Below are 183,853 nucleotides of genomic sequence, written 5' to 3'. Positions count from 1 at the left end.
TCCGCGATGGTCCGGGCCGCGGACACCATGTCCTTCAGGTGCTTGCCCTTGACCTTGGTCCAGTGCTCGTTCAGTGCGCCCATCGCCTCGCCGTGTCCCGACGACAGCAGGCGCTCCATGTGGTTGTTGGCGAGCTGACCGTCGTCGGCGAGGTCGTCCGCGAACTCCCGCAGCGCGTCCGCCATGTCGCGGTACGCGTCCTCGTCGACGTTGGGCCAGTTCACCCCCACCAGGTCGAGCAGCGTGTCCGCCCAGTCCGGCACCGTGACAGCCATGACCTCAGTTCCCCCGTTCGCGCAACCCGTCGACTCGAACAGCTCCACCGTAGCCGCCGATCGCGAGCCGTCCGCGAATGACAACCGAACACCGCTGCCGGGCAGGGCTGTTACTCGCAGCACAACGATCTTTCCAGGTCAGCCGCGAGCCACCTGATCATGCTTGCCGTACGCGTGTTCTGCAAATCGTCGCAAACGCGATGCGTCGCCCTTTCAGTGCCTCGCGCGCGCCCATCCGTCGCCGCGCCGAGGCGCTGGCGCGCCGGCCGGCCCGAACACCGAGTTCCAGGCCGCCTTGAGCACGGTGGCCCCTTCGTCGTCCACCCATCGCGGCGCGCCGAAGGCCATGGCCGCGTCGAGGAGGGCGCCAAGGGCCGTGTGCCACGGATCCGCCGGCACCTCGTCGCCGTCCTCGTCGACGCCGTACGCCCCTGCGCCGCCGTGGAGCTTCGCCCTCGTGCGGACCGCGTGGCACAGGACGGAGAACCCGTGCCCGATCGGTGAAGGGGACGGCCCCACACCGGGGATGGCCAGCGTCGACACGTGATCCCGGCCGTGGTGGCGCTCACCCTTCGGCTGCTCGTCGAGCCACCGGTCCCACGCCGCGCTGTACGTGAGGTCGGCCTCGGGACGACGGGCGTTCGCCAACCGTCGCGCGCGTTCCTCGTCGAGACCGCGTCCCGCATCGAGGACACGGCACACGGCGTCCCCGTGGGGGCCGAACAGCACCGAAGGAGAGAGCTCCTCCAGCAGGTCGACCGAGACGGCACGGGTGTAGCCGGCGTCGGGACGCAGGTTCTCGGCGGCACGCGCCATGGCGGCTCGCTCCTCGTCCGTCGCCGGTGGCACCACCCCGACCCGGAAGAGCCGTCCCGGCCACCGGACGACGAGCACCCGTTCCACCACGTGCTCCACGACGAGCCACGGCGGTTCCAACGACGGCAGCGTCACCCGCGCCCCCGCGACCGCGCCCTTCAGATGATCCGGGGCCTCATGGTCGACGTACACGTAGCCGGACACCGCGGCCTCCCCTCGCTCCGCCTCGTGGGAGGAACCTACCGGCTTGTCGGCGAGAGGCCACAACACGCCGACCGGCGGGCGGCGGCGCGCCTTCGGCGTGCTCGGCCGCTGGGCGCGAGCCGCCGCCCGGGGCAGCGGCCCGCGAGCCGCCGCGCACCGGCAGCGTGGACGGCGGGCTGTTCGAGGTGCGTGGCCGGGACGTGTACGGCCGGGCTCGCAGCGTGGCGGAGACTGCGAGTCCGGCCGTACGGGACGGAGCCCACGGGCGGGTTCAGCCGGGCCAAGTGCCGGTCAGACGACGGGTGGTGACGGCTCCCGCTCGGTCGACCGCGGCCTTGACGGCGGCGAAGATCGCCCCCTGCAGGCCCGCGGCCAGCAGGACCTCCCGCCAGGTGCGGTTCTCGTCGGTGGCATCGGGTGCCTTGCCGTCGTGTGCGACCAGTTTCCAGGCCTGCTTGAAGGCCGCGCCGGCGACCAGGCCGCTGACCACACCGAGCGCCAGCCCGACGGGCTTGTAGGCGATCTTGGACGCCTTCACTTGTTCCTCCGGCTGCGACGCATGAGCAGGAACGCTGCCAGGACCGCGGTCCCGACGAGCAGCGGCGTACGGTTGGCCCTCGCCGCGGTCGCGGTGGACGCGGCCTTGTCGCGGACCTGGTCCGGCGTCTTGGCGGCCGCGAGACGCCCGGCTCGGGTCGCGCTGTCGCGTACGTGAGCGGCGGCGCGGGCCGCCTTGTCGAGCACGGGATCGGGAGTCCTGTCCTTGGCCAGGTCGACCGCCTGGACCACCTTGTGCCGGAGCTGCTCGCCGACCAGGGCCGCCTTCTCGGTCACCAGGGCCGCCTTCTCGGCGGCCTGCGCGGTGACCTCGGCCGCCTTCTCCCCGGCCCGTTCCTTGACGTCGGCCTTGGCCGCCAGCGCTTCCACGGTCCGGCCGAGCTCCTCGCGGGTGCGCTCGACCTGTTCGCGGAGCTGCTCCGGATTCGCTGCGGATCCGTTGCTCTGGGACTGGTGGGTCATCGGTGTGCCCTCTCCTTGATCTCGTCCACGTCGGCCTTGACGCTCTCGATGGTCTTCTGGGGTACGGGACCCCCTGCTTTGGCGACCTGCTTCCTGCCGACGGCGGCCAGTACGGCGGCCACCGCCGCGAGCAGGAAGCCGATGATCAGGGCCGAGGCCCACACCGGCAGGACCAGCGCGAGGGCGGCGATCCCGGCGGCGACCAGCGCCTGCGCGGCCAGGACGCCGACGAGACCGGCTCCGCCGAACAGGCCGCCGCCGACCCCGTAACGCCTGCCCTTCTGGGTCATCTCCGCCCGCGCCAGTCGCATCTCCTCGCGGACCAGCTCCGATATCTGCCGCGACGCCCGCGTGACGAGCTCGCCTACCGGCTCGTCCCTGCCGCGGCCGTGGCTTCCAACGGCGCCCATCTCGTTCCTCGCCTTCTCACGCCTTGCCGGTGGTGTCCTCAGCCGCGCCTACCCGCCAACTCGACGCTCACCCCCGCCTACTTCAGGCGGCGGCGGTCCTCCTCGGTCCACTTCTGCGTGTCCCGCGGCTCGACGTACGGTTCCTCGTCCGCGGGGTGCCCGCCGACGATCGCGCGCTGGCGGGCCATCTCGGCGTCGAACTCGAGGCCCAGCAGGATGGCCAGGTTGGTGATCCACAGCCACACGAGGAAAATGATCACGCCCGCGAGAGTGCCGTACGTCTTGTTGTACGAGCCGAAGTTCGCCACGTAGAACGCGAAGCCGGCCGACGCGATCATCCAGATCAGCAGGGCCAGGAGGCTGCCGGGGGTCACCCACTTGAAGCCGCGGCCCTTCGCGTTCGGCGCCGCCCAGTACAAGAGCGCGATCATGGCCGTGACCAGGACCAGCAGGACCGGCCACTTCGCGATCGACCACACCGTCATCGCCGTGTCACCGACCCCCAGCGCCGCGCCGGCCTGGCGGGCCAGGCCGCCGGTGAACACCACGATCAGGGCACTGGCCACCGCGAGGACCATGAGCGTCACGGTCAGCGCGAGGCGCAGGGGCAGCACTTTCCACACCGGGCGGCCCTCGGGCATGTCGTAGACGGCGTTCGCGGCGCGGATGAACGCGGCGACGTATCCGGAGGCCGACCAGATGGCCACGGCCAGACCCACGACGGCCATCAGCGAGCCGATGCCGGCATTGCCCTGCAGCTGTTGCACGGCGTTCCCGATCACATCACGCGCGGCGCCCGGAGTGAGCTTCTGCAGGTTGTCCAGCACCTGCTTCGTCGCCGTCTCGCCCGCGACGCCCAGCAGCGACACCAGGACCAACAGGGCCGGAAAGAGAGCCAGCACACCGTAGTAGGTCAGCCCGGCCGCCCGATCGGTCAGCTCGTCGTCCCTGAACTCCTTCAGCGTTCCCCTGAGCACTGCCTTCCACGACTGCTTGGGCATCTCCGAGAGCCGATCGGGCGACCGCTCCTCGACCTCCCGGTCCGGGCCCGCGCCGCCCGTCTCGTCGTCACCCGTCGCCCGGCGGCTCTCGTCGTCACCCGTCGCCCGGCGACGGTCACGCTCGCCATCACGCTGTTCTCTCCCTGTGGGCCTCATGGTCGGCGCCTTTCCACTGACGCCCCGCCCATGCACTCCCCGGCGTGCGACGCAGAAGGGGGCCGGAACCCGCAGTCATCGCCAGTCCGGGAAAATCGGTCCCCACGGGGGAGTGGGGGAACCGTCCAGGTCCAGTCCGTGCGGCCACCACTGTTCCCGGTAGGGGATGGACCGGAGGCAGCCCGCGTCGGCGGCCTGCCGGGCGAGGGCCTCTGCGGTCTCCTGTTTCCCGGCTGCTTCACGGGCCGGCACCAGGTCGGTGAGGACCCCCTGATCGGCGGCCTGCCGGGCGAGGGCCTCGGCTGCCTCCGGGGCCCCGGCTGCCTCCCGGGCCGGCACCAGTGCCGTCAGAGGGCCCGTTCTGTCGGTGTCGGCGATCAGCCGGGTGACGTCGTCCACCCGCGTCCCGGTCACGTCCTCCGTGAGCGGCTTCCACCTGGTGGAGGCCCCGACGCTCCCCAGACCGGCGGCCCGGCGGAGGAGATGGTTCGCCCGCTCCCGGCGGTGCCTGCCCTTGGCCGAGCGGGAGAGCCCGAGGAGGTCCTCGCACTCCGTGAGGTGCGTAGGGGCGCGGCTTGGCAGAACGAAGCGGGCGGACAGTATCTGCGACGGGTGCCGCGGCCGTGCTGTTCGAGGAAGTCGGCAAGGCGGAGAACCGGCCCCGACACCGGGGTCGACGCTTGCTCCGCGACGCCGGGTGAGCGGTGCGGAGAACGGCGGATTCTCGTACGACGCAGGGGGACCTGCCCGCCGTGGCCAGGACCCGGTCATGGGCGCGTCGCACATAGCCGGGCAGCACGCGGCGCGAGCGGTCGGCGACCGGTGTGCACCCGGGGCGGTCCCGGCTGGAGGGACCTCCAGATCGTGAGGATCCCCTTCTCCGATCGGTCTTCCCGGCCCCTCATTCCCCGCAGCGGTCACATCGGTCCCGCCGACGGCGGCCCGGCGCAGTGCATGCAGTTCCTGCGCCTCTTCGCCACCGCTTTCGCGGCCGCCCTCACGCTTGCCGCCGTCGTCACCGGAGCGCTCGCCCGGATCCTCACGTGAACACCCCGTGCTCCGCGCCACACTGACAGGCGCTCGACCACCGGCCCGAGAGCGCGCGGAGCCCCTGCGGGGCTGCCCCGCTCAGGCGGGCATGTTCATCAGGAGGAGGGGAGGCGTGGTGGGCTGGGCGGAGCCGGCCGCGGGTTCGAGGGTGAGGCCGAGTGCGGTGGCGTCGGCGGGGTCGCCGTCGACGAGGACGGTGCCGTCCTGATCGATGAATCCGGCGGGCTGCATGGTGCCGTCGCGCTGGAGCCACAGCTGGTACGTCTTGCCCGGCGCGGGTGCGGGAAGGCCGGTCGCGGTGAGCACGGCCTTGTTCCGGCCGGCGGAGGACACGAGGGTGACGAGTGCTCCGTTGCCGGCCTTGCCGTGGACGGTGGCGGCATCGGGTGAGGCCAGGACACCGCTGATGGTGTCGAGGCTCTGCCGGGTCTGCCGGGCCTCCTGCCGCGCCTGGTCGGCCTCCTGACGCTGCCAGGCGGCGATTCCCGCGAAGGAGGCGGCGGCGACGAGGCTCGCGGCGAGCCCCAGGGGTAGGGCCTTGCGGCGGAGCCGGTCGCCGAGGCCGGCTGTCGTGGGCGGCGTGCTCAGCCGCGGGGGCAGCTGTCGTACGCCGTCGATGGCCTCCAGGGTCCGCTGCTTGAGTGCGGCAGGCGGTGGGTCGGCCGTGGCGGCGGCGAGGCGGGCGGTGGTGGCGCGGAACTCGGCCACCTCGCGCCGGCACGTCTCGCACCGGGCGAGGTGGCGGGCGAAGGCGTCGGTCTCCTCGGTGTCGAGCGCGTCGAGGGCGTAGGCGCCGGCAAGGGTGTGGATGTCGGACGCGTGGTGTTTCACGTGGTCACCCCCATGCAGTCGCGGAGCCGGATGAGCCCGTCGCGCATGCGTGTCTTGATGGTGGGAAGCGGCGTGCACAGGGTTTCGGCGACTTCACGGTAGGTCAGTCCCCGGTAGTAGGCCAGGGTCACGGCTTGGCGCTGGAGTTCGGTCAGGCCGCGCAGACAGCGGCGGACCTGTTCGCTCTCCAGCCGGGTCTCCACCCGCTCGGCGACGTCGTCGTAGGCGGTGTGGTGGTCACGGACGGCCTGGGCGTGTTCGCGATCGGTCGCGGCCTGGGCGGAGCGGACCCGGTCCACCGCCCGGCGGTGGGCGATGGTGGCGGCCCAGGTGCTCACGGAGCCGGCGTCGCTGCGGTAGCGGGCGGCCTGGCGCCACAGGTCGATCATGACCTCCTGGGCGACCTCCTCCGACTGGGCCGGGTCCCGTACGACCCTGAGCACGACGCCGAACACCATCGGCGCGAGCGCGTCGTAGAGAGCGGAGAAGGCTTCCTTGTCACCCTGTGCGACCCGCTGCATGACCGCGGCGAGATCGGGCGCTGCGCCTTTCACGGCGCGACGGAAGGGGAGGGGTTCGTTCACCGGGCGTTCTCCGGCGGGTGCGACCAGGCGGAGACGCCGGGTGGAGCCGGTCGGGGGAGGGCGGTCCATCGCATGCTGGTCCTTCGTCGCCGAGGCCCGGTCCGGTCAGGACGGGCGAGACGGCCCGGTGCGCGGGCCCGTGGGATGTCTCTGAACGTTCTTCGTAGCGGACACGCGTACGGATGGGAGCGGTTTCGCCGCACCTGGGCCCGGCCGCGCCCGACCGGGTCAGCTGCGGCCGGCCGACGCCACGGCCACTCGCAGCTTTCTCCGTCCGGTGTACGGGACCGTCAGGAAAACAACGAGCGTCACCCTTTCGGGGGACTGGCCCATCCGGGGCGCGGTCGTCGCCGAATCCCCGTCGTGAGCAGCTTCCGCAACATCTTCAGCAGGGCGTGGCCCGGCGCCCTGGCCGGTCTGGCCGCGGGTTTCTGCGCGCTGGCCGTGGCCGAGCTGGTGGCGGGCGTCGTCCGTCCGGCAGCCGGGCCGGTGACGGTGGTGGGCGGGGCGGTGATCGACAGGACGCCGGCCGCCGTGAAGGACTTCGCGATCCGCACGTTCGGTGAGGACGACAAAGCGGTCCTGCGGCTCGGCATCCTCGTCGTCCTCGCCCTCCTCGCGATGGGACTGGGCATGGTGGCCCTCCGCCACCGGCGGGCAGGTGCGGCCGGAGTCCTGCTGTTCGGTGCGGTCGGAGCGGTGGCGGTCCTCAGCCGGCCGGACGGCGGCCCCGTCGACGTACTTCCCTCCCTGATCGGGGCGCCGGCAGGGGCTGCGGTGCTGTACCTCCTTGTCTCGAAAGCGGCCCCCGGGCCCGGCTTCGACCCCTCGAGCCCGGAAGGGAACGGCAAGCGGGGCGACTGGGACAGGCGCGGCTTCCTCACGGCGGCCGCCGTCACCGCCGGAGCGGCAGCGGGCGCCGGCGCTCTCGGCCGGTCCCTCGGCCGGCGGCAAAGCCGGAACGCCGTCGCCTCTCGCGCCGGCCTGCGGCTGCCCGCGCCCGCCTCACCCGTCCCGCCGGTACCTGCGGGCGTCCGGCTGAAGGCTCCCGGCATCAGCCCCTTCGTCACGCCGAACCGCGACTTCTACCGCGTCGACACCGCCCTCGTCGTCCCCAGGGTCGACGCCGGCACCTGGCGCCTGCGGATCCACGGCAAGGGCGTCGCGCGCTCCCGTACCTTCACCCTCACCGAGCTCCTCGCCCGCCCGCTGATCGAACGGGACATCACGCTGACCTGCGTGTCGAACGAGGTCGGCGGCCCCTACGTGGGCAACGCCCGCTGGCTCGGCGTCCCGCTCGGCGAGCTCCTGGCCGAGTGCGGGGTGAAGCCGCCGTCGAAGGGCGGCGGGGCCGACCAGCTCGTGGCCCGGTCCGTGGACGGCATGACGCTCGGCTCGCCGGTCGAGGACGTGATGGACGGCCGGGACGCGATGCTCGCCGTCGGCATGAACGGCGAGCCGCTGCCCTTCGACCACGGCTTCCCGGTCCGCATGCTCGTCCCCGGTCTCTACGGCTACGTGTCGGCCTGCAAGTGGATCGAGGACATCGAGCTCACCACGTTCGACGCCTACGACCCGTACTGGGTGAAGCGGAAGTGGGCCCGCAAGGCGCCGATCAAGACCCAGGCCCGCATCGACACCCCCAAGCCGTTCGCCCGCACCGCCGCCGGCACCGTCACGGTCGCCGGAGTCGCCTGGGCCCAGCACCGCGGCATCACCCGCGTCCAGATCCGCATCGACGACGGCCCCTGGCACGACGCCGACCTCGCCGCCCAGGACACCGTGGACACCTGGCGCCAGTGGTCCCACCGCTGGAACGCCACCCCCGGCAGCCACACGATCACCGTCCGCGCCACCGACGGCACCGGCCGGGTCCAGACCGAACTCCGCACCCGGACCATCCCCGACGGAGCCAGCGGCCGCCACAGCGTGTTCGTCACCGTCCCCTAGACCACCGCACCGGCCCCGTCGGCGCCGGTCGGGCAGCACCACCCTCCCGATCCACCGGAAGCCCCCCGGACATCCCTCCGGAGGCCATCCGGCCCAAGAGAACACACCAAGGAGCAACCCTCATGAACACCTCGCGTATCCGCCGCGGCGCGCTCGCCCTGACCGCCGCCGCCGTCCTCCCCTTCGCGCTCGCCGCCTGCTCGGACTCCGACAGCGGCACCAAGGCCGCGGCCCCCAGCTCGGCCGGTGCCGACCCGAGCACCGCCGTGACCCCGCAGGAGGGTGCGACGGCGATGGACGAGCCGTTCGGTCCGGCCTGTGCCGGGGTGCCGAAGGAGGGCGCGGGCTCGTTCGACGGCATGGCCAAGGACCCCGTCGCGACCGCCGCGTCGAACAACCCGGCCCTGTCCACCCTGGTCGCGGCAGTGAAGCAGGCCGGTCTCGTCGACACCCTCAACAACGCGGAGAACATCACGGTCTTCGCGCCCACCAACGACGCGTTCGCGAAGATCCCGAAGGCCGACCTGGACAAGGTCCTCGCCGACAAGGCCATGCTCACCGACATCCTCACCTACCACGTCGTCGGCCAGAAGCTCACCCCGAAGCAGCTGGAGAACGGCTCCTTCGAAACCCTCCAGAAGGGCATGATCACCACGAAGGGCTCCGGCGCGGACTACACCGTCAACGACACCGCCGAGGTCGTCTGCGGCAACGTGAAGACCGCCAACGCCAACGTGTACATCATCGACACCGTCCTGATGCCCAAGTAGCAGCCGTCCCTCATGCCCGGGTACCAGCCGTCGCGGAATCCGAGAGAAAACCCGGTCTCCTCGGCGAAAACCGGGGAGACCGGGGAGACCGGGGAGACCGGGCGGCAGAGGCCATCAGCCCATCGGCCGACAGCCGGTGGAAAGCGGCCGGTGCCGGTGCCGGCACCGGCGGGCCGGGCAGTCCCGCGGGGCCGGGCAGTCCCGCGGGGCCGGGCAGTCCCGCGGGGCCGGGCAGTCCCGCGGGGCCGGCCGGCCCTGCCGGGCCGGGCAACCCTGGGGCACGGTCGACATCTGCCGGACATGCCGGGAGGACGGACCGCGACCGGTCCGTCCTCCCCTCCCTCTCACCGGCCGTGCGGGCGCTGCTGGACCTCCGCATCCGGCGCTGGGGGGTTCGGGCCCCGGAAGCGCGCGAATGTCTTCGCGAGGATCTTCCGTGGCGAGGGGTCCTCCTTGGTCGTCGAGAGCGATGCCGTGCGGGGTGCGCCGTCGCCGCTGGTCGCCTCGGCGAGGGCGGCGAGCGCCGACTCGGCGGCCTCCCGGTACAGGTCGCAGGACGTCGTCATGGCTTCGAGCGCTCTGGCGTACCTGGTGACCATGGCCTGCGCGTGGACCAGTTCCTCGTCGGGGGTGAGCAGGTGCCAGCCCTGACGCAGTCGGGTCAGGACCTGTTCGGCCTCGGCCGGCAGCGGCTGGGGGAGGGCGGCGAACTCCTTGATCTTGTCGAGCAGTTCGCGGGGTTCCGTACCGTCCAGGAAGACGTTGCGCGTCGTGAAGTGCTCCGCGTCGTAACCGGGGGCCTGCGGTGTCGGGGGCAGGATGACGGCGCCGCCGCGCGGGATCCCCACACCCAGCTCGCGCTTCATCACGAAGTCGGCGATCAGCGCCTGATCCGGCGTGGCCCGGTGCTCGACCACCCGGTGCCGCAGGCTCGGTGGCAGGAACGCCGTGATCGGCCGGCGTCCCAGGACGTCCGGCGTCATCGCCTCGTGCACGACGACATGGATGAACCAGCTCTGCCGGGTGCAGGCCCGCAGCAGGCGGCGCAACTCGTCGTCGTCCTTCGGCAGGCGGTTCGCCGTCCGCAGGCGCACGTCCGGCACCGTCTCGTGGTCCCATGCCACCTGGTCGGTGTCGGGCCAGAACATGGTGGCCGGCGAGGGCCAGCCCGCCTCCCACGCCCGCTCTGCCTCGGCCGCGAGGACCCAGGTGACGCCCTCGCTCTTCATACGGCGGGACTCGGGGTCGTACGTGGTCAGTTGCGCGCGTACCGTGACGCCGTCGGCCACGCGCCAACGGACCTCGAAGAGGCGGCGGGCGGACGGGCCGGGGTCGGCCGACTCGTCCCGGGGGTACAGGTCGGTGGAACGCGCCGCCTCGACGGGGTCGAGTTCCAGGAAGTCGTCGATCACCCGGGCCGCCTTGAGGGCGATCAGGTTGCGCCGGACGTCCAGCTCGGGCTCGGGCCCGAGGTGACGCCCACGCCCGAGCCAGGCGGTGTCGGGGACGGTGGTCGATGAAGTGCTGTTCTTGGCCATGGCACCGTTCGGATGGCGATCAGGGTGCGACCAGTATGGTCCGCGGGCCGCGCGGGAGAGTAGGTACCCCCGTCCGCGTCGTCATGGATCGCATGCCGGATCGCCGGGTACGCCGAGCGATCCGCAGGCGTCGGGGAACGTAGGCGTAGGACTCCGTACCCGGTTGACGTGCGGGCACGGCCGCCCCGTGGCGTAAGACGAGAGACGCGGTCCTGTTCGTGGGCGATCTCCTGGACGGTCACCTCGGTCACCTCGGTCACCTCGGTCGCCCCGGTCGCCGAGACCACGTTGAAGCGGGAGTCGACCTGCGAGGAGCTCGGTGGCGGCGAGGCCGGGCAAGGCGACAAAGGCGCCGACGCCCAGGACGGGTCCCCACCGGTCTCGGCGCCGCCCGTCACCTGGCCGGGGAAGCCCCCACGGCCCTGCGACCCGGCCACCCGAGCTCGTGAGCGAGGGGATGTCACCGCTGTTCTCTTCGGGAAGTTCCTCAAGAGCGCTGCATCGCCGGTTTGCCCCCCCCCAGGTGTACGGCGGAAGGGTGAACAGAGGGCTCTGGTGTGTGCAGCGCATCCAGCAGCGGGTTTCTCTCGAAATACCAGCAGAGGACCACAAGGCGGTATCCCACGAAAGATCCGCCCTCAGGTGCCCCGGCCGGGGCACCTGAGGGCGGGCAGACGGCAAGGGGAACGTTGTGAAGCTCAGGGACATGTTCGGGATGTACGGGCGGGCCTCCGGCACGCTGTCCGACGACAACCCCTACGGGCGGAGGCGACACCCACGCCTGGCTGCCCCGGAGCCGCTCGTGAGGCGCCGCGCCACCGGTGCGGGGCCCGCCCTTCCCGCCGCCGAACGCAACGCTCTGCCGACACTCCCCGGCGGCTTCGAACCTGGAGTCCGGCGGTGACCGCCCGCCGCCCCGGCCGATCACCGCAGGCGCGACGATGCTTCTCCCGCCCAGGGGGCGCCGCCGGGGAGTCGAGCCCCCTGAGCGGACGCACGGCGGTCGTGACCGGAGCCGCCCGGGGGCTGGGCGCCGGCCTCGCCCGCCTGCTCGCCGAGCGGGGAATGCGCGTGGCCCTGCTCGGCAGGGAGGCCGCCAGTCTCGAGGCCGTCGCGACCACCCTCCGTACCGAGAGCCACGTGGTCGAGGTCGACGTCACCGACGACTCCGGCATGCTTCGGGCCGCGAAGGACGTGACCGCGCGGTTCGGACCCCCGTCGGTCGTCATCGCCAACGCCGGCGTCGCCGAAGGAGGACCGTTCGCCACCTCCGACCCGGCCACCTGGCGTCATGTCATCGACGTCAACCTCGTCGGGAGCGCCGCCACCGCGCGCGCCTTCCTCCCCGGTCTGCGCGCCACCCGCGGCTACTTCCTCCAGATCGCCTCGACGGCGGCCTTCGGAGCCGCGCCCATGATGAGCGCCTACTGCGCCTCCAAGGCCGGAGCCGAGGCATTCGCCCGCTCCCTGCGTGCCGAGGTGGCGCACGAGGGCATCGCCGTGGGCGTGGCCTATCTGCACTGGACCGACACCGACATGATCCGCGACGTCGACCAGCACGCGGTCCTGCGGGAACTGCGCGGCCACATGCCCGCACCAGCCCGCCGGGTCTACCCGGTCGACACGGTCGCCGGCCGGATGGTCCGAGGCGTCGAACGCCGCTCCGCCTCCGTCTACGCACCGCCCTGGCTCAGGCTCGCCCAAGCGGGACGCCCGTTCTTCCCCCTGGCCGTCGACCTGATGTCACGGAGAGAGCTTCCCCGCCTCATCCGTGCGCACGCGTTCGAGCAGACCGGTCTGCTCGGCCCCGGCGGCAGGATCGAGGAGACGGAACTCGGCCGGTCCACCGGCGATCCCGCCGGAGGCCGATCCGGCCGGTCTTGAGTGCGCGCGTGACCACGGGCGACACGAGTCCTACAGGCAGCGTGACGACGAGGGTGGGCTGACCATTCCGCGCATCCGGTTCAGGCCTGTCCGTTCCGCGCATCCGGTTCAGGCCTGTCCGCAGATCCGGTCCGGGCCCGGAGTCACATCCGGTCCCGGCCCGGAGTGATCGGCAGGCGTGTCCAGAACGACGGCCTGGGCCGTCCATGCCTCCTGGTCCCCGGGGACGTGCTCCTGGTCCCCAGGGGACGCCGCGCCCTCTGGCCCCGGGAGACGGCGGCCACGTCCCTTACCGGCGGCAGTGATCCACGTTCTTTCCGATGGCAGTGATCGCGGCCGATCGCGGCCACCGTACTCAACCGTACTCAGGTGACCGCGACCGGAGGGACGCCGGAACGAGTGTGGTGAGCCGTCCGCGAAGCCTGGTCAGGGGTGGCGGCGGCCGGCCCGGTCTCACCCACCCGTGGGCGTGGACTGCACGCTGTTGATCGTTTGCGTCTTCAGCGCGAGGTTCTTGTCCGCTGCGCTGCCCCAGGCGTAGACGATCGTGTTGCTGCCTGAGGGCAGATCGAGAGCTGCGGGCCCGATGGCGACCGTGTTCGTCCCGGCGAGTACGACGTCGGCCGAGACGTTGCCGGCAGCCACCTCGCCCTTCTGCTCCTGGGGGTTCACCAGCCCCTTGAACACGGGGCTGCCGTTCGCCCGAACATCCACGGCGGGGGCGGCGGCGACGTGTCGTACGGTGACCCGCGCCTTGCCCTCGGGGACCTTGGACGTGTCATTGACGAACGCGTCCAGGGCGGGCTTGCCGTCGGCCGTCAGGTGAGCGACGAGGGTGGCGTTCGCCCCTGCGGGGACGTTCACCGACTTCTCGATCGCGGGCGTGCCGTCGGGCGCCTCACCGTCCTTGAAGATCTTGATGTCGTACTCTCCGGCCTTCAGCTTCAGCGGGTCGGTCAACATCCCCGGGGCGAAGTCCGGAAGCAGCTCCTTGTCGCCCGCGTACACGTCCACCGTCAGGCCGGGCACCGCGTGCAGCACCGAGACCGTCGCCTCGTCGCCCCCTTCCTGGCTCGCGGCCAGCACGGGAGCCCCGGCGGTCAGCGTCAGCACGGCGGCGGTGCACAGCGCAAGGGCGGCACCGGCGGAATGGTGAGTCATGGCAGGTCCTTTGTGGTCGTAAAATCCGCGAAGTCCGTATGGGAAGTTCTTCGGAACACAGACGCGCTTCGGTTTCACGGTCCTCGACTTTTTCGATTCAGCCCGGGTGCGCCGCCCGCAGGCGTCGCACATGCTCTTTCGACGTGCATCGCGCGATCAGTTCGTCTGTATGCGCAGATGCAGGCGAATTCGCGTACGCGGCGGTACTGGCGTTCCCGGATTCCGGGGCTCCGCGTGATGTCCCACAGAATCCGGCGGACGGCACGGCACGGTCGTGGCGCCAAGAATCACGGGACGCATGAAGTGAAGCTGTCCGACTCCAGCTGTCGGCTGTGCCCTTTCGTATCCAGAAGGCGACATCGCTGCTGGCCGAGTCCGCGAAGGGCAACAGGAGCGGCAAGTCTTGCCCTCCAAGGAGAGTGCTCAGTTCCTGGCGGTCCCGGTCCGAGAGTGCGGAATCGACTCTGTCCAGGAGATCCCCGTACGGCGATCCCGGGCCGGGAGGCGTACTGATGGACAGGTACTCGTCGATCTCTCCCCCGCCGTACGACTCCACGAACTCGCGGTAGTCCGAAGGGAGTTCCAACTGCGCCGCGGCGGCGATCGCTTCCCATTCCACCGCGTCCCCTCCGGAGGCAGGCGGCGGGAGTAGCTGACGCAGGCGGGCGACAGCAGGCTGAGGCGTATCGGAGTTCCTTCCTCGTCCCCGTGGCGCGCCACTCTCGGTGGCTGCCAAGAGAGGTCAAACACGGGCGCCGGTGCGACTGCCGGCTGCGGTCCGAAGTGCTTGAGCTCCGTTCGGCAGCGCACGCGGCTGACACAAGGATTTCACTCGTCGGTAGGTGATGAGGCAGCAGGCCGGCCTGAGGAAGGCTTCACGGATGTCGGCCCGACGTTCCCAGCGGATCCTCAGGTGTCGGAAACCGTGCACTCACGCGAAACTCCGCTCGGCCCCCACCGGTAGGTGCCCAGACCGGTGCCATGCCGCGTTCCACGGCGGCCAGTCGCCGGCACGATGCCGCGATCGCGGACCTGGTAACGCTAGACCTCGTGGTCATAGCCACGGTCGGCAAACACAGAGTCGGGCTTGCGGCGTGGACGGCCGCCACGTCTGCGGACAGGCGAGATGGCGTCGAGCGGGGGCAGCAGCTGGGTGACGTCATTGCGGTTGCCGCCGGTCAGCAGGACCGCGAGCGGGGTGCCGTGCCCGGCGGTGGTCAAGTGGTGCTTTGAGCCGTCCCGGCCGCGATCGACCCGCGACGGACCCGTTGGCTCGCCCTTTTAGAAGTCGTTTCTTTTGGCGATTCAGTTCGTTGTGCTGGGCATGACGAGTCTTGCCGAGCGGTTGGTGCCGGATGAGTTGTGGGAGTTGTTCCGCAGGGTGGTGCCTGAAACGGTGGTGGTGCGGCCGCAGGGAGGCGGTCGTCGGCGGGCGGGGGATCGTGAGTGTCTGGCCGCGATCGTGTTCGTAGCCACGTCGGGCTGTACGTGGCGGCAGGTGCCACCGTTGTTCGGGCCGGCCTGGCCGACGGTCTACCGGCGTTTCGCCCGTTGGAGCAAGGAGCGGGTCTGGGCCCGTCTCCACCGGGTCATCCTGGATGAGCTCGGCGCTCAGGGGGGCCTGGACTGGTCGCGTTTCGCCATCGACTCGGTGAGTGTCCGGGCCCTCAAAGGGAGCTTTTGACCGGACCGAACCCGACCGATCGTGGCAAGAACGGATCGAAGATTCATCTCGTCACCGACCGGTCCAGCCTTCCGGTCGCGGTTGCCATCTCCGCGGCCAACACCCATGACAGTCTCGCGCTGAAGCCGCTGGTCGCGTCGATACCGCCGATCCGCAGCCGCCGCCCCGCCGCGGACGGCCCGACAAGCTTCACGGCGACAAGGGCTATGACTACCCTCACCTGCGGCGATGGCTCCGCTCTCGCGGCATCACGCCACGGATCGCTCGTCGTGGCATTGAGGTCTCACAGCGGCTCGGACGCCACCGATGGGCCATTGAGCGGACCATGTCCTGGCTCGCCGGCTGCCGTCGGCTCCCCTGTCGCTACGAACGCAAGCCAGAACACTTCCTCGCCTTCACCGCCATCGCGACCAGCCTCATCAACTACCGCCGGCTCCCCAAGTGACGTTCTCGTCGATGTCGCTGACGGCCATGGCCAGGCCTGCCTTTCTGGACTGGCGCGAGCGATGGTCAGGGCTGTCAGCCGTGCCGTGCGGCGTGGGTGTGGAAGTCGAAGAAGCCCAGACCATCGATCTTGCACTCGGTGTCGATCTCGTCGAGCGTCCAGCAGTGGTCGGAGTAGTCGTCGATGGCGACGCCGCCGGCTTCGAGGACGTGTGACAAGAGGGCGCGGATTTCGGCGGTACCGTCGATGTGGCTGGAGATGCTGACCAGCAGGGCCCAGGTCGGGCGGTGGCCGAGCGTGGAGTCCAGCAGGCGTATGTCCTCGGGAGTCCAGCCGACGTACAGGTGATCGTCCTGCTCGTCCATGAAGTCGATGAAGAGCTTTTCGTCCGACCAGTACCCGTTCTTGCCGGGCATCAGCCGGTCGAGCCGTGCGGCTGTCGCGGTCGACTCTCCAGTGGGGAACACGTAGACACTGCGCATGGGCAGAGCGTAAATGGCAGCGCAGGCTGTGACCAGGAAGTTTCGGCCCAGTCATGGGCTGTCTTCGTCGGTGGTGGCAGTGCGAGCGGCGACTTCGCTGAATGACGGCTGCCGAGGTCCACCGTTGAGGTACGTCATCGCCGACTGTCGCCAGCTTCACCCCCGCTAAGGACGCAAGCCAGAAGACCCCCTCGTCTACCGATGACTCACCAAGTGAAACAACGTTTTAGAGCTCCGACATGGGAGGAGTCGACCACGCGGCGGGGCCAGTCCAGCCGCAGGGCCGCGTTCGGCTCGGCCGGAAGCACCTCGTGCAGGTGCTGCCACACGCCGGCCTCGTTCCAGTGCCGCGGTCTGCGCCGGCAGGTCATGCCCGAGCCGAAGCCCAGCTCCTGCGGCAGGTACTCCCACTGGACACCGGTGTGCAGCACGTACAGGATCCCGGACAGCGCCTGCCGGTCCGGCAGCGGCTTGCGGCCCGGGTACCGGAAGCGCTGCTCACGCTGGGGCAGTAGCGGTTCCAGGCGCTCCCACAGCTCATCCGTCACGGTCCACGGCAAGTTCCCCACGCCGGGAGCAATGCTCAACTTCCACTCAGGGCACTGCTGTCAGAGCCGATCCACCTCAGTGTGCTAGTCGTTGTAAGCCTTGATCGGGACGGCCGAACTGGCGGCCTGCTCGATTTTCGCGCAGTGGGCTGCGCGGGCTTCCTCGTCGATCCGCGTCTCGAGTTCGGGGCGCAATCCGGTCCGGCCGTCGAGGCCCTCGCGCAGGATGTCGGCGTGGCCGGTATGCCGGAGGGACTCGCCGAGGACGTGGACCATGATGGCGAACAGGTTCGTGTCGGCATGAGGTTCCGGCCACCACGGCACGTGGCCGGGGGCGTCGAGGGGTAGCTCGTTGATCGTCGCGTCCGAGTGCTCCCACGTGCGCCGGTAGAACCCGATGATCTGATCGCGGGTCTCGTCCTCGGTCGCCCACAGATCGCTGCCGTCGGAGTCCTGCCACCGGGGCAGCGGTTCGGGGGAAGGGCGGTCGAAGACCTCGCCGAAGTACCTGGCCTCGACGGTGGCCACGTGTTTGACCAGGCCGAGGAGGTTGGTCCCGGTCGCTGTCAAAGGGCGACGGGCGTCGTATTCGGACAAGCCGTCGAGTTTCCAGAGCAGCGCCTTGCGGTCCCGCCGCAGTCTTCCGTGCAGGTTGTCTTTCGCGAATTCATCGATCATGCGGCATGAGCCTGCCATGGGCTGCGCGTGGCCTCAAGATCGCGTACGCGGTCCGCAAGGACTGGCGGAACCGAGGCCTGACCGCACCCGCCGCCCTGGACAGTACGAGGAACCTGTTCTTGCCCAGGGCGGGGGGCCTTGGACAGGTCCAGCGGCCCGTGATCGGTCTGGAGGGGCGTCACACGAGGTTGATGGCCAGTTCGAAGTCGTCGCCGCCGTGCCAGCCTGAGGAGAGGACCGCGCTGGGGCGAGCTGTGTTCGACCAGCCGTAGAAGTGCTCCCAGGTCACCTTGTCGCCGTACCAGTGGTCGTAGTCCGTCCTCGCGTATGCCTGAACGGACTTGCCGTCCGTCTTGGTGTCCCAGAGCTGCAGGTCACCCTTGACCTGCTGCTTACCGCCCTCGGTCTTCTCGCACTCCCTGTACTTGGCGCGGCCTCCGGTAATGGTGATCGTCTTCCAGGCGGAGCAGGAGGCGGCCGCCCTGGCCGTCGGCCGCTCCGAGGGTGTCGCGGTGGCGGCAGGGGCGGTGATCGTGCCGGCCGCCAGGGCCAGGCCGGCGAGGGTGAAGGCAATGCGCTGTCGTGACATCCGGATGCATCCTCTGCGTCGCACGAGGGACGAGCCCGGTTCGGCGTAGCTCGTCCATTGACGCGCCCTACAGTGCCGGGCTTTACGGTCCACAACGTTCTAATTGGGGCAAACTCACTCTTTGGGGAATCGGTCGCCGCAAGGGCGCGGCGGAAGACCAGGCGATCGGGCAGTGCCCGCTGTTCCAGGTAGGTGCGGGTGGCGCCCATCGACGCGGCGAGCGTGTGAAAGGTGACGGCGCGCACGTCGTCCAGGAGCTCCTCCGGCATGTGGTGGCCCACGCGGCTGACTGCGGTGCCGGCGAACATGCGGAGCTGTTCGGCGGTCGGCGGCCGCTGAGAGGGGTCCGCAGGGGTGGGCCGAGAAGTGGTGAAGGCGTTCAGGCTGGGGTCGGTGTCGATGAGGGCGAGCGGGATGACCAGCTCGGGGCGTTGTTCGGCCAGGGAGGTGGCGGCGCCGCCGCCGGAGTGGCCGACGACCACGGTGTGTTCGACGCCGAGTGAGTCCAGGACCGCGCCGGCCCGGCGGGGCACCTGGCACGGGGCGATGCGGGATGTCGTGCGCGGTTCGGCCAGGTGGGGTGTGGAGCGCCCACAGCGGTCCAGCCGGGGGGCCGGGGTCTCGATGGCAGGGTTTCGTCTCCCCGGCGTGGAAGCAGTCCGGGTAGGCCCGCATCCGGCCGTGACGCCGGTGGACCCGGAGGCGGCCTGGGCCTGGCACCGAATCGTCAGCGCTGGTGGTCCGACCCGGTCGAAGGGCTTGCGCAGAGGTCGGGTCGAGCCGTACGCGGCTGTGGGCCCGGTTCCGGTCGCAGCTCGGCGTGCCGCCCAAGCGCGCCGTGAAACTGGTCCGCTTCGACCACGCTGTCCGTCGCCTGGTCGGGGGTGAGGGCGCGGCCCGGTCGCTGCCGACATGGGCTGCGCCGACCGGTCCTCCTTGCGCCGGGATGTCAAGGCATTCACCGGGGGACCCCCGCGACCGTGGCCGACGAGCGGTTTCTCGCCGTCGACGACATCCCAGGGCCCGGCCGCCGGACGTCTGCGCCCTGGCCGCTGAACCTCCACCCTTTGGCCGCTGAACCTCCGCGCCCCTTACGTATCCAGGGCTCCGGCGCGGTCGTCGCCGTGCGGGGGCCAGCGAAGAGCCCCACCCCGTCCCGCCTCGCCCTGCCCGCCCCGCCCCGCTCGCTCCGTCCCACTCCACCTCGCCCCACCCCGCCCCGCCCCACCTCGCCCTGCCCGCCGTCCCACCCCGCCCCGCCATGGCCTGTATGGCGCACCGAGCTCTTCCTCTCGGGTGATCCCAGTGGCGCGCGTCCCGTGATCGCGGGTGTCTGGACGAAGGAAGCGCAGCAGAAAGCGGGAGACGATGGAGCGGAAGCACGAGCGCCTCGCGACGCCCTGGGCCGCCGGGGTGGCGGGAGTGGTGTTCGCGATCCTGACGGTCACGGCGATCGTCCTGGTACGCGTCGCCATGCCGAGCGGCGTCACGGGGTCCGGGGTGACCGTGGACGCGGGGCAGCGGAGCGCGGTGCGGACGGCGCTGGAGCTGGTCCCTTTCGCGGGGATCGCGTTCCTGTGGTTCATGGGGGCGCTGCGGGAGCAGGGGGGCGAGCGTGAGGAGAGGTTCGTCTCCACGGTGTTCCTGGGGAGTGGTCTGGTCTTCGTCGCCACGCTGTTCGGTGCCGCAGCGGCGGCCTGGAGCGTGCTCGACGAGGGGGGACAGGGCTCCGCCTTCGGCCGCGATGTCGCCTACGCCCTGCTGACCACCTACGCCATGCGGATGGCGGCGGTGTTCGTCATCACGACCTCGACCATCGGCCGCCGTCTCGGTGTCCTGCCGCGCCCGCTCGTCGCTGTCGGCTATCTGGCCGGCCTGACACTGCTCGTGGTGGGAGCGAACGTGCCCTGGTCGGAGCTGGTCTTCCCGGCCTGGGTGCTGATCCTCAGCCTGAACAGCCTGCGGGGCCGGCGTTCCGCCGGGTCACGAGCCGCCGCCTCGAACTGACCGGGCCCGGCCCCGCCACTCACTCGAACGGTCCGTTCCCCGTCGCTGGGGTGCTGCCGGGCGACGAGAGTGGCGCAGGGGGCTCGACCGGGCCGTTGGAGAGGACCGATCCCGTGGTGAGCATTGCCGTCGATCTGAACCGCTGTCAGGGGTACGCGCAGTGCGCGTTCCTCGCTCCGGAGATCTTCACCATGCACGGCGACGAGGCGCTGCTGTACGACCCGGACGCCGACGAGGCGCAGCGCGAGAAGCTGGCGCAGGCTGCCGCCGCCTGCCCCGTACAGGCCATCGTCGTCGACGCCCTGGACGAGCCGGCGGAGGCGGTGCCCGGTGCTGGGTGACGGAGCCTTGGAGCAGCTCAAACGCGAGGGTCGCATCGTCGTCGTCGGCGCCTCGCTGGCGGGCCTGCGGGCTGCCGAGACCCTGCGGGCCAAGGGCTTCGCGGGGTCGCTGACCATGATCGGCGACGAGCCCTGTGAGCCGTACGACCGGCCCCCGCTGTCCAAGGGGGTGCTGCTGGGCAGGGCGCGCGCCGACCGGACCGCGCTGCCCCGGCTCCGGTCCGTCGACGCGACCTGGCGGCTCGGCGTTCCCGCGACCGGCCTGGACATGGCCGCGAGGAGGGTGCGGCTGGCCGACGGCGACGAGGTGCCGTACGACCGGCTGCTGATCGCCACCGGTGTCCGGGCGCGGCCGTAGCCGCGCGAGGAGGAGGCGGAGCTCGACGGCGTCTTCGTGCTGCGGACCCGCGACGACGGCGCCGCGCTCGCCCGGCGGCTCGACGAGGGACCCCGGCGGGTCCTCGTCATCGGGGGAGGGTTCGCCGGCTCGGAGGTCGCCTCCGCCTGCCGCGAACGCGGCCTCCCCGTCACCGTCGCCGAACGAGGCGCCGCGCCCCTGGTCGGGGCACTGGGAGGGGTGGTCGCGGCGGTGGCCGCCGACCTCCAGCGCGAGCACGGTGTGGACCTGCGGTGCGGGGTCATGGTGACCGCCCTGGAGGGCGACGCCTCGGGACGGGTGCGCGCCGCGCATCTGTCCGACGGCTCCACCGTGGAGACCGACGTGGTGGTCGTCTCGCTCGGCGCCCTCCGCAACACCGAATGGCTCAGCGGTTCCGGGCTCGGGGCCGGACCCCGTGGCATCGCCTGCGATGCCGGCTGCCGGGCCTTCGACATCCGCGGGATCGTCACCGACGACATCTACGCGGCGGGCGACGTCGCCCGCTGCCCGCACCCCCTGTTCGGTTACCAGTTCCTGTCGCTGGAGCACTGGGGGAACGCCGTCGCCCAGGCCGGGATCGCGGCGCACAACATGCTGAGCGAGAGCGTCGACCGCCTGCCGCACATGGACGTGCCGGCCTTCTGGTCCTCCCAGTTCGGCGTCAACGTCAAGTCGGTCGGAGTACCGTCGATGGCGACGGAGATCCTGATCTCGCAGGGCTCACTGGCCAGCCGCCGGTTCGTCGGCGTGTACGGATACCAGGGGCGCGTCATCGGTGCCGTCTCCTTCGACCACGGCCGGTGGCTGCCGTTCTACCAGGAACTCATCGAGAGCACCGCTCCGTTCCCGCCGCAGTTCCCCACGGTCGACCGGCACGCGGACGGACAACGGCCGATGGACGCGGACTTCCCCGACCCGTCGGTCCCCAGCCACGGCCCCACCGTGACCCTCAGCGGATACTCGCCGGCCGACCGCCGGATGACGTTCACCCCCGCGCACTGACCCGTACGGCCGCAAGGACCTGCCATGACGCACACCCTGCTCCACCAGATCCTGGACTACGCCAACCGGGCCGACCCGTACCCGATCTACGAAGAGCTGCGGAGGACACCGGTCCACCACGAGGCCGACGGGCCGTACGTGATCAGCACCTACTACGAGATCCGCAGCCTTCTGCACGATCCCCGGATCAGCTCCGACGCCCGCAACCTGGCGTCCGGCAGCGGTGACCCGCCGGCGGAGCCGGCCTCCGAGGAGAGCGCCCTGCCGCCGGGGTTCCTACGGCTCGACCCGCCGGAACACGACCGGATGCGGCGCATGACGAACCGGCACTTCGGCCCGCCGCACTCCCCCCACCGGGTCGACGGCATGCGCCCGGAGCTCCACGACATCGTCGCCGGCCTCATCGACGGCCTCGGCGACCCGGGCCGTATCGACCTGGTCGAGGAGTTCTCCTACCCGTTCCCGGTGACGGTGATCTGCAGGCTGCTCGGAGTCCCGCGCGAGGACGAGGCACGCTTCCACACCTGGGCGGACACCCTCGCCGCCAGTCTGGACCCCGACCCGGACGCCGATCCCGCCGAGCGGGGCAAGGGCGCGGCCGAGGCCCGGATGCAGCTCGGCATGTACCTGGCCGGTCTGATCGAGGAGCGCCGCAGGAACCCCGGGGACGACATGCTCTCCCAACTGGCCGCCACGAGGAGCGAGGACGGCCGGATGACCACCATGGAACTGCTCAGCACGGCCGCGCTGCTGCTGATCGCGGGGCACGAGACCACGGTCAACCTCATCACCAACGGCATGCTGACCCTGCTGCGCAACCCCGACGTGCTTCAGCGCCTGCGCGCCGAACCGCGTCTGGCCGTGCCCCTCGTCGAGGAACTGCTCCGTTTCGAGCCGCCGGTGCAGCTGCTGCCACAGCGCACCACACTCGCCGACATCGAGGTCCGCGGCGTCACCATCCCCAAGGGCTCCACCCTCTGGCTGGTCCTGGCCTCCGGCAACCGCGACCCCCGGCGCTTCGAGAACCCGGACCGCTTCGACCCGGACCGCCCGGACATCCAGCACCTCGGCCTGGGCAGCGGCATCCACAGCTGCTTCGGCGCACCCCTCGCCCGGCTGGAGGCCCAACTCGCCCTGTCGGAGCTGGCCCGGAGGCTGGAGAACCCGCGCCTCCTGGAGGACCCGCCCCCCTACCGTCAGAACGCCGTACTGCGCGGGCCGCGCCATCTGCGGATCGCCTGCGACGGCATCCGACCTTAGTGCGACGTCCCACCTCTGCCTCGACCGGTTTCCGGCCGGCCGAGGCAGACGGGAGAGAGCGCACGGAGCCGAGTGTCAGCTCTCAATCCTCATGCGACACACCGAGGTCGTGGCGCATGGCGGTCCTCATGGCGCGGAGCATCTCCCAGACCTCGTACTGGGCCCGGGCCGCGGTCTCCGTCGTTTCGCCCGGTTCGGGAGCACCGCGTTCGAGGCGCTTGACCTGGCCGTAGACCTTGTTGAGGGCTTGATTGACGACACTCGCTCGCACGAGTACTTCTTCGGGGGCGATCATCTGTGCCTCGGAGTATCGATCGCGGTGCGCGTTCTTCGCCTCCTCGAGTGCGCCGCTGTCGGCCTCCTCCACGCCGCGTTCCCTCATGACGTGGAGGTGGCGGTTGAGTGCGGTGGTGAACTGCCGGGCATCCCGGTTGAGTTCCACATAGCAGGTGCGTCGCAGCGAACGGTTCTCGCGGACCTCCTCATGGTCCCGAACGAGCTCTATCTCCCGGCGCTTCGCCCGTTCGGAGCCGCGCTGGGTGAGGAGCGCCCCACCCAGGGTTCCTGCGACGCCTGCGACAGCGATGACGACTGAGCTGAGATCCACTGGTGTACCCCGTGTACTTCTTCGGCCTCGTGCCCGCTGCACACGGCCCGGGCCGTCAAGTCTGCCGCCCCTCGGCGCACCGAGGGGCGGCAGTACGCCTCGCCGGTGGCAAGGACTCTGCCCCCCTCATGACGGACTGCCGGGTGGCGGTCCTCGAACCCGGCGGTCGCCCGGGGACGGCCCTGCGGGACTTTCCGGACAGGCCCGGGGTCTGTCGGGCGGGTGGACACAACGGGCCGGACCGGTGGCAGGACCACCGGTTCCGGCCCTCGCGGGTGCCTGCTCGTCACATGGGCTCGGGGAAGATGTCGCTGATGCTCCAGGCGACGCTGAAGCAGGGGACGAGGGCGTCGGCCTCCTGCTCGGTGTCCAGGGTCTGGAGCGCGAGGATCTGGCTCATGGATGATCTCCTCTTTCTGTCGGGGTCGTATCGGTCGGTCACTGCGTCCCTCGGCACGGAGTGCGTGCCGCCGAGCCGAGGGGGTCGTGGGGGCCCGTGACGTCAGACGGCTGCCGGGAGCCGGGTACGTGTGGGGTGGGGCTCCGTCAGGAGCGGGCCGGCCAGCAGGCGGTGCAGGGTCAGCAGGACACCGGCCCCGCCACTGGACAGGTCGGCGGTGAACCGCTGCGAACCCGCTCCGAGGAAGCGGACACCGCGCCGGTACGGGACGGCGTACTTCAGCAGGCCGGTGGCGGCGCGCACGGCGTCCCCGCGGGCGGCGTCCGTGCCGGTGAGCTCGGCGTGCTCGGTCAGGAACCAGGTCAGTCCGGCCAGCCCCCGGTACAGACCCGCCTCCTTCGTGGCGCAGGAGACCCGGATGCCGGCGACCAGCCGCGGAAGTGCCGCGGCGCAGCGGTCGTCAGGCGCGGTGGCCGCGTAGCGGGTGAGCGCCGTCGCGAGACCGGCCGCGCCCGTGGCCAGGTACGGCATGGCGCGGGTGAGCCGCGCGTTGTCGGAGAGGGACAGGGCGCCGTCGTCCAGTGGAAAGGTCCTGTCCAGTTCCTGGTGGAGCAGCAACCGGCCCGCCTCCAGGAAGCGGGCCTCGCCGGTGTCGCGGGCCAGGCGGTGGAGGAAGAGGGCGAGCCCCGAGCGGCCGTGCAGCAGGCCGCGGGCGTCGTGCTCGCCGAGGGTGGCCGGCAGGTCGGGGGTGCGCAGCAGGCCTTCCCCCGCCGCGGCGGCCCGCTCCAGGTGGCTGCTCTCCCCGGTCAGCCGGTGCAGGGCGAGCCAGCCCAGGCCGACCCCGGCCCGGCCGCCGCCCAGGGTGCCGCAGGAGGCGGTGAGCGGGTGGCGGTCGGCGTCCCGGAGCAGGGAGACGGCCTCGTCCAGCCGGCCGAGGCCGGCCAGCACCCGGGCGATGCCGGCGGAGCCGACGAGCAGTCCGGGGGGCAGCGCGTCGCGCAGCGCCAGCGTGTCGCGGCGCAGCCGTTCGCCGATCTCCTCCGGCACCTCGGCTCCGGCGCGGTGCAGGGCGTGCACCACCCCGGCCGTGCCGTAGGCCAGGCAGACGTTGTTGGTCCGGAACGCCTCGGGCGAGGGCGGGAAGGCCCAGTCCGGCCGGTCGGCGTCGGCCGTCTCCAGCAGCCCCGCGGCCACCTCCTCGGCCAGCCGGGTGAGGCAGCCGCGGGGATCGGTGTCCAGCTCGACGGGGGAGGGCGGCCGGTCGGGGCCGTCCTGGCCCCGCGCCCGGTCCCCGGTCAGGTGGAAGGCGGTCGCCCGCTGCCAGAGGTCCTGCGGCGGAGCCACGTCCGCCAGGTCGCGGCGCAGCAGTGCGAGGTTGGCGGGCGCGTGCTCGGCGACCTCGTTGAACGGCGCCAGGAAGGCGAGTGCGACCGCCGACGTGCCGTACCGGTCCTGCAGCAGCGGATCGGTGTCGGCCCGGCGCAGGCCGGGCGGCGGCGTGAACCCCGGAGTGCCCATCCCGGACGGGGCCGCGGACAGCGCCGAGGCCGCCTCGAAGTCCACAAGACGGACCCCGCCCGACGGCGTGACCAGGACATTGCCCAGGCTGAGGTCACCGAACCGGTAGCCGGCGGCGTGCAGCCGCTCGAGCGAGGCGTCCAGCGCGGCGAGGAGCCGCCGGCACGTTTCGTGGTACGCGGCGACGGACTCGGCCGTGCGGTCGGCGCGGGCCAGCGGGGAGGACCGGCTCAGCCAGCCCACCAGCGGCTGTCCCGCGACGTACTCGGTGACGAGGAAGTCGTGCTCCCACTCCGTGAAGTGCTCCAGCGGTTCCGGGCCCACCCCGGGGGCGGCCGCGTGCAGTTCGCGCAGCACGTCGTACTCGTGCCGCAGCCGCTGCCGCGCGTCGGTCCCGTCGAAGACCAGACCGTTGTGGGCGCGGGCCTCCTTGAGGAAGACGGTGCGGCCGGTCCGCCGGTCGCGGGCCTGGTAGGCGCCGCCCGCGTTGCTCAGGCGCACCGCGCGGGTCACCTCGTAGTCGCGGATCAGGATCGGGCCCGCGTGCGGCTCCTCCTCCTGCTCGACGAAGGGGTCCGTGATCCCCGCGGGCAAGTGGAAGGCGGGCAGCCGCGAGTCCACGACCTCGTGGCCGAGGCCGTCGCGGATCGTCCCCTCCCGGGTGCCGTCGGCCCGGAGCCGGCTGCGCGCGCCGTCGAAGGAGCCGTAGCGGTAGTGGACCGTCCGCGAGTCGCGAAAGCGCCGGTCGGTGAGGACGTACGGCCCCTCCTCCCCGTCGAGTGCGTCGCGCAGGCGTTCGAGGAGCCGGCGGGTGGTCGCCGTGTCCGGTGGGTAGACGGCGCAGAACTTGCCCGCCTGGGCCCGCACGGCGTGCTTGTGATGGAGGAACAGGAAGAACAGCCGGGCGCTCAGGTGCTTGAACGGCACCCCTTCGGAGAAGCAGATCCCGGCGACCGTGTCGAGCACGTGCTGCGCCCGGTCCAGCCGCGCCGACACGTGGATCTTCCAGCCCTGCTCGGCGAGCCCGGCCCGCGGACCGCCCCACACCGTCCAGATGCCCTGGGCGGAGCCGCGTGTGCCCGGTGGCACCTCGCCGGGAGCGAAGCGCGGTCCGGGGTCGGCCACGCCGGCCAGCGGCAGGTAGTACTCCCGGTCCGCGAGCGCCTCGCCGAAGCCTTCGAGCACGGGATCTCCTCACAGGGTGGTGGTGGGCCGCCCCCACGGTCTCGCGCGCCGCACGCCAGGACCGGCAGGTGGGGAGGCGGTTCGGGCGGCGGTACGCGACCGGTACCGGTCTCCGGCACCTCCGGGGCAGCCCACAGGACCTGGCGGACGGCCACACGTCCGCCTCCGACGGGTCGGGTCCTCCGCTCCTGGTGGCGTCTTCTGCCGCCGGTCCCCGCCGGCCGCCCTCCGCGCCTCCGCCCGGAGCGGGCCGACGCGACCCCACCCGCCGGAACGGCGGCGGCGCCCCTGCCCGGATGCCGGGGGAGGGGCGCCGTGTTCGTTCACCGTGCCGGGGCCGTACGGGCGAGGGCGTCCCGAGCCGCTTCTTCGGCGATGGCGCGGTCCTCGGGGACCACGCCGATGCGGGTGCGGCGGTCGAGGAGGTCGGAGGTGTCGAGGGCGCCCTCGTGGCGGACCGCCCACACCAGTTCGGCGCCCGTGACGGGATGGCCGGGTACGACGGGCTCGGCCAGGGCGGGGTCTTCGAGCCCGAGGGCGTGGACGGCCGGGGCCTCGGAGCCGTAGCGCTGTACGAGGCGGGGCGGCACGTCGAGACCGGCGAGGGTCTGCGGGCGCGCCGCGCCGACGAGGGGGACGGACGCGGTGCGGCACGCGCCGGCGGCCAGGCCGCGGACGGCGACGGCCGCGTCGACGGCGTCCTGGGCCATGCGGCGGTAGGTGGTCAGCTTGCCGCCGACGACGGTGACGATGCCGTCGGGCGAGGTGAGCACGGCGTGCTTGCGGGAGATGTCGGCGGTGCGGCCCTCCGAGTCCCGGGTGTCGAGCAGGGGCCGCAGCCCGGCGAAGGCCCCGACCACGTCGGAGCGGCGGACGGTGACGTCGAGGGCGGAGCCGAGAACGTCGAGGAGGAAGCCGATGTCGGTCTCTGGGACCTCCGGCACGTCGGGGACGTCGCCGTCGACGGGCTCGTCGGTGAGGCCGACGTACACGCGCCCGTCGCCCTGGGGCAGGACCAGGACGAAGCGGTTCGTCTCGCCGGGGATCGGGATGTGCAGTCCGGCGGAGAGCCGGCCGAGGGTCTCCGACCGCAGGACGAGATGGGTGCCGCGCGAGGGCCGGAGGCGTACGTCGTCGATGAGGCCGCCCGCCCATACTCCGGCCGCGTTGACGACGGTGCGGGCACGGACGCGCAGCTCCTGGCCGGTGGTCTCGTCGCGCACCAGCGCGCCGTCGCCGTGGAGTTCGAGGGCCCGGGCGCGGGTGAGGACGCGGGCACCGTAGGCGGCCGCGGTGCGGGCGATCGCGGTCACCAGGCGCGCGTCGTCGGAGAGCCGTCCGTCCCAGGAGAGCAGCCCGCCGCGCAGGCCGACGGGGCGCAGGGCCGGCGCGAGGTGGCGGGTCTCGACGGCGGACAGCGTGCGCGGCTGCGGCAGCGTGCGGCGCGAGGTGCGGGCGCCGACGCGCAGCAGGTCGCCCGCGACGAATCCGGCGCGGGCGAGGGCGGCCTGGCCGCGGCTGACGAGCGGGGTGAGGGGGAGCACGAAGGGCTGGGCGCGGACGAGGTGGGGGGCGGTGCGCTCCATGAGGATGCCGCGCTCGACGGCGCTCTCGTGGGCGACGTCGAGCTGCCCGGACGCGAGGTAGCGCAGTCCGCCGTGGATCAGCTTGGAGCTCCAGCGGGAGGTGCCGAACGCGAGGTCGTGGGCGTCGATCGCGGCGACGCTGAGTCCGCGGGTGGCGGCGTCGAGCGCGGCTCCGGCTCCGGTGGCGCCGAGCCCGACGACGAGCACGTCGACGACGTCGCCGTCGGCGAGCCGGTCCAGTTCGCGCCGGCGCCGCTCGGCGTCGAGCGAGGAGCCGGGCAGGGCGGTGCTGCTCGTGGGGTTCATGGGGCGAGGGTCCTCTCCAGCAGGGTGCGCAGCTCTTCGAGGAAGGCGGCTTCGCTCAGTTCGGGATCGTTCTCGTCGGCCATGGTGCGCAGCGAGAGCGTGAAGGACTGGACGACGAGCAGCAGGGACCGGGCTTGCAGCTCGGGGTGGACGCGCCGTACGGAACCGTCCTCGTGCCCTTCGTCCAGCGCGGTGAGCAGGAGTCCGAGGAGGGCGTCCTGGCTGGCGCCCCGCCGGTCGAGGACGTACGGCAACAGCAGCTCGGGGTCGACGTCGAGGATCTTCCGGAACAGCGGGTGCGACCGGAACGCGGCGACTCCCGCCACCAACCCCTCGACGATCCGCTCCCGTTCGGGCCGGTCGTCGTCGACGGGCGGCATGGCGTCGGCGGCGACGGCGATCCATTCACGGGTCATCAGGTCGCCGACGAGCGTCCGCACGTCGGGCCAGCGCCGGTACAGCGTCATCCGGGACACGCCGGCCCGCCGGGCGACGTCGGTGAGGGTGGTTCGCCGTACGCCGACGGCGAGCACGCAGTCGCGTGCCGCGTCGAGGACGGGATCTGCGTCCGCATGGTTGTGACGAATGGGCGTCATCTGTCACAGTGTAATGCCAGTGCGGGCCGAGCGGCAGCGCCGTCCGTGAAACAGACCGTGAGGAACCTCTCGAAGTGGACATGTTGTGGAGCGGCTGGGGCGACCCGGCCAAGGCGGCGCCCCTGCCCGAATCGGTGACCGGCCTCCTGCGGGACCTGCTCGGCGTCACACCGCGCGAGAGCGGCCCGTCCACCCTCGCCGACATCGACGTGCCCGCCCCGGCACTCACCGACGAGGCGACGGAAGCGCTGCGCGCCGCCGTCGCCGCGCCCGACGGCCTGCGGGACGACGCCGAGAGCCGCATCCGGCACACCCGGGGCAAGTCGACCCCCGACCTCCTGCGCATCCGCGCCGGCGAGGTCGACGACATCCCCGCCGCCGTCGTGCTTCCCGGCAGCCACGACGAGGTCCTCGCCGTCCTGCGGGCCTGCGCGGAGCACGGCCTGTCCGCCGTCCCGTTCGGCGGCGGCACCTCCGTCGTCGGCGGCCTCGCGCCCACCACGAAGCGGCCCTTCGTCGCCCTCGACCTGCGGCGCCTCGACCGGCTGCTCGCCATCGACGAGGTGTCGCGCACCGCCACCCTGCACCCCGGCCTGCGCGGCCCGCAGTGCGAGGCCCTGCTCAACGAGCGGGGCTGGACGCTCGGCCACTTCCCGCAGTCCTTCGAATGGGCGTCCATCGGCGGATTCGCCGCGGCCCGCTCCAGCGGCCAGGCCTCGGCCGGCTACGGCCGCTTCGACGAGATGGTCCTCGGCCTGAAGGTCGCCACCCCCGAGGGCACCCTGTGGACCGGTCGCGCTCCGCGCTCCGCCGCCGGTCCCGACCTGCGCCAGCTCCTCCTCGGCTCCGAAGGCGCCCTCGGCGTGATCACGTCGGTGACCGTACGCATCCGCCCGCTGCCGCAGAAGCGGATCTACGAGGGCTGGCGCTTCGCCTCCTTCGAGGCCGGCGCGGACGCACTGCGCCGGCTCGCCCAGGACGGCCCGCGGCCCACGGTGCTGCGGCTGTCGGACGAGTCCGAGACCTTCATCGGACTGGCGCAGCCGGACGCCATCGGCACCACCGAACTCCCGCAGAACCCCGGTTGCATGGCCATCGTCGGCTTCGAGGGCACCGAGGCCGACACGGCCGCCCGCCGGGCCGCCGCCCGTGAGGTCCTCCTCGCCTGCGACGGCGAGTTCCTCGGCGAGGAGGCCGGCGACAAGTGGCAGCACGGCCGGTACAACGCCCCCTACCTGCGCGACGCGCTGCTCGACGCAGGCGCGTTCGCCGAGACGCTGGAGACGGCCGCCTTCTGGTCCGCGATCCCCGGCCTGTACACGGCGGTACGCGACGCGCTGACCCACGCCCTCACCGACGCCGGCACCCCGCCGCTCGTCATGTGCCACATCTCGCACACGTACGAGAACGGCGCCTCGCTGTACTTCACCGTCGTCTCCGCACAGGGTGAGGACGCCGTCGCGCACTGGGCGCCGGTGAAGCGGGCGGCGAACGATGCGATCCTGGCGGCGGGCGGCACCATCAGCCACCACCACGGCGTCGGCACCGACCACCGTGACTGGTACGCCCGCGAGATCGGTCCCCTCGGCATCCGCATGCTCCAGGCCGTCAAAGCCGAGATCGATCCGTCCGGCGTCCTCAGCCCCGGGGTCCTGATCCCCACCCGCTGAACCCCCTCGTCCCGAACCCCTTCCTCCTGAATTCCTTCTTCTGCCGCCCGGAGGCCAGATCCATGCGACAGTTCACCGCCGTCGTCAACCCCACCGCAGGGGGTTCCAGCGGCACGGCGAGCCTGCTCCCGCTGGCCCGGCTGCTGCGGGAGGCGGGCGCGCGGCTCGACACCGTCTACAGCCGCAGCCTGGAGCACGCGCAGGAGCTCGCCCGGGAGGCCGGAGCGAAGGGGCACGTCGTGCTCGCCGTCGGCGGTGACGGCATGGCCGGCACCGTCGGCGGCGCGCTCAGCGGCACGGACACGGTCTTCGGCCTGGTCCCCGCGGGCCGCGGCAACGACTTCGCCCGAGCCCTGGGACTTCCCACCGACGCCCCGGGCCTCGCCAAGGTGCTGCTCGACGGCGAACCGCGGGCCGTCGACACCATCGAGGTGGTCTCCGCCAAGCACCGGGGGACCCACGTCCTCGGCAGCGTGTACGCGGGTGTCGACGCGGTGGCCAACCGCCACGCCAACGCCTCCCGCCTGCTGCGCGGCGCGGCCTCCTACTACGCCGGCGGCCTCCGGGCGGTCCTCGCCTGGAAGCCGGCCGCGTACCGCATCACGATCGACGGAATCCGGCACGAGCGCACCGGCTACACCGTGGTCGCGGCCAACTCCGGCTTCTACGGCTTCGGGAGGAACATCGCACCGGGCGCACGCGTCGACGACGGCCTCCTCGACGTCGTGGTGATCAAGGAGGCGCCCAAGCGTCTCTTCTTCGCCATGATGAACGAACTGAAGACGGGCGCGCACGTGAACCGTCCCCAGATCGAGATCCTGCGCGGCAAGCAGGTCCGCATAGAAGCCGACCGGCCCCTCCCGTACGGCGCGGACGGCGAGGTCGACGCGACCCTGCCGGTGACCCTCACGGTGCGGCCCGCGGCCCTCCGCGTACTGGTCTGACCCCGGCTCGGAATCGCCCCTGACCAGCGCGGACGCCCGATGTCAGGGGCCGCCCGGCGCCCCGGGGCCGCGCACCCCGGTCAGGTGAGGACGTTGACGGCCCGGGCGACCACCAGGCCGAGGATGAGCAAGGAGACGAGGGACTGGACGCCCATGGCGATCTTGGCCCAGGGCGCCAGGGGCATCACGTCGGTCGGGCTGAACGCGGTGGCGTTGGTCAGGGCGAGGTAGAGGTAGTCGACGAAGCGGGGCCGCCAGCCGGCGCTCGCCACTTCGGGGTTGAGCTGCTGCGGGAAGGCGAGCGCGGGTGTGCGGGGCATGTGGTGGGCACGGGCCGCCGCCCCGCCGCAGTCGAGCTCGAAGTACAGCAGGGAGAAGGCCAGGACCGTGCAGGCCCACACCGTGCCGCCGCTCTGCAGCAGGCTGGTTGCGGAGGCGGTCTCCTTGCCGCCCTGGAGGATGTCGTCGACCAGCTGGGCGGTGGACCAGACGGCGCTGAGCGCGAGAACGCACACCAGGGCGATCGACATGGTGCGCAGCACCGTCGAGCGCCGGTCGATCCGGCCCGGGTCGCCGGCGATGAGCGCGAGCAGGAGCAGTCCCTCGACGGCCGGGAACACCCAGCGAGGCGCGAGGCGGAGGTCGTCGGGGAGCAGGACGGTCAGCAGCATGGCGACGACGACGGCCGTGGCCATCGGCCAGCGTGCCTCGCCGAAGTCCTCGTCCCGGCTCGGGCTCGCGGTTGGCTCGGTGATGCGTCCGGTCACGATGGCGGCCCCTACGGTTCGAGTGCGGAGCGGTTGTCGCCGTCCTGCCTCGGAAGGTATAGCGGTCCGGAGAACTTCGATCGCGGACCGGCACACCCCGGACCCGGAGATCTCAGCCTCTGGGGGACATCGGTGTGCGGGGTCGTCGGAACAGGGTAACGTCCTTGTCATGTTCTTCCAGACTCCGATTCACGAGTGAGAGCGTGACGGGCCCCCGCTGACGTCCTTCGACGTCGCCGCCCGTCGCCCCACCGATGAATCCGTAGATCCCTTCACATCACCACCGGGAGAACCCGTGACCGACAGCAAGAACATCAACAACCCCGTGGGCCAGGGCGGCGGCCAGCGGAAGAAGCTGTCCCGCGCCGAACGCCAGAACAACGGTCCGCACCGCAACCTCGACCGCCAGAACGCCGCCGACCGGAAGGCGGATCTGGTGCGCAAGATGCGCGAGAAGACGGGCGTGGCGGAGAGCGCCGGGCAGACGGGCGACGACACCGCACAGAGCTGACGCACCGCCGCCGCCGTCGGGCGGCACCGCAAGGGGGCCCGGACCGCGACGCGCGGCCCGGGCCCCGCTGCCGTACCGGGACTCTGCTGCCGTACCGGGCGCGGCCGGTCCCGCTCAGCCCTCGGCCGGCCCGCCGGACCTGCGCGGCGGGGACCGTGGAATGCGCGGTGCACTCCGGCATAGGAGCCTGGTGGTGTGGTGAACCCGAGGAAGGCGGAGACCGGCGAGTACCGGCGGAGCTGGCTGAGCGGGGCCCCGCCGCCCCGCTGGGTGCGGATCCTGCCCGTGCTGCTGCTCGTCGGGGTCGGAGCGGCCTCCCTCACCGACTCCGTCCCGGTGGACATCGGCTTCCTGCTCGGCGCGGTGCCTCCCCTGGCCGTCCTGGCCTACGGACCAGTGGCCACGGCTTTCCTCGGCGCCACGACCATCGGGCTGCTGACCATTCCCTCCTTCCATCTGAACCAGCCGGGCAACACCGACCTCTTCACCCTCGGCTTCGTCGCGACCCTGAGCATCTTCGTCTCCTTCGTCCGCGGGCGCCGGGACGAGCAGCTCGACCTGGAACGCACCGTCGCCGAGACGGCCCAGCGGGCCATCGTCCCGGACGTACGGCGGCGGGTCGGGCCGGTGCGCTGCGCGAGCCTGTACCGCGCCGCCGAGCGCGGCACGCTGGTGGGAGGCGACTTCTTCGACGTCCGGGCCGGCCCCCACGGGGTGCGGGCCGTCCTCGGCGACGTGCAGGGGCACGGTCTGCCGGCCGTCGCGACGGTCGCCTCCATCCTGGGGGCGTTCCGCGAGGCCGTGCTGGACGACGTGGACGCGGACTCGATCGCGGCGCGGCTGGACCGCAGGCTCGTGACCGACTCGGCGCGGACGGAGCACGCGGAACTCTTCGCCACGGCCGTCCTTCTGGACTTCGCACCCTACGGACGTGAGGTCCGCGTCCTGGCCTGCGGCCATCCGCCGCCGGTCCTGCTGCGCGGCGAAGCCGTGAGCACCCTGGAACTCGACTCCGGACCGCCCCTGGGACTGGGCCTCGCCGACGTCGTGCGCGGGACCGCCGCGACGGTGTCGCTGCTGCCCGGCGACCGGCTGCTCCTGGTGTCGGACGGTGTCCTGGAGGCACGGGACGCCTCCGGCGCGTTCTACCCCTTCGCCGAGCGCCTGGCCGGCATGACCGATGTCGGCCTGGACGAGCTGCCCGACGAGATCTGGGCCGACCTGAGCCGCTTCGCCCCCAAGATCCAGGACGACGTCACCCTCCTGATCCTCACCCTGGACACCTCGGGGCCGGGCTGACGGGACAGAGCCCGCGGGGTGCGCGAAGGCGCGGGCCCTGGCCCACCCGGCCGGGGCGGGCGAGGCGCGGGCCCCGGGCCCGCACGGCCTGCTCGAAGTCGCGCGGCCAGGCCTCCGGGCCCCCGCGGAAGCCGCTCGCGAAGGGGACGTCGCTTCGACCCCCGGCGCGGGCCCGGGGTTCCCCGGACCGCACCGGCTGCCGTGTGAGGGGCTGGATCGCGCCATCCGCGAACGGGACCCGCACGTGACTTCCGGGACCGGGGGGACACCCCTATGCTCCTGCGTCGGACGCATGGTTACCGGCGGTAAAGGGGTTGGGGCATGGACCGTACGGGCACCTCACGACGCACCTTCGTGGCCGGCGTGGCCGCCACGACCGGAGCGGTCGCCGTCGGAGCGGTCGCTCCCGGCGCCGTACCCGCCGCCGCCGCGGAGCCGTCCGCGCCGCAGTCCGTGGCCGTTCTCGGCGGCGGGGTCGCGGGACTGACCGCAGCCCACGAACTGGCCGAGCGCGGCTTCCGCGTCACCGTCTACGAGCGCAGGGCGCTGGGCGGCAAGGCACGCTCCATGGACGTACCGGACAGCGCGCGCGGCAGCCGGCGCCCGCTCCCCGCCGAGCACGGCTTCCGGTTCATCCCCGGCATCTACCACAACCTCCCCGACACGATGCGGCGCATCCCCTTCCCGGGGAACGCCAACGGAGTCTGGGACAACCTCGTCGCTCCGGCCGAGATGTCCTTCGCCCGCACCGGTCGCGAGGACCTGCGCATCCCGCTCCCCTGGCCGGGACACAGGCCCGCCGAGCTCACCCTCGACGAGATCCGCCGCGCCCTGACCGCACTCCTCGACACCGCGGGCTCCCTCCCGCTCCACGAGGCCGCGTACTTCGTCAACCGCTTCCTCGTCTTCCTGACCAGCTGCGACGAGCGGCGCGACGACACGTGGGAACGGACACCCTGGTGGGAGTTCCTGCGGGCCGAGCGGATGAGCTACGACTACCAGCGCGTCCTGGCAGTCGGGCTGACCCGCAACATCGTGGCGACGAAGGCCGAGGAGGCCAGCACCCGTACGGTCGCCACCCTCCTGGAGGCCTTCGCCTTCAACGCCTTGGGGCGCGGTGCCGACGGGCCCCTCGACCGGATCCTGAACCTGCCCACCAACGAGGCCTGGATCGATCCCTGGGCGGCACATCTGACGAGCCTCGGGGTGGAGTTCCGGATCGGCTGGACCGTGAGGGAACTGGCCTACGACACCGGCTCCGGGCGGATCGGCGCGGTCGTCGTCGAGGATCCCCAGGGCGTCCGCCGCTCGGTGACCGCCGATCACTACGTCTCCGCGATGCCGGTGGAGCACGCCCGGAGGACCTGGAGCGCGGCCCTGCGGGCGGCGGATCCGCAACTGGCGCGGTGCGACAGGCTGGAAACGGACTGGATGACGGGCATCCAGTTCTACCTCACCGAACACGCGCCGCTGCTCGCCGGACACGCCAACTGCATCGACTCACCGTGGTCCTTGACGGCCATTCAGCAGGCGCGCCACTGGCCGTCCCGCGACTTCCCCGCCGACTACGGCGACGGAGCCGCCGTCGACTGCCTCTCGGTGGACATCTCGGAATGGGACCGCCCCGGCATCCTCTACGGCAAGACGGCCAAACAGTGCACCCGTACAGAGGTCGCCCGGGAGGTCTGGGCACAGTTGAAAGCCGCGTTCAACGAGACCGGTCGTACGGTCCTGAAGGACAGCGCACTGCACTCCTGGTTCCTGGACCCGGGAGTCGACGGCCTCGGCACGCCGAACCCGACCAACGAGGACCAGCTCCTCATCCATCCGGTCGGCACTTTCCACCACCGACCGAAGGCCGCCACCAGGATCCCCAACTTCTTCCTGGCCGGCGACTACGTGGCCGTCGACATCGACCTGGCGACGATGGAAGGCGCCAACGCCTCCGCCCGCCAAGCCGTCAACGCCCTGCTCGACCGGACGGCCTCGCCCGCCGCACGCTGCGAGGTCCGGCCCCTCTTCCGGGCCCCGGAGCTGGAGGGACTCAAGCGCCACGACCGTCTGCGCTACCGGCTCGGTCTGCGGAACGCGCTCGACGTGGGCTGAGGCCGGGGGCCGACGGACCGGGCCGGGCCCACCGCCGGCCGCGAGGAACCTCGACGGCCGGCCGCGAGAAACCTGGACCGCCGGTCACGAGAAACGCCGACCGCCGCCCGCGAGAAACGGCGACCGCCGCTCACGCGAAACGCTCGGCCGGGGAACCCCGGCCGAGCGTCTCGCACACACTGGGGGGCGTCAGCCCTGTGCCTGGAACGTCACCTCGCTCACGTCCCAGAGGAACTCGCCGCCCAGCGGATTCTCCGGCCATTCGGCACGGAAGTTCCGGACGAGGAACTCGACCATCCCGCAGTCGTAGCGGCTCCACAGCATGTCGTTGCGGTGGTAGACCACGACGGGCCACTTGGCGGGATCGTCGTCCGACGCGTCCCAGCACAGCATGTCCGCGGTGGCGGAGACCCCCCAGGTGATCAGCACCGGGGAAGTGCCCTCCAGCTCGGGAGTCTTCTCCTCCGTCTCCCAGTCGGCCTCCGCGTTCGCGGTCTCGATCACCATGCCGTCCCGCGGGGCCTGTTCCAGCGGCACCTTGGGCTCCGGCCTGCCGATCGACAGGTAGTTCTGTACCGCGCCGGCCCCGTACACCTCGATGAAGCGCCGGAAGTCGTCCGGGAACGGCTTGCCCCACGACGCCGCGAGGGCGGTCCAGTCGACCGTCGTGTCCCCGTCCTTCGGCGGCGGCATCAGCCGTCGCAGGGCGTCCAGGTCGGTCGGCTCACTCATCGGTGCCTCGCTCCGTTTCCGTGCGGTCCGCTCCGGTGCCCGTCATGGGGTGCTCCCCGTGGGTACCGGCGAACCGCCGCTGCTCTGTGTGCCGAGATTGTCTCCCGTGCTGAGCGTGTTCGGGATGAACACCTGGAAGTTGATTCCTACCGAACCATCAGGATTCACGCCGTACGCCGACATATCGTAACCGGTCGGCACCGTCCTGTTGCCGTCGTAGCGGGGCGACACGGTGTACATGACGTCCTGGCCCGCCATCACGGCGTTGTAGACCTGCAGTTCGTACGCCCTCATGTGCTCTTCGCCCTGCGTGGAGCCGATCTGCTTGGCGTTGGCACCGCGAGCGCACGGGGAGAGGTTCGCCAGGACGCCCTTGCCCGCCAGCTTGTTGCCGATGAGGTGGCACGCGTTGACGTTCTTCTGCGCGTCGAGGCCCTTGCCCTTGGCGTAGTCCTGCGCCCACTCGTATCCCGGCGGGTTGGAACCCACGCCGGTTCCCTTGTTCTTGCTCAGGTACTCCTTGGTCAGGCAGGCCTCGGCGGCCGTGGCCCGGTTGCCGTTGGCCGCGTCCCGCTCGCCGTACTGGATCCAGCCGTCGCCGCAACCCGAACGGTCGTCGTCGCTGTCGGGCTCGGGCTGGGGCCGGGGCCGGGGAAGGCGCTGCGGGTCCGGTGCGGGCTCGTCGGCGGTGTCGTCCCGGGAGGCCTCGTCGATCCGGTCCCGGACCTCGTTGACGACGTACTCGACCGCCGCGGCGACGGCGATGACGGCGACGACCACCACGACCGCGGCGACGAAGGCCACGGCCACCGCGGGGATCGCGAGGGCGAACCAGTGGCCGTCGATCTCGACGTTGCTGATCGGGTTGCCGCCGGTGAAGGCGTAGCGGTTGCCGGTGAAGGGGTCGCTGCCCAGGCCCATGTCGGCCAGGGCTCCGTTGTACATGTCCCGGCTGGTGAAGCGGTTGAGCCCGGGGTCGTAGTCACGGAATCCCATGTCGTACGTACCGGACCCGGCGTCCCACCGCTTGGCGCTGTAGCGGTAGGAGTTGTACTCCTCCTTCGTCGGGTCGGAGGCGTCCGGCTTGTCGATGCCGGTGAACTCCGACGAGTCGTCGTTGCCGTAGGCCGTGTAGCCGTAGGTGGCCTTGGTGTCGCCGCCGGCGTCGGTCAGCGTCTCGACGTCCGTGTGGCTGTTGTAGCCGTAGTAGGCGTCCTCGGTCGTCCCGTTCTCGTTGTGCTTGACCTGCGACAGGCGCTGGCCCCACGGGCTGTACTGGTAGGACTTGGTGAGCTTGCCGGCCACCTCCTCGGTCAGCACCTCCTGGGAGAGGCCGAGGTAGCGGTAGTCGGTGGTCTTGCCGTCCGCGGTCTTCGACGAGGTGCGGTCGAGCGGGTCGAAGGTGTACTTCGTCGACTTCATCGCGCCGGAGCCGTCCCGCTGCTGGGACTCGACGACGTGGTCGAAGCCGTCGTAGACGCTGCGCGAGACGATCTGACCGTCCTGGGACGTCGACTCCTGACGACCCAGCGGGTCGTAGTTGAAGGAGGTGACGGATCCCGCGGTGGTCGACGTCTGGAGCCGGTTGCGGTCGTAACGGAAGTCCGTCGCGGTGCCGCCGACGGTCTGCTGGACGACGTTGGCGTTGTCGTCGTGGACGTACGCCTCCGTGGCGGCGCCGTTGCCGGTCTTCACCGACTTGGCGATCCGGTCGACCGGGTCGTAGGTGTACGCGGTGGTGGACTCGAGGTACGCCGAGTGGTTGTCGGCGTTCATCTTCTTGGACGCGTCCTGCGCCTTGTTGCCGTTGGCGTCGTAGGCGTAGGTGTGCGAGGCCACCAGCGTGCCGTCGGCCTTCTTCTCCGCGCTGGTCCTGACCGCGCCGTCGAGGAAGTAGGCGAAGTCGACGGTGTTGCCGTTGTCCTTGGTCTCCCGCAGCGACTCACCGCGGTCGGTGTAGGTGTACGAGGTGACCTTGGGGTCGGCGTCCGTGGGCGAGGTGCCCACCGAGACCGTCTTGACCTTCTCCCTCAGGTCGTAGGTGTACTTCGAGTACTGATCGGGGTGGGTGATGCTCTCGGGCTGGTCGTTGGCGTCGTACGTGTAGGCCGTGCTGGTCTTCTGCCGGCCGGCCAGGGTCTCGGTGATCCCGGACACCCGGTTCAGACCGGTGTAGGAGATCGTGTACGTGTCGACCTCGGCGCCGGACGACAGGTCGTCGATCAGCGAGAGGTTGTCGTTCAGGTCGTAGGCGTAGCGGAAATGGTGCTTCTCCGCGTCGATGTCACCGGTGAGGTCGCGCACCAGCTTGACCCCGTCGGCCACGACCTTGCCGTCGGCGGCCTGGAACAGCTCCAGCTTCGCCGCGTTGCCCTGGGCGAAGTCGTACGTGCCCAGGCTGACCCAGGTGCCCGCCGCGGTGGACTGGTCGACCGTGCGGTCGGTGCTGCCGGCGGCGTGGGCGACCTTGTACCTGGCGGTCTTGCTGGCGCCCGCGACCTGCGGGAACTTCACGTAGGCGGTGTACTTGCCGTTCTTCGGGATGTTCAGCGTCCAGGAGTACGCGTCCGTCCCGGCTCCGGCCGCGTGCACGCGGTGGTCGAAGCCCTGCTGCCCGGTGAGGTTCGCCGTGGTCCAGGTACCGGTGGAGGCGGTGTGCTGGGCGTCGGAGTTGTCGACGAGCGGCACCGCGGTGCCGACCGGCACGCCGTCGTCGGTCTTCTCCTTCAGCTTGCCGTTCGGGTAGTAGCTCCAGCCCATGGTGCGGCTGACGGACCCGCCGGCGGAGCTGAGCGTCCTGGAGGTCTGCAGCCCCAGGTCGTCGTACTCGTAACTCGTCCGGATGTCCCACGGGTCGGTGGAGCTCTTGGTCCACCCGTTGTCGTAGTAGGTGAACTCGGTGTCGTTGCGGACCGTCTGCCCCTCCGAGGGGGGCTGCGAGGTCCGGGTGACACGGCCGGCCGCGTCGTAGAACGTCCGCGTGTAGACGTTCGGGTCGTTGTGGCGGGCGTCCGAGGGGTCGTACGGCAGGTACTGCTTGACCGGCCGGTTCAGCTCGTCGTACTCGGTGCGGCTGGTGAAGTCGTCGGCGTTCGCCGTCTCCGTGCCGCGCGGGGTGATGACCCGGGTGGCGTTGCCGACCTGGTCGTACTCGTAGCGGGTGGTGCGGTACGTGGTGCCGGCGCCGGAGCCCGAGTGCGGAACCCTCTGCTCGGTCTTGCGGCCCCGCTCGTCGTAGGCGGAGTAGGTGGTGTTGCCGTCGGGGTCCGTGTCGGCGACGACCAGCGCGTCCTTGTCGTAGGCGCGGCGCGTCACGTTGCCCAGCGGGTCGGTGACCGAGGTGACCCGGTGCTCCAGGTCGTAGGTCATCTTCGACGAGAAGTCGTCGGGGTCGGCCGTCCGGTTCTTCTTCGGGTCGACGACCTTGACGTTGTTGCCCACCTCGTCGTACGTGTACGTGATCTTCTCGCCGAGGGCGTTGACGACCGAGGCGAGCTGGTAGATCTCGTCGTAGTTCTGGGTGGTGGTGTAGTCGTCCGGGATCCCGGGCGTGGCCACGCCCTTCGGCTCGGTCGTGGTCTTCAGGTGGCCGGTCTTGTCGTAGGAGTAGACCGTCCGGCGCAGCGGCGCGGTCGGCGTGTCCTGCGGAGAGGTGGCCTCGGTGAGCTGGTCGGCCGCGTCGTAGACCGCCGTGGAGACGGCACCGGTGGGCGCGATCGCCTTGGTGACGTTGTCGTTGGCGTCGTAGTCGGGCGCCGGAACGGTGATCAGGTCACCCGCGGCCTGGTCCCTCGGCGCCGTCCTGATCAGCGGCCGGCCGTATGTGTCGTACGTCTGCGTGGTGCGGTGGCCCAGCGGGTCGGTCGTCCTGGTGACCTTGCCGCGCACGTCGTACTCGTAGCCCATGCTGTTGCCGAGGGCGTCCGTGATCTTCGCCGGGTAACCGGTCGGCGTGAACTCGCTGTTGACCGTGGAGTGGCCGTTGGCGTCGGTGGCCTTGGTGAGCTGGCCGTGGGTGTCGTACTCGTACGTGGTCGTGTAGTCGCCCGCGGTGGGCGTCGCGACGCCCTTCGGGTCGGTGACCGTCTTCAGGTTGCCGAAGGAGTCGTAGCCGAACTGCCAGGCGCGGCCCTCCGGCGACGTCTTGCGGTACAGGTCGGAGGAGTAGCCGTCCAGTCGTTTGACGTACTCGAACTTCTGGGCGTCGGCCGGGTACTTGCCGGGCGCGCAGTCGCTCTGCGGCGGGACCCCACCCTTGTTGTGCTCCGCGGTGCGCTTCCACAGCGGGTAGCCGGTGAGCGGGTCGTAGCAGTACGCGGTGACGGCCCCGTTGTTCTCCTCCATGTACGTGACGTTGTTGTCCGCGTCCCACGCCAGCTCGGTCTGCTGCGACTTGGCGTTGACGGACCGCACCGGGCGACCGAAGTCGTCGGTGACGTACGTGGCGTCGTGGCCCTCGGCGTCCGTGACCACCGTGGACGTGAAGCGGGTGTCGGTCGTGTCCGCGGCGTAGGCGAACCGCGTGGCGCCGCCGATGCGGTCGGTGATGGACTGGGTCCACCAATGGTACTTCGGGTCGTCGCCCTCGCTCGGGTGGTAGTAGTCGAGAGCGGTGGCGTTGCCGCGCGGGTCGGTGATCCGGACCAGCTTGACGTTCTTGTTGCCCTGCTCGGCGTCGTACGTGAAGCCGAAGACCTTCGGCTGGGACGAGCCCGCGCCGTCGGTCAGCTTGGTGAGCAGTCCCTTGTCGGAGTACTCGAGGGTCAGCTTGCGGCCCGAGACGTCGGTGACCGTCTTCAGGTGGTCGACGATCTTCGGGCTGTTGGTCTCCGCCTTGGTGTAGTAGGTGGCGGTGAGCGTCTGCCGCCCGGCGGGGTCGGTGATGTACGTGAGGAACTTGGTCGGCTTGTTGTTCGACTTGCGTTCCTCGTACGTGAACGTCTGGGTGTTGCCGTTCTTGTCGACGACGGAGGTCTGGTAGCCGTCACAGCCGAACAGGAACCGGGTGCCGTCCGGACGCGTCAGGGTCCAGGCGTCCGGGATCGGGTCCTTCGCCGGGGTGCAGTCGAGACCCGGCTTGGCCGACAGCCGGAAGTGGACGCCGGCCGGCGCCTTCCACGAGCCGTCCGCCTGTACCCGGAACACGTGGGTGGTGCCGTCGCCGTCGGGCAGCCGGACCTCCCGCGGGTTCGGGTTCGGGTGGAAGTCCAGCGGGGCGCCGAGCCGGATCGGCCCCGCGGCCTGCACGGACCAGCCGTGACCGGCGACGGTGTCCGAGGTGTCCTGGGTGTTGTAGGCGAAGCGGACGAAGGTGTTCAGGCCGCGGCCCGGGTTGCTCAGGGCGTTGTACTGCCAGACGGTGTTGCCGACGGCGGTGTTGTTCATCAGCGACGAACCAGCGCCGGTGTTCTTGCCGTTGTACGAGGAGAACTTCTCCAGACCGAGCTGGTCCGAGGTCGGGTCCTCGACGGTGACGTTCATCCGGAGCCCGGCCGGACCGCCCGTCCCGGACAGCCAGGTGCCCGCCGCCGTGTCCCGGACGTCCCAGGTGAGGACGTACTCCGTGCGCTTGCTGCCGGAGCCGGAGTTGACGGGTGCGCGGAGCCGGGCCTGCAGGGTGACCGAGTCCCCGGGCAGCAGATCGGCGGGCAGGGCCGTCTGGAGCTGGTTGCCGCCGGTCGTGGCGTCCGTGCCGTCCGGGAGCGCCCACCGGTAGCTCAGGGCGCGGGTGCCGGCCTTCCAGACGGACGTGGTGGTGTTGGTGAGGGTGAACTCGACGGTGTGGTCGCTGTTCGGGGTGATCCGGGCCGGGGTCTGCGGCGCGTAGTAGGTCGACTCGGTCGTCGAGTCGATGTACGTGACCGCGATCCTGGGCCGCAGGCGCTGCTCGGTGCCCTCGGAGGACAGGAACAGGGTCCGCTCCTGCTGCGCGGCCTCGTCGGCCATCTTGAGGACCACGCCCCGCTGGGACGACGGGGTCGTCACCCAGGACTGCGCGAGCGAGGTGACCGTCCAGTCGTGCCGCGACGGGTCGTTCGTCTTGGCCCCGGTGTCACTCGCGACGGCGCCGAAGTCACCGCCCGCGGCCGCCCAGTTCGTGGCCGCGTCGGCCTTGACCCAGGTCGCGCCGGCCTCGTCGAAGTCCCGCGTCAGCGGACGGAGTTCGTAGACCGCACCGGCGGCTTCCGTGGAGGTCTGGGTGCTCCACAGGCGCACGTCGGCCTCGAGGACGCGCGCGGTGGCGGGGATGCCGAGGGCCGGGAACTTCAGCACGGCGCGGGTGTCGCCGTAGGTGACGGAGTTGTTGCCGACGCTGAGCCAGTTCTTCGGGCCGCCGTCGTCGATCGTGTCGAGGAGGGACGTGGGCCGGGCGGAGGACAGGGTGGTGTCCTGCGTCGCGTCCAGCACCTTCGTCGTCCGGCCCGCCTTCGGCAGCCGTACGAGCCGGCTGGGGGCGGCGAGGACCTGCCCGTCCTTCGTCTTGACCGCGACCATGTAGTAGTACGCGCGGCCGAACGGGTCGGGGTCGTCGGCCCTCGTCGGCACGGCGCTCGTGTCCGTGAACGAGGTCACCGTGGACGCGACGGGCGCGACGAGGGTGGCGGCCGACGGGGTGAAGGCCTGGGTGACGGAGCGGTGGACCTGGTACTCGGCGATGTCGTCGCCGGTCACGATGGGGTCCGGGTCCTGGTAGGCCGACCAGGTCAGCTCCGCGCCCGTGTCGTGGACGGTGGTCGGGGTCGCGAGGTCGACGCCCTGACGTCCGAAGGTCATGACGAGGCGCGGGTAGTGGGCGGTCTCGCCGCCGTACCCGTACTCGCTTCCCTCGTACCGCGGTCCGCCCTTCGGGCCGTTCGCGGACTCGTCACCGGCCTTGATCACGAAGCCGTTGTTCGTGTAGGTGCCGTCGATCCACTGCTGGACCGTCTTCGTCACCGGGAAGGAGTGCCAGGTGTCGAGCTCGCCCGGCTTCTTGGTGACCACACCGCCCTTGGTGAACCGGACGGCGTCCGCGATCACCGACGTGCTCGTCGAGGCCGGACCGTCCCCCAGGGCGATCTTGCCGAGCGTGCCCGCCTTGAACGGATGCGAGCCCAGGGTCTTCCACACGCCGCCCGTGCCGGCCTGCTGGTCGACCGTGTACGCCTTCGACCCGCCGTCGTACGTGACGGTGTACGGCGCGCTGGTGGCACGGTCCGAGGCCGGGACGTAGTGCGCCTCGACCTGGTAGGTGCCGTCCTCGGGGAGGTTCGGCTGCCAGGTGTACGTGTCACCCGCGACCGAGTCCTTGTTGTACAGGTAGTCCTGGTTCACCGCGTACTGCGTGTACGCGGTGTTGCCCGAAGCCGGCCAGGCGCCGACGGCGGCCGTCCGTCCGGCGTCGCCGTCGTCCACCACGACCGACGTGCCCGACAGCTCGCCCGTGAGCGCGCTCGCGCTGTTCCAGGTGGCCGCGTCCTCGGTCCACGGCTGGGTGGCGCGGTGCGCCTCCAGCCGGACCTCGGTGTCACCGGTGGTGTGGGTCTGGTCGTAGTACAGCTTCAGATCGGCCGAATCGAGTTTGGTGCCGGCCGGGACGCCGGTCAGCGGGAACCGCAGCAGCGCACGCGACGTGCCGGTGCTGGTGTTGCCGACGGACAGCCGCCAGTTCTCGTCGTAGTTGTCGCCCGGACCGTCCGAGGAGATCATCACGTCCTGCGCCGTGCTCGGCGTGGGCGCGATCGAGATCGTCGGGTCGATCGTGACCGGGTACCGCCGCTCCGGCGCGGCGAGCCACTTCGCGTCCGGCGTGACCGTCAGCTTCCAGCTCTTGCCCGCCCGGACGAGCTTCTGCTCGACGGCGGAGCTGTACCCGGTGCCGTACGGAGAGGAGGCGTCCTTCCCCGCGTCCGTCATGAACGCGGCCGGAACGACGAGGACCGGATCCGCGCCCTCGCCGTAGAACCGGATCGAGCCGTCCTTGGCGGCCTTCGGCGTCAGCCCGCCCGCGTCCAGCGTGAACGTGAACGTCACCGGGCCGGTCGGCCGGGCGTCCAGGACGATGTTCTCCTTCACCCGCCCCGGACCCACCTGGTAGGTCAGGTCCGCGCCGGCCACGGCGTCCTTGTACGTGACGGTGTCGCCCTTGGCGACGGGGGCGAGCGTGCCCGCGCCCTCCAGACCCAGGGTCACCGCGTGACCGGTGCCGGCCTCGAAGCGCAGCAGCCTCGCCGCATCGGCGCCGAAGGACGTACGTGCGACGTTCGTCGTGTTGGTGAAGGCGAAGCCCCCGGACCCGGCCGCCGTGACCGTCGGGTCGATGTCCTTCCACGACTTCCCCGACCGGTACGCCGTCGGCTCCACCGACACCTCGGCCTGCACGCGCCCGTCGGACAGCTTCCAGTACCGGGCGTTCGTCGTGCGGCGGTCCGCCAGTTCGGCGACGCGCCGCGGCTTTCCGGCCGCCTTGCCCTGCGGCAGCTTCTCCCGGCTGGGCAGCACCGGAGCCCCGCCGGTCGAGGGAAGTTCCGGTCCGCCCTCGTCCTCGTCCTCTGTGAACCAGTCGGCGAAAGTGTCGGCCATGCCCTTGCCGTCATCGGTCGAAACCGGTGCTGCGTAGGCGACTTGTGGAATCATGGTACCGACGACCGCAGATACCACGAGGCAGGCTATTGCCGGCCCGTATCTCGCTTTCACGCCATTCCCCTCTTCGGTTACCTGACATCGACCGAAGCGCCTGAACGCATGGCGAACCAGGCCGTGGTCCCCGTAGGGAAAACGGCCTTGCCGGAGCCTCGATCGCGGGCGGTGGGATTCTTCACCATGGAACTGATGCGCCGTCAACCACACGCCCATTAAGGGCATTTCGCTGACCGGTCACCGGCGATTGGGGCCGTGTTGCCCGACATTTCCGTTGCCTGGCGTCCATCGAATCCGGTGGTGTATAACCCAATCCGATTCCTCGACGGAAGGTGCTGCCATGCCGGCGACCGAAGAACCGAATCGCCGCATCGATCGCGGCGGCGTGGCCGTCGTCGCGGCTCTGCTGCTCGCGTGCGGCGCGCTCGTCGCGTACGGATTCCTCCACACCGACACCGAGGGCGAGGTCGTGGCCGGGCGGGCCGCGACGCCCACCGCCGAGGCGACCTACGACGTGACCTACGAGGTGCTCGGCGAGGGCGCGGTCGATGTCTCCTACCGAGGGGCGGGCGGCGACGAGGCGCACGTCGTCACGCGTGTCGGCCTGCCCTGGCGGAAGACCGTGAGCGTTCCGCTCGGCGCCGCGCCGGTCCTCGACGTCACCCTGGGCGAGAAGGGCGGTACGGCCAGCTGCACCCTGGCCGTGCGCGGCCGGCACGTCCAACGGGCCACCGCCACCGGAGCCTTCGGCCGGACCACGTGCGGCGGTGAATCCTAGGAGAACGCGTCGGAGCCGACCGGCGACGGTCTGCCCGACACCGCAGGAGGGGCCGTCGTCAGGCGGAGGAGTGCCCGCCGACGCCCCGGAGGCCGGGTTGTGGGGTGATGGCCCGGCGTCCCGGCCCGGTGAAGGTCCGCTCGACCGAATCCTGTCGGAGCGGGAAAGGCGTCGATCGACCGCCGGCTGTTCTCCGCGGTGGCCTTCAGCGCCTTGAACGCGGCCGTGGCGGCCTTCGCACGCGTGCTCTGCTTCTCTGCGGTGGCCAGGTCGGCCCGGTTCTCGAGGACGACGAAGAAGGAGGCGTCGCCGCCGTCGTGCACGGCCGTCGCGAGCGCGGAGTCGACCTTGGCGGCCGCCGCGTCCGACCGTGCGGACTCGGCGAGCGCGGGTGCGGGACCGGCCGGCAGTGCGGCGGCCGCGTGGCCGCGGTCCGCCTCGTGCCGGTGCGATTGCTGCGGCGGACACGGCCGCCCGAAGGCGTGACGCGCCATACGTGACTCGGATGCCGCGCGTTCGTCGGCGTTTCGCATGTCCCTTTTCTGGCAGTCTGCTACTTCATGTGCCTGATAGGGCACCAGTACGTCCCCAGGGGGTGCGCGTGAACGCGGTGAAGCGGAGCCGGACGACGAAATCCGCGGCGGGAGTCTCGGCCGCGGTGCTCCTGCTGCTCACGGGGTGCGACGTGCCGGGTGTCTACCGCCCCGCCCGCCCCGCGAGCGGCGGTCCGTTCACCTTCTACGTGAGTCCGGACGGCGACGACGGGAACGACGGCATGTCGCCGGGGAAGCCCTGGCGGACCCTCGATCACGCGAACACCGCGAACTTCCGGCCCGGTGACAGGCTCCGGCTCAAGGGCGGCGCACGGTTCCGTGGCACCATCACCCTGGAGGAGGGCGAGGCGGGCAGCGCGGCGCGGCCGGTGGTGATCGAGTCGTACGGCACGGGTCGTGCCACGATCGTGCCCCGCGGTACCTCCGGCATCACCGTGCACGACACCGCGGGTGTGGAGATCAGGAACATCGCGCTGATCGGCGACCGCAAGGCGCTGCGCGAAGGGATCGGGATCGCTTTCCGTGCCACCCGTCCCGAGGGCCGGCCGCTCTCCCACGTCAGGATCGCGAACGTGGAGGCGCGGGGCTTCCAGAGGGGGATCAGCGTCGGCACGGCGGGCGACGCCGTCACCGGCTACCGTGACGTGCGCATCAGCGATGTCTCCGTGCACCACAACCTTGAGGCCGGCCTCGTCTTCCACGGACCGGAGTTCGAGGCGGACCGCCCGGCCTACGCGCACTCCGGGCTGCGGATCGAGCGGGTCACGGCGTACTCCAACACCGGCGACCCGGACAGTGACGAGCGCAATACCGGAAGCGGCATCACCCTCGGCAGCGTCCGGGACGCGAAGGTGATGCGCTCGGTCGCCCACGACAACGGCGCGCGCTCCGCGGTCGACGCCGAAGAGGGGCCCGAGGGCATCTGGGTGTACGACTCCACCAGCGTGGTCCTGGAGAACAACCGCTCCTACCGGAACCGGACCGGATCCCGGGTGGACGGCGGCGGTTTCGGCCTCGACAACAACGTGTCCCACTCGGTCATGCAGTACAACCTCGCCTACGGCAACGACGGGCCGGGGTTCCTCGTCTATTCCGGAAAGGCGACCGGCGCCCACCGGGACAACGTCGTCCGTTTCAACATGAGCTGGGACGACGCGCGGAAGCTCCCCGAATACGGTGGCATCGTCGCCTACGGCTCCCGAATGAAGAACCTGGACATCTACAACAACACGGTCGTCATGCGGACGCGGGACCTCGCCTCCGCCCAGGCGGAGGGGGACCGGTCCCCGGCGCTGCGGCTGCGCGACGGCATGCGTGGCGTGAGCGTCCACGACAACATCCTCGCCTCCGACGGCGGACCCCTGATCGAGGCCGAGTCGTCGTACCTCCCCGCCACGCACCAGTTGCGGGGCAACGTCTACCACAGCACGGGCTCCTGGTCGCTGAACTGGGGGAGGCAGCGCTTCACCACCCTTGCCGACTGGCGTACCGTCTCGGGCCAGGAGCTCCTCGACGGCGCGCCGACCGGCACCGGCACCGACCCGTGCCTGCGCGCTCTGACCGTGCCCGTCACCGACCCGGCCGGGGCCGAGAACCTGGTGCCGCGCTGCGGGGACGAGGTGTCCGTGAGCATGGGCCCGCAGGCATCGGGCGTCGACGCGGGCCTCGTCGACTACTTCGGCAACCGGCTCCCGGACGCCCTGCGGCCCGGTGCCGCGCAGTAGCGCACCGCCCACTGATCCGGACGTCGATGCCTCGGGAGCCGGTGCTCACCGGCTCCCCTGAGTCTCCCCGGCACAGCCCCCACGCGACGTCCTCGGCGACCGGACGTGTCATGACGCCACCCCGCCCGCCCGGTCCAGGACCGGGCGGGCGGGGTGGCGTCGGCGTGCCGAAAAGGTCTAGGCCCCGCCGGTCGGCAGCGCCGGGGACAGCAGGGCGGTGTGGTCCGCCTCGACGGCCGGCGAGGTGATCGTGGTCCGCAGCGGCTCCCCCGCCCGAGCGGCCGGAGGCCGGTCCGTCGGCGCGGGACGGCCGAGTGCCTTGACGGTCCAGCCGGCGGCCCGCCACTCGTCGTGCGGGAGCGCGTTGCGCGCGTCGACGAGGACCGGCTTGCGGACGACCCGGGCCAGCTTCACCGGGTCCAGCTCGCGGTACTGCCCCCACTCGGTGAGGTGCAGAACGAGCTCCGCTCCCCGGCATGCCGTCAGAAGATCGGCCTCGCACCGCAGTTCCGGGTGGGCGCGGTGCGCGTTCAGGGTGCCCTCCGGGTCGTGGACCCGGATGTCGGCCCCCTGACGGTGCAGCGCCGCCGCCACGGCCAGCGCCGGCGAGTCGCGCACGTCGTCGCTGTTCGGCTTGAAGGTGGCGCCCAGGACGGTCACCCGGCGGTCGGCCAGGTCGCCCCCGGCCAGCTGACGGGCGAGTTCGACGGTCCGCGTCCGCTGCCGTTCGTTGATCCGGTCGACCTGGTCCAGGAAGGCCACCGCGGGTCCGACGCCGAGTTCCTGGGCGCGGGCGGTGAACGCCCGGATGTCCTTGGGCAGGCAGCCGCCGCCGAAGCCGAGGCCGGCGTTGAGGAACCGTCGGCCGATCCGGGTGTCGTGGCCGAGGGCGTCGGCGAGGGTGACCACGTCCGCGCCCGCGGCGTCGCAGACCTCGGCCATCGCGTTGATGAAGGAGATCTTCGTGGCGAGGAAGGAGTTGGCCGCGACCTTCACGAGCTCGGCCGTGCTCGGATCGGTGCCGATGTACGGGACGCCCGCGTCCAGCATCGGGGCGTACACCCGGCGCAGTGTCTCGTCCGGCTCCCGGCCGACCGTGCCGACGACGATCCGGTCCGGCCGCAAGGTGTCCTCGACCGCGAAGCCCTCCCGCAGGAACTCGGGGTTCCACGCCACGTCGGCCCGTACGCCCGACGGGACGAGCCCCGCGACGCGGGCGGTCAGGCGCGCGGTGGTGCCCACCGGCACGGTCGACTTGCCGACCACCAGACACGAGGCCGGCAGGTGAGGCACGAGCCCGTCGACGACGGCGTCGACGTACCGCAGGTCGGCCGCGTGGGAGCCCGCCTGCTGCGGCGTGCCCACGCAGATGAAGTGGACCTCGCCGTGCAGCGCCGCCTCGCGCAGACTGGTGCCGAAGCGCAGGCGTCCGGAGGCGAGGGCCCGGGTGAGGACTTCGTCGAAGCCCGGTTCGTAGAAGGGGGGTCTGCCTTCGGCGAGGGCCGCGATCTTCTCGGCGTCGACATCGACGCCGAGGACGTCGTGCCCGATGTCGGCCATGCACGCGGCGTGCACAGCTCCGAGGTAGCCCGTTCCGATGACGGTCAACCGCATGCGGTGTTCTCCTGTCTGAACGCGGAGGTGGGATGTACGCGACGGTCAGGGCGCGTAGCCGTACGGGTTCTGCTGCTGGAAGGCCCACGCGTCACGGCACATGGCGGCCACGTCGCGCCGGGCGGTCCAGTTCCAGGCCGAGGCGACCTTCGTGGGGTCGGCGACGAGTTCGGCGACGTCGCCGGCGCGGCGCCCGGTGACACGGTGCGGGATCGGCCGCCCGGACACCTCCTCGAAGGTGCGAACGAGCTCCAGGACGGACACGCCGCGCCCGGTGCCGAGGTTGAAGACCCGCATGCCCGGCTCGTCGTCGATGTGGTCCAGGGCGGTGCGGTGCCCTTCGGCGACGTCCACGACGTGGACGTAGTCGCGGATGCCGGTCCCGTCGGGAGTGGGGAAGTCGTTGCCGAAGACGCTGAGTTCGTCGCGGCGGCCCACGGCGATCTGGGCGAGGAACGGCATGATGTTGTTCGGCACGCCGCTCGGGTCCTCGCCGAGGAGTCCGGTGGGGTGGGCACCGGCCGGGTTGAAGTACCGCAGGGCCAGAACCCGGAGCTCGGGCACGTGCCGGCAGACGTCCGCGAGGATCTGCTCGCAGGTCCACTTGGTGGTGGCGTACGGGTTGGTCGGTGCCTTCGGCGACTCCTCGGTCAGCGGGACGGTCGTGGCGTCGCCGTAGATCGAGCAGGAGGACGAGAACACCAGCCGGTGCACGCCGTGGTCGTGCATGGCGGAGACCAGGGCCGTCGTGCCGCCGACATTGATGTCGTAGTACGCGAGCGGGATGCGCACCGACTCGCCGACGGCCTTCTTCGCGGCGAAGTGGATCACGGCGTCGATCGGGTGGCTCGTGAAGACGGTGTCGAGGGCCCGCCGGTCGCGCACGTCCGCGACGTGGGCTGCCGCGAGGGGGCGTCCCGCGATCTTCCCGACCCGTTCGAGGACCTCGGGGGAGCTGTTGGAGTGGTCGTCGAGCACGACGACCTCGTGGCCGGCGCGGAGGAGCTCGACGCAGGTGTGGCTACCGATGAAACCGGCACCGCCGGTGACCAGGACGGTCTGGGGCACGGGAACCTCGTTTCTCGATCGGTCGCAGGGACCGTCACCAGGTGTAGAAGCCGGTGAGGTAGGTGGGGAAGACGCCGACGGCGAGCGCCAGCGGGATCAGGGCGAGCAGTCCGGCGGCGAGCGGGACGGCGGCGGTGCGGAAGGCCCGGTGCCGCGGGACGCCGGCGGCGCGCGCCGTCTCCCCGATGTGCAGGGAGCAGACCGCGAGGGTCACCGCCGCGTACGAGAGGGCGCCCAGGATGCAGAGGAACACGTAGCCGAAGGCGGGACCGGTGAACTGACCGACGACGGCGGCGCAGGACAGGAACAGCGTGATCACCAGGTACGGCGCCACGGCGCGCAGCGGCAGCGGTTCGAGGCCTTCCCGCTTCTTCGGCGTGACCTTGAAGGTGACCGGGCGCGGCCGCAGTTTCTGCATGAGCGCCGCCCCCACGCCCCAGGCCACGTACGGCCAGCGGGCCAGGCCGAAGAGCCACATCTCCCAGCTGATCACGGGCGAGTCCTTCGGGCGCAGCAGACCCACCCTGCGGCACAGCAGCGTGAGCAGGATCAGCCAGACGGACATGGTCCAGAAGCGGGCCAGGAACTCGAAGTAGTTGACGTGGATCCAGGAAACGCCGGTGACCGCCGCGATCGGCGGCAGCATGATGCCGATCACCGTGGTCAGGGCGAGCAGCGGGTAGTACAGCAGCGCGTAGGAGAAGCGGAGCCGCAGCTTTCCGGGCATCCGGCTCAGGTGACGCGGCAGCATCCCGAAGAACATCACCGCCAGGCTTCGCGACCACTGGAACTCCTGGGTGACCATCGCGCCGAAGGTGATCGGGCCGTCCCCGTGGGCCTCGGCGTCGATCGCGAACGCGCCCTGCCATCCGGCCGAATTGAGCAGGAACGACGTCGAGAAGTCCTCGGCCAGCTCGGGACCGAGGCCACCGATGTCCCGCAGCGCCTCGGTGCGCACGGCGTAGTGGGAGCCGATGCACAGCGGAGCGAGTCCGGCGGAGTGGCCGAGCTGTACGGGGCCGTGGAAGACCGCCTCCCGCTGCAGGCGGCCGCGCGCCGCCCATGACTGGTCGGCGTTGGCGTCGCAGACGCTCGGGGCGGCGACGTAGCCGATGGCCGGGTCGGCGAAGGGCCGGACGACCTCGACGAGGTAGCGCGGGTGCGGCACGTGGTCGCAGTCGAGCTGGGCGACGACGTCGTAGCGCTCGTAGCCCCAATGGTCGTAGAAGAAGGCGAGGTTGCCCTCCTTGCACCGGGTCCGCCGCGGCCAGGCGGCCCTGTGGTAGTCCGCGCGGCCACGGCGGCAGGAGACGCCGACACCGTGAGCCAGGCACCAGTCGGTGATCTCCTCGGTGGGATCCTCGTCGCACAGCCACACGTCGTAGGCGTACGGGTAGTCCTGGCCGAGCATCGCCTCCAGGGTCGTCCGGGCGATGTCCCAGTGCTCGGACGGGGCGCGGGTCACCACGAACGCGGTCCGCAGCCGCGGCACCTCGACGGCCGGGTCGAAGCGCCGCATCCGGATCAGCGCGACGAGGAAGTGCACGGGCAGAAAGGCCAGGTAGAGCAGCAGGGCGCTGTTGACCACCAGGCCGGTCCAGCCGATGCGGTGGGACGGCTCGAACCACCACACCCAGAACCACACCAGGCAGGCCGCCCAGCCGAGGGACAGCACGGCGACCAGGAAACGGTGGGAGCGCGAGAACGCCCGGACGAAGCTGGACGGGCGGGCGGTGAGCCCGCGCCCCGGGCGCGCGAGGACGGGGCCGTCCGGGCCGATGGAGGCCACGGCGCCGTTCGACAGGGCGTGGATCTCCGCGCCCAGCGCCTCCCACTCCGCCGGTGAGCCGGGAGCCGGTGAGAGGAGCGGGGGTTCCTGGGCGGTGCCGGTCCCGTGGACGGGACCTTGCTCCAACGACGTCATGGCAGCGGGTTCTCCAGGCGGTGCGAGGGGGAGGGCCCGGGGAAGGAGGCCCGACGGACTCGGGGCCGCGGCGGGACCGGCGGGAGGCCCGCCGCGGCGCGTGGATCAGCCACTCGCGACGGCGGCCCCCGGCGCGGAGGACGCCACGCCGGGCGCGGCGCCCGCCGGACCGGGGATCGACTGTGGCGTGAGGGGCGTCGACGTCGCCGCCGCCAGCGGGACCGTCTCGTCCTGGCCGCCGCGGATCACCGCGGCCGAGGCGGCGAGGCGATCCGCGTGGGCGTCGAAGTACGCGACGGTGCGACGCAGGCCCTCGGTGATGTCGACCTCCGGCTCCCAGCCCAGTGCCTCGCGGGCGCGGGTGATGACCGGGCGGCGCCGGACCGGGTCGTCGACCGGCAGCGGGTGGTGCTTCACCTCGGAGGACGAGCCGGTCATCTCCAGGACCATGCCGGCGAGTTCGGACACGGTGCGCTCGACCGGGTTCCCGAGGTTGAAGGGGCCCATTTCGGAGGAGTCGAGGAGCGCGACCAGTCCTCGGACCAGGTCGTCGACGTAGCAGAAGCTGCGGCTCTGCCCGCCGTCGCCGTAGATGGTGAGCGGTTCGCCGGTCAGAGCCTGGGTGATGAAGCTGGACACCACACGACCGTCGTGGGGGCGCATGCGGGGCCCGTAGGTGTTGAAGATCCGGGCGATGCCGACGTCGACTCCGTGCGTGCGGTGGTACGCGGCGGAGAGCGCCTCGGCGAATCGTTTCGCTTCGTCGTAGACGCTGCGCGGACCGATGGAGTTGACGTTGCCCCAGTACGTCTCCTCCTGCGGGTGGACCAGTGGATCGCCGTAGATCTCGCTCGTCGACGCGAGGATGAAGCGCGCGCCGTGACGCTGGGCCAGGCGCAGGGCGTTCTCGGTGCCGCGGCTCCCGACCGCGAGCGTCTCCAGCGGATGGCGCAGATAGTCGGGCGGGGAGGCCGGGGACGCCAGATGGGCGACGGCGTCGACGTGGCCGGCGACCTCCACGGACACGCTCACGTCGGCGTACTGGAACTCGAAGGCCGGGTGGTTCAGGAAAGGGGCGATGTTCTCGGGATCGCCCGTCGAGAAATTGTCGAGGCACACCACGGAGTCGCCGCGCCGCAGAAGCGCTTCGCACAGGTGTGATCCAAGGAAACCACCGCCACCGGTCACGGCAACGCGCATGTGTTTCTCCAGGAGTGAGAAGCGGAATGACTTCGGGATCCGCTCGCACGGATAACCGGACGAGCAATGCCGGAATGACCTGACGGTCCGAAAAGCGGAGCCATCCCGGAAGATGCACGACGAGAGTATGGGTATACGTAGTCATTTTTGCGGAGGCAATTCCGGCGCTGGGCTGATCGGAGGGCACCTTGCGGGAGGAAGCGCGGTCCCGCCGCCAGGTTCTTGGTTGTGCCGCATGCCGAACGGCGTAATCAGACGGTGTCACCCGCACGTGTCCATGTCGGTGTGCGAGGCTGAATCGGACGCGGCCCTCGTGCCCGCCGGCTCGACGGCTTCCTCTTGCTCTTCGAGATCGGCGTTCGAGAGTGAGATCACCTGCGCGCCCGAAAAGGCCGGAGGGCCGCCATGGGCAGTGGCGGCCCTCCGGTACGGGGATGTCGGAAACACAGGTTCCCGCGATGACGCACGCCCGGGCGGTATCAGCGCCTTCGTGATCGCGAGGGGACAAAGGCGCCCGACGGACAGAAGCCCGGTTCCGGCGCTTCCTTCCGAGTCCCCGGAAGAAGCCGGGATTCTTCGGCGATGACACCACCGGAAGGTTCTTCGTCCGCTGGTGGTACGACAGGCGGGCCCTTTCAGACCGGCGGAAAGGCAGTCGGCGCCATGAGGTCCCACGCCATGGGCGCCCGGCGCTACCGGGCGGCGTCCGCTCGCGTCTCCTGTCCGCCCGGGATCGCGCCCGCTTCCGGTTGCCGCCCGGCGTCGGCCGTGGGGGCGCGTACCGTCGCGAAGACGATCAGCGAGGCCGCCGCCCCCAGGGCCGCCGCCACGACCAGCACCGCGTTCAGGCCGGACGTGAACGCCTCGCGCACCAGGTGCGTCATCTCGGCGCGTTCGTCCTCCGGCCAGCCGGCAACGAACGCCCGGGCGTGTCCGCCGCTCAGGACGACGGCCGCCTCGTGCGGGTCGGGAATGCCGCCGTCGGCCTTCAGCACACCCTCGATCCGCGACTGGAAGATCACGCCGAACACGGCGATCCCCAAGGCGAAACCCAGCTGACGGAAGGTGTTGACCGCACCGCCCACCATGCCTCCGCGCTCCGGCGGCACGGTGGCCAGGGCAGCCGCCGACAGACTGGGCGTCACGAGCCCGACGCCCAGACCGGCGACGACGAGCCCCGCCACGAGGCTGCCGCCCGACGATCCCGCGTCGAGGGTGGCCTGCATCCCGGAGCCCAGGGCGATGAGTGCCAGCCCCCCTCCGATGGTCGCCCGTGGCGGCCAGGGGCCGAAGCGGCCCGCGAGCACGGACGCGAGGAACGCGGAGGCGCACATGGGCAGGATGTACAGACCTGCTTCGACGGGCTCGTACCCCAGGACGGACTGCAACCACAGGGACTCGTACAACAGGGAGGCGAACGCGGCTCCCTGCAGGAACAGGGTGCTGATCATGATGCCGGCGAACGACGGCCTGCGGAACAGGGACAGGTCGAGCACGGGGTGCTCGTGCCTCGTCTCGGCCACGACGAACACGGCGAGGGCGACGGCCGCCGTGGTGAACAGGCCGAGGGCGAGGGGCGCCGTCCAGCCGTCGGAATGGGCGCGGATCAGCCCGAACGTGAGGGCGCCGCTCACCACCGTGAAGGCGACGGTGCCGAGGACGTCCGCACGCTGCCGGCCCTGCCCCTTGGCCTCCCGCACGGACCGCAGGGTCATCACGACCGCGGCCAGACAGACCGGCAGGTTGACGAAGAAGATCCACCGCCAGTCCAGGTACTGGGTGAGGAGTCCGCCGACCACCGGGCCGGCCGCCGCGGCGACCGAGTTGGTGGCGCCCCACACGGCGAAGGCCACGACCCGCTCCCGGCCGCTGTAGTGCATGCCGAGCAGGGCGATCGTCGTACCGAACATCCCGGCGGCGCCCACTCCTTGTACCGCCCGGGCGCCGATCAGCACACCGGCGTCCGGGGCCGCCGCGCACACCACCGACGCCGCGGTGAAGACGATCAGCCCGAGGAGGTACACCTTCCTGCGGCCGATCCGGTCGGCACGGGACCCGACGCCGAGCAACAGCGACGCCAGCGCCAGGGCGTACGCGTCGACGACCCATTCCAGGTCGGAGAGCGTGGTGCCGAGGTCCGCCGCCATGGCGGGCAGCGCCACGGTCACGATCGTGACGTCCAGCAGGAGCATCAACGTACCCAGACAGATCGCGGCCAAGGGCCACCACTTGCGCATCCGAACCCCTTCGCTGCCCAATACACCGAAATACACCGAAGAGGTGCCCCCGGCGGCCCCCCATGATCCACGGAAGAGCGGAGCCTCCCCCCGGGACCCGCGCGCCACGCCCAAGCGTGAACCGCAGGGAGGTATGCCTAGGCCCGGCTGGACGATCAGCGGTGGCAGGCCGGAACACGCACTCATAGCTTCGGCACATGACCAAACGACAGATCGCCCTCCTGGCAAGCACCGTGGCTCTGGTGGCCTCCGGGCTGGGCGCGGCCCCCCTGAGGGCCGAGAGCCGGACAGCGCACCTGGTGAAGCCCGGCGATTCGATCCAGAAGGCCGTGGACGCCGCGAAGCCGGGGGACACCATCGTCCTGTCACCGGGCACCTACCGCGAGAGCGTCCGCATCACCACCTCGGGCCTGACGCTGCTCGGCTCGGGCCTCGCTTCCACCGTCCTCGTGCCCGGCGACGCCACCGCCGGCGACGCGTGCTCCAAGGCCGGTCACGGCATCTGCGTGACCGGGACGGAGAGCCGCCCCGTCCAGGGCGTCACCGTGCGCTCGCTCACGCTCAGGGGCTTCACCGGGAACGGCCTGTGGGCCTCCCGGACCGACCGGCTCACGGTCCGCAAGGTGCTCGCCGAGAAGAACGGGAAGTGGGGCATCGCCCAGGAGAGATCCACGCGTGGTGTCCTCAGCCACAACATCGCCCGGAACAACGCCGACGCCGGACTGTTCCTGGCCAACACCACCGACACGGAGGCCGGCGCCACGGACGCCCAGGGGACGCGGATCACCCGCAACAGCCTGTCCGGCAACCGGATCGGCCTCACGGTGCGGCGCCTGCGGAACGTGACCGTCGACCACAACGAGGCGACCGGGAACTGCGCCGCCGTGTTCGTGGTGGGCGACGAGTCCACGCCGCGCGCGGGGGCGATGACCCTGCGCCGGAACGACATCCACGCCAACAACAAGTACTGCCCGAAGACCCCCCGACTGCCCTTCCTGCAGGGCTCGGGCATCGTCCTCACCGGCGCCGAGGAGACGGTGGTGGAGAAGAACCGGGTCGTCGGCAACGTGGGCGCCTCGCCGCTCTCGGGCGGCATCGTGCTGTTCAAGAGCTTCGTGGGCGTCCTGAACGAGCAGAACGCCATCCGCGACAACGTGGTGATGCGCAACAGCCCCGCCGATCTGGCCGACCGGGACACCGGCAAGGGCAACACCTTCACCCGCAACACCTGCACGCTCTCGGAACCCGCCGGAATGTGCTGACCACCGGACTCCCCGACACCACCGACGGCACGACAGCAAGGACAAGGCGAACAGATGACAACGGTTGACCCGGCTCCCGCCCCGCCGATGCGGCTGAGGGAACTCGTCTTCGGGGCGGCGTGCGCCGCCGCCGTACGCGCGGCCGCCCGCCTGGGCGTGGCCGACGCCCTGGGCGACACGCCCATGACCGTGGAGGACCTGGCGGCGGCGGTGAAGACCCAGCCGCGGACACTGCGCAGACTGCTGCGTGCGCTGTCCTGCCAAGGGGTCTTCACCGAGCAGCCCGACGGCACCTTCGCCCACACGGAGATGTCCCGGCTGCTGCGCGAGGACGATCCGCACAGCCTGCGGTACATCGCACTGTGGTGCACCGAACCGTGGACGTGGGACGTCTGGCCGAAGCTCGACGAGGCGGTGCGCTCCGGACGGAACGTCTTCGAGGACGTGTACGAGCGGGAGTTCTTCACGTACCTCAACGAGGACGCGCCCGAGTCCGCCCACGTCTTCAACCGGGCCATGACCACGTCGAGCAGGCAGTCGGCACAGGACGTCGCGGACCTCCTCGACCTCGGGGACGTGTCCTGCGTCGCGGACATCGGCGGCGGACAGGGACACGTCCTGGCGAGTCTGCTGGAGAAGCACCCGTCCCTGAACGGAGCGCTGCTCGACCTGCCGGGAGTGGTGGAGAACGCCGACCCGCGCCTGCGGGACGGCGGCGCGCTCAGTCCCCGGGTCCGGGTGTTCGCCGGCGACTGCCGCGAGGACATCCCGATCCAGGCGGACGTGTACATCATCAAGAACATCCTGGAGTGGGACGACGACAGCACCCGCAGGGCGCTCGCCAACGTCCGCAAGGCGGCGCGCCCCGGCGCCCGGGTCGTCGTGATCGAGAACCTCGTCGACGACACGCCCTCGATGAGGTTCACGACCGCCATGGACCTGCTGCTGCTCCTCAACGTCGGAGGTGCGAAGCACACCCGGCAGAGCATGGTCGACCGGCTGACCGACGCGGGACTCGTCATCGGCGAGATCCGCCCGGTCAACGCCTACCTCCACGCGTTCGAGTGCACCGTGCCCGCCTGACGGGGACGGGGGAGACGAACCCGAGGCCGCCCGCTCCGCGTCGTTCGCGGGGCGGGCGGCCTCGGGTTTCCCTGCCGTGTACCTCGGCGGATCAGGAACCGGCGTCGCGCTCCCAGTGGTAGAAGCACTGCGCCATGGCGTCCTTGGGGCTCCGCCAGGTCTGCGGGTCGTACGCGCTGACGTACGCCGACAGCTTCTCGCTGGCGTCACGGAACTCGGGGTGTCCGGTCAGCTTCGCGATGGCCGGCGCCGGATCCTGCTCCGACTCGATGAGGTGCAGGTACACGTCGCCGAACTGGAACAGGCGGCGCCGGGTGACGCCGACCAGGTGCGGGAGTTCCCCGCGGTCCGAGGCGGCGAACACGTCGGCGATCGCCGGAGCCGAACCGGGCGCCATGCGGGCGACGATCAGAGCGTGGTGCATCGAGCGTCCTTCCAGGTGGGACGAGCGGGTGTACGGGTCTCCGCGGCGGGGTTCGGTCAGCCGGGCAGGACCGGGGCGCTCCGGCGGTCGCGGGCGACCTGCTCGATGCGGTCCCGGATGAGGGCCATCTGCGTGCGGGAGTTGCGGTTGATGTTGTCGGTCATCCAGGCGTCGTCGACCGGGGCGTCGGGCTTCATCGCGAAGTCCTGCACCCAGCGCATGTGGACGCCGGCCGGGGTCTCCTCGTACTCCCACCGGATGTCCATGTGGTCGAACGGGCCGGTCTCGACGCGGCGGGCGCGGACGGTCCGGCCGCGACGGTCGACGGTGCGCTCCGACACCCAGCTCCAGACCTTCCCGGACTCGTCCGGGTGCATGGTCAGACGGAAGGTGGTGGTGTCGCCCTCACGGGAGAGGACTTCCAGGGAGGCGTACTCGCTGAAGAGATCGGGCCAGTTCTCGATGTCGTTGGTGATCTCCCAGACGAGGTCGAGCGGCGCGTCGATGGTGATGCTGTTGTCGGTGTGACCGGACACGTCAGACTCCCGTCTTGAGGGCGCTGTTGACCAGGCCGAGGAACTCGGCGGGCGTCTTGCAGCGCTCGGCGTCGGTCGGCAGCGCCACGCCGTACCGGTTCTCCAGCTCGCCGACGATCCCGAGCAGGCCGAGCGAGTCGAGCCCGAGGGCGGTGAACGGGACGTCCGGTTCCTTCTCCAGCTCCCGGGCGTCGACGGTGACCCCGGCAGCCTGCTTCATCAGCGTGGCGAGTTCGTCGAAGGTCAGTGCGGTGGTGATCATCTCTGTTCTCCTTCCCGCCCGGTCCTACCGGGCGGAGTCGTCGCCGCGGCGCACGACCAGCGCCGCGTTGGATCCCATGAGTCCCCGGCTGAGGACGAGGGCGGTGCGCAGCTCGGCGGGGCGAGCGCGGGACGTCACCAGATCGAGGTCGTGGCAGATGTCGAACACGTTGGGCGTGGGCGGGACCACGCCGTGCTCCATCGCGAGGACCGCGGCGGCGGTGTCCAGGACGGGCGCGCCGCAGTAGGCGCGGCCGATGCCCGTCTTGGGCGCCGTGACGGGGACGCGGGTGCCGTGCGCCCCGAGGGCGTCGGCGATCGCCAGCGCCTCCGCGCGGTCCGCCTCCAGGACGCCCAGGGCGTCGGCGAAGACGACGTCGACCTCCTCGGGCGCGCATCCGGCCTCGTCGAGGGCGACGCGGATGGCGCGGGCAAGTCCCTCCCGGGACTCCTCCCACCGGGAGGCGCCGGTGAACGTGGCGCCGTGGCCGGCGACGACGGCCCGGACGGCCGCCCCCCGGTCGAGGGCGCGGCGCTCGTCCTCCACGACGAGCATCGCGCCCCCCTCCGCGGGGACGAAGCCGCAGGCGGCCGAGGTGAAGGGCCGGTAGGCGCGGTCCGGGTCCTCGACGGTGCTGAGCTCGGGGTATCCGAGCTGGCAGACCATCGAGTACGGGGCGAGGGGCGCCTCCGCCGCTCCGACGACCACGGCGCCGGTCCCGCGTCGCACGGCCCGGGCCGCGTGGGCGAGGCCGTCCAGGCCGCCCGCCTCGTCGCCGGCCACCACACCGCACGGGCCCTTGAACCCGCCGCGGATGGAGATCTGGCCGGTGCTCGCGGCGTAGAACCAGGCGATGGACTGGTACGGGCCGACGAACTTGGACCCCTGGGACCAGAGCTTCTGGAGCTCCCGCTGCCCGAACTCGCCGCCGCCGGAGCCGGCCGCGGTGACGACGCCGATGGAGAAGGGCTCCTCCGGGCCGTCGTGGACGAGGCCGGCGTCGTCGAGCGCGAGCTGGGCCGCGGCCATCGTGTAGTGGCTGAAGCGGTCGGTCTGGACGAGGAAGGGCTCCTCGATCAGGTCGGAGGGCTCGAAGCCGCGGACCTCGCCGGCGACCTTGAGCGGCAGGTTCCCGCACCCCTCACGGCTGATCCTGTCCAGGACGCCCAGTCCTTCCCGGACGGACTTCCAGTACGCGTCGGTGCGCAGACCGTTGGGGGCGATCACGCCGATCCCGGTGACGACCGCGCGCCGTGGGCGCTCGCTGCTCATCGTGTCCTCCCGCCCGTTCCCGTCAGGAGCACCGCGGACTGGAAGCCGCCGAATCCGCTGCCGACGGAGAGCACGTTCCTGAGCTTCCGGGGGCGGGCGGTGCGCGGCACGTAGTCCAGGTCGCACTCGGGGTCGGGGGTCTCGTAGTTCGCCGTCGGGGGTACCACCTGGTGCTTCAGTGCGAGCACGCAGGCGGCCACCTCGATCGCGCCGATTGCGCCCAGCGAGTGCCCCACCATGGATTTGATGGAGCTCATGGGTGTGTCGTAGGCGTGCGCGCCCAGTGACCGCTTCACGGCGGCGGTCTCGTGCCGGTCGTTCTGCCGGGTGCCCGAGCCGTGCGCGTTGACGTAGTCGATCAGCGTGGGGTCGAGCCGGGCCTGGTCGAGCGTGGAGTCGATCGCCCGGGACATCTCCAGCCCCTCGCCGGTCAGACCGGTCATGTGGTACGCGTTGCCGAAGGTGGCGTAGCCGCCGATCTCGCAGTAGATGTGCGCACCTCGTGCCCTGGCGTGCTCGTACTCCTCCAGGACGAGGACGGCCGCGCCTTCTCCCATGACGAAACCGTTGCGGTTGTTGTCGAAGGGCCGGGAGGCGTGCTCCGGGTCGTCGTTGTCGGGCGACGTGGCCTTGATGGCGTCGAAGCAGGCCATGGTGATGGGGGAGATGGGGGAGTCCGACGCACCTGCGATGCAGACGTCCGCCCGGCCCTCCGCGATGGTGTGGAAGGCGTAGCCCACGGCGTCGAGGCCGGAGGTGCAGCCGGTGGAGACCGTCTGCACCGGGCCGCGGGCGCCGAACTGCTCGGCCACGACGGAGGAGAGCGTGCTCGGTGAGAACGCCATGTGCAGCTTGGGGCCGGCCGCGCGGTGGTCCACGTCCCACCGCCGTCCGCCCTCGCTGACCAGGACGTAGTCGCGTTCGAGTCGGGTGGTGCCGCCGACGGCGCTGCCCAGGGAGACGGCCACGCGCCAGGGGTCCTCGACGTCGGTGTCGAGTCCGGAGTCGCGGACGGCTTCCCCGGCGGCGACGACGGCGAACTGGATGTACCGGTCGGCGTGGCGGCTCACGTCCGGATCCAGTCCGTGGTCCGCCGGGTCGAAGTCGCACTCTGCGGCTATGCGCGAGCGCAGCCCGACCGGGTCGAACAGGGTGATGCCACGGGTCGCGGTACGGCCGGCTGCGAGCAGGTCCCAGAACGCCTTCGCCCCTGTGCCGCCTGGAGCGACCACACCGATGCCGGTGACGGCCACTCGCCGGGTCACTCGATGGCCCCGCTTCGCTCGGACGCCCGTCCCGGGTCGTGCACGGTCAGGTGCGGGCCCGCCGCGGCGAGCTCGGACTCGTCGGTGATCTCCGTGTCGACGTGGCCGAGGCTCGGCCGGGGGGCGAGCGGGCCCAGGTGGAAGACCATGCGCGCCTCCACATCGCCCACGTTGCGGAACCGGTGCCGAACGTCGATCGGGATCAGGAGGCCCTGATCGGACCGGAGCGCGTACGTGTCGCCATCCAGGTCCACCTCCAGCGAGCCCGCGACCACGTACACGAACTCCTCCGAGTACGGGTGGTAGTGCTCGCCGATGCGCTCGCCGGGCTGGACGATGGCCAGACCCATGAAGCCGCTGGTGGAACCCACGGTGGCCGGCGTGAGCATGGCCCGCAGGTCACCTCCCCGCCTGCGGTTGGGTTCCGTCTCGCTCAGGGTCACGATGCGTGGCTTGAGCATGGTTGATACCTCCAGATGTGACAGTGACGTGCTGGGGAGCGACCGCGGTGCGAGCCGCGGCCGGCCGTCAGGAGTGCGCCGAACGGTCCGTGACGGGCAGCATGTCCGCGTGCGACAGAAGCCGGTTGATGTTGCGCTCCGTCTCCAGGGAGCCCTCGACGCCGATCGCGGCGCCGTCGAGGAGGCGTTCCAGCTCCGCGGCCTTCCCGGGGCCCTTGAGCCCGAGGGAGGCGACGGGGTCCAGGTCGAGCTCGCCCGTGGCGTCGATGAGGCGCACCACGATGTCGTCGCGCTGGAACACGGTGCTGCTGTGCACCGGGTTGCCCGGATCGTCCGCCGCGGCCCGGTCCTGATGGGCGAGCAGCCGGGCGAGGTCCATCCCACGGCCTTCCTTGGCCGGGTAGTACAGGGCGTGCCGGCGCAGGCCGGCCGGCGTCGGCCGGTCGGACACCACGTGGTGGACGGCGGGCAGGGCCGCCCGGGTGAAGAACACACGGGCCGACTCGGGGTCGGTGAGGTCCCGGTCCTGCTCCAGGTACGGGTTGATGGCCTCCTCGACCGCGCGCACCTCGGGCTGACGGGCGACGTGCCGCAGCGCCGCGAGGAGGTCGCCCTCCACCTCCACGGCGCGCACGACGCGGTTGCCGTGCATGAAGAGGGAGGTGCGGCGCAGCCGGGTGGTCTCGTCGACCTGGGCCTGGGGCGACTGGTACCCGGCCAGGATCTCCGCCACCTTCGACTCCGACCCCGGCTTGACCGTGAAGGTGAGGGCGTGGCGTGCCACACCGTCGCCCACGCGGGCCTCCACCTGCACGTCGGCCGAGGTCTCGGCCCGCGCGACCGGCTGACCGGGACTGGTCTCCCGGAGGATGCTGTAGCGCATCGAACGGGTGTCCCGGACGCAGCTGTGCATCGGCTTGACGGTCTCGACGTGCTCCTCGCTGTTCACCCACGCGAGGAACGGCGGCGCGCTCTCCCACTCGCTGGTGATGAGCCACTGCGAGGGGTTCTCGATGGACTGGCAGAGCTGGTCACTGATGTGACCGGGAACGGAGGCGACCTGCTTGCGCATGAGTTCGTACGCGTCCAGGAACTGCTGCTGCGCGCCCTCGTACAGGTCGAGCAGGAGGATCACCCGCAGCCTGGAGCCGTCGAACACGGACTGCGAGATGCGTCCCGAGGGGGCCATCCTGCACACCTCTTCTCTTCTCGGTGGGGGAGGGGAACGACCCGGGTGACCGACACACCGGGACCGTCATGTGTTGATCGTTGACAGGAGCGGCGACACCGCGCGAGCCCCGTGAAGCGGACGAGTGAACCGCGTGTCATCCGGGTGCCCCCGGCCCGCGGACCGGTCACCGAAGGGCATGAATCTGCATCCCAACCCCGACTCGCGTCGCAGGTGACGCCGGAGACCAACAATGAACCGATTCGACGTGGCCGGCGAGGAACCCGGCCACCGCACGTCCGTACTCATCGTCGGCGGCTCGCTGGTGGGCCTGTCCACCTCGCTGTTCCTGGGACGACTCGGCGTGCCGCACACCCTGGTCGAGCGCCACACGGGCACCTCGATCCACCCGCGTGGCCGCGGCAACAACGTCCGCACGATGGAGGTGTTCCGCAGCGCCGGCGTCGAGCCGCACGTCAAGGAGGCGGCGTCGGTCCTGGCGCGCAACAACGGCATCCTGCAGACGCCGAGCCTGGTGGGCGACGTCGGAGAGTGGCTGTTCAGGGAGATCGACCCCGGCGGTGGCGTCGCCCGCTTCAGCCCCGCCGGATGGTGCCTGTGCAGTCAGAACGACCTCGAACCGGTGCTGCTCAAGCGCGCCGGCGAGCTGGGCGGAGACCTGCGGTTCGGTACGGAGCTGATGTCCTTCGAGCAGGACGCCGAAGGAGTGACCGCGCAGGTCAAGAGCCGCGAGACCGGTGAGCACACCACCATCCGCGCGGACTACCTCGTCGCGGCGGACGGCCCGCGCAGCCCGATCCGCGAGCGGCTCGGCATCGGGCAGAGCGGCCAGGGCGACCTGTTCCACAACGTGAGCATCACGTTCGTCTCCCGCGGCCTCGCGGACGTCGTCGGCGACCGGCACTTCATCGTCTGCTACCTGACGGACCCGGAGGCCGACGGCGCCCTGCTGCCGGTCGACAACCGGGAACGCTGGGTGTTCCACGCCCCCTGGCACCCCGAACACGGCGAGACGCTCGAGGAGTTCACCGACGAGCGCTGCCGGGAACACATCCGCCGGGCCGTGGGAGTACCGGACCTCGACGTGGAGATCACGGGCCGGGCTCCCTGGCACGCGGCCGAGCGGATCGCCGAACGGTACGCGGACGGAAGGGTGTTCCTCGCCGGCGACTCCGCCCACGAGATGCCGCCCACCGGGGCGTTCGGCTCCAACACCGGTATCCAGGACGCGCACAACCTCGCCTGGAAGCTCGCGGCCGTCCTGGACGGCTGGGCCGGCCCCGGCCTGCTCGCCTCCTACGGCGCGGAGCGCCGGCCGGTCGCGGAGACGACGAGCGCCCGGGCCGCGGCACGATCGGTCGAACACAGCCACCCCGGCTACGCCCCCGGCCCCGGATCCGGCGGGCCCGTCGGGAAGAAGGGCGGCATCCTCAACGAGGTGCTCGGCTACCGCTATCCGCAGGGCGCCGTCCTGGGCGCCGACCCGGCGATGCCGGTCGTGTCCGACGGACTGCGCCTGACGGGAGAACCCGGAAGCCGGGCACCCCACATGTGGCTGAACCGCGCCGGTACCCGGGTCTCCACCCTCGATCTGTACGAGCGGTCCCTGGTGCTTCTGAGTTCCGAAGACGGCGCCGGTGACTGGCACACCGCGGCGACGCGCGTCGCGCAGCAGCTGTCGGTGCCGCTCGACTCGTACCGGATCGGCGCCGGGCCCGGCGCGGAGCTCTCTCCCGCGAGCGAAACGGACTGGGCGGAGGTTCACAGCGTCACTCCGGACGGCGCGGTGCTGGTCCGCCCCGACGGGTTCGTCGCGTGGCGGTCCGAAGGGGCGTCGGCGGATCCCGCAGCGGCGTTGCGGCAGGCCCTCACGGCGATCCTGTGCCGGGACTGACCGCTTCCTCGTGGCCGGCACGGCAGGGCTGGAAGTCTTCGCCGTGAACAGGACGAGGCAGCACCGACGATGCTCGTGATCCGTGCGTCTAGCCCGTTCGCGCGCAGGACGCCGTCCGATCCCGAGCGTCGTACGGGCCGCCGTGACCTGCGGAAATGATCACCAGCAGGGCAGATCAAGACCCCGACCGGGGGACAGCGCGCGCGAGTCTCCCGTTGCGGTGCTCACCGGGCGGGGTTCTTCTCGTGCACGGAGCACAGCACAGGTGCCGCGCTGCCCAGCCGGCCGGGAAAGCTCCGCCGAAGGAGAGAAGAAGCATGCGTCTCGCACGTACAGGTTCCCAGCTCGCCCTGGTCCTGGGCGCCCTCGTCCTGTCCACATCCCCCGCCGTCGCGGCGCCCGACGGCGACGTCCGGGTCGATCCGGCGAAGGCGGCCCCCGGGACCACCGTCACCGTCAGCACGACCGCCTGCGGGAAGGAGACGTACGGCAAGGGCGAGTCGGAGGCGGGTGGGAAGTTCCACCTCCTGCCCGGCGACCGGGAGGGCGTCCTGGTGGGCAAGTTCACGCTTCCGTCGGACGCCGCCTCCGGCACGGACACCGTGACCCTCAAGTGCCCGCCTCGCATCAAGCAGACCGCCACCTATCAGATCTCCGGCCGGCCGGTCGGCGCAGTGGAAGCGGGCTTCGGCTGGGCCGCAGGCGCGGGCACGGCTGCGGGCACGGCTGCGGCTGCGGGTGCGGACGGGTCCGGCAGCGGCAGCCCGTACGCCCTCGGCGCGTTGCTCCTCGGCGGCGCCACCGCCGGCGCCCTGATCAGGACGCGCCGCCACGCCACCGCCGCCCAAAACGGGGCCTGAGCCCACGCCCACGCCCACGCCCACGGCTCCGGTTCCGGCTCCGCGAGGAGATCCGGTACGCCATCCGGCCAAGGCACGATCCACGTGAAGCACGGCTCCGGGCCGCAGCCCGGCAGAGCGCCGTCCGGGCGCGTCCCCTCGGTCGGGGTACTCGCCTGGACGGCCCTCGCCGGTGTCGTCCTGCTCTCCCGGTCGCCGTGTCGACGAGGGCCTGGGCGGGCTTGTCGTCGCACTCCGCCGAGAGGCGGAGCCGGCGGACGGCGGCTGATCACGGTCCCACCGAGCCGGAGATCGTCACGGGGGCGGGGTTCGGCGCCGGCCGGGCCGGGCGGACGCGCCGCCCGGCCCGGCCGCGCATCAGGCGCAGGCGCTCCCGTTGAGCGTGAAGGCCGCGGGGGAGGGGTTCGAGCCCGTGTGGGTGCCCTGTACTCCGAAGGTCGCGGCCGCACCGGGGGCGATCGCCCGGTTCCAGTCGGCGCCGCGGGCGCTGACGGTGGTGCCGTTCTGGGTGACGGTGGCGTTCCAGGCGCTCGTGACGCGCTGGCCGCCCGGGTAGGACCAGGCCAGCTGCCAGCCGTCCACGGCCGTCGGGCCGGTGTTCTTGACGGTGACGGTCGCGGTGAAGCCGCTGTTCCAGACGTTGTTCACCGTGTACGTCACCGCGCAGGCAGCGGTGGGCGGTTCGCCGCCCGTGGAGGTCCGCTCGGCGGCGTAGGCGGCGAGCCAGGCCAGCGGGGCGTTCCAGTTGACCGCCACCTCGTTGGTCGAGTACGAGCCGATGTCGTCGATGTAGCAGGCGGCGGGCGCGCAGCCGGTCAGTTTCTCCTGCGCGACCGGGTCCTGGAGCGCGCTGTCGGGACCGCCCGCGAGCGAACCGGCGGGCGGGTGGGGGAGGGCGGCATCCAACTGGTGCGCCCAGAAGCGGTGGTGCTGGTTCTGCGAGGACGTCTCGCCGTGGCCGGTCACGTACGACACGCCGAGGGCGTTGCGGCCGAGCAGGTAGTCCATGGTCTCCAGCGCGCCGGCGCGGTAGCGCCCGTCGCCCGTCAGCTCGCCGGCGACGGCCATGACGATCGCGTCGTTGGCGACCTCGCCGTTCGATCCCCAGAAGTACCCGTCCGCCGGGACGGGTACGGCATAGCCCTGGGCGGCCATCCTGGACAGGTAGCCGTCGGCGGCTGCCGTCACCGAGGCCCTGATCCGGGTCAGGTCGGAGGCGGGCAGGCCGTTGGGGACGGTGGCCAGGACGAGCCGGCCGAGGGCGGCCGTGTCCGCCCAGCCGAAGCCGTACGGGCTGAAGGCGTCGACGGAGGTGTGCCAGGACGAGGAGGTGACCGCGTCCCGGTAGGCGCTCTCGCCGGTCGTCGCGTACAGCTCGGCGGCTGCCCAGTAGAACTCGTCGGTGACCCGCGTGTCGTCGTATGCTCCGCCGCCCGTGCTGTCCGAGCCCGGCGCGTACAGGGCGGGGTTGGCCTGTGCCGCGGTCCAGGCCCGACGGGCGGCCGACAGGCACCTGTCGGCGTACCCGGAGTCGTACGGGCGGAAGACCCGGGCGCACTGCGCGGCGGTCGCCGCGAGGTTGAGGGTCGCCGCCGTGGACGGCCGGTGCAGCTCGCGGGGCTGCGCGTCCTGGTCGGGACGCAGCGGCATGCCGGTCCAGGCCGCGTCGTGGACCTTGTGGAAGGCCATGCCCGCGTGCGGCCTTCCTTCGGGAACCTGCATGCGCATCAGGAAGTCGAGCTCCCACCGCGCCTCGTCGAGGACGTCCGGTGTTCCGTTGCCGCGTTCGGGGATACGCAGGGTCGAGTCGCCCAGCGCGGCGTCCCCGCCGGCCCGCTTGGCCCGCTCGAAGGAGTTGACGACCAGCCAGGTGGAGATGCCGCCGTTGACCACGTACTTGCCGTGGTCGCCCGCGTCGTACCAGCCACCCCTGACGTCCTGTCGGTAATCGCACACGGTGGCCTGGCACGGGACGGACGTGTCGCCCTGGTTGGGCGCGACGCCGAGGTGTCCGGCCGGGCGTGCGTAGGCGGCACCCACCAGGGAGGCGTCGATCGCGATGCCGCTGCGCTGGTGGTGGAAGAACGCCATCGAGTCGGAACGCAAGCTGTCGTAGAGGTCCGCGCGGATGTCGAAGGGTGCGCTGCTGCCGCCGTCCACGACCAGGACGTATCCCGAACCCGTGCTCCGGTACGAGGAGAAGTCGGCCACCTGGACGGACTGTCCGGAGGGGGCGTCCGGGCCGCGCGGGACGGTCGATCCGGAGGCGACCAAGGCGCCGGACGCGTTCCGCAGCTGCCAGGAGAGCGCCTGCGTCGCCGTGGTGACGACGGTGGCGCGCTTGGGCCCGTCGGGCAGGTAGCCGACCTGGTTGACGCGTACGGCCGTGGTCGCCGCCGTGGCGGCGGGGACGTCCGCGGCGGCGCGGGTGCCCGCGGCGGCCGGTGGGGACGCGAGACCGCCCAGGAGAAGGGCGCCCGCCAGCAGGGCGGTGGAGAGACGTGACGAGCGAGAGGGTGGCATGTGCGGCTCCTGTGTGTCGTCGGGGGATCAGCGGGGTGAGCCGGTCCGCGTCGGCAGGTCCGTCCGGCGGCGGAGGCGGAGCTGGTCGCCTCCGGCCTGGCAGAACGGCCCCGAGGGTGTTTGTGGAGTGTTCATGTCAATTGCCCCTCCTTGCCCCCTGGTCGTGGGAGCGCTCCCAGATGATGACATGGCGTGCACCGGTCGAGGAGGGGATCTGAACGCACGTTAGTGACGCCCGCCCGTACCGTCAACGGGATCGACGCAGTGGCGCGAAGCCGACCATGTGACCGGTCCCCAGGCCGCGACGCCCGTGCGGATGGCGTGCGCCACGAAGGCGCAGGCGGTCGACCGCCGCAACGGAGGGACCCGATTCCGCCCCCCTGGCCCGCGGAGACCCTGTCCGCGGCGTGGCCGCCAGGGCCGCGCCGCCGGTGCGGCTGTGCCACCCGGCCACGTACTCCGAAGCGCGGCGCCCGTCGGGTACGCCGAGGTCATCGCCGCGAACGCGATCCCGGGTCGTGGGGCCTCAAGGACGGAGCAGAACTCTCCCGACGCGCGGATCGCGGCTGCCGGTGAGTTCCATGGCCCGCTCGAACTCGTCGATGCCCAGCTGGTGCGTGAGGAGTTCGAGCGGCGTCAGCCGTTCCGCGGAGAAGGCGCGTACGGCGTAGGACCAGGCGCCGGAGGGGGCCCCGAAGGCGGTTCCGATCGACAGCTGCCGTGCGACCACCTCGGCGGGATCGAGTCCTTCCGCCCCCTGGACCGGGATGCCCGTGAGGACCAGGCGACCTCCCGGCCGCAACAGGGACATCGCGGCACGCGCGCTCGACGTCGCGCCCGCGGCGTCGATCACCACGTCGAAGCCCGCCAGGCCGGAGGCTCGGTCCCACGTCCGGTAGGTGGTGGCTCCGAAGCGACGGGACAGATCGGCTCGGCCGGGGCTCGTGCCGACGACCGTCAGCTCGCTCGGGGAGAAGGCGTCGAGGAGTTGTGCGGAGAGCAGGCCGAGGGCGCCGGAACCGATGACGGCCACCCGTGAACCGGGCAGGGGGCACGCCTTGAGGACGGCGGCGGCCGCGCAGGCGGCCGGCTCCAGGAACGCGGCGGCGGTCAGGTCGGCGTCCGGCGACAGCACGTGCAGCAGACGAGCGGGGACGACGAGGGTGGGGGCCATGGCGCCGGGAAGGGTGAACCCCGTCTCCTCGTAGCCACCGGCGCACAGGTCGGTCTCACCGTCGCGGCAGCGTACGCAGGTCTCGCAGTTCCGCAGCCCTTCGCCCACGACCTTGCGGCCGATCAAGGAAGCGGCCACGCCCTCTCCCACAGCGGTGACGGTGCCGGACCACTCGTGGCCCGGGGTGACCGGATATCTGACGTACGGAGCGGAGCGGCGGCCCAGGTAGACATCACGATCGCTGTCGCAGATCCCGACGGCGTGGACGTGTACCCGGGCTTCGCCGGGCCCTGGCCGCCGGGGTGTGTGCTCCACGAGGCGAAACATCCCGGGAGCGTCGAGGACGACGGCCTGCTTCCGAGGGCTCACCGGAAGCCACCCGGGGCGCTGGACCGAGTGGAACACATTGAACGACTCCCGATGTTCGATATCTCGGACGATGTTCGAAATGGTGTCGCGACGATACGAAGCGTGGTGTGGAGGTGTCAACGGGCGCCACTGCCCAGGGCTTTCGGTGGTCCGGCGCGGTCCTCGTGCGGCCCTTCGGCTGGGGCGCGCGCGTGGGTGTGGCGCACGTCGACGTCTCCTCCGGCTCGTGCACGGAATGGTGGACGAGAGTGTTAACGCTCACAACTTTCGGGCGGTTGTTCCATGTCAGGCCGCATCAGGTCTGTGAGTGGTGGGGGACGCCTCCATCCCGCCGGAGGTCGCACGGACTGCGCGGAGAGTCCGAGGAGTGTCGGTGATTGTGTGCTCCCCCTGCCTTCCGGGGTCTTCCCGCGCTCCGCCGCCGACTCGCTCCTGCGTATCAAGAACGGGTAACGGCCTTACAGGCTCTTGAGTTACAACTCTGTTAGCGCTCACAATGTGTCGCACTCGCCAGCTCGCCGATCGTCGGGGCCGACGTTTCGTCCTGCCTCGCCCGGCCTCGACCACCCCCGCGCAGCCACGCCTTCACCGGGCCCCTCTCCTTCAGGGCCCCGCCCGGTACGACGCACGTCCCGAGAGGAACCACGACATGTCCCACAGAGCCCTTCGCATCATCGCCGCCGTCGCCCTGGCCGGCGGTGTGCTGACCGCCTGCACCACCGAGCCCGCGACCACCGGTACCACCGGCGGCGCCGGCAAGGGCTCCTCCGACGGCAAACTGGTGCTCGGGTTCGCCCAGGTAGGAGCCGAGAGCGGCTGGCGCACCGCCAACACCAAGTCCGTACGCGAGGCGGCCGAGAAGGCCGGCATCACGCTGAAGTTCTCCGACGCGCAGCAGAAGCAGGAGAACCAGATCAAGGCGATCCGAACCTTCATCCAGCAGAAGGTGGACGTCATCGCCTTCTCCCCGGTGGTGGAGTCCGGCTGGGACACCGTCCTGAAGGAGGCCAAGAACGCCGGCATCCCGGTGATCCTCACCGACCGCGCGGTCGACTCGCAGGACACCTCCCTCTACCGGACCTTCCTCGGCTCCGACTTCGTCAAGGAGGGGCAGGAGGCCGGCAAGTGGCTCGCGAAGGAGTACGAGGGGACCTCCGGCCCGGTCAACGTCGTCGAACTCCAGGGCACCACCGGCTCGGCGCCCGCCAACGACCGCAAGGCCGGCTTCGCCGAAGTCATCAAGGGCGATCCCAAGTTCAAGGTCGTCGCGTCCCAGACCGGGGACTTCACCCGCGCCAAGGGCAAGGAGGTCATGCAGGCCTTCCTCAAGTCCCACGAGGACATCGACGTCCTGTACGCCCACAACGACGACATGGCCCTGGGCGCCATCCAGGCCATCGAGGAGGCGGGCAGGAAGCCGGGCACCGACATCAAGGTGATCTCCGTCGACGGCATCAAGGACGCCTTCGTCGCCATGCAGGAGAAGAAGATCAACGTGGTGGTCGAGTGCAACCCGCTCCTCGGCGACCAGCTCATGGAACTCGCGAAGAAGGTCGCGGCCGGGGAGAGCGTCCCGCAGCGGGTCGAGGTCAAGGAGGGCGTCTTCACCCAGGACCAGGCCGCGGCCGCCCTGCCGAGCCGCCAGTACTGACCTTCCGCCCGCACCGGACCGGGGGCGGCCCTCGCGCCGCCCCCGGCCCCTCAGGAGAGGAGGGCGGATGGCAGCCCCACCCACCCCCCGTACACCCACCCGCACCGACCGGCCCGTCCTGGAGGCCCACGGCATCCGCAAGGCCTTCCCCGGCGTCCTCGCCCTCGACGGCGTGGACCTGCGCCTCTTCCCGGGCGAAGTCCATGCGCTGATGGGCGAGAACGGCGCCGGCAAGTCGACCCTCATCAAGGTGCTCACCGGGGTCCACCCGCCCGACGCGGGAACGATCTCCGTCGACGGCAGCCCCCGGCGGTTCACCGAACCACTGGAGGCACAACACGCCGGAATCAGCACGGTCTACCAGGAGGTGAACCTGTGCCCCAACCTCTCGGTCGCCGAGAACATCCTCATCGGCCGTGAACCCGGACGCCTCGGGCTGGTCCACTGGTCGGCACTCCACCAGCGGGCGGCACAGCTCATCACCGAGCTGGAACTCGACCTCGACGTCCGCCTGCCGCTGAGCGCGCACTCCCTCGCCGTCCAGCAGCTCGTCGCGATCGTACGCGCCGTGGACATCAAGGCGAAGGTCCTCGTCCTGGACGAGCCCACCTCCAGCCTCGACCGGGACGAAGTCGCCCAACTGTTCACCCTGGTGCGCCGCCTCCGTGACCGGGGCGTCGCGATCCTCTTCGTCACCCACTTCCTCGACCAGGTCTTCGACCTGTGCGATCGGGTGACCGTCCTGCGCAACGGCCGCCTCGAAGGCGAGTACCGGATCGACGAGCTGACACCCGTCGCCCTCGTCCACCGCATGGTCGGCAGCGAACTGCGCACCCTGGACGAACTGGCCGAGACCTCCCACACCGGAACCGCCGCCGTCCCCGGCTCCACGGACGCCCCCTTCCTGAGCGCCCGCGGACTCGCCCGGGCCGGTTCCATCCAGCCGTACGACCTGGACATCCACCGCGGCGAGGTCATCGGCCTGGCCGGACTCCTCGGATCCGGACGCACCGAGGCGGCCCGGCTGCTCTTCGGTGCCGACCACGCCGACGGAGGCGAGCTGCGGATCGACGGCGAGCGCGCCGTCCTGCGCTCGCCGCGCGCCGCGATCGCCCGCAGGATCGCCTTCTGCTCGGAGAACCGCAAGGCCGAGGGCCTGATCGGCGAACTCACCGTCCGCGAGAACATCGTGCTGGCCCTGCAAGCCGCACGCGGCTGGACCAAACCCCTCTCCCGCACCCGACAGGACGAGATCGCCGCCCGGTGGACCGAGGTTCTCGACATCCGCCCGGCCGATCCCGAGGCACAGGTCCGCAACCTCAGCGGAGGCAACCAGCAGAAGGTGCTGCTCGCCCGATGGCTGCTCACCGACCCCGAGCTGCTGATCCTGGACGAACCCACCCGGGGCATCGACATCGGCGCCAAGACGGAGATCCAGAAGCTCGTCACCCGCCTGGCCGCGGAGGGCACCGCAGTCCTCTTCATCTCCGCCGAACTCGAGGAAGTGCTGCGGCTGAGCCACCGGATCGGCGTCCTGCGCGACCACCGGCTCGTCGCCACCCTCCCCAACGACACGACCCTGACGCCCGACCGGATCCTGGGCGCCATCGCCACCGGAGCCACCTCATGACACCACCTGACGACACCGGCGCCGGGGGGCGCCCGGCCCGGGCGCCCGGCGCCCGGCGGCTCACCCGGCACCGCCTGTTCTGGCCCGGCGCCGTCCTGGCCGCCCTGTTGCTGGGGAACGTCGCGCTCACCCACGACTTCTTCGCCGTCCGCGTCCAGAACGGGCACCTGTACGGCAGCCTGATCGACATCCTCCAGTTCGGCGCCCCCCTGCTCCTGGTGTCACTCGGCATGACGCTGGTCATCGCGACCCGGGGCATCGACCTCTCGGTCGGCTCGACGGTCGCCATCGCCGGCGCCCTCGCGTGCGAGCACATCGCCACCGCGGAGGACCCCGGAGGCCTGCCCACCGTCCTGTCGGCGATCGCGGTGGCGGTCGGCGTGGCCGCCGCGATCGGACTGCTGAACGGCTTCCTCGTCGCCCGGCTGGGCGTCCAGCCCATCGTCGCCACGCTGGTCCTCATGGTCGCGGGGCGGGGCGTGGCCCAGCTGATCACCGACGGCCAGATCATCAGCGTGTCCAGCAGCGCCTACAAGATGATCGGCGGCGGCTACTGGCTCACCCTTCCCTTCGCCGTCCTGCTCGCCGCGGCCCTCGTCGCGGTGACCGCCCTCGTCACCCGGCGGACCGCGCTCGGCATGCTCATCGAATCGGTGGGCGGCAACCCGGTCGCGAGCCGGCTCGTCGGCATCCGGGCGGCCGGGCTCCTGGTCATGGTCTACGTCGTGAGCGCCGTGTGCGCCGCGGTGGCCGGACTGATGATCAGCTCCAACGTCTCCAGCGCCGACGGCAACAACGCGGGCCTGTGGATCGAGCTGGACGCGATCCTCGCCGTGGTCATCGGCGGCACCGCGCTCACGGGCGGCCGGTTCTCCCTCGGCGGGACGGTCCTGGGCGCCCTGATCATCCAGACCCTCTCGACCACGATCTACACCCTCGGCGTACCGCCGGAGACCACCCTCGTCTTCAAGGCCCTGGTCGTCATCGTCGTGTGTCTCGTCCAGTCGCCCGCGTTCCGCGCGCGACTCTCACGCCGCAGCCGACCGGCCGCCCCGGACCCGGCCCCCGCGGCCGGCGACGGGGGAGCCCGCCCGCAGGAGGTCCACCCGTGAGCACCACCCCCGGCTCCCTCACCAGGCCGCTCCGGCGGTTCTCGGTACGGCACGCCACCCGCCTGCCGCTCCTGGTGACGGCCACCCTGCTGATCGCGATGTTCTCGATCGGCTCCCTGCAGTACGAAGGTTTCTTCTCCGCGCAGGTCCTGCTCAACGTCCTGATCGACAACGGCTTCCTGCTCGTCGTGGCGATCGGCATGACGTTCGTCGTCCTCACCGGCGGAATCGACCTGTCCGTCGGCTCCGTGGTGGCCCTGTCGACCATGCTGACGGCCTGGCTCGTCGAACAGAACGGTGTGCCGCTCGCCCTGGCGGTGCCGGTGGTCCTGCTGGTGGGAGCAGGAGGCGGCGCGCTGATGGGCTGGGCGATCCACGCCTTCGAGATCCAGCCCTTCATCGTCACCCTCGCGGGGATGTTCCTCGCCCGCGGCCTCTGCTACATGATCAGCACCGAGTCCATCTCCCTCACCGACCCGACGACCACGCGGATCGCGCAGACGCGCGTGCTCCTGCCCGGGGGACTCTTCGTCTCACCTGCCGTGGTCATCGCCCTGGTCGTGCTGGCGCTCGCCTTCGTCGTCCTCCACCACACCCGCTTCGGCCGTACCGTCTACGCCCTGGGCGGCAACGAGTCCTCGGCCCGTCTCATGGGCCTGCCCGTGGGACGCACCAAGGTCGCGGTGTACGCCGTGAGCGGTCTGTGCTCCGCACTCGGCGGTCTGCTGCTGACGTTCTACATGCTGTCCGGGTACGCCCTGCACGCCGTCGGCATGGAACTCGACGCCATCGCGGCCGCCGTCATCGGAGGGACACTGCTGACCGGGGGCTCCGGTTTCGTCCTGGGGACCGCACTGGGCGTGACGGTCCTCGGTCTGATCCAGACCGTCATCAACTTCCAGGGCACGCTCAGCTCGTGGTGGACCCGCATCGTCATCGGCGGTCTGCTGTTCGTCTTCATCCTTCTCCAACGGCTCTTCGGCGGATCCCGCCCGGCGGAATGACCTCCCGGCCGAACCGCCGGCGTCACGCCCGTGCCCGGCACGGGGGCAGGGACTCCCTGCCCCCGTCCCGGGCAGTACCCCGCTCCGGACAAGGAACTTCCATGAACCCGTCCCCACCCCCTTTCACCGGCGGCCCCCCGGTCTGCCACCCCGGCACGGACTCCGGGCAACGATGGATCTTCGGCTTTCCCGGCGGACTCACGGCGGAGGTGCACACCCGCGGCGCCCGGCTCCACGGGCTGTGGGTGCCGGACCGGCACGGCACCCCGGCCGACGTCGTCCTCGCTCCCCGCGACCCGGCTCGGACGGCCACCGCCGCCCGGTACTTCGGCGCCACCGTCGGCCGCTACGCCAACCGCATCGCACAGGGCCGGTTCTCCCTGGACGGCAAGCCGCACCAGCTGACCACGCAGGAGAACGGCCACTGCCTGCACGGCGGGACCGACGGCTTCGACACCCGGCTCTGGGAAGCCGAGAGCGTGCACACCCCCGAGTGGACCGGTGTGCTCCTGCACCTCCACAGCCCCGACGGCGACCAGGGATTCCCGGGAAACCTGGACGTCACCGTCAGCTGTCTCATCGGCCGCGACGACGAACTCGCCTTCTCCTACGCGGCGGTCACCGACGCGGCCACTCCGGTCAACCTCACCAACCACGCCTACTTCAACCTCGAAGGCGAGGGGGCCGGTGACATCCTCGACCACGAACTGACCGTCGACGCCTCCCACTACACACCGGTCGACGGGGACCTCATCCCCCACGGGGACCACCGCCCCGTCCCCGGTACCGCGTTCGACCTCCGCCGGCCGCTCAGGATCGCCGAGGCCCTGGCCCGCGCCGAGGCGGGCGGCGGGTACGACCACAACTTCGTCCTGAACCCGCACGGCGGCGAGACCCTGCGCAGGGCCGCCGTACTCCATGCGCCGGCCACGGGCCGCCGCATGGAGGTGCTGACCACGGAGCCCGGACTCCAGGTCTACACCGCGGGGCAGTTCGACGGATCGGTCCTCGGCAAGAGCGGTACGCCCTACCGGGCAAGCGCCGGCATCGCGCTGGAGACCCAGCACTTCCCCGACTCCCCGAACCGTCCCGGTGACCCCTCCGCGGTGCTGCGACCCGGCGAGGAATACCGGTCGAGGACGGTTCTGCGGTTCGGTACCCGCGGCTGACCGCGTACCGGCACGCCGACATGGCGGTGCCCGCCGGTGGAGAACCGGCGGGCGCAGCCGTGTCCGGAGCGGTGTCAGGCACCTGCCCTTCGCTTGTTCCACACGTCGAAGCCGACCGCCGCGAGCAGCACGAGGCCCTTGATGACCTGCTGCCAGTCGGTGCCCACCCCGACGAGGTTCATGCCGTTGTTGAGCACGCCGAGGACCAGCCCGCCGATGATCGCTCCCAGGACGGTTCCGACGCCCCCGCTCATCGAGGCCCCGCCGATGAACGCGGCGGCGATGGCCTCCAGTTCGAAGTTCACGCCCGCCTTCGGCGAGGCCGCGTTGAAGCGCGCCGCGAAGACGAGCCCGGCGAGCGCCGCGAGCATTCCCATGTTGAGGAACACCGCGAAGGTCACCTTCCTGTCCTTGACCCCGGACAGCTTCGCGGCGGGCAGGTTCCCGCCGATCGCGTACACGTGGCGGCCGATCACCGCGTTGCGCATCACGTAGCCGAAGCCCACCAGCAGCGCGGCCAGGATCAGGAGGACCACCGGGGCGCCCTTGTAGCTGGCGAGCAGCAGGGTCGTCACCAGGACTGCGGCGACCAGCGCCGTCACCTTCAGCGCGAACAGGCCCGTGGGGAGCGGCTCCAGGGCGAACTCCCGCTGGCGGCGGCGGTCCCGTACCTCCTGGAACACCACGTAGGCGATCAGCCCCAGGCCGAGGAGCAGGGTCACGTTGTGGTAGTTGGTCTGCGGCCCCACCTCCGGCAGGAAGCCGTTGGCGACCTTCTGCAGCCCGTCCGGGAACGGGCCGAGCGTCTGCCCCTTGAGGAAGATCTCCGTGAGCCCGCGGAACAGCAGCATGCCGGCGAGGGTCACGATGAACGACGGTATGCCGACGTACGCGATGAAGAATCCCTGCAGCGCGCCCGCGACGGCCCCCAGGAGCAGGGTGAGGAGCACCGCGACGGGCCAGGACACGTGGTGCTCGACCATGAGCACCGCCCCGATCCCCCCGACCAGGGCCATCAGGGAGCCCACCGACAGGTCGATGTGCCCGGAGATGATGACGATCATCATGCCGATCGCCAGGATGAGGATGTAGCTGTTCTGCAGCACCAGGTTGGAGACGTTGCGCGGCAGCAGGAGGTCGCCGCCCGTCCAGATCTGGAACAGGAGCACGATCAGACCGAGTGCGAAGAGCATCCCGTACTGGCGCATGTTCCGCCGGACGCCGTCCAGCAGCACCCGGGCCATCGGTGTCGCGGCGGAGGGGGCCCCGCGGCCCGGGGGCGCCGGGACGGTCGTCTTCCTGCTGACGTCGGTGCTCATGCCTGGTGTCCTTCGCTGGAGGCGGTGCCTGTGGTGACCGCCGGTGGTGCGGGGGAGTCCTGCGTCATGTGCCGCATCAGCACTTCCTGCGTGGCGTCCTCGCGGGTGACTTCGCCGGTCAGCCGTCCGGCGGCCATGGTGTAGACGCGGTCGCACATGCCGAGCAGTTCGGGCAGCTCGGAGGAGATGAGGAGGATCGCCTTGCCCTCGGCGGCGAGCCGGTCGATCACGGTGTAGATCTCGTACTTGGCACCCACGTCGACTCCGCGGGTGGGCTCGTCGAGGATGAGGACGTCCGGTCCGGCGAGGATCCACTTGCTGAGGACGACCTTCTGCTGGTTGCCGCCGGAAAGGCGGCCGACCGGTTCGAGGACGTTCGGTGCCTTGATGTTCATGGTCCGCCGGTACCGTTCGGCCACCTTGCGTTCCTTGTGCCCGTCGACGATTCCGCGGCGGGCGAGGGCGCCGAGGGACGCGAGCGAGATGTTCCGGCTCACGGAGTCCCCGAGGTCGAGCCCGTAGTGCTTGCGGTCCTCGGTGACGTAGGCGATGCCGTGGGCGACCGCCTCGGGAACCGTACGGGTCCGCACCTCGCGGCCGTCCTTGAGCACGGTGCCCCGCTCGTACCGGCCGTAGGAACGACCGAAGACGCTCATGGCGAGTTCGGTGCGGCCGGCCCCCATGAGACCCGCCACGCCCACGATCTCCCCGCGGCGGACCCGGAGCGAGACCCCGTCGACGACCTTGCGGCCGCGGTCGAGCGGATGGCGTACGGTCCAGTCCCGGATCTCCAGGACGGGATCGGCGTCGGCCGGTCCCTCGTACGGGGTGCGGTCGGGGAAACGGCTGTCGAGGTCCCGGCCCACCATGCCGCGGATGATGCGTTCCTCGGTGGTGGCCGGGTCACGGACGTCGAGGGTCTCGATGGAGCGCCCGTCGCGCAGGACGGTGACGGAGTCGGCGATCCGGGCGATCTCGTTCAGCTTGTGCGAGATGATGATCGACGTGATGCCCTGGCTCTTCAGCTCCCGCATCAGCCGCAGCAGCTTCGCGCTGTCCTCGTCGTTGAGCGCCGCGGTGGGCTCGTCGAGGATCAGCAGGCGGACGTTCTTCGCCAGCGCCTTCGCGATCTCCACGAGCTGCTGCTTGCCGACGCCGATGTCGGCGACCCGGGTCTCGGGGTGTTCGTCGAGCCCGACCCGCCTGAGCAGTTCGGAAGCGCGGCGCAGCGCCTCGTGCCAGTCGATGACCCCGTGCCGGGACGGCTCGTTGCCGAGGAAGACGTTCTCGGCGATCGACAGGTGGGGAACGAGTGCGAGCTCCTGGTGGATGATGACGATGCCGCGCTGCTCGCTGGCCCTGATGTCCTTGAACCGGCACGGCTCGCCGTCGAAGAGGATCTCGCCCTCGTAGGTGCCGTGCGGGTGGACGCCGGACAGGACCTTCATGAGCGTCGACTTGCCGGCACCGTTCTCTCCGCACAGGGCGTGCACCTCGCCGCGCTCCACGGACAGGGTCACCTCGGACAGGGCTCGGACCCCGGGGAAGGTCTTGACGATGGACCGCATCTCGAGGACGGGGCCGGCGGTCGCGGACGGGGTCGCGGCGGGTGTCATCGCAGTTCCCCGGCGTCGATGTAGCCCGAGTCGACGAGGACCTTGCGGTAGTTCGACTTGTCGACGCTCACCGGGTCGAGCAGGAAGGCCGGGACCACCTTCTTGCCGTTGTCGTAGGTGGTCTCGTCGTTGATCTCGGGCTTCTTGCCGGCCAGGACGGCCTCCACCATGTCCGCGGCGACCTGCGCCAGCGCACGCGTGTCCTTGTAGACGGTCTGCGTCTGCTGTCCCGCGATGATCGACTTCACGGAGGCGACCTCCGCGTCCTGGCCGGTGACGACCGGCAGCGGCTTTGCGGCGCTGCCGTAGTCGTCGGACTTCAGGGCGGACAGGATGCCGATGGAGATGCCGTCGTAGGGGGAGAGCACGGCGTCGACCCGGGCCGTGGAGTACGCCGAGGTCAACAGGTCGTCCATGCGCTTCTGGGCCGTCCCTCCGTCCCAGCGCAGCGTGGTGACCTGGTTGAGCCGGGTCTGCTGGGAGCGCACGACCAGCTGCTTCCTGTCGAGGTAGGGCTTCAGCACCTTCATGGCGCCGTCGAAGAAGTACTTGGTGTTGTTGTCGTCGTTGGACCCGGCGAACAGCTCGATGTTGAAGGGGCCCTTCTTCGAGCCGGCCTTCAGTCCCAGCTTCTCGACGATGTACGTGGCCTGGAGCTCGCCGACCTTCTCGTTGTCGAAGGAGGCGTAGTAGTCGACGTGCGGGGAGCCCAGGATGAGCCGGTCGTAGGAGATCACCGGGATGTGGGCGTCCGCCGCCTGCTGCAGGACGTTGGACAGGGCCTCGCCGTTGATCGCCGCCACGACCAGGGCGTCGACGCCCTGGGTGATCATGTTCTCGATCTGGGCGACCTGCTGGTCGGGGTCGTCCTCCCCGTACTGGAGAGTCGTGGAGAAACCGGCCTTCTTCAGGCTCGCGGTCATGTTCCGGCCGTCGGCGATCCACCTCTCGGAGGACTTGGTGGGCATGGCGATGCCGATGGTGAGGTCCTTCTTGTCCTTGGACTCCTGGCTGCCGCCCTCGCTGTTCTGCCCGCAGGCGGTCAGGAGCAGGGCACAGCCGGTGGTCACGGCCAGGAGGGCGGATACGGATCGGAACTTCTTCATGGGCATGACCTGGCAATCCCGTCGTCGAGGGCGGCTCCGACCGGGGACGGGCTCGACGGCAGCGCGTGTCCTCGCACCACCGGGACGGCACCGTTCCGGCTGGGTGGCCGGGGCGTCGCACCCCGGTCGAGGTAGATTGTTAGCGCTCACAACAGCGTGATACAAGAGGCGCTAAGGTTTTTCTCGCATCGATACTCAGCCGCAAGCAGGGAGAAAGGAGGCGAACGTGGCGCATCCCGCGGAAGACGTCCGCCCGCCGACGATGGCCGACGTCGCACGTGAGGCAGGTGTGTCCCACCAGACCGTCTCCCGGGTGCTGAGCGGTCACCCCAACGTGCGCGCGGCCACCCGGGACCAGGTCACCCTGGCCATCGAGCGGCTCGGCTACCGCCGCAACTCCGCCGCGCGCGCCCTGGTGACGCGCCGCACGAGGACGCTGGGCGTCATCGCCGTCAACACCGCCCTGTACGGCCCCGCCAGCACCGTGACCGGCCTGGAGGAGGCGGCCCGGGAGGAGGGTTACCTCGTCTCGACCGTCAACCTGCGCACCGGAAGGGGGCAGGGCCTCAAGGACGCCATCGACCACCTCGCGGCCTGGGGCGTGGAGGGCGTCGTCGCCATCACCCCGCAGCGCTCGCACGTGCAGGAACTCGCCGAGCTGGACGCGCCCTTCCCCGTGGTCACCGTGGAGGGCGGTCATCAGCTCGACCTGCCCGGGGTCTCCCTCGACCAGGAACTCGGCGCCCGCATGGTCACCGAGCACCTGCTCGCCGCCGGGCACCGCAATGTCTGGCACGTGTCGGGTCCCGGCGACTGGCTGGAGAGCGAGGCCCGCACCGCGGGATGGCGCGCCGTCCTGGAGGAGAGCGGCATCCAGCCTCCGCGCGTCCTGGAGGGAGACTGGAGCCCCCTGTCCGGGTACCGGGCGGGCCAGGAACTCGCGGGCCTCGCCATGGCCCGCCGCGGGGCGACACCGGTCACGGCGGTGTTCGTCGCCAACGACCAGATGGCGCTCGGCGTCCTGCGGGCGCTGCGCGAGGGCGGGATCCGCACCCCCGGGCAGGTGGCCGTCGCGGGCTTCGACGACATCCCCGAGGCCGAGTTCTTCCCTCCGCCGCTGACGACGGTCCGTCAGGACTTCGCCGCCATCGGGCGCCGGAGCATCGGGCTCCTGGTGGACCACATCGAGGGGCGCGCGCGGAAGGCCGAGCACCTCCTGGTGCAACCGCAGCTCATCATGCGCGCGAGCACGCGCCCCTCGACCGAGGCCTGACGCGGCGGGAGGCTCTCGCCACCACCTCATGGCCGTCGGCGGCCCGCTTCCGTCGGCGGGCGTGTCGGTCCGGGCGGGCTCACGTGCCGGCCCACCCGCGCGAGCGCCCGTGCGGGCCACTCCGGCCCCATGCCGGCCAACTCCGCCCCGTGCCGGTCATTCCGCCCCGTGCGGCCCACTCCGCCCCGTGCGGTCGCCCCGGCTCACGCAGGGCCACGTCGGGGCGCCGGGGTTGCCCGTCGGCGTTCAAGTGAGCGCTCACTTCAAAGGCCCTGTCTCCCGCCTGATATTCGATGGAACAGCGCCTGACTCTTGTCCAACACGATTGTGAGCGTTAACAATCAGGGTGCCCCCCTGGCCCTACTCATGACGAGAGAGACGTATCGTGACTCCACACGCCCCTTCCGACCCCGCGGCCCCACACCACCCCGAGGCCTGCACCATCGGAGTCGACTTCGGCACCCTCTCCGGGCGTGCCGTCGTCGTCAGGGTCCGGGACGGCGCCGAACTCGGTTCGTCGGTCCACGAGTACCGCCACGCCGTCATCGAGGACCGCCTTCCCGCCACCGGAGCCCCCCTGCCCCCCGACTGGGCCCTGCAGCACCCCGGGGACTGGCGCGACGTCCTGCGCAACGCCGTTCCGGCGGCGGTCGCCCACGCCGGAGTCGACCCCGCCCGCGTCATCGGCATCGCCACCGACTTCACCGCCTGCACGGTCCTGCCGACCACCCCGGACGGCACCCCGCTCGCCCTGACGCCCGAATGGGCCGACCGCCCGCACGCCTGGCCCAAACTGTGGAAGCACCACGCGGCCCAGGGGCAGGCCGACCGCATCAACGCCCTCGCTCACGCCCGCGGCGAGAAGTGGATCGCACGGTACGGAGGCAAGATCTCCTCCGAGTGGCAGTACGCCAAGGCCCTACAGGTCCTGGAAGAGGACCCGGCCGTCTACGCCGCCTGCGCCCGCTGGATCGAGGCGGCCGACTGGATCGTCTGGCAGCTGACCGGCGCCGAGTCCCGCAACACCTGCACCGCCGGCTACAAGGGCATCCACCAGGACGGCGCCTACCCCTCGCCCGGCTTCCTCGCCGGACTCCACCCGGACTTCGCCGACTTTCCCGCCACCCGCCTGGAGCACCCCCTGTCCCCGCTGGGTTCCCGCGTCGGCACCCTGAGCAGCCGGGCCGCACACTGGACCGGTCTCCCCGAGGGCATCGCCGTCGCGGCGGGCAACGTCGACGCCCACGTGGCCGCACCCGCGGCGGGCGCCGTGGAGAACGGCCGGATGCTCGCCATCATGGGCACCTCCACCTGCCACGTGCTCAACGGCGCCACCCTCGCCGAAGTCCCCGGCATCTGCGGGGTCGTCGACGGCGGCATCGTCGACGGTGCCTACGGTTACGAGGCCGGTCAGAGCGCGGTCGGCGACATCTTCGCCTGGTGGCTCCGCCAGGGCGTCCCGGACCACTACCGCGCCGAGGCCGAGGCAGCGGGCGAGGACCTCCACCAGCTCCTGACCCGCAAGGCCGCGGACCAGCCGGTCGGCGCGCACGGCCTGGTCGCCCTGGACTGGATGAACGGCAACCGTTCCACCCTGGTCGACCACCACCTCTCCGGAGTCATCGCCGGCCTCACCCTCGACACCCGCCCCGAAGACGTCTACCGGGCCCTGCTCGAATCCACCGCCTACGGCACCCGGGTGATCGTCGAGACCTTCGAGGACGGCGGGATCCCCGTCGAGGAGTTCATCGTCACCGGAGGGCTGAGGAAGAACGCGCTGCTCATGCAGATCTACGCCGACGTGCTCCGCCGCCCCGTGTCCGTCGGCACCTCCGAGCAGGGGCCGGCGCTCGGCTCCGCCATCCACGCCGCCGTCGCCGCGGGCGCCTATCCCGACGTCCGCTCCGCCGCTTCCGTGATGGGCAGCGTCCAGCGCCACGCGTACGTGCCCGACCCCGCACGGGCGGACGCCTACGACGCGCTGTTCGACGAGTACCGCGCCCTGCACGACCACTTCGGCACCGGCGCGGACCTCCTCCTGCACCGCCTGCGACGGATCCGCAACGCCGCACGCCTCGTCACCACCGGCTGACCCCCAGGGCGCCTCCCCGCCCCGGCCTCCATCCGCCCAACCTCCCCGGCCTCGGCCTCCGTCCGCCCCACCTCTCCGCCCCCGGCCTCCGTCCGCCCCACCTCCCCGGCCCCGGCCTCCGTCCGCCCCACCTCCCCGGCCCCGGCCTCCATCCGCCCCACCTCTCCGCCCCCCGCACCCCCGAGGAGCACACGCGACATGACGCTCGCCCAGCCCGACCGCGAGATCTGGTTTCTCACCGGCAGCCAGGCCCTCTACGGCGACGACACCCTGGCCCAGGTCGCCGACCAGTCCCGTGCCATCTGCGACACCCTCGCCGGCCAGTCCCGGATGACCGTCCGCCTGGTGTGGAAGCCGGTCCTCACCGACGCGGCCGCCATCCGCGCGATCTGTCTGGAGGCCAACGCCGACGACCGCTGCATCGGCCTGATCGCCTGGATGCACACCTTCTCCCCGGCCAAGATGTGGATCGCCGGCCTCGACGCCCTGAGCAAGCCCCTGCTGCACCTGCACACCCAGGCCAACCGCCAACTGCCGTGGTCCACCATCGACATGGACTTCATGAACCTGAACCAGGCCGCTCACGGCGACCGCGAGTTCGGATTCGTCCAGACCCGCCTCGGCGTCCCGCGCAAGACCGTGGCCGGCCACGTCTCCACCCCCGGCGTCGTCGACCGCATCGCCGGATGGGCCCGCGCGGCCGTCGGCCGGTCCGAACTCACCACCCTCAGACTCGCCCGGTTCGGCGACAACATGCGCGACGTCGCCGTCACCGAGGGCGACAAGGTCGAGGCACAGCTGCGGTTCGGGGTCTCGGTCAACACGTACGGCGTCAACGACCTCGTCGCCGTGGTCGACGCCACCCCCGACGACACCGTCACCGCCCTCGTCAAGGAGTACCAGGACCTCTACGCCCTCGCGCCCGAGCTGCGGCCCGGCGGCGAGCGCCACGCATCCCTGCGCTACGCCGCCCGCATCGAAGCCGGTCTGCGCACCTTCCTCACGGAAGGCGGGTTCCGCGCCTTCACCACCAACTTCGAGGACCTCGGCGGCCTGCGCCAGCTGCCCGGCCTCGCCGTGCAGCGCCTGATGGCCGACGGCTACGGCTTCGGCGGCGAAGGGGACTGGAAGACCGCCACCCTGCTGCGCACGCTGAAGGCGATGGCCCACGGCCGGCCCGGCGGCACCTCCTTCATGGAGGACTACACCTACGACCTCACGCCCGGCCGGGAGCTCATCCTCGGCGCCCACATGCTCGAGGTCTGCCCCTCCCTCACCACGGCCACGCCCGCCTGCGAGATCCACCCGCTCGGGATCGGCGGACGAGAGGACCCGGTCCGCCTCGTCTTCGACGCGGATCCCGGTCCGGCCGTCGTCGTCGGCCTCGCCGACATGGGAGACCGGTTCCGCCTCGTCGCCAACCACATCGACGTCGTCACCCCGCCCGAGCCGCTGCCCCGGCTCCCCGTCGCCCGAGCCGTCTGGCGCCCCCGCCCCGACCTGCGCACGTCCACCGAGGCCTGGCTGACGGCCGGAGCACCGCACCACACCGTCCTGACCACCGCCCTCGGCGGCGAGGAGGTCGAAGACCTGGCCGAGATGCTGCGGACCGAACTCGTCGTCATCGACGAGGACACCACCATCCGGCGCTTCACGCGCGAGTTGCGCTGGAGCCAGGCCTACCACCGTCTGGCCCAGAGCCTGTGAAGACCCCCGCCGCCACTCCCACCAGGACGGAGCCCTCCGTGAGCACCGCCGTTTCCAAGGAACTGCGCCGAGAGGTACTGGAGGCCAACCTCCGCATCCCCAGAGCCGGCCTCGCCACCCTCACCTGGGGCAACGTGAGCGGTGTGGACCGACAGGCCGGCGTCTTCGTCATCAAGCCCTCGGGCGTGGCCTACGACGTGCTGAGCGAGGAGGACCTGGTCGTCGTCTCCCTGTCCGACGGGAGCGTGGTGGAGGGTCACCTGCGCCCGTCCACCGACACGGAGACGCACCGCAGTCTCTATCTGGCCTTCCCCTCCATCGGAGGCGTGACCCACACGCACTCCACCCACGCCGTCGCCTTCGCCCAGGCCCGGCGTCCCATACCGGTGCTCGGCACGACCCACGCGGACACCTTCAACGGTCCCGTCCCCGTCACCGAGGCCCTCACGCCCCAGCAGTGCGCCACGGACTACGAGTACAACACCGGCCAGGTCATCGTGGACCTGCTGGGCCGTGACGACACCCGGGCCCGTGAGGTCCCCGGCGCCCTGGTCGCCCACCACGGCCCCTTCACGTGGGGTGCCGACGCCACCGCGTCCCTGGAACACGCCGTCATCTGCGAGGCGGTGGCCGAGATGGCCCTCCACACCATCGCCCTGGGCACGGTCGAGCCCCCGCAGCACCTCCTGAACCGCCACTTCACGCGCAAGCACGGCCCGGACGCCTACTACGGCAACCCCTCCTCCGCCTGAACGCGCCGAGGGGAGCCAGGATCATCCTGGCTCCCCTCCAGGGTGCGCCGCAGCGGGTCAGGTGCGGGTCCAGCGCTGGTTGCCGCTGTTCCAGCAGGAGTAGAGCTGGATCAGCGTGCCGTTGGCGGTGCCGCTGGCAGCGGCGTCGAGGCAGAGGCCGGACTGGACACCGACGATGGAGCCGTCGGAGTTGAGGCGCCACTTCTGGTTGTCGCCGCCCCAGCAGCTGTAGATCTGGACCTTGGCGCCGTTACCGGTGCCGGCGGCGTCCAGGCACTTGTCGCCGTAGACCCTGAGCTCACCGGCGGCGGTGAGGGTCCACTGCTGGTTGGTGCGGTTGTTGCAGTCCCACAGCTGGACCTGGGTGCCGTCGGTGGTGACGGCGCCGGGTACGTCCACGCAGCGGCCCGAGGCGACTCCCTTGATCGGCCCGGCGCCGGGGGAGGGGGTCGGAGTGGGGTTGGGGTTGGGGGAGACGGAGTTGAGGGCGTTGAGGACGGAGGAGTAGGCGGGCTTCTTGCTGCCGTCGCCGTTGAAGAGCAGCGGAGTGTGCTCGGCTCGCCAGGAGTCGGTGTCGCGCACACCCCAGACGGTGATGCCGAGGCAGCGCGGGACGGCCAGGCAGTCGTTGGTCACGTTGGCGTAGGTCGTGCCCGAGGCGCCCTGGATGTCGAGTTCGGTGATGGCCACGTCGACGCCGAGGGCGGCGAAACTCTGGAGGGTGGTGCGGAAGTTGCTGTTGTAGGGGCTGTCGTTGTTGAAGTGGGACTGGAAGCCGACGCAGTCGATGGGCACGCCGCGCTGCTTGAAGTCCTTGACCATGGCGTACATGGCCTGGGTCTTGGCCCACGTCCAGTTCTCGACGTTGTAGTCGTTGTAGCAGAGCTTGGCGGCCGGGTCGGCGGCGCGGGCGGTGCGGAAGGCGACCTCGATCCAGTCGTTGCCGCTCCGCTGGAGGTTGGAGTCCCGGCGGGCGCCCGAACTGCCGTCCGCAAACGCCTCGTTGACGACGTCCCACTGGCTGATCTTGCCCTTGTAGTGGGCCATGACGCCGTTGATGTGGTTGGTCATCGCCGTGCGGAGCGCGCTGCCGCTGAGGTTCTGCATCCAGGCGGGCTGCTGGGAGTGCCAGGCCAGGGTGTGGCCCCGCACCTGCTTGCCGTTCTGCACCGCCCAGTTGTGGACGCGGTCGCCGGCGGTGAAGTCGAAGCGGCCCTGCTGGGGTTCGGTGGCGTCGATCTTCATCTCGTTCTCGGCGGTCACCGAGTTGAACTCGCGGTTCGCGATCGTCGTGTACGTCGAGTCGTTGAGCCTGCCCGAGGCGATGGCGGTGCCGAAGTACCGGCCGCTCTGCTTCGCCGCGGCGCCGAGCGTGCTCTCGGCGGCGTGCGAGGTGAGGGGCGCCACGAGCACGGTGGCGGCCCCGACGGCGCCGACGAGCAGCGCCGCGCCGAGGCCACCTATTTTCCGGCGGACGGTGGACGGTGGAAGGGCATGTGAACGCATGGCTGGACCTCCGGTACGGAATTCACGGATGGATGCGAGCGCGGCGGAAAGATTCCGCGAGGGTGATGTCCGCGTGCGTGGAACGTGCGTGAAAAAGGAAGCGGACCATCAGGGCGCAGTGATGCGAGGCCGGTGCCGCGACATGCAGGTCAAGGGGCGGTGGCGACCTCCGGATTCAGTCTGGAAACACCGCAGGAACATGTCAAGTGTTTCGGAGGTGTTTCGGTGACGCGGCCCGATAATGGGGCCCTTGAGGCCTCTCGAAAGGGTCCTGAAAAGGATGTCGAGAGAGCCATGACGGAGCAGCCCTTATCGAAAGTATTTCGATAAGGGCTGCTCCGTCTATTAGTGAGTGCTTGCTTCGGTTCACATGTCCGGGTCGTCGATGCCCGTCGCCCCGGAGGACGGGTGCGGATACGCGATGTCGAACCACCTGAAGTGGGCGTGGTTCGTGGACGGGTGGCCGTGGGAGGTGGCGTAGAGGCCGAGCTGGACGCTGGTGAACAGCGGCGTGAGGAAGGTGGCTTCGACGGTGGCCAGGTCCTGCCAGGCGCCGTCGGGCGCCGCGTGGGCGAAGGTGTGGCTGAAGCCCCGGACGCGCACCCCCAGCCGAACGGGCCCCGGGGGGACCGGAACGCCGGCCAGGAGTTCGGACCCGTGGCGGAGGACGAGTCCTTCCCCGGTACGAAGGAAGAGGAGGTGGGTGTCGTCGTCGAGGACCACGGCGAGGCCGGCCTGTTCGACCGGTGCCGCGGGAGTGAAGTGCAGCTCGGTGGACACGTCGCAGTCCGGCTGTTCCTGCGGACGGACCAGGAGGGAGGGGACGGCCCGTTCGCCGAGGCGGTCGGGGCGCAGCTGGAGGCGGAGCCCGTCGCCGGTGGCCCAGAACGGCGCGGGCGGGGTGCGCAGGACGCTCCAGTCGGCGCTGAGGGCGGCGAAGTCGTCGTGGAGCGGGCGGCGGGGACTCGTGTGGTCGACGGGGGAGAAGACCGGCCGTCCGTCATGCCACGTGACCTTGCTGAGGAAGGTCTCGCGGCCGACGGCCGAGCCCGGGCGGACGCCCAGCAGGACGGCCCGCCAGTCGCCGTCCGGGGTCTGCACGAGGTCGGCGTGCCCGGTGCAGGTGACCGGACCCGTCCGGACGGGAGGCAGGACCGGGTTGCCGGGGACGCCCCGGTACGGGCCGGTCACGCGGTCGGCGCGGGCGGCCACCACACTGTGGTCCACATCGGTGCCGCCCTCGGCGGTGAGCAGGAGATACGAGCCGCCGATCCGGTAGAGGTGCGGAGCCTCCGGCCACCGCGCGTCCGGATGGCTCCCCGACCACAGGACGTACTCGGGCCCGGTGAGCCGTCGTTCGTCGGGCAGGTACTCACGCATCCAGATCTCGGTGCGGCCGGCGGCCTCGTCCAGCACACGGGCGGCGGTGAACCAGGCTCGGCCGTCACCGTCCGGCCCGTCGTCGAAGAACAGCGACGGATCGAAGCCCTCGCCGTCCAGCCAGTACGGCTCCGACCACGGCCCCGCCGGGTCGGTCGCCGTGACGACGAAATGGCCGGGGCCGTCCATCAGCGTGCACACGAGGTGGAAGACCCCGCCATGGTGCCGGATCGTCGGCGCGAACAGCCCCCGGGAGGGCTCGCACCCGTCGAGGTCGAGCTGCGACACCCGGTCCAGCGCGGAGCCGAGGCGCCGCCAGTTCACCAGATCGCGGCTGTGGAACACGGGAAGCCCCGGGAACCATTCGAAGCTGGACGTCACCAGGTAGTAGTCCGCCCCCACGCGGCAGACGGACGGGTCGGGCCGGAAGCCGGGGAGTACGGGTTCGCCGAACCACCCGGTCACGGCACCGGGACGATCTCGACCGGCACGGACAGCACACGGTCGGCCGCCGGGTGACGTACGGGACCGTGCAGGGTGAAGGACCCCTGGAGTGGAAGATCGCCGCTGGACCGTCCGACGGCCACGCCGATCTCTCCGGGCTCCACCCTCCTGCGCAAGTCGACCCCGGTGAAGGAGGTCCGGTCGGCGTGGACGGAGAAGGTGATCCGGGCGGCCTCGCCCGGCCGCAGCTCCACCCTGCCGAATCCGGCGAGCCACCGCCTCGGTCGCACGACGGACGCCTCGGGGTCCGAGAGGTAGAGCTGGACCACCTCCGTCCCGGTGACCTCGCCCACGTTGCGTACGGTGACCGCGACGGAGACGGCTCCGTCCGTCGGGGCGACGGGATCCACCGAGAGATCCGAGCAGGTGAAGCTGGTCCAGCTCAGCCCGTGCCCGAACGGGAACAGCGGAGTCGGGTCCACCGAGCTCCAGTCGGTGCGCCCGCCCAACGCGGAGTGCAGGTAGGTACCGGGCTGTCCGCCGACCTGGCGGGGGATGGAGACGGGGAGCCGCCCGGACGGTTCCGCGGCGCCGCTGATGATCCGGGCCAGCGCCGTCCCGCCCTCCTCGCCGGGGAAGAAGGCCTGGACGACGGCCGCCGCGCGCTCCGCCAGCGAGCCGAGCGCGTAGGGGCGTCCGGAGACGAGGACCAGGACGGTCGGCACCCCGGAGTCCAGTACGGCGGAGGCGAGTGCGGCCTGGTCTCCGGGCAGGTCGAGGGTCTCGGCGTCACAGCCCTCTCCCGAGGTGCCCCGGCCGAACATGCCGGCCCGGTCGCCGAGTACCAGCACGTTCACGTCCGGATCGTCCGCGGTGACCGTGAACCCGGCAGCGGTGAGCGCCTCGCCGAGCGTCGGGATCTCAAGGCCGAGGTCGCCGGGCAGGGCGACGTGGTTGGGGAAGGAGTAGCAGCCGAGGAAGGACTGGGGGTCGTCGGCGTACGGCCCGCTGACCGCGACCCGGCACGGGCGCAGCGGCAGGGTGCCGTCGTTGGCGAGCAGCACGGTGGACCGTTCGGCCAGGAGCCTGGCCAGTGCCCGGTTCTCCGGCGGGTCGAGGTCGACCGGCTCGGGCTTGACGGGTTCCCAGTCGGGGTCGAGCAGGCCGAGTTCGGCCTTCTGCAGCAGGACCCGCTCCGCGGCCCGGTCGACGAGCTCCCCGGGAACGTCCCCCGACCGTACGAGTGCGGTCAGCGGCTCGCCGTAGCAGCGGGCCGTGGGCAGCTCGACGTCGATTCCGGCGGTCAACGCCAGCGCGCCGGCCGCGCCGCGAGACCCGGCGACGCCGTGCCGGGTCTCCAGGAAGGAGACGGAGTAGTAGTCGGCGACGACGACACCGCCGAAACCGAGCTCGTCCCTGAGCAGTCCGGTCAGCAGGTGTTCGTCGGCGGCGACCGGGACGCCGTCCACGTCGGTGTAGCTGTTCATCACCGACCGGGCGCCTCCCTCGCGCAGCGCCCGTACGAAGGGCTCGACCAGCACGTCGGCGAACTCGCGCGGCCCCGAGGCGACGGGGGCCATGTTCCGGCCGCCGCGCGAGGCCGAGTAGCCGGCGAAATGCTTGAGCGTCGCCACGACGCCGGCGCCTTCCAGGCCCTGTACGTAGGCGGTGCCGATCGCTCCGACGAGATAGGGGTCCTCGCCGATGCACTCCTCGGTCCTGCCCCACCGGTAGTCGCGGACCACGTCGAGCACCGGGGCCAGCCCCTGGTGGACGCCGACCCGCCGCATCCCCTCGCCGATGGCGGCGGCCATCCGCCGCACGAGCCCGGGATCGAAGGACGCGCCCCAGGCGAGCGGCCCGGGGAAGACGGTGGCCCCGAACGTCATGAACCCGGTCAGGCACTCCTCGTGAGCGATCGCCGGGATGCCGAACCGGCCGGCCCCGGTCACCTGCCGCTGGAGCGAGGCGAGCCGCTCCATCCCGGCTTCCGCGGTGGTCGGCGCGGTTCCGTACACCCGGGTGAGCTGGCCAAGACCGTGCCCGACGATGTCGTCGAGGCCCGGCGCGGGCTCGCCGGAATCGTCCTCCATCGGTGCGACGGGTGCTCCGGGATTCGAGGGCAAGGCCCAGAAGCCGGCGAGTTGCCCCGCCTTCTCCTCCAGCGTCATCCGACTCAGCAGATCGGCGACTCGCACGGAAGCGGGCAGGAGAGGATCACGCCAGGGCTCGGTCAAGGGGTTCTCCTAGGGGCGGGGCGGTGGAGAGCCGGACCTTGAGCTCGGTCGAGAGCTCCATCCGGGGGCTGACCAGGGGTTGGTTCTCCAGAAGCTGGAACAGGGTGCGGGCGGCGAGCCGGCCCATCTCCTCCAGCGGCTGACGCACCGTCGTCAGCGGAGGTGACAGCCATTCGCACATCGGCAGGTCGTCGAAACCGACCACGCTGAGATCCCCCGGGATGCTCAGTCCGCCCTGCCGGGCGGCCTCGTAGACGCCCATCGCCTGCTGGTCGCTACCGGCGAAGACGGCCGTCGGGGGCTCGGGCAGGGCGAGCAGCTCCTGGGCGCACCGGAACCCGCCCTCGTGCTGGAAGTCGCCGAACCGGATCAGGTCGCGGTCGACCTCGATCCCGGCCCGCTCCAGAGCGGCCCGGTACCCGTCGATGCGGGCCTGGCTGCAGAGCATCTCCTTGCGCCCGCCGATCGCGGCGATCCGGCGGTGCCCCATGTCCAGCAGGTGCTCGGTGGCGGCGAGGCCGCCCGCCCAGTTGGTCGCGCCGATGCTCGGCACGCCGTTGCCCGGGAGGTCGATCGGGTCGATGACGACCAGTGCCACCCCGCCCCGCTCGACCTGGGCGCGTTGGGCCTGGGTGACCGAGGCGGTGACGAGGATGACGCCGTCGCTGTGGTGCAGGACCGGCAGCGCGGCCCAGCTCGACGGCGTGGCTTCGCCAGGCGGGACGAGTGACACGACGGTGCCGACGCCCCGCTGGGCGCACTCGGCCTCGACGCCCCGCAGGATCTCCACGGCCCACGCGCTGTCCAGACCGCCGATGATCAGGTCGACCAGGCCCGACCTGCGGGCCCTGCCCTGCCGGCCGGGTGGGAGGTAGTTGTGGGCTCGCAGCAGGCCCTCGATCCGTTCGCGTGTCGAGGGCGCGACATCGGTGCGGCCGTTGATCACCTTGGAGACGGTGGCCTGGGAGACCCCTGCCTCCGCGGCGATGACCGCCAGAGTCGCACGCTGCTCGCTCAACTTCTCTCCTCTTCGACGCCGTCGGACGGCGACAGGTATCGCAAACTTTCGAAGAGTTTCTGGTCGAGGCGACGGCTTGTCAACCCCAGGACCACGCGGTGTTCCGAGATAAATCGGTGAGAAGTCTTGACCGTGCAGCCCGGCGTTTCTAGTTTATGGCACCACGGAATTCGAGAGTATTTCGAAAAGTTTTCGAGCGTGGAACCGGAATGAACCCGGCATCGAACCCGTCATCCCCCCATCACACGGAGGTCCCATGGCCAGCACTCCCCCGAGCCGACGAAGCTTCCTGGGGCTCGCGGGCTTGACCGCACTGTCCGTCTCCATGACGGCGGCCTGCGGAGCGGGCGAATCAGGCGGCAGGTCGTCGGCCGACGGCAAGGTGACGTTCGAGTGGTGGAACATCGCCACGACCGAACCGGGCAAGTCCCTCTTCCCCCAGATCTCCTCGGCGTTCACGGCCGCCCACCCGAACATCGCGATCAACACGACCTCGTTGGAGAACGAGGCGTTCAAGTCCAAGCTGACCGCCACCACCTCCTCGGGCAAGCTCCCCGACGTCTTCCAGACCTGGGGCGGCGGTGTGCTGCAGCAGCAGGTCGACGCGGGGCTGGTCGAGGACCTCACCGACGTCCTGGACTGGTCGTCCGACCTCACCCCGGTCTCGCTGCAGGCCTACCGGTTCGGCGGCCGCACTTACGGGGTGCCCTACGACATCGGCATGGTCGGCTTCTGGTACAACAAGAAGCTCTTCGCCAAGGCCGGGATCACCGCCCCGCCGGCCACGTGGGCCGAGTTCCTCGGCGACGTCGGAAAGCTCAAGGCGGCGGGCATCACCCCGATCGCCCTCGCGGGCAAGGAGAAGTGGCCGGGCCACTACTACTGGGCCTACCTCGCGATGCGCGTCGCCGGCCTCCCCGCGCTCCAGCAGGCCGCGACCACCAAGGACTTCACCGGCCCCGGCTTCGTCCAGGCGGGCGTCCACCTCAAGGAGCTCGTCGACCTCCAGCCGTTCCAGACGGCCTTCCTCGGCGCCGGCTACGCCACCCCCGGCGGGCAGGCCGCGACCATGGGCAACGGCAAGGCCGCCATGGAGTTGATGGGGCAGTGGGGACCGTCGGTACAGAAGGACGCGGGTGGCGACCTCGGAGCCGACCTGGGCTTCTTCCCCTTCCCGACGGTCGACGGCGGTGTGGGCCTGGCCACCGAGGTGTTCGGCGGCGGCGGTGGCTTCGCGCTGCGCAAGGGCGCCCCGAAGGAGGCACTGGACTTCCTGAAGTTCTTCGTCCTGGAGAACGAGTCCAAGCTGCTGGCCTCCAACGGCTACCTGCCGGTGGTCAAGGGCGCGGAGAGGCAGCTCACCGACGCCAACAAGAAGGTGGTGGCCGGCAGCCTGGTCAAGGCGACGGGCTTCCAGCTCTTCCTCGACCAGGCCTATCCGCCGGCCGTCGGCCAGGAGGTCAACGACAGCGTCGCCGACCTCATCGCCGGCAAGAAGACCCCCGAGCAGGTCACCGCGTCGATCACCGAGGCTGCGAAGAGTGCCTAGCTCCGTGCCCACCCTGACAAAGGAGCGGACGGAGGAGGCCGTGCCGACGCCCCCGCCACGCCAGGCCCGGTCGCGCCTGCGCGGGTGGGGAGACTGGGCGTCGGTCGCCTGGTTCCTCGTCCCGGCCCTGGTCCTCTTCCTCGTCTTCGTCCTCGCCCCGATCGTCGTCGCCGTCTACACCGGCTTCTTCAAATGGGGCGGCATCGGCCCCATGGACGACTTCGTCGGCTTCGCGAACTACACCAAGCTCTTCGACGACCAGGTCTTCCTCGGCGACCTGGGGCGCGGGCTGTACCTGATCGTCCTGTCGATCACGATCCAGCTGCCGTTCGCCCTGTTCACCGCGGTCCTGCTCAACCAGAAGCTCCGCGGCCGGGCCGTCTACCGGATGCTGTTCTTCGCGCCGTACATCCTGTCCGAGGTGGTCACGGCGGTCCTCTTCACGATGATCTTCCTGCCCGGCGCCGGCATGGCCGACCACCTCGCCGGCCTCCTGGGCCTGGAGGGACTGCAGGGCAAGTGGCTCGCCGACCCCTCGACGGTCATGCCGACCCTCTTCGTCGTCATGATCTGGAAGTACTTCGGCTTCCACATGATGCTTTTCCTCGCCGGTCTGCAGAGCATCCCGTCCGAGATCCTCGAAGCCGCCTCCATCGACGGCGCCGGCGCCTGGCAGCGCTTCCGGCACGTGACGCTGCCGCTGCTCGGCCCGACCATCCGGATCAGCGTCTTCCTGTCGATCATCGGGTCCATCCAGCTCTTCGACCTCGTCTGGGTCATGACCGCGGGCGGACCCAACCACTCCTCCGAGACGATGGCGATCGCGATGTTCCAGTTCGGGTTCAAGCGGTACCAGGTCGGCTACGCCAGTGCGATCAGCGTGGTCCTGTTCATGATCAGCCTGGTCTTCTCCCTCTTCTACCAGCGTTACGTGCTCCGCCGCGATCTGAGCGGGGCCGTCACCTCGGGAGGCGGCCGATGAACGCCCGCCGGACGGCACGCGGCCTTTCGCTGCACGCCGTGGTCTGGCTGATCGCCGCGTTCGTCGCCGTACCGCTGCTCTACGCGGTGATCTCCGGGTTCAAGAGCACCGGCGAGCTCACGACGAACCCGTTCGGGCTGCCGGAGCAGTGGAAGGTCGGAAATTACACCGGAATTCTCGGCGACGGAATGTTCTGGCGGCAGATCGCCAACAGTGCCGGCATCGCCGTCGGCACGACGCTCTGCACGGTGGCGGTCTCCGCGATGGCGGCGTTCGTGCTGGCCCGATATGCCTTCCGGGGCAGGGAGTTGTTCTATACGCTCTTCACGATCGGGCTGATGTTCCCGTTCGCGGTGGCCGTGCTGCCGCTCTTCCTCATGCTGCGCACCTTCGGCCTGCTCGACAACCCGCTCGGCGTGATCCTCCCGCAGGCGGCTTTCGGGCTTCCCATGACGATCGTGATTCTGCGCGGATTCTTCCGGACCATCCCGGCGGAGATCGAGGAGGCCGCCACCATGGACGGCTGCGGCAAGCTCCGCTTCTTCTGGAAGATCCTGCTGCCGATGGCGCGTCCGGCGCTCGGCACGGTCTCGGTGCTGGCGGTCGTCGCGAGCTGGAACAACTTCTTCCTGCCGCTGCTGGTGTTCAACGACCCGAAATGGCAGACGATCCCGGTCGGTGTCCAGCAGTTCCAGGGCCAGTACTCGACCGACTTCGCGCTCGTCCTCGCCTACATCGTGCTCGCCATGGTCCCCGCCCTCGCCTTCTACGCCGTCGCCGAACGGCAGCTGATCGGCGGCCTCACCGCGGGCGCCACCAAGGGCTGACCCGCCCCATGTGACCTCCACCCCGAGGAGACCCTGTGAAACGCCTGACCGCCCTGACGGCCGTCATAATGTTAGCGCTCACATCGCAAGCCGGGGCCGACCCCCTGCGACCCCCGGCCGACCCCGCGCGCGCCGCCATCGACTTCCGGGGCGAACTCCAGCCCATCGACGGATTCGGCTTCTCCATGGCCTTCCAGCGGGCCGACCTGCTGCACGGCGCGCGCGGCCTCAGCCCCGTCAAGCGGCGCGAGGTGCTCGACCTGCTGCTCAGCAAGGAGAAGGGTGCCGGCCTGTCGATCCTGCGCCTCGGCATCGGGTCGTCGACCGACCGGGTCTACGACCACATGCCGACGATCCTGCCGACCGATCCCGGCGGGCCGGACGTCACGCCGACGTACGTCTGGGACGGCTGGGACGGCGGCCAGGTCTGGCTCGCCAAGGAGGCCAAGGCGTACGGCGTCGAACGGTTCGTCGCCGACGCCTGGAGCGCGCCGGCCTTCATGAAGACCAACCGCAGCGAGAACGACGGCGGCGAGCTCCTGCCCGCGTGGCGCCAGGCCTACGCGAACTACCTCGTGCAGTACGCGAAGTTCTACCAGCGGGAGGGCATCCGGATCACCGATCTCGGGTTCACCAACGAACCCGACTGGACGGCGACGTACGCCTCGATGCGCTTCACCCCGCAGCAGGCCGTCGACTTCCTCAAGGTGCTCGGGCCGACCGTCCGCGCATCCGGACTGAAGACCGGGGTGGTCTGCTGCGACGCCGCGGGCTGGGACCGGCAGGTCGCCTACACCGAGGCCATCGAGGCGGACCCCGCGGCCGACAGGGCCGTACGGACCGTCACCGGCCACCGCTACAGCGGTGCGACCACGGTCCCGCAGCCGACCGACAAGCGCGTCTGGATGTCGGAATGGTCACCGGACGGCACCACCTGGAACGAGAACTGGGACGACGGCAGCGGCTACGACGGCCTCACCGTCGCCGCCGACATCCAGAACACCCTGACCGTCGGCAACGCCAACGCCTACGTCTACTGGACCGGCGCGTCCCTCGGCGCGACCCGGGGGCTCATCCAGCTCGCCAACCCGGGTGACGACTACCGGGTGTCCAAGCGGTACTGGGCACTGGCCGCCTTCAGCCGGTTCATCCGCCCCGGCGCCGTCCGTGTGCCGGTCACCAACGCCGACCCGGCACTGCAGATCACCGCCTTCCGCAACACCGACGGCAGTCGCGTGATCGAGATCCTCAACACCGCGACCACAGAGAGGTCCGCCGCCTTCACCCTTCGCGGCGGGCACGACCGGCACCCCGACGCCTACGTGACCGACGAGACCCGCTCGATCACCCCGGCCGACGTCGTCTCCACGCACGGCACGACCCTCACGGCCTCACTTGCCCCGCGCGCCCTGACCACGATCGTCCTCGACTGAACCGCCCGGAATCCGAGGAGTCATCCATGTCCCTGCCCCGGCATCTCATCGCCCTGTCCGCCGCCGTCTGCCTCGCGGCCGGAGTCGCCGCCACGCCCGCGACCGCCGAACCCCGCCCCCGAACGCTCGGCGAACTGGCCAAGAAGCACCACAAGTACTTCGGCTCGGCCACCGACAACCCCGAGTTCACCGACGCCGCCTACCTGAAGCTCCTCGGCAGCGAATTCGGACAGACCACCCCCGGCAACTCCATGAAGTGGTACGCCACCGAACCCGAGCGCGGGGTCTTCGACTTCACCGCCGGCGACGAGGTCGTGGACTTCGCCAAGGCCCACCACCAGAAGGTCCGCGGCCACACCCTCGTCTGGCACAACCAGCTCCCCGCCTGGCTCACCGAGCGCAGTTGGACCGCCGACGAGCTGCGCGCCGTCCTCAAGAACCACATACAGACGGTGGTCCGGCACTACAAGGGCCAGGTGATCCACTGGGACGTCGTCAACGAGGCGTTCAACGAGGACGGCACCTACCGCGAGTCGCTCTTCTACAGGACGCTCGGCCCCGGCTACATCGCCGACGCCCTGCGCTGGGCCCACGAGGCGGACCGGCACGCCAAGCTGTACCTCAACGACTACAACGTCGACGGGATCGGCCCCAAGAGCGACGCCTACCACACCCTGATCAAGCAGTTGAAGGCCGACGGCGTCCCGGTCGAGGGCTTCGGCATCCAGGGCCATCTGGCGCTTCAGTACGGCTTCCCCGCCGACGTCCGGCAGAACATGCAGCGCTTCGCCGACCTCGGGGTCGAGGTCGCGGTCACCGAGCTCGACATCCGGATGAACCTCCCGGCGACCCCGGAGAAGCTGGCCACCCAGGCCACCTGGTACGCGGACTACGTCAAGGCCTGCCTGGCGGTCAGGAAGTGCGTCGGCGTCACCATCTGGGACTACACGGACAAGTACTCGTGGATCCCCTCCGTGTTCCCCGGCGAGGGCGCCGCGCTGCCCTACGACGAGAACCTGATGCCCAAGCCCGCCTACCACGCGATCAGGGAGGTGCTGGGCGGATGATCAGAACGGCGATCGTGGGAACGGGCGGGATCGCCGGCATCTGCCACGTTCCCGCGCTCCGGACACAGGCGCACCGGGCCGAGATCGTGGCGGCCGTCGACGTGGACGCCACGCGCGCCGAGGCGTTCGCGGCCGAGCACGGCATCCCCGCGCTCTACACCGACCTGCACACGATGCTCAGGGAGCAGAGCCCGGACCTCGTGCACTTGTGTACGCCGCCGTACCTCCACGCCGAACAGGCCGTGGCCTGCCTGGAGGCGGGCGCGTGGGTGTGGTGCGAGAAGCCGGTGGCTCTGTCGCTGGCCGAGCTCGACCGGATCGAAGCCGCCGAGGGCCCCGCCGTCGCGGGCGCGGTGTTCCAGCACCGGTACGGCTCGGGGGCCCGGTATCTGCGCGACCGGATCGCGGCCGGGACCCTGGGCCGTCCCCTGGTCGCGCAGTGCGTCACGGCGTGGTACCGCGACGACGCCTACTACGACGTGCCCTGGCGCGGCACCTGGCGGAGCGAGGGCGGCGGCCCGACCTTGGGCCACGGCATCCACCAGATGGATCTGATGCTGGACGTATTCGGCGAATGGGCCGAGGTACGCGCGATGGCCGGCCGCCTGGAACGCGACGTCCAGACCGAGGACGTGTCCGCGGCCCTGGTCCGGTTCGAGAACGGCGCCCTCGCGACGGTCGTCAACAGCGTCCTCTCCCCACGCGAGGAGAGCTACCTGAGGTTCGACCTCGCCGACGCCACCGTCGAACTCCGGCATCTGTACGGCTACTCCAACGCGGACTGGACGTTCACCGCCAGGTCGGCCCACGCGAAGTGGGAGCCGCCGGACGACCTGCCCAGCTCGCACACCGCCCAGCTCGCGGACTTCCTGGACGGCTACGAGGCCGGGATCCGGCCCGACCTCGGCAGGCCCACCATGGAACTCGTCACCGCCCTCTACAAGGCGGCGATCACCGGCCTGCCGGTCCGGCGCGGAGAGATCGGCGCGGCCGACCCCTTCTACGGCTCACTCCACGGCGGACGCCCGGAGGTCTTCCGATGACGTTCGAGCTCCTCGAGAACGAGGACTCGTTGACCGTCCGGGCCCGCGACGTCGACCTGTTCCGCTATGTGCACCGGCCCGTCATGGACCCCTTCGAGGCGCCCAAGCCCTATCTGCATCCGGTGCGCACGCTCGCCGGCGACGTGATCACCGGGTACCGGCCGCACGATCACCGCTGGCACAAGGGCATGCAGATCACGGCGTCGTGGGTGTCGGGGCAGAACTTCTGGGGCGGCGGCACCTATCTGCGGGGCCGGGGTTACGTGGACCTGCCGAACCTCGGCACGATGCGCAGCCTCTCCGTATTCGCAGGAACGGGCCATGGCCGCGCCGTGATCACCGAGGACCTGGCCTGGCACACGATGGCGGGGGAGCACTGGATCGACGAGCGCCGCACGCTCACCGCACGCGACGTCGAGTCCGACTCCTGGACCCTGGAGGTCACCACCGCGCTGACCAACGTCCACGACACCGCCCTGCTGTTCGGCAGTCCGGGCACACAGGGCAGAGAGCTCGCCGGATACTCCGGCCTCTTCTGGCGCGGCCCGCGCGACTTCACCGGCGGCGCCGTGATCGGCCCCGCGATGGGGGAGAAGGGCGAATGGCTGGCCTTCGTCGGCACGCACGACGAGGTCGACCGTGCCTCCACACTCCTGTTCCTGGACGATCCGGACGCCCCCGGCCGCTGGTTCGTCCGCAGCGAGCCCATCCCCGCCGTCAACCCGTCCCTGGCATTCCACGAGGAAGTGCCGCTGGCCCCGGGCGACACTCTGTCGCGCCGCTACCGGATCGTCGTGGCCGACGGCGCGTGGACCCCCTCGCGCCTGTCCCGGCACGTCGAGGAACACCCGTGGTGACTCCGCTCCCCGGCGGCGTGGGGATCTCCGGGTTGACCGTGTACGACTGGGAGGCCGCCGACGGGCTGTGCGGCGGCACCCCCCACATGCACCTCGTCTGCTCCGAGGCGTACGTCGTCATCGGCGGCGAGGGCAGCGTCCAGACCCTCACCACCTCCGGTTTCGCCGACACCCCGCTGCGCCCCGGGGACGTCGTCTGGTTCACCCCCGGAACGATCCACCGTCTCGTCAACGCCGGCGGCCTGCGCCTGGTGGTGCTCATGCAGAACAGCGGGCTCCCCGAGGCGGGCGACGCCGTCTTCACCTTCCCCCCGCCCGTCCTTGCCGATCCCGACGCCTACCGGGCGGCGGCCGTCCTGACGGGCGACCACGCCACGGCGGCGCGCCGCCGCCGCGACCTGGCACTCGAAGGCTTCCTGGCCCTGCGTGAAGGTGGGCTGCGGGAGTTCCACACCGCGGCCCACCGCCTGAAGCGCGATCTCCTCGACGCCTGGTGGATCCGCTGGCGTGACGGCCCGCTGGCGGCGACCCTCGCCACCGGCTGCCAACTGGCAGCGCTGAAGACCGGAGACCTCTCCCACCTCGATCACGGCGACGTGTCGCGCCTGGAGCGCCCGGAAGACCCGCTCTTCGGCATGTGCGGCCTTCTCCACGCCTATCCCGTCCCCGTCCTCCTGACGCGGCCGCCGCGCGGTTCGTCGGAGTCACGTCACCTCCACCCCCCGAAGGAGCTCTTCTGATGAGATTGCGCCGTCCACCCCTGGTCCTGGGCCTCGTCCTCGCGGTCCTGTCGTCCTTGCTGCTCGGGGCTTCTCTTCTCGGTGCCCCACCCGCCGCCGCGGCGACCGTCGACACCAACGCCTGGTACGTGCTGGTCAACCGCAACAGCGGCAAGGCCCTGGACGTCTACAACCTGGCGACCGGCGACGGCGCCCGCATCACCCAGTGGACCAGGAACGACCAGAACCAGCAGCAGTGGCAGTTCGTCGCCTCCGGCGACGGCTACTACCGCGTCAAGTCCCGCCACTCCGGCAAAGTCCTGGACGTCCACGACCTTTCCACCGCCAACGGCGGCGCGATCGTCCAGTGGACCGACCTGAACGGCACCAACCAACAGTGGCGCCTGGCCGACAGCGTGGACGGCCACGTGCGGCTCATCGCCCGCCACAGCGGCAAGGCCCTCGAGATACAGGGCGCCTCCACCGCCGACGGCGCGAACGTCGTCCAGTACGACGACTGGGACGGTGCCAACCAGCAGTGGCAGCTCGTCAAGGTCGCCGGCACCACCCCCGGCACCTGTGCCCTGCCCTCGGCGTACCGCTGGTCGTCGACGGGCGCGCTGGCGCAGCCCAAGGCGGGGTGGGCCTCGCTCAAGGACTTCACCGTCGCCCCCTACAACGGCAAGCACCTCGTCTACGCGACGACGCACGGTGCCGCGGGAACGGGAGTGGGCTGGAACTCGATGAACTTCACCCCGTTCACCGACTGGCCGGAGATGGCCTCGGCGGGTCAGAACACGATGTCGAGTTCCGTCGTCGCGCCCACGCTCTTCCACTTCGCGCCGAAGAACATCTGGGTGCTCGCCTATCAGTGGGGCAGGACCGCCTTCTCCTACCGGACGTCGAGCGACCCCACCAACCCGAACGGCTGGTCGGCGGAGCAGGAGCTCTTCTCCGGAACCATCGCCGACTCGGGAACGGGCCCCATCGACCAGACGCTCATCGCCGACGACCGGAACATGTACCTGTTCTTCGCCGGTGACAACGGCAAGATCTACCGGGCGAGCATGCCGATCGGGAACTTCCCGGGCACCTTCGGCTCGTCGTACACGACGGTCATGAGCGACACCGCGAAGAACCTGTTCGAGGCGCCGCAGGTCTACAAGGTCCAGGGACAGAACCAGTTCCTCATGATCGTCGAGGCCCGGGGCGCGCAGGAGCAGCGCTACTTCCGCTCGTTCACGGCCACCAGCCTGAACGGGGCGTGGACGCCTCAGGCCGCGACCGAGAGCAACCCCTTCGCCGGCAGGGCCAACAGCGGCGCCACCTGGACCAACGACATCAGCCACGGCGAACTGATCCGCACCGGCGCCGACCAGACCTTCACGGTCGACCCCTGCAACCTCCGGTTCCTCTACCAGGGACGCGACCCCAACTCCGGCGGGGACTACGGCCAGTGGCCCTACCGACCGGGTCTGCTGACGCTGCAGCGCTGACCGCGCTGCACCGCTGACCGCGCTGCACCGCTGACCGCGCTGCACCGCTGACCACGCGGCACCGCTGCGGCTCCGCTCCGGCTCCGGCTCCGGCGCGGAGCCGCAGCGGCGGCCTGGGCGGACGACCGAGTCCGCCACGGCCCGTGATCTCACCGCCGGAGAGGTCGTGGTGGCGCGCAGGACGGTGCCTACTCCACCGACGGCGCCCTCAGCCGGAACGGCTTCGAAGCACGGCCTCAAGGCCGGCACCAGCAGGAGCGTGGGGTACGCGGATGACGTGGTGTGGAGCCGTCGCGCGCCCTGAGTGTGCGCGGGCTCAGATCTGTCGGTCGTGGCGGTGGCGTCCGAGGCCGCGGCCGAAGCGTCCGGAGACGGACGGCATCAGGCTCTCGCCGTCGGCCGGGCGGTCCAGGACGTCCGGTCATGAGGCCAGGGAGCCGGTCAACGCATGGATGTGCTGGGCGAATTCGGTACGTTGCCGGTCGGTCAGTGCGGCGTAGAGCGGTGCCTGCAGCTCGTCGGTGAGTTGCTCGGCACGCTGCCATCGGAGGATCAGGGCCGCGGCAACGGGACGGGGCTCCTGCCAACCGTAGTGGGTCGCCTGCTCGACGCCGAGGTTGACGACCATCGCCTCTCGGGCGCTCAGCCCGCACAGGCGAACCGCCGCCAGATGGCAGGCGCCACGGTGTTCCCGCAGTACGTGGATGCGCTGCATCGCCGCCCCGACCGGGTCGTCGCCGGGTACGGGCTGAGCGCGCCAGCCGGCGAACAAGGGCAGTGCGTCGGCGTCGGCGGCGTCGATCAGCTGCTGTGCCAGGTGGTTGAAGCGCTCCACGTCGGCGTCGGCGGGGACGTGGGCGCGTCCCCACGTCCGGACGGCCCGTGCGTAGCAGGCGGCGGCTTCCTCCGGCGGCATCACGGACCGGCCGGCCCGCCAGCCGGCGGTGACCAGGTCGGGGCCGAGGAAGCCCTGGACCGCCTGGACCACCGACGCCGGCGCCTCGCCGAGCACCCCGAACCGGCCACGGCAGTAGAAGCCGCGCCCTGGGGCGAACCCGGCGCGCAGGCCGATGGCGGCGGTCGCGTCGTCGGACATGAACTCGTCGCCGAAGTCGTGGATGGGCCGGGCCACCGCGGAGATGCAGTCGAAGATTTCCATGCGCTGAAGGTCGCCCACCGCAACTCGGCAGGTCAAGAGGATGATTCCTGAGGGAACCCTTTAGGTAATCTATCGAATCATGCTGGATATCCGCCGTCTGCACATGCTCAAGACCGTCGCCGCCCGCGGCTCCATCACCGCGGCCGCCCAGTCCCTGGCGCTGTCCGCCGGCGCCGTCTCCCAGCAGCTGGCCGCACTGAGACACGACGTGGGGGTCGATCTCCTGCGTCCCGACGGGCGAACCGTCGCGCTCACGGAGGCGGGCCGCGTCCTCCTCGAACACGCCGACCGGATCCTCGCCGCCATGAAGGAAGCCGAGTGCGCCGTCGCAGCGGTCAAGGGCACGGTCGGCACCACCGCCACGCTCGCCGCCCTGCCGTCGACCGTCGCCAGGATCGTGGCCCCCGCGCTGACCGCACTGGGCTCGCACCATCCGCAGCTCGCCGTGACCTGTCTCGTCACCGACCAGGCACAACTGCGGGAACTCACGCTCGGCACCGTCGACGTGGTGCTGGGGCAGCGCTACCACCACCTGCCGGAGACCCCACGCCGGGGCGTCGAGGTCTCACCGCTACTCGACGATCCGCTGCTCGTCGTCACCGCCGCCGACGGATCCGACGAGCGTCCCGTCGCCCTGCGCGACCTGGCCACGCGCGACCTCGTCGTGTCACCGCCGACCACGGACTGCGGACAGGCCATCCTGCACGCCTGCCACCAGGCCGGCTTCACCCCCACGACGCGCTACGTCACCGCCGACATCGCCGCCCAACTCGCCCTCGCACGAGCCGGCCTCGCCACCGCGCTCGTCCCCAGCACGGCCATCGACCCGAGCACACCCGGAATCCACACAACCCCCATCGAGGACCACCCGATCCTGCGCCTCCTGTTCGCCGCCACCCGTCACACCGAGACGACCAACCCCACGACCACGGCCGTCATCGCAGCACTACGCACAGCGGCGCGCCGGCAACCCACCACGCACCTCCCACCTGCCTGACCGTCGTCCCACATGGGGGCGGGAGCCATCCAGAGCCCCGACTCGCTCCCCGCCGAGCCCACCACGCACGTCAATGACCGGCACGGCTACTCCGGGGAATGGTCCGGATCTTGGTGCGCGCTGGCCAGGACGGCAGGGATCGGGCAGGAGGAGGAAGTCGTGGGAGCGATCGGTAACGGCGAGGGCGCTCCCCGTGGATGGGGCCTGCCCTATCGGCTACGGCCGATGGCCTTCGCAGAGCCGTCCGGCGGCATAGAAGCACGCGGGCACCCCGCATGGCTGTGCCCCCGCCCCACACTTGCCCCGGTAGGCGATCGGCAGTACCCCCACCACCGCAGGCACTGTGCCCAGGGCGGACTCTGGCGAGCGGGACGCCGGGATGCAGGGGGCGGCGCGGTCTCATGGTCCGGCGTGGGCGGCGGCCGGGCCCGACACGTGCGGTCGCCGTCCGCCATGGGCCGGCCCTGCCGTTGCTTCGGCATGACGGCGGGCGGTCCCCCCGATGTCGCGTCGAGGTACGCAGTGAGCCTTTTCCACCTGGTGGTGCTGGTCGCGTGGTGGACAGCTCTGCGGAACAGCGAAGCTCCTGGCAGACGGGTTCTCGACCAAGATCGCCCGCAGCCGCCAGGAGCTTCGCGTGCTTGTCTGCCCGCCGTCGATCGACCTGTCCGGTCGCACCTTGCGGTGCCTGGCCGGACACCTCGCCGCCCGGCGAGGGGAGGCCGGGACCCGGTGGCGGCGGCTCACCACGGACGACAGGCCCTCCTAGCCCTGGCGCATCCGCGGTGCGGTGACACCCACGCCCGACAGACCCCGCTGTGATCAAGCTGCGGCAGTCGCACGCTTAGGCCGTGTGTCAAAAGTGGATCTTGGACGTGCGATGATCTTGGTTCGTGGTACTCCCCGCGGTTCGAGCCCGTCCTGGAGAAGGTCCGTGTGCCCCGCATCGGGCCGGGCAGGCCCCGCACCCGGCCCGATCGCGTGTGCGCCGACAAGGCGTGCACCTCCCGCAAGAACCGCGCCTACCTGCGTCGGCGCGGGATCCGCTGCACCATCCCGGACAAGGCCGACCATGCCCGCAACCGCAAGAAGCCGGGCTCCCGTGGTGGCCGCCCACCGAAGTTCGACAAGATCGACTACAGGGAACGGCACGCGGTGGAGTGCGGGATCGACCGGCTCAAGAGACACCGGGCGGTGGCCACCCGCTACGAGAAACTCGCCGTCCGCTACGAGGCGACCGTGCTCGTCGCGGCCATCAACGAATGGCTGTGACCCGCATTCCCCGGTAGCCCGGAGGACCGTCAGCGGTGGCCCAGCACGTTGACCACCCGGCCGTTGGGGTCACGGACGAAGAACCGGCGCACCCCCCACTCCTCGTCCTGCAGGGGGTGAACGATCTCCGCGCCGCTCTCCCGCATGGCCGCGTAGGCCGCATCCACGTCATCTACTTCGACGCTCATATCGGGAGTGACTGGTGCGGTCTTGTCGCTGGCCATGAAGCTGATCTGCGCCGTCGGACTGGACGGGGACGCGAGCGTCATGATCCAGCCGTGGTTCATGACCTCCTCGAATCCGAGCAGGCCGTAGAACTCCCGGCTCTCCTGCGCAGCCTCCGATTGGACATTGGGTACGACACGGCGAACGGCCATCGGCAACTCCAAGGTGACAACAGACCGGCGTTGATGCTCCCCAGGAGTACTACGCCACACCGGCCACCGCACGCACTTTCGATACGCGCCCTAGACGCCTCCAAGCGGAGCCAGACCATCTTCATGGACCGCGGCGACATCCTCAATCAATTCGTGGTGACGAGCCTGCCACTCCCGGAGGGGAGATGCCCGCTGTTCCGACACCGTCCCTGAGTACCGCTCAGCCGGCCTTCCAGGCTTCGCCGGGAGCACCCGATGCCCGCTACCCGTAGCCGTACAACACGGCCGGTGTCCTCCTTGCGGTCTTCGCCTCGTACCGCCGGCCCCTTGCCTGGGCCATCGCACGCCTCTGGCTCAGGAACCGCAAGACCGAGCAGGCCCAGGCCCCCCATCACCTACGCGGTTGGCTGCGTGGGAAATCCGCTACGGCATTCCCTTCGGCACTTCCTTCGGCGTGCGCGAGGCCGGGTGCGGAGGGTGCCGCCCCCTGTCGGCCAGCGGGCAAGTCTCCGACGAGCCGCACCTGGCCGCGCGGGCGCGAAACGCAGGCTCACGGGTGGGTTGGGCCGCTGTTGCATCGGCCACCGCCTGAATCAGGGCAGTGGCCGTCGTCGTGATGTCGTCCACCGTCGTCCCACGTCGCCGACGGCTGGTTCCTGGATGAGATCCACGTTTTGAGGAGGGGGAACTGCCCCGTCGCCGGTGGCGCATCACCCAGACCCTGCCCGAAGAGTGGACCCGGCCGACGGCTTGGCGCGCCCCCAGCGAGGCGTCCGTCGGCCGGCCGGCGTCAGTTCGCCGGCTCCCGTGCGTCGATCTCGGCGATCAGGCCCTCGATCAGCCCCTTGATTTCGTCCCGGATGGGTCGGACGGCTTCGAGGCCCTGGCCCGCCGGGTCCTTGAGCTGCCAATCGAGGTACTTCTTGCCGGGGAAGTACGGGCAGGCGTCGCCGCAGCCCATGGTGATCACGTAGTCGGATGCCTGGACGGCCTCGGTGGTCAACACCTTCGGCTTCTGGGTGGAGATGTCGATGCCGAGCTCGGCCATGGCGGCCACGGCGGACGGGTTGATCTGGTCGCCGGGCACGGAGCCTGCGGACCGGACCTCGACGCGATCCCCGGCGAGATGACGCAGGAAGCCGGCGGCCATCTGGGAGCGGCCGGCGTTGTGGATGCAGACGAACAGCACGGACGCGAGAGGGGTGGCGGACATCGGCTCTTCCTTCGGGGGCGGGCGGGCTGCCGGTGTGAGGGGAGTCGAGCGGTGGGCGCCTCGTCACGGTTCAGCCCAGGCTGGTGTCAGTCCTCAATGGTGTGACAGTATCAGTCCATGATGACGTCAGTCGACACTGATCTGATCCGGGTTCTGGCCGACCCGCTCAGGCTCCGGATCGTGACCCTCCTCGCCCGCGAAACGCTCTGCACCACCCACCTCGTGGAGGAGACCGGCGCGAAGCAGACGAACCTCTCCAACCACATGAAGGTGCTGCGGGAGGCCGGGGTCGTCGAGACGGAGCCGTGCGGGAGGTACATCTACTACCGCCTCAAGCCGGACGTCATCGAAGCCCTGGCCGGGCAGTTCGCCGACCTCGCCCGGACCGCGCGGGCCACCGCAGAAGCGAACCTCAAGCGGTCCTGCCCCTGAAGCGTGTTGCAGAAGGGCCGGTCTGACCGTTCCCGCCGGGTCCGGCTCGCCTGGCACGCACGCTCGGCGCACGGCCGAAGCGCCCCAGTAGCTCCTTCCCCAAGCTCTCGGCTTCGCTCGAGTGGGGGAGACCCCATTCGAGGGCGCCCCGGCCGCACGCCGATCGCACGCACCGAACACCCCGGCCTGATCCGACGCGAAGGGTCTGACAGGCCCCAGCCTTCCGCGCTTTGCCTCACCTGCCCGAGGAGAACCAGCCTTGACCGCCACCCAGCCCGTCGGCGTCCCCATGCCTGCCGACGTGCCGCAGCCCTCCCCCGGCGCGACCCCACCCCGCACCCCGCTGATCGCCCGCGCCGCCGCCGAGCTGGTCGGCACCGCGGCCCTGGTCGCGATCGTCGTCGGGTCGGGCATCCAGGCCACGAAGCTCACCCAGGACGTGGCCCTGCAGCTGCTGGCCAACTCCACCGCCACCGTCTTCGGGCTCGGCGTCCTCATCGCGCTCCTTGGCCCCGTCTCCGGAGCCCACTTCAACCCCGTGGTCACGCTGGCCGAGTGGTGGACCGCCCGCCGTGGCGGCGCCGGGGTGAACGTGCGTGAGCTCGCCGTGTACGTCCCCTCGCAGATCGTCGGCGCGATCACGGGCGCGATCCTGGCCGACGCCATGTTCGGCGAGCCCCTGGCGAAGTGGTCCACTCACGACCGCTCCGCCGGGAACCTCCTCCTCGGCGAGGTCGTGGCAACGGCGGGCCTGATCCTGCTGATCTTCGGACTGGCGAAGACGGACCGGCTGCGGTTCGCGCCGGTTGCCGTCGCCTCCTACATAGGCGCCGCCTACTGGTTCACCTCCTCCACCTCCTTCGCCAACCCGGCCGTCACCATCGGCCGCGCCTTCACCGACACCTTCGCGGGCATCGCCCCCGGCTCGGTGCCCGGCTTCGTCGTCATGCAGCTTCTCGGCGTGATCGTCGGCCTGGCCCTGGTGGCGGTCATCTTCATGTGCGGCAAGACCGAGACGGAGCAGCCCGCAGCATGACGCAGCGCACGGACGTGGTGGTGATCGGCGGCGGCCAGGCCGGGCTCGCCGCCGGCTACCACCTGCGCCGTCTGGGCGTCGAGCACGTCATCCTCGACGCCCAGGCGGCACCCGGCGGAGCCTGGCAGCACACCTGGGACTCCCTGCGCCTGTTCTCCCCGGCGCCGTACTCCTCCCTCCCAGGGCGGCCCATGCCCGTTCAGGAGGGTGAGCAGTACCCCGACACCGCCCACGTCGTCGCCTACCTCGCCGACTACGAGAAGCGGTACGAACTCCCCGTCCGGCGTGGCGTGTGGGTCTCGGCGGTCCACCGTGACGGCGCCTTCCTCCGGGTCGGGACCGACTCCGGCGACTGGCAGGCCCGTGCCGTCATCAGCGCCACCGGCACCTGGACCCGTCCCCTCCTCCCGGCGGTACCGGGCCGCCGCGACTACCAGGGCCGCCAGCTCCACACCGTGCAGTACCGCAGCCCGTCCGATCACGTCGGGCAGCGCGTGATCGTGGTCGGGGGCGGCAACTCCGGCGCCCAGATCGCCGCCGACCTCGCCCACGCCGGGACCGACCTGACCTGGGTCACCCGACGCCCGCCGCGCTACCTCGCCGACGACGTCGACGGCCGCGCCCTCTTCGACGCGGCGACCGCCCGCCGCCGCGCCGTCGAGGCCGGCCGCGCCGACACCGGAGGCGTCGCCTCCCTCGGCGACATCGTCGCCGTCCCACCCGTACGCGCCGCCCGTGACGCCGGACTCCTCACCCCCAAGCCGATGTTCACCCGCCTCACGCCCACCGGGGTCGCATGGGCCGACGGCACCCGGGCCGAAGCGGACGCGGTCATCTGGTGCACCGGCTTCCGCCCCGCCCTCGCCCCGTTCGCCGCCCTGCGGCTGCGCGGCACCCGCGGTCGCATCTCCATGGACGGCACCCGCGCCGCCGACGAACCGCGCCTGCACCTGCTCGGTTACGGAGACTGGACCGGCCCCGCCTCCGCCACCCTCATCGGCGTCGGCCGCCCAGCCCGAGATGCCGCTCGGGAGATCGCCTCCTTCCTCGCGTGACCGGGCGTGCCGCGGGCGAAGATCAAGTGATCTCGGCGTCGACCTTCCGCGCGGCAGCTGTGACAGCCTCGTGGAAGTGACCGCCCCGTGGAAGCGACTGCCTCGTGGAAGTGACCGACTGGCGGAAGGGGCCGTCCTGCCGCAGGGGACGCGCACGTTCCCCCACCCGGGGGTGCAGCGTGGCGGCACGCACCTGCGGGGCGTCATCACCGAGCCGCTGACGTATCTCGGCACCGCGGTCCAGCTCGGCGCGGGCCCGCGCGATGTCGATGCTCACGCCGGGCGGTGCGCACCCGCACACCGACACCGGAACCGAGCGCGGCCTGTCAGCCCGCGACTGAACTGCGGCGCTCCAGCAGGAGCACGTCGCGCCAGACGCCGTGGTGCCGGCCGATCCGTTCCCGGGTGCCGATGATCCGGAAGCCGGCCCGCTCGTGGAGGGCGAGGCTTGCGGTGTTCTCGGGGAAGATCCCGGACTGGATCGTCCAGATTCCGGCCGTCTCGGTAGAGACGATCAGGGCGTCCAGGAGGGCGCGGGCGACCCCCTGGCCGCGGGCGCCGGTGTGGACGTAGACGGAGTGCTCGACCACGCCCGCGTACGCACACCGGTCGGAGACCGCGCTCGCCGCGACCCACCCCAGGACCACGCCGGCGTCGTCGAGGGCGACGAAGCGGTGGCCGGGCAACTTGGCTTTGTCGAACGCGGCCCACTCGGGTGCCTGCGTCTCGAAGGTGGCGTTGCCCTCGTCGATCCCTGCCTGGTAGATGCCCAGCACCTGTTCGGCGTGCTCGGGCAGGAGCGCCTCGATCCGCACGCTGGTCACGCCGCCTTCGCGGCGCCGGCCAGCAGCGCACCCATCGCGGCGAGCACGGAAGGCTCGACCCGGTAGTACACCCACGTGCCGCGCCTCTCCGAGGACAGGAGTCCGGCCTCTTTCAGCTTCTTCAGGTGGTGGGAGACGGTGGGCTGGGAGACGCCGACGTCGGAGATGTCGCACACGCAGGCCTCGCCGCCTTCGTGGGAGGCGACGGAGGAGAACAGGCGCAGCCGGACGGGGTCGCCGAGGGCCTTGAACATCTTCGCCGCGACCTCGGCCTCGTCCGCGGACATGGGGCGCTCGTTCAACGGGGGGCAGCACGGGGCGACGGCCTCGGGCTCCAGGAGCGGCAGAACCTCAGCATTCGACATACGTCTATGTTGACACACGTCGAACCAAGGGGGCAGGGCACCGGCGGGCGAACCTCAGGGGTCCGCGCGGCCAGGTTCTTACGGCTCTCGCAAGCCGGCCCGGCAGTGATCTGCGCCGCCAGGTTCCTCGCCCCGACGGCGACGGCGACGGTGACGACGACGCGCCGGCCGGCGAACGCGGCCGGGCTGCGGAACTCGGCAGCAGGCAAGAGCTGCACGTCGAAGGTCTCCAGCCTCGGCTCGGCAGGTCAGGCCGGTGCGGGCAGCCCAAGCTGCCCGCCGCGGCGACCACCGCCCGCACGGACCGCCCGCCGCGGCGACCACCGCCCGCACGGACCGCCCGCCGCGGCGACCGCCGCCCGCACGGACCGCCGTCCGCCATCCGCCGTCTGCCGTCCGCCGGCTCGACAGTGAAACCGCCCCCCTCCGCCCGGACCGCACTCGCCGGAACAATTGTTTCGACAAATGTCTATGTTGACGAGCATCGAAACAGGTGCCATGCTGACGGTGCGACATCGACAGACATCGAAACAGTCAGGGAGCCGACCGTGAACGCGCCAGCCACCACCGACCTGCCCGTCGTCGTCATCGGGGCCGGCCCCGCCGGCCTGGCAGCCGCCGCCCATCTCGTCGACCGCGGCCTGGACCCCCTGGTCCTGGAAGCCGGTCCGGTCGCCGGAGCCGCGGTACGCGAGTGGGCGCACGTACGCCTGTTCTCCCGCTGGGGCGAGGTCGTCGACCCGGCCGCCGAGAAGCTCCTGGCTCCGACCGGTTGGACCAAGCCCGCCGCGGACACGTACCCCTCCGGCGGAGACTGGGCCGACCTCTACCTCCAGCCCCTCGCCGACGTCCTCGGCGAGCAGGTCCGTTACGACGCGACCGTCACCGGCGTCTCACGCGCCGGCCGAGACCGCGTCGTCGACGCCGACCGCGAGGCCCAGCCCTTCGTCGTCCACTTCCGGAGTGCCGACGGCCGTGAGCAGCGGGTCCTGGCCCGCGCCGTCATCGACGCCTCCGGCACCTGGTCCACGCCGAGCCCCGCAGGCGGCAGCGGCCTCGCCGCGCTCGGGGAGAAGGCCGCCGCCGAGCGGATCACCTACCGGGTCCCGGACCTCAAGGACCCGGCCGTCCGTGCCAGGTACGCGGGCAAGCGGATCGCGGTCATCGGCTCCGGCGCCTCCGCCTTCACCGCACTCGCCTACCTCGCCGACCTTGCCAAGTCCGAGGACGGCCAGGGCACCCACACCACGTGGATCCTGCGCCGCGGCATCTCCGGCTCCACCTTCGGCGGCGGTGAAGCCGACCAGCTGCCCGCCCGCGGAGCCCTCGGTCTTGCCGCCAAGGCCGCCGTCGACGACGGCTACGCGGACGCGGTCACCGGCTTCCGCACCGACATCATCGAGAAGGACGACGAGAGCCGTGTCGTGCTCGTCGGCGAGGACGGCCGCCGTCTGGACGCCGTCGACGAGGTCATCGTCCTCACCGGCCTCCGCCCCGACCTGTCCTTCCTGAACGAGCTCCGTCTCGGCCTCGACGAACGCCTTCAGGCCCCCACCGGGCTCGCCCCGCTGATCGACCCCAACCAGCACTCCTGCGGCACCGTCTACCCGCACGGCGTGGGCGAGCTCTCCCACCCGGAGAAGGACGTCTACCTCGTCGGCATGAAGTCCTACGGCCGCGCCCCGACCTTCCTCGCCATGACCGGCTACGAGCAGGTGCGTTCCGTCGCCGCCGCCCTCGCCGGTGACCAGGAGGCCGCTGAACGCGTCGAACTCACCCTCCCCGAAACCGGCGTGTGCGGCGGGGCGGGCCTCTTCGACGAGCCGGCGGTCGCCGACACGACCGGCGGCGGCTGCTGCGCAGCCCCGGCCACCCTCACCATCGGCGCAGGACCCGCCTCCTCCGGCGGCTGCTGAATCGTGCCCGACACCAAGGCCGACTCGGCCGCGACCGGAACGGGGGACCGGTCGCGGCCCTCACCCGCTGGTGGGCCCTGACCACGTCCGCGCACTCACCATCGTCACCCTCGCCGGCGGACTCGCCTCGACCGTCTTCGCACCCCTGACCGCGATCCTCGCCGACCATACGTCCTGGCGCGCCACCTACGCGGTCCTCGCCGGCGTCCTGGCCGTCCTCACCGTCCCGGCCCTCGCCACCGTCGCCGGCCCGTACGCTCTTCTCGTCACCGTGGCCGTGGCCGTCCTCGCCGGAGTGGTCCGAGGGAACCTCACCCTCCTCCAGGCCACGGCCGTCACCGACCGCTGGGGTGCCACCCACTACGGCCGACTCTCCTCCGGATCCCGGTCGGGTCGGGTCATCGCCCGCCGATGCCCTGACGGTCGGCCTGCTCCGCGAGGGCCCGGCGGGCGGGGTCGGTGAACTCCCGCTCCACCGCCTCTTGCAGGAGGCGCAACTGCGTGTGCACCGATGCGTGCTGGGGTGACGGCAGGGCGTCGAGGAGGCCGTTGAGCATGGCGCGGAGCCTCCGGCAGATCTGTACGGACGAACCTCCGTAGTCACGGATCTCGCAGACGGCGAGCTCGAGGTAGTTGTCCCAGTCCCGGCCCGGGAGCACGAGCCGCGCTTCTCCGCCGCGATCGGCCAGGACGTAACGCCCGGGGAGCTGCGCGCTGCCCACCGTGTGGAGGAACCGCTCGATGTAGTTGATGACCTGCACCGCGGTCGTGGGGTCGTTCACCGCAGGAGAAAGGGCCCTGATCGCGATGTCGACCAGGACTCTCAGCGCGAAGGCGGGGTCCTGTTCGATCGTTCGCTCGGCCCCGAGGGCGACAGCACTGTTCACGCGCTCCGGATCGAGTCCGGACGTGCCTCCGTGGACCTCCACCAGCACCGTTCCGGGCGGTACGAAGTCCCCGATCAGCCTGGTCACGACGAAGACGCAGTCGTGGCGGGCCGCCTCCGCGACCAGACCGGGCACGTGGAAGGCCTGAAGGGCTCCTCCTTGCGTGGTACGGATGCGCAGCACCGGACTGTCGGCCGCCACGGCGCCGCCCCGGCTAGGCGCGGCGCTTCGGATCACCGCGGCGCCCTCGGTGAAGACGGCCTCTCCCATGCGGGCGACGAGCTCCGCGATGGCCACCGGTCGGAGGCTGTGGGTGAACCGGTTGAGGTAGATGAGCAGCAGTACCAGGCTCACGGCCACCGCCACGCCGGCCAGGGTGACCCCGACGTCGGGGACCGATGAGGCTTCGACGCTGCGCAGCAGGGAGAAGGCGAACGCGAACGTCCCGGTGAAGGTCGCCAGAACCGCCTTCTGCAGCCGGTCCCGGTACCACAGGCGCATGTACCTGGGGGAGAGGGTCCCCGTGGCCTGCTGCACCACCAGCACGCCGATGGTGACGACGAACCCGAGCAGTGCCACCATCGCGCCCACGATGGCCGTGAGCACGCCGCTCGCCGTCGTGGCGGAGTAGTTCCAGCCGCTCGGCAGCCAGTCCCCGCGGTCGGCCGCGAGCGCGGCCTCGGCGAGCAGGGCACCCAGGACGAGACCGATCATCGGCACGATCCAGAGGCTGGCCTTGACGTACTGCCGCAGCCTGAACCTGTCCGCCCAGGACGTCATGACACTCATGCCAAGGCCCCTTCGCGGGAGGAGGAGGTGCGTTCGAGGCACGACCGACGCCGGGTTCCCCCGAAGGGTCCCCTCCACCTCACGGTAGGGCGGTTCCCGGCCCCGCGCACAGCGGCAGAGCCGTTGCCCCGCGCCCGTTCTCACAGGTCGGAGGGACACCGTCGGCCCCAAGCTGAAAGGAAGGGCATGGCAGTGGCATCCGCCAGATGGGGCACTTCGTCAGCGTCGCCGAACGCTGTAGGAACCATCGATTCGGCGACTCGGTAGCTTCGTGACCAGGTGCCCTCGCACATGGATGCCCATGGGCGCCCCTGCGAGGCCTTTCGACGATGGTCCGAGGCGAGGAGAGCGGCGTGTCCCTACCTGTCACTGTGGGAGTGGACGGCTCCGAAGGAAGCGTGGCGGCGGTGGACTGGGCCGCCGACGAGGCGGCGCTGCGCGGCGGTGGTCTACGGCTGGTGTACGCCACACGGTGGGCGGAGCATCAGCTGGGAGCGATGAAGGTGTCGCACGAAGACCGCGCCGGCGCGGCGGAAGGCGTGCTCGCCGATACCGGGCGGCATGTCGGCTCACGGCATCCGGACCTCGCCCTGACCGCCGACGAGGTCGAAGACGCGCCCGTCAGCGTGTTGCTCGCCGCCGCCGCCGAGGCGGAGTTGCTCGTCGTGGGCTCTCACGGGCTGGGCAGCGTCCGCGGTTTCGTCATCGGGTCCGTGGGTCAGGAGGTCGTCGCCGGGGCGAAGCGCCCGGTGGTTCTCGTTCGCCCCGGAAACGAGCAGGACAGCTCCGCCGCGCCCGGGGGGAACAGCCGTCGGAAGGTGGTCCTGGGCCTGGACGTGAACGAGGTCAACGACGAGGTCCTGCACTTCGCGTTCGACTTCGCCGGGCGTCACCACGTCCCACTGGAGATCGTGCACACGTGGCATGACTCCTTCGTCCACCACTCCAGCGCGGCGGCCAAGGACGAGATGGCGTCAGCGCTCGCCGGCGCGGTTCGGCCCTTCCGGGACAGGTTCCCGGCGACGGAGGTGGCGGAGGTGACGGCTCCGGGACGGGCGGCCGAGCATCTCGTCGAAGCCGCGGCGGACGCGCGCCTGCTGGTCGTCGGCCGGCGCAGGGCGGCCAGGGGCTCCCACATCGGATCCATCACCCACGCCGTCATCCACCACGCCCCCTGTCCTGTGGCCGTCGTGCCGCACACCTGACAGCCCGGGACCCCGGGCGTCCAGGGGACGGGACAACGTCCACGTTTCGCTGGCCCCCGGGCGGCGGAGCCGGAACTAGGCTCGTGACGTGGAACCGCCCGAGCACCGCGCCGAAGGCGCGGGACCGTTCACCACCCGGCTCACCTGGCACCGCCCCGAAGGGGGGACGGTGGTATGGGAGTCGCGGCTCGCGCGCAAGCGGGGGGCCCTGTCCGTCCGCGCCCCGGGGGGCACGGTCGCCACGTCCCCGACCGCCGATACCCAGGCCCTGGAACGGCTTCGCAGGCTCAATTCCGTCGCATCGGTGGCGTTCTTCCTCGGCGGAATCCTCTTCGCCCTCGGCGCCGCGGTCGCCCAGTTCGGCTCGGGCGACCCGGTCGAGAGCGCCTCGATCTACTTCGTGGGCGGGCTGTGCTTCAACACCGGCGGCTACACCTCGCTCTTGCAGGTCCTGAACGCGCCCCGTCACTCCCCGGCCACCGGCGCACTGGCCACGGCCGGCTGGCGGTGGTGGGGGTACGAGCCGATGCGCCTGGACTGGCTCAGCACGTTCGTGCTGTTCGTCGGGACGCTGGTGTTCGGAGTCAACCTGCTCGCCTCCTTCCTGCAGGGGCTCTCCGTCCAGCAGACCAACCGCCTGATCTGGACTCCCGACGTGATCGGATGCGTGCTCTTCCTGATCTCGGGTCATCTCGCGTTCGCCGAGATCTGCCATCGCTCCCGGCCCTGCCTCCGCTCGCGCAGCCTCGGCTGGTGGGTGGTCGCCGTGAATCAGATCGGGTCGGTTCTCTTCATGGTCTCCGCCCTGGCCGCCTTCACCCGACCCGCCACCCAGAGCCTGGTCAACGCCGACATCGCCAACTGGGGGACGCTGTGCGGCGCGCTGTGCTTCTCGCTCGGTGGTGCACTGCAGGCCTTCGAACGCCCATAGGGCCTGTCCGACGATTCCCGCCGGGTCCGGCTCGCCCGGCACGCACGCTCGGCGCACGGCCGGAACGCCCAAGTAGCCCCGCTACGAGGGCACACCGACCCGTTACGTCGCTCCGCCCCTCAGGGCCACATCTGTTACGACTCGGCCGTGTACGGTTCTCAGCCCTGTGCGGCGCCTCGGCCCCGTACGGCCTCGTCGCTCGCGGCCTTTTCCTCGGGCGGTCGATGGCGCATCACCGGCGGGCCGGTAGGGAGCAGCTCGCCGGTGACGAAGGCCGTCACGGCACCCAGGATCACCATCGGGATCGCCTCGGCGTTCCCGAGCACCAGGACCACCAGGGCGACGCTGCTGACCGGCAGCCGCAGTGCGGCCGCCGAGGCGGCGGCCATGCCCGCGGCGACCGCTGGGATGACCCCGAGGCCGGGCAGCGGAGCGAGCAGCACGCCTGCCGCCGCCCCGAGGAAGAGAACCGGGAACACGAGGCCGCCGCGGAGGCTGCCCAGACAGAGGGCGTACGCGGCGGATTTGAACAGCAGGACGGCCAGGAGCGCGCCCACGCCCCAGGCGTGCGGGTCTTCGGCGAGTCCGGCCAAGGTGGCCTGGCCGGACGAGGCCACGTCGACGGGGGTGCGACCCGTGACGAGCGCGTAGAGGGCGGCGCAGCCTCCGGCGGCGACGGCGCAGATCACCGTCCGGACCAAGGTGGAGTGCGCCACGAAGACGGCGATCAGGCGGCCACCGATGATCACCAGGTGCACCAGCGCGCCGATCCCCGCGGCAAGCACGATCGACCACACCACGTCTCCGGTGTCAAGGCGCGGGGGAGCGGTGGGGAAGTGAATGGAGAGGCTGCCCGTCTCCAAGCCCGTCCAGCGGCCGAAGCCCGTGAACACCACGGCTCCGACGCCGCTCGAGAGCAGGGCGGGAAGCATGATGACGAACAGCTGGGGACCGCCCACGCCCGCCACCTCGATGAGGAGGATGGCAGCGATGAGCGGGTTGCCGAAGATGGCGGAGATGGCCGCCGCCGAGCCCGCCGCGCCCAGCAGGGCGGTGCTCTGCGGGGTGGCCGGGGCGCGGACGAGACGCCGGAAGAGCAGGGCCAGACCGCCGCCGAGCGCGATCAGTGGCGCCTCCGGGCCGAGGGCGGCACCGAGCGGGAGGCTGGCGCACGCCGCGATGATCACGCCGGGCAGGGCGGCGGCCGAGGCCTCGCCGGCGTGCAGACCGTACGCCGGGATGTGACCGCCGGCGCCGGGCAGATGGGTCACCACCAGCCCCACGACGATTCCGGCCACGGCGAGCAGGGGCAGCGGCCACCAGGCCGGTGGGGTGTCCCAGCCCAGTGCCCTCGGCAGGTCCGCCCACATCACGTGTTCGAGCTCGTGCAGGCCGGCGAGGAACCAGAAGGCGGCCAGGGAGATCGGGACGCCGATGAGCGCGCTGAACACCAGGACCTTGCGGTAGGCGGGCTTCCGCAGGAGGTCCCGCAACCGGTCGGCCTCCGCGGACTCCACGGGCTCTTCGGAGGGGGCCGGGCCGGCTTGCGACACCGTCATGGATTCCGTCCTTCCGGAACTGGGGCAAGGAGGTCATGGTTCGGGCTCCTCCGGCGCCGAGGAGGACTGGCGTCGCTCCAGGCCGATGCGGGCCGCTCCGACGATGACCTTCGCGATCACCCCCACGAGGACGAGATCGGCCACCATCTGGCCCGTGGTCAGCACCCGAGCCGTCTGCGAGACCGGCACGATGTCACCGAAGCCGACGGTGGCGAAGACGGTCACCGTGAAGTACAGGGCGTCGTTCCTGCTGAGCGGTTCGGAGAAGGAGTGTGCCCCCTGTCCTCGCGCGTAGAGGTAGTAGGTGGCCGAGAACAGCAGCAGAAACAGGGGGACCGCGGTGGACAGGGCCTCCACGGCACGCAACCGCGGGTACGGCGAACCGATGATGCTGACGGCTTGAAGGGCCAGCAGCGCGCCGATCGCCAGGATCCCCAGGACCAGCACGGTGCCCGTGTGCTGGTCGAAGTCCCTGTCGAGGGGCAGCAGGAAGTAGGCCGTGGTGGCCGCCGTCACCACGACCGCCGAACGCAGGAGGGGCAGGAGCAGGCGAACGTGCCGGGGACGGATCCGCCGGCCCTGTTCGCCCTCCCGCGGTGCGCTCACGGGGACCGAGGCTCCTTCCCGGCGACGAGCCCGGCCACGGCGAGCGCCGAGGGCACCGGCCAGGGCTTGGCTTCCATACGGATCTCCTGCAGAGCGGTCCGCGGGTGGCCGCGAGCGGCGGAGCACCCGCCGCCCGTCCAGCAAAGGCGCTCTCGCCGGGTCTCGCGACCGGAGCGACACCGCATGTCCTCGTCCGGCGGCCGATGCGTCGTGGCGCCACCGGAGGACTCCCGCCCGAAGGCGGCCCTCCGCGTAGGGCCGGCCGGACGAACCGCACTCCTTGTCCCAGCGAGCCTCCGGCAGGTCCGCGGGCCATGCCTCCTTGACGACCGCGGGGGCGGCCGCGGGGTCGGAATCCTGGGTTCGCGCTTGAGGATCCTGCCCGTGGCGCTGGTGGGCAGGACATCGGGGAATTGCGCCAGACGGGGGACGAGCTCCGCGAGAAGGGTGCCGAGGACGAGACCGGGCATCGGCACGATGCACAGGCCGGCCTTGACGTGGTGCCGCCACCTGAATCCGGCTGCCCAGGATGTCCTGACACCCACGCCACGGTCACCCTCACCGGAGGGCAGGTGCTGTCGACGCAGAGGGAAGGGCCCCTCGACGGGAGCACCCGCACCTCACGGTGGGCCGATTCCCGAGGCGGCGCAGCGGCGGCCCCGCGGGCCCGGGCGGCGCCCTCGCCAGGACGGGCCGACACGGTCGGCCTAAGCTGATCGGGTGCCGCTCCGGTCCACTCCGTCCGGGGCGTGACGGCGCCCCGAGTGTGGTCGACGGGGGCTGAAAGGGGTCCACCATGGACGACTATCCCCTGATCGAGAACCACGGCCTGATCGGTGACCTGCAGACCGCGGCCCTCGTGACGACCGATGCGACGATCGACTGGTTCTGCTGCCCGCGGTTCGACTCGCCCAGCGTCTTCGGCGCCTTGCTCGACCGGAACAAGGGCGGCCACTTCACCGTGCGGCCCGCCACGGACACGTACACGACCAAGCAGCTCTACCATCCGGACACCGCCGTCCTGGTGACGCGCTTCATGACCGAGGCCGGGGCGGGGGAGGTCGTCGACTTCATGCCGGTGACCGGAACCACCGCGACCGACCGGCACCGCATCGTCCGCATGCTGCGCTGCGTACGCGGCAGCATGACGTTCGAAGGCGAGATCGCTCCGCGCTTCGACTACGGCCGCAAGCCGCACCAGCTGCACCTCACCGAGCACGGGGCCGTGTTCACCTCGGAAGGCCTGGACCTCGCCGTCCACGCCGTCCGCGAACCGCAGGACGAGCGGCTGCTGAACGTCATGTCGGTCGACGACAACGACCTGCGCTTCTCCCTGAGCCTGCGGGCGGGACAGCAGCGCGGCCTGGTCATGGAGTCGTCCCCCGACGGGCCCCCGCACGAGGTCCGGGTCGAGGAGTTCGAGGGGCTCTTCGACGAGACCGTGCGCTACTGGCGTTCCTGGCTGACACAGTCCACCTATTCCGGCCGCTGGCGGGAGGCGGTGGAACGGTCGGCCGTGACGCTGAAGCTCATGACCTACGCTCCGACCGGCGCGCTGGTCGCCGCCCCGACGACGGGGCTCCCCGAGCAACTCGGCGGAGAGCGCAACTGGGACTACCGGTTCACCTGGATCCGTGACGCCTCCTTCTCCGTGTACGCCCTGCTGGGCCTGGGATTCACGGAAGAGGCGTCCGCCTTCATCAACTGGCTGCACGACCGCGTGAAGCAGGAAGCCGGCCAGGGCAACGGTTCCGGGCCGCTGAACATCATGTACCGGGTGGACGGCTCCGCCGACCTCGTCGAAGAGACCCTGGACCACTGGGAGGGATACCGCGGTTCCGCCCCGGTCCGCATCGGCAACGGGGCGGCGAGCCAGCTCCAGCTGGACATCTACGGCGAGGCGCTCGACAGCATCTACTTCGCGCACGAGCACGGCATGCATCTCGACAACGGGGGCTGGAAGGCCCTGCACACCCTGCTCGACTGGCTCGTCGACCACTGGGACCAGCCCGGCGAAGGGCTGTGGGAGACGCGAGGCGGGCGGAAGGACTTCACCTACGGTCGCGTGATGTCCTGGGTGGCCTTCGACCGGGCCCTGCGGATCGCCTACGACGACGGCCGTCCCGCGGCCGGCGGGCGCTGGGTGGAGGCGCGGGACGAGATCTACGAGCAGGTGCTCGACCGGGGCTGGGACGAGAAGAAGCAGGCCTTCGTGCAGCACTACGGCGACGACGTGCTCGACTCGTCGCTGCTGCGCATGCCGACGGTCGGCTTCATCACGCCGGACGACCCGATGTGGAAGTCCACCTTGGACGCGATGGAGAGCGAGCTGGTCAGCGACAGCCTCGTCTACCGCTACAACCCCGAGGCGTCACCCGACGGCCTGCGCGGCTCGGAGGGAACCTTCTCCCTGTGCACGTTCATGTACGTCGACGCCCTGGCCCGGGCCGGGCGCACGGACATGGCCAGGCTGGTCCTGGAGAAGATGCTCACGTACGCCAATCACCTGGGTCTGTACTCCGAGGAGATCGACCTGACGGGGCAGCAGCTGGGCAACTTCCCGCAGGCGTTCACCCACCTGGCCCTGATCGATGCGGCGATCACGCTGGACTCGATGCTCTAGGGTCCCCTGTGCCGTCGGCGGACCGGGAAGCCGACGGGCACCCGAAACGCCCTCGCCGCCCCGCCCCGCCGCGCGCGGCTCAGCGCGGCGAGTTGCCGGGGACGGGTCCGAGGAGGATCACCGTGTCACCGGCCTCCGGTACGGTCTCCCGCCGATCCGTGACCGGGTCCAGCCGGCGATCGGCCCGCACCACGAAGAGGGTGTCGTGGTCCGGCGGCAAGGGGTGGCCCGCCGGCTGCACCGTGAACCTGGCTCCCCGCCCGTAGCGCTCGGCGAGGACGTGGCGGACCAGGGAGCGGCCGAACAGGATGTCGCCGCCGGTGTACGGGGCGACTACACCGTGACTGTCGTGCGGTGGACCCACCCGGTAGACGGGACCCTCCACGTTGTCCTCCATCACGATCGAGGCGAGCGCGTTGAAGTCGTCGTCGTCGGTGGCCAGGAAGACCGCCGTCACACCCTCCAGCCGGGCTCCGGGGTTGATGGCGGTGGCCAGCAGATCGCCCTTGGCCAGGTCGATCCCCGCCCGCTTGATCGCTTCCCGCTCCTCGTCGAGTCCCGCCCACATCAGCACGTCGAGGCCGGCGGACCGCAGAGCCCTTCCCAGGTCGACCACCCACGGCTCGCCGCCCACCAGGAGCACGCGCGTGCCCTCCGTCCTGACGACCCCGAGCCGTCTGGCCACCGGCGCCGCCGTCAGCGCGTACAGCAGAACGGTCCCCACGATCACCAGGAACGTGACGGGGAGGATCTTGGCCGCCCCGGTCACCCCCCGCTCGACCAGACCGGCGGAGAAGGCCGAGGCCGTCGCCGCCGCGACGATGCCGCGTGGGTCCATCCATCCGACGAAGGCGCGTTCCCCCCGCGAGAGATCGGTGCGCGCCGCGGCACCGAACGCCACGACCGGTCGGACGACCAGGACGAGGATCGCGATGAGGCCGAGGGAGGGAAGGAGCACGGGCACCAGGGACGCCGGAGTGACGGTGGAGGAGATCGAGATGAACAGCAGGCCGATGATCAGCTGGATCAGCGTCTCGAAGAAGGGCCGGCGGGCCGGCATGTCGAAGCCCTTCATGTTGGCCACGGCCAGCCCCGTCACGATCGCGGCGATCAGCCCCGTGTCGTCCCGCACGACGTCGCAGCCCGCCGACACGCCGATGACGACGGCGAGCTGCGCCAGTGTCCCGAGGGTCTCGCCGAGGCGGAGGGTGCGCAGGGCGAACCACAGCAGCGCGGTGCCCACGGCCCCGCCCGCCAGACCGAACGCGAGGCTGAGGAGGAACTGGCCCAGTTGGTAGCCCCGACCGATGTCGATCTGGTGCGACGAGGCGACCGCGTGGAAGGTGAGGGCGCCGAGGATGGCGCCGATCGGGTCGGTCAGCGTCCCTTCCCAGATCAGGATGCGCCGCACCTTGTCGCTCGGCCGCACGAAGTCGAGGATCGGCCCGACGACGGTGGGGCCCGAGACGACGAGGATCATGCCGAGCATGGCGGCCACGCGCAGCGGCATGCCGAACATCGCCGGTCCCACCGTCCCGACGACGAGGAAGGTCAGCAGCACCCCGTACACGAGCAGCCTGCCCACGATCCCGCGGGTGTGCTGGGCGAGTTTGCGCAGGTCCAGTCCCAGACCGGCGTCGTAGAGGATCACCGCGACGGCCAACGACACCAGGGCGGAGAAGTCCGGTCCCAACAGCCGGTCCGGGTGGACGACGTCGGTCGCCGCTCCAGCGGCGAACCCGACCGGCAGCAGGATGATCAGGGCGGGCACACGCAGCTTGCTCGCCAGGATCTGCGAGCCGGTGGCGAGCACCACCGTCAGGGCGAGTCCGATGAGGATCTCGTCGTCGGTCACAGCGGCTTCCTTCCGCGGGGTCCGGGCGGGCGGGGAGGGCCAGGACGAGTACAGACAGACGATCAGCTGTCGGGCGCCGCACCGTCGCCGGCCGTGCCGCTTCCCTTCCGGAGCTCGGCGTCGGTGAGTTCTTCCAGCTCTCCGCGGCTGTCCAGCCAGTAGAGGAGGACGACGGCCGGCACGACGACCACCAGGGCGACCAGGGTGACGATCGCCAGCCACGTCAGCGTGGAGGGCGCCCCCGCCGCGTCGGCCACGGTCAGCGAGGTGGGCAGCAGGTACGGGCGCTGGGCCATGCCCCAGCCGATGACGGCCGAGGCGACGACCGCGACCGCCGTGACGCGCACCCACGCTCCCGGCGTCCGCAGGAGCAGCCGGACGGTGACGAGAGCGGACGCTCCGGCCAGGACGACGAAGAACAGCCCCAGGCCGTGGGTGAGTCCGTGCCACACGTAGGGGGAGTCCTCATGGGTGACGAACCCGGTGACGACTGCCAGGACGGTGAGCACGGCGAGGCTCCACAGCGCCCGTCGTCTGAAGTAGCCGACCAGATCCGGTGCGTCGAACCTCCGGGCGTCCCCGGCGAGGAACACCGCCCCGAGGAACGCCGTCGTCGCGACGGCGACCAGCCCGAACACGACGGAGGTGGGGCTGGTCCAGACGTCCGCCGAGGCGTCGGTGCCGGGAGCCACCCGTTCCGAGGCGACCCCGCCGACGGCGGCGCCCAGGAAGAACGGCGTGACGACCGAGGCCACGGCGAACACGGCACCGTACAGCCGTCGGCCGGCGAGCCGTCGGGTGGGTTTGCGGAACGCGAAGCCGGCGCCACGGAGAACCATGCCCACGACGGCCAGGGCGAGCGGCAGCCACATCGCGGAGAACACCGTCTGGAACAGGAGGGGGAAGCCGGTCCACATGATGACGAGAACGAAGATCAGCCAGACGTTGTTCACCTCCCAGACGGGAGCCATGGCATGGTCGATGAGCCACCGCGGACGCCGGCCGCGTTCCGTCCCCCCGGCGGTCAGGTCCCAGAAGCCGGCCCCGTAGTCCGTGCCCCCGGCGCAGGCGTACGCGGTCACGGCCAGGAGCAGCACGACGGCGATGAGGTCGGCGGTCACGGGCGCTCACCCCCGGGTCGACCGGCTCCGCCTTCGGCGGCCGGGACGTCGCCCGCGGGCAGGGGAGCCCGCGGCCCGTAGGGGAGGTCGTCCTCCGGCGTGTGGTCCGGACCTCCGGCGGCGCGCCGCTCGTCGGCGAGCCGCCACCGCGTGCGCATCTTCAGCAGGACGACGACGAACGAGCTGAAGAGGCACACGTACACCACCATCACCACGGCGAGCATGATCCACAGAGTGGTGGAGCGGGTCGACGTCACGGCCTCGGCGACCCGCATGTTCTGGTAGACGATCCAGGGCTGGCGGCCCACCTCCGTGGCGATCCAGCCGCACTCGACGGCCACGACGGAGCCGACCCCGGCACAGGCCGCGGAGCGGTAGAACCACTTCGAGGCGGGCAGACGGCGGTGCCGCAGCCAGACGAACCCGTACCAGAGGGCGAGCAGCACCAGTGCGGATCCGATCAGGACCATGATGTCGAAGGCCCAGTGGGCGATGGTCGCCTGCGTGGCCGTGGGGCGCTGGTCCGCAGGCACGGAGGTCAGTCCCACCACCTTCGTGTCCGGGCTGAATCCGGCCAGGACCGAGTCGAGCAGCGGGACCTTGAGGCCACCCGAGACGGTGCCGTCCTCGTTCAGCCGCCCGAAGAGGTACTCCGGGACACGGGTGTCGGTGTCCCAGACGATCTCCATCGCGGCGAACTTCACCGGCTGCTTGTGGAACACCGACCGGGCGATGGAGTCGCCCAGGACGAACTGCACCGGTGCGGCGACGGCGGCGATGGTGAACGGAACGGCGAAACCGAGCCGGTGGTAGTGGTCCCGCCGGCCGCGCAGCCAGCCCATGGCGTAGACACCGGACACCATGAAGCCCGCGGTGAGCACCATCGCCACCACGAAGTGCCAGTACTGGGGCCCGAACATCGGCGTGAAGATCGCCTTCCAGACGTTCACGTCGACCGGGTCGCCCTCGGAGTCGAGGGAGAAGCCCTGCGGTGTGTTCATCCAGGAGTTCGCGGCCAGGATGCCGAACGCCCCGAGCAGCGCGGCGAAGGGCAGCGGCAGCCCGAGCAGGAAATGCGTCCGGGGCTTCAGCCGCCGCCACCCGTACAGGTAGACGGCGATGAGCACGGCCTCCAGGAAGAAGGCCCAGGCCTCGACGCCGAACCCGACCCCGAAGACGTCACCCCACCTGCCCATCAGACCGGGCCACAGCAGGCCGAACTCGAACGACAGCACCGTGCCGGTGACGATGCCGAGCGCGAACTGCACGGCCATGACGGCCGACCAGCGCCGTGCCAGGAGCAGTGCCGTGGGGTCCTTGCTGCGCAGCCCGCGATAGTGCATGACCAGGGTGATCAGGGGAAAGGCCACGCCCAGGGGCACCAGAATGATGTGAGAGGCCAGAGTGAAGGCCATGAGTTCCCGGGCCGGCAGGAGCTGGGCCGGTGCGTCCGCCAGCAGGAGCCGGGCCGGTGCGTCCGCCGGCAGGAGCCGGGCCGAGGCATCCGCCAGCAGGTGGAGCGAGGTGGGCATACGTGCCGTCGCCGTTCGTGGAGGGGAAGGGCGGAAGGAGGGTCATCCGCCGGTGGCGAAGCCGGGGAAGAGGGTCATGCCGCCGTCGACGTACAGGGTGGTTCCCACCACGTAGTCCATGAGGTCGGAGGCGAGCGCGACGACGGCGTGGGCGATGTCCTCGGGGTCGCCGATCCGGTCGTACGGGATGAGCCGCAGGAGGTCCTCCCGGGCTTCGGGGGTCTCCCAGGCGGAGCGGTTGATCGGGGTCCTGATCGCCCCCGGGGCCACCGCGTTCACGCGGATCTTCTCCGGTGCGAGCTCCTGGGCCAGGGTCTGCATCATCATCTGCACACCGCCCTTGGAGGACGCGTAGTTCACGTGACCCGCCCAGGGGATGAGCTGGTGCACCGAACTCATGCAGATGATCTTCCCGGCGGAGCGGGACACCTCGGGCACCACGCCCCGGCGCCGAAACTCCTTGGCCGCCTCACGGGCACACAGGAACTGACCGGTGAGGTTGACGTCGATGACCTTCTGCCACTGAGCGAGGGTCATCTCCGTGAGGCGGGCGTCCCGCTGCAGTCCCGCGTTGGCCACCAGAACGTCGATGGTGCCGAACTCCTGCACCATTCGGTCCATCATGGCGACGACCTGGTCCTCCTGCGACACGTCGGCCTCGTACGCCGCCGAGCGCACCCCGAACGAGGCGATCTCCGCGGCCACCTCCTCGGCCGCCTCGCGACCCGCCACGTAGTTCACGACCACGTCGGCGCCGGCCCGGCCCAGACCGATGGCCGTGGCCTTGCCGATGCCCGAATTGGCGCCGGTGACCAGTGCCTTCTGGCCGTGCAGCAATCGCGCCGGGATCACGCCCTGCGGTGCGCCCACGCTGGAATCCATACCGTCCTGCCTCCTCGCTGCGCGGTTGCGCTGAGCCCGGCGCGAGCTCAAGCCGGGCATCGTCACGCAACCACCCGACGGGGCGGTCGGCATCTCCTCGTCATCGCCGTTGGGCCATCGGGGCAGGCATCTTCGTCCGGACGGACCAGCGGCCGGTGGGCCGGCCGCCGACGTCATCCCAGACGGGCCAAGAGGTGGTCACCGACCCGCAGGGCGTTGGCGATGGCCGTCAAGGACGGGTTGACCGCGCCGATGCTCGGGAAGAAGCTCGTGTCGACGACGTACAGGTTGTCGAGGTCGTGGGCCTTGCAGTCGACGTCCAGCGCGGAGTCGGCGGGGTCGGCGCCGAAACGCACGGTGCCCGCCTGATGGGCCGTCGCACCGATCGGCATTCCCTTGTGCAGGTAGATGCTGCGGGAGAGCAGATGCTGCTCGTGCATGCCCAGATGCCCCAGCATGCCCTGCAGTTTGTGCCTCAGGCGCTTCAGGCCCTCGATGTTGTTCTTCTCGTCGAGAGCGAGCCGGATACGGGCGTCGCCGTCGAGGGTGACCCGGTTGTCCGCCACCGGCAGGTCCTCACCGCACAGCCAGAAGTCGACGGCGTGATGGGCCAGTACCTCGAACGGCATGTCGGGTGCCACCGCACCGGCCCACCGGGGCGCCTCACCGTGGATCTGGTCGGCGTCCGACTTGCCCAGCATCTGGATGCCGCCCAGCGGGTAGTCCCAGTCGTCCGCGCCGAAGTACCAGTCGTTGAGGGCGAGCGTCTTCTGGAACTTGGTGTCGTTGGGTTCCTTCGACACGGCCATCAGGGCGAGGTTGTTGTGGCGCATGTAGAACCGGCCGACCACGTCGGAGCTGTTCGCGAGACCACGGGGATGGTGCTCGTTCGCCGAAGCCAGCAGCAGGGCGGCGGAGTTGACCGCCCCGCATGAGACGACCACCACGTCCGCCGTGTAGCGCACCTCGGAACCGTCCGCCAGACGGCCGACGACCGCGCTGACACTGCGTCCCCCGGCATCCGTCTCCAGCCGGACCACCTGCGTCCCGGTGACCATCTCGACACGGGGGTGTTCCAGAGCGGGCCCGACACAGATCACTTCCGCGTCGGACTTTCCCCGCACGGGACACGGGAAGCCGTCGACCCGGTCGCAACGGATGCAGACACTGGAGTGGGCGGCCCGTCCGCCGTCCTCCTGGGTCAGATCGACACCGATCGGCAGGTGGAACGGGTGCAGGCCACGCTTCTCGAGGTCGTCGCTCAACTGCTGGATGCGCGGCTCGTGCTCCACCGGAGGATGGGCGTACTGCGCGCTCACCGGTCCCTCGCCGGGGTCCTCGCCGTGCCGTCCGTGGACGAGGTAGAGGTGCTCGGCCTGCGTGTAGTACGGCTCCAGATCCTCGTACCGGATCGGCCACGCGGGCGAGAGACCGCCGTGGTGACGGATCTCGCCGAAGTCCTCGGGCCGCAGCCGGAAGAGGGCGGCGCCGTAGAACTTGGTGTTTCCGCCGACGTAGTAGTTGACCTCGGGCGGGAACTCGTTGCCGTCCTTGTCCAGCCAGAACTCCGGAGCCCGGTACCTGCCCTTGACGAACACGGCCGTCGAGTCCCAGTTGTCCCGCTCACGCGGCAGGTAGCCGCCGCGTTCGATGAGGAGGACGCGCTTGCCCGACGGCGCGAGACGATGGGCGAGCGTGCCTCCGCCGGCGCCGGTGCCGATGATGATGACGTCGTAGTGAGGGGCGTCGCCCACGGCGACCACCGTCCTTGGGATCGTGGTCCCGACCTGGTGTCAGGCGCCTGGCGCCCCGCCGGGCGATGCCCCAGCGGTCGCACCTCTTTCGAACGTATCCGCCCGTCCCGTGAACGGCGACCCGAGCGGCGGCGCCCGGGACGCGCCCCGGTCACAGCACCGCGATCGGGTTCACGGGCGAACCGGTGGCTCCGGCCAGCCGGAGCGGGGCGACCACGCACAGGAAGCTCCAGCGCCCGGCGGCCGCGCAGGCCGGGACGAGGTCCTCGAAGCACAGGTAGTCCATGAGGTGGATGCCCAGTGCCTGGATGGCCAGGACGTGTACGGGAAAGGCGACGTCCTCGACCGTGCTGGGCGCGCTGTCGTTGTTGCCGTCGCCGCCCAGGGCCGCGACCTCCCGCTCGGCCAGGAACTCCACGGCGGCCGGATGAAGGCCGGCCCGCGCCGCGGCCGCGTCCCACGGCCCGAGTGCGGTGCGCCGGAGGCGGTGTCCCGTCCTGACGAACAACAGGTCGCCCGGTCCGACGCGGACCCCCTGGGCGGCCTCGGCGGCCCTCAGATCGTCCGAGGTCACCCGGTCGCCGGGCGCCAGCCAGGACACACCGCGCAACGGCGGGACGTCCAGCAGGACGCCCCGGCCCACGAGACCGTCGCCCAGGAGGTCCACGGAGAGCGCACGGGCACCCTCGGCCGTCACACTGCTCGCGGGCACTCCACCGTGGAGCTCCCCGTCGAACACCACGTGGCAGAGGGCGTCGAGATGGCTGTCCGCGTCCCCGTGTACGTTCATGGCGAAGCGGTCGGTGGCGAAGTGCAGTCCCTCCGAACCGAGAACGCCCGGGCTCGGGCCGGTCATCCGGTGCACCGCGGGTTCGGGGTCGTCAGGGCCCGGCACGGTCTCGATCGGAGCCGCCAGCGACACCGTGCGCCCCAGGCGGACCTCCCCGGCCGCCGCTGTCACCCGCTCGGGGGTCAGGTGACCCAGTGCGCCGCACCGGCCGTGCACCGCGGGCAGCGCCGCCGCCCGGCTCCGCAGACGTTCGTACAGCGCCCGGAAGTCGTGGGCGGTCATGTCGGCGGTGTTCGGCGGCTCTCCGGACCGTGTCACGCGTACCCCCAGGGGCTCAGACCCCACCGGAACACGTGCGACGCTCCGGGCTCCAGGACGGTGAGATCCGTACGGCTGCGGAAGGCGTCCGGCGGACAGGACATCGGCTCCACGGCGACTCCGCGCCGCCGCTGCCCGGGGTCCGGCAGGGTGTCGCCCGTGTACACCTGGACGTAGCGGGTTCCCTCGCCGAGCCGGACGTCCACCCCCCGCGGTTCCGAGGGATGCGCCAGCCGGACGACCGCCCACCCGTCGGGGTCCCGGTCGAGACCGGTGAAGGCGGTGTCCAGTCGCAGATCACCGAGGGGGCGGCCGGCGCGGAAGTCGTACGGGGTGCCGTCGACGTGCTCCCGGCCGACGGGCAGCCCCCGGTCGTCGGTCCGCAGCAGGTACTCGGCGGGAACGGTCAGCACGGCGCTGTCGACGAGGCCGGTGCCGACCGTCAGATAGGGATGCTGTCCGACGCCGTAGGGCGCCGGTTCCGTACCGGTGTTGGTGGCGTGCACGACGGTGCCGAGGCCGTCGGGGCCCAGTCGGTACGCGACACGGACATCGAGGAGGAACGGATATCCGGGCTGGGGACAGAGCGTCGTGCCGAGCAGCAGCGCGTCGTCGGTGCGGGCGAGCAATTTCCACAGGGTCCAGCGCAGCAGTCCGTGGATCGCGTTGTTCTTCTCGGCCTCGGTCAGGGGGAGCTGGAGGCTCCTGCCCCCGAAGTCGTAGCGTCCGCCGCCCACCCGGTTCGGCCAGGGTACGAGCAGTTGTCCCCTTCCGCCGGTGACGGCGGAACCGGGGGAGAAACCGTCGAGCAGCGGCCGGCCGGCCACGTCGTACTCGCGCAGGGCGCCGCCCAGTTGGACCACCACCGCGCTCTGCTCGCCGCGGACCAGCCGCCAGGACTCGCCCGTGGGGCCCGGGGAACCGGTAGGGCCGTCGCGCGTCACGGCGTGGCCGCCCCGCTCCGCGTCCGCTCCCGGCGCCCCCCTTCCGGAAGCGGGTTCCCGGTCCATCAGCGAGAACACCGCCGCGACGACGGCCTCCGGGGGCTGGTCGATCTCCACCACCAGAGGATGCTCGTCGGGCGCCGGCTCCTCGAGAACCGCCAGCTGGCTTTCCAGCAGGCCCGCCGGGAAGAAGTGACCGTCCCGCCCGGCCAGGCGGGAGCGCAGCAGGCCGGGCGAGCCGTGCAGGTACACCAGAAGGACCCCGGGACGCCCTGCCAGCAGCTCGTCCCGATAGGCGCGCTTGAGCGCGGAGCAGGTCACGACGGCCTGCCGACGAGCCGCCATCGCCCCGTCCATCCACTTCCCGATCGCTGCGAGCCACGGCCGCCGGTCGCCGTCCGTGAGGGCGTGTCCGGCGGCCATCTTGGCGCGAGCGGCCGGGGAGTGGAACTCGTCGCCGTCCCGGTAGTCCCAGCCCAGCCGCTCGGCGAGGAGACGCCCCACCGTCGACTTGCCCGACCCGGCGACGCCGACGACGAGCACCAGTGCAGGCGGGTCCCCGCTCACTGTTCCGTGTGCCATGGGCGTCGCTCCCCGACGTCAATCATCGACCGGGGCGCGACGCACGGTCCCCGGACGACGAGGGCGTCGAGGGCGGCGAACACCGGCCGGCCACTGCTGTGTGTCCTCTCGCCGTCCGGGTGCACTCGTCTGGGGCGTCATGACAGGCTCCTCCGTCTGGTGTGTCCGCCGAGCCGTCGCCGTCCGGTGGGTCGGATATCTCCAATCTGGCCCCGGTGGGACCGGGGCGCACGTCGACCGAACGAGTGGCGAGGGACCGCCGAACCCCGGCCGTGGGCGCCCTTACGCCCGGAATCGCGGAGTTCTCGGCTGGCAAGCATCTGCCATGGCGATGACTTGCCGCGGTGAAGCCTTCACGGCGGCGGTCGCCGGTCGATAGACCCGTCCCATGTCCTTCCCCTCTGATGCTTCCGCCTTCCGGCGCGGGCGCCGCAGGTTGCTCTCGGCAGCCGCCGCGGTGCCCCTGCTGGCGTCGGGTCTGGCAGTTCTGCAGACACCCGCACAAGCCGCGCCGGTCAAGCCCACCGTCTCCGCCAAGCCCTCCGCGACCCACAAGGTCACCCTCGTCACCGGCGACGTCGTCACGGTCACCACGTCGGCCGACGGCAAGCAGTCCGCCGACGTCGACCGGCCGGACAGCGCCGTCGGCGGCGTCAGAATGCAGCAGTTCCAGGGCGACTTGTTCGTCATCCCGGACGAGGCGGCGTCGCTGCTCGCGACGGACCGGCTGGACCGGCGGCTGTTCAACGTCACCGACCTGATCGAGATGGGCTACGACGACGCCAAGTCGGCGGCGGTACCCCTGATCGCCACGTACGGCCGGTCGACGTCCCGCGCGGCCGCCCAGCCGAAGGCCCCCCGGGGCAGCAGGCTGACCCGGGAACTCAAAGGCATCCACGGCGCGGTGCTCAGCACCGACAAGCGGCAGGCCCGCACCTTCTGGACCTCCCTCGCGCCCCAGGGCAGCCCCACCTTGGGCGAGGGCGTCGCCAAGCTGTGGCTGGACGGCAGGGTCAAGGCCAGTCTGAAGGAGAGCGTGCCGCTGATCGGCGCGCCCGAGGCCTGGGCGGCCGGCTACACCGGCAAGGGTGTCAAGGTCGCGGTGCTCGACACGGGCATCGACGTCGACCACCCCGACTTCGCCGGCCTGATCGACGGCACGGCGAGCTTCGTACCGGGCGAGGGCGTCACCGACGTCAACGGTCACGGTACGCACGTGGCCGGGACGATCGTCGGTTCGGGCGCCGCTTCCGGAGGGGACGACAAGGGCGTCGCCCCCGGCGCGGACCTGTACGTCGGCAAGGTGCTCGGCGGGGCCGAGGGCTCCGGGCAGGACTCCTGGGTCATGGCCGGCATGCAGTGGGCCGCCGAGTCCGGTGCGGACGTCGTCAACATGAGCCTCGGCGACTCCTACCCCACGGACGGCAGCGACCCGATGTCGCAGACGGTCGACGCGCTTTCCGCCCAGTACGGGACGCTGTTCGTCATAGCCGCCGGCAACGCGGGCCCGGAAAGCATCTCCGCCCCCGGCGCGGCCGCCGCGGCACTGACCGTCGCCGCCACGGACAAGCAGGACCGGCTCGCGAGCTTCTCCAGCACGGGCCCGCTCGCCTACTCCGGTGGCATGAAGCCGGACATCGCGGCGCCGGGCGTGGACATCACGGCCCCCCGGGCGCAGACGATGACCGGCGGGGGAGAGGGGCTCTACCGCACCCTCAGCGGCACCTCGATGGCCACCCCGCACGTGGCCGGAGCCGCGGCGATCCTGGCCCAGCAGCACCCGGACTGGACCGGCGCGCAGCTCAAGGAACACCTGACCAGCACCGCCAAGGGGCTGGACGCCGGGTACTCGCCGTACGAGGTCGGCACCGGCCGTCTCGACGTGGCCGCCGCCGTGCGCACCACCGTCCGGGGCACCGGATCGCTCTTCTTCGGCAACTACACCTGGCCGCACGAGCCCGGCGACGTCGCCGTCACGAAGAACCTGACCTTCACGAACACCGGCGCCGCCGACGTCACGCTGAACCTGGCGCTGAGCGGCGACGGCGGGCCCTTCACGCTGGGAGCCACCGCGGTGACCGTCCCCGCGGGCGGCATCGCCGCCGTCCCGGTGACCGGCGACCCGCAGGCGGCCCCGACAGGCCGCCAGACCGGCTACGTGACCGCCACCGACGCGGCCACCGGGCAGCCGGTGACCCGCACCTCGCTGGCGCTGCTCGAGGAGGAGGAGCGCTACGACCTGAACATCAAGCTGGTCGGCCGGGACGGCAAGCCCGCAGCCGGCTGGGTCGGGATCAACCTGGCCGGCGACAGCTGGCCGTGGAGCGTCTACGTCGACGGCTCGACCACCATGCGCATGCCGCCCGGCCTCTACACGGTCGCGGGGTACCTCGACGTGGCCGGCGAGAAGGCGGACCGGTCGGGTCTCGCCGTCCTCGTCGACCCGGAGACCGTGCTCGAGGACGGCTCCGCGGACGTGGTGCTGGACGCGAGCAAGGCACGCCTCCTGCAGACCGAGGCACCGCGGCGCACCGAGGACCGCCAGCGCAAGGTCGACTTCAACATCCACTACGAGGGCACCGACCCGTACCTGGACTACCGCAGCGCGTACGTGCTGCCGCCCACGTACGACGACGTCTACGTCTCGCCGACGGAGCCGATGACGCGCGGCGACTTCATGCTCGTCACCCGCTGGCGCAAGGGCGAGCCGCTCCTGGGCCTGAGCACCGCGGACGGCCGGCTCCGCTTCGAGGCGAAGGTCCAGCCGGGCAGCGCCCTGGGCACCGCGACGGACCGGCTGGACGTCGTCCACGCGGGCGACGGCGCGGCGGCCGCGTACGACGAGGTGAACGCCGACGGCAAGGTCGTCGTCGTCGAGCGCAGCGACGAGGTGTCGCCGCAGGAGCGCACCGAGGCGGCGACCGCGGCCGGGGCGAAGGCGCTGATCGTGGTCAACGACGGCGCCGGAGCCCTCATGGAGTACGTCGGCGCGTCGACCATCCCGGTCGCCACCGTGCACCGTGACGCGGGCAGGACCCTCGCCTCCCTGGCCGAGGCCGGCAAGCTCAGGCTGACCGTGGAGCAGACCGAGCACACGCCGTACGTCTACGACCTGACGCGGGACTACCCCGGCCGGGTGCCGGACCGCGCCCTGGTCTACAAGCCGACCCACGACGACCTCGCCCGGATCGACGCCCGCTACTACTCGGCCACGGAGGGCAGGCGATCGGAGGGATACCGGTCCGACTTCACCCTCAGCCCGTCGCTCAACTTCCCCGAGCTCGAATGGCACCCCGGCACCCGCACCGAGTGGGTGACCCCCGGTCAGGTCTGGCGTGAGTTCCACACGCAGGGCGTCGACGGAGCCCTGCCGTGGTCGATGGTGTCCGGCAGCAACACGTACGCCAAGGGCAGCACCACCCGGCTGGACTGGTTCGCGCCGGCGACCCGGCCCGGCCAGAGCGAGTCCTTCGGCGTGTACAACTCCCGCTGGCAGAACTACATGACCTGGAACGTGCAGGCGTGGGCCTCCGCCAGCGACACCATGCGGCTCGGCGGCTACCTGCCCTGGGGCGAGACACCGTCCCACCTCCAGGTGTTCCAGGGCGACACGCTGATCGACGACAACCCGGTCAGCGGCGACATGCAGTGGGTGGAGGTGCCGGCGGGCAACCTGCCCTACCGCGCCGTCCTCGACGTGGAACGGCCCGCCGACGTCTTCCGCCTGTCGACGCGCACCCACACGGAGTGGACGTTCATGTCCGACACCGTCGAGTCGGACTACTTCGAGCGCTTCTCGGTCCTGAACCTCGACTACAAGCTGGAGACGGACCTGCACGGCGACCTGAAGTCCCGTGCGGCCCAGCGGATCACGCTCAAGCCGGTGTCGATGGACGGCGGCACCGTGCCGGGCAACGTCACCACGGTGAAGCTGGACGTGTCGTACGACGACGGCGCCACCTGGCAGAAGGTGACCCTCGCCAAGGGTGCCGGCGGCTCCTGGACGGGGGCGTTCAACACGGCCGGGAAGCCCGGCGGCTTCCTCTCGGTCCGGGCGAGCGCCGCGACGGACAGCGGCTACGGCGTGAAGAACGAGATCATCCGGGCGTACGGCCTGCGATGAGCCGCACCACGGGGCCCCGGGAAGGCGACTTCCCGGGGCCCTCCCCTTCGCACCCCCTCCCAGCAGGGCCTTTTCACGGTCTGCCACCATGGCGCATACTCTCCCCGCTGCGGCAAGTGGAAGAGAGTCGATCGTCGATGCTGGATGCCCTGGGCCTCGAACCCGATGAGGAGCGCGTCTACAGGGCGCTGGTCGGACGGCCGATGACCACCGCGGCCCTTCTCTCGGACGCACTCGCCCTGCCCCACGCCCACGTCGACAAGGCCCTGTCGCGCCTGGTCGAGTGGGGGCTGGCGACCAGGTCGGCGGACGCCCGGTTCACCGCCGCGCCGCCGGCCATGGCACTCGGCGCCCTCATCGGCCGGCGCCGGGACGGACTGCGCACGGCCGAGCAGGCCCTGGCGACCCTCGCCGAGGAACACCGGGCCGCGATGACCGGCAGCAGCATCACCGACCTGATCGAGGTCGTCACGGGCGTCGACGCCATCCGCCACCGGTTCCTCCAGGTACAGCAGGCGGCCCGGACGCAGGTCCGCTCCTTCATCACCGCACCGTTCGTCGCGCTGCCGCCCGACGAGAACACGGCCGAGCCGATGGCCCTCGGCCGAGGAGTGCTCTTCCGCGCCGTACTGGACCGCGAGGTGCTGGCCGAGCCCGGCATCGTCCGCGACGCCGTCGACTCCCTGCGCAACGGCGTGCAACTACGCGTCGCCGACCACGTGCCGATGAAGCTCGTGCTGGCCGACGCCGATCTCGGCCTGGTCCCGCTCGCGGTCACACCGGCGGGAGAGCCCGGCGCCGTACTCCTGCACCGCAGTGGCCTCCTGGACGCGCTGGACGCGTTGTTCGAGACGGTATGGCGTACGGCCCACCCTCTCGAACTCTCGGACCCGGGGGACGAATCCGAAGCCACCGTCGAGTTCGGTCCGCAAGGCCCGACCGAACTCGACCGCAAGATCCTGGCGCTGCTCCTGGCCGGGCTCACCGACCTGACGGCCGCGACCCAGCTCGGCCTTTCCCCGCGTACGCTGCACCGGCGCCTGCGCCACCTCATGGACATGGCCGGGGTCCGGACCCGGATGCAGCTGGGCGCCCACGCCGTGCGGAACGGCTGGACGGGGCCGCCGCGAGCGTGACCGCCGTTCTCGGAGGGAAGGACGGTGTGCACGGCCGGCGGCGCCACCGCCGTCCTTCGCCGGCCGGGAGCACCCGGGCATGGCGGGCCGGTGCGCGGAGGGGTGATCTCCCCTCCGCGCGGCGGCGGCGCGGCGACTCAGTCACCAGCCGCACAGTCACCACACACGTTGTACGGGACCTTCCGCACGAGTTGCACGGCGAACGCGACACCGGGAAAGGGGCCGGCGACGTCAGGTACGACCGCAGCAGCACCATGATCGCGCTGAGGGGCGTACACGCTGGTGAAGGAGCCGCTCGCTCCGGCGTTCGGACCCAGCCCCCGCCCCGCCACGCAAGAAGGCCGTACGTCCCCCGATGGTTCGCGCCGATCGGGGTATTCGGGCCGGCATGGCACAGAAGACGGATCACCTCATGTCCTTGCGGGCCGCGCGGCAGTTGCGCCGGGTCCGTGGCTTCTACGCGGTCGGCGTCCTGTTGTGGGCGGGCGCCGCGGTGTGGTCGGGCCGACTGCAGCCGGGCAGCCGGCAGATGTGGGTCGCCGTACTGCTCGCGGTGATCTTCATCTGTCTGCTGGGTGCCACCTGCCACTGGCTGCGACGCCTCCGCGCGACCACCGCGGGCGAGCGGACCCCGGCGCACCACGCCGCCTTGGCCCAGGCCGCCCCGCGCCAGGCATCCGCCCCGCGACGGACGGCAGCCGCCCCGCGTCACTCCGGTGCCTGAAGCCGCCCGTCTTCGTCCGTCCCCGCTCATGGCGGCGGCCTTTGCCCGGCGGCGACGGTGGGGTGCCGACCGGATCTGGACATTCCCGACCGGCGCCGTGCGCACCCCCATCCGGCCGGCCTGCGCACCGTTCGTACGCAGGGAACGGATCCGGCCCCGGCGCCCCGAAGTGCGCCCCCTGTGCGCCCGATGCCGCGTTCCCGCGCGGGAGACACGGGCAGAGGGGTGAGGGCTGATCGCGTCATGCCCCAGGGGCGTGGCGCAGACCGAAGGGGTGGGAATGATCAGAGTCACGGTCGTGTACGAGGCACAGCTGCTGCGTGCCGCGCTGGTGGACCTGCTGCGGTCGGACGACGAGGTCTCGGTCGTCTCCGCGGTCTCCCACTGGCCGCAGGGGCCGGCGAGCGTGCCCGCACCGGACGTGTACGTCGCCGATGCCGAGTGTCTGCCGCCCCCCGGGGCAGAGCCCGACACGCCGACCACGTCGGTGGCGGCGTCACTGGAGGCGGGCGGATCGGTCCTCCTGGCGCTGACCCCCGCCCAGCGGCCCGGAGTGCTGCGCCGGGCGCACGCGGCGGGGGCGACCGGTTTCGTGGACAAGAACGGCTCGAAGAACCGATTACTCCAGGCGGTCCACCGGGTCGCCGCGGGGGAGCGCTTCATCGACGAAACGCTCGCCCTCGGCTTCCTCCAGGCCGCTGAGATGCCCCTCACCCGACGTGAGTTGAGCGTGCTCTCGCTCGCCGCCAAGGGAGCTCCTGTGGGTGAGATCGCCGCGACGCTGTGTCTCTCCAAGGGGACCGTACGGAATTACATGGCGAGCGTCATCCGCAAGGTCGGCGCTCGCAACCGGGTGGACGCCATCCGGATAGCCCAGGGAGCCGGGTGGACCTGATCGCCGCCGGCCGGGGCTGAACACCTCCGCGTGACGTCTCCGCGGTGTCGCCGCGTGAGCTCTCCGCGGGGGCGCGGTTCCTCCGTCAGCGCTGGATGTCGTTCCAGTGCCCCACCAGATCGCGATACAGCGCCGACCGCACGAGCAGTTCCTCGTGCGTGCCGCACCGGGCGCGGGTGCCGTCGAGGACGAGGATCCGGTCCGCGCGCAACGCGGACGACAACCGGTGGGCGACGACGACCAGGGTTCCGGGCCGGGCGCGCAGGGCGTGTTCGGCCCGGGCCTCGGCCACGGGGTCGAGGTGGCAGGTGGCCTCGTCGAGCAGTAACAAAGGGGCGGGGGAGAGGTGGGCGCGAGCGAGGGCGATCAGCTGGCGCTCGCCGAGCGAGAGCGCGTCCGGCCGCACCGGGCGGTCGAGCCCGCCGACGCGCTCGACGAGCGGTTCGAGCCAGAGGGCCCGTACGGAGTCGTCGACGTCGGACCGGCGGGCGTCGGGGCGCAGATAGCGAAGGTTGTCCCGCAGGGTGCCGCTGAAGACGTACGCCTCCTGAGGGATCAGGGCGCGGAGGGCGGCGAGTTCGGGCGACGGATGGTCGCCGACGGGGCGCCCGGAGAGGAGCGCCTCGCCCCGGTCCGGCGTCAGCACGCCCGCCGCCACCTGAAGGAGGGTCGACTTGCCCATGCCGCTCGGGCCGACGACCGCGATGTGCTCCCCGTCCTCGACGGTCAGGTCCAGCTCGTCGAGGACGGCACGGGCACCGGGTCCGTATGCCACCCGGACCCGGCGCAGCTCCAGCGCGGCCGTCGCCCCCGTCGCCGGGGGGCGCGCCCACTCGCCGGGGACGGTGTCGGAAAGCGGGGCGGGAGCGGGCTGCCTGCCGGAGACGGCGGGGGAGCCGGGGACCGGCCCGGTGAGCCGGTCGAGAACGACGAACAGTCGCGCCCCCGCGGCGCCCAGGACGGTCATGAGCGTGTGAAGGGCCGGCAGCAGCGCTTGGAGGATGTAGGTGAGCGCACCGAAGAGGGCGCCAGCCGTGACGCCTTGGCCGAGCAGCCACGGGGTCGCCGCCAGGAGCAGGAAGACGGGCAACTGGCCCGCCGTCGCCACGGACAGCGTACGGACCGCCGCCCAGCGTGCGAGGGCGCGCTGGGCGGCGGCAGCCTCCTCGATCGCCCTGCGGTTGCGGGCGGCGGTGGGTTCGTGAGAGCCGCAGGCGACGATGTCGCGCAGGGTGGTACGCGTGACCTCCGCACGCCGACCGACGGCCTCGTCCGCGTCGAGGTAGCGGTGCTGGGCCCGTGCCATGGGCCGCAGGGAGGCGGTGAACAGGGCGATGCCCAGGACCAGCGGCGGGCACACGACGAGGAGGAACTGCGGTGCCAGGGACATCAGGCCGATCAGGGCCCCGACGGCGACGAAGACGAAGGAGCGGGCCGCGAGCACCAGCCCGGCGAAGCTGTCCCGTGCGATCTCCGTCTGACTCGTCAGCCGGGAGACGGCGGTCGTGTCGACGGTTCCGCGTCCGGCCGTGGCCGTGCGCAGCGCCCGCGCTACCGACCGTCGTGCCAGCTGGTCGCGCAACGGTTCGGTGAGGTGCGGGAGTTGGGCGAAGACGCCCCGGACGACCGGCGCGCCGAGGACGATGGCCACCGCGGCCCCCGCGAGCCAGAGCAGTCCCGCCGAGGTGCTCCTGCGCAGGAATCCGTCGTCAAGCGACCGGGCCACGCAATAGCCGCCGAGGAACGTCTGCGCCGACTCGGCCGCCGACCAGGCCGCCAGCCTGGCCAGCACCCCCTTGCGGTGCCCGAGGAACGTCCGTCCCGACGCCAGGACGCGCCGCGACGTCCGCTCGGCGGAAGGGCCGGGGCCGCCGCGGGACGGCCGTTGCCCCGGGCCCGTCGTCCGGTCCCTGTACGCCGCCGACGTCACGCGTCGCTCCCGGGTCCGTCGTGGGTGGGCCGCTCGGCCCGCCGGTCGTCCTGCGACGAGGCCACGGCCCCCGCGGGCCCTGCCGCACCCGCGGCCCTCGCCGAGGCGACGGCCTCCACGACGGCCTTCGCCGGGGCGAGGGTTTCCACACGTGCGACGGCCTCCACCGGAGCGACGGTCGCCGTCGACGCCGAGGCCGGCTCGGCCAGGAACACCGCGCGGTAGTGGGGGTCCTCCCACAGGAGCCGGTGCGGCCCGCACCCTCGTACCCGTCCCGCCTCCAGCCAGATCACCTTGTCCGCACGGGCCGCCGTGGAGACCCGGTGGGCCACGACGAGTTTGGTGCACGGCCGCAGTGACGTGGAGAGGGCGAGTTCCACCTGCCGTTCCGTCGCCGTGTCGAGGCTCGACGTCGCGTCGTCCAGGATCATCAGCCGCCCGGCCCCGATGAACGCCCGCGCCAGGCCGAGGCGTTGGCTCTCCCCGCCTGAGAGAGGCGCGTCGTCCAGAGGTGTGTCGTACCCCTGCGGGAGAAGGCGGACGAACGCGTCGGCGCTCGCGGCCCTCGCGGCGTCGCGGACCTTCTCCTCCAGGGCGTCGGCGGGGCCAGGAGCCGCGGCGGTCACGTCGTCACCACCCGTCCCGGCGGCGGTCCCGGCACCGCGACCCGTCTCGGCGACGCTCACGCGACCACGACCCGACTCCGCGGCGCTCACGGCACCACCACCCGTCTTGGCACCGCCCGCGGCACCCGTACCCGCCCCCTCCGTCGGCTCCCAGGCGGCCCCGCGCCCCGAGGCGATCGCGCTGCCGACCGTGGGCGTGACGCCGCTGTCGAAGGCGGGGCGGGCGAAGGCGTAGGACGTCGCCGAACGCAGCTCCGCGCGCGTGAGTCGGGCCAGGTCGACTCCGTCCAGGAGGACACGCCCCCCGTCAGGGTCGGTCAGCCGGCCCGCGACGGCGGACAGCGTGGACTTGCCGGCGCCGGAGCGGCCCACGACCGCGACCGTCGAGCCGCCATCGATCGTGAGCGTCACGTCTGTGAGCAGCGGGACGCCGTCGCGCACCACCCGTACGTCCCTCAGTTCCAGGGCGCCGAGCCCGTCGGGCGGCAGGGCCGTGGAGCCGTGGGTCATGGGCGGGAGATCGGCGAGTGCGGCGATGCGGCGGCCCGCGTTGCGTGCCCGGACCAGTGCGCCGAGCGGCGCCGCGATGGAGCCGATCCCGGCGGCGAGTGCGGCGTACCGCGAGGCGGCGAGCAGGTCGCCGATGCCGAGCTCCCCGGCGGCCAGCCTCGTCCCCGCCACCGCGACGACGGCCGTGGTGAGCAGCGGAAGCAGTACGCCGCTGCGGGCCACGGCGCGGCCGTGGACGAGCCACATCCGGGTGCCGTACCGCGTCATGTCCTTCAGCGGGGCGAGGATGCGCTCCTCCTCGCGGCGTGCCGTGTGCGCGGCGGTGATGGTCAGCGCACCGCTCAGCGCCTCGGTCAGCCGGGCGGCGACGGCTCCCTGCGCCTGCTGGTACCGGCCGACGGAGTCGGACGACTGGCGCGCGAAGGACCGCAGGACCATGAGGAGCAGCGGCAGGCCGGCCGCGAAGGCGGCCGCGGTCCAGGGATCGATGAGGGCCAGTGCGACGAGCGCGCCGGCCGGGACGAGGACGGAGGACACCGAGGTCGCGAGGGCCCCCGGTGCGGCACCGCTGTCCGTGGCGTTCACGCACAGCCGGGAGGCGACGTCGCCGCCCGAGTACGGCTCGGCTCGGTGGGGGGTGGTGGCCGACAGCCCGGTCGTCGCGCGGAGGCGGATCCAGGCGGTGGCGCGTGCGTTGGTCAGCTGCGTCAGCAGGACGGTGGCGGTCTCCAACAGCACCTCGGCGGCGAGCAGTACGGCGACCCAGGTCAACCAGGCCCCCGCAGCCGGGTGCCGGTGTAACAGGAGGTCCAGGGTGCGGCCGGCGACCGCGGGGACGGCGAGTGCGCAGCCGGCTCCGGCGACCGAGCAGACGAGCAGCGCCGCCGTAGGTCCGACAGTGTGCCGTACGGCGCCGCGCAGCAGCCCGTCGGGCCCGGTCCGAGAAGCCATCAGATGCCCTTTCCCCGAGAAGCCGCCCGACGCTCCTTCTCCTGACGGGCACGGCGCGCCCCCCCGGGCGCTCGCCCCGATGGTCGGTGCCCCGGGATGTGGCTCCCGGGGCACCGTGACTACGCGCCGGCGCCTCTACGGACCGTTCGCGGAGCCGGATCGGCTCAGTTGCAGGTGGTCACGCTGAGGCTGCTGTCGCCGCAGAGGAGCAGGCTCGCGCGACTGCCGGTCTCGACGTCGCCGATGGCCTCGTCCTTGGGGGTCTCCAGCGACTGCAGGTCGAACAGGTTCATGATCGTTTCCTTTCGTGTGGGGACGGTGGTGCTGTGCGACCCCGGGGCGGGGCCGGTTCGTGGGGCCGCCGGAGCGGCGGGAGGAACGGCAGGTGTGCCGGGCGGTCGCCCAGAGCTGCCGAGAGGGCCAGCAGGACGCCCGCCGTGCCGGTGGCGAGGTCCATCGAAAGCCGCATCATCTGTTCGCCGGGAAAGGCGAGATGGCCTTCGTAGGACATCGCGTGCCAGCTCAGGCAGCCGACCTGACGGAGTACGTCCTCGGGTTCCGTGCCGGGTCCGCCGGCGTTCGTGCGGGCGAGGTGCAGGACCATGCCAGCGACACCGCGGAAGAGGCCGGGCTGAGCGTAGAAGGTGGCCTGCGCGGCCTGCACGATCTCGTGTCGGGCGCGGTCGAGGGTTTCGTCGTGTCGGTGGAGGAGGTAGTCGTCGATCACCATGCCGATGCCCACGCTCCCGGCCCCGAGATACGGCATCGTGCGCCAGCCCTCGTCGACCTGGAGCGTGCCGGAGGCGCCGCGTACGCAGCGGGTGAGATCGTCGTGGAGCGCTTCGGCGGCGAGGTCGAGGAGCGCGGAGTCGCCAGTGCGTTCGTAGAGCCGTACGAAGAGCAGGGCCCGGCCGGCCGCACCGTGCAGCAGCCCGGTCCGTACCCGGCCCCCGGTCCCCGGCCCTGCGGGCGGCGACGACGTAACGGAAGGGCGGGCCGCCAGTTCGGCGCATCTCATGGCCGCAGCGTGCAGGCCGGACTCTCCGGTGGCGGCGGCGATGGCGTCCAGGGCGAGGCCCATTCCGGCGGTCCCGCCGTGCAGATCCGGCGCGAGCGCGTCGTGGTCCTGCGCGAGAACGAGCTCGGCCAGTTCGAGGGCGGAGGCGGTGTGTCCGAGTCGCTGAAGGGTCCAGGCGACGCCGGTCAGCCCGTCGTAGAAGCCGAGCGGCGTGCCGGACTCCGGCTGCTTGGCGTATCGCAGGAGCCGTTCCTCCGCCGCCGGGATCCGCGCGGCACCGCTCTCGTCCAGGGCGTGCAGGACTCCCGCCGTGCCGTAACCGACGGACATGCCGCCCCCGGCCGTGGCGAACTGGGCGATGTCACCGGGGAAGAAGCGGTCCTCCCGGTCGGGCGTCGCCGACGCCAGGATCGCCCGCACCATCGCGTCACGACTACCCGGCCACTCTCCGGGCTCGACCGGCAGGAACGGGGCACGGCCGCCGGACGCGCCGGCGCGCGGCGGGATGCCGGTCGGCTCCCGCACGATCTCCCGTACCGCCGCGTCCAGGAACTCGCCGGGCACGGGGAAGAGCGCCGCCGCGACCTCCGCGAGGTGCGCCGCCTTCCCCCGGTCCACGGCGAGCAGACTGGTGAGCGGGACGAACAGCGCGATCCGCAGGCAGGCGAGAGCGTAGCGGTCCACGTCGAAGCCGCGCCTGTCGGCGGGCGCGACGAACGCGGGGTTGGCGACGGTCTGCCGGCCGCCCTCCGCGGCCGGCTGGGCCGCCTCGAAGTCCAAGAGCACCACGGAGGTCTCGTCCTCGGAGACCATGACGTTGAACAGGTGCAGGTCGTTGAAGACGATGCCCCGTGCGTGCACCGCGGCCACGGCCCGCTCGACGAGGCCGTGGATCCGCATGGCCCAGTCCGTGTACTCGGCGAGCCGATCCGCCGGCGGTTCGGCCTCCATCAGCGGATGCCTGCGGGCGAAGAAGGTGTTGAGCGGCCTGCCCTCCACGAATTCGAGGGCCAGGAAGTGGTGGTCGCCGAGGGTGAAGCTGTCGAGGACCTCCGGTGTGCAGGCGAGTCCGGAGAGCTGCTCCAGAGCGGTACGTTCGCGGTGCAGGCGGGTGACGGCGTCGGCGCCGTCGGCGGCCAGCCCGGCGTGCGGGCGCGCCTCCTTCAGGACGACCCGCCGCCCCGTCTCCCGGTGCCGCGCCTCGTACACGCCGCCGCCGTTGGAGAAGTGCAGGGCCTTCTCGATCTCGTACGGCATCTCCTGGACCGTCACGGCGGCTCGTGCATCGAGGTGCGGGCGCAGGAACGGCGGGGGAGTGATCCAGTCGGGCACGCGGAAGACAGGCCCGCGCTGATCGGGTACAAGGGTGCCGGAGTCGTCCTCGATGGCCGGCCGCAGCTCTCCGCGGTCGTCGTAGCAGTGGCGCCGGGTGAAGCTGCCGTACCGCAGATGCACGGGGCCCTGCCCCCAGCGCAGATCGCTGAGGATGTACGGGCCGGGCTCGCCGTCGAGCAGGTGCGCCAGGTCGGTCGCGAGGCGCTCGCACTGCTCGTCGTCGGCCGGGTAGACGGTGATGAACTTGCCGCTGGCCGTGCGGTCCGCGTACTTCGCGTTGCGCTGGTGGAGCAGGTACCGGCTCGGTACGAACTTGAACGCCACCTCGTGGCGCAGGCAGTACTCCCGGACCCTGTCCAGGATCCGCTCCGCGTTGTCGAGACAGGCCGAGACGTGGATCTTCCAGCCCTGCGACGGGAGCGTGCCGCCCACCGGACGCAGGGCGAGCCAGTCACCGGTGCGATGGCTTGCCCACCCGTCGGGGACGGGGAGGGTGGCGGCCGGGTAGAGGGAGCCGCCGGCTCCGTCGGCGAAGACGAGACGGTGGGGCGCGTCGTAGAAGTGACGGTCGGCGTCGCAGTAGACCGCGTACCCCTTGTTCACAACGCTCTCCCTCGGTCGGTGACGGAACGACGTTGTCACGCGCCGGGAGGGCCGGGACAGTCGCCGCTGTCACGTTTCGCCCATGTAGTACGCACAGGTAACCGGTGCTCTCCACCCGCTGCTCGCCCGGCCCCTCTCGCCCGCGCCTGTTGTTCGCTCTCCGCTGTGGGAGTCGTGAACGGGCGACGCGGCCCACGAGCGCCACCCGCGCCGAGCGCCGGGCGTCCTACGGACCGGCTTTGGTTCGCCCGCAACGCGTACCCAGCGGTTGGGAGGTGACGTCTTCGCCTTCCTGAGCGCCCTCCAGCCGCCTGGAGGGAACGCGAGCGGAGATCACTGCTTCGGCGCCTGGGCCCGGACAGGGGCGAGCCGGGGACGTGCTCCGGGTACCGTTCCCGGCCGCTCCGGCTTCCACCGGGGCCGCACTCGACAGGGGGGTGACGACCACTTGGGCGGTCATCCCCTCCTGACCGGTGCCTGCCCGCTCGATCAGTTCCGCGGCCCGTCGGGAGTCCAGTCCCGGAGCGGTCATCGAGTCCGCGGTACGCCCGCCGAAGGCGGCAGGCCGTCGCACGTGGGATGAACGGGGAGTTCCGGTGTGGACGTGACCCCTCGTCAAACGGGGCGAGCGAGAGGCGCCTGGCGGGCGAAAGCCCAGGTCAGGCGCCTCTTTCGTGCCCTTAGAAAAAGCCGAGCTTCTTCGGCGAGTAGCTGACCAGCAGGTTCTTGGTCTGCTGGTAGTGGTCGAGCATCACGCGGTGGGTTTCGCGGCCGATGCCGGATTGCTTGTAGCCGCCGAAGGCGGCGTGGGCGGGGTAGGCGTGGTAGCAGTTGGTCCAGACGCGGCCGGCCTGGATGGCGCGGCCGGCGCGGTAGGCGGTGTTGGTGTCGCGGGTCCAGACGCCGGCACCGAGGCCGTAGAGGGTGTCGTTGGCGGTGCGGATGGCGTCGTCGAAGTCGGTGAAGGAGGTGACGGCGACGACGGGGCCGAAGATCTCCTCCTGGAAGACGCGCATGCGGTTGTCGCCCTCGAAGACGGTCGGCTGCACGTAGTAGCCGCCTTTCAGCTCGCCGCCGTGCTCGACGACCTGGCCGCCGGTGAGGATCCTGGCGCCTTCCCGCCGGCCGATCTCCAGGTAGGAGAGGATCTTCTGGAGCTGGTCGGCGGAGGCCTGGGCGCCGATCATCGTGTCGGTGTCGAGGGGGTGGCCGGGGACGATCTTCTCGGTGCGGGCGACGGCCGCTTCGAGGAAGTCGGCGTAGTGACCGCGCTGGACGAGGGCGCGGGAGGGGCAGGTGCAGACCTCGCCCTGGTTGAGGGCGAACATCGTGAAGCCTTCGAGGGCCTTGTCGCGGAAGTCGTCGTCGGCGGCCCAGACGTCGTCGAAGAAGATGTTCGGTGACTTGCCGCCGAGTTCGAGGGTCACGGGCTTGAGGTTCTCGGCGGCGTAACCCATGATCAGCCGGCCCGTCGTGGTCTCGCCCGTGAAGGCGATCTTGGCGACGCGGGGTGAGGAGGCGAGCGGTTTGCCGGCCTCCTCGCCGAAGCCGTTGACGACGTTGAGGACGCCGGGCGGCAGGAGGTCGGCGACGAGGCCGAGCCAGAAGTGGATCGAGGCGGGGGTCTGTTCGGCCGGCTTGAGGACCACGGCGTTGCCGGCGGCGAGGGCGGGGGCCAGCTTCCAGACCGCCATGAGGATCGGGAAGTTCCACGGGATGATCTGCGCGACGACGCCGAGCGGCTCGTGGAAGTGGTACGCGACGGTGTCGTCGTCGATCTCGCTCAGGGCGCCCTCCTGGGCCCGCAGCGCTCCCGCGAAGTAGCGGAAGTGGTCGATCGCGAGCGGGACGTCGGCGGCGAGGGTCTCCCGGACGGGCTTGCCGTTGTCCCACGTCTCGGCGACCGCGAGCGCCTCCAGGTTGCTCTCCATGCGGTCCGCGATCCGCAGCAGGACGGCCGCGCGTTCGGCGGCGGCGGTGCGCCCCCAGGCCGGAGCAGCGGCGTGCGCCGCGTCCAGGGCGCGCTCCACGTCCTCGGCGGTGCCGCGGGCGACCTCCGTGAACGGCCGGCCGTCGACGGGGCTGGGGTTCTCGAAGTAGCGCCCGCCGGCCGGGGCGACGTACTCGCCTCCGATCCAGTGGTCGTAGCGGGCCTGGTACGACATGAGCGCGCCCTCGGTGCCGGGTGCGGCGTAACGGGTCATGGGCATGGCCTCCCTGGGACGCGCCGGCCGTCCCTGGCCGGCGCTCACGGCCGAGTGTGCCGACCCCTACGTTGCAAGTCCGTTGCACCGGCCGACAGTTCCGCCTCCAGTGCGTCGAGCCGCGCCCGTACGGGAGCGAGCCGGGTCGCCGGTACGGCCGCGCACAGTGCCCGCCAGACCACCACGTCGTCCTCGCCCCAGGCGCTGTACGCCCAGTCGGCGAGCAGCCCGGGATCGGCCCGGTCCACCAGCGCGGCCCGCAGCCGTCCCGCGAGCCGTTCCCGGAGCCGTACGACCCCGGGGGCGGTCGACGCCGGGAGCAGGGGACCCGCGTACGCCGCGGACGCCGCGGCGACGGCTCCGGAGGCCAGCCGCCGGTCCACGGCCGTGAAGTCCGCGTCCACGACGTCCGCCAGGCGGTACGGGCGGGAACGCAGCACGTCCGGGCCGAGCAGCGCGCGCAGCCGGGACAGTTCCGCCCGCAGGGTCACCGGGGTGACGGACTCGTCCTCGTACAGCAGCGTGAGCAGGCCGTCGCCGCCGACGCCCTCCGGGCGGTGCGCGAGAAGCACCAGGATCTCGCTGTGACGGCGGCTGAGCCGCACCGGCCGACCCTCCACGTGGAGGACGGCCTCGTCCCGGCCGAGTGCCGAGAGCCGGAGCCGCCCGGACCGCGGGGCCGGCGCGAGCAGGGCCAGCTGGGACTCGGCCGCCCGCGCGACCGCCTGGACGAACCCGAGGCTGTGCGGGTGCGCGAGCCCCGCCCCGCCGGTGATGTCGACGGCGCCGAGGACCCGCCCGGTGCGCGGGTCGTGCACGGGGGCGGCGGCGCAGGTCCACGCCCGGACCGGGCGCCGGAAGTGCTCGGCGGCGACGACCTGCACCGGCCGGTCGACGGCGAGGGCGGTCCCGGGCGCGTTCGTCCCCGCCGCGGACTCCGACCACCTGGCCCCGGCCACGAAGTTCATGCGCCGCGCCTTGCGCAGGGTGTCCCGGTGGCCCTCGACCCAGAGCATCCGCCCGGCCGCGTCGCAGACCGCGAGCAGATGCTCCCCGTCCGTCGCGTACGCCCCCATCAGCTCGCGGATCACGGGCATGGCGGCCGCCAGGGGATGGCCCTCGCGGTGGGCGGCGAGTTCGTCCTCGTCCAGTTCGACCCGTGCGGCGCCGTCCTGGCTCACGCGCGCGCGTAGGGAGCGCCGCCAGGACGCGGCGACCAGCGGCCGTGCGCTCCCGGCGACCGGCTCGGGTTCCGCTTCCCCCGCCACCCGGGCATCGCTCAACTCGGCCTCCCCGTCGAGGTCGTCACGGTCCGTCCCGGCCATCGTGGTGCCCGACCGGGCCGCCGACAAGCGGCCGGACGGCACGGCACGGGCACCCTGTCCGGGATCCGCCCCGGCCCCCTCACGTAGAGTGGGGCTCGGGCCGTGACTGGCGCTTGAGGTGGATCACCACCGGGGAGCGGCCCGGTGGAGCGCGTCGTGACGGCGTGGGTCCGCCGATGCCGTGCGCCTGGGCGAACCACCGGTCAGAGACGACGCCCAGGAGTTGCCATGTCCACCAGCACCGCCACCCTCATGGACGGCACGGCCCTCGCCCGCCGTACGGTCGAGGAGACCGCCGCCCGCGCCGCCGAGATCACCCGCCGTACCGGCGTCACGCCGTGTCTCGCGACCGTCCTCGTCGGCGCGGACCCCGCCTCCGTGACGTACGTGAAGATGAAGCAGAACCGCTGCGCGAAGGCGGGAATCCGCTCCAAGCACGTCGAGCTGCCCGCCGCCACCACGACCGGGGAACTCGTCGCCGCCATCACCGCCCTGTCCGAGGACCCCGAGGTCCACGGCATCCTCCTCCAGCACCCGGTCGGCCAGCACATCGACGAGCGTGCCGCCTTCGAGGCGATCGCCCCGGAGAAGGACGTCGACGGCGTCACGACGGCGTCCTTCGCCGCCATGGGCTTCGGCCTGCCCGGCTTCGTCTCCTGCACGCCCGGCGGGATCATGCGCCTCCTCGACGCCTACGACGTCGAGCTCAGCGGCAAGCGGGCGGTCGTCGTCGGCCGCAGCGCGATCCTCGGCAAGCCCGCGGGTCTGCTCCTCCTCGGCCGCGACGCCACCGTCACCTACTGCCACTCGCGCACCCAGGACCTCTCGTCCGTCGTCCGCGAGGCCGACATCCTGGTGGCGGCCGTCGGCAAGCCGAACTTCATCAAGGGCGAGGACATCAAGCCGGGCGCCGTCGTCATCGACGCCGGCTACAACCCGGGCAACGTCGGCGACGTCGACTTCGCCTCCGCCGCCGAACGCGCTTCCCTCATCACCCCCGTGCCCGGCGGCGTCGGCCCCATGACCATCGCCGTCCTCCTCGCCCAGACCGTCGAGGGCGCGGAGCGCCAGCTCGGCCTGTAGGAGCCGCCTGCCCCGCCGCGCCGGGGCGGAGGCCCGGCGGGGTGCCCTGGTGGGGCGACCTGGGGGGTGACGCCGGCACGGAGGACCGAGGGGGCGACCGTGGCGGGACACCGCGGTGAGGCGGCCCCCAGGCCGCCCCCCAGGCCGCCCCCCAGGCCGCCCCCCCAGGCCGACCCCGGCGGACCGCCCCCCAGGCAGGCCCACCTCAGGCCGGCCCCGGCGGACCGACCCCGGTAGAGGACCGGTTCTCCACCCCCACGAGCGGTGTGCCTACGCGCCGTCGGCCGTGGCACCGGCCGTCAGCGCCGTCGCCAGGGCGACGGCCGGGTCCCGGTCCGGCGGCCCCGCAGGCTCCCAGCGAGCGCCCTCTCCGGCGTAGGGCCACCAGCGACCGTCGGCGCCGAGCCGGAGCTGTCCCCGCGTGCCCACCACCGTCCACCGGGTGCCCGACCGGCGCAGCACGGGCCGCTCGTCGTCCTCCCAGGCCTCCGACAGGAGCGTGCCGGCCCGGGCGAGGCTCTCCCCGTCAGGAGCCCACTCCTCCTCCAGTACGGAGAGGGCCGCGGCCCCGCCGAGCCGCCACGCGCGCGTGGCCAGGTCCAGCTCGTCCGGTGTCCGGCCGGATCCGGAGCCGAGCCGTGCGGTGATCCACGGCGCCGGTGAGTCCACCGCGAGCCGTACGGCGTCCTGATCGGCCGTCAGACGTGTCCTCGCCGCATCTCGTTGTACGGCTCCGAGGGCGGCGGCCAGCATCCCGTGGGCGCGGGCCGCCGCGTCCGTCGCCAGGAACTCCAGGGCGGTCGGGTCCACCCCCGGCGCGGGGTCCGTGTCCGTGTCCAGGGCGGGCGGGACGCCCGGGGCGGCGGCCACGAGCGGCGGTGCGGGCAGCGGCGGCAGGAGGAACCCCTCCGCGTACGCGTCGGCGGCCGAGACGCCCGGCATGCCGCCGACACCCGCCGCGGCCTCGGCGGTCGGGGCGCCGTCCTCGCCGCTTCCGCCGCGAGCCGACGGAGCGGAGGCACGCGCGACGCTGCGCGCCTGGAGCTGGTCGAGCAGGGTGCGCTCGGCGCGCCCCCGCATCAGCAGCAGGACGAAGGGGTCCTCGTCGAGCAGGCGCGCGACCTGGTAGCAGAGCGCCGACGTGTGCGGGCAGTGGTCCCAGGCCTCGCAGCCGCACTCCGGGTCGAGGTCGCCGATGCCGGGCAGCAGATCGAGCCCGGCGGCAGCCGCGTCCTCCACCAGATGGGGCGGCATCTCGCGGTCGAGGAGGGCCGCGATGTGCCCCGCGCTGTCCGCGGCGAGGTCGAGGAACCGTTCCCACTCGCCGTCGGAGAGCTCCCGCACCAGGACGTCGCTGCGGTACGCCGTGCCGTCGCGGTCCTTGACGACCGCCGTGATCCGGCCGGGCCGCACCGTCACGGCGCCCACCGCCCCCGCGCGCGCGTGGCGGCGGCCGGCCTTGAGCTGCACCGTGTCCAGCGCGGTGTCCTCCAGGGCCTTGAGCCACGCCCGACCCCACCAGGTCCGGGCGAAGGACGTGCCCTTCGTCGGCGGCAGGGCCGCGAACGTGCGCTCGTCGCCCCCCGGCCCGCTCCCGGGGGAGCCCCCCTGCCCGCCGAGCGGTCCGTCTCCCTGCCCGTACGCGTCTCCCGCCCCGCTCATCGTCCGTCCCCTCTCAGCCGTACCAGCTCGGCCAGTTCGGCATCGGTCAGTTCGGTCAGCTCCCGTGGGGCGTCGGACCCCGTCCCGAGCACGCTGTCCGCGAGTTCCTTCTTGCGGTCGAGCATGGCCGCGATCCGGTCCTCGACCGTGCCTTCGGCGATCAGGCGGTGGACCTGGACCGGCCGGTCCTGCCCGATCCGGTAGGCGCGATCGGTGGCCTGCGCCTCCACGGCCGGGTTCCACCAGCGGTCGTAGTGCACGACGTGCTCGGCCCGGGTGAGGTTGAGCCCCGTTCCCGCGGCCTTCAGGGAGAGCAGGAAGACGGGGACGTCCCCGTCCTGGAAGCGGGCGACCATCGCCTCCCGTTCGGAGACCGGCGTGCCGCCGTGCAGGAACTGCGTCCGCACCCCGCGTGCCGCCAGATGCGTCTCCAGGATCCGGGCCATCCCCACGTACTGGGTGAACACCAGCGTGCGCGCGCCTTCGGCGAGGATCGTGTCGAGGAGTTCGTCGAGCAGCTCCAGCTTGCCCGAGCGGCCCTCGATCCGGGGCCGCTCCTCCTTGAGGTACTGGGCGGGATGGTTGCAGATCTGCTTGAGGGCGGTCAGCAACTGCATGACGAGGCCCCGGCGCTCCATGCCGTCGGCGGCGGCGATCGCCTCCAGGGTCTCCCGTACCACCGCCTCGTAGAGTCCGGCCTGCTCCGGCGCCAGGGAGACGGCCCGGTCGGTCTCCGTCTTCGGCGGCAGTTCGGGTGCGATGCCGGGATCGGACTTGCGGCGGCGCAGCAGGAACGGACGGACGAGGGACGCGAGCCGCTCGGCGGCGGCCGGGTCCGTACCGCCCTCGACGGCGGCGGCGAACCGGGTCCGGAACGCCCCCAGGCTGCCGAGCAGCCCCGGCGTGGTCCAGTCGAGGATCGCCCACAGCTCGGAGAGGTTGTTCTCCACCGGCGTGCCGGACAGCGCCACGCGTGCGCGTGCCCCGATGGTCCGCAGCTGCCTGGCCGTCGCCGAGTACGGGTTCTTGACGTGCTGTGCCTCGTCCGCGACGACGAGTCCCCAGTTCCGTGCGGCGAGCCGCTGGGCGTCGAGCCGCATGGTGCCGTACGTGGTGAGGACGAAGCCGGCGTCGGCGAGCCCGTCCGGATCGCGAGTGGCGCCGTGGAAGCGGCGCACCGGTGTGCCGGGCGCGAACTTCTCGATCTCGCGCTGCCAGTTGCCCATGAGGGAGGTGGGGCAGACGACGAGCGTGGGGCCCGCGGCGGCGGGGTCGGCCTGGCGGTGCAGATGGAGCGCGATGACGGTGATGGTCTTGCCGAGGCCCATGTCGTCGGCGAGGCAGCCGCCGAGGCCGAGCGAGGTCATCCGGTGCAGCCAGTCGAGCCCGCGCAGCTGGTAGTCCCGCAGGGTCGCGGCGAGGCCGGCGGGCTGGGAGATCTCGGGCCGGCCGCCCTCGGGGTCGGCGAGCCGTTCCCGGAGCCGCTCCAGCCAGCCGGTCGCCGCCACTTCGACGGACTGTCCGTCGACCTCGGTCGTGCCCGTGAGCACGGCCGCGAGCGCGTCGACCGGTGTCACCTCGCGGTCCTGCCGGGACGTGGCCCGGCGGACCTCCGCCGGGTCCACGAGGACCCAGCGGTCGCGCAACCGGACGAGCGGCCGGCCGGCCTCGGCGAGTGCGTCGAGCTCGGCCCGGGTCAGCTCGCGGTCGCCGACGGCGAAGCGCCAGTGGAAGCCGAGCAGGGCGTCGGCGGAGAGGAAGGAGGGGAGCGAGGAGGCGTGGACGGCGGAAGGAAGGGAGGTGTCGGAAGAGTCCTCGGCCGGACCGTCGGCACCGGTTCCTCGCAGCCCCGTGTCCACGGGCCCGATCGCCGCGCGGGCGGTCAGCCGGTCGGAGAGTTCGCGCGGCCAGTGCACCTGGACGCCCGTCGCCGCGAGGGCGCGGGCCGCCGGGCCCAGGAGTTCGGCGACCTCCTCGTCGGCGAGCTCGACGCTGTCGGGAACGGCCGCGGAGAGCAGCGGAGACAGCGGGGGCCAGGCCCGGGCGGCCCGGCGCAGGGCGAGCAGGGCGTCCATACGGGCACGAGGCCCGAAGGCTCCCGCCGGAGCCGCGCCCGCCCACACCTCCGCCGCGTCCGCGACCAGCGTCGGATCGGCGACTCCGTGCAGCTGGAGCACGGCGCGGAAGGCCGGTGCGTCGGGCGCGTCGGCGGTGAAGCCGGGCAGTTCGAGCCGCAGCGACAGCCGGACTCCCGCGTCGTGGACGGCCGCCACGTCGGCCGCCCACGCCCGCTGCTCGGGGATCCGCTGCGGCGCGTCGGCGGCGAACGCGGGGCCACCCGCCGCGATCGGCGCGGCCGGGGTACGGGGGAGGGTGTCCGCGACCGCGTCGGCGAAGGCGCGCAGCAGCGCCTCGGGGGCGGGCAGCAGCAGCGGTTCGTCCAAGGAGAGCGGAACGGCGTGCGCCACGGGCGGCATCGAGGCGGCGAGCGTCCGCAGGTCCGCCAGCTCCTCCGGGCCGAGCGGGCCGACGCGCCACGCGTCGTGGTCCGCGGCGGTGAGCCCGGGCAGGAGGAGGCCACGGGAGACGAGGTCGAGGGCGAGGAGCGACGCGGCGCCCCAGAAGGACGCCGCCGGGGACGCGCCGTCCGCGAACCGCGCGCGCAGGAGCAGCGGCAGGACGTCCCGCACGGGGACGGCGTGGGCGGGGACGGTCACGGGCCGGTGGCCGTCCCCGTCCACGACGGTGAGTTCGACGTGCGACGCGGAGTCCTCGGCAGCGCCGCCGTCCGGGAGGGCTTCGCCCTCCGGCGACCAGAACGCGATCCGGCCGGCGCGCGGCGGATCGGCGGGGAGGAAGACGGCCGCATGCCGGGCGAGGGCGGGATCGAGCCCGGGGGCCGGCTCGGGTGAGGTGTCGGGAGCGGGTTCCCGGCCGGGAGTGGGAGCGGGTTCGCGGGCCGAATCATCGGGTCCGTACGACAGCGACAACGCATTCCTCAAATTTGACTACCTGGGGACCGAGCCGCCGAGGCTACCCCACCGCACCCGTCTGACGTGCCATCAACAGCCGTGATCCGCCTCACACGGCGCGAGGTGGGGCTGCCCCCACCCCCGCCCCCCGGGCCACCCCCTGCCCGGGACGGGTGGTGACGCCATGGCCCCGGACGATCACGGATCCGTACGTTCTCGGTAGGGCTCCGGCGACCGCTCGCCACCGCACCCGGCGAAGACGACGGACCCCCGGCCGCCCCGTACGACCGAGAGAAACCGGAGCCCCACATGTCCCAGGCCACCGTCCTGCCCCCGGCCCCCGCACCGACCGTGCCGCTCCCCGAGGTCACCACCGGGAAGCCCGGCCGCGCCAGGGGCGCCAGCGAGTTCACCCCGCTCCTCCGGACGGTCAGGGAACAGGGCCTGCTCGAACACCGCCCCGGCTGGTACGCCCGGGGCATCGCCGTCAACCTCATCGGCATCGCCGCCGTCGTGGCGGGCCTCGCCCTGATCGGCCCCTCGTGGTGGGCACTCCTCCTCGCCGTCCCCCTGGCCCTGCTGTCCGCCCGCGCCGCGTTCGTCGGCCACGACGCCGGCCACGCCCAGATCACCGCCGACCGCAGGGCGAGCCGGATCATCCAGCTCGTCCACGCCAACCTCCTCCTCGGCATGAGCCGGGAGTGGTGGAACGACAAGCACAACCGTCACCACGCCAACCCGAACCACCTCGACAAGGACCCGGACGTCGCGGCGGACATCCTCGTCTTCGCGGAACACCAGACGACGGGCCGCACCGGACTGCGCGGGTTCCTCACCCGTCACCAGGCCTGGCTGTTCTTCCCGCTGACCACGCTGGAGGGCATCGCCCTCAAGGTCTACGGCGTCCAGGCCCTGCTCGCGAAGGACGGCCCCTGCCGCACCCGCCGCGACCGGCTGGTGGAGGGCGGTCTGCTCCTCGCCCACTTCGCCGGGTACGCCACGCTGCTCCTCACCCTCCTCACCCCCGCACAGGCCCTCGTGTTCGCCCTCGTCCACCAGATGCTCCTCGGCGTGCACCTGGGCATGGCCTTCGCCCCCAACCACAAGGGCATGGAGCGGCCGGACGAGCACGAGGACGGGGCCAGTTGGGGCCATCTGCGCCGGCAGGTGCTCACCTCGCGCAACATCCGCGGCGGCGCCCTGACCGACTGGTTCCTCGGCGGGCTCAACTACCAGGTCGAGCACCACCTCTTCCCGAGCATGCCGCGCCCCCACCTGCGGCTGGCCCAGCCCGCCGTCAAGGCCCACTGCGCCGGGCTGGGCGTCCCGTACACCGAGACGGGCTTCCTCGACTCGTACCGCCAGGCGCTCGGCCACCTGCACGAGGTGGGCGCGCCGCTCCGTTCCGAGGGTGCCGAGTAGGGGCGCCACGTCAGGGGCGCGATGTTCTCGACGGGGTCGCGGACGCCGGCTTCGAGGTCGCGCCCGGTGACCTCGGCGAGAACATCACGGCCCGCGGGATCGACCTCCTCGGCCTGCCCGCTCCTGCGGATCGGCGCCCACGCCGGCCCCGATCGAGGACGGGACGCCGCCGAGAGCCCTCGGTCCCTACCCCGCCAGGGCGCAGGAGTTGATCACGTCACCGCCCGCCGGCCGCGCGATCGTGCGGTCCGCGGGCGGAGCCGTACCCTCCTCGACCCAGCGCGTCAGCGCGTCGAACGCGGAGCGGTAGCAGGGCAGGATCGGCCGCAGCCGGTCCGGGTAGGTGTCGTACAGGCCGTCGGTGTGCGTCCCGCCCTCCACCGTGTAGTACCGGTGCAGACCGCCCCGTCGGCGCGCGTCGATCATCCCCGCGTACACGTCGGAGTCGGTGGCGATGGGCAGCAGCGTGTCGAGGTCGCCGTGCAGGGTGATGAGCGGCTTGCCGATCCGGCCGGTCAGCGCGACCTTCGCGACCGCGCGGTGCACGGCCCCCGGCCGGGAGACGTAGTCGTACGAGGCGTCCGAGGCGCAGGGCGCGAGGATCTGCTCCACCGTGCCGCCGATGGAGGCGCCGGGGCAGGCGGGGTCGTACGAGGGGTCGAACTCGGCCCGGAACATCTTCTGCGTCAGACCCCAGTACGCCTTCTCGTGGTACGGCCACAGGAACCGCGAGCCGGGTGCGAAGCCCGCCGCGATCAGGTCGTCGTCGGTGGCCAGGCCCTGCGACCGTGCCACCGTGACCGGCAGGCTGGTCAGCAGGTTGGGGCCGTGCGTGGTCCACAGCACGCCCTCCCAGTCGACCCCGCCGTCGTACAGCTCGGGCCGGTTCTCCAGCTGCCAGCGCGTCAGGTAGCCGGCATTGGAGATGCCCGTCATGTACGTGTGCTCGGGCGCCTTCCCGTACCGCTGGCGCACGGCCTTCCCGGCCGCCCGCGTCAGTTCGGTCACCCTCCGGTTCCACTCGGCGACCGCGTCACCCGGAGCCTGCCCGTCGGTGAAGAAGTTCGGGCCGGTGTTGCCCTTGTCGGTGGCCGCGTAGGCGAACCCCTTGGCGAGGACCTCGTCGGAGATCAGCGCGTCCGTCGAGTACTGGCGCCGTGTGCCCGGCGCACCGGTGACGACGAGCCCGCCGTTCCAGTGGTCCGGCAGCCGGATGACGAACTGCGCGTCGTGCGACCAGCCGTGGGTGGCGTTGAGCCGCGACTCGTCGGGGAAGTAGCCGTCGATCTGGACGCCCGGCACCCCGGACGGGTTACGGGTCCCCTTCGCGGCCAGGCCCGCCTGGTCGGCCATGTCGGTGTACGGCGTGCCGGCGAGCCCCGCGGTGGTCAGGTCCTCCAGACACGCGGTCTCCTGGTGCTCGGCACCGGGCACATGGAGCCGGGCCTGCCGCGCGCAGTGCGCGGTGGCCTCCTCCGCGGCCCCGGCAGGGCTCGCGGGCGCGAGGGCGGTGACGGTCAGCAGCGCGGCGAACAGGGAGACGCCTGGGAACAGGCGCATGGTGGCCTCCGAGGGGACGACGTGACGGTGTACAGCGCCACATCGTGCGGTGGGCCCCCACCGCCGGACCATGGTTCGGAACCACACCTCGGCCCTGCGCCTCATGTGGGTGCGGGACGGGCCGCTCCCCGGCGGCCGCACTCGCTACCCTGCGGGGATGGAGATTCCCACCACGGACGACATCCGCGCCCTGCACCTGAAGTACGCCCCCGACGAAGCGGCGTTCGAGCGCGTCTTCACCCACTGCGAGATCGTGTGGAAGGTCGCCCAGCAGCTGATGTCGCGCGCGGACCGGGGCGTCGACCCGGAACTGGTGCGCGCCGGGTGCCTCCTCCACGACATCGGCGTCTACCGCCTGTACGACGCCGAGGGTCGGCGGGACGGCCGGAGCTACCTGCTGCACGGGATGCTGGGCCACGAGATCCTCGCGTCCGAGGGCCTGCCGGAGGCGCTGTGCCGTTTCTGCTCGTGCCACACCGGCGTCGGGCTGACCAAGGAGGACGTCCTCGAGCAGGGGCTGCCGCTGCCGCCGGCCGACTACGTCGCGGTCTCCCCCGAAGAGCGCCTGGTGATGTACGCCGACAAGTTCCACAGCAAGAGCACGCCGCCCAGGTTCGTGTCCCCCGAGACCTACGAAACGGCCGTCGGCCGCTTCGGTGACGACAAGGCCGCGGCCTTCCGGACCTTCCGCGCGGTCTACGGCGACCCGGAGCTGGCCGGACTGGCCTCCGAGTACGGGCACGCCGTCACGTGACCCCGGGGGCGCGGCACCCCCAGGGCCTCCGGAAAGTGGAGCCAGGCGGGGCTCTCCGGGCGCCCCTGGGGTCCGTACGCGCTCACTACGGGCGCACGGCCATCGCCGCGAGCCCTTCGAGGAGGGCGGTCAGCTTCGGGCTCCGGGGTACCGGCAGCACCTCGTGGGGCAGCTCGTCGAGGAGGACGAAGGCCATGTCGCCGGTGCGGGCCGTCAGCGACCAGCCGGGGCCGTCCGCGCGCAGGGTGCACGGGCCGCCCTCCGGGCCGCCGTCGGACCGCACGCGCCCGACCGGCGGCGCTTCCTCCAGGTAGCCCTGGAGTTCGGCCAGCGCCTTCCTGACCCCGTCGTAGGCATCGGGCTCCGTGGACAGCGGAGGGTTCTCGCCCGTAACAGGAGTCGGGGCCGCGGTCGGAGCCTCCGCGGTCGGAGCCGGGACCCCCGGAGACTCGGCCCCGTCGGACGGAGCCGGGTCTGCCGGCGATTCGTCGCCCGCCCGGGACCGCCAGGCGGCCCACTGGAGCGCGACCTCGTCGGCGCCGAGACGGCGCTGCGCCGGACCCCACTCCGTCCCCGAGGGCGGGACCAGCGGATCGGGGTCGCCTTCCTGCGGCTCCGGGTCGTGCGGGGCCGGTACCCCCGGGGCGCGGGAGGCCAGGTCGAGGGGCCAGCCCGGCAGCCCGGTCACCACCGAACGCTCGTCGGGGGAGAGGTCGTACGCCATGCCGCAGTCCCAGGACGAGATGGCCACGGCGACCAGCGACACGTCGTCGACGACCACCGTCCACCGCGCCCCGAGCCCGTCCTGGCCGAACACGAGCCCGTACCCCTCCGCGTACGGCGGGAGGCCGAGCGCGGCGCAGGCCGCCGGATAGTCGTCGCCGAGCACGCTCAGGAAGCGCTCGGGCGTCAGCAGTGCCGCGGTCAGCACGAACAACGCGTCCGCGTCGCCGTCGGCCTCTGCCTCGGCGCTCGGGTCCGTCCCAGCCACGGCATCCTCCCCATCCGGTCGTCGGCGCACCTTAACCAGTGAGTAACCCGCGCGTCGAGGGGCTTCGCCCGGGAACCCGGGACCTCGGGTTCCGCCCTTCAGGCGTCTCTCGCCGGCGGTGCCGGGGTCTCCTCGCGCAGACCGAGCAGCGAACGGGCGACGGCGCTCGGCGACTGGTTGCGCTCGCGGGCGAGGGTGAGGACGGCCCGGCAGGCCAGCTCGTTGACGCCGAAGGTCAGCATGTCGGGGGAGACCCGGGTCGACGCCTCCTCCGCGCGGGCCGCGTCGTCCTCGGCGCACGCCACCACGTACGCCGCCGCCGCTTCGAAGAGGTTGTGCCCCTGCCGGGCGCGCGGTGGCGCCGGCGCGGCGGCCGAGGGCGGCCGCCGTGCGGAGGGGAGGAGTCTGCGCAGTCTTTCCGGTACTCGTGCCACGGCCCGCCGCCTCTCCCGGGCACGACTGCCCGGCATGTCCACGGTAATCAGTGAAGTGCCGTGACAGAAGGGTGCGTTGACGCCCGCGGTCACGAAGCGGCACCGGGGACGGGCAGGTCGCCCGGGGCGGCCCCGGCATGCTGCCCGCCGCGCCCGGCCGGACCGCCGGTTCGGAGGGCGGCTCAGGCTTCCCGTACGGCCATGGCCAGATAGCGCGCGTCCTCGTCCACGTAGCTGACGAGCCGCCAGCCCGCTTCGGCGAGCACCGGGCGCAGCCGGGGCTCCGCCCGCAGGTCGTCCGGGGTGATCTGCCGGCCGTGGCGGGCCGCGAGCGCGGCGCGGCCGATCGGGTGGAAGAGTGCGAGCCGACCACCGGGGCGTACGACACGGGCCAGTTCGCGCAGGTCGGCGACGGGGTCGGCCAGGTGGGACACGAGTCCCGCGCCGAACACGGCGTCGAGGGCGCCGTCGTGCACCGGGAGCCGGCCGACGTCGGCGAGCAGCAGGGTCGCGACGCCCTCGTGGGCGGTCCGGTCGCTCACGTCGTTGCGGCCGCCGCGGCCGGCGGCGACGGCCTGTTCGAGCATCTCGGGAGTGAGGTCGACACCGAGTACGGTGCCGGTGGGGCCGACGGCGGCGCGGAGCGGCGGCAGGGCCCGGCCGGTCCCGCAGCCGGCGTCGAGCACGGAGTCCCCGGGGCGCAGGTCCAGCTCTTCGACGGCGGCGGCGTACGCGGGCCCGTCGTCCGGGAACCTGCTGTCCCAGTCGGCCGCGCGGGCACCGAAGAACTCTCGTACGTGTGTGGGGTCATCGCTCATGAGCTCATGATCGCGCACTCGGAAGGGTGAGCGTTCTGTGTGCTCGTTCGAACTCGGCGCGATCGTTCGGGACCATCTCTCTGTCATATTCCATCAGCTTTCGAAATGCGCCCCTGGTGCGCCCCCCAGTGCGCACTAGCGTCCCGGAGCCATGGGACACCTGGACCACGCCACCTTCGGCTGGCTGACACCCGCGCTGTCGTACGCGATGGCCTGCATCGGCGCCGCCCTCGGCCTGCGCTGCACCGTAAGGGCGCTCGACGCCACCGGTCGCTCGCGACGGAACTGGCTCCTGACAGCCGCCTCCGCGATCGGCACCGGCATCTGGACGATGCACTTCGTCGCGATGCTCGGCTTCGGCGTCACCGGCACCGACATCCGCTACGACGTGCCGCTCACCATCCTCAGTCTCGTCATCGCGATGGCCGTCGTCGGCGTCGGGGTGTTCGCCGTCGGCTACGGACGGGACCGGGTCCGCTCGCTCCTGATCGGAGGACTCACCACGGGCGTCGGCGTGGCGAGCATGCACTACATGGGCATGGCCGCGCTCCGGCTCCACGGCCGGGTCACGTACGACCCCGTCCTCGTCGGCCTCTCGGTGCTCATCGCCGTCGTCGCCGCCACCGCGGCGCTCTGGGCGGCCCTCAACATCCACGCGCCGGCCGCGGTCGCCGTCGCCTCGCTGGTGATGGGCGCGGCCGTCAGCAGCATGCACTACACCGGGATGTTCGCCGTGGGGGTCGAGGTCGTCCCCTCCGCCGAGGTCCTCCCCGGCGCCACGGTCATGCAGTTCATCTTCCCGCTCGCCGTCGGGCTCGGCTCGTACCTCTTCATCACCTCCGCCTTCGTGGCCCTCTCACCGACGGCCAGGGAGCGGGCGGCGTACGCCTCCGCAGGACGTCTGACGGAGCCGGACGAGCGCGCCGTGGACGTCGCGCCTCCCGGCTTCCGCACCTCCGAACCCGCTCGCACGCCCACGACTTGACCGCCGTGCCCAGGACCTGACCCGCGCGCGCCGCCCGTCCGAGCACATCCGGAGACGCGCCGGGCGACCGTGGCGACCGGACCCGGCGCCCCGACCCCCGTACGACCCACAGCACCAGAGCACCAAGCAGCCGGAACGAGGAGGCCATGCGAACTCCCCGCAAGACCAAGGGCGCCGAGGCGACACCGCCGCCGGCCGCCGCACGCGGGCGGCGCGCACACGCCGGGCAGCCCGCCGACGAACCGGGGCAGCGGACCCCCGAGGCCTCCCCGGCCCCCGGCGACACCTCCACCGGGGCATCGGCCAAGGCCGCGCCGCCCGCCGCCGGTCCGCACGGCTCCGGGGTTCCGCACGACGCCACCGGCCCGCACGGACAGGCCCACCCGCACGGGCAGGCCCACCCGCACGGACCCGCCGGTCCGCACGGACCCGCCGCCGGGCGTCGCGTCAGCCACGGCCTGCGCCCGCGTACGGTCCGTGCCAAGATCGTGTCGCTCCTGATGGTCCCGGTCGTCTCGCTCCTCGCCCTGTGGGGGTTCGCCACCGTCACCACCGCCCAGGACGTCGCCGCGCTCCGCCGCCTCCAGCGCGTCGACGCCGAGATCCGGGAGCCCGTGGCGACCGCCCTCGCGGCACTCCAGGACGAACGGCGCGCCGCCGTACGGCAGGTCGCCGCGCCCGGTGCCACCCGTGCCGCCGAACTCGAGGACCGGATCCGCCGCACGGACGAGGCCGTCGACCGGCTCCGCCTCGACGACGCGCACACCGTCGGGGACACCGGGGACCTGCCCGACGACGTCGCCGGCCGGGTGGGCGCCTTCGTCGGCAAGGTCGAGGGCCTCGCCAAGCTCCGTACCGCCGCCACGGACGGCCGGGCGGACTGGGACCAGGTGTACGAGGAGTACACCGCCGCGGTCACGGCCGCCTTCGCCGTCGACGGCGCCCTCACCGGGATCCAGGACGGCGGACAGGGCTCCGACGCGCGCGTGCTCCTGGAATTCGGCAGGGCCGGCGAGATGCTGTCCCGCGAGGACGCCCTCCTCACCTCCGCCCATCTCACCGGCAGCCTCACCGGCGACCGACTCCGCGCCTTCGTCGGCGCCGTCGACACCCGCCGCACGCTCACCGCCTCGGCCACCGCCGACCTGCCCGCCGCCGCACGCGCCGAATGGGCCGGTCTCGCCGCGGGCGGCGACCACGCCCGTCTCACCCGGGCCGAGGACCGGATCCGCGCCGCGAGCCCCGGCCGCCCCGCCGCCCAGGCGGTCACCTCAGCCGACTGGGACGACACCCTCACCGCCGTACGCCGTGGCCTCACCGGCATCGAGACCGACGCCCGCACGGCGGCGGCCGACCGTACCGACCCCTTCGCCGGCGGTGTTTTCAGCGCGGGTGGCGCCGCCGTCGTCCTCGGCCTCGCGGCCGTCGCCGCCTCCCTCGTGATCTCCGTCAGGATCGGCCGCGGTCTCGTCGTCGAACTCGTGAGCCTCCGCAACACCGCCCTCGGCATCGCCCGTCGCAAACTCCCCTCCGCCATGCGCCGGCTGCGCGCGGGCGAGGAGATCGACGTCCAGGCGGAGGCCCCGCCGGGGCCCGTCTCCCAGGACGAGATCGGACAGGTCGGCGAGGCCCTCACCACCGTTCACCGAGCGGCCCTCTCCGCGGCCGTCGAACGCGCCGAACTCGCCAGCGGCATCTCCGGCGTCTTCGTCAACCTCGCCCGCCGCAGCCAGGTCCTCGTCCACCGCCAGCTCAACCTCCTGGACAGCATGGAGCGGCGCGCCGACGATCCCAACGAGCTCGGCGACCTCTTCCGCCTCGACCACCTCACCACCCGCATGCGGCGCCACGCCGAGAGCCTGATCATCCTGTCCGGCGCCGCACCCGGCCGTGCCTGGCGCATGCCCGTCCCGCTCACCAACGTCGTCCGCGCGGCCGTCTCCGAAATCGAGGACTACGCGCGCGTGGAGGTGCGGCGACTGCCCGAGACGGCCGTCGTCGGCGGGGCCGTCGCCGACCTGACGCACCTCCTGGCCGAACTCATCGAGAACGCCGCACAGTTCTCGCCGCCCCACACCAAGGTGCGCGTCAGCGGCGAACCCGTCGGCAACGGATACGCCCTGGAGATCGAGGACCGGGGGCTCGGCATGGGCAAGGACACCCTCGCCGAGGCCAACGACCGCATCGCCCGGTCCGAGGCCCTCGACCTCTTCGACAGCGATCGCCTCGGGCTCTTCGTGGTCAGCCGCCTCTCCGCCCGCCACGACATCAAGGTCCACCTCCGCACCTCCCCGTACGGCGGCACCACCGCCGTCGTCCTGCTCCCGACCGACCTGCTCCAGGGCGCACTCCCGCCGGGCCGCGGCACGCCGGCGACCGGACCGGCACCCGACAGGGCCCACGCCGGAGCCTCGGACACCGGGGACCCGCGTACCCAGGGCTCCGGTGCGGCCGGGAAGACCGGCGACCCGCGGGCGGACGGCGCGCGCGCCGCGCGGGAACACGAAGAGGCCCAGCGGGCCGAGGCCCGCCGCTTCGGCAGGCCACCGGCGCCGCGTGCGCCCGCGCGGGCCGGGACGCCCGCCCCGACCGCCCCGGCGGTCGCGACCGGCACACCGGCGGGGCCCGGCGGGCCCTCCGTGCCCCCCGCCGCGGGACCGCGCCGGAGCGTTCCGCAGCCGGCGGCCGGCACGGGGGCCGGCACTCCACCCCGGTCGGCGGACGCGTCCCGGCCGCCGGTCCCGCCGCAGTCCCTGCCGCACCCGCAGCCGCAGCCGCTGCCCCGCCCGGCCGCCGTGCCCGCGCTCGCCGCCGGACCGGCCGCGGGCCCGCCGCCCGCCGGGGTCACCGAACTGCGCCGGCGCGGCCCCGTCGTACCGCCGCCGGCGGGGGACCGCCCGTCCGGTACGCCGACCGGTCCCGGCGGGCACGACGACTCCGAGGCCGAACTGCCCCGTCGTGTACGCCAGGCGAGCCTGGTCCCGCAGCTGCGCGAGGCACCCGCGCCGCAGCCCGTCCTCGCAGCGCCCGCCGGACCGGACGCCCGTACTCCGGAGCGGGTCAGGGACCGGATGGCGGCCTACCAGGACGGGTGGCAGCGGGGAGGCGGCGGCGCGGCCGGCATCCGGCGTCCCCTCGGCACCGGCTTCGGCGGCGAGCAGGGTCCCGCATCCGCCACCGAGCCCGGCGGGGACCCCCGTACTACTCCGGGGGCGCACACGGGCCCGTACGAGGACCCTCGTACGGCTCCGGGGGCGCATACCGGCCCCTACGCGGACCCCGCCACGCGCGCGTACCCGGCCTCAGCCCCGAGCCCGCACCCGGCCTCGCCCCAGGGCCCGGCCCCGAGCGCGGACTTCGGCACCGTGCACCGCCTCGGCCACGACCACGGCACGGCCCACCTCGACGACACCCGCACCGAAGGAGACGACGCATGATCGACCACGAGAGGATCTCCCACCACCGGTCCGGCGAGCTCGACTGGCTCCTCGACGACCTCGTCATGCGGGTCCGCGAGGTCCGGCACACGGTGGTGCTCTCCAACGACGGACTCGCCGTCGGAGCCTCCAGCGGACTCAGCCGCGAGGACGCCGAGCACCTGGCCGCCATCGCCTCCGGATTCCACAGCCTCGCCAAGGGCGCGGGCCGGCAGTTCCACACCGGCGGGGTCCGCCAGACCATGGTCGAGATGGACGACGGCTTCCTCTTCGTCGCAGCGGCGGGGGACGGCTCCTGCCTCGCCGTACTCAGCTCCGCGAGCGCCGACATCGGCCTCATCGCGTACGAGATGGCCCGCCTCGTCAAGCGCGTCGGCGAGCACCTGCACACCCCGCCGCGGCTCACGGTGACACCGCCGACCGCCGGCTGACCCGGAGAGACTCCATGAACGAGGACAGCACCGGCGACGGTCCGTCCGTGCCGGGCAGCCAGTGGTACGACGCCGACGCCGGACCACTCGTCCGCCCCTACGCGATGACAGGCGGCCGCACCAAACCGGGGCCCAGCAACGTGCGGTTCGACCTCATCGCCCTCGTCGTCGTGGACGACGACCCGCCCGGACCGGCGGACGAGGCCTTCCTCGGGCCCGAGCACCGGTCCCTGCTCACCCTCTGCCGGGCCGAGACGCAGTCGGTCGCCGAACTCGCGGCCGACGCCGACCTCCCCGTCGGTGTCGTCCGGGTGCTCCTCGGCGACCTCCTCGAATCGGGCTTCGTACGCGTCAGCAGGCCCGTACCGCCCGCGCAGCTCCCTGACGAAAGAATCCTGAGGGAAGTAATCGATGGCCTACGAGCGCTCTGAGAGAACAGGCGCCGGCGACGAGGCGGACAGCACCGCCCTCGCCCTGAAGATCCTCGTCGCCGGTGGATTCGGCGTGGGCAAGACGACCCTCGTCGGCGCGGTCAGCGAGATACGCCCCCTGCGCACCGAGGAACAGCTCAGCCGCGCCGGACAGTCCGTCGACGACACCGGGGGAGTCGACCAGAAGACCACCACGACCGTGGCCATGGACTTCGGTCGCATCACGATCCGTTCCGGTCTCTCCCTCTACCTCTTCGGGACGCCCGGACAGGACCGCTTCTGGTTCCTCTGGGACGAGCTGTCACAGGGCGCCCTGGGGGCGGTCGTCCTCGCCGACACGCGCCGCCTGGAGGACTGCTTCCCGGCGGTCGACTACTTCGAGCACCGGAAGATTCCCTTCGTCGTCGCCGTCAACTGCTTCACGGGCGCGCGTACGTACGGCGCGGCCGACGTCTCCCTCGCTCTCGACCTGGACCGCGGCACGCCGGTCGTGCTCTGCGACGCGCGTGACCGCGACTCCGGGAAGGAAGTGCTCATCCGCCTCGTCGAGTACGCGGGACGGATGCACACAGCCCGGCTCCTGGACAGCGTCGGCTGATCCCCGGAGGTACGCCATCGGCTGAATTCCGGCGTACAGCGTGGGCCGAATCCCGGCGTACACCGGGGGCTGTCTTCGGAGGTGCTCCCTCGGCTGCACGCCGGGGTACACCGTCGGCTGCACACCGGGGTACACCGTCGGCCTCTCCCCGCCCGTACGCCCGAGTACGCCGACGCGACCGGTGACAACCCGCCTCAGTCCGAGACGCCGCCTTCGGCGATCACCTTGTCGATCCTCACCCGGACGAGGAGTTCGCCGGGGACCGCGTTGCGGTCGCCGAACTCCGCCGCCCGTTCCTCACCCATGTAGCGTGCGCCGATGCGGGTGGCCCACCGGCGCAACTCGGCCGGATCCTCGTCGAGTTCGGCACGGCCGAACAGGGAGACGAAGGCGAAGGGCGGCCGGTCGTCGTCGACGCACAGCGCCGCCCGTCCGTCCCGGGCGAGGTTGCGGCCCTTCACCGTGTCCTTGCCCGTGTTGAACACGAAGTCGTCGCCGTCGAGCAGGAACCAGACCGGCACGACGTGGGGGCTGCCGTCGTCGCGTACGGTCGCGAGTTTGCCGGTTCGGGTCCCCGTGGACACGAAGGTCCGCCACTGATCCTCGGTCATCTTGGTCATGGGCCCCATCCTGCGGCACGCGCGGGCGTGGTGCGGTGCTTGCCCTGTTCACGACAGTGCGTAAGGCTTGCGGCGATACGGCGGACCACGGAGGCACGGGGACCACGGGAATCCGGGTCGACGGGGACGCACCACCCAGGGGGAGGAACACTGATGGCATTGGACAAGGGCCTGGACTGGCTCCTCGACGACCTGACGCAGCGGGTCGGGTACATACGGCACGCGCTGGTGCTGTCGAACGACGGACTCGTGACGGGTGCCAGCAGCGGGCTCGCACGAGAGGACGCCGAGCACCTGGCAGCGGTCTCCTCCGGGCTGCACAGCCTTGCCAGGGGCTCGGGCCGGCACTTCCGGGCAGGCCGGGCGCGGCAGACCATGGTCGAGTTCGACGAGGCCCTGCTCTTCGTGACGGCGGCGGGCGAGGGCAGCTGCCTGTGCGTCCTCAGTGCGGCGGAGGCGGACGTCGGCCAGGTGGCCTACGAGATGACCCTGCTGGTCAACCGCGTCGGCGAGCACCTGGGCGTGGCGGCACGGCATCCGGGCCTGCCCGGCGGCGCGCTCTGACGAAAGAGGCGCTGACGTCCCGGGTGTGACGTCCGGGGTGTGACGTCCGGGGTGTGGCGTCCAGGGTTTCGCGACCGGGCGCTGACGGCCGCGGCGCTGGGTTCGGGGTGTCACGGACGGTCGTTGACGGTCGGGTCCAGCGGGCAGGAGCCCTTCCCGGTCCTCTGTTGTCCACAGGCCGTTGTCCACAGGTCGTGCGACTGTCGTCACTCTGCGTTACGTTCTCTTTCGTGGGTCCGAGGGATCCACGGCACGGAGAGAGCACGGACGTACGGGGGAGGGCCACACGATGACGGTGGACGAAAGGACGCACACGGTCACACCGGCGCGGGCCGCACAGGAACTGGAACTCAGGCGCGATGAGTTCCGGCTTGCGGTCCAGCTCGGACTGGTGAGGACGGTGCCGACGGGAGAAGGCGGGCGGAGGCGCGTCGAGCGGCGCGAACTCGACCGCCTCAGCGGAGCGCCCGACTTCCCGACCGGTCTGCGAGACCGTGTGCGCACGGTCGGTACGGGCGAGGCCGCGGCACTCCTGTCGATCACCCCGGAACGCTTCACCAGGCTGGCCCGCACGGGACACCTCAGTCCCGTGCGGTTCACCCTGAACCGCTACCGCGCGGTGGTCTGGACGTATCTGGCGGCGGAGGCATCCGACTTCGGCCGCCGATGTCCGGCCCTGCTCACCGGACGGCTCCCGCTCGAACTGCGCGAGCGTCTCGCCGCGCATGAGGACCGGCGGCCCAGGAACTGGCGAACCCGCCGGCTCGGACTGCTGCTCCGGGCCACGGACGACCCGTGGGCCCGCGCCGCAGCCGTCGCGTCCCTCCTCGACCCCGTCCAGGTGGCCGAGGTCGTCGATGACCCCCACGAGCGCGCGTACCTGGACCGGCTGCGCCCACCGCCGCCCCCCGGCATGCCGGTGGCGGCCGCCGCGCACGACGTCGCCGAGCGACTCACGCGGGCGGACGAACCCGACGAGATCCTCTGGCACCGCATGAGCCTCGCCCTCGCCCTCGACGAAGCACGCGCCCGACAGCAGGCCCCGTGTCCCGGCGACCCCGGCCCCTTTCCCGCGGTCGGCGCCACTGCGATGGCGGGCGGGCCCGGGGCCCCGGGCGGGACTGCGGAACGCGGTCTGTCTCCGGACCCGGGCGGCGGGTCTGTGGACCCCGGCGTGTCTGCAGCCCCCGGTGGGTCTGGATACCCCGGCGTGTCCACGGCTCCCGGCGGGTCTGGGTACTCCGGCGTGTCCACGGCTCCTGGTTGGGCTGCGTACCCCGGCGTGTCCACGGCGCCGGGTGGGGCTTTGGATCCCGGAGTGTCCACGGCCCCGGGCGGGGCCAGGGTCAGGGCCGCGACCGCGTCCGGGGCCGCCGTGACCGCGACGGCCACCGGATGGGCCGACGCCCTGACGCCCGGCCCGCCGGCCCGTCGCGCGCGGAGGACGGACTCCGGGGGCGAAACGCGGATCCCGACGATGTTGCTCCCTCCACCGATGCCCCCCACGGCTCCGCCGCGCGTGCCTCAGAGTGGCGCCCTGCCTGGACCGGTCGTCGAGGAGCCGCGTACAGCTCCTGACCGTGGCCCCGATGAACGAGCGGCTCCTGAGTCCGGTCTCCAGGGCCTCGCCGCCCCCGGCCCTCGCCATCCGGCGGAAGCCGACCTTCCGTCGAGCCGGTCGGCGGTGCGCGTCCGGCCCGCCGGTCGTCCCGCGCGGACCGGGCTTCTTGACCGCCTGCGCCGCAGGAAAAGGGCCGGAGAGGGGCACGCCCGGCGGGGGAGGAGGCCGGTGTCGTGGCCGTGAGACGGGGGTAGGCATGGGCTGCGGGCCGGGTGTGGCCCGCGGCGGGCACGAGGGCGGCGGGCCCGGGTGCGGTGGGGGCGGGGTGTGGGGAGGATGGACCACATGCTGCTGGCCCATGTCGCGGAGGTGTCCCGGGAGGTCGCGGCGACCTCGGCGCGGTCCCGCAAGATCGTGCTGCTCGCGGAACTGTTCGCCGAGGCCGACCCGGAGGAGAGCCCGCTCGTCATCGCGTATCTGTCGGGGCGGCTCCCGCAGGGGCGGATCGGTGTCGGCTGGAGCGTGCTCAAGGAGGTCGTCCCGCCGGCCGTCCCACCGGCCGAGAGGCCCGGTCTCACGCTGAGCGGGGTCGACGCCGCGATGACGGCGCTGGCCGCGGTCTCGGGTGCCGGGGCGAGGGCCGAGCGGGCCAGGCTGGTCCACGGTCTGTTCGCCGCTGCCACCCATGACGAACAGGAGCTCCTGCTGCGGCTGCTGACCGGGGAGGTGCGGCAAGGGGCCCTCGACGCCGTGGCGCTGGAGGGCGTGGCACGCGCGGCCACCGTGCCCGCCGCGGAGCTGCGGCGCGCGGTGATGCTCGAAGGCTCGCTGCCGTCGGTCGCCCAGGCGGTGCTGGCCGAGGGCGCCGCCGCTCTCGACCGGTTCACGCTGCGGGTCGGCAGCCCCGTGCAGCCCATGCTCGCCCATACGGCCGGCTCCGTGACCGAGGCGATCGCGGCTCTGGGGCCGTGCGCCGTCGAGGAGAAACTCGACGGCATCCGCATCCAGGTCCACCGCGACGGCGACGACGTCCGCGTCCACACCCGTTCGCTCGACGACATCACCGACCGGCTTCCCGAAGTGGTGGCGGTCGGCCGGGCCGTGCCGGCCGACCGGTTCATCCTGGACGGCGAGGTCATCGCGCTCGATCCCGGGACCGGCCGCCCGGTGGCCTTCCAGGACATCGCGTCCCGGGTCGGCTCCCGGACCGACGTGGCCGGCGCCCACGCCGCGCTTCCGCTGACGCCCGTCTTCTTCGACGTCCTCGCCGTGGACGGCGACGGCCTGATCGACCGGCCGGAACGGGAGCGGCACGAGGTGCTGGCCCGGCTGCTTCCGGCGTCCCACCGGGTGGGCCGCACCGTCGTCACCGACCCGGCGGACCCGGCGCAGATCAGAGCGGCCGAGCGGTTCTTGACGGACACGCTGGCCGGCGGGCACGAAGGCGTTCTGGTGAAGGCGCTGGACGCCCCCTACGTGGCGGGGCGGCGGGGACGCACCTGGCTGAAGGTGAAACCCGTCCACACCGTCGACCTCGTCGTCCTCGCCGTCGAACGGGGCCACGGCCGCAGGACCGGGCTGCTCTCCAACCTCCACCTCGGTGCGCGGACCCCCGAAGGCGGGTTCGTCATGCTCGGCAAGACCTTCAAGGGGCTCACGGACGAGATGCTGCGCTGGCAGACCGAGCGCCTCGGCGAACTGGCGGTGTCGGACGACGGCTTCACCGTGCGGGTGAGGCCCGAACTGGTCGTGGAGATCGCCTACGACGGCCTTCAGCGGTCCACCCGCTACCCGGCCGGTGTCACCCTCCGCTTCGCCCGTGTCGTGCGCCACCGCCCGGACAAGCCGGCCTCGGAGGCGGACACGGTCGCCACGGTCATCGGCCGCGTCTGAGCGCCGGGGGCGCGGACATCGCGGGACGCCGTCACGCGAGGGATGCTGGAGACGTGGCACGACGAGCGCCCGACACGATGAGCGCGTGGCACCACGAGCGACCGGCGGGCCGCGAGGAGATGAGCGACGTGTACGACTTGCACATCGACACCGACGTCACCGTGCAGCTGTGCGACTGCAGCCGGGAGGACGCCCAGGCCGTCTTCGACGTCCTCGACAGCGTCTACCAGCTGGAGGACACGGCCACCCCGAATCCGCAGGCGGTCACGGGCCCCGCGCCCACCGTCTGGACGGCCACCTTCGACACGGCCGGCGGGCATCGCCAGGAGGTGGGCCCCTCTCGGCTGACCGCCTCGGTGGGCGCCACCCTGAGCGGCGGGTACCACGCCGTCGACGAGGTCCGGAAGGTGCTCGCCGCCGGATTCGACATCCAGTCCCTGCAGGCCGTCTCCGGCGACCAGGAGACCGAGGCCCGCCTGCTGCTCGCCTCCCGCTGAGCAGGCGACGCGAACACCCCGGACGGAGCGGACGGGCTCCGCCCGGGGTCACATGTGCCTCCGCGCGTCCCGGGGACCCCGCCGCCTCCTTCGGTATACACCGTGTGTAGAGTTCCTGGCGGTCGCGAGCCCCGCCCTGACCAGGCGGCCGCGGCTGTACCGAGGCCACTACGGGGAAAGCGGGTTCCACCATGTTCCGATCCAGGACGGGCCGACGCGGGGGAACGGTCGCCGCCCTGTTCGCCGCCGCGGTGCTGATGTCGACGCTCACCGCCTGCGGGACGAGCACGGTCACGCCGCAGGACGCCCGGGAAGACGCCGGAGCCGACGAAGCGGCGCGCGCCGGCGCCCGCCGGGTCGACTGCGCCCGCGTCAAGTGCATCGCGCTCACCTTCGACGCGGGGCCGGGCAAGGACACTCCCAGGCTCCTGGACATCCTCAAGGAGAAGCAGGTCCCCGCGACCTTCTTCCTCCTCGGCAGCAAGCACGTCGACCGCTATCCCCAGGTGGTCAAGCGGATCGCGGAAGAGGGGCACGAGGTCGCCAACCACACCTGGACCCACCGGATCCTCACCGACCTCGACGCCGCCGAGGTCCGCGACGAGCTCGTGCGCACCCAGGACGCCGTCGAGAAGATCACCGGCCGCAAGCCCACCCTCATGCGCCCGCCGCAGGGCAGGACCGACGGCACCGTGTCCGACGTCAGCCGGGAACTCGGCCTCGCCCAGATCCTCTGGAGCATCACCGCCAAGGACTACTCCACCACCGACTCGGCCCTCATCCGGCAGCGCGTCCTCGAACAGGCGCACGGTGACGGCATCATCCTGCTCCACGACATCTACGACGGGACGGTCCCCGCCGTCCCGTCGATCATCGACGAGCTCAAGCGCCGCGGCTTCACTTTCGTGACGGTGCCGGAGCTGCTCGCCCCCGGGAAGGCCGAGCCCGGCACCGTCTACCGCCCCGAGAAGGACTGAGGTCACCTGGCGAAACCGGGTGAGGTGCCTCACATCGCCCACTCGGGACCTCTCGGAACATTCGGGAAAGGTTTACCGTTCATACGTATGTGACTGTGAAGGGGTCCGGTCCCCAGGGTCCCCCGCCATGAGGTGACCGCTCTTCGCCCGTCACGGCAATCGGCCCCGGTTGGAATCCCCCGTCCAACCGGGGCTCTGTCGTACCCGAACCCGGATGGTCGGATGTCCGATGTCCGATGTCCGATGTCGGACCCGGAGCCGGACCCGGGCTCCGTGCCACCGGACCCAGACCCAGACCAGACCTGGACCCGGACCCAGACCAGACCTGGACCCGGATCCCGACCCGGACTCCGGCCACCGGCCCTCCGCGCACGCGGACCCCGGACCTCCGTGCACCCCAACGCACGGCACGCCGACGGCGCCCGAGGGGCGCGCACCCCGGCGCGTTCGACCCGTTCGAGTGAGCTTCGGCATGGTGGCCGAGTCGCCGGGAAGTGATCACCCCGGGACGCCTGACGATCATCGGAAGGCCGCTCCGACCAGGGATGATCCAAGGGGGACGCCATGCTTCGCACCGCCGCGCGCGCCTGCCGCGCAGTCGTCACCGCCGCCGCCTCGCTGCTGCTCTCCGGGTGCACCGTGGTCGCTTCGGGAGGGGGAGGGGCCCCGACCGTGCCGGTGACCCGGGCCGCCCAGGACGAGCTGCTCCGGTCCGCGGAGCACCGGCTCGTCGTCGACTGTCTGCGGGACCGGGGGATCGCCCTCTCGGCAAGGCCCCGCGCACCCGACGAAGACCGCGTCCTCCAGGCGGCGCTCTTCGGTGCCGGACCGCGCGAACTGTCCGTCACCCTGGCCACGGGCGCGACCGTCACCGCCCACGAGGACGGGTGCCTGGCCACCGCCCGCCTGCGGCTCTACGGCGACCAGCGTCGCTGGTTCCGGGCCCAGGTCACCGTCGACAACCTCCGCGCCGAGGCCCAGGCGCGCATGCGCAGCGACCCGGCCCACCGGGCGGCGCTCGCCCGCTGGACCCGGTGCGCCACTCCCTCCCAAGGGCCCCGTCCCGACCGCCCCGACCCGGCCGTCGCCGCGCACTGTGACCGCGAGAGCGGACTCGACGCCGTGCGGAAGCGGCTGGAGGCCGCCGAGATGGTCGAGGTGCGCGCGCTGCACCGGGACGAACTCACCACATACCGGCAGCTGCGCGACCGCGCACTGCGGCGGGCAGCCGAACTGCCCGCGTCCGGACCACCCGTAGAAAGGCACCACCCCTCGTGAAGCGACTTCTCGCCACCGCCGCCGCCGCGCTCCTCGCCACCACCGCGGGCCTCGCCCTCGCCGGCTCCGCCGGAGCCGCCGAATGTCCCAGTGGGGAGTTCTGCGTCTGGCAGGAAGCGAACTTCGGCGGCCAGCGCGCCAACTGGAGCGGCGACGACGGCTGGTGGGAGAGCTGGATCTCCGACACCGACTCCTCGTGGGTCAACCACGGCATCTCCGGCCCCGGGATCAAGGACCACGTCCGCGTCTACGAGAGCGCCTGGCAGGGCGGCAGCATGACCATCTGCCTCGCCCCCGGCCAGGAGGTCGGCTACAACGGTGCCGCCAACGACCGCGGCGACTCCCACACGTGGGCGGCCGGCTGCTGAGTGGCTCGGGCAAGGTTGCCGGACCGGCCCGAGGGGCGGTACGGCAACCACCGACACCAGGCTTCAGGAGCGGGTGGGAGGGCCCGCCGGGTGGCGCAGGACGGAGGTGAGCATCAGTCCGGCGCCCCGGACGACGCTGGTCGCCGGGTCGTTCGCCAGGCGGAGGCGGGCCCGCAGGAGGTGGGCGAGGCGTCCCGTCACGTCGAGGCGCAGGGCGCCGCCGCCGGTCACCAGTACGCCGCGGCGCAAGGCCCCGCGAACGGCGCCGGTGCGGTCGTGCCGCCACAGGTCGCTCACCATGTCGGCGGCCGTCCCGGCGATCGCGTCCGGTACGCGGCCCGACTCCGGCACGTCGTCGACGCCCATCTCGGCGAGCCGGGCGTCCTCGACCAGGCCGTCCACGACCAGGGTGACCTCGGTCAGCTGCGCCCCCAGGTCGACCACGAGCAGCGGGCCGCCGCCGGGCGGAGCCGCGTACGCCGCCGCGGCGCGGGCGCTGTCCACGGCGATCACCCGCGCCGGACCGAGACCGTCCAGCATCCGGCGTGCCGCCTCTCGTTCCTCGGGTGCGGCGAGCACGGGGTGGGTCAGCATCACGACGGTGTCGTGCGTTCCGTCGCCGGGGGCCGAAGCGGTCAGCCGGCGCAGCAGCCGGAGCTGGGAGGCCGCGTCGGTGACGCGGCCGCGCCGCACCGGACCGCTCGGCACGTCCGCGAAGACGCCCGCACCAGGGGCCCAGGCCCGGGTGCGGGAGCTGCCGATGTCGAGGGCGATCCCGCGTACCGGTCGCCCCGCGCCCCGGTCCCCGACTGTCGACCCGATCGATCCCATCGCTTCCGTCCATTCCCCACGGACCCGCTGATTGCGAGGCCGACACGGACCTCACTATGCAGTATCAGTGGCAGGAGCGCCATGGTGCACAGGGATCGAAGGTTCTGCGGTCAGTTCTCTGCGCCGAGCCAGAGGTCGGGGCCGAACACTTCGTAGTGGATGTCGGCCGCCGGTGTGCCGCTGGCGAGGAGGTCGCCGCGCACCGCGCGCAGGAAGGGCAGCGGCCCGCAGAGGTAGACGGTCGTGCCCACCGGAAGGTCGAGCGACGTGACGTCCGCGCGGCCCGGGTGGGCGCCGGAGTCGCCCGGCTCCTCGTACCAGAGGTGCAGCGTTCCCTGCGGCAGGTCCTCGACCAGCCGCCGCAGCTCGGCGGCGTGCGCGTGGGACGCGGGGGAGCGGTCGGCGTGCACGACCACCACCGGGCGGGTCGAGCCGGTGGCCGCGAGGTGGTCGAGCATCGCCAGCATGGGCGTGCTGCCGATACCGGCGGAGGCGAGCAGGAGAGGGCCGTCGCCGTCGGGCAGCACCAGGTCGCCGAACGGGACCGACACCTCCACGGTGTCCCCCGGGCGGGCGTGGGCGTGCAGCCAGGAGGAGACCTCGCCCGCGGGGTCGCCGTCGACCCGCTTCACGGTGATCCGCCACTGCGGGTGCCCCGGCGCGGCGGACAGGCTGTACTGGCGGATCTGGCGCGCGCCGTCGGGCAGCGCGACCCGGACGCTCACGTACTGGCCGGGCCGGAACGCGGCGGTGGGGGTGCCGTCGGCGTGCCGCAGGGTGAAGGACACCGTGTCGGCCGTCTCCTCGTGGCGTTCGGCGATCTCCATCGACCGCCAGACCTCGCCCTCGGGCACACCCGACTCCTGGTAGAGCCGGGCCTCCACGGCGATCAGCGCGTTCGCCATCAGCCAGTACACCTCGTCCCAGGCCTGGGCGACCTCCGGGGTGACCGCCTCGCCGAGCACCTCCACGATCGCGGCGAAGAGGTGCTCGTGCACGACCTTGTACTGCTCGGAGGTCACGCCGAGCGAGGCGTGCTTGTGGGCGATCCGGGACAGCATGGCGTCCGGTCGGCTGTCCGGGTTCTCCAGCAGAGCGACGGCGAAGGCCGCTATGGAGCCGGCGAGCGCCTTCCGCTGCTCGCCGTTGGCCTGGTTGCCCCGGTTGAACAGGTCGCGCAGGAGCTCGGGGTGGGCGGCGAAGAGGCGCCCGTAGAAGCGCTCGGTGATCTGGTCGAGCGCGCCGCCGACGGCGGGCAGGGTGGCGCGGACGACCGGGACGGCCTGCTCGGACAGCATGTGAACCTCAATCTGGTAAATGATCTGCGTATTAAAAGGCGTGAAGAGTTCGGGTGGAGCCCCGAGGGGGGCCACGGCTCAGGGGCTGGGGCGTGGGGTGAGGGTGAGAAGCAGCGGACCGGTCGGCGAGGTCACGAGCTCCGCCACGGTCAGCGGGTCGAGCGCGCGGTAGAACGCCTCCTGGGCCTCGCGCAGCGCCCCCCGCAGCCGGCACGCGGTGCGCAGCGGGCACGGTGGGTCGCCCTCGCAGGCGACGACCTCCTCCTCGCCCTCCAGGGTGCGGGTCAGCCATCCCACCGAGGAGCGCCGGCCCAGCTCCGTCAGGGTCAGACCGCCACCGCGCCCCCGTCGCGCCTCGACCACGCCGAGGTGCTGGAGTCGGGTGACCACCTTCGCCATGTGGGCGTAGGGCACGTCCATCGACTCCGCCACCTCGCGGGTGGTGACGGACTCCTCCGGTGCGGTGACCGCCAGGCGCATCACGGCACGGAGCGCCAGGTCGGTGAACTTCGTCAGCCTCACGCGCTGACCGTATCAAAGCGGTATTCGAAGTACGTATTAAGGGGTGGGTTCGCGCCGCCGCTTCCGGCGCCGTCAAAGCCACCAGCCGCCGGTGAACCGGCGGCTGGAGATCAGCACGAGCCCGAGCACCGGCCACCGCCCGCCCGCGATCCGGAGGTCCGCGGTGACGACCACGAACACCGCGACCGCGGGACCGCGGGTACGACCAGGGAGCCCACGGCGCGCAGCAGTGCCACACCCATGGCCGGGCCGACCCGGACGGCGCGTGGGGCGCGGAGGTCGACGGTACCGACGTGGAAGAGCGTGGCCCGGTCCATCCATCCGTGTGGTGGCCCGCCAGTACGAGACGGCCAGGTGCGGCAGTCATCCGAGGGGGCACCAGGCCGACGAGGAAGACGGCGGTCACGAGCGCGATCTGCGCCACCCGGACGAACCACCGCGCGGTGCCCTCGCCCGGTGTCGGCAGCCCGAGGAGGCGGGCCATCCTCATCACCAGGTTCAAGGGGACGAACAGCATGAAGGGACCGCCGACGAAAGCTCCTTCGGCAGTCACCCTCCGGCGCCCGCGCGCCACGATCAGGGCTCTCAGTGCCGCCGCGTCGGCCTCCGGGCGGGCGGCCCGCAGGCTCTCGACGGTGCGCCCCGCGCCCGGACCCAGGCGGCGCAGGGCGAAGGGGGCCAGGGCTTCCGGGAACCTGCCGGGCCCAGCCGAGACCTCCCGCAGAGGGAGCCCGCGAGTCCGGTGGCCGCCGCCTCGGCCCCCTTCCTCCGCGCCACGGCCGCCCTTCCCCTGTCAGGTCAGGACAGGACCTTGGCTTTCGCCTTGTCGAACTCCTCGGCCGTGATGGCGCCCTTGTCCTTCAGGGCCGCCAGCCGGGCCAGCTCGTCGGTGGCGCTTCCGCCGCCCGCGGACGTCGTCCCCGCCGTCTTGCGGATGTAGTCCTGGAACGCGGCTTCGCTGTCCCGGGCCTGCTTGACGTCACGCTGCCCCATGCTCTTGCCGCGGGCGATGACGTACACGAGCACCCCGAGATAGGGGAGCAGGATGCAGAAGATCAGCCACCCGGCCTTGCCCCAGCCGTTGAGTGAGTCGTCCCGGAAGATGTCCGTGATCACCTTGAACAGCAGGAAGAGCCACATGATCCAGATGAAGAACCACAGCATGGTCCAGAAGACGTTGAGGAGGGGGTAGTCGTCCATTCCTGCACACTCCGTTCCCGCCCGGCCGGGAGAGGCCTGGCGTTGGAGTGAGTCTCACCCAGCCCTCGCGGCTCCGCATTTCCTGGCGGCTCGGCGTGCGCAGGCCGCACCGCCGTGTTCGGATGGTGGCCGCGGAACGCCGGCGGCGCCGACGGGCGCAGGCGGAGTGGGCCCCGGCGCGGCCGTCGGAGCCGCCGTCGCCGGCTCAGCCCTGGCGCAGGGCGGCCAGGGCGCGGTCGGCGTGGGCACTCATGCGCAGCTCGCTGCGGACGACCTCGCGCACCCGGCGGTCCTGGCCGATCACGAACGTCACGCGCTTGGTCGGGGCGAGCGAGAAACCGCGCTTCACGCCGAACCGTTCGCGTATGGCACCGTCGGTGTCGGACAACAGGGGGTAGCCCAGGGAGTGCCGCTCCGCGAACTCCTGCTGCCGCTCCACGGCGTCCGAGCTGATCCCGACGGGAAGTGCGCCGACGGCGCGGAACTCGGCCGCGAGGTCACGGAAGTGACAGGCCTCCGCCGTGCACCCCGGCGTCAGCGCCGCCGGGTAGAAGAAGAGGACGACCGGCCCCTCGGAGAGGAGGCCGGTGAGGGAGCGTGCCGCACCCGTCTCGTCCGGAAGGCTGAAGTCCTCGACGAGGTCACCGACGTTCATGGAAGTCCGTCCCCGATCCTTGCCCGCGACGCCACCGGTGCCTCCGATGGCCGGTCGGTGACGTTACCGCAGGGTAGGGGCGGCCTTCGCGCAGGGGTGGGCGAACGGTCCGCAGGGCGGGACCACTTCAGCCCCGGCGAGCCGCTTCCGCGCCTTCCGTCACCCCGTTCCGCAGGGCGGCGCGGCGGTCGAGCACCGCGAGGGCCCGCCCGCCCCAGCGCAGGTTCTCCTCCTCGAAGAACCGGCCGCGCATCAGCGTCAGATAGGGGCCGACGCGCTCCGCCTCGGCGAGGTACGTGTCCTCGTCCCGGCCGTCGAGCATCCGGTCCCGCATCCGGTCGTAGCGGGCGAGCTTGGCCCGGGCCGTCTCCATCCGCCGCGCCACGAAGCCGCGTACCGCCGCGGTGTCGCCCCCGTCGCAGGCCTGCACCTGTACCAGCAGCTCGTCACGCACGGCGCTCGGGCGCGGGGGCGTCGACGTGTACGCGGCCAGGTCGCGCAGCCCCGGCTCGGTCAGGCTGAACATCCGTTTGTTCGGCCGCCGCTCCTGCTCCACCACGCGCGCCGTGATCAGCCCGGCCTCGTCGAGGCGGTCCAGCTCGCGGTAGAGCTGCTGCGGGGTCGCGGCCCAGAAGTTGGCGACGGACACGTCGAAGATCTTGGCCAGGTCGTATCCGGATGCCTCGCCCTCGAGGAGAGCTGCGAGGACGGCGTGCTTGAGCGACATCCGGACACGCTAGCAGCATGTTGAATAGTTTCCTCCGCACCTATTCAACCGATACGACACCCCGCGGGCCGGACGGGTGTCCTTCGCTGGCACGTCCGTCCGGCGCCTGCCTAGGCTGGGAGAGGGGCAGGCCGTGGGGGAGCAGATCCGAGGGGCAGCGCGATGGACAGCGACTCGTTCGTCTACACCACCTACATCCGGACGACCCCCGACGAGCTGTGGAAGGCGCTCACCGACCCCGAGCTCACCCGGCGCTACTGGGGCGTGGCCTTCGAGACCGAGTGGACCACCGGCTCCCCGATGGTCTGGAACGAGGGCGGACGCCGTACCGCCGACCCCGAGCAGGTCGTCCTCGCGGCCGAGCCGGGCCGCCTCCTCTCGTACACCTGGCACACGTTCACGCCCGCCTGGGCGGAGGCCGTCGGCCTGGACCGCGCGGTCTACGAACGGCTCGCGGCCGAGCCCCGGTCCCACGTGACCTTCGCGATCGAGCCTTCCGGCGACATGGTCGAACTGACCGTCACGCACGGCGACCTGAAGCCCGACGGAACCATCAAGGAGCTGATCGGCGAGGGGTGGCCCGCGCTGATCGCCAGCCTCAAGTCGCTCCTGGAGACCGGTGAGGAGCTCCCCGAGCCCGCCCGCTGACCCATTCGAGTCGTCCCGCCCGCCTCTCGCCCGCCACGCCCATCGCCTTGATCATCTTTTCCTCCTCTGATCCGTTTTGATGCTTACGTCGGCATCGTCCGCCGGCGTCGTCGTCCGGAAGGGGAGGTGTCCGACGTGTCGTCACGCAGGTACGCACGGGGATGGGGAGCGCTGTCCCTGGCGGTCGGAGCCGTACTCGTCGGTACGGCCGCCCAGTCGCCCGCGACCCGGGAGCGGCTCATCGCCGTCCCGGACCCCACCGCCGTCGTCACGGTCGACGGTTGCTCCGCCGGCGGCGCCGGGCTGTGCTCCGTGCCCCGGCACACGGTCACGCTCGGCGGCGGCCCCGTGCTCACCGGCGCTCCCTTCGCGCTCGACGCAGGGGCGTCGGGCCCCGTGGAACTGGAGCTCCGCACCCCCGGAGTCCTCGCCGACGTCACCGTCACCGACCAGCGCGGCCGCAGGGTCGCCGGAACGCCGAGCGCCGACGGCACCCGGTGGACCAGCGCGGTGGCGCTGCCCTCGGGGTCCCGCTTCACGGCACGCCTCGCCGTCGAACGGCCCGGCGGCCGCGACTCCCACCGCGACCTCGCCCGCCTCGACTTCCACACCCCCTCCGTACCGGCCGGGGAACGCCTCACCGTCGCCTTCGGACCCGCCGACGGCCGCGTCTACGGCGTGGGGCAGCCGATCACGGCCGAGCTCAGCCACCCCGTGCCGGCCGACGACCTCCGGGCGCGCCGCACCGTGGAACGCGCACTCGACGTGCGCACCGAAGACCCTGTCGAAGGAGCCTGGTACTGGGTCGACCCGACCACCCTCCACTACCGGCCCCGCGTCTACTGGCCCGCCCACACCACCGTCCGCGTCCACAGCGGCCTCGACCGAGCACGGATCACCGACGGCCTCTACGGCGGCCCCTCACGCCCCCTCACCTTCACCACCGGAGCCCGGGTCGAGGCGGTCACCGACGTCGCCACCCTCACGATGACGGTCTTCCGCGACGGCCGTCCGCTCCGCGTCTTCCCGGTCACCACCGGCAAGGCCGGCTACCGCACCCGGGGCGGCACCAAGGTGGTCCTCGGCAAGGAGCCGCTCGTCCGCATGCGCGGCGACTCCATCGGCATCGCGCGCGACAGCCGCGACTTCTACGACCTCAAGGTCCACTGGGCCACCCGGGTGACATGGAGCGGGGAGTACCTGCACGCCGCACCCTGGTCGGTGGACGCGCAAGGCGCGGAGAACGTCAGCCACGGCTGCACCGGCATGAGCACCGAGGACGCCGCCTGGCTGTTCGGCCTGGTCCGCGAGGGCGACCTCGTGCGTGTGATCCACGGGTACGGGCCGCCGATGACGCCGTTCGACAACGGCTTCGGCGACTGGAACCTCAGCTGGCCCGAGTGGCGCCGCGGCAGCGCCCTCGCCCCCGGCGCCGCCGTCGGCTCGGCCGGGCCCTCCGCCGGCGCCCTCCGCCCGGCGCTGTGAAGGGACCGCGCTCTGAACGGGCAGCTCCGCGGACGCGGAGCGCTGTGAACGCGCGCCGCTGAGAACGCCCGGCGCTGTGAACGCGCGCCGCTGAGAACGGACAGCGCTGTGAACGGTCGGCACCGTGAACGCCCGCCGCGCCACGCCGATCGCTCCGGTGGAGGCCTCCTGCCC

At 71.8% G+C, this 183,853-nt stretch carries 141 protein-coding genes, 7 pseudogenes and 1 riboswitch; of the genes and pseudogenes, 69 read left to right on the top strand and 79 right to left on the bottom strand.

The genetic code is table 11. The features are described 5' to 3' along the window. From AC067A_RS09240 to sigK, 9 genes are all read right to left on the bottom strand, one after another. A partial coding sequence (locus tag AC067A_RS09240; protein ID WP_478616679.1) for a WXG100-like domain-containing protein occupies positions 1 to 275 on the bottom strand: 275 nt, incomplete at its 3' end. A 213-nt stretch (positions 276 to 488) separates the two neighbouring features. Beyond that, positions 489 to 1,295, bottom strand: coding sequence for a hypothetical protein (locus tag AC067A_RS09235; RefSeq protein WP_478616677.1), 807 nt, complete (start codon positions 1,293 to 1,295; stop codon positions 489 to 491). Positions 1,296 to 1,566: 271 nt separating this feature from the next. Beyond that, a complete protein-coding gene (locus AC067A_RS09230) occupies positions 1,567 to 1,833 on the bottom strand; it encodes a DUF4235 domain-containing protein (RefSeq protein ID WP_478616675.1) in 267 nt (88 codons plus the stop codon). Continuing rightward, positions 1,830 to 2,315, bottom strand: coding sequence for a DUF3618 domain-containing protein (locus tag AC067A_RS09225; RefSeq protein ID WP_478616672.1), 486 nt, complete (start codon positions 2,313 to 2,315; stop codon positions 1,830 to 1,832). Before AC067A_RS09225 ends, AC067A_RS09230 begins: the two co-directional genes overlap by 4 nt. Then, positions 2,312 to 2,725 (bottom strand): phage holin family protein, encoded by a 414-nt coding sequence (locus AC067A_RS09220; RefSeq protein ID WP_478616670.1) that lies wholly within the window; start codon positions 2,723 to 2,725, stop codon positions 2,312 to 2,314. The genes AC067A_RS09225 and AC067A_RS09220 overlap by 4 nt, the downstream gene beginning before the upstream one ends. Before the next feature lie 77 nt (positions 2,726 to 2,802). Continuing rightward, on the bottom strand, positions 2,803 to 3,882 hold the full coding sequence (locus AC067A_RS09215; RefSeq protein WP_478616667.1) for a YihY/virulence factor BrkB family protein: 1,080 nt from the start codon (positions 3,880 to 3,882) through the stop codon (positions 2,803 to 2,805). 75 nt (positions 3,883 to 3,957) lie between these two features. Then, on the bottom strand, positions 3,958 to 4,296 hold the full coding sequence (locus AC067A_RS09210; protein WP_478616665.1) for a hypothetical protein: 339 nt from the start codon (positions 4,294 to 4,296) through the stop codon (positions 3,958 to 3,960). Positions 4,297 to 5,010: 714 nt separating this feature from the next. Further along, positions 5,011 to 5,763 (bottom strand): anti-sigma factor, encoded by a 753-nt coding sequence (locus tag AC067A_RS09205; protein WP_478616664.1) that lies wholly within the window; start codon positions 5,761 to 5,763, stop codon positions 5,011 to 5,013. Continuing rightward, the gene (sigK, locus tag AC067A_RS09200) at positions 5,760 to 6,347 is read right to left on the bottom strand and encodes an ECF RNA polymerase sigma factor SigK (RefSeq protein WP_478616726.1); all 588 of its coding nucleotides are present in this window, start codon (positions 6,345 to 6,347) and stop codon (positions 5,760 to 5,762) included. Before sigK ends, AC067A_RS09205 begins: the two co-directional genes overlap by 4 nt. Positions 6,348 to 6,701: 354 nt before the next feature. Between sigK and AC067A_RS09195 the strand changes: the two genes are divergently transcribed. Both AC067A_RS09195 and AC067A_RS09190 read left to right on the top strand, forming a co-directional pair. Beyond that, positions 6,702 to 8,297 (top strand): molybdopterin-dependent oxidoreductase, encoded by a 1,596-nt coding sequence (locus AC067A_RS09195; RefSeq protein WP_478616723.1) that lies wholly within the window; start codon positions 6,702 to 6,704, stop codon positions 8,295 to 8,297. A 122-nt stretch (positions 8,298 to 8,419) separates the two neighbouring features. Further along, complete coding sequence (locus AC067A_RS09190; protein ID WP_478616661.1) at positions 8,420 to 9,067, top strand: fasciclin domain-containing protein; 648 nt, start codon at positions 8,420 to 8,422, stop codon at positions 9,065 to 9,067. Between the two features lie 344 nt (positions 9,068 to 9,411). On the opposite strand, the gene AC067A_RS09185 is transcribed toward AC067A_RS09190, so the two are convergent. Then, entirely contained in the window at positions 9,412 to 10,605 is a 1,194-nt protein-coding gene (locus tag AC067A_RS09185; RefSeq protein WP_478616658.1) for a hypothetical protein, read from the bottom strand. A 1,005-nt stretch (positions 10,606 to 11,610) separates the two neighbouring features. Between AC067A_RS09185 and AC067A_RS09180 the strand changes: the two genes are divergently transcribed. Further along, positions 11,611 to 12,489: an SDR family oxidoreductase gene (locus AC067A_RS09180; protein ID WP_478616655.1), complete on the top strand. Its 879-nt coding sequence runs from the start codon at positions 11,611 to 11,613 to the stop codon at positions 12,487 to 12,489. 453 nt (positions 12,490 to 12,942) lie between these two features. On the opposite strand, the gene AC067A_RS09175 is transcribed toward AC067A_RS09180, so the two are convergent. Together AC067A_RS09175 and AC067A_RS09170 are read right to left on the bottom strand one after the other, a co-directional pair. Further along, positions 12,943 to 13,650 (bottom strand): DUF4397 domain-containing protein, encoded by a 708-nt coding sequence (locus tag AC067A_RS09175; protein WP_478616652.1) that lies wholly within the window; start codon positions 13,648 to 13,650, stop codon positions 12,943 to 12,945. Between the two features lie 823 nt (positions 13,651 to 14,473). After that, positions 14,474 to 14,931 (bottom strand): annotated as a pseudogene (locus AC067A_RS09170) (transposase); the annotation flags it as partial. 43 nt (positions 14,932 to 14,974) lie between these two features. Between AC067A_RS09170 and AC067A_RS09165 the strand changes: the two are divergent. Then, positions 14,975 to 15,779, top strand: a pseudogene (locus AC067A_RS09165) (IS5 family transposase). A 74-nt stretch (positions 15,780 to 15,853) separates the two neighbouring features. On the opposite strand, the gene AC067A_RS09160 reads toward AC067A_RS09165, so the two are convergent. From AC067A_RS09160 to AC067A_RS09145, 4 genes and pseudogenes are all read right to left on the bottom strand, one after another. Next, the gene (locus tag AC067A_RS09160) at positions 15,854 to 16,261 is read right to left on the bottom strand and encodes a hypothetical protein (protein ID WP_478616650.1); all 408 of its coding nucleotides are present in this window, start codon (positions 16,259 to 16,261) and stop codon (positions 15,854 to 15,856) included. Positions 16,262 to 16,491: 230 nt separating this feature from the next. Further along, a pseudogene (locus tag AC067A_RS09155) lies at positions 16,492 to 16,830 on the bottom strand (transposase); the annotation flags it as partial. A 63-nt stretch (positions 16,831 to 16,893) separates the two neighbouring features. Beyond that, positions 16,894 to 17,487 (bottom strand): DinB family protein, encoded by a 594-nt coding sequence (locus AC067A_RS09150; RefSeq protein ID WP_478616647.1) that lies wholly within the window; start codon positions 17,485 to 17,487, stop codon positions 16,894 to 16,896. 178 nt (positions 17,488 to 17,665) lie between these two features. After that, entirely contained in the window at positions 17,666 to 18,076 is a 411-nt protein-coding gene (locus tag AC067A_RS09145; protein WP_478616645.1) for a hypothetical protein, read from the bottom strand. A gap of 1,368 nt (positions 18,077 to 19,444) precedes the next feature. Between AC067A_RS09145 and AC067A_RS09140 the strand changes: the two genes are divergently transcribed. From AC067A_RS09140 to AC067A_RS09125, 4 genes and pseudogenes are all read left to right on the top strand, one after another. Beyond that, positions 19,445 to 20,083: a hypothetical protein gene (locus AC067A_RS09140; RefSeq protein ID WP_478616642.1), complete on the top strand. Its 639-nt coding sequence runs from the start codon at positions 19,445 to 19,447 to the stop codon at positions 20,081 to 20,083. 116 nt (positions 20,084 to 20,199) lie between these two features. After that, complete coding sequence (locus tag AC067A_RS09135; protein ID WP_478616720.1) at positions 20,200 to 20,424, top strand: ferredoxin; 225 nt, start codon at positions 20,200 to 20,202, stop codon at positions 20,422 to 20,424. Continuing rightward, positions 20,414 to 21,805, top strand: a pseudogene (locus tag AC067A_RS09130) (NAD(P)/FAD-dependent oxidoreductase). The gene AC067A_RS09135 and the pseudogene AC067A_RS09130 overlap by 11 nt, the downstream one beginning before the upstream one ends. A 24-nt stretch (positions 21,806 to 21,829) precedes the next feature. Beyond that, positions 21,830 to 23,065 carry a cytochrome P450 gene (locus tag AC067A_RS09125; protein WP_478616639.1) on the top strand — a complete coding sequence of 412 codons (1,236 nt, stop codon included), beginning with the start codon at positions 21,830 to 21,832 and terminating at the stop codon, positions 23,063 to 23,065. 82 nt (positions 23,066 to 23,147) lie between these two features. On the opposite strand, the gene AC067A_RS09120 is transcribed toward AC067A_RS09125, so the two are convergent. The 4 genes from AC067A_RS09120 to AC067A_RS09105 all read right to left on the bottom strand — a co-directional run bounded on the left by AC067A_RS09120 (position 23,148) and on the right by AC067A_RS09105 (position 29,263). Continuing rightward, a complete protein-coding gene (locus AC067A_RS09120) occupies positions 23,148 to 23,672 on the bottom strand; it encodes a hypothetical protein (protein ID WP_478616637.1) in 525 nt (174 codons plus the stop codon). 502 nt (positions 23,673 to 24,174) lie between these two features. Then, entirely contained in the window at positions 24,175 to 26,775 is a 2,601-nt protein-coding gene (gene lanKC, locus AC067A_RS09115; RefSeq protein WP_478616634.1) for a class III lanthionine synthetase LanKC, read from the bottom strand. A gap of 323 nt (positions 26,776 to 27,098) precedes the next feature. Further along, positions 27,099 to 28,667, bottom strand: a complete 1,569-nt coding sequence (locus tag AC067A_RS09110; RefSeq protein WP_478616631.1) for a glycerol-3-phosphate dehydrogenase/oxidase — start codon at positions 28,665 to 28,667, stop codon at positions 27,099 to 27,101. Then, positions 28,664 to 29,263, bottom strand: coding sequence for a TetR/AcrR family transcriptional regulator (locus AC067A_RS09105; RefSeq protein ID WP_478616628.1), 600 nt, complete (start codon positions 29,261 to 29,263; stop codon positions 28,664 to 28,666). The genes AC067A_RS09110 and AC067A_RS09105 overlap by 4 nt, the downstream gene beginning before the upstream one ends. A gap of 74 nt (positions 29,264 to 29,337) precedes the next feature. Between AC067A_RS09105 and AC067A_RS09100 the strand changes: the two genes are divergently transcribed. Both AC067A_RS09100 and AC067A_RS09095 read left to right on the top strand, forming a co-directional pair. Further along, positions 29,338 to 30,933 carry an FAD-binding oxidoreductase gene (locus AC067A_RS09100; protein WP_478616626.1) on the top strand — a complete coding sequence of 532 codons (1,596 nt, stop codon included), beginning with the start codon at positions 29,338 to 29,340 and terminating at the stop codon, positions 30,931 to 30,933. Between the two features lie 62 nt (positions 30,934 to 30,995). Next, a complete protein-coding gene (locus AC067A_RS09095; protein WP_478616623.1) occupies positions 30,996 to 31,877 on the top strand; it encodes a diacylglycerol/lipid kinase family protein in 882 nt (293 codons plus the stop codon). Positions 31,878 to 31,957: 80 nt separating this feature from the next. On the opposite strand, the gene AC067A_RS09090 is transcribed toward AC067A_RS09095, so the two are convergent. Then, positions 31,958 to 32,644 carry a hypothetical protein gene (locus AC067A_RS09090; RefSeq protein ID WP_478616620.1) on the bottom strand — a complete coding sequence of 229 codons (687 nt, stop codon included), beginning with the start codon at positions 32,642 to 32,644 and terminating at the stop codon, positions 31,958 to 31,960. A 295-nt stretch (positions 32,645 to 32,939) separates the two neighbouring features. On the opposite strand from AC067A_RS09090, the gene AC067A_RS09085 reads away from it, so the two are divergent. The 3 genes from AC067A_RS09085 to AC067A_RS09075 all read left to right on the top strand — a co-directional run bounded on the left by AC067A_RS09085 (position 32,940) and on the right by AC067A_RS09075 (position 36,560). Further along, entirely contained in the window at positions 32,940 to 33,155 is a 216-nt protein-coding gene (locus tag AC067A_RS09085) for a DUF6243 family protein (RefSeq protein ID WP_478616617.1), read from the top strand. A 195-nt stretch (positions 33,156 to 33,350) separates the two neighbouring features. After that, positions 33,351 to 34,454 (top strand): PP2C family protein-serine/threonine phosphatase, encoded by a 1,104-nt coding sequence (locus AC067A_RS09080; RefSeq protein ID WP_478616614.1) that lies wholly within the window; start codon positions 33,351 to 33,353, stop codon positions 34,452 to 34,454. Positions 34,455 to 34,775: 321 nt separating this feature from the next. After that, on the top strand, positions 34,776 to 36,560 hold the full coding sequence (locus AC067A_RS09075) for a hydroxysqualene dehydroxylase (RefSeq protein ID WP_478616611.1): 1,785 nt from the start codon (positions 34,776 to 34,778) through the stop codon (positions 36,558 to 36,560). 189 nt (positions 36,561 to 36,749) lie between these two features. Here AC067A_RS09075 and AC067A_RS09070 read toward each other — a convergent pair whose 3' ends face one another. Together AC067A_RS09070 and AC067A_RS09065 are read right to left on the bottom strand one after the other, a co-directional pair. Beyond that, positions 36,750 to 37,292 carry an SMI1/KNR4 family protein gene (locus AC067A_RS09070; protein ID WP_478616608.1) on the bottom strand — a complete coding sequence of 181 codons (543 nt, stop codon included), beginning with the start codon at positions 37,290 to 37,292 and terminating at the stop codon, positions 36,750 to 36,752. Positions 37,293 to 37,334: 42 nt separating this feature from the next. Next, positions 37,335 to 45,854, bottom strand: coding sequence for a golvesin C-terminal-like domain-containing protein (locus AC067A_RS09065; protein WP_478616605.1), 8,520 nt, complete (start codon positions 45,852 to 45,854; stop codon positions 37,335 to 37,337). A gap of 397 nt (positions 45,855 to 46,251) precedes the next feature. Here AC067A_RS09065 and AC067A_RS09060 point away from each other — a divergent pair, with 397 nt between their 5' ends. Beyond that, on the top strand, positions 46,252 to 46,689 hold the full coding sequence (locus AC067A_RS09060) for a hypothetical protein (RefSeq protein ID WP_478616602.1): 438 nt from the start codon (positions 46,252 to 46,254) through the stop codon (positions 46,687 to 46,689). On the opposite strand, the gene AC067A_RS09055 is transcribed toward AC067A_RS09060, so the two are convergent. Next, complete coding sequence (locus AC067A_RS09055; protein ID WP_478616599.1) at positions 46,686 to 47,222, bottom strand: hypothetical protein; 537 nt, start codon at positions 47,220 to 47,222, stop codon at positions 46,686 to 46,688. The two genes, AC067A_RS09060 and AC067A_RS09055, sit on opposite strands and share 4 nt — an antisense overlap. 68 nt (positions 47,223 to 47,290) lie before the next feature. On the opposite strand from AC067A_RS09055, the gene AC067A_RS09050 reads away from it, so the two are divergent. After that, the gene (locus AC067A_RS09050; protein ID WP_478616596.1) at positions 47,291 to 48,967 is read left to right on the top strand and encodes a right-handed parallel beta-helix repeat-containing protein; all 1,677 of its coding nucleotides are present in this window, start codon (positions 47,291 to 47,293) and stop codon (positions 48,965 to 48,967) included. A 177-nt stretch (positions 48,968 to 49,144) separates the two neighbouring features. On the opposite strand, the gene AC067A_RS09045 is transcribed toward AC067A_RS09050, so the two are convergent. From AC067A_RS09045 to AC067A_RS09025, 5 genes are all read right to left on the bottom strand, one after another. Continuing rightward, entirely contained in the window at positions 49,145 to 50,581 is a 1,437-nt protein-coding gene (locus tag AC067A_RS09045) for a UDP-glucose dehydrogenase family protein (protein WP_478616593.1), read from the bottom strand. Between the two features lie 45 nt (positions 50,582 to 50,626). Further along, positions 50,627 to 51,649 carry a UDP-glucose 4-epimerase GalE gene (galE, locus tag AC067A_RS09040; RefSeq protein WP_478616590.1) on the bottom strand — a complete coding sequence of 341 codons (1,023 nt, stop codon included), beginning with the start codon at positions 51,647 to 51,649 and terminating at the stop codon, positions 50,627 to 50,629. Positions 51,650 to 51,683: 34 nt separating this feature from the next. Next, positions 51,684 to 53,573, bottom strand: coding sequence for a glycosyltransferase family 2 protein (locus AC067A_RS09035; RefSeq protein ID WP_478616587.1), 1,890 nt, complete (start codon positions 53,571 to 53,573; stop codon positions 51,684 to 51,686). A gap of 105 nt (positions 53,574 to 53,678) precedes the next feature. Continuing rightward, a complete protein-coding gene (locus AC067A_RS09030; protein ID WP_478616584.1) occupies positions 53,679 to 54,773 on the bottom strand; it encodes a UDP-glucuronic acid decarboxylase family protein in 1,095 nt (364 codons plus the stop codon). Positions 54,774 to 55,465: 692 nt separating this feature from the next. After that, complete coding sequence (locus AC067A_RS09025; protein ID WP_478616581.1) at positions 55,466 to 57,010, bottom strand: MFS transporter; 1,545 nt, start codon at positions 57,008 to 57,010, stop codon at positions 55,466 to 55,468. A 197-nt stretch (positions 57,011 to 57,207) separates the two neighbouring features. Between AC067A_RS09025 and AC067A_RS09020 the strand changes: the two genes are divergently transcribed. Next, positions 57,208 to 58,272: a right-handed parallel beta-helix repeat-containing protein gene (locus AC067A_RS09020; RefSeq protein ID WP_478616578.1), complete on the top strand. Its 1,065-nt coding sequence runs from the start codon at positions 57,208 to 57,210 to the stop codon at positions 58,270 to 58,272. A gap of 54 nt (positions 58,273 to 58,326) precedes the next feature. Beyond that, the gene (locus tag AC067A_RS09015) at positions 58,327 to 59,355 is read left to right on the top strand and encodes a methyltransferase (protein WP_478616575.1); all 1,029 of its coding nucleotides are present in this window, start codon (positions 58,327 to 58,329) and stop codon (positions 59,353 to 59,355) included. A 91-nt stretch (positions 59,356 to 59,446) separates the two neighbouring features. Here AC067A_RS09015 and AC067A_RS09010 read toward each other — a convergent pair whose 3' ends face one another. The 7 genes from AC067A_RS09010 to AC067A_RS08980 form a co-directional block, all read right to left on the bottom strand. Continuing rightward, positions 59,447 to 59,779 carry a TcmI family type II polyketide cyclase gene (locus tag AC067A_RS09010; RefSeq protein WP_478616572.1) on the bottom strand — a complete coding sequence of 111 codons (333 nt, stop codon included), beginning with the start codon at positions 59,777 to 59,779 and terminating at the stop codon, positions 59,447 to 59,449. A 56-nt stretch (positions 59,780 to 59,835) separates the two neighbouring features. Then, positions 59,836 to 60,315: an SRPBCC family protein gene (locus AC067A_RS09005; RefSeq protein WP_478616569.1), complete on the bottom strand. Its 480-nt coding sequence runs from the start codon at positions 60,313 to 60,315 to the stop codon at positions 59,836 to 59,838. Position 60,316: 1 nt separating this feature from the next. Next, positions 60,317 to 60,577, bottom strand: coding sequence for a phosphopantetheine-binding protein (locus AC067A_RS09000; RefSeq protein ID WP_478616566.1), 261 nt, complete (start codon positions 60,575 to 60,577; stop codon positions 60,317 to 60,319). A gap of 24 nt (positions 60,578 to 60,601) precedes the next feature. Continuing rightward, positions 60,602 to 61,849, bottom strand: a complete 1,248-nt coding sequence (locus AC067A_RS08995; protein ID WP_478616563.1) for a ketosynthase chain-length factor — start codon at positions 61,847 to 61,849, stop codon at positions 60,602 to 60,604. Further along, complete coding sequence (locus AC067A_RS08990; protein WP_478616560.1) at positions 61,846 to 63,114, bottom strand: beta-ketoacyl-[acyl-carrier-protein] synthase family protein; 1,269 nt, start codon at positions 63,112 to 63,114, stop codon at positions 61,846 to 61,848. The genes AC067A_RS08995 and AC067A_RS08990 overlap by 4 nt, the downstream gene beginning before the upstream one ends. Next, on the bottom strand, positions 63,111 to 63,575 hold the full coding sequence (locus AC067A_RS08985; protein WP_478616557.1) for a cupin domain-containing protein: 465 nt from the start codon (positions 63,573 to 63,575) through the stop codon (positions 63,111 to 63,113). Before AC067A_RS08985 ends, AC067A_RS08990 begins: the two co-directional genes overlap by 4 nt. A 67-nt stretch (positions 63,576 to 63,642) precedes the next feature. Beyond that, positions 63,643 to 64,764, bottom strand: a complete 1,122-nt coding sequence (locus AC067A_RS08980; protein ID WP_478616554.1) for a SchA/CurD-like domain-containing protein — start codon at positions 64,762 to 64,764, stop codon at positions 63,643 to 63,645. A gap of 232 nt (positions 64,765 to 64,996) precedes the next feature. Here AC067A_RS08980 and AC067A_RS08975 point away from each other — a divergent pair, with 232 nt between their 5' ends. Then, positions 64,997 to 66,658 carry an FAD-dependent oxidoreductase gene (locus tag AC067A_RS08975; protein WP_478616552.1) on the top strand — a complete coding sequence of 554 codons (1,662 nt, stop codon included), beginning with the start codon at positions 64,997 to 64,999 and terminating at the stop codon, positions 66,656 to 66,658. A 317-nt stretch (positions 66,659 to 66,975) separates the two neighbouring features. Beyond that, entirely contained in the window at positions 66,976 to 67,518 is a 543-nt protein-coding gene (locus AC067A_RS08970) for a sortase (protein WP_478616549.1), read from the top strand. A gap of 357 nt (positions 67,519 to 67,875) precedes the next feature. On the opposite strand, the gene AC067A_RS08965 is transcribed toward AC067A_RS08970, so the two are convergent. After that, entirely contained in the window at positions 67,876 to 70,041 is a 2,166-nt protein-coding gene (locus AC067A_RS08965) for a glycoside hydrolase family 9 protein (RefSeq protein WP_478616546.1), read from the bottom strand. A 526-nt stretch (positions 70,042 to 70,567) separates the two neighbouring features. Beyond that, entirely contained in the window at positions 70,568 to 71,542 is a 975-nt protein-coding gene (locus AC067A_RS08960) for a zinc-dependent alcohol dehydrogenase (RefSeq protein ID WP_478616543.1), read from the bottom strand. Positions 71,543 to 72,233: 691 nt separating this feature from the next. Between AC067A_RS08960 and AC067A_RS08955 the strand changes: the two genes are divergently transcribed. The 5 genes from AC067A_RS08955 to AC067A_RS08935 all read left to right on the top strand — a co-directional run bounded on the left by AC067A_RS08955 (position 72,234) and on the right by AC067A_RS08935 (position 78,150). After that, the gene (locus tag AC067A_RS08955; RefSeq protein WP_478616540.1) at positions 72,234 to 73,235 is read left to right on the top strand and encodes an ABC transporter substrate-binding protein; all 1,002 of its coding nucleotides are present in this window, start codon (positions 72,234 to 72,236) and stop codon (positions 73,233 to 73,235) included. A 67-nt stretch (positions 73,236 to 73,302) separates the two neighbouring features. Continuing rightward, entirely contained in the window at positions 73,303 to 74,865 is a 1,563-nt protein-coding gene (locus AC067A_RS08950; protein ID WP_478616537.1) for a sugar ABC transporter ATP-binding protein, read from the top strand. Then, entirely contained in the window at positions 74,862 to 75,977 is a 1,116-nt protein-coding gene (locus tag AC067A_RS08945; protein ID WP_478616534.1) for an ABC transporter permease, read from the top strand. Before AC067A_RS08950 ends, AC067A_RS08945 begins: the two co-directional genes overlap by 4 nt. Next, a complete protein-coding gene (yjfF, locus tag AC067A_RS08940) occupies positions 75,974 to 76,981 on the top strand; it encodes a galactofuranose ABC transporter, permease protein YjfF (RefSeq protein WP_478616531.1) in 1,008 nt (335 codons plus the stop codon). The genes AC067A_RS08945 and yjfF overlap by 4 nt, the downstream gene beginning before the upstream one ends. Positions 76,982 to 77,082: 101 nt before the next feature. Then, a complete protein-coding gene (locus tag AC067A_RS08935) occupies positions 77,083 to 78,150 on the top strand; it encodes an aldose epimerase family protein (RefSeq protein ID WP_478616528.1) in 1,068 nt (355 codons plus the stop codon). A 74-nt stretch (positions 78,151 to 78,224) separates the two neighbouring features. On the opposite strand, the gene mmsB is transcribed toward AC067A_RS08935, so the two are convergent. From mmsB to chvE, 3 genes are read right to left on the bottom strand one after another with little or no spacing between them, the layout of a single operon-like run. After that, positions 78,225 to 79,469 (bottom strand): multiple monosaccharide ABC transporter permease, encoded by a 1,245-nt coding sequence (gene mmsB, locus AC067A_RS08930; RefSeq protein WP_478616525.1) that lies wholly within the window; start codon positions 79,467 to 79,469, stop codon positions 78,225 to 78,227. Next, complete coding sequence (gene mmsA, locus AC067A_RS08925) at positions 79,466 to 81,085, bottom strand: multiple monosaccharide ABC transporter ATP-binding protein (protein WP_478616522.1); 1,620 nt, start codon at positions 81,083 to 81,085, stop codon at positions 79,466 to 79,468. Before mmsA ends, mmsB begins: the two co-directional genes overlap by 4 nt. Continuing rightward, a complete protein-coding gene (gene chvE / locus AC067A_RS08920) occupies positions 81,082 to 82,191 on the bottom strand; it encodes a multiple monosaccharide ABC transporter substrate-binding protein (RefSeq protein WP_478616519.1) in 1,110 nt (369 codons plus the stop codon). The genes mmsA and chvE overlap by 4 nt, the downstream gene beginning before the upstream one ends. 226 nt (positions 82,192 to 82,417) lie before the next feature. Between chvE and AC067A_RS08915 the strand changes: the two genes are divergently transcribed. The 4 genes from AC067A_RS08915 to araD all read left to right on the top strand — a co-directional run bounded on the left by AC067A_RS08915 (position 82,418) and on the right by araD (position 88,015). Then, on the top strand, positions 82,418 to 83,464 hold the full coding sequence (locus AC067A_RS08915; RefSeq protein ID WP_478616516.1) for a LacI family DNA-binding transcriptional regulator: 1,047 nt from the start codon (positions 82,418 to 82,420) through the stop codon (positions 83,462 to 83,464). A gap of 385 nt (positions 83,465 to 83,849) precedes the next feature. Then, complete coding sequence (gene araB, locus AC067A_RS08910; protein WP_478616513.1) at positions 83,850 to 85,556, top strand: ribulokinase; 1,707 nt, start codon at positions 83,850 to 83,852, stop codon at positions 85,554 to 85,556. Positions 85,557 to 85,754: 198 nt separating this feature from the next. Continuing rightward, the gene (gene araA / locus AC067A_RS08905) at positions 85,755 to 87,263 is read left to right on the top strand and encodes an L-arabinose isomerase (RefSeq protein WP_478616510.1); all 1,509 of its coding nucleotides are present in this window, start codon (positions 85,755 to 85,757) and stop codon (positions 87,261 to 87,263) included. Between the two features lie 38 nt (positions 87,264 to 87,301). Next, complete coding sequence (araD, locus tag AC067A_RS08900; protein WP_478616507.1) at positions 87,302 to 88,015, top strand: L-ribulose-5-phosphate 4-epimerase AraD; 714 nt, start codon at positions 87,302 to 87,304, stop codon at positions 88,013 to 88,015. Between the two features lie 57 nt (positions 88,016 to 88,072). On the opposite strand, the gene AC067A_RS08895 is transcribed toward araD, so the two are convergent. From AC067A_RS08895 to AC067A_RS08880, 4 genes are all read right to left on the bottom strand, one after another. Continuing rightward, positions 88,073 to 89,521: an endo-1,4-beta-xylanase gene (locus AC067A_RS08895; protein ID WP_478616504.1), complete on the bottom strand. Its 1,449-nt coding sequence runs from the start codon at positions 89,519 to 89,521 to the stop codon at positions 88,073 to 88,075. A gap of 366 nt (positions 89,522 to 89,887) precedes the next feature. Beyond that, positions 89,888 to 91,366 (bottom strand): glycoside hydrolase family 43 protein, encoded by a 1,479-nt coding sequence (locus tag AC067A_RS08890; RefSeq protein ID WP_478616501.1) that lies wholly within the window; start codon positions 91,364 to 91,366, stop codon positions 89,888 to 89,890. Next, on the bottom strand, positions 91,363 to 93,582 hold the full coding sequence (locus tag AC067A_RS08885) for a glycoside hydrolase family 3 N-terminal domain-containing protein (RefSeq protein WP_478616498.1): 2,220 nt from the start codon (positions 93,580 to 93,582) through the stop codon (positions 91,363 to 91,365). The genes AC067A_RS08890 and AC067A_RS08885 overlap by 4 nt, the downstream gene beginning before the upstream one ends. After that, positions 93,563 to 94,600, bottom strand: a complete 1,038-nt coding sequence (locus AC067A_RS08880) for a LacI family DNA-binding transcriptional regulator (protein WP_478616495.1) — start codon at positions 94,598 to 94,600, stop codon at positions 93,563 to 93,565. The genes AC067A_RS08885 and AC067A_RS08880 overlap by 20 nt, the downstream gene beginning before the upstream one ends. A 256-nt stretch (positions 94,601 to 94,856) precedes the next feature. Between AC067A_RS08880 and AC067A_RS08875 the strand changes: the two genes are divergently transcribed. From AC067A_RS08875 to AC067A_RS08835, 9 genes are all read left to right on the top strand, one after another. Then, a complete protein-coding gene (locus AC067A_RS08875; RefSeq protein WP_478616492.1) occupies positions 94,857 to 96,149 on the top strand; it encodes an extracellular solute-binding protein in 1,293 nt (430 codons plus the stop codon). Positions 96,150 to 96,153: 4 nt separating this feature from the next. After that, positions 96,154 to 97,131, top strand: a complete 978-nt coding sequence (locus AC067A_RS08870) for a carbohydrate ABC transporter permease (RefSeq protein ID WP_478616489.1) — start codon at positions 96,154 to 96,156, stop codon at positions 97,129 to 97,131. Beyond that, a complete protein-coding gene (locus tag AC067A_RS08865; protein WP_478616487.1) occupies positions 97,128 to 97,958 on the top strand; it encodes a carbohydrate ABC transporter permease in 831 nt (276 codons plus the stop codon). The genes AC067A_RS08870 and AC067A_RS08865 overlap by 4 nt, the downstream gene beginning before the upstream one ends. Positions 97,959 to 98,026: 68 nt before the next feature. Beyond that, on the top strand, positions 98,027 to 99,391 hold the full coding sequence (locus tag AC067A_RS08860) for a glycoside hydrolase family 30 protein (RefSeq protein WP_478616484.1): 1,365 nt from the start codon (positions 98,027 to 98,029) through the stop codon (positions 99,389 to 99,391). 26 nt (positions 99,392 to 99,417) lie between these two features. Next, complete coding sequence (locus AC067A_RS08855) at positions 99,418 to 100,458, top strand: endo-1,4-beta-xylanase (protein ID WP_478616481.1); 1,041 nt, start codon at positions 99,418 to 99,420, stop codon at positions 100,456 to 100,458. After that, on the top strand, positions 100,455 to 101,501 hold the full coding sequence (locus tag AC067A_RS08850; RefSeq protein WP_478616478.1) for a Gfo/Idh/MocA family protein: 1,047 nt from the start codon (positions 100,455 to 100,457) through the stop codon (positions 101,499 to 101,501). The genes AC067A_RS08855 and AC067A_RS08850 overlap by 4 nt, the downstream gene beginning before the upstream one ends. Beyond that, positions 101,498 to 102,358, top strand: a complete 861-nt coding sequence (locus AC067A_RS08845; protein ID WP_478616475.1) for a DUF6807 domain-containing protein — start codon at positions 101,498 to 101,500, stop codon at positions 102,356 to 102,358. Before AC067A_RS08850 ends, AC067A_RS08845 begins: the two co-directional genes overlap by 4 nt. Next, positions 102,355 to 103,098: a cupin domain-containing protein gene (locus tag AC067A_RS08840; protein ID WP_478616718.1), complete on the top strand. Its 744-nt coding sequence runs from the start codon at positions 102,355 to 102,357 to the stop codon at positions 103,096 to 103,098. Before AC067A_RS08845 ends, AC067A_RS08840 begins: the two co-directional genes overlap by 4 nt. Further along, positions 103,098 to 104,573 carry a non-reducing end alpha-L-arabinofuranosidase family hydrolase gene (locus tag AC067A_RS08835; RefSeq protein WP_478616472.1) on the top strand — a complete coding sequence of 492 codons (1,476 nt, stop codon included), beginning with the start codon at positions 103,098 to 103,100 and terminating at the stop codon, positions 104,571 to 104,573. The genes AC067A_RS08840 and AC067A_RS08835 overlap by 1 nt, the downstream gene beginning before the upstream one ends. A gap of 421 nt (positions 104,574 to 104,994) precedes the next feature. Here the strand turns inward: AC067A_RS08835 and AC067A_RS08830 are convergent, their stop codons facing one another. Continuing rightward, complete coding sequence (locus tag AC067A_RS08830; protein ID WP_478616469.1) at positions 104,995 to 105,732, bottom strand: SCO6745 family protein; 738 nt, start codon at positions 105,730 to 105,732, stop codon at positions 104,995 to 104,997. 79 nt (positions 105,733 to 105,811) lie between these two features. On the opposite strand from AC067A_RS08830, the gene AC067A_RS08825 reads away from it, so the two are divergent. The 3 genes and pseudogenes from AC067A_RS08825 to AC067A_RS08815 all read left to right on the top strand — a co-directional run. After that, positions 105,812 to 106,729 (top strand): LysR substrate-binding domain-containing protein, encoded by a 918-nt coding sequence (locus tag AC067A_RS08825; RefSeq protein WP_478616466.1) that lies wholly within the window; start codon positions 105,812 to 105,814, stop codon positions 106,727 to 106,729. 637 nt (positions 106,730 to 107,366) lie between these two features. Beyond that, positions 107,367 to 107,536: pseudogene (locus AC067A_RS08820) on the top strand (IS5/IS1182 family transposase); the annotation flags it as partial. 93 nt (positions 107,537 to 107,629) lie between these two features. Beyond that, a pseudogene (locus tag AC067A_RS08815) lies at positions 107,630 to 108,001 on the top strand (transposase); the annotation flags it as partial. A 29-nt stretch (positions 108,002 to 108,030) separates the two neighbouring features. Here AC067A_RS08815 and AC067A_RS08810 read toward each other — a convergent pair. After that, positions 108,031 to 108,378 carry a VOC family protein gene (locus tag AC067A_RS08810; RefSeq protein ID WP_150504917.1) on the bottom strand — a complete coding sequence of 116 codons (348 nt, stop codon included), beginning with the start codon at positions 108,376 to 108,378 and terminating at the stop codon, positions 108,031 to 108,033. Between the two features lie 790 nt (positions 108,379 to 109,168). Then, positions 109,169 to 109,591 (bottom strand): arsenate reductase ArsC, encoded by a 423-nt coding sequence (locus AC067A_RS08805; protein WP_478616461.1) that lies wholly within the window; start codon positions 109,589 to 109,591, stop codon positions 109,169 to 109,171. A 117-nt stretch (positions 109,592 to 109,708) separates the two neighbouring features. On the opposite strand from AC067A_RS08805, the gene AC067A_RS08800 reads away from it, so the two are divergent. The 3 genes from AC067A_RS08800 (at position 109,709) to AC067A_RS08790 (ending at position 112,114) form a co-directional block, all read left to right on the top strand. Next, the gene (locus tag AC067A_RS08800) at positions 109,709 to 110,023 is read left to right on the top strand and encodes an ArsR/SmtB family transcription factor (protein WP_478616458.1); all 315 of its coding nucleotides are present in this window, start codon (positions 109,709 to 109,711) and stop codon (positions 110,021 to 110,023) included. Positions 110,024 to 110,312: 289 nt separating this feature from the next. Continuing rightward, a complete protein-coding gene (locus AC067A_RS08795; protein ID WP_478616715.1) occupies positions 110,313 to 111,059 on the top strand; it encodes an aquaporin in 747 nt (248 codons plus the stop codon). Then, positions 111,056 to 112,114: an ArsO family NAD(P)H-dependent flavin-containing monooxygenase gene (locus AC067A_RS08790; RefSeq protein ID WP_478616455.1), complete on the top strand. Its 1,059-nt coding sequence runs from the start codon at positions 111,056 to 111,058 to the stop codon at positions 112,112 to 112,114. The genes AC067A_RS08795 and AC067A_RS08790 overlap by 4 nt, the downstream gene beginning before the upstream one ends. A 326-nt stretch (positions 112,115 to 112,440) precedes the next feature. Here the strand turns inward: AC067A_RS08790 and AC067A_RS08785 are convergent, their stop codons facing one another. Both AC067A_RS08785 and AC067A_RS08780 read right to left on the bottom strand, forming a co-directional pair. Next, positions 112,441 to 112,938 carry an N-acetyltransferase family protein gene (locus AC067A_RS08785; protein ID WP_478616454.1) on the bottom strand — a complete coding sequence of 166 codons (498 nt, stop codon included), beginning with the start codon at positions 112,936 to 112,938 and terminating at the stop codon, positions 112,441 to 112,443. Continuing rightward, positions 112,935 to 113,303 (bottom strand): ArsR/SmtB family transcription factor, encoded by a 369-nt coding sequence (locus AC067A_RS08780; RefSeq protein WP_478616453.1) that lies wholly within the window; start codon positions 113,301 to 113,303, stop codon positions 112,935 to 112,937. Before AC067A_RS08780 ends, AC067A_RS08785 begins: the two co-directional genes overlap by 4 nt. Before the next feature lie 548 nt (positions 113,304 to 113,851). Here AC067A_RS08780 and AC067A_RS08775 point away from each other — a divergent pair. Both AC067A_RS08775 and AC067A_RS08770 read left to right on the top strand, forming a co-directional pair. Then, a complete protein-coding gene (locus AC067A_RS08775; RefSeq protein WP_478616451.1) occupies positions 113,852 to 115,219 on the top strand; it encodes an NAD(P)-binding domain-containing protein in 1,368 nt (455 codons plus the stop codon). A gap of 53 nt (positions 115,220 to 115,272) precedes the next feature. Next, positions 115,273 to 115,595, top strand: a pseudogene (locus tag AC067A_RS08770) (hypothetical protein); the annotation flags it as partial. A 22-nt stretch (positions 115,596 to 115,617) separates the two neighbouring features. Here AC067A_RS08770 and AC067A_RS08765 read toward each other — a convergent pair. Continuing rightward, positions 115,618 to 116,895, bottom strand: coding sequence for a DUF2254 domain-containing protein (locus AC067A_RS08765; RefSeq protein ID WP_478616448.1), 1,278 nt, complete (start codon positions 116,893 to 116,895; stop codon positions 115,618 to 115,620). A 353-nt stretch (positions 116,896 to 117,248) separates the two neighbouring features. On the opposite strand from AC067A_RS08765, the gene AC067A_RS08760 reads away from it, so the two are divergent. Together AC067A_RS08760 and AC067A_RS08755 are read left to right on the top strand one after the other, a co-directional pair. After that, positions 117,249 to 118,100, top strand: coding sequence for a universal stress protein (locus AC067A_RS08760; RefSeq protein WP_478616445.1), 852 nt, complete (start codon positions 117,249 to 117,251; stop codon positions 118,098 to 118,100). A gap of 88 nt (positions 118,101 to 118,188) precedes the next feature. Then, positions 118,189 to 119,031 (top strand): hypothetical protein, encoded by an 843-nt coding sequence (locus tag AC067A_RS08755; RefSeq protein ID WP_478616442.1) that lies wholly within the window; start codon positions 118,189 to 118,191, stop codon positions 119,029 to 119,031. Positions 119,032 to 119,189: 158 nt separating this feature from the next. Here AC067A_RS08755 and AC067A_RS08750 read toward each other — a convergent pair whose 3' ends face one another. Continuing rightward, positions 119,190 to 120,590 carry a chloride channel protein gene (locus tag AC067A_RS08750; protein ID WP_478616439.1) on the bottom strand — a complete coding sequence of 467 codons (1,401 nt, stop codon included), beginning with the start codon at positions 120,588 to 120,590 and terminating at the stop codon, positions 119,190 to 119,192. 33 nt (positions 120,591 to 120,623) lie between these two features. After that, the gene (locus AC067A_RS08745) at positions 120,624 to 121,196 is read right to left on the bottom strand and encodes a potassium channel family protein (RefSeq protein ID WP_478616436.1); all 573 of its coding nucleotides are present in this window, start codon (positions 121,194 to 121,196) and stop codon (positions 120,624 to 120,626) included. Positions 121,197 to 121,992: 796 nt separating this feature from the next. Between AC067A_RS08745 and AC067A_RS08740 the strand changes: the two genes are divergently transcribed. Beyond that, positions 121,993 to 123,819 (top strand): glycoside hydrolase family 15 protein, encoded by a 1,827-nt coding sequence (locus tag AC067A_RS08740; RefSeq protein WP_478616433.1) that lies wholly within the window; start codon positions 121,993 to 121,995, stop codon positions 123,817 to 123,819. Positions 123,820 to 123,898: 79 nt separating this feature from the next. Here the strand turns inward: AC067A_RS08740 and AC067A_RS08735 are convergent, their stop codons facing one another. From AC067A_RS08735 to AC067A_RS08705, 7 genes are all read right to left on the bottom strand, one after another. Beyond that, positions 123,899 to 125,674 (bottom strand): cation:proton antiporter, encoded by a 1,776-nt coding sequence (locus tag AC067A_RS08735; RefSeq protein WP_478616430.1) that lies wholly within the window; start codon positions 125,672 to 125,674, stop codon positions 123,899 to 123,901. A 62-nt stretch (positions 125,675 to 125,736) separates the two neighbouring features. Beyond that, positions 125,737 to 126,795 carry a cytochrome d ubiquinol oxidase subunit II gene (locus AC067A_RS08730; protein ID WP_478616428.1) on the bottom strand — a complete coding sequence of 353 codons (1,059 nt, stop codon included), beginning with the start codon at positions 126,793 to 126,795 and terminating at the stop codon, positions 125,737 to 125,739. Continuing rightward, complete coding sequence (locus tag AC067A_RS08725; RefSeq protein WP_478616713.1) at positions 126,792 to 128,210, bottom strand: cytochrome ubiquinol oxidase subunit I; 1,419 nt, start codon at positions 128,208 to 128,210, stop codon at positions 126,792 to 126,794. The genes AC067A_RS08730 and AC067A_RS08725 overlap by 4 nt, the downstream gene beginning before the upstream one ends. Positions 128,211 to 128,369: 159 nt before the next feature. Continuing rightward, the gene (locus tag AC067A_RS08720; RefSeq protein ID WP_478616426.1) at positions 128,370 to 129,209 is read right to left on the bottom strand and encodes an SDR family oxidoreductase; all 840 of its coding nucleotides are present in this window, start codon (positions 129,207 to 129,209) and stop codon (positions 128,370 to 128,372) included. Positions 129,210 to 129,382: 173 nt separating this feature from the next. After that, positions 129,383 to 130,963, bottom strand: a complete 1,581-nt coding sequence (locus AC067A_RS08715; RefSeq protein ID WP_478616423.1) for a GMC oxidoreductase — start codon at positions 130,961 to 130,963, stop codon at positions 129,383 to 129,385. Positions 130,964 to 131,114: 151 nt separating this feature from the next. Continuing rightward, positions 131,115 to 132,035: a cyclase family protein gene (locus tag AC067A_RS08710; RefSeq protein WP_478616710.1), complete on the bottom strand. Its 921-nt coding sequence runs from the start codon at positions 132,033 to 132,035 to the stop codon at positions 131,115 to 131,117. 32 nt (positions 132,036 to 132,067) lie between these two features. Next, positions 132,068 to 133,597 carry a gluconokinase, GntK/IdnK-type gene (locus tag AC067A_RS08705; protein ID WP_478616420.1) on the bottom strand — a complete coding sequence of 510 codons (1,530 nt, stop codon included), beginning with the start codon at positions 133,595 to 133,597 and terminating at the stop codon, positions 132,068 to 132,070. Positions 133,598 to 133,985: 388 nt separating this feature from the next. Here AC067A_RS08705 and AC067A_RS08700 point away from each other — a divergent pair, with 388 nt between their 5' ends. From AC067A_RS08700 to AC067A_RS08685, 4 genes are all read left to right on the top strand, one after another. Further along, positions 133,986 to 137,720, top strand: a complete 3,735-nt coding sequence (locus AC067A_RS08700; protein ID WP_478616417.1) for a S8 family peptidase — start codon at positions 133,986 to 133,988, stop codon at positions 137,718 to 137,720. 137 nt (positions 137,721 to 137,857) lie between these two features. Continuing rightward, positions 137,858 to 138,856, top strand: a complete 999-nt coding sequence (locus AC067A_RS08695; RefSeq protein ID WP_478616414.1) for a helix-turn-helix domain-containing protein — start codon at positions 137,858 to 137,860, stop codon at positions 138,854 to 138,856. Positions 138,857 to 139,244: 388 nt separating this feature from the next. Further along, a complete protein-coding gene (locus AC067A_RS08690; RefSeq protein WP_478616411.1) occupies positions 139,245 to 139,580 on the top strand; it encodes a hypothetical protein in 336 nt (111 codons plus the stop codon). Between the two features lie 280 nt (positions 139,581 to 139,860). Continuing rightward, positions 139,861 to 140,475: a LuxR C-terminal-related transcriptional regulator gene (locus tag AC067A_RS08685; RefSeq protein WP_478616409.1), complete on the top strand. Its 615-nt coding sequence runs from the start codon at positions 139,861 to 139,863 to the stop codon at positions 140,473 to 140,475. A gap of 85 nt (positions 140,476 to 140,560) precedes the next feature. Here the strand turns inward: AC067A_RS08685 and AC067A_RS08680 are convergent, their stop codons facing one another. The 6 genes from AC067A_RS08680 to AC067A_RS08655 all read right to left on the bottom strand — a co-directional run bounded on the left by AC067A_RS08680 (position 140,561) and on the right by AC067A_RS08655 (position 150,977). After that, positions 140,561 to 142,267: an ATP-binding cassette domain-containing protein gene (locus AC067A_RS08680; RefSeq protein WP_478616406.1), complete on the bottom strand. Its 1,707-nt coding sequence runs from the start codon at positions 142,265 to 142,267 to the stop codon at positions 140,561 to 140,563. 134 nt (positions 142,268 to 142,401) lie between these two features. Next, a complete protein-coding gene (locus tag AC067A_RS08675) occupies positions 142,402 to 144,492 on the bottom strand; it encodes an ABC transporter ATP-binding protein (RefSeq protein ID WP_478616403.1) in 2,091 nt (696 codons plus the stop codon). A 164-nt stretch (positions 144,493 to 144,656) separates the two neighbouring features. Beyond that, positions 144,657 to 144,785: a mycelium formation morphogenetic lantipeptide SapB gene (gene ramS / locus AC067A_RS08670; RefSeq protein WP_015037662.1), complete on the bottom strand. Its 129-nt coding sequence runs from the start codon at positions 144,783 to 144,785 to the stop codon at positions 144,657 to 144,659. Beyond that, positions 144,782 to 147,448 (bottom strand): class III lanthionine synthetase LanKC, encoded by a 2,667-nt coding sequence (gene lanKC / locus AC067A_RS08665; RefSeq protein WP_478616398.1) that lies wholly within the window; start codon positions 147,446 to 147,448, stop codon positions 144,782 to 144,784. The genes ramS and lanKC (AC067A_RS08665) overlap by 4 nt, the downstream gene beginning before the upstream one ends. 680 nt (positions 147,449 to 148,128) lie before the next feature. Further along, positions 148,129 to 149,652, bottom strand: coding sequence for an acetaldehyde dehydrogenase ExaC (gene exaC / locus AC067A_RS08660; protein WP_478616395.1), 1,524 nt, complete (start codon positions 149,650 to 149,652; stop codon positions 148,129 to 148,131). Positions 149,653 to 149,696: 44 nt separating this feature from the next. Further along, positions 149,697 to 150,977: a GAF domain-containing protein gene (locus AC067A_RS08655; protein WP_478616708.1), complete on the bottom strand. Its 1,281-nt coding sequence runs from the start codon at positions 150,975 to 150,977 to the stop codon at positions 149,697 to 149,699. A 92-nt stretch (positions 150,978 to 151,069) separates the two neighbouring features. Then, positions 151,070 to 151,177: riboswitch (ZMP/ZTP riboswitch) on the top strand. Positions 151,178 to 151,205: 28 nt separating this feature from the next. Here AC067A_RS08655 and AC067A_RS08650 point away from each other — a divergent pair. Further along, on the top strand, positions 151,206 to 152,060 hold the full coding sequence (locus AC067A_RS08650; protein WP_478616392.1) for a bifunctional 5,10-methylenetetrahydrofolate dehydrogenase/5,10-methenyltetrahydrofolate cyclohydrolase: 855 nt from the start codon (positions 151,206 to 151,208) through the stop codon (positions 152,058 to 152,060). A gap of 270 nt (positions 152,061 to 152,330) precedes the next feature. On the opposite strand, the gene AC067A_RS08645 is transcribed toward AC067A_RS08650, so the two are convergent. After that, entirely contained in the window at positions 152,331 to 153,722 is a 1,392-nt protein-coding gene (locus AC067A_RS08645) for an SWF or SNF family helicase (protein ID WP_478616389.1), read from the bottom strand. Continuing rightward, positions 153,719 to 156,724, bottom strand: a complete 3,006-nt coding sequence (locus AC067A_RS08640; protein ID WP_478616386.1) for an SNF2-related protein — start codon at positions 156,722 to 156,724, stop codon at positions 153,719 to 153,721. The genes AC067A_RS08645 and AC067A_RS08640 overlap by 4 nt, the downstream gene beginning before the upstream one ends. 279 nt (positions 156,725 to 157,003) lie before the next feature. Between AC067A_RS08640 and AC067A_RS08635 the strand changes: the two genes are divergently transcribed. Continuing rightward, entirely contained in the window at positions 157,004 to 158,116 is a 1,113-nt protein-coding gene (locus AC067A_RS08635) for a fatty acid desaturase family protein (RefSeq protein ID WP_478616383.1), read from the top strand. Positions 158,117 to 158,302: 186 nt separating this feature from the next. Here the strand turns inward: AC067A_RS08635 and AC067A_RS08630 are convergent, their stop codons facing one another. Continuing rightward, positions 158,303 to 159,676: a tannase/feruloyl esterase family alpha/beta hydrolase gene (locus AC067A_RS08630; RefSeq protein ID WP_478616380.1), complete on the bottom strand. Its 1,374-nt coding sequence runs from the start codon at positions 159,674 to 159,676 to the stop codon at positions 158,303 to 158,305. Positions 159,677 to 159,833: 157 nt separating this feature from the next. Between AC067A_RS08630 and AC067A_RS08625 the strand changes: the two genes are divergently transcribed. Further along, positions 159,834 to 160,430, top strand: coding sequence for an HD domain-containing protein (locus AC067A_RS08625; RefSeq protein WP_478616377.1), 597 nt, complete (start codon positions 159,834 to 159,836; stop codon positions 160,428 to 160,430). A gap of 85 nt (positions 160,431 to 160,515) precedes the next feature. Here the strand turns inward: AC067A_RS08625 and AC067A_RS08620 are convergent, their stop codons facing one another. The 3 genes from AC067A_RS08620 to AC067A_RS08610 form a co-directional block, all read right to left on the bottom strand. Beyond that, positions 160,516 to 161,421 carry a hypothetical protein gene (locus AC067A_RS08620; protein ID WP_478616375.1) on the bottom strand — a complete coding sequence of 302 codons (906 nt, stop codon included), beginning with the start codon at positions 161,419 to 161,421 and terminating at the stop codon, positions 160,516 to 160,518. 98 nt (positions 161,422 to 161,519) lie between these two features. Continuing rightward, a complete protein-coding gene (locus AC067A_RS08615) occupies positions 161,520 to 161,855 on the bottom strand; it encodes a hypothetical protein (RefSeq protein WP_478616372.1) in 336 nt (111 codons plus the stop codon). Positions 161,856 to 162,037: 182 nt separating this feature from the next. Continuing rightward, positions 162,038 to 162,673, bottom strand: coding sequence for a class I SAM-dependent methyltransferase (locus AC067A_RS08610; protein WP_478616370.1), 636 nt, complete (start codon positions 162,671 to 162,673; stop codon positions 162,038 to 162,040). Positions 162,674 to 162,824: 151 nt separating this feature from the next. On the opposite strand from AC067A_RS08610, the gene AC067A_RS08605 reads away from it, so the two are divergent. From AC067A_RS08605 to AC067A_RS08585, 5 genes are all read left to right on the top strand, one after another. Next, entirely contained in the window at positions 162,825 to 163,658 is an 834-nt protein-coding gene (locus tag AC067A_RS08605; RefSeq protein WP_478616367.1) for an MHYT domain-containing protein, read from the top strand. A gap of 146 nt (positions 163,659 to 163,804) precedes the next feature. Continuing rightward, positions 163,805 to 167,095, top strand: coding sequence for a sensor histidine kinase (locus AC067A_RS08600; protein WP_478616364.1), 3,291 nt, complete (start codon positions 163,805 to 163,807; stop codon positions 167,093 to 167,095). Further along, positions 167,092 to 167,526: a roadblock/LC7 domain-containing protein gene (locus tag AC067A_RS08595; RefSeq protein ID WP_478616362.1), complete on the top strand. Its 435-nt coding sequence runs from the start codon at positions 167,092 to 167,094 to the stop codon at positions 167,524 to 167,526. The genes AC067A_RS08600 and AC067A_RS08595 overlap by 4 nt, the downstream gene beginning before the upstream one ends. A 14-nt stretch (positions 167,527 to 167,540) precedes the next feature. Beyond that, on the top strand, positions 167,541 to 167,957 hold the full coding sequence (locus AC067A_RS08590; protein ID WP_478616359.1) for a DUF742 domain-containing protein: 417 nt from the start codon (positions 167,541 to 167,543) through the stop codon (positions 167,955 to 167,957). Then, positions 167,938 to 168,555 (top strand): GTP-binding protein, encoded by a 618-nt coding sequence (locus AC067A_RS08585; RefSeq protein ID WP_478616356.1) that lies wholly within the window; start codon positions 167,938 to 167,940, stop codon positions 168,553 to 168,555. The genes AC067A_RS08590 and AC067A_RS08585 overlap by 20 nt, the downstream gene beginning before the upstream one ends. Positions 168,556 to 168,749: 194 nt before the next feature. On the opposite strand, the gene AC067A_RS08580 is transcribed toward AC067A_RS08585, so the two are convergent. Continuing rightward, positions 168,750 to 169,175, bottom strand: coding sequence for a PPOX class F420-dependent oxidoreductase (locus AC067A_RS08580; protein ID WP_478616353.1), 426 nt, complete (start codon positions 169,173 to 169,175; stop codon positions 168,750 to 168,752). A gap of 153 nt (positions 169,176 to 169,328) precedes the next feature. On the opposite strand from AC067A_RS08580, the gene AC067A_RS08575 reads away from it, so the two are divergent. The 7 genes from AC067A_RS08575 to AC067A_RS08545 all read left to right on the top strand — a co-directional run bounded on the left by AC067A_RS08575 (position 169,329) and on the right by AC067A_RS08545 (position 176,313). After that, on the top strand, positions 169,329 to 169,739 hold the full coding sequence (locus AC067A_RS08575) for a roadblock/LC7 domain-containing protein (RefSeq protein ID WP_478616350.1): 411 nt from the start codon (positions 169,329 to 169,331) through the stop codon (positions 169,737 to 169,739). Positions 169,740 to 170,028: 289 nt separating this feature from the next. Next, positions 170,029 to 171,543: a DUF6397 family protein gene (locus AC067A_RS08570; protein WP_478616348.1), complete on the top strand. Its 1,515-nt coding sequence runs from the start codon at positions 170,029 to 170,031 to the stop codon at positions 171,541 to 171,543. Between the two features lie 102 nt (positions 171,544 to 171,645). Then, positions 171,646 to 173,193 (top strand): ATP-dependent DNA ligase, encoded by a 1,548-nt coding sequence (locus tag AC067A_RS08565; protein WP_478616346.1) that lies wholly within the window; start codon positions 171,646 to 171,648, stop codon positions 173,191 to 173,193. Positions 173,194 to 173,246: 53 nt separating this feature from the next. Continuing rightward, positions 173,247 to 173,690, top strand: a complete 444-nt coding sequence (locus AC067A_RS08560) for a hypothetical protein (protein WP_478616343.1) — start codon at positions 173,247 to 173,249, stop codon at positions 173,688 to 173,690. Positions 173,691 to 173,881: 191 nt separating this feature from the next. Next, positions 173,882 to 174,667, top strand: a complete 786-nt coding sequence (locus AC067A_RS08555) for a polysaccharide deacetylase family protein (protein WP_478616340.1) — start codon at positions 173,882 to 173,884, stop codon at positions 174,665 to 174,667. 564 nt (positions 174,668 to 175,231) lie between these two features. Then, the gene (locus tag AC067A_RS08550; protein ID WP_478616337.1) at positions 175,232 to 175,945 is read left to right on the top strand and encodes a hypothetical protein; all 714 of its coding nucleotides are present in this window, start codon (positions 175,232 to 175,234) and stop codon (positions 175,943 to 175,945) included. Beyond that, a complete protein-coding gene (locus AC067A_RS08545; RefSeq protein WP_478616334.1) occupies positions 175,942 to 176,313 on the top strand; it encodes a peptidase inhibitor family I36 protein in 372 nt (123 codons plus the stop codon). The genes AC067A_RS08550 and AC067A_RS08545 overlap by 4 nt, the downstream gene beginning before the upstream one ends. Positions 176,314 to 176,376: 63 nt before the next feature. Here AC067A_RS08545 and AC067A_RS08540 read toward each other — a convergent pair whose 3' ends face one another. The 6 genes from AC067A_RS08540 to AC067A_RS08515 form a co-directional block, all read right to left on the bottom strand. Continuing rightward, on the bottom strand, positions 176,377 to 177,144 hold the full coding sequence (locus AC067A_RS08540) for a rod shape-determining protein (RefSeq protein WP_478616331.1): 768 nt from the start codon (positions 177,142 to 177,144) through the stop codon (positions 176,377 to 176,379). 110 nt (positions 177,145 to 177,254) lie between these two features. Continuing rightward, a complete protein-coding gene (locus AC067A_RS08535) occupies positions 177,255 to 178,442 on the bottom strand; it encodes a globin domain-containing protein (RefSeq protein WP_478616328.1) in 1,188 nt (395 codons plus the stop codon). A 78-nt stretch (positions 178,443 to 178,520) separates the two neighbouring features. Further along, positions 178,521 to 178,964 carry an RrF2 family transcriptional regulator gene (locus tag AC067A_RS08530; protein ID WP_478616325.1) on the bottom strand — a complete coding sequence of 148 codons (444 nt, stop codon included), beginning with the start codon at positions 178,962 to 178,964 and terminating at the stop codon, positions 178,521 to 178,523. Between the two features lie 798 nt (positions 178,965 to 179,762). Further along, entirely contained in the window at positions 179,763 to 180,164 is a 402-nt protein-coding gene (locus AC067A_RS08525; protein ID WP_478616322.1) for an SHOCT domain-containing protein, read from the bottom strand. Positions 180,165 to 180,369: 205 nt separating this feature from the next. Beyond that, the gene (locus tag AC067A_RS08520) at positions 180,370 to 180,819 is read right to left on the bottom strand and encodes a peroxiredoxin (RefSeq protein WP_478616320.1); all 450 of its coding nucleotides are present in this window, start codon (positions 180,817 to 180,819) and stop codon (positions 180,370 to 180,372) included. A 127-nt stretch (positions 180,820 to 180,946) separates the two neighbouring features. Then, the gene (locus AC067A_RS08515) at positions 180,947 to 181,546 is read right to left on the bottom strand and encodes a PadR family transcriptional regulator (protein ID WP_478616317.1); all 600 of its coding nucleotides are present in this window, start codon (positions 181,544 to 181,546) and stop codon (positions 180,947 to 180,949) included. 162 nt (positions 181,547 to 181,708) lie between these two features. Here AC067A_RS08515 and AC067A_RS08510 point away from each other — a divergent pair, with 162 nt between their 5' ends. Beyond that, a complete protein-coding gene (locus tag AC067A_RS08510) occupies positions 181,709 to 182,194 on the top strand; it encodes an SRPBCC family protein (RefSeq protein ID WP_478616314.1) in 486 nt (161 codons plus the stop codon). 135 nt (positions 182,195 to 182,329) lie between these two features. Next, positions 182,330 to 183,679: a L,D-transpeptidase gene (locus tag AC067A_RS08505; RefSeq protein WP_478616311.1), complete on the top strand. Its 1,350-nt coding sequence runs from the start codon at positions 182,330 to 182,332 to the stop codon at positions 183,677 to 183,679. The last annotated feature ends 174 nt before the right edge of the window (positions 183,680 to 183,853 follow it).

The sequence above is a fragment of the Streptomyces sp. NPDC043176 genome (assembly GCF_056436715.1).
The sequence above is the reverse complement of the archived record's forward strand: the minus strand, read 5'-3'. Positions and strand labels throughout refer to the sequence as shown.

Coding starts and splice junctions, on each gene's coding strand:
- AC067A_RS08510 (WP_478616314.1), top strand. CDS start 181,709: ATGGACAGCGACTCGTTCGTCTACACCACCTACATCCGGACGACCCCC.
- AC067A_RS08970 (WP_478616549.1), top strand. CDS start 66,976: ATGCGTCTCGCACGTACAGGTTCCCAGCTCGCCCTGGTCCTGGGCGCC.
- AC067A_RS09225 (WP_478616672.1), bottom strand. CDS start 2,315: ATGACCCACCAGTCCCAGAGCAACGGATCCGCAGCGAATCCGGAGCAG.
- AC067A_RS08565 (WP_478616346.1), top strand. CDS start 171,646: ATGCTGCTGGCCCATGTCGCGGAGGTGTCCCGGGAGGTCGCGGCGACC.
- AC067A_RS08710 (WP_478616710.1), bottom strand. CDS start 132,035: ATGACCGCCCACGACTTCCGGGCGCTGTACGAACGTCTGCGGAGCCGG.
- AC067A_RS08740 (WP_478616433.1), top strand. CDS start 121,993: ATGGACGACTATCCCCTGATCGAGAACCACGGCCTGATCGGTGACCTG.
- AC067A_RS09220 (WP_478616670.1), bottom strand. CDS start 2,725: ATGGGCGCCGTTGGAAGCCACGGCCGCGGCAGGGACGAGCCGGTAGGC.
- AC067A_RS08895 (WP_478616504.1), bottom strand. CDS start 89,521: ATGCGTTCACATGCCCTTCCACCGTCCACCGTCCGCCGGAAAATAGGT.
- AC067A_RS09175 (WP_478616652.1), bottom strand. CDS start 13,650: ATGACTCACCATTCCGCCGGTGCCGCCCTTGCGCTGTGCACCGCCGCC.
- AC067A_RS08975 (WP_478616552.1), top strand. CDS start 64,997: ATGAACCGATTCGACGTGGCCGGCGAGGAACCCGGCCACCGCACGTCC.
- AC067A_RS08575 (WP_478616350.1), top strand. CDS start 169,329: ATGGCATTGGACAAGGGCCTGGACTGGCTCCTCGACGACCTGACGCAG.
- AC067A_RS09160 (WP_478616650.1), bottom strand. CDS start 16,261: ATGCGCAGTGTCTACGTGTTCCCCACTGGAGAGTCGACCGCGACAGCC.
- AC067A_RS08700 (WP_478616417.1), top strand. CDS start 133,986: ATGTCCTTCCCCTCTGATGCTTCCGCCTTCCGGCGCGGGCGCCGCAGG.
- AC067A_RS08985 (WP_478616557.1), bottom strand. CDS start 63,575: ATGCTCAAGCCACGCATCGTGACCCTGAGCGAGACGGAACCCAACCGC.
- AC067A_RS08720 (WP_478616426.1), bottom strand. CDS start 129,209: ATGGATTCCAGCGTGGGCGCACCGCAGGGCGTGATCCCGGCGCGATTG.
- AC067A_RS08650 (WP_478616392.1), top strand. CDS start 151,206: ATGTCCACCAGCACCGCCACCCTCATGGACGGCACGGCCCTCGCCCGC.
- AC067A_RS08935 (WP_478616528.1), top strand. CDS start 77,083: ATGAACCCGTCCCCACCCCCTTTCACCGGCGGCCCCCCGGTCTGCCAC.
- AC067A_RS09125 (WP_478616639.1), top strand. CDS start 21,830: ATGACGCACACCCTGCTCCACCAGATCCTGGACTACGCCAACCGGGCC.
- AC067A_RS08690 (WP_478616411.1), top strand. CDS start 139,245: ATGGCACAGAAGACGGATCACCTCATGTCCTTGCGGGCCGCGCGGCAG.
- AC067A_RS08540 (WP_478616331.1), bottom strand. CDS start 177,144: ATGGGATCGATCGGGTCGACAGTCGGGGACCGGGGCGCGGGGCGACCG.
- AC067A_RS08520 (WP_478616320.1), bottom strand. CDS start 180,819: ATGAACGTCGGTGACCTCGTCGAGGACTTCAGCCTTCCGGACGAGACG.
- AC067A_RS08825 (WP_478616466.1), top strand. CDS start 105,812: ATGCTGGATATCCGCCGTCTGCACATGCTCAAGACCGTCGCCGCCCGC.
- AC067A_RS08645 (WP_478616389.1), bottom strand. CDS start 153,722: ATGAGCGGGGCGGGAGACGCGTACGGGCAGGGAGACGGACCGCTCGGC.
- mmsB (WP_478616525.1), bottom strand. CDS start 79,469: ATGAGCACCGACGTCAGCAGGAAGACGACCGTCCCGGCGCCCCCGGGC.
- AC067A_RS08875 (WP_478616492.1), top strand. CDS start 94,857: ATGGCCAGCACTCCCCCGAGCCGACGAAGCTTCCTGGGGCTCGCGGGC.
- AC067A_RS08595 (WP_478616362.1), top strand. CDS start 167,092: ATGATCGACCACGAGAGGATCTCCCACCACCGGTCCGGCGAGCTCGAC.
- AC067A_RS09075 (WP_478616611.1), top strand. CDS start 34,776: ATGGACCGTACGGGCACCTCACGACGCACCTTCGTGGCCGGCGTGGCC.
- AC067A_RS08995 (WP_478616563.1), bottom strand. CDS start 61,849: ATGAGCAGCGAGCGCCCACGGCGCGCGGTCGTCACCGGGATCGGCGTG.
- AC067A_RS08960 (WP_478616543.1), bottom strand. CDS start 71,542: ATGTTTCGCCTCGTGGAGCACACACCCCGGCGGCCAGGGCCCGGCGAA.
- AC067A_RS08635 (WP_478616383.1), top strand. CDS start 157,004: ATGTCCCAGGCCACCGTCCTGCCCCCGGCCCCCGCACCGACCGTGCCG.
- AC067A_RS09045 (WP_478616593.1), bottom strand. CDS start 50,581: ATGCGGTTGACCGTCATCGGAACGGGCTACCTCGGAGCTGTGCACGCC.
- AC067A_RS08580 (WP_478616353.1), bottom strand. CDS start 169,175: ATGACCAAGATGACCGAGGATCAGTGGCGGACCTTCGTGTCCACGGGG.
- AC067A_RS09055 (WP_478616599.1), bottom strand. CDS start 47,222: ATGCGAAACGCCGACGAACGCGCGGCATCCGAGTCACGTATGGCGCGT.
- AC067A_RS08845 (WP_478616475.1), top strand. CDS start 101,498: ATGACGTTCGAGCTCCTCGAGAACGAGGACTCGTTGACCGTCCGGGCC.
- AC067A_RS09070 (WP_478616608.1), bottom strand. CDS start 37,292: ATGAGTGAGCCGACCGACCTGGACGCCCTGCGACGGCTGATGCCGCCG.
- AC067A_RS08765 (WP_478616448.1), bottom strand. CDS start 116,895: ATGAGTGTCATGACGTCCTGGGCGGACAGGTTCAGGCTGCGGCAGTAC.
- AC067A_RS08515 (WP_478616317.1), bottom strand. CDS start 181,546: ATGTCGCTCAAGCACGCCGTCCTCGCAGCTCTCCTCGAGGGCGAGGCA.
- AC067A_RS08630 (WP_478616380.1), bottom strand. CDS start 159,676: ATGCGCCTGTTCCCAGGCGTCTCCCTGTTCGCCGCGCTGCTGACCGTC.
- AC067A_RS08945 (WP_478616534.1), top strand. CDS start 74,862: ATGACACCACCTGACGACACCGGCGCCGGGGGGCGCCCGGCCCGGGCG.
- AC067A_RS09190 (WP_478616661.1), top strand. CDS start 8,420: ATGAACACCTCGCGTATCCGCCGCGGCGCGCTCGCCCTGACCGCCGCC.
- AC067A_RS09150 (WP_478616647.1), bottom strand. CDS start 17,487: ATGATCGATGAATTCGCGAAAGACAACCTGCACGGAAGACTGCGGCGG.
- AC067A_RS08955 (WP_478616540.1), top strand. CDS start 72,234: ATGTCCCACAGAGCCCTTCGCATCATCGCCGCCGTCGCCCTGGCCGGC.
- araA (WP_478616510.1), top strand. CDS start 85,755: ATGACGCTCGCCCAGCCCGACCGCGAGATCTGGTTTCTCACCGGCAGC.
- AC067A_RS09020 (WP_478616578.1), top strand. CDS start 57,208: ATGACCAAACGACAGATCGCCCTCCTGGCAAGCACCGTGGCTCTGGTG.
- AC067A_RS08695 (WP_478616414.1), top strand. CDS start 137,858: ATGCTGGATGCCCTGGGCCTCGAACCCGATGAGGAGCGCGTCTACAGG.
- AC067A_RS08860 (WP_478616484.1), top strand. CDS start 98,027: ATGTTAGCGCTCACATCGCAAGCCGGGGCCGACCCCCTGCGACCCCCG.
- AC067A_RS08835 (WP_478616472.1), top strand. CDS start 103,098: ATGAGATTGCGCCGTCCACCCCTGGTCCTGGGCCTCGTCCTCGCGGTC.
- AC067A_RS08550 (WP_478616337.1), top strand. CDS start 175,232: ATGCTTCGCACCGCCGCGCGCGCCTGCCGCGCAGTCGTCACCGCCGCC.
- AC067A_RS09010 (WP_478616572.1), bottom strand. CDS start 59,779: ATGCACCACGCTCTGATCGTCGCCCGCATGGCGCCCGGTTCGGCTCCG.
- AC067A_RS09110 (WP_478616631.1), bottom strand. CDS start 28,667: ATGAACCCCACGAGCAGCACCGCCCTGCCCGGCTCCTCGCTCGACGCC.
- AC067A_RS08600 (WP_478616364.1), top strand. CDS start 163,805: ATGCGAACTCCCCGCAAGACCAAGGGCGCCGAGGCGACACCGCCGCCG.
- AC067A_RS08555 (WP_478616340.1), top strand. CDS start 173,882: ATGTTCCGATCCAGGACGGGCCGACGCGGGGGAACGGTCGCCGCCCTG.
- AC067A_RS08980 (WP_478616554.1), bottom strand. CDS start 64,764: ATGGCCCCCTCGGGACGCATCTCGCAGTCCGTGTTCGACGGCTCCAGG.
- AC067A_RS08525 (WP_478616322.1), bottom strand. CDS start 180,164: ATGGACGACTACCCCCTCCTCAACGTCTTCTGGACCATGCTGTGGTTC.
- AC067A_RS08675 (WP_478616403.1), bottom strand. CDS start 144,492: ATGGCTTCTCGGACCGGGCCCGACGGGCTGCTGCGCGGCGCCGTACGG.
- AC067A_RS08800 (WP_478616458.1), top strand. CDS start 109,709: ATGATGACGTCAGTCGACACTGATCTGATCCGGGTTCTGGCCGACCCG.
- AC067A_RS09215 (WP_478616667.1), bottom strand. CDS start 3,882: ATGAGGCCCACAGGGAGAGAACAGCGTGATGGCGAGCGTGACCGTCGC.
- AC067A_RS09000 (WP_478616566.1), bottom strand. CDS start 60,577: ATGATCACCACCGCACTGACCTTCGACGAACTCGCCACGCTGATGAAG.
- AC067A_RS08810 (WP_150504917.1), bottom strand. CDS start 108,378: ATGGCCGTTCGCCGTGTCGTACCCAATGTCCAATCGGAGGCTGCGCAG.
- AC067A_RS08780 (WP_478616453.1), bottom strand. CDS start 113,303: ATGTCGAATGCTGAGGTTCTGCCGCTCCTGGAGCCCGAGGCCGTCGCC.
- AC067A_RS08965 (WP_478616546.1), bottom strand. CDS start 70,041: ATGCCACCCTCTCGCTCGTCACGTCTCTCCACCGCCCTGCTGGCGGGC.
- AC067A_RS09035 (WP_478616587.1), bottom strand. CDS start 53,573: ATGACGTCGTTGGAGCAAGGTCCCGTCCACGGGACCGGCACCGCCCAG.
- chvE (WP_478616519.1), bottom strand. CDS start 82,191: ATGAAGAAGTTCCGATCCGTATCCGCCCTCCTGGCCGTGACCACCGGC.
- AC067A_RS08535 (WP_478616328.1), bottom strand. CDS start 178,442: ATGCTGTCCGAGCAGGCCGTCCCGGTCGTCCGCGCCACCCTGCCCGCC.
- AC067A_RS08795 (WP_478616715.1), top strand. CDS start 110,313: ATGCCTGCCGACGTGCCGCAGCCCTCCCCCGGCGCGACCCCACCCCGC.
- AC067A_RS09185 (WP_478616658.1), bottom strand. CDS start 10,605: ATGGCCAAGAACAGCACTTCATCGACCACCGTCCCCGACACCGCCTGG.
- AC067A_RS09025 (WP_478616581.1), bottom strand. CDS start 57,010: ATGCGCAAGTGGTGGCCCTTGGCCGCGATCTGTCTGGGTACGTTGATG.
- AC067A_RS08625 (WP_478616377.1), top strand. CDS start 159,834: ATGGAGATTCCCACCACGGACGACATCCGCGCCCTGCACCTGAAGTAC.
- AC067A_RS08850 (WP_478616478.1), top strand. CDS start 100,455: ATGATCAGAACGGCGATCGTGGGAACGGGCGGGATCGCCGGCATCTGC.
- AC067A_RS09065 (WP_478616605.1), bottom strand. CDS start 45,854: ATGGCCGACACTTTCGCCGACTGGTTCACAGAGGACGAGGACGAGGGC.
- AC067A_RS09015 (WP_478616575.1), top strand. CDS start 58,327: ATGACAACGGTTGACCCGGCTCCCGCCCCGCCGATGCGGCTGAGGGAA.
- AC067A_RS08585 (WP_478616356.1), top strand. CDS start 167,938: ATGGCCTACGAGCGCTCTGAGAGAACAGGCGCCGGCGACGAGGCGGAC.
- AC067A_RS08655 (WP_478616708.1), bottom strand. CDS start 150,977: ATGGCCGGGACGGACCGTGACGACCTCGACGGGGAGGCCGAGTTGAGC.
- AC067A_RS09030 (WP_478616584.1), bottom strand. CDS start 54,773: ATGCGCGTTGCCGTGACCGGTGGCGGTGGTTTCCTTGGATCACACCTG.
- mmsA (WP_478616522.1), bottom strand. CDS start 81,085: ATGACACCCGCCGCGACCCCGTCCGCGACCGCCGGCCCCGTCCTCGAG.
- AC067A_RS08685 (WP_478616409.1), top strand. CDS start 139,861: ATGATCAGAGTCACGGTCGTGTACGAGGCACAGCTGCTGCGTGCCGCG.
- AC067A_RS09145 (WP_478616645.1), bottom strand. CDS start 18,076: ATGTCACGACAGCGCATTGCCTTCACCCTCGCCGGCCTGGCCCTGGCG.
- exaC (WP_478616395.1), bottom strand. CDS start 149,652: ATGACCCGTTACGCCGCACCCGGCACCGAGGGCGCGCTCATGTCGTAC.
- AC067A_RS08610 (WP_478616370.1), bottom strand. CDS start 162,673: ATGAGCGATGACCCCACACACGTACGAGAGTTCTTCGGTGCCCGCGCG.
- AC067A_RS08950 (WP_478616537.1), top strand. CDS start 73,303: ATGGCAGCCCCACCCACCCCCCGTACACCCACCCGCACCGACCGGCCC.
- AC067A_RS08830 (WP_478616469.1), bottom strand. CDS start 105,732: ATGGAAATCTTCGACTGCATCTCCGCGGTGGCCCGGCCCATCCACGAC.
- AC067A_RS09095 (WP_478616623.1), top strand. CDS start 30,996: ATGCGACAGTTCACCGCCGTCGTCAACCCCACCGCAGGGGGTTCCAGC.
- AC067A_RS08865 (WP_478616487.1), top strand. CDS start 97,128: ATGAACGCCCGCCGGACGGCACGCGGCCTTTCGCTGCACGCCGTGGTC.
- AC067A_RS08590 (WP_478616359.1), top strand. CDS start 167,541: ATGAACGAGGACAGCACCGGCGACGGTCCGTCCGTGCCGGGCAGCCAG.
- AC067A_RS08725 (WP_478616713.1), bottom strand. CDS start 128,210: ATGGCCTTCACTCTGGCCTCTCACATCATTCTGGTGCCCCTGGGCGTG.
- AC067A_RS08605 (WP_478616367.1), top strand. CDS start 162,825: ATGGGACACCTGGACCACGCCACCTTCGGCTGGCTGACACCCGCGCTG.
- ramS (WP_015037662.1), bottom strand. CDS start 144,785: ATGAACCTGTTCGACCTGCAGTCGCTGGAGACCCCCAAGGACGAGGCC.
- AC067A_RS09105 (WP_478616628.1), bottom strand. CDS start 29,263: ATGACGCCCATTCGTCACAACCATGCGGACGCAGATCCCGTCCTCGAC.
- AC067A_RS09060 (WP_478616602.1), top strand. CDS start 46,252: ATGCCGGCGACCGAAGAACCGAATCGCCGCATCGATCGCGGCGGCGTG.
- AC067A_RS08790 (WP_478616455.1), top strand. CDS start 111,056: ATGACGCAGCGCACGGACGTGGTGGTGATCGGCGGCGGCCAGGCCGGG.
- AC067A_RS08705 (WP_478616420.1), bottom strand. CDS start 133,597: ATGGCACACGGAACAGTGAGCGGGGACCCGCCTGCACTGGTGCTCGTC.
- AC067A_RS08855 (WP_478616481.1), top strand. CDS start 99,418: ATGTCCCTGCCCCGGCATCTCATCGCCCTGTCCGCCGCCGTCTGCCTC.
- AC067A_RS08805 (WP_478616461.1), bottom strand. CDS start 109,591: ATGTCCGCCACCCCTCTCGCGTCCGTGCTGTTCGTCTGCATCCACAAC.
- AC067A_RS08750 (WP_478616439.1), bottom strand. CDS start 120,590: ATGACGGTGTCGCAAGCCGGCCCGGCCCCCTCCGAAGAGCCCGTGGAG.
- AC067A_RS09140 (WP_478616642.1), top strand. CDS start 19,445: ATGGAGCGGAAGCACGAGCGCCTCGCGACGCCCTGGGCCGCCGGGGTG.
- AC067A_RS08570 (WP_478616348.1), top strand. CDS start 170,029: ATGACGGTGGACGAAAGGACGCACACGGTCACACCGGCGCGGGCCGCA.